Raw genomic sequence first — 203,335 nt, 5'->3', positions numbered from 1 at the left:
AACAACGAGAAAGGATCAAACAGCAAACACTCGAGCAAAGGCGCTTGCTTCATCGTAAGCTAGCCGCCTAAAACATACCAACCAGACGAGACCAAACACTCGCTAAGCCAAAGCACAAGCGTGTCTCAATTTATCTGACGACGGACAGGGCGCGACGAGCGGCCGCGCGTCGTCTTCTGCACGACCGAGAACAGCATCGACCATATCCGTGCCGCGATCGAGGCCGGGGCGGACGAATATGTGATGAAGCCGTTCGACCGCGAAACGCTGGAAGGAAAATTGCAGCTCGTCGGCGTCGCCTGAGGACGAAGGTGAGTCAGCCGCAGCTCAATCTCCCCGGCCGCGAGGCGGCCACCATGCCCTCGGCGCGCACGGTGCGCGTCATGCTCGTCGACGACAGCCTGGTCGTGCGCAGCATCCTCGAACGTATCGTCGAGCAGCGGCCCGAGCTGAAGATCTGCGCCTCGGTCGCATCGGCGCACGAGGCGCTCGCCTATCTCGCGTGCGAGCCGGTCGACGTCGTCGTGCTCGACATCGAGATGCCGGGGATGAACGGCATCGACGCGCTGCCGCACATATTGGAGCGCGCGCAGGGTGCCCGCGTCCTCATCCTCTCCTCGAACTGCCTCGAAGGCGGGCCGGCGGCGATCGACGCGCTGTCGCTGGGCGCCAGCGATACGCTCGCCAAGCCGGGGCGCGGCAGTTTCTCCGGACGCTTCGCCGAGGTGCTGACCGAGCGGATCATGACGCTGGGGCAGCAGCCGCTGACGGTCCCGGCGGTTTCGCGCCCCGCGCAGGTTTCGGCGCCGCCCGCGCCCGTGGCGGCGATCGACACCGGCCAGCCGCTCGAATGTATCGCGGTCGCGGCTTCGACCGGCGGCATTCCCGCCTTCGCCAATTTCATCGCCCATCTCGACCGCCGGATCACCGCGCCGATCCTGCTGACCCAGCATCTGCCCGACGCCTTCATGGAATTCTACGCGCGCCAGATCGCGACGATGACCCCGCGCCGCGTGCGGGTGGCGGCGGCGGGAATGGCCGTCGAGCGCGGGCATATCTATCTCGCGCCCGGCGACGCACATCTGGTCGTCGTCGCGAACGGCCGTCGCCGGGAAATCGCGCTCGACCGGCATCCGGCCGAAAACGGCTGCTGTCCCTCGGCCGATCCGATGTTCGCCTCGGTGGCCGAGGCCTATGGCAAGGGCGGCGTCGGCGTGGTGCTCAGCGGCATGGGGCGCGACGGCGCGAACGGCGCGGCGCGGCTGAAGGCCGCGGGCGGCACCGTCTTCGCACAGGCGCCCGAAAGCTGCGTGATCTGGGGCATGCCCGGCGCGGTGAGCAAGACGGGGATCGCCGCGGCGACGCTGAACCCCGATGCGATCGCGCTGATGCTCGGCAGCTTCCTTCCGGGGCGCAAGCCGTGATGGCGGGTGGGACAGCGAGCGAGTCGGCCTATCGGGTGCTGATGGGCGTGCTCGAATCGCGTACCGGGCAGACGCTGTCGCCGAACCGGATCTGGCGCATCGAAATGTCGCTGAAGCCGGTGATGCAGCGCCACGGCCTCTCCGACCTCGACGCGCTCGTCGCGGCGCTCGTCACCTCGACGAGCCGCCAGTTGCTCGACGACACGGTCGACGCGATGCTCAACAACGAGACATTTTTCTATCGCGAACACAGTGTGTTCGACGATATTGCTTCCAAGGCGCTCGATCATATCCGCGAGGTCAACGCGCTCTCGCGCCGCGTCACGATCTGGCATTGCGGCGTGTCGACCGGGCAGGAAGCCTATTCGATGGCGATGCTGATCGCCGAACAGGCCGAGCGGTGGGCGGGGTGGAACGTCCAGATCGTCGGTACCGACGTCAGCTATCACGCGATTTCGCGCGCACGGGTCGGGCTCTACACCCAGTTCGAGATCCAGCGCGGCCTGCCGGTGCAACGCATGGTGCGCTGGTTCGACCAGACCGAGGCGGGCTGGCTCGCGAAGGCCGACCTGCGGCGCCGGATCGACTTTTCGGTGCAGAACATGCTCGTCGACCGGCCGCCGCTCGCGACACCCGCCGATCTGATCTTCTGCCGCAATCTGCTGCTCTATTTCGCCGCGCCGATGCGCCTCAAGGCCTTCGCGCGGTTGCGCGCGGTCGCGGCGCCGCAAAGCTTCCTCGTGCTGGGAGCGGGCGAGACGGTGCTCGGCCAGACCGACCAGTTCGTCGCCAGCCCGCGGCTGCGCGGCCTCTATGAACCCGCCGACCAGCAAGTCCGGCGCGTCGCGGCCTGAAGGCCGCTCCAACCTTGCAATTTGACCCCCGCTGGCGCAAGCGGGACCGGGGTTCGCAGGAAATGGGCAGCGACAGGCATGAGCGATTTTATCGAACGCTGGTCTCCGAATTTCGACGAGCGCTCGCTGCCTGTCTCGATGATCGTCCTTCACTATACCGGTATGAAGACCGGGGCCGAAGCCATTGATCGGCTTGCCGATCCTGCCGCGAAAGTTTCGGCGCATTATGTCGTCAGCGAGGACGGGCAGATCACCCATATGGTCGCGGAGGACAAGCGCGCCTGGCACGCGGGCAAGTCGCACTGGCGCGGGATCAGCGACATCAATTCGGCGAGCGTCGGGATCGAGATCGTCAATCCGGGTCATGAATGGGGCTACGTCCCCTTTCCCGACCCGCAGGTCGCCTCGGTCGTGCGGCTGGTCCATATGATCAAGGACCGTCACGCGGTCACCCGCGGCAATGTCGTCGGCCATTCGGACATCGCGCCGACCCGCAAGCAGGACCCGGGCGAGTTGTTCCCGTGGGAGGAGCTGGCGCGCCGCCGCCTCGCGCTGCCGCGCCCGACCAAGAAGCTGACCGATCCGCTGTGGACCGACGCGGGTTTCCTGCTCGCGCTCGAGCGTTTCGGTTATGACGTGACCGACGGATTTGCCGCGACGGTGGCGTTCCAACGGCGGTTTCGTACCGAGTTGATCGACGGCACGATCGATGGCGAGTGCCGGGCGATCCTGCTGGCGCTGCTGCTGCCGCAGCCCGAGGGGAGTTGACGGTCGGTTTCGACCGGTTGCGGACGTCCGGTATTGAGCTAAAAGTGGAACTGAGATGAGTTCGGTGCGCAGGGAGATCGTGAATGTCACAGAACATCCGATCATGGATAGACAAGCATAGCTTCACCCTGACCTTGCAGGCGATATGGTTGGCCTACGGCATTTATAGCTGGACCACTTTTCCCTTTTTTCTTTGGGCTTGGGTAGCAAGCTGGATAGCACTTGTTATCTTTCTGGCGGGCCGACACTTGATCTCGAAAGCCTGAGCGCTGGCGTTAGCGACCGTCTTTTCGTCTCGAACATGACGTCCGCTCACCACCCCAAAGCGGACCTGATCACACACTCTCGCAATCCTCCGTGACCCGCGCTATATTGCCCTCTGCCAGAGGGTCGGGCGATCGCCGCCGGTGGGATATCCTGCCGGGGGAGGAAAGTCCGGGCTCCATGGAAACCACGGTGCCGGATAACGTCCGGCGGGTCCGCTTTCGGGCGGGCTTAGGGAAAGTGCCACAGAGAAGAGACCGCCCACGGCTTCGGTCCGGCGAAAGGTGAAAGGGTGCGGTAAGAGCGCACCGCGCGGACGGTAACGGACGCGGCACGGCAAACCCCACCGGGAGCAAGGTCGAATAGGGATGGCAAGAGGAAACTCAGGGTTGGTTCCGGCCCCGCCGTCCGGGTTGACTGCTTGAGCGTTCGGGCAACCGTTCGCCTAGAGGAATGATCGCCCATCCCCCGTCAAAAGGGGTGGACAGAACCCGGCTTACAGACCCTCTGGCACGCCTCTCCCCCCTCCGCCGCGCGCGGGAACCGCTTGCCGACGCGGCGCGTTTTGACGGGTAGACGATAGGGAGACGAAAGATGAGAGTCGTCGAAGACCATATCGAAGTCACCGATGAAGAGGCGACGAGCGCCGTCAAGGGGCAGGGCGTTCGCTATGTCCTTGCGATATCGCTGGTCCTTGCGGTGATCGTGCTTTCGGCGGTGTGGATCGTCCCAGCGCTGCTGCGGACCTGATCCACCCATCGCAGACTAGCCGGGCGGCGGCACCATCGCCGCGAGCTCGGTCTCGGCGTCGGGGGTAGCTTCCATATCGACGACGCTGATCGGCCGCCGCATGCGTTTCGTGCCGACCTCCCGATATCCCGCATCGTCGCCGCTCCCCGTCAGCGCGAGCCGCGACGTGATCAGATCGCCGGTCAGCAGGTTCCAGCTCATCTTGGCCCCGTCATGCGCGAAAGTGCGGCTGTAGAGCGTCGCGTCGAGACCGATCAGCCGCATGCGCGCCGCCGCCCGGTCGCCGCGAAAGCGATAGGTGGCCCCCAGCGCGGTGGTGCCGCCGGTCAGATCCCTGATCGCCAGAACGTCCTTGGTCACCGACAGCTCGGCGGGGCCGAGACGGTCGGGCGGCAGTGCAAAACTTCCCGCCGGGACATGGCCGAGGTCGACCTCGCTTCGCACGGCGAAGACGACGTGGACGGTGCGCCGGTCGGGACCCGCGGCGATCCAGGCGGTGTCGGTTTCGCCATCGCCGTTGAAATCGCCGTCGATGCGCGCCTCGACCTCTTCGCCGGGCTTCAGCTCCGCCGCGATTTCGGCATCGCCATAGCGGGGAACGGAGCCCGCCTGCGCGCCGACCGCCAGCATGGCGGCGGCCGGAAAAGCCAGCAGATAGCGCATCATCCCCCTCCTGCGACCCGATAGGAACCGCCCATGGCTATCGCATTGCGGGAGCGGCCGCTGTGATCGCGCTCACAGGCGGTCAGGGATAGGCGATCGCGACGATTTCCCATTCCTTGGGACCCGCGGGCAGCACGACGGTGCGCAGGTCGCCGACGGCGGCACCACGCAGCGCGCGGGCGAGGGGGCTGTTCCAGCCGATCCGGCCGGCGCCCGCGTCGGCCTCGTCGTCGCCGACCAGCGTTACGGTGCGGCGCGCGTCCTCCTCGTCGGCGAGCTCGATCGTCGCGCCGAACCAGACGCGTTCCTTGTCGGGCTGAGCCGCGGGGTCGACGACGCGCGCCGCCTTCATCCGCCGCGCGAGGAAGGCGAGCCGCCGGTCGATCTCGCGCAGCCGCTTGCGGCCGTAGATATAGTCGCCATTCTCGCTGCGGTCGCCGTTGCCCGCCGCCCAGCTGATGACCTCGACCAGCTTCGGACGTTCGCCGCCGAGCAGCGCGTCATATTCGGCGCGCAGCGCGGCGAAACCCGCCGGGCTGATGATGTTGCTGCGTTCCCCCGTCTTCATGGCCTGCCGGACCTTAGCCAGGCGTCGTCTTGCCAAGGTAGAAGCTGAGCGGCGCCTTGGGCTGGGAGCCGCCGCCCTGGCGCAGCGTGTCATAGACGACCGCGTTCTCGAGCACGCGCTGCACATAATTGCGCGTCTCGAAGATGGGGATCGCCTCGATCCAGTCGACCATAGCTATGCCGCCCGCGCGCGGGTCGCCGTTGGCGCGCAGCCATTTGTTCACATTGCCCGGCCCGGCGTTGTAGGCGGCGACCGCGAGCGGATAGCTGCCGCCGAAGTAGCGGAGCATCTGCTGGAAATAGGTCGACCCGAGCGTCAGATTGTAATTGGTGTCGGTGGTCAGCGAGCTCGCATCGTAGCTGAGCCCCAGCTTGCCCGCGACCTCGCGCGCCGTGCCCGGCATCAGCTGCATCATGCCGCGCGCGCCGGCGTGGCTGACCGCGGCGCGGTCGAACTGGCTCTCCTGCCGGGTGATCGCGTGGATGAAGGTCCAGTTGCTTTCGTGCCCCGCGGGGACGCGCACCGTCGGAAAACCCGAGACCTCGACCGCGTCGAGGCTGTTCGCCTGCGCGCTGCGGCCGATCATCACGCCGAGGTCGGGGCGGCCGATCTGCGACGCGAGCTGGCCCGCGAGGATGTGATCGGCGGGTGAGGTCGCCTTTTGCGCGAGCGCGCGCAGGAACAGCGACTGTTCGCGCCACGCCCCGATCTCGCCGAGCGCGCGCGCGGCGCGGACGAGCCGGTCGTCCTCGAACGCCGTCTTTTCCGAGGAGGTTACCTGGATGCTGGGCGTGGCGGCCGGCCGCGGCTGAGGCCGGCCGAGGCGCTCGAGCGAAAGCTGGCCGTAGAATTGATCATAATGCTCCGCCGCGTCGGAGAAATAAGCGTTGGCGGTCGCGGTATCGCCGGCGGCGAGCGCCGCGCGCCCGGCCCAATAATAGCCCTTCGTCCGCGTCTGCGCCGAGCGCGCGGCGTCGCCATAGGCGCGGAACAGGCGCACCGCCTCGCCGGGGCGATGGAGGTCGCGGAAGGCGAGCTGGCCCGCGAGCCAGGCGAGCGAGGTATAGTCGTCGCGCACGCCGAGCGCGGTTTCGCGCACCACCGTGCCGGGCGGCAGCGCGTCGTCGAGCTGCTTCGCGATATTATAGGCGGTCGTCTTGTCGCCCCCCGCATCGGCGAGGCGGGCGTTGGTGAGCAAGGTTTCGAGCCATTCCTCGGCGTCGAGCGGCGCGCTCGCCAGCGCGCGCGGGCCGGCAAGCAACGCGCGCGCCTCGCCGGCGCGGCCCGATGCGCGAAGCCAGGTCGCCTTGGCGGTGATATAGCCGGGGTCGCTGCGGACGAGCGACGGGTTGGCGGCCTCGGCCGCGGAGGCCTGCAGCGCCGCGTCGACCGCGCCGCTGCGCATCGCGAGGCGGGCGGAAAAGACCGCGCGCTTCTGCGGCGAGGTGTAGGCGAGCTGGCGCGCCGCCGCGCCGGTGTCGTTCGACCAGAGCAGCCGTTCCATCCGCGCGTCATGATCGGCGGGGGTGATCGCGCCGGGGAAGAAGGTCAGCACGCGGTTGACCTCGTCCTGGGTCAGCGGTCCACCGGTCCAGGCGCGGCGCACGGCGGCATTGGCCTCGTCGCGCCGGCCCGAAGCGTTGAGCGCGAGCGCCATGCGCAATTCGCCGCTCGGCGTCTTGGGCGGAAAGGCGGTGAAATAGGCGAGGGTGCGCGCGGGGTCGAAGCTGTCGATCGCGATCGCCTTTTCGGCGCGGACGCGCATCTTGTCGGCATCGGGCCAGCCGCGGTTCGCCATCAGGAAGCGCGACAGCCGGTCGAAGGAGGCGTTGTTGTCCTGCGTCAGCCGCCGCCATTCGAGCACCGCGTCGCCGACCGAATTGGTGGCGGTGGGCGGGCTGGTCGACACCGACGCGAGGCCCATCTGGGCGCGGTACCAGGCCATCTGCTCGGGGGTCAGTTCGCTGGCGGATGCGATGCTGGGAATGAGGAGGGCCGCGGCGAGCGCGAGGCGGGAAATAGGGGGCAGCGAAATCATGCCGGCCATGTTAGTGGCAAACTCCTTGCGGGGCGCTGAATAGACGTTCATTAGGCGGCGCGCCGTCGCTGTCCTATCGGTCGCGGCGCGATTTTTGTAAAGGAGCGGTGCATGTTCTCGGGGTCGATTCCCGCCTTGGTGACGCCATTTCGCGGTGGGGCGTTCGACGCTCCCGCCTTCAAACGGCTGGTCGACTGGCAGATCGACGCGGGGACGAGCGCGCTGGTTCCGTGCGGCACCACCGGCGAGAGCCCGACGCTGGGCTTCGACGAACATTATCGGGTGATCGACTGCTGCATCGAGGCGGCGGCGGGGCGCGTTCCGGTGATCGCCGGCTGCGGGTCGAACGACACCGCGACCGCGATCCGCCACATGCGCCACGCGCAGGCGGCGGGCGCCGATGCCGCGCTCGTCGTCGCGCCCTATTACAACCGCCCGACGCAGGACGGGCTGCTCGCGCATTTCCGCACGCTTGCCGAGGCGAGCGATCTGCCGATCGTCGTCTACAACGTTCCCGCGCGCACGGTGACCGACATCGGCGCCGAGACGATGTGCAAGCTTGCCGAAATTCCTTCAATCGTCGCGATTAAGGATGCGAGCGGCGATCTTGCCCGCGTGACGATCCACCGCGCGGGCGCAGGCGCCGGTTTCTGCCAGCTTTCGGGCAACGACGATCTGTGGCTGCCGCATGCCGCGATGGGCGGCGTGGGCTGCATCTCGGTCACCGCCAATGTCGCGCCGCGCCTTTGCGCCGATTTCGCAGCTGCAACCGCCGCTGGCGACTGGACGCGCGCGCTGGCGCTGCACGACCGGCTGTTTTTGCTGCACAAGGCGATGTTCTCCGACGCGTCGCCGGGGCCTGTCAAATATGCGCTGTCGCGCATCCACGACTGGTTCGATCCCGAAGTGCGCCTGCCCATCATTCCGGCATCGGCCGCCTCGCGCGCCGCCGTCGACGCCGCGCTCGAAGCGGCGGGAGCTCTCTAGGTTTCCCGATGGCCCGTCCGCAGTCCGCCGCCGAATTCGACAAGAAAAAGGTCGTCGCCGAGAACCGGCGCGCGCGCTTCGACTATGCCATCGAGCAGGTGTTCGAGGCGGGAATCGCACTGCAGGGGACCGAGGTCAAATCGCTGCGCTTCGGCGAGGGGACGATCGCCGAAAGCTATGCCGAGGTGACGGGCGGCGAGGTGTGGCTGATCAACGCCAACATTCCCGAGTTCAGCCACGGCAACCGCTTCAACCACGAGCCGCGGCGGCCGCGCAAACTGCTGCTCAACGGCCGCGAGATCAACAAGCTGCACGCGGGCGTGATGCGACAGGGCATGACGCTGGTGCCGCTCTCGGTCTATTTCAACAGCCGCGGCCGCGCGAAGGTCGAACTCGCGCTCGCCAAGGGCAAGAAGGCACACGACAAGCGCGAATCGATCAAGGAACGCGACTGGAAGCGCGACAAGCAAAGATTGATGAAGGAGCGCGGATGAGCGGCAACGCGCCTCGCGACCCCAAAGTCCGCGACAAGGCGGCGGTGATGAACTGGATCCGCCGCAATTCGCCGACGCGCGAGGAGTTGCTGGCGAGCCGCTTCGTCCGGCCGTTCGCGCATCGCGTCGCGCACAGCCATTTGTGGCGCTTCACGCGCACGTCGGTGCCGCGCGGGACCGCGCTCGGCCTGTTCGTCGGCATCTTCCTGCTGATCCCCGGCGTGCAGATATTGGGCGTCGCGCTGCTCGCCTTACCCTTTCGCGCCAATATTCCCATCGGCGCGGCAATGACCTTTCTGTCGAATCCGGTGACGACGCCGTTCATCATCGCCGCATCGGTATGGCTCGGCGACCGCATGTTCGGGCTCCACGCCAATGTGGCGACCTTTTCGGTGATGGTCGAACAAGGGGCGACGGTCGCGCAATGGCTGCGCTGGCTGCTCTCCGATGCCGCGCCAGCGCTGATTGCCGGGCTGTTCGTCATTTCGGCGGTGTCCGCGCTCGTCGGCTATGTGCTCGCGACGCTGATCTGGGACAATTGGATCCGGCTGCGCTGGCGGCGCAAGCTGCAGCTTGCGCGCGACAAACGACTTGAGGCGTCGACGAGCGACGCCGCGGCCGGTTGAACGGCCTCCACGTCCGGTTATAGCTGTCGCATCATCAGCCCGTGCCGCGCCCGCGCGGCGCGATCCTGTTCCGTTTCAAACTGGGGAAAACCATGATTCGACCGCAACTCTCTTCGCGCCTTGTGGCGACGGCGGCGCTCGGCGCCCTTCTGCTCGGCGCGGCGCCCGCGGCGCAGCTCGCCGCGAAGGAAGAAACCAGGAGCGCCGACGCAAAAGCGTCCGCCAAGCCCGAAATCGGCGACTATGGCTTCGACGCGTCGGGCATGGATACGACCGTCCTGCCGGGCGACGATTTCTATGCCTATGCCAACGGCACGTGGGCGAAAAATACCGCGATCCCCGCCGACAAGTCGAACTACGGCATGTTCACCGCGCTCGCCGACCTGTCGCAGAAGCGCACGCAGGAGATATTGGAAGCGGCGAAGGGCGATCCGGACAGCATGATCGGGCGCGCCTATGCCTCTTATCTCGACGCCGGGGCGGTCGAGGCGAAGGGGCTGGCGCCGATCGAGCCGTGGCTCGCCAAGGTGCGCGGCGTCGACAAGGCGGGGCTCGCCAAGCTGCTCGCCGAGGCCGACCGCAACGGCATCCAGCATTTCTTCGGCGGCTATGTCGGGCAGGACGACAAGAATCCCGACGTCTATATCTATTCGCTCTATCAGGGCGGCATCGGCATGCCCGACCGCGATTTCTATCTGAAGGATGGCGAGCGCAACGCCAAGCTGCAGGCGGCCTATCTCCAGCATCTGCAGAACGTCCTGACGCTGGCGGGCGAACAGGATGCCGCGGCGCGCGCGCAGGCGATCTATGATTTCGAAAAGCAGATCGCGACCGTCCACTGGGACAAGAACGACAGCAGCGACGCGACCAAGGTCTATAACAAGATGACGATCGCCGAGCTGACGCAGGCGGCGCCGGGCTTCGACTGGACGGGCTTCATCCGTGGGGTCGGGGTCAAGGAGGATTCGATCCTCGTCGCACAGCCGAGCGCCTTCACCGGCGAGGCGAAGCTGATCGCCGACGCGCCGATCAGCGTGATCCGCGACCTGCTGATCATCCGCAGCCTCGATGGCTTTGCCGACGTGCTGCCCGACGCGGTGGCGAAGGAAGCCTTTTCCTTCTACGACACCGCGCTGTCGGGCACGCCCGAGATGCAGGAGCGCTGGAAGCGCGCGGTCGACTTCACCACCAACAATATGGGCGAGGCCGTCGGCCAGGACTATGTCGCCAAATATTTCACGCCCGAAACCAAGGCGGAAATGGACGAGCTGGTGAAGAATGTCATCGCGGCGCTGGGAAGCCGCATCGACAATCTGACGTGGATGCAGCCCGAAACCAAGGTGAAGGCTCGCAGGAAGCTCGCCAATTTCACCACCAAGATCGGCTATCCCGACAAGTGGAAGGACTACAGCAAGCTCGAGATCAAGGCGGACGACCTGTTCGGCAACGCGCTGCGATCGAACCAGTTCGCGCACGACGACAATATCAGCCGCCTCGGCGGGCCGATCCGGCGCTGGGAATGGGGGATGACCCCGATGACGGTCAACGCCTACGCCAATTTCGGGATGAACGAGATCGTCTTCCCGGCCGCGATCCTGCAGCCGCCCTTCTTCGACCCCAATGCCGATCCGGCGATCAACTATGGCGGCATCGGCGCCGTCATCGGTCACGAGATCAGCCATCATTTCGACGATCAGGGCGCCAAATATGACGAAACCGGCAAGCTCGCCGACTGGTGGACTCCCGAAGACGTCAAGGCGTTCGAGGCGGCGGGCAAGGCGCTGGTCGCGCAATACAGCGCCTATGAAGTGCTGCCCGGCGAGCATCTCGACGGCGAGTTCACGCTGGGCGAGAATATCGGCGACCTCGCCGGGCTGACCATCGCCTATGATGCCTACAAGAAGTCGCTGGGCGGCAAGGAGGCGCCGGTGATCGACGGGATGACCGGCGACCAGCGCTTCTTCCTCGGCTGGGCGCAGGTGTGGCGGCGCAACTATCGCGAGCAGAATCTCTCGCAGCGCATCACCACCGACCCGCATTCGCCCTCGATCCAGCGGAGTTGGGTCTCGCGCAACCTTGACCCCTGGTATAAGGCCTATCAGGTAAAGGAAGGCCAGAAGCTCTATCTGGCGCCCAAGGATCGTGTCCGCATCTGGTGATGCGCGAATAAGGAAAGCCGACATTGAACGCGACGCGCCTGCCTTCCGCTGATGCCGACGTCGGCAGGGGGGCGGGCCTCGCCGGGACGGCGCCTGGCGGCCTGTCGCGGGTCGACGCGGGGCTGCTCGCCGGGCTCGCGCTGCTGTCGGTCGCGCTCTTGTTCTGGGCGACGCGCGATCCGGTGCTGGCGGCGGGTTTCCTCGCGGGGATCGCGATCGCCGTCGGCGGCGTGATTCTCGCCCGCCGGTTGTTTCCCGCCGCTGCGGCGGGCGAAGCGGGGGCGTTCGACTGGACGATGCTGCGGCAGGCCGTCGCGCACGACGACGTCGCCATCGCGGTGACCGATCGCGCGGGGCGAATGGTCTGCGCCAACGACCTGTTCGCGACCTGGATGGGGGGCTTCGTGACCCCACCCGGGCTGCCACTCGAAGGCCGCGGCGCCGAGCTGCTTAAAAATGCCGGGCGTGCCGCGTGGCGCGACGGCGAGGGGCGCGCCGACGAGATCGCGATCGGCGGCCTGCAACTGCGCGCGCAGGTCACGCGGACGGGACAGGCCGAGGATTATCTGGCCTGGCGTTTCGCGGCGCACGAACGGCTCGACCTCGCGTCGGAGATCGTCCGCCATCTCGACGGCCCGGCCGGGCGCACGCTCGGCCAGGCGGGGGTCATGGCGGCGCTGGTCAGCGCCGAGGGGCGGCTGCGCGCCGCCAACGAGGCGTTCCTGCTTCGCGCGCTCGGCGAGGGCGACCGCGCCCATTATGCCGGACGCGACGCGGCGGCGATGCTGCGCCTCGACGATGCCGGTGCGCTCTATTTCGCGCGTGAGGGCGACCGCACGACGCCGGTGCGGATGATCCAGATTCCGCTCGCGCCCGCCGGCGCGGGCGGGCCGATGCTGCTCGCGCTGATCGACGAGGAGATCGGGCCCGCCGACCGCGGCACCGCGCAGACCTATGTCGAGACCTTGCTGTCGCTGCTGCCCTTCGGGCTGGCGATGGTCGATCGTGACGGGCGCTTCCTTTACATGAACCGCGCCTTCATCCGCGCCGCCGGCATCGCCGACGGAAGGATGCCGCGTTATCCGGGCGACCTGGTGGTGGGCGAGGACAAGGGGCCGCTCGCCGACATGATCCGCCGCCACAGCAGCGGACAGCAGGTCGGCGGCGACCTGTCGATCCGGCTGGCCGACCAGGGCGACGAGCCGGTATCGATGCGCGTGGTCGGCGTGCGCGGGCTCGGCGAAGCGGCGGTGCTGCTCAGCCTCAAGGATTCGAGCGAGGAATCGCGGCTGAAGCGCCAGGTCGCGCAGCAGTCGAAGATGCAGGCGGTCGGCCAGCTCGCGGGCGGCGTCGCGCATGATTTCAACAACATCCTGACCGCGGTGCTCGGCGCGTGCGACCTGATGCTGATGCGGCACACGCCCGGCGACAGCGACTATGACGATATCCAGCAGATCCGCAGCAACGCCAATCGCGCCGCCAGCCTGACGCGGCAACTGCTCGCCTTTTCGCGCCAGCAGACGCTGCGGCCGCAGATATTGCAGCTGCCTGACGTGATTTCGGAGGTCTCGCACCTCTTGAAGCGGCTGATCGGCGAGACGGTGCAGCTGTCGGTGCATCACGGCCGCGGACTGGGCGCGGTGCGCGCCGATCCGGGCCAGCTCGAGCAAGTGATCATCAACCTCGCGGTCAACGCGCGCGACGCGATGCCGGGCGGCGGCACGCTGACGATCGAGACCTATCCGGTGCCGGCCGCGGACGTGCGCCATATGGGCAGCGAGATCATGCCGCCCGCCGACTATAGCGCGCTCAAGATCAGCGATACCGGCACCGGCATTCCCGCCGACGTGCTGCCCAAGATTTTCGAACCCTTCTTTACCACCAAGGATGTCGGCAAGGGGACCGGGCTCGGCTTGTCGACCGTCTATGGCATCATCAAGCAGTCGGCGGGCTTCATCTTCGCCGACAGCAAGCCGGGGCAGGGGACGAGCTTCACCATCTACCTGCCGGTCCATCGCACCGAAAGCGGTGTCGCCGTCGCGGCAGCGCCCGCGGTCAAGCCGCGGAAGAGCCAGTGGGGCACCGGGACCATATTGCTTGTCGAGGATGAGGACATGGTGCGCGCGGTCGCGGAACGCGCGCTGGTCCGCGCGGGTTATACCGTCATGACCGCCGCGCAGGGTGAAGAGGGACTGGAACGATTCGGAACGATGGACGGGATCGACCTGGTGATCAGCGACGTGGTGATGCCGGTGATGGACGGGCCGGCGATGGTGCGCGCGATGCGCGCCAAGCGGCCCGATCTTCCGGTGCTGTTCATGTCGGGCTATGCCGAGGAGCAACTGCGCCAATCGATCGACATCGACCACGTCGCCTTCCTGCCCAAGCCCTTTTCGGTGGCGCAGCTGGCGGAGGCGGCGTCGGCGGCGCTCGACGCCGCGGCGCATCGGGCGTCGCATGACGGATGATCGCCTGATCCTCCTCGTCGAGGACGACGTGCTGATCGGCATGATGCTGGCCGATATGTTCGACGCCCTCGGCTTTCCCGAACCGGCGCAGGCCGCCGCGGTCGAGGACGCGCTCGCGATCATCGACGCGGAGCCGGTCGCGGCGGCGCTCATCGACATCAACCTCGGCGAGACCAAGGGCTGGCCCGTCGCCGACGCGCTAGCCGAGCGCGACATCCCCTTTGCCTTCACCTCGGGCGGCGGCGACGTGATCCCGCCCGCGCACGCGCACCGCCAGCTGGTGTCGAAGCCGTTCCGGCTCAGCGAGATCGAGGCGGTTCTGAAGGATTTCTTCGGCGAATAGCCCGGCATCGCGATATCACATGTTCCCCTCTTGTTCTTTGAGAACAAATGCCGTACAGAGGTCGGGCGTTGCGATGCTTCTGCCTTCGCTCTAGAGCAGGAAAGGGACGGTAATGGCCGGACAATTGTCACTCGTCGAATCGGGGAAATCAGTGAACGGAACGGACAGGCAGAAGGCGCTCGACGCCGCATTGGCGCAGATCGACCGCGCTTTCGGCAAGGGCTCGGTGATGAAGCTGGGCTCGAAGGAGGCGATGCAGGTCGAGGCAATCTCGACCGGGTCGCTCGGGCTCGACATCGCGCTGGGGGTCGGCGGACTGCCGCGCGGGCGCGTCATCGAAATCTATGGGCCCGAAAGCTCGGGCAAGACCACGCTGGCCTTGCATGCGATCGCCGAGGCGCAGAAGACCGGCGGCACCGCGGCGTTCGTCGATGCCGAACACGCGCTCGACCCCGTCTACGCGAAGAAGCTGGGGGTCGATATCGACGAACTGATCGTGTCGCAGCCCGACACCGGTGAACAGGCGCTCGAAATCGTCGACACGCTGGTGCGGTCGAACGCGATCGACATCCTCGTCGTAGACTCGGTCGCGGCGCTGGTGCCGCGTGCCGAGATCGAGGGCGAGATGGGCGACAGCCATGTCGGGCTTCAGGCGCGTTTGATGTCGCAGAGCCTGCGCAAGCTGACGGGCTCGATCAGCCGTTCGCGCTGCATGGTGATCTTCATCAACCAGCTGCGCATGAAGATCGGCGTGATGTACGGCAATCCCGAAACCACGACGGGCGGCAACGCGCTCAAATTCTATGCCTCGGTCCGCCTCGACATCCGCCGCACCGGCCAGATCAAGGACCGCGACGAGATCGTCGGCAACACGACGCGCGTCAAGGTGGTCAAGAACAAGGTCGCGCCGCCGTTCAAACAGGTCGAATTCGACATCATGTACGGGCAGGGCATTTCCAAGATCGGTGAGATTCTCGACCTCGGCGTCAAGGCCGGGCTCGTCGAGAAATCGGGCGCCTGGTTCAGCTATGACTCGATCCGCATCGGGCAGGGTCGCGAGAATGCGAAGACCTTCCTCACCGAAAACCCCGAACTGATGACACGGCTCGAAACAGCGATCCGCGGCCGCACCGACGCGGTGGCCGAGGAAATGATGACCGGCCCCGACGACGAGGGCGACGACGACATCTAAGGCGTCGGGATCGCCGCGCGATCCCGACCCTCGCCATCCGGCCGGTCCCGCCCCTCCTGACCGGCTGGCCGACGGCGGCGGGCCCCATGCCCCTTGGACCTGCTCTCTCCCTCTCGCAGGTCGGCCCGCCCGCCGTTGATCCGTTCTGAAAATCCAAACCCTTGCGAAGTCGGCGCTGGACTGGATTCGGGCGGGGATGACCCGCGCAACACGCTCCATGTCCTAGCGCAATTGCGGAGAGCCCGACGAAGCGCCCGATCGCTGGCAGACGCGCGCGAGCTGTGGCAAGAACCGGCGCGGAAGGATCACGCCATGCGATGGACGAACCGGGGGTGGGCCGCTGCGCGGATATTGTTCGGCCTGTTCTTCCTCTACGCGCCCTTGATGGTGATCGTTCAGTTCGGCGGACAGAATCCGCCCGAAACCATGGCGGCGGCCAGCGACTTCGCATCGGCGCTCGACAGGACGGGGTTCATGAATCCGCTGATCATCGGCACGATGCTGGCGGGCGGCGGCGCCTTGCTGTTCGAGCGGAGCGCTCCGGTCGGCCTGATCCTGCTCGGTCCCTCGATCGTTGTCATTGCGGGTTTCCACTGGTTCCTGACCGGCAAACTCCTCTGGGGCAGCATATGGCCCATCTGGTTCGCGTCGCTGGCCTGGCATGATCGCGCTGTCTTTTCCCGGCTCTGGATGCCGCGAACGCGCGAGGGTTGACGGTAACGCGTTCGGCAATCCCACTCGACATAGCGGATTCTGCGAACCATCTTTCCTTTTGGGCGGGTCCGCTCCAAACCGCTATTCAACCCGACGCGAGCCCAGGAGAGCGCAATGAGCCTGATCGTCCACCATCTCAACAACAGCCGTTCGCAGCGCATCCTGTGGCTGCTCGAGGAAATCGGCGCGCCTTACGAGATCAAATATTACGATCGCGATCCGGAGACCAACCTCGCGCCGCCCGAGCTGCTCGCGGTGCATCCGCTGGGCAAGTCGCCGGTGATCGAGGATGACGGCCGGGTGATCACCGAATCGGGGGCGATCGTCGAATATCTCTGCGAGCGCCACGGTGGCGGTTCTCTCGTCCCCGAACGCGGCACCGACGATCATATCCGCCACCTCGAATGGATACATTTCGCCGAAGGGTCGGCGATGACGCCGATCCTGCTGCGCGTCTACACCGCGCGGCTCGGCGCGGCGGCGGCGCCGCTCGAGGCGCGGATCACCCAGCAACTCGAGTCGCATTTCGCCTATATGGAAAGCCGGCTCCGCCCGAGCGGCCACTTCGTCGGCGACGCCCTGTCGGCGGCCGACGTCATGCTGAGCTTTCCCGCCGAGATCGCGGTGATGCAGGGCATGGCGCCGCGTTATCCCGGACTGGCCGGGTTCGTGAACATGTGCCACGACCGCCCGGCGTGGCGGCGCGCGCGCGAGAAAGGCGGGGCCTATTATGGCTATTGAGCGGCGTTTCGCCGTTCGCCGGATCGCGCTGGCCGCTGCCCTTCTCGGTATCGCGGGCGCTGCGTTCGCGGCGCCGCCGCAAGTCGGGCCCGAGGTCGAACGCGACGTCATCGCGCCCGAGGGCAGGACGTTCACCCCCGCCGCGCCCGACGAGGAAGGCGCTATCGACCGGTTCGCCGCCTATACGGCGGCGCTTGCCAAGCGTGACTATGACGCAGCCTATGCCATGCTCCGCCTGTCGCTGCAGGCGTCGAGCCCGCGGCTCGAATGGGAGATGAACCTGCGCAAGCGCGCCGCGCTGTGGGCCGACGGAACGATCCGCATCGTGCGGCTGAGCTGGTATCTCGACCCCGCGGGGCAGCCGCCCGGCGTCTATGCCGCCTTCGACTTTCGCGGCGACCGCAAGGACGGGACGATGGATTGCGGCTATGTCGTCGTCCACCGCGCCGAACCTGCTGCGCCCTTCACCGTCGTTCGCACCGACGTGTCGGAGGTCCCGCCCGACATGATGGAGGACGGGGTGCCCAAGGCGGACGTCCTCCACCAGCTTCCCTGCTATCTGGGCAAGGGGATCGCGACCGCTTTCTGACGCCGGTACCGGATTCCGTTAATCGATCCTGTTTCCGCGCTTGTCGCATTCCGATAAAATCCCTAATTCGCGCGCATGACATCGACCAACGACATTCGCCGCTCTTTCCTCGACTATTTCGCGGGCGCGGGCCATCATATCGAGCCGTCGGCGCCGCTGGTGCCGCACAACGACCCGACGCTGATGTTCGTCAACGCGGGCATGGTGCCGTTCAAGAATGTCTTCACGGGGCTGGAAAAGCGCCCCTACAGCACCGCGGCCTCGTCGCAGAAATGCGTCCGTGCCGGCGGCAAGCACAACGATCTCGACAATGTCGGTTTCACCGCGCGCCACCATACCTTCTTTGAAATGCTGGGGAATTTCTCCTTCGGCGACTATTTCAAGGAACAGGCGATCCATCACGCCTGGACGCTGATCACCAAGACATGGGGATTGCCGGCGGAGAAGCTGACCGCGACCGTCTATCACACCGACGACGAGGCGTTCGACCTGTGGAAGAAGATCTCGGGACTGCCCGAAAGCCGGATCATCCGCATCCCGACCAGCGACAATTTCTGGTCGATGGGCGACACCGGGCCGTGCGGGCCGTGCAGCGAGATCTTCTACGATCATGGCGATCATATCTGGGGCGGCCCGCCGGGATCGCCCGAGGAGGACGGCGACCGCTTCGTCGAGATCTGGAACCTCGTGTTCATGCAGTATGAGCAGCTTCCCGGCGGCGAGCGCGTCGACCTGCCGCGGCCGAGCATCGACACCGGCATGGGGCTCGAACGCGTCGCGGCGGTGCTGCAGGGCGTCCACGACAATTACGACACCGACACCTTCAAGGCGCTGATCGCGGCATCGGTCGAACTGACCGGCGTTCCGGCCGAGGGCGCGACCCAGGCGAGCCACCGCGTGATCGCCGATCACCTTCGCGCGTCGAGCTTCCTCGTCGCCGACGGGGTGCTGCCGTCGAACGAAGGGCGCGGCTATGTGCTGCGGCGGATCATGCGCCGCGCGATGCGCCACGCACACCTGCTCGGCGCGAAGGATCCGTTGATGTACCGGCTGCTGCCCGCGCTGACCGCCGAGATGGGCGCCGCCTATCCCGAGCTGATCCGCGCCCAGCCGCTGATCGCCGAGACGCTCGAACGCGAGGAGACGAAGTTCCGCCAGACGCTCGACAAGGGGCTGCGGCTGCTCGACGAGGCGACGGTGGGAATGGGCGAGGGGGCGACGCTGCCCGGCGACGTCGCGTTCAAGCTCTACGACACCTTCGGCTTTCCCTATGATCTGACCGAGGACGCGCTGCGCGCGCAGGGCATCGCGGTCGACCGCGACGGATTCGACGCCGCGATGGCGCAGCAGAAGGCGGCGGCGCGCGCGGCGTGGAAGGGCAGCGGCGAAAAGGCGTCGGACGAAATCTGGTTCGACCTCGCCGAAGCGAACGGCAGCACCGAATTCACCGGCTATGGCGCGACCGCGGGCGAAGGCACGGTGATCGCGCTCGTCAAGGACGGCAAGCCGGTCGACGAAGCCGAGGCCGGCGACGAGGTCGTCGTGCTGACCAACCAGACGCCCTTCTATGGCGAGAGCGGCGGCCAGATGGGCGATGCGGGGACGATCGCGACGCTGGAGGGCGCGAAGGCCGCGGTCAGCGACACCGGCAAGCCGCTCGGCCGCCTGCATACGCATCAGGCGAAGCTCGAGGCGGGGACGCTGAAGGTCGGCGACACGGTGCAGCTCACCGTCGACGCCGCGCGGCGCGACCGCATCCGCGCCAACCACAGCGCGACCCACCTGCTGCACGCCGCGCTGCGGGGCCGGCTCGGCGGGCATGTGACGCAGAAGGGCAGCCTCGTCGCCGAGGACCGGCTGCGCTTCGACTTTTCGCATCCCAAGGCGCTGACCGCCGATGAGATCGCCGACATCGAAGCCGAGGTGAACGCGCAGATCCGCGGCAACGAACAGGTGTCGACGCGGCTGATGACCCCCGACGATGCGATCGCGGCGGGGGCGATGGCGCTGTTCGGCGAGAAATATGGCGACGAGGTGCGCGTGCTCAGCATGGGGCAGGCCGATGACAAAAGCTATTCGGTCGAGCTGTGCGGGGGCACGCACGTCCGCGCGCTCGGCGACATCGCGCTGCTCAAGATCGTCAGCGAAAGCGCGGTCTCGTCGGGGGTGCGGCGCATCGAGGCACTGACCGGCGAAGCGGCGCGGGCGTGGCTCAATGGCCGCGACGACGCGCTGAAGGCCGCGGCGGCGGCGCTCAAGACCTCGCCCGACGAGGTGCCGGCGCGCGTCGCGCAACTGGCCGACGCGCTCAAGAAGGCCGAGCGCGAACTCGCCGAGGCGAAGAAGGCGCTGGCGCTTAGCGGTTCTGGGGGCGGCGGCGCGGGCGCGGCGAGCGGCCCGGCGGTCGAAAAGGTCGGCGATACGGCCTTTCTGGCGCAGGTCGTCGACGGGCTCGACCCCAAGGAGCTTCGCGGCACGGTCGACGGGCTCAAGAAGCAGGTCGGCAGCGGCGTCGCGATGCTCGTCGCGGTCAACGACGGCCGCGCCTCGGTCGCGGTCGGGGTGACCGACGACGCGACCGGCAGCCACAATGCCGTCGATCTCGTCAAGGCCGCGGTCGCGGCGCTCGGCGGACAGGGCGGCGGCGGACGGCCCGACATGGCGCAGGGCGGCGGGCCGGATGGCGGCGCGGCCGATGCGGCGGTCGCTGCGGTCAAGGCGGCGCTGGCGGCGTAATCCTTCTCCAGTTCCGTTCGTGCTGAGCCTGTCGAAGCACCGTTCTTCTTCTTGCGGCGCAGAAAGAAAGAACGGCCCTTCGACAAGCTCAGGGCGAACGGTTGTTTTATGACGTTCCGCTATGAGGGCGGTCCTTCCGCCCATTCGGCGGCGAGGCGGCCGACGGCGGCGAGGACGGCCTGATCCGCATCGCGCATGGCGTCGGTGGCGACCGGGCCTTCATAATAGGCGGCGATCAGCAGCGGCGCGCCTTTCGGCGGGAAGGCGATCGCGATGTCATTATATTTGTTCATCATGCCGGGCGCCATCGCGGTGCCGGTCTTGTGGCCGATCCGCCAGCCCGCGGGCAGGCCGGCGCGCAGGCGCTGGGGACCGGTCGTGGTCGCGACGCCCCAATCGATCAGCCGCGTCCGCGAGGCGGGGCTGAGCGCATCGCCGAGGAGGGTGGTGCGCAGCAGCGCGGTCATGGCGGCGGGGGTGGTCGTGTCGCGCACCTCGCCTTCGCCGACGAGGTTGAGGTGCGGCTCGGCGCGATCGAGGCGCGTCACCGGGTCGCCCCAGGCGCGGAACTGGCGCGTCACCGCCTCGGGCCCGCCGACGAGCGGCAACAGCAAATTGGCGGCGGCGTTGTCGCTCGCGGTGATCGTCGCCTCCATCAGTTCGGCGACGGTCATGCCGCCCTTGGCGACATTCTTCTGGGTGACGGGCGAGTTCGGCAGCAGATCGGCCTTGCCATAGGGAACGCGCCGGTCGAGCGTCAGCTTGCCCTCGTCGATCGCCTTCAGCACCACCGCCGACAGCGGCCATTTGAAGGTCGAGCAGAGCGCGAAGCGCTCGTCGGCGCGATGCCCCGTCGTCCGCCCGCTCGCCGGATCGAGGAAGGCGACGCCGAGCCGGCCGCCGGACTGCTTTTCGAGCGCCGCAAGGCGCCCGGCGATCGGGTCGGGCTTTTGCGGCTGCTTCGCCGGCGCGTCGCTCGCCTCGGGGGTGCAGCCCGACAGCAGGGTCCAGCCCGCGAAGCCCGCGGCGGGGGCGAGCGAGAGCAGGCGGCGGCGCGACAGCGAAGCGATGGTCATATCGATATTCCTCATGGGCTTGGGTTGGCGAGGCGATATTTCGCCAGTTCGGTCTTGCGTCCAAGCGATGTTAGGTCAGAAGGGGCATTAGATTTTCTAAGGCAAGCGATATGGCGATCACCGAAATCTCGCTCAACCTGCTGCGCGCCTTCGACGCGGCGGCGCGGCAGGCGAGCTTTACCGAGGCGGCGAAGGAATTGTTCGTCACGCAGGCGGCGGTGAGCCACCAGATCAAGGCGCTCGAAGCCTGGCTGGGCAAGAGTCTGTTCCATCGCACCTCGCGCGGCCTGGTGCTGACCGACGAGGGGCTGCTGCTCGCGCCGACGGTCGCCGACGCGCTCGCGCGGATCGAGCAGGGGATCGACCTGGTGCGCGGCGGGGTGGCGCGCGAACTGCTGACGGTCGGCGTTGTCGGCACCTTCGCGGCGGGGCATCTGATGCGCCGGCTTCCCGATTTCCGGCGGCGCTTTCCGCATATCGAGCTGCGGCTGCTCACCAACAACAACAAGCCCGACCCCTCGACCGACAGCCTCGACCTGTCGATCCGCTTCGGCGACGGCGCGTGGCGCAGCGTCGAGGCGGTGCGGGTGATGGACGCGCCGATGACGCCGCTCTGCGCGCCCGCGATCGCCGACACGTTGCACCATCCCGCCGACCTCGCGCGCTGGCCGCTGCTCCGCTCCTATCGCGCGCAGGACTGGCCGGCGTGGTTCGCCGCCGCGGGAGTGCCGCCGGTCGCGGCGCGCGGGGCGCAGTTCGACACCTCGATCATCATGGTGCAGGCGGCGCTGCTGGGCGAGGGCGTCGCGCTGGCGCCCGCGGCGATGTTCGAGCCCGAACTCGCCGACGGGCGGCTGGTGCAGCCCTTTGCTTGCGAGGTCGACGTCGGGGCCTATTGGCTGACGCGGCCGCTGGCGCGAGCGGAGCGGGCGGCCGAGCGGGTGTTCGCGGACTGGCTGGTCGAGCGGGCGGGGATGGTTGGCATGTAGCCCTCTCCCTCTCCCCTGAAGGGGAGAGGACAGCATAGCTTGTTCCGCCAGGAGCTAGCGGAGCTTGGAGAGGGGGAGGGGCGGCGCCATCTTCCCCCCCCTCAACTCCGGCTAGCGAGCAAGCTCGCAAGCCTCCGTATCTCTCCCCTGAAGGGGAGAGAGGGGGTGTGGCTCACCCCTCGACACCCTTTGCCTTGCCCCACGCGCGCGCGGCGGTGTAGCCGAGGTAGCCGGTGCCGAAGAGCGCGTATAGCGGTTCGGGGATGCCGGCGAGATAGGCGTTCATGCCGTCGGCGATCCCCCTGGCCATGTCGGGGCGCGCGGCGGCGATCAGGCCCATCGGGATCGCCCAGAGCAAGAGCGCGTACATGACGTAGAGGAAGCTCGGCCGCGCGCGGCTGGTCCAGGGGTCGGCGCTGCCGGCCTCGGCGACGATCGCGGTCATCCGCGTCTTGATCGCCTCCATTTCCTGGCTGCCCTCGAGCTTCAGAAGTTCGAGCTTGGCGCGGTCGCGCGCTTCGGGGTCGGGGATGATCTTGTCGATCAGCTTGGCGACGGGGCCGATCAGGCCTTCGATGATGCTCATTTTGGTGCTCCTGTGTTCAAAGTTCAGGTAAGTTCAGCCCAATGGCGCGCCGTGAAGCGTCAGCCGGGGCCGATGCGATTGGCGAGCCAGCCGTAGAGAAAGGCCTCCTGGCTCGGTCGGCGTTCGGCGAGCGCGATGTAGCGTTCGCCCTGCAGCGCCTCCATCGCGCGCAGCAGCACCGTTTCGCCCGCCGTGCCGCGCGTGCGCAGAAAGCCGTCGAGCGCCGCCAGCGTGCGCGGGCCGACGGCGCGGTCGACGGCGATGTCGGGATAGTCGCGCGCCGCGCGGTTCAGGGCGTTGAGCGCGCGCTGGAGGAAACCCGCGGCGACCGCGGTGCCCATGTTGACGCCGGTGTCGAACAGCTCGGCAGCGATCGCGGGCGCACGCAGCGCGACCCGATCGAAGCCGGGGCGCCGCCAGTAGAGGCAGCGGTAGATCGCCGCCGCCTCGTCGCGCGGCAGGTCGCGCATCGTTCCCGCATAGCCCTGCGCGCGGGCCACCGCCTCGGTGATCCCCCAGCAGGTCGCGCCGCCGCGGTCGGCGGGGTGGTTTACATATCGGCCTTCGCGGTCGATGACGGCGTCGATCAGCGCGTCGATGTCGGCGCGGGGCGGGTCGGTGTTCGGCATGAGTCGCTCCTATGGTTGGTTGAATGGAAACGGCGAACCATATAGGAACAATGTAGGAAAGGATTTTTTCCATGCGGGCGTTAGAGGTGAGCGAATTGGCGCCCGATCATGGCGGCTGCGGCCTGGTGGACCTGCCCGTGCCCGAACCCGGGCCGGGCGAGGTGCGGGTGCGGGTGCACGCGGCGGGGGTGAATTTTCCCGACCTGTTGATGACGCGCGGCGGCTATCAGCTCAAACCCGACCTGCCGTTCGTGCCGGGGCTCGAATTCGCCGGCGAGGTCGACGCGCTCGGTGCGGGCGTCGAGGGCTGGACGGTCGGCGACGCGGTGGTCGGCGGCAACCGCTTCGGCGCGATGGCCGAATATTGCGTCGTCCCGGCGCGCGCGCTGCGCCGCAAGCCCGCGGCGCTGAGCATGGAGGAGACCGCGGCCTATGGCGTCGCCTATCTGACCGCCTATGTCGCGCTCGTGCGCTGCGGGCGCGTGACGGCGGGCGACTGGGTGCTGGTGCACGGCGCGGCGGGGGGCGTCGGGCTGGCGACGGTCGATCTCGCCAAGGCGCTCGGCGCGCGCGTCATCGCGGCGGCGAGCAGCGCGGCGAAGCGCGAGGCGATCGAGGGTCTTTACGCGCCCGACGCGGTGATCGCCGCCGAACCGGGCTTTCGCGAGGCGGTGAAGGCGCTGACCGGCGGGCGCGGCGCCGATGTGATCTTCGATCCCGTGGGCGGCGACGTCTTCGACGAATCGACCCGCTGCATCGCCTTCGACGGACGGCTGCTCGTCGTCGGTTTCGCTTCGGGGCGGATTCCCGAGGTTTCGGTGAACATGCCGCTGATCAAGGGCTTTTCGGTCGTCGGGGTGCGCGCGGGCGAATATGGCCGCCGCTTTCCCGAGCGCGGCGCCGAAAATCTGGCCGCGATCGACGCGCTGGCGGCCGAGGGGCGCATCCGCCCGCACGTCCATGCGGTGCTCGACCTCGCCGACTGGCGCGCGGGTTTCGCGATGCTCGAGCGGCGCGAGGCGGTGGGGAAGGTCATCCTCAAGCCATAGGTTTCGACCCGCGGACACGCGCGGCTGTGAGCGTTCTCCTGCATAGCTATGCGGGTGATTTTGCGGATGGTCAGCGGCTTATGGCGCAGCTAATCTTCACGCCATAAGAGGGCGCTGGAGCGCCCGGCAAACGAGAGATCCGGGGAGACGATCATGGCCCTAGCGCCCGATACCGCCAGCAGCACCGACCCGCGCCCTGTCGCCAACGACGGCGTCCATGTCGACGCGCCCGAACTGCGCCTGTTCGTAATGGGGCTGTTCTTCATCTTCGGCGGCATCACCTCGCTCAACGACGTGATCATTCCCAAGCTGAAGGAACTGTTCACGCTCAACTACACGCAGGCGATGCTGGTGCAGTTCTGCTTCTTCACCGCCTATCTGGTGATCGGCATTCCGGGGGCGAAGCTGGTCAAGAAGATCGGTTACATGCGCGGCGCGGTCGCCGGGCTGCTGACGATGCTGGTCGGCTGCCTGCTCTTCATCCCGGCATCGCAGCAGGCAGTCTACGGCCTCTTCCTCCTCGCCCTGTTCGTCGTCGCGAGCGGTGTCGTGATTGTGCAGGTGGTCGCCAATCCGCTGATTTCGCTGCTCGGAAAGCCTGAAACCGCGCACAGCCGGCTGACCTTCGCCCAAGCTTTCAACTCGTTCGGGACATGGTTGTTTCCCCTTGTCGGTGCCGGCCTGATTCTGGGCTCGCTAAAGGATGTGAAGGCGGCGGACCTGTCGGGGCCGGCGCTGGATGCCTACCGCGTGGCCGAAAGCCAGGCGATCGTTCACGGCTATCTGGGGATCGCGGTGGCGCTCGCGGTGGTGGCTGCGATGGTCTGGAAATTCCGCCACAGGCTGCCCCACGACGCAGCGAGCATGGCAGGGGGCGAATTGGTCCGGCTGCCGCGCTATGCGGCGGGCCTCGCGCTGATCGTCGGCGGCGCGATCGTCGCGACGCGGGTCAATTCGGTCGTCGGCCTGTTGCTCATCCTGCTCGCGCCCGTGATCTGGCTGTACGGCAACGATCTTCTGAAACGGCGCCGCTTCGGTTTCGGCGCGCTCTGCATCTTCCTCTATGTCGGCGCCGAGGTGTCGATCGGGTCGCTGATCATCAATTATCTGGCGCAGGACCGCGTCCTCGGCCAGCCCGAATCGGTCGTCGGCTGGATGGTGGCTCTTTACTGGGGCGGTGCGATGATCGGCCGCTTCATCGGATCCCTCCTGATGTATCTCAGGGTCAGCCCCGGCAAGCTGCTCGCCTTCAACGCGGTCGGGGCGATCGTCCTGATCCTGATCTCGGCGAACAGCAGCGGGGCGGTTTCGGCCTATTCGCTGCTCGCCATCGGCCTGATGAACTCGATCATGTTCCCGACGATCTTCAGCCTCGCCTGCGAGAAGCTCGGAAGCCGCGCGGCGGACGGGTCGGGGATCATCAACGTCGCGATCTTCGGCGGCGCGGTGGTGCCGGTGGCGACCGGGGCGCTCGCCGACGCGACCGGGGGCAATCTCGCGCTCGCGCTGACGCTGCCCGCGCTCTGCTATGCGGTCATCGCGGCGTTCGGCATCTTCGCCCGGCGTCCGGCAACCGACGCGGACGCGGCGGCCGCCTGATCCGATCCCCCCTAATGTTCGCGCCCGGCCTTCCACAGGGTCTGGGTGAGCGGCTCGAACAAATAGGTGAACGCGGAGCGCTTGCGCAGCGGGATCAATATCTCGGCGGGCAGGCCGGCGCGGAGGCCGCCATCGGGGCGGACCGCCTGGACTTTCGCGGTCTCCCTGGGCGGGACGACGACTTCGAGCGAGAAATAGCGAAGGCCCGTCCGCGGGTCCTCGAGGCTGTCGGCCGAGATCTTCGCGATGCGGCCCTTGAGGACGGGGAGGCTGCGCTCCTGAAGCGCGGGGAAGCGGACCTGCGTTTCCATGCCCACCTTGATGTCGTCGGCGTCGGTCGGCGAGGCCTTGGCGACGACGACGAGATTGCGGTCCTGCGGGACGATCTCCATCAGCGTGTCGCCGCCCATCGCGACGCCGCCGACGGTGAAGATCTTGAGCCCGACGATGCGCCCGCTGGCGGGCGCGCGGACGACCGAGCGGGTGAGCTGCTCGCGCGCGGCGAAGAGTTTGGGCTGAAGGCTGTCGAGCTGGACCTGCACCTCGCGCAGCCGGGTCGCCACCTCTTCCATCATCTGCTTATGGAGCCCCGCGATCTCGAACTGCGCTTCGCCCACCGCTTCGCCGGTGCGAGCGATGTCGGCCTGATAGGCGCCGTAATCGCCGTCGAGACGCGCCGCGTCGCGTTCCATCGCGCGGATGCGGTTGAGCGAGACGAAGCCGCGATCGACGAGGCTCCGGAGCCCGTCGAGCTCCTCGCCGATCAGCCGCTTCTGCTCGCGGTTCGAGGCGATCTGGTCGCGCATGCCGACGCTCTGCGCGTCCTGCTGGCGAATGCGTTGGGTCAGGACGCCGCGCTGGGTCGCCAGCGCCTCGCGCCGCGCGCGGAACAGACGGGTCTGCCCCTCGAGCGACTGCGCGGCCATCGCGCGGTCGCCGGCGGGGAGCGCCGCGAATTCGGGCGGCGCGGCGACGGCGGACGCGCCCGTCAGCTCGGCGACGAGCCGCGCGCGCTCGGCGAGCAGCGCGACGACCTGGCCCGCGAGGCCGCGTTCGGCGGCGAGCAGCTCGGACGCCGATATCCGCATCAGCTCCTCGCCCTTGACGACATTCTGCCCCTCGACGACCGCGAGCGAGGTGACGATGCCGCCCTGTTCGTGCTGGACCGCCTGGCGGTTGCCCGAAACCGCGACGACGCCCTCCGCGAAGGCGCCGGCGTCGAGGGGGATCAGCGCGGCGAAGCCGAGCAGGCCGACGAAGAAGGCGAGCGCGATGCCGCCGCCGATCCGGAGCTCGCGGCGCACCGAATCGCTGCGTGCAAGCGCGTTGCCGTCCGCTCGCGCGTCGTGCCAGCGGCCTGGGGTCATGTCGTTCATTTTCCTGCCTCCCGGTTGATCGGCACCACATTGGCGCGCGCCGCGGCCTCGCGCAGCGCCTCGAGCACCGCCTCGCGCGGCCCGTGGTGGACGATTTCGCCGGCGGCGAGCACGAGCAGGCGGTCGGCGTTCGCGAGGATCTGGGGCCGGTGCGCGACGATCAGCACCGCGGCCTTTCGCGCGCGCAGCGTCGACACGGCGTGGATCAGCGCGGCTTCGCCCTCGGCATCGAGCGCCGAATTGGGCTCGTCGAGGACGATGAGCGCGGGGTCGCCATAGAGCGCGCGGGCGAGCGCGATGCGCTGCGCCTGCCCCGCGGACAATTGGTGCGCGCCGTCGCCGATGCGCGTTTCATAGCCGCCGGGGAGGGCGAGGATCAGCTTGTGGACCCCCGCGAGCTCGGCCGCGGCGATGGTGCGCCGGCCGACGTCGTCGGGCTCGTCGCCGCGGTCGCAGGCGAAGCGCGAGATATTCTCCGCCACGGTGCCGGGGAGCAGCGCGCTGTCCTGCGGCAGATAGCCGATGTGCCGGGCGAGGGTTTCGGCATCCCAGTCGCGCGCGCTGGCGTCGTCGATCCGCACCTCGCCGAGATCGGGCGCGATCGCGCCCGCGGCAACCCGCGCGAGCGTGGTCTTGCCGGCGCCCGATGCGCCGATGACCCCGCAGATCTCGCCGGGCGTCAGGCCGAACGAGACATTCTTGAGCAGCAACGCCGACCCGTCGGGGCTGCGCACGACGACGCGGTCGAGCGTCAGCCGCCCGGTCGGGTCGGGCAGGCGCAGGCGCGGCGCGGCCTCCGCCTCGGTCTGATCGAAGAGGGCCGCGAGGCTCTGCATCGCCTGGCGGCTCTGAACGATCGCGGGCCAGAGGCGCACGAGCTGCTCGACCGGCTGCAGCCCGCGGCTGAGCAGCACCGAGGCGGCGATGATCGCGCCCATCGAAATCTGCCCCGCGACGGCGAGCCAGCCGCCGACGCCGAGCGCGAGCGACTGCATGAACATGCGCGTGAACTTGACGATCGCATTGTAGCGGTTGTCGGATGCCTGCGCGGCCGTCGTGGCGTCGAGCCCGCCGCCGCGATCGGCGAGGTGGCGCCGGATCATCGCGGTGCGCATCCCCATCGCACGCACGACTTCGGCGCGGCGGAAGGTCGCATCCTGGCTGGCATAGGCGCGGCCGTTGGCGGCCCGCGCTTCGTCCTCGATGGGCTTCGACCGCCGGGCATGGGCGACCGCGAGCCCAACCAGGACAGCGCCGCCGCCGAGCACGAGCAGCCCGAGCACGGGATGGATCAGGAAGGCGACGACGAGATAGATGGGGGTCCAGGGCGTGTCGAAGATCGCGGTCGCGGCCTGCCCCGAAAGCGCGCCGCGCAGCTGGTCGAATTCGCGCATGACCTGCCCCGATTCGACGGCGGCGCGGGTGCCGCTTCGCCGGGCGAGCAGCCGGTCGAGGATCTCGCCGGCGAGCAGGCGATCGAGGCGGAGCGATACGCGCGCCATCAGCTGCGACCGCACCGCCTCGAGCGCGGAGAGGGTGGCGATGGCGACCGCGACCAGCATGGTGATCCACAGCAGGGTGAAGAGCCCGCCGGTCGGAACCACCCGGTCGTAGACCTGCATCATGTAGATGGTGGGCGCGAGATAGAGGATGTTGATCAGCGCGCTGAACGCCGCCGCGATGGCGAAATGGCGCCGGCACGCCCGCATGGCCGGCTCGAGCGGCGCCGGGGCCTTCATCCAGAACAATCGCATGCCATCCCCCCAATCCCCCCATCCCCCCTCGATCCTGTGTGACGAACGCCGAACCGCGGGCCGGGGAGGCGGGGGGGACGGTTCGGCGTTCGATCCCGCTACGGGATCAGGTAGCAGCTGACGTCGGGCAGCTCGCTGCGCAGGCTTTCGAGTTTCGACGCGAAGAAGACGTCGCCGTCGAAATCCTCTTCGTGGATCATCGACCACGGGTTCGCGCGGACGCTGTGCTCGACCAGGTTCCCCCCGGCATCGATCCGGCTGTCGATCCCGGTGAGCGATCCGCGGAAGCGGCTGCCCAGATCGTCGAAGTCCCAGTTCCCCTTGTCGGGAAGCCGCATCATCATCTTCAGATCCTGTTCGGACAGGAGGAAGCCGGTGTCTGCCGCTTGTCCCGCGACGCCGGTCGCGAAATCGACTTCGTCCTGCGGGCGCAGCGTTCCCACCACCTGGTCGCTGCCGCCGCCGCCGTTGAACACGAGCCGGTGGTCGGATGCGAGCCGCGAGATGTCGACGATGTCGTTGGCGCTGCCCGCATTGACGGTGATCGTGCTGTAGTCGAGGCTCGTGGTCGTGAAATCGCCGACGACCGATACGGTGTCGCCGTCGTTCGCGCCCTGGTTGAGCCCGCCGCCGTCGTTGGCGGTGACCGCCAGCGTGTTGATCACGATCTCCTCGATATTGTCGAGTTCGGCGACGACCGCGGCATTGTTGGTGCCATTGCGGGTGACGACGATCTCGGTCGTCGCGAGCAGGCCCGTGATCCCCGCCGCAACCGCTTCGGCACGGGTGAAGATCGTGAAGCTCTCCGCCCCGGCGACGCCGTTGAGCTGATAGGTATCGACGCCGTCGCCACCGTCGATCCGGTCGCGACCGCCGGTCGCGCCGGTCTGGACGAAGCTGTCGTTGCCGCCGAATCCCGAGATCGTGTCGTTGCCGCCGCCGCCGTCGATGACATTGGCGCCGGCATTGCCCTGGATGATGTTGGCGAAGCCGTTGCCGGTCATGTCGATCGCGCCGGTTCCCGCCGCATTGTCGGTCGTGAACAACTCGATCTCCGCAGCCGCGCCAAGGACATAGTTGACGCTGGTCAGGACGCGGTCGCTGCCTTGACCGGCCGCCTCGACCACGACGTCGCCGGCATCGTCGACGAAGTGCATGTCGTTGCCGAGGCCGCCGTTGGTCGTGTCGGCGCCGACGCGGCCGTTGAGGATGTCGTTGCCGCCACCGCCGACGAGCGTGTTGGCGGCGGCATTGCCCTGGATATGGTTGTCGAGCCCGTTCCCCGTCAGGTTGATCGCGGCGACCCCATTCATATTGTCGGTCGTGAACAGTTCGACTTCGGCCGCGGCCCCCAGCGTGTAGCTGGCGCTCGCAAAGACGCGGTCGTTGCCCTGGCCCGCGGCCTCGACCACGACATCGCCCGCGGCGTCGACATAGTGCATGTCGTCGCCGAGCCCGCCGTTGGTCGTGTCGTTGCCCGCGCCGCCGTTCAGCGTGTCGTTGCCGGCGAAGCCCGACAGGCTGTCGTTGCCGCCGCCGCCGATGAGGGTGTTCACGCCGGCGTTGCCCTGGATGATGTTGGCAAAGCCGTTGCCGGTCAGATTGATCGCGGTGGTCGCGGCGGCATTGTCGGTCGTGAGCAGCTCGATCTCCGCCGCCGCGGCCAGCGCGTAGCTGACCCCGGCGAGGACGCGGTCGCTGGTGCCTTCGCCCGCGAGCTCGATCACCACGTCGGCCGCATTGTCGACATAGTGCATGTCGTTGCCGAGGCCTCCTTCGGTCCGGTCGATGCCGACGCGGCCCATCAGGATATCGTTGCCGCCGCCGCCGATCAGCGTGTTGGCGCCGGCATTGCCCTGGATATGGTTGGCAAGCTCGTTGCCGGTCAGGTTGAGCGCGGTGACCGCATTGAGGTTGTCGGTCGTGAACAGCTCGACCTCCGCGCCCGCGCCGAGGACATAGTCGACGCCGGTCAGGACGCGGTCATTGCCTTCGCCCACCGCCTCGACCACGACATCGCCCGCGGCGTCGACGAAATGCATGTCGTCGCCGAGCCCGCCGTTGGTCGTGTCGTTGCCCGCGCCGCCGCGCAGCGTGTCGTTGCCGCCATTGCCGTTGAGCAGGTCGGCGCCGGCGTTGCCGTTCAGCGTATCGGCTTGGTTCGACCCGTCGCCGATGTCATCGCCGGCGGTGCCGTTGAGCGTCGACGCAACCGCCGCATCCCAGTCGACCCCGACCGGACCGGTGGCGCCCGAGGCGATGCCGCTGACCACCACCCGCAGCAGCAACCCGGCTTGCGGACCGAAGGCCGTCCCGGCGAGATCGGTCGGGGTGAAGGTCGCGCCCGTGGCGCCGCCGATATTGGTCCAGACCGTCCCGTTCGCCGACGATTGCCATTGATAGGTGAAGGGTTCGGGGACGGGTATGGCGTCGGTGTTCACCGTGAGCTGCTGGCCCTCGGTCGGGGTCAGGTCGCCGATCACCGGCGTGCCGATGTCGAACGAAAGGTCGGCGAACTGGACCCGTTCGATGTTGCGGAGCGTGTCGGTGCCGTCGAGAAGCGTCCCGCCGACATGCGCGACGGTGACCGTGCCATCGTCATTGTTGGTGATCGTGTAGTTCGCGCGAATGTCCGAGAAGACGGCGGTATCGACGTCGCCGGTCCCGTCGGCGGTCAGGATTTCGCGAACGATGACCAGCTGGCCCGGATTGTAGGTGCCGTTGAACATCTGCGTCATCAGCTGGGTCATGCTGTCGGCGGTCGCGATTTCCGGCCCGGTGCCGTCGGCATTGGCGCGGACGCTGATCCGCACGTTGAGCCATTTGTCGCCGTCGATGATGTCGTCGCCGCCATTGCCCTGGATCAGGTCGCTGCCGTCGCCGCCGAGGATGATGTCGCCCGCGGCGAAGGAGGTGACGCCCGCGCCGAGGACATCCTGCAGCCCCGCGATGAGGGCGATGCCCTGCGCGTCGAGACCGCTGCCGAGATAGCCGGTCGAACCGCCCTGATCGGCGGGGGCGAGCGTCGTCGCGTCTTCGTGCGAGCCCTTAAGGACGTCGTTGAAGCGCGTTCCCGACAGGCCCTCGAGCGATTCGAATTCGTCGAGCGCGGTATCCGACGGAAAGACCGGACTTTCGTCGAACACGATCGGGATCGACAGGTCGGCGTTCACGCCGGCGGCGTTGTCCTTGTAGGTCGCCCAGTCGAAGCCCGACATGCCGGCCATCTTGCCGCGGCCGAGGCTGCCGACCATGATGTCGTCGCCGCCTTCGCCGATGAATTCGTCGAAGCCGCCGTCGCCGAGGAAGACATCGTTGCCGTCGATGCCGTCGTGCGCGAAGATCTCGTCGAAATTGTCGCCGGGCGCGCCGTCGAAGGTGCCGGTTTCGAGCCAGTCGTCGCCTTCGTTGCCGAGGATGCGCTCGGCATTCTTGTTGCCGAGGATGAAGTCGTTGCCGGTCCCGCCGAAGACTTCGGACCCTTCGTCGGTGCCGAGGACGATGAAGTCCTGACCGTCGCCGGCCAGGACGAGATCGAGGCCCGGCCCCGCGTGAACGACGTCGTTGCCCGCGCCGGCCTTGATATTGTCGTCGCCGCCGCGGTCGCGGATGATGTCGTCGCCGTCGCCGCCGTTGATGATGTCGTTGCCGAAGCCGCCTTCCATATTGTCGTTGCCGCCATCGCCATAGAGCGTGTCGTCGCCGATGCCCGCGATGATGACGTCGTTGGCGTCGGTGCCGCCGAGCACGACATGGTCGCCCCCGGTGTAGCGCAGATAATTGGTGTCGGCGCCGGGCGTCCCGGGATCGTTGCGGATGACGAGCGGGGTGAGCAGGCTCGCGCCCACCGGATCGAGCGAGCCGAGTTCGGGATTGAACTGCACCGCCTGATTGACCTCGAGGATCAGCCCGGGGGTCGAGAAGACGTCGGACGGCAGGTGCGTCGCGTCGGTGTGGCGCATGATCATCGAGGCGAAGCTGTTGTTCTCCATCTCGCTGAACAGGTGCAGCCCGTCGAGGCGCTGCAGATAATAGAAGCGGTCGCCGCTCTGCAGCATTTCGAGCTGGATTTCGAACACATAGCCGAAGGTCGAGCCGAGCATGCCGCCGAAAGGCATGATCTCCTCGGCGAGCCCGCCGATCCACAGGTCGACATTTTCGAGCCCGCCCAGGTCGCCGCCGGCATAGGCGCCGGTGGCGTTGAGGAAGTCGAGCGCGTCGGCCGGAACCTCGAGCCCGCCGAACGAGACGCCGGTGACGAGCGTCAGCGCGGCGTCGCGCTTGCCCTCGATCGTGTCCTGGCTCGTGATCGACTCATGCGTGCCATAAGCGGCGATGAAGTTGATGATCGACGCCTCGTTCTTGAGGTGCTGCGCGAATTCGACCCAGCTTTCATAGGGTTTCAGCTCGGCGGCGTTGTTGGTGGCGTCGTAGAATTGGCGCCGCGCCTCGTTGAGCGACGGCACGCCGGTGTCGCGGCCGCGCGCGAGGTTGATCGTCGCGAGGTCGAGCGGCAGGCCGAGCAGGTTGTTGCGCAGCGCGCTGGTCACGAACTCGTCGATCTCGTTGCCGACCTGGCGGGTCATGCCGCGGACGATGGCGCCGGCCGCGATGTTCGCGTCGACCGTGGAGGTGCCGCCGTTATTTTCGAACTGCAGCGGATTGAGGAAGCCCTCGATCAGGCTGATGTGGTCCGCGGCGAAGGCGGGATCGAAGCGGTCGATCGATTCGGTGAGCATCGAGTGGCCGAAACGATAGACCACGTGCGCGAATTCGGCGACGATCGAGGGATCGAAGGTCGTGTCGAAGCCGTCGGGGACGAGAAAGGCGTTGATGACCGGCTGGATCTTGCGCGCGAATTCCTCGAACACCAGATGCTGATATTGCATCTCGGTGCCGAATTTCGCGGCCTGGAACAGCCGTTCGCCGTCCCACACCAGCGCGTCGATCGCGGCGGCACCCACGGGCACCGACGTGACGTCGTCGATCAGCCATTCGTTGAGGAAGGCGACCGCTTCGGCCTGCGTCGCGCCATTGGCGAGCATCTGCGCGGCATCGGCGAGCGTCACTTCCTGGGTGTGCTCGACCAGCCGGTTGTGCTCCGAATGGAAGACGTGGTGGACCGCGGTCAGCCCGATATTCTCATTCGCGCGGCCGTCGCCGGCGATATAATGGGCGTCGAGCAGTTCATTGTCGTAGTTTCCGTCGGTCTGCGAACCGTCGCCGTTGTCGAGGCCGATTTCGATGTCGCCGTCGGCGAGCCCTTCGGGCACGGCATTATGCGCGATATCGGCGAGGAAGGCGTGACCGGTGCGGATCGCGAAGACCGCGGTCGGGTCGACCGGGCTGCCGGGGGTGCCCGATACGACATCGTCGTCGGCGGTATTCGGAATGCCGTCGTCGCCGAGGCCGACGACGATCTGGGCGTAGCCGTTCGCGTCGGGGATGAAATTGCCATATTGGTCGGTGCGCACCAGCGGCACGTTGCCGACATCGACGTCGTTCAGCTGAATGCCGAGCATCAGCGCCTGCGCCTTGACGTCGGCCCAGGTCGCCATGCCGCTGTTGCCGCCCTCGATCAGCTTGCCGGTCGAAACCGGGCGGTTATCGGCGTCGAGCGCATATTGGCGCACGAACACCTGATGCGACGGGTGCGAGGTATAGGTCTGGTTCTGGTCGACATAGGCGGTCGTGTGATTGACCGGGCGGACATCGTCGTCGGTCCCCCACAGACCGTCCTCGCCCGGCGCGACGCTGGCGCGGGTCAGCACCATGAAATTGGTGCTGCTGGCCGGATCGTAGAGCGGATCGTCGGGTTGCAGCGGAATCATCACCGTGCCGCTGCCGCCCTTGCCGACGAGATCGAGGCCATGGTCGAAGAACTGGCCGAACAGGGTGAACCAGGAATTGAACGAGGCCGAAAGACCCTCGTCGGGCGCGACGTTGGTCAGCTTGACGTTTTCGCCGTCCATTTCGATGCCGTTGGCGGTGAGCAGCGCGGTCAGCGCGCCGTCGGCGGTCGCCAGCGCGGCTTCGGCATCGGCAAGCGCCTGGAGCGCCGCGGCCGCCGCGAGGGCGAGATCGGGATCGCCCGGATTGGCATTGGCGGCGGCGGTCGCCGCGGCGGAAGCGACCTGGGCCGCGGTGACCGCGGCGAACAGGCCCTCGATCGGTTCGAAGGCCGCGGTGATCGTCGCCGCGATCGCCATCTGCTCGGCCGGCGTTTCGACTCCGGCCCGCCCGAGCGCGACCATGATCGCGACCGGATTGGCAAGCGTCTGGTCGACGATCAGGTTGCTGATCGTGCGAACCTGGGGATCGATGACATCGCCGGGTTCGGCGAAGGTGCCGGGGCCGTCGGCGTCGAAGCCGGGGGTATATTCGATCGGGATCGGGGGCGAACCGCCGGGGCCGTCGGGATCGACCAGGAGGGTGCGATAATCGGTGCCGAGCCGTTCGACGAACGGCTGGTCGGACGCGCCCCAATATTCCTGTCCGGGGAGCAGATGGTTGTAGGTCCCGTCGACCGTGCGCAAACCCCAGGCGAGGTTGTAGGACGGGATCAGTCCGCCAGGCCCGAACAGGGGCTGTCCGGCGGCGTGCGCTTCCGCGATCTTGATCTGCTTGAGGATGAACTCGAGATCGCTCCTGATATAGTCAACCATGTCCGCTTCTCCGAATGGGCACCGGCAAGGGCTCACGCCGAAGGTTTCGGCGCGACGCGTTGCGAGATGCGAAATCGCGATGTGATGGTTTCGAAGGGACCCGCCCCGACACCCTGCTCCCGTGGCCGGATCACCCGACTCGGAAATCTGGCTTCATCATTCGACTTATCGTTCGGCGCGAACAGATCATCTCATGGGTTAGCGCGGGCAGGGTAACTCAATTAGGTGGGGCGGCCTGGAGCGGGCGCGCAAAAGGGCTCGCGGCCCGCGGCAAGCCGCGCCGCCTTTGGCGACAGGACTGTTCAGGAAAAGTTGAAGCTGAGCTCGTCCGGAGCGCCGGGATAGTCGGACGCCGACGGCGACCGGCGATCGTCCGAGCGCCGCCAGCCGCCGAATGCCGGCGGAGCGGTGTCGAGCGAAAGCATCGCGAGCCTGTTGACGGCTTCCACCCGGCCGTGGACGCCCAGCGCGCGAAACACCGCGCGGATGTGCATGTTCACCGTGTGCGGCGAGATGTTGAGCCGGCGGCCGATCGTCTTGTTCGATTCCCCCGCCGCCAGCCAGTGAAGCACCTCGCGTTGCCGGTCGGTCAGGCCGCCGACCGACGCGATCCTCGACGGCGAGGCCGTGCCGGGCGGCGCCAGCGCGTCATCGGCGGACTCCGTTTCCGAAAACCGCGGCACATACATGGCGCCCGACGATACCGCGACCATCGCCCGGATCATGGTGTCCGAATCGGTCGCCAGCGGAACCACGCCGTCGGCGCCGGCCGAGATAAGTTCCATGATGGTGTCGCGCCGCGGCTGTTCGACGATGACGAGGACGGGTTGGTTGGGAAAGCGCGCGCGCAACCGCTGCATGCCATGCACGCCGTTCAGGCCGGGAAGCGCGAAGCAGAGGATGATGAGCGCCAGCACCGGCATCTTGCCGAGGAATGCGAGCAGCGAATCGAAATCGAAGATTTCATTCGAATGCGGATCGAGCCCGGCATGGGCGACGAGGTCATGGACGCCCTGGCGAATCAGCGGTTGATGCACGGCCACGACCGTGCGCGACGACGGCTCCCTGTGTTCCATTGGTCTACCCCACCTAAGAAACACATCCGTCGACCCAGCGGAAGGTTCCTGGAATTTTTCGACTCGTTTAACGTCTCATGATATTCCTGTTTCGGCCTTCCTGCAAACGCCTGCTCGACGATGGCGGCGCGCGCGCAGCGTCCCGCCGGGCCCGTCGGTCGGCGATTCTGTTGGAATAAAGGGAAAATATTGGTCGGGACGAGAGGATTCGAACCTCCGACCCCCACACCCCCAGTGTGATGCGCTACCAGGCTGCGCTACGTCCCGACCGGCCCGATTGGGCAGGCGAGGCCCCTAGCGCGGCTTCGCGGGCGATGCAAGGCCATCCTGAGTGAAGGCGGCGCGCGGCGCGCGCGGGCCGCGGAATAATCGTGCGGCGGCGCCTTGACCTGCCCGCGGCGCACCCCATTTGCGCGAAGCCTGCCGGGGGGACGGGATGCAGCCATCGGTTGCGCCACGCTTTCCTGCGTGATAGGCGCCGCGCCATATTTTCGCGCGCCGCTTCCCTTGGGGAATGGCCGCGCTTTCAACGGAAAGTCTTTCATTCATGTCGACGAACTTGCTTCTGACCCAGGCGGCCGGATCCGGGGGCGGGGCGGCCGGATTCCTGATGCTGGTCCCCTATCTGCTGATCTTCGTCGTTTTCTGGTTCTTCCTGATCCGCCCGCAGCAGGTGCGGATGAAGGAGCATCGCGCCAAGGTCGCGGCGGTGAAGCCGCGCGATCAGGTGGTCACGGGCGGCGGCATCGTCGGCAAGGTCACGCGCGTCGACGATGATTTCGTCGATGTCGAAATCGCCCAGGGCGTGAAGATCAAGGTCGTCAAGTCGACCCTGTCGGATGTCCTCCAGCCCGGCGCCAAACCCGCCAACGATTGACGCGGCGCGGCCCGCGCCCGCGGGTCCGCCCCTCCGAACCGGAATCACCCTATGCTCGATTTCCCGCGCTGGAAGACCATCGGCATCAGCATCATCCTGCTGCTCGGCATCCTCTTTACCATTCCGAGTTTTCTGCCCGATCGGGTCTTCAACCAGCTGCCTTCCTTCGCGCAGATGAAGGTCAACCTGGGGCTCGACCTCGCCGGCGGCAGCCACCTGCTGCTCGAGGCCGATCTGGCCGACCTTCAGAAGACGCAGCTCGGCAACATGGAAAAGACGGTGCGCACCGCGATGCGCGGCGACCATGGGGCGGACGACGATATCGCGATCGGCGACCTGCGGCGCACCGCCACGCAGGTCAGCTTTCTGGTTCGCGATCAGGCGCAGCTCGACGAGGCGCGCGAGCGGATGTTCCGCGAGACGCAGGGCGCCGCGATGACCGGCCAGCGCGACTGGAATGTCGGCATCGTCGACACGACGCGCATCGTGATGACGCCGACGCGGGCCGGCCAGCAGCAGGCGGTCAGCCGGGCGATGGACACCGCTCGCGATATCATCGACCGCCGCGTCAACGCGCTCGGCACGCGCGAGCCGACGATCATCCGCGAAGGCGACGACCGCATCGTCGTCCAGGTGCCGGGGCTCAACGATCCGCAGCAATTGAAGGACCTGATCGGCAAGACCGCGAAGCTCGAATTCCGGATGGTCGATGCCAATGCCGACCCCGCCGCAGCGGCCGCCGGCCAGGCGCCGGTCGGCAGCGAGATCGTCCCCTATGCCGCCGGCGAGGGCAATGGCGCGGCGTTCGAAGTGCTGCGGCGCGAGGTGATGATCAACGGCGAGCAGTTGATCGACGCGCAGCAGAGCTTTGACCCGCAGACGAGCATGCCGGTCGTCACCATCCGCTTCGATTCGGGCGGATCGGCGACCTTCGCGCGCGTGACGGCGCAGAATGTCGGCAAGCGCTTTGCGATGGTGCTCGACGGGCAGGTGCTTTCGGCGCCGTCGATCAACGAACCGATCCTGGGCGGCAGCGCGCAGATTTCGGGCAGCTTCTCGGTCGCCAGCGCCAATGCGCTCGCCATCTCGCTGCGTTCGGGCGCGCTGCCGGTGAAGATGACGGTGGTCGAGGAGCGGACGGTCAGCCCCGAACTGGGCGCCGATTCGATCGAGAAGGGCGTGATCGCGGGCATCATCGCGACCGTGTCGGTGCTGGTGCTGATGCTGGTCGTCTATGGCCGCTTCGGCGTCTATGCGAACATCGCGCTGATCTTCAACGTCTTCCTGATCATCGCGACGATGGCGGCGTTCAACGCGACGCTGACCCTGCCCGGCATCGCCGGCTTCGTGCTGACGATCGGCGCCGCGGTCGATGCCAACGTGCTGATCAACGAACGCATCCGAGAAGAGCTGAAACGCGGGCGAAGGCCGTTCCAGGCGGTCGAACTCGGCTATACCGAGGCGAGCCGCGCGATCTTCGACGCCAACGTCACCAACGTCATCGCCGCGGCGCTGATGTTCTGGTTCGGCTCCGGCCCGATCAAGGGTTTCGCCGTGGTGCTGACCATCGGCATCGTCACCAGCGTCTTCACCGCCGTTACCGTCACGCGCATGTTCGCCGCCCACTGGCTGCGCGCGAAGCGCCCGGCGGCGATCCATCTTTAAGGGAGCGAAACGATGCGCTTGCTGAAACTCGTCCCCGACGACACGAACATCGATTTCCTGAAGTGGCGCAAGCTGGCGTCCTTCATGAGCTTTATCCTGGTCGTCGTCTCGATCGCGCTGGTCGCGGTGCGCGGGCTGAACCTGGGGATCGACTTCGTCGGCGGCCAGTCGGTCCATGTCGAATTCACCGGGGACATGCCCAAGATCCAGGATATCCGCGAGGCGGTCGGAGAGATCGGCCTGGGCGAAGCGACGATCCAGCAATTCGGGTCGGACAAGGCGGTGTCGATCCGTACCGCGCTGCCCGATGGCGACAAGGCCGCGGCGGAGATCGCGGGGCAGAAGCTGGTCGACGGGATCCGCAAGGCGTTTCCGACGGCGCACACCGGCGCGGTCGAGACGGTGTCCGGCAAGGTTTCGGAAGAGTTGTTACGAACCGGTGCGATCAGCCTCGCGCTCGCGATGCTGGGCATTTCCATCTATATCTGGATCCGCTTCGAATGGCAGTTCGGTGTCGGCGCGATGGGGCGCCTGTTCCACGAGGTCGCGCTGACCTTTGGTTTCTTTGCGGTGACCCAGATCCAGTTCGACCTCAACAGCGTCGCGGCGCTGCTGACGATCGTCGGCTATTCGCTGAACGACACCATCGTCGTTTATGACCGGGTGCGCGAAAATCTGAAGAAATATCGCAAGATGGAGATCGTCCCGCTGCTCAACCTCAGCATCAACGAAACGCTGTCGCGCACGGTGATGACGAGCGTTTCGGTGCTCATGGCGCTGGCGGTGCTGCTGATCTTCGGTCCCGACGTGATCTTCGGCTTTACCGCGGCGATGCTGCTCGGCGTGTTCGTCGGCACCTATTCGTCGATCCTGATGTCGACCCCGGTGCTCGTCTGGCTGAAGGTCGGCCCGCACAGCTTCGTGCCGCGCACGGCCGACGGCGGTGCGGAGCGCGTCGCGCGGTCGGACGATGGAGCGGTGGTCTAAGCCGAAGCCAGGCCCGCGCAGCGGCGGAGATGCTCGACCAGTTCGCGGCCGTTGCGGTCCCAGTTGAAACGGCCGGCGAGGCTTGCGGCGACCGCCGAGGGGAGCGGCGGAGCGGCGAGGATCGCCGCCACGGCGTCGGCGATCGCCTCGGGATTCCGGTCGACGATGCGGCCCGCCGCCGGTGAGGCGACGAGTTCGGCGGCGCCGCCCGCGTCGCTGATCACGATCGGGGTGCCGCAGGCGAGCGCTTCGACCCAGGCGTTGGCGAGGCCTTCGCTGACCGAGGGCATGACCACGACATCGGCGGCGCGATAGAGCTGCGGCAGGTCGGCATTGGCGACCGGGCCCATCAGGTGGACGCGGTCGGCAACGCCGAGGCGCTGCGCGAGCGCGCGGTAGCGACCTTCCTCTTCGCCCGCGCCGGCGAGCCAGTAATGGACGCCGGGCAGCGCGGCGAGCGCCTCGATCACCAGCACCTGCCCCTTGCGCGGGATCAGCGCGCCGACGGTCGCGATCGCCGGAGCCTCGCCCATGCCGAGCGCGGCGCGCGCGGCGGCGCGGTCGCCGGGCGAGAAACGCGCGGTGTCGATGCCCGTATAGTGAACCGCGATCTTCCCCGCGTCGATGCCGATCGCCGCCATGTCGCGGCGCATCGCGTCCGACACGGCGAGCATTCCAGCAGCGCGATTTGCGGCGGCGAGAAGCTGGGGGCGGCTCGCGGGATCATGGCCGAAATGGCTGATGTCGGCGCCACGCGCCTTGACCGAAAAGGGCAGGCCGAGCGCCGCCGCGACGCGCATCGCGGCGGGACCGTCGGGATAGAAGAATTGCGCGTCGACGACGTCGAACGCCTGCCCGCGCACCGCCGACAGGACCGCGCGCGCGACCTGCGCCGGGGTGAAGCGCGCGCCATGGCGCGGGATCAGCGCGAAGCGCGGGCGCTGGACGGAAAGGCCGTTCCAGTCTTCGCGGCGCGGCAGCGCGCGAAGCGCACGGTAGCGCGGGTGCAGCGACAGGGGGAAGGGCGGCAGGCCGACCGGCGCGACGATGGTGAGTGCGATGCCGGGCTGGGCGGCGAGCGCGCGCAGGCTCTTTTCGACGAACAGCCCGAAATTGGGGCGCGCCGCGTCGGGGAAGAGCGTGGCGATCGAGAGGACGCGGAGGGAGGGCACGTCGGGCAGTGGCCCTAAAGCGTCCGGATCAGCCGCACCGCAACCGCAGCCCAGGGCGGATTGCTGACCACCTGTTGCCGCTGGCCGGTACCGGGCGGGAGCAAGTGGAGCTTTTCGCCGTCGACGTTGAGCAGCCGCGCGAAGACGAAGCGGCCGGCGGGGCGGGGGACGAGGAGGTCGCGGTTGAGCGCGCTCGTCCAGTCGCCCTCGATCCGGCGACACCAGATTTCGTCGCCGGCGCGATAGTCGCCGATCGACGAGGTGACGCGCACCGCGATCATGTCCTCGGTCGGGCGCGCGGTCAGCGCCTGTTCGATGCGCGTCGGCGCGGTGGCGCCATCGGCGCCGAGCAGCGCGGTGATGCTGAGCTGAGTATCCTGCGGGAGCTGGACGAGCTCGGCGGCGTCGACCCCGAGCGCCTTGGCGATGCGATTCATCCAGCCGAGCGACAGGGTGCGGGTGCCCGTTTCGAGGCGGCCGATCGTCTGCGCGGTGGTCGGCGGGTCGCAGCGGAGCGCGACCTCCTCCAGCGTCAGGCCCTTGGCGCGGCGGACGGCACGGATGCTGTTGATCATCGCTTTTCTCACATAACCAATTTGGTTTCTTCTTTCCTACATTATGATCCAATGTCAAGCGGGTTGTCCCACAAAGGAGAATCGCATGACCGCACGCCGCCTCGAAACCCGTATCCATCCCGACGACCGGCTCGATCCGGGCAAGCGGGGGCCGCAGGTGATGCGGCATGTGACGGTCAACGTCGCCGAAAGCCCGATCGCGTGGCTCGCGGCGCGCGGGCATCTGAGCGCGGCGCAGTTCGGCGCGGGCGAGCGGCTGCGCGCCGATTACGAGCGCGGGGGGCTGGCGGCGCGGGTGACGATGCGCTGGGACGCGGCGCCGCCCGCGAAGAACCGCGGCGGTGCGCGCGCTTCCGACGCGTCGCTGGCGCGGATCGACGCGCACCGGCGCTTTCACGCGGCGCTCGACGCGGCGGGGCCGGGGCTCGCCGATATCTGCTGGCGGGTGATCTGCGCGGGCGAGGGGATCGGCGGCGCGGAGAAGGGGCTCGGCTGGCCGGCGCGGTCGGGCAAGCTAGTGCTGGGGCTGGCGCTCGACCGGCTGGCGCGGTTTTACGGGACGGGGTGAGCTAGCCGAAGATACGGACCGTTTCCGACGCATTCCTGATATATGTGTTTGCGACGCGCTTCGACCGCAGAAGGTAAGCGGTCCAGATCGTTGCCCAGATCGACGATTTGCCCACGTCGATCAGTACGTCTGGAAATACGCTGCCCGCGAGAGACGGAAACAATATGGCCGCAGCCAACAAGTCTAGGCCGGTGGGCAGTAAGGCAAGTGACCAAAAACCGACAATTGCTATTCTCACGGTCGACCAGCGATGGATCATCGTCAATATGCAAGCGAGGTAAAGGCAAGCGACGATGATAGCGACAGTGAGGATCCAACTGATAGTAATATAGGTTTCTGTATTGGGACCGAGCGCAGACGAGGCAGTCTGAACCAACTCGATGTTCTGGCCCGTCTGCATGATCGTTCGAATCGGTGACACGATACCGAGCGTGAAGATCAGGAATGCTAGCCAGCCTTTAGTGCCTCGCAATTCGGACGGCATCGGTTCGTCTGTCATGTTTCCCCCTTGCGGGAGTTTGCCCGACCACCGCCACCTTGCCAAGAGTCGTTCCAAATCAGCCGAGCGCCTCGACCTCTTCCGCCAACGCCAGCCAGCGATCCTCGGCTGCCGCCTTTTCGCTGCGTAGGGCCTCCAGCTTCCCCGTCAGCGCGGTGAACTTCGCATGATCGCGCGCGAACAGGCTGCCGTCGGACAATTCGGTCTCGATCCCCGCCATCTCCGCCTCGATCGCCTCGATGCGGGCGGGGAGGAGGTCGTAGTCGCGCTGGTCCTTGTAGCTCAGCTTCCGGCGCTGTTGGGGCGGGGGTGACGGCGGCGCCGCGGCGGCCGATGCTTTCGCTCGCGTCGCGGCGGGCTTCACCCGTTTCGCTTCCCAGTCGGCATAGCCGCCCGCGACGATATCGACCTTGCCCGATCCGTCGAGGCCGAGCGTCACGGTGACGGTGCGGTCGAGGAAGTCGCGGTCGTGGCTGACGAGCAGGACGGTGCCGGCATAGTCGGCGATGACTTCCTGCAGCAGGTCGAGCGTTTCGAGGTCGAGGTCGTTGGTCGGCTCGTCGAGGACGAGGAGGTTCGATTCGCGGGCGAATTCGCGCGCGAGCAGCAAGCGCGAGCGTTCGCCGCCCGACAGCGCGCCGACGCTCGCCTCGACGACGCCGGGGTCGAACAGGAATTCCTTGAGATAACCCTGGATGTGTTTTTTGACGCCGCGCACCTCGACCCAGTCGCCGCCGTCGGCGAGGATGTCGCGCACGCTCTTGTCGGCCGACAGCAGGCTGCGCTGCTGGTCGATGACGATGCCGTCGAGCGTCGGGGCGAGGGTGACGCTGCCCTCGTCGGGCGCGATCTCACCGGTGAGCAGCTTGAGCAGGGTCGACTTGCCCGCGCCATTGGCGCCGACGATGCCGATGCGGTCGCCGCGCTGGATGCGGAAATCGAGATCCTTGATGATCGTGCGGTCGCCGAAGCTCTTGGACACGCCCTCGGTGACGATCACCGATTTCGAGCGGACGTCATCGTTGGCGAGGCCGAGCTTGGCGACACCGGGGCCGCCGATCATCGCGGCGCGGGTGGCGCGCATTTCCTTCAGCTTTTCGAGCCGCCCCTGGTTGCGCTTGCGGCGCGCGGTGACGCCGCGTTCGAGCCAGTGCGCCTCGAGCCGCAGTTTCGAATCGAGGCGCTGGGCGGCGCGCGCTTCTTCGGCCGCGACGGCATCGCTCCATTCCTCGAAGCCGCCGAAGCCGATCTCCTTGCGCCGGATGCGGCCGCGGTCGAGCCACAAGGTCTGGCGGGTCAGGCGGGTCAGGAAGGTGCGGTCGTGGCTGATCGCGACGAAGGCGCCGGTGTAGCGGGCGAGCCAGGCTTCGAGCCAGTCGATCGCGGCGAGATCGAGGTGGTTGGTCGGCTCGTCGAGCAGCAGCACGTCGGGGTTCTGCGCCAACGCCCTCGCCAGCGCGGCGCGGCGGCGCTCGCCGCCCGAGGCGCTGGCGGCGGCGCGGCTCATGTCGATCCCGAGCTGGTCGGCGATCGCCGCGACCTCGAACTCCTCGGGCGCGTTCGGCGGCGCGACGGCGAAATCCATCAGCGTCGCGAAGGGCGTGAAATCGGGTTCCTGTTCGAGCAGCACGACGTGGGTGCCGGGGACGATGACGCGCTTGCCCTTGTCGGCGTCGATCTGCCCGGCGAGCAGCTTGAGCAGGGTCGTCTTGCCCGCGCCGTTACGTCCGATCAGCGCGAGCCGGTCGCGCTCGCCGACATAGATGTCGAGATCCTGGAACAGCCAGCCGCTGCCCTGGACGAGGCCGAGGCCTTCATAAGATAAGATCGGTGCTGCCATGATGAACGGCTCGCTACTGGCGCGTTCAGCATCATGCAAGCGCCGTCGCGGCAAAGGGCGGAACGGCTCCGCTCCGTCAGCGTTACGGGGTGGAGATCATCACGGACCCGAAGTCCGGCGCACAGGAGATTGAAATGACGAAGTCCATGTTCACCGCTATGGCTGGCGGGCTGGCGCTGCTGGCCGCGACGCCCGCGCTTGCGCAGCAAGGAGGAACGACGGTGACGACAGCGACGCAGCAGGGCCCGATCCTGAGCTTCACGGTCAACGAGGAGGTGCGCGCGCGTCCCGACCAGGCGACCGTCGGCGCCGGGGTGACCACGACCGCGCCGACCGCGGTGGCGGCGATGCAGGCCAATGCCGCGGCGATGGACAAGCTGATCGCGGCCGCCAAGGCGAAGGGCATCAAGGCCGAGGATATCCAGACGAGCGGCATCAACCTGTCGCCGCAGTACGACTATAACAACCGTGGCGACGGCCAGCCGCCGCGCTTCCTGGGCTATCAGGTGTCGAACAGCGTGCGCGCGACGACGGGCAATATCGCCGACATCGGGCCGCTGCTCGACGCGCTGGTTGCGGCGGGCGGGACCAATGTCGACGGGCCGTGGTTCGGCATGAAGGACGCCGATGCGATGCTGGTCGGCGCACGCGGCGCGGCGATCAAGGCGGCCGAGGCGAAGGCGCAGGACTATGCGAAGCTCGCGGGCTTCCGCGGCGCCGAGCTGGTGTCGATCGGCGAGGGCAGCTTCGGCGGGCCGCAGCCGCCGATGCCGATGGTCCGGATGCAGGCGATGGACGCGGCCGGGAAATCGACGCCGGTCGAGCCGGGACAGGTCGGCAACACGCTGACGCTGAGCTTTCAGTATCGGCTGGTGCGGTAAGCACGAACCTCGTCATCCCGGCGAAGGCCGGGATCTCGCCGCCGCGTTATGACGCCAGGTCGAGACCCCGGCCTTCGCCGGGGTGACGATCTACAGGGTTCATCCCAATTCCCCCTCCGCCCACGGCCACGGCCGTTCGCGGAACCATTTGGTGATGATATATTTGCGCCCCTTGCGCACCTTCATCCCGTGGTGGAGCGTGTCGGCGTTGGGTTCGCCGTCCGCGCCGACATTGTTCCAGGCGAGCAGCTTGCCGGTTTCGGGCTGGTGCATCTTGCCCGTCGCGAGGAAGCGCGTCGCGCCGCCGGCGGCGGGCTGGTTCAGATAGACCATCAGCGTCCAGCTCCGCTGGCCCGGCACCGCGCAATAGGTGTCCCAGTCGGCGCCGTGCGGATCGAAATAGTCGGTGTGCGCCTTGAACTCCTGCCCGACGTCGTAGCGCTGGCCCTGCATCGGCTCGCCATATTCGATCGGGATGCCGGTCAACTCGTGGAGCTTCGCATTGACCGCGCGGACGAGCGGGTCGCGGTGGTCGAGGTCGCAGGTCGTGCTGGTGCGGAACGCCTCGTCGCCATTGGGATCGGCGATCGTCGACGGCCGGACGTCGCGGTCGATCTGCGCGATCAATGCGGCACAGGTTTCGGCGTCGAGGAAGCGCGCGAGCATGAACTGTTCGAGCTTCGGCGTCGGGGCGCGGCGGATGCCCGGGACGGCGGCGAGTCGTCCCGCGGTGCGATCGGCGCCCGATGTCGCCATGTCGACATGTTCATTCCCGGCCATGGCGCGCTTTTTAGCAGGGAAGCGCGGGCGAACAATGCTTGACGAACAGGGCGATGTGCGCCTATCGCCGCGCGCTGTCGGCGGCCTGTCCGCCCGGCGTGTGGCGATCATAGCTCAGTTGGTTAGAGCGCCGGTTTGTGGTACCGGAGGTCGCGGGTTCGAGCCCCGTTGATCGCCCCATTTCTCCCGTCATACGAGAGTGTTTGCAGCTTTGGCGTGACTCCGCCTCTGCGTTGCTTTATTACGTCATCACGTAATTTTTGAACGCGAAGGGTCAAGCCATGTCCGCAGTCTGGGATTTCGCCGATTTCGACGATCACGAGCATGTCCACATGTTCCGCGACCGGGCGAGCGGGCTGACCGCGGTGATCGCGGTGCATTCGACCCACCTCGGCCCCGGCGCGGGGGGCGTGCGTTACTGGCATTATCCGCAGCGCGCGGCGGCGATCACCGACGCGCTGCGCCTGTCGCGCGGGATGAGCTACAAGAATGCGATGGCGGGCCTGCCGATGGGCGGCGGCAAGGGCGTGATCCTGGCCGACGACAGCGCGAATGGGGGCGGCGCGAAGACCCCCGAACTGCTCGCGGCGTTCGGGCGCGCGGTCGAGTCGCTCGGCGGCGCCTATGTGACCGCCGAGGATGTCGGGATCACCGACGCCGACATGGTCGAGATCGCGAAGCACACCAGCCATGTCAGCGGCCTGCCGGTGGCGAGCGGCGAAGCGGGCGGCGACCCCGGCCCGCTGACCGCGCTCGGAGTCTATCTGGGCATCAAGGCGGCGATCCGCGAGGGTTTGAAGACCGACAGCGCGAAGGGCGTGCGGATCGCGATCCAGGGCGTGGGCAGCGTCGGCGGCGGGGTCGCGCGGCGGCTCGCGGCCGAGGGTGCGACGCTGACCCTCGCCGACGTCAACCTCGCGCGGGCGAAGGCGCTCGCCGACGAGCTCGGCGCCGAGCTTGCCGATTCGGCGGCGATCATGGAGATCGAGGCCGACGTGCTGAGCCCCAACGCGCTGGGTGCGATCCTGACCGAGGCGAGCATCGAGCGGCTGCGCGTGCCGATCGTCGCCGGCGGGGCGAACAATCAGCTTGCGACCGCGGCCGACGGCCAGCGCATCCATGACCGCGGCATCGTCTATGCTCCCGACTATGTGATCAACGCGGGCGGCATCATCAACGTCGCGCTGGAATATCTGGGGCAGGGGAGCCGCGAAGAGGTCGAGAGCCGGATCGGCCTGATCCCCGACCGTCTCGCCGAGATCTGGGCCGAGAGCAGGACGAGCGGCACGCCCGCCGCGGCGGTGGCCGACCGGATGGCGCAGGCGCGGATCGGGCGGGGGTAGGGAACGTCGCCCCTGCGAAGGCAGGGGCCGCCAGCAGCCTTGCACTGCGCCGATAGCGGCCCCTGCCTTCGCAGGGGCGACGATATTTGCTTGCTGGCGCGGATCATGATTTCCGCTAAGCCCGTTGCCGCATGAAGCGGCATTTCTATCTCGTCAGTGGTTGGGCGTCGCTCGGGCTCGGCGCGCTCGGCGCGTTCCTGCCGCTGCTGCCGACGGTGCCGTTCGTGATCCTCGCCGCCTTCTGCTTCGCGCGCTCGTCGCCGCGGCTCGAGGCGTGGCTGGTGACGCATCCGCAGTTCGGCCATCATATCATCGCGTGGCGCGAGAAGGGCGCGATCAGCCGCAAGGGGAAGATCGCCGCGACCGCCGCCTTCGCGCTCAGCATAATTCTCGCCGCGATCTTTTCGCCGTGGCCGTGGGTGATGGCGCCGGTGATCGCCGCCGCGGTGACCGGAAGCTGGATATGGACGAGGCCGGAAGCATAGCTCCCGGCCCCGCCGTTTTCATGCCCTCGCCGCGTCAGAAATCGACCGACACGCGCCCGTAGACGAAGCGGCCGCTGAAGCCGAAGGGCGAGAAGGACGAATAGGGCAGATAGGCGTTGTTGAGCCCATAGTCATAGCCGCCCACGACGCCGTAGGGCATGCGGTCGGGATATTCGTCGAGCAGGTTGTTCGCGCCGACCGCGAGCTGGACCGCCTCGACCGGACGGAAGCGCGCTTCCAGATCGACGACCCATTTCGGCGACAGCGTGATGTCGCCGGGCGCGTCGCCCTTGGCGATCGCGATGTCGCCGCTCGGCCCTGGAATGAACACCGAGCCGTAGCGGTTGCCGCGCAGCGTCAGCCCGGCCGGACCCGATTCCCAGTCGAGCCCGACGTTGAGCTTGTTCGACGGCTGGCCGTCGGTCAGCCGCAGGCTTTCGGCACGCGCGAACAGGCGTCCGGCGGTGAAACCGCTGAAGGTCCGCCGGTCGGTGATCTTGGTATCGTTGAGGTTGTAGCCCGCGGTCAGCGTCAGCTTGCCGATGCCCATGTCGGGCAGGCGATAGCTGGCGACGACGTCGAGCCCCTGGGTGCGCGTGTCGATGCCGTTGATGAAGAAACGCGCCGACGAACCCGGAACGCCCGCGTCCTCCAATATCTGCTGGACGTCGGCGCCCTGCAGATTCTCGGTCAGCGTGATGCGGTCCTTGATCTTGATCCGGTAGTAATCGACCGTGACGTTGAGCCCAGGCACCATGGTGAACACGACGCCGCCGCCGAAGTTCAACGATTTCTCGGGCTCGAGCGGCTGGGCGCCGAGCGCCACCGCGATCGGCGAGCCGACCGGGAAGGTGCCGACCTCGACCAGCCCGACCCCGGTCAGATTGACCGTCGAGGTGGTCGAGAAGAACTGCTGCGCCATGCCGGGGGCGCGGAAGCCGGTCGACACCGAGCCGCGCAGCGCGAGGCCGTCGACGGGTTCGAAGCGCGCCGCGACCTTGCCGTTCACCGTGTCGCCGAAGTCGGAGAAATGCTCGTAGCGGCCGGCGACCTGGACGTTGAACATGTCGCTGAGGTCGGCGTCGAGCTCGACATAGCCCGCGAAGCTGTCGCGCGAGGCGTCGACCGCCGTGGTCGGCGAGAAGCCGCCGAACACTTGCGAGCCGGGACCAGCGCCGTTGGTGTAGAAATAGGGGCCTGCGATATAGCTCGACTCCTCGCCCGGGACGATCTTGTAATTCTCGTTCCGCCATTCGGCGCCGAGCGCGAGCGAGGTGTCGCCGAGCCCGAGGTCGAGGTCGCGCTGGGCGTCGAAATTCACCGCGGTCTGGCCATAGCGCAGCCCGCCCGCGTCGAACTTGCGCGGGCTGTGCTCGCTGCCGAGCGAGACGTTGATCGTGTTCTCGACGCCATAGTCGAGGCGGTTCGAGCCGTAGCTCGCCGACAGGTCGAGGTTCCAGCCGCCGGCCTCGCCACGCAGGCCGCCGGCGAGCGCGATGTCGCGGATGGTGCTGGTGATGAAGGGCAGGTAGCCGTCCTCGTAGATCGGCGCGCCGCCATTGTCCCAGTCTGCGTTGCGCGCGTCGAGCGCGCGGCGATAGAAGCCCGCCGCATTGGCGTCGCGCACGCCGTAGCTGCCGAAGCTGTAAAGCTCCCACCCACCGACATCCATGCCGGCGTTGTAGAAGAAGTTCATGTCCTTCGACTCGCCGTCGCCGAAGCGGTGCCAGAAGCGGTCGATGGTCGTCTCGCGCGGGTCGCCCGCCGCGGCATAGTTGCGGCGCAGGTCGGCGCCCGAGCGGTTGGTCGGCGAGCGGTCCTTATATTCGGCGGTCAGGTTCAGATAGCCGCTGTCGCCGACCGGCAGGCCGATGTTGGTCGCCATGGTCAGCGTGCCGCCGTCGCGGCGCTTGCGGTCGGAGTCGGTGAGGGTGACGACGGGATTGTCCGAAGCGCCGGTGGTCGGCGCGACGCCGGCGACGTTCTTCACATCCTCCATCGTCGTGATGTACTTGCCGTAGGTGACCTGCGCCTGGCCGCCGACGCTCTTCTTGAGCTGGATGTTGATCACGCCGGCGATCGCGTCGGAGCCATATTGCGACGAGGCGCCGTCGCGCAGCACCTCGATCCGCTCGATCGCGATCGGCGGGATGGTGTTCATGTCGACACCCGACGAACCGCGGCCGACCGAACCGTTGAGGTTGAGCAGCGACGAGAGGTGGCGGCGCTTGCCGTTGACGAGGACGAGCACCTGGTCGGGCGCGAGGCCGCGCAGCGTTGCGGGGCGCAGCGCGTCGGTGCCGTCGGTCAGCGACGGCTGCGGAAAGTTGAACGAGGGGACGAGCTGATTGAGCAGCCGGTTGGTTTCGGTGGTGCCGCTGTTGGCGAGCGAATCCGCCGAGATGACGTCGATCGGCACGCTGCTGTCGGCGATGGTGCGGTCGGTGCGGCGGGTGCCGGTGACGATGATCAGCGAGTCGGCGTCGTCGGCGGTCGCGCCGGCGTCCTGCGCGGCGGCGGGCACCGCCCAGCCGGTGGTGGCGAGCGCGGTGGTGATGGCGAGGATGGAGAGGGGATGTGAGGTTCGCATGCTAAGCTCCCTGTTTTTGCGAATGAGCCCGCACCTAAAGTCCGCCCCGGAGTCCGCTATGACCACCCCTTTTCGACGAGTGGGCGGCGAAATGTTACATTTTGGCGATAGCTGTGGTAATTGTGCAACAGCGTTTGCGGCGGTTGTTGGCATTATATTTYGCGGTGGGGACAAGGGGCGTGACTGCCATAATGCTGGACCGCCGGGGCGGTGTCGCCTAAGGCTTCGCGCGCGATGCACGCCTATGCGAATCCGACCCGTTTCCTGGCCATTGCCCGCCCGCTGACCCCCTGGCTGCTCGGCCTGGGGATCGCGTTGCTGCTTGTCGGCGCGTGGGCGGGACTGGCGCTGGTGCCCGGCGACTACAAGCAGGGCGAGACCGCGCGCATCCTCTATGTCCATGTGCCGTCGGCCTGGCTCGGCATGGGCGGCTGGACCGCGCTCGCGGTCGCGGGACTCGTCCAGCTCGTGTGGCGCCACCCGCTCGCCGGGATCGCGGCGCGTGCGATCGCCGTGCCGGGGATGGTCTTCACCGCGCTCTGCCTCGCCACCGGCTCGATCTGGGGCAAGCCGACCTGGGGAACCTGGTGGGAATGGGACGGGCGGATGACCTCGATGCTCGTCCTCCTCTTTCTCTACGCCGGCTTCGTCGCGCTGACGATGGGTGACGAGGGCCAGCGGCAGGGCGGGACGCTGCCGCGCGGCGCGGCCGTCTACGCGCTGGTCGGCGCGGTCAACATCCCGATCATCAACCGCAGCGTCGTGTGGTGGAACAGCCTGCACCAGGGACCGAGCATCACGCTGCGCGGGTCGTCGATCGACGGCGCGCTGCTGTGGCCGCTGGGCTTGACCTTGCTGGGTTTTTCGCTGTTATTCGGCGCCATCGTGCTGATGCGGATGCGGCGGATCATCGCCGACAATCGCGTTGCGGCGCGGCTGCGGCGAATGGCCGACGAGGAGAGTTAGGGCCATGACGGGGGTGATCAGCGGGGGCGGTCAATGGGCCTATGTGGCGGCCGCCTATGGCCTGACCGCGCTGTTGACCGGCATGGTGCTGTGGCATAGCTGGCGGGCGATGGCGAAGGCCGAGAAGCGCAGCGATGCGCTGCGAAGGGATCGCACATGAAGCCCAAGCATCAGCGGCTGATCCTGGCGCTCGTCGCGCTGGCGGGCGTCGCGGGCGCCGGCGTGCTCGGCGCGAGCGCGCTGCGCGACGAGGCGGCCTATTTCCGCACCCCCGCCGAGGTCAAGGCGGGCAAGGCCGAGGTCGGCGAGCCGATGCGGCTCGGCGGCATGGTCGCGGCGGGCAGCATCGCGCGGCAGGCCGACGGCGTCACGATCCGATTCGTCGCGACCGACGGCAAGGCCTCCGTTCCCGTGCAGTTCACCGGCATCGTCCCCGACCTGTTCGCCGAAAATTCGGGCATGGTCGCCGACGGCCGGATGCGCGCCGACGGCGTGTTCGTCGCCGACCGCATCCTCGCCAAGCACGACGAACGCTACATGCCGCCGCAGATGGGCGAGATGCCGAAGAATATGAAGCTGGTGCCGGGGGAATGATCGCTAAGATTATCCGTCGCCCCCGCGAAGGCGGGGGCCGCTGGCGATCTGATCCGGCCACGCCGCGTAAAACGAAGGCGGCCCCCGCCTTTGCGGGGGCGACGACGATATGATCGCCGAGCTTGGCCTTGCGCTCCTGTGGATGGCGGCGACGCTTGCGTGCCTGTCGCTTGTCGCGGGGGCGCTGTTCCTGCGTGGCGGACCGAAGGATCTGGCGTCGCTCGTGCGGCCGGCGAGCGTCGCGCAGGGGGTGCTGACCGCCGCGGCCTTCGGCCTGCTGATCGCGCTGTTCGTGCGCTCCGACATGTCGGTCGAACTCGTCGCGCGCAACAGCCACAGCCTGAAGCCGATGCTGTTCAAGGTCGCGGGCGCGTGGGGCAATCACGAAGGATCGATGCTGCTGTGGCTGACGATCCTCGGCCTGTCGGGCGCGCTCGTCGCGATCTTCGAGAAACGGCTGCGGCAGGATACGCTGGTCGCGACCCTCGCGGCGCAGGCGGCGCTCAGCCTCGGCTTCTTCGCCTTCCTCCTCTTCTCCTCCAACCCCTTCAAGCGGCTGCCGGTGGCGCCGCCCGACGGGCAGGGGCTCAACCCCTTGCTCCAGGATCCGGGCCTCGCCTTCCACCCGCCGACGCTCTACATCGGCTATGTCGGGCTGTCGGTCGCCTTCAGCTTCGCGGTCGGGGCGCTGGTGACGCGCGAGATCGGACCCGCCTTCGCGCGCGCGATGCGGCCGTGGGTGCTGGGGAGCTGGATATTCCTGACGTTGGGGATCACCGCGGGCAGCTATTGGGCCTATTATGAGCTCGGCTGGGGCGGCTGGTGGTTCTGGGACCCGGTCGAGAATGTGTCGCTGGTGCCGTGGCTCGCGGGCGCGGCGCTGCTCCATTCGGTCGCGGTGACCGCGACGCGCAATGCCTTGCGCGCATGGACGGTGATGCTCGCGGTGATCGGCTTCTCGATGTCGATGGTCGGCACCTTCATCGTGCGATCCGGGCTGCTCACCAGCGTCCACAGCTTCGCGGTCGATCCCGAGCGCGGCACCTTCCTGCTCGTGCTGATGGCGATCTATATCGGCGGGGCGCTGGCGCTGTTCGCGCTGCGCGCGGGCACCGTCGCCGAGGGCAAGAAATTCGCGCTGCTGAGCCGCGAGGGCTCGCTCGTCATCAACAATCTGCTGCTGACGACGATCCTCGCGCTCGTGCTCCTGGGCACCCTCTATCCGATCGTCGCCGAGGCGATGGGCGAGAAGATTTCGGTCGGGCCGCCCTATTACAACAAGGTCGCGGGGCCGCTCGCGCTGATCCTGTGCCTCGTCATGGTCGCGGGGCCGCTGCTCGCTTGGCGCCGCGACGACGGCAAGCGGCTGTGGTCGCGGCTTCCGCTCGCGGTGCTGGCGGGCGCGCTCGTGCTGTTCGGGCTCATATTGTTCGGCGGGTCGGTGCGCATCCTGCCGCTGCTCGGGATGACGGTCGCGGCGGTGGTGGCGGTCGCGAGCCTCGCGCCGCTGTGGGGCCGCAACCTCCGCCGCACGCCGCTGCCGACCTGGGGCATGGTGATCGCGCATTTCGGCGTCGCGGTCGCGCTCGCGGGAATGGCGGCGGAAAGCGCCTTCATCAAGGAACGGCTCGTCGCCGCGGCGCCGGGCGAGACGGTGAAGCTCGACGATTTTGCGGTGAAGTTCGTCGGCGTGCGGCCGGTCGCCGGGCCGAACTATACCGCGATCGAAGGAACGCTGGTCGCGACCACCGGATCGGGTGCGAGCTTCACATTGCGCCCGGAGGCGCGCACCTTCCCGGGCCTGATGGGCAGCGCGCCGACCGAAACCAACGAGGCGGCGCTGCTGACGCGGCCGGGCGGACAGCTCTATGCGGTGCTGGGGCAGCCGGTGACCTCGCCCGATGGATCGGCCGACCGCTATCAGCTCCGCCTGTGGTGGAAGCCGCTGGTGTGGTGGATCTGGCTCGGCGGGGCGCTGATCGCGATCGGCGCGGCGCTGTCGATGCTCGGGCGCGCGCAGTTGCTCGCGATCTGGCGCGCGCACCGGTCGAGGAAAGCACAGGAGCGTTTCGCGCCATGAGGAACCGCTGGATCCTGTTCGTGCCGCTGGCGATCATGGCGCTGCTGTTCGGCGCCTTCATCTATCGGCTGACGACCCCCAACGACACGCTGATCCAATCGCAGTGGATCGACAAGCCGATGCCGCTGTTCGACCTGCCGCCCGCGACCGCGGGGGTCGAGGGATTGAAGAGCAGTCAACTCGCCGATGGGCGGCCGCGGCTGGTCAATGTCTTCGCGAGCTGGTGCATTCCGTGCCGTGCCGAGGCGCCGCAGCTCGAAGCACTGAAGCAGGCCGGGGTGCCGATCGACGGCATCGCGATCCGCGACCGGCCCGACGACGTCGCCGCTTTCCTCAATGAATTCGGCAATCCGTTCGACCGTATCGGATCCGACCAGCAGAGCAGCGTCCAGATCGCGCTCGGATCGTCGGGGGTGCCCGAGACTTTCCTGATCGACGGCAAGGGCGTCATCCGCGAGCAGATTCAGGGCGTGATCCTGGCCGACGACGTGCCGGGGATCATCGCGAAGCTGGAGGCGATGAAATGAGCGCGCGGCTGCTGATCGCGGCGGCGTTGACGCTGGTCGCCGCACCGCTTGCCGCGCAGGACCGCTTGCCGCCGGCGCCCTATGCCTATCAGCAGCTCAATGATCCCGCGAAGGAGGCGAAGGCCAAGGCGCTGATGGAGACGCTGCGCTGTCTCGTCTGCCAGGGGCAGTCGATCGCCGACAGCGATGCGCCGCTCGCGGGCGACATGCGGCACGAGGTGCGCAGCAAGATCGCGGCGGGCGAAAGCCCCGATGCGATCCGCAAATGGCTCGTCGCGCGCTATGGCAATTGGGTGAGTTACGATCCGCCCTTCGACGCGGCGACGGCGCTGCTGTGGCTCGGGCCCTTGCTGTTCCTCGGCGCGGGGGGCTGGCTCGCCTTCGGACGCTTCCGCCGCGGCGGCGCGGAGGAGGAGGCGTGATCTGGCTGTGGGTCACGCTCGCCGCGGCGCTGACCGCCGGCGGCATGATGTGGCTGGGGCGGCTGCCCGCGGCGGCGCGGCCGCTCGCGGGGGCGGCGCTGATGCTCGGCCTCGCCGGCTATGCGCTGCAAGGCAGCCCCGCGCTGCCCGGAAAGCCGGTGATACAGCCCGAGGAACCCGAAGGTTTTGGCGAGGCCATTACCGATCGGCGGCAGGGGATGAGCGAACGCTTCGGTCCCGCCGCCCAGTGGCTCGCCATGTCCGACGGTTTCGCGCGGACCGGCAAGACGGCGCTCGCGGCGCAGACGCTGGAAAAGGGGCTGGAGAAATATCCCGACAATGTCGACCTGTGGGTCGGGCTCGGCAACGCGCTCGTCGCGCATGGCGGCGGAATGATGTCGCCGTCGGCGGCGCTCGCCTTCGACGAGGCGGCGAAGCGCGATCCCGCGCACCCGGCGCCGCCCTTCTTCGCCGGACTTGCGATGGCGCAGAGCGGCGACCTCAAGGGCGCGAATGCGGTGTGGAGCGACCTGCTCGCGCGCAGTCCCGCCGACGCGCCGTGGCGCGCCGACCTCGAAATGCGGCTCGCGCAGCTTCGCCAGGCGATGGGACCGGAGCTTCCCGCCGAGGCTCCGCGCGGGCCGTGAACGAGCTCTATTCTATTTGCGCAGGCTCGTCTAAAGCGCGGCGCCATGACTGCTGAGTCGCAACAGGTGGCGGCAGGCGCGGACAGCGCCGCGACCGCCGCCGATACGGGCCATTCGGGCCACGCCCATCACGGCGACGGCAAGCTGAAGCTTGCGGTCGGCGCGGTCGGCGTGGTGTTCGGCGACATCGGGACCAGCCCGCTCTACGCCTTTCGCGAAACCTTTGCCGGGCATCATTCGATCGACGCCGACCGGCTGCACATCTATGGCGTGCTGAGCCTCGTCTTCTGGTCGATGATGCTGGTCGTCACCTTCAAATATGTGCTGACGATCATGAAGGCCGACAACAAGGGCGAGGGGGGCAGCCTGGCGCTGCTCGCGCTGATCAGCCGTTCGTCGGGCGGCGCGCGCTGGACGTGGCCGATCGTCCTGCTCGGGGTGTTCGCGACCGCGCTCTTCTATGGCGACAGCATGATCACCCCCGCGATGTCGGTGCTGTCGGCGACCGAAGGGCTGAGCTACGTCAACGACGGATTCCAGCCCTATATCGTGCCGATCGCGCTGGCCATCCTGATCGGATTGTTCGCGCTCCAGTCGCACGGGACGGCAAAGGTCGGCGCGCTGTTCGGCCCGATCATGCTCTGTTATTTCCTGATGCTCGCGGTCCTGGGGGTGATGCACATCGTCGATCACCCGACGATCATCTGGGCGACGATCAACCCGGTCAACGCGCTGCGGTTTTTCTATCTCGATGGTTTCACCGCCTTCATCGCGCTCGGGGCGGTGGTGCTCGCGGTGACGGGGGCCGAGGCGCTCTACGCCGACATGGGGCATTTCGGCCGGGCGCCGATCGGCCTGTCGTGGCTGTGCTTCGTGCTGCCCGCGCTGATGCTCAACTATATGGGGCAGGGCGCGATGGTGCTCGAGGCCGATATGGGCGCGCGGCTCGGCATCATCCAGGACCCCTTCTTCCTGATGATGCCCGATACGTGGCGGATACCGGTGGTGCTGCTGGCGATCCTCGCCACCATCATCGCGAGCCAGGCGGTGATTTCGGGCGCCTTCTCGCTGACCCAGCAGGCGATCCAGCTCGGCTTCATGCCGCGACTGCGCGTCGAGCATACGAGCGCGTCGGCGCAGGGGCAGATCTATATCCCGGTGGTCAACTGGGGGCTGATGGTGATGGTGATCCTGCTCGTCCTGTTCTTCGGATCGTCGAGCAACCTCGCCGCGGCCTATGGCATCGCGGTCACCGGCGCGATGTTCATCGACACCTGCCTGATGTCGGTCGTGCTGTTCGCGCTGTGGAAATGGCCGGCGTGGAAGGCCTTGCCGCTGCTCGCAATCTTCTTCGTCGTCGATATCGCCTATTTCGGGGCGAATCTGATCAAGGTGCCCGACGGCGGCTGGGTGCCGCTGGCGATCGGCCTGACCATCTTCACCATGCTGACCACCTGGTCGCGCGGGCGCAAACTGATGCAGCAGCAGATGGCCGAGGGCGCGATGCCGATTCCGGTGTTCGTCAAATCGGCGGCGAACAGCGCGACGCGCGTGCCGGGGACCGCGGTGTTCATGACCTCGTCGTCGGACGGAGTCCCGCACGCGCTGCTCCACAATCTGAAGCACAACAAGGTGCTGCACGAGCGCATCATCCTGCTGACGATCAAGATCGCCGACGTCCCCTTCGTCCGCGAGGCCGACCATTGCGCGCTCGACGATCTGGGGCAGGGTTTTCACCGCCTGATCCTGAAATATGGCTTCATGCAGCCGGTCGACGTGCCCGCGGCGCTGAACCGCGTCGGGGGATGCGGCGGCGAGTTCAAGATGCTGGAAACGAGCTTTTTCCTGTCGCGCCAGACCTTGATCGCGGCCAAGTCGCCGGGGATGCCGATCTGGCGCGAGAAATTGTTCGCGTGGATGCTACGCAATTCGGAAAGCGCGATGGAATATTTCCGCCTGCCGACCAATCGCGTCGTCGAACTGGGCAGCCAGGTCGCGATCTGAGCGCCACGCGCCACTCCGAAACGGACATAATTAGCGTTTGAACATTCCGGGCCGTCTTGCGATGCACGGGGCAACGGACAAAGGTCTACCTGCCCATGCCAGCCGGCGATAGCGATGCCCAGATGCCACCGGGTCTGCCGGACCCCTTCGTCCTGATCGCGGGGGCGCCGCGCGGGCTGGCGTCGCCGGGCGCGGCCGAGGCCGCGATCCGCCGCATGGGGCTGCAGCCGCAACGCATCGACCCGGCTTCGGGCGATGCGCCCCGCTTTCGCCTGGCCTTCGGATCGACGACAGCGATCGCGGGGCGGGCCGACGCCGCAACGCTTGCCGCGGCCGATCCGGCCGATTCGGCCAACAGCTCGCTGGCATGCGCGCTGCCCGCGGACTGGCGCGATGGCGATTGCTGCTGGATCGTGCGGCCGGGCGACGGGAGCGCTGTCGAAGCGCCGGCGGCCTGGATGCGCGATTATTTCAAGCTCGTCGCGCTGCTGGTCGACCTGTTCGATGCGAGCCACATCCATTGGTCGCCGGCGCGGCTCTGGTCCGACGCGCCGCAGTTCCGCGCCGCGATCGCCGAGATGTTGACGAGCGGCATGCCGCCGGTGCTCCATCTCGTCGCCTTCCGCCGGCGCGGGGCGGGATCTGACGAGCGCGTCGCGACGCGCGGGCTCGCGTTGTTCGGCGGCCAGGAGCTCGAGGCGGGTATTCCCGCGGGCTGGACGATGGCCGACATGGTGAAGCGGCTTGCGCGGCTCGCGCTCGATGTGATGCTCCACGGTCCGGTCGCAAGCGCGCAAAATGCGCGTGGGCTGGAAGGAGGTGAGGTCATCCGGCTGATCCCCCTACCAGGCGACGGAGGGGCGCCGGCGACCGTTCGCGTCGATTTCGGCCGGCACGGATGACCGGGCTTCGCTTCTGCCGGGTGCCGCGTTCGCGGGGCTGGCAGGCGGCGGTGCCGCCGCGAGACGGGTTTCAGCGGCATCATCTGATCCCGGTCGCGCTGCTCCGCCAGCCGCAGATGACGGCGCTGTTCGACGCGCTGCGCGCCGAGGATTTCACGCTCCACCGCTTCGATCTCAACGGGATAATGCTGCCCGCGTGCGAGCGCTTCGCGCTGCAATCGGGCCATGCGCTGCACCGCGGGCCGCACTATGCCTATAGCGACGTCATCGCCGCGCGGGTCGAGCGCGTCCGCGCGCATTTCGTTGCGCAGGCACCCGGCGATCCGCGTGCGGCGCGGCGCACCGCGGTGATGCGGCTGCGGCTGCTGCAGGACACGATGCGGCGTGCGCTGACCGACCGCCATGGCGGCGGTTTCTGGCTCAACCGGCGCGACCCGATGCGGCTGTTCGCCGACCGGCCCTATCTGGACGATGCGATCGAGCGATTGTTCGGAGGATCGGCGCTCACGGCCGCCTAGAGTGCGTTCGGTTTTGATGGAATCAAAACCGAACGCACTCTAGATTCTTGTTTTACCGTGTTTTCCAAGTCGTCAGGTGATTCCACCTGACTTGAAAACACTCTAGCCGATATATTTGTCCTGCAGCTCGCGATAGGCGTCGCGATATTGGGCGGAAAGTTCGGCGACGAATTCGGCGACCGGGCGGACGCCCGAGACCGAGCCGATGCCCTGGCCCGATCCCCAGATGTCCTTCCACGCCTTGGCCTTGGTGTTGCCGCCCGAACCGAAGTTCATCGTCTTGAGGTCGCCCTCGGGCAGGTTGTCGGGGTCCATCCCCGCCGCGACGATCGACTGGCGGAGATAGTTGCCGTGCACCCCGGTGAACAGGTTCGAATAGACGATGTCGCCCGCGCGCCCCGCGACGATGCCGTCCTTGTAGCCTTGGTCGGCATTGGCTTCGGCGGTCGCGATGAAGGCGCTGCCGATATAGGCGAGGTCCGCCCCGCACGCCTGGGCGGCGAGGATCGAGCGGCCGTGCGCGATCGCGCCCGACAGCGCAACGGGGCCGTCGAACCAGGTGCGGATTTCCTGCACCAGCGCGAAGGGCGACTGGGTGCCCGCGTGGCCGCCCGCGCCCGTGGCGACGGGGATCAGCCCGTCGGCACCCTTTTCGACCGCCTTGCGCGCGAAACGGTCGTCGATGACATCGTGAAGGGTAATACCCCCCCAATTGTGGACGGCCTGATTGAGCTCTTCGCGCGCGCCGAGCGAGGTGATGGTGATCGGCACCTTCCATTTCTCGCAGGTCGCGATGTCGGCTTCGAGCCGGTCGTTCGAGCGATGGACGATCTGGTTGACCGCGAAGGGCGCCGAGAGCCGGTCGGGATTGTCGCGGTCCCACGCCGCCAGCTCCTCGGTGATCCGATGGAGCCATTCGTCGAGCAGCGGTTGCGGGCGGGCGTTGAGCGCCGGGAAGCTACCGACGATCCCCGCCTTGCACTGCGCGATGACGAGATCGGGTCCCGAGACGATGAAGAGCGGCGAGCCGATGACGGGCAGGCGCAGGCGGTCGAAGATCGCGGGAAGGGCCATGAATCACTCTCCAGTTGCGGATTTGAGGGTGACCTTAACGTAAACGGAAGGTGTGGCAAGGGGATGCGTGAGCGGCCGGTCAGGCACCGGCGGGACCCTTCAGTTCGACGATATTGCCCTCCGGATCGCGGATGTAGATCGAAGGTCCTTCGCCCCCAGCCCCATAGCGCGGACCTTCCTGCTCGATCGCGACGCCGTGACGGGCGAGATGGGCGCGGATCGCGGCGTCGTCGAAGCCGTCGAGAGCGAGCGCGAAATGATCCAGGTTGCGGCCCCCGGTTCCCGGCGCCGCGCCGCCCATCGCGCCGAGCTTACCCGCGATGGTGATAAGATCGATCAAGGCGTGACCGGCGCGAAGCTGATAGAGGCCGATCTCCGGCTGCTCGCGCTCGTCGGTGCAGCCGAGAACCTCCTTGTAGAAGCTGCGCATCCGGTCGAGATCGACGACGCGCAGCACGATATGATCGAGGCCACGCAGCGCAAAGGGAGGCGTATCCATGAGCGGCTCCTGCTGGTCAGCGCGACCCGATCCCCGGTGTGGCGGGGTCCTTCCAGTCGACGCGGTATAGGTCGAAGCGGCGGTCGCGCAGGTTCTGGACGGCGCCGCTCTGGCGGCTGGTGAGGAGGTCGGCGAGGCTCAAGTCGGCGATCGCGATCGTCTCGGTATTCGGCGCGGTGTCGGCGGCGACGCCGTCGCGGGCGAAGGCGAAGTCCGACGGGGTCAGGATCGCGCTTTCGGCATAGTGGATGTCCATATTCTCGACGTTGGGCAAATTGCCGACGACGCCCGAGGTGATGACATAGCATTGATTTTCGACCGCGCGGGCGTGGCAGCAGTAGCGGACGCGCAGATAGCCGCGGCGCTCGTCGGTGCAGAAGGGAACGAACAGCATCATCGCGCCCTGGTTGACGAGGTGGCGCGCGAGTTCGGGGAATTCGCTGTCGTAGCAGATCATCACCCCGATCGGCCCGCAGTCGGTGTTGATCGCGTCGGCGCCGTAGCCGCCCTTGATGTTCCACCAGCGGCGCTCCGACGGGGTCGGATGGAGCTTTTCCTGACGGTGCACCGACCCGTCGCGCAGGAAGACATAGGCGATGTTGCGGATGTCGCCATTGTCGACCCGCGTCGGGTGCGAGCCGCCGACGATGTTGATATTATAGCCGACTGCGAGCTTTTCCATGAAGGCGAGGTAGCGCTCGGTATAGTCGGCGATCTTCAATATCGCCTTTTCGGGCGGCAGCTTGTTCTTGTCGATCGACAGCAGCTCCAGCGTGTAGAGTTCGGGAAAGACGACGAAATCGGCGGCATAGTCGGCGGCGACGTCGACGAAATATTCGACCTGTTCCTCGAACTGTTCGATGCGGTCGATACCGCGCATCTGGAACTGGACGGTGGCGACGCGCACCGAGGCAGGGAGGCGGTCGGGCGCCGAGCCGCGGGTGCGCGCGTTCGCCGTCTCGCGCGGCGGGGCGAGGGGGTTTTCCCAGAGCATCAGTACGGCGTGGCCGCCGCTTTCGCGGTCGCTGGGCAGATAGTCGTGGAGGACGCCCTTGACCCGATAGCCCTGATTGACCTGGAAATTGATGACCGGATCGCGAAGCTGCTTGTCGAGCACGGCATCGAGATAGGCCTCGGGCTCGGGATATTTGCGGCGGCGGCGGGCGTAGCCCGGCATGCGGCCGCCGAAGGCGATGCCCTGAAGTTCGAGCGCCTGACACAGTTCCTGCCGCTTGCGATAGAAGCGCTGGCCGATGCGCAGGCGGCGGTAGTCGGGGTCAACGCACACCTCCATGCCGTAGAGGATGTCGCCGTCGGGGTCGTGGCGGGTGCCGAAGCCGCCGCCGCTGATCGCGGTCCAGCGATGATCGGTGAGCGCCGCCGCCTCGGGCACGATCAAGGTTGCGCAGAAACCGACGACCTGGCCTTCATATTCGGCGAGGAACTGGCCTTCGGGGAAATTGTTGATCTGGCCGCGGATCTGTGCCGCCGAATAGGCCTCGGCGCGGCCATAGACCTTCGCGGTCAGGCGCGCGATCGCGGCGGCATCGCGGGTTTCGGAGTTGCGGATGACGAGCTTGGGCCGGGTCGATTCCATCGCTTCGATATAGGACGCGGGGCGGGGCTGTCCAATCGGCGGCTCCGCAAAAGCGGGGCATGGAAAAAATTTCGCGCGCCTGTCGATTTCGCGATCGCCCGTTCGTCGTCTAGACAGGAGGCCATGCCGGCCCCCGATGATGAAGGAGACGACCGATGCGTGTGATGGTGTTCGTGAAAGCGACCGAGGACAGCGAAAAGGGCCTGCCGCCCACCGCCGAGATGACCGAGATGTTCGAGGCGATGGGGGCGTTCAACGAAGAGCTGGTGAAGGCCGGCGTGATGATCGACGGCGACGGGCTGAAACCCTCGTCGGCGGGCAAAAGGATCGCCTTCGACGGCGCGAGCCGGACGGTGATCGACGGCCCCTTCGCCGAAGCGCGCGAGCTGGTCGCGGGCTATTGGGTGTGGGAAGTCAAGGACATGGACGAAGCGGTCGCCTGGGCGAAGCGCTGCCCCAATCCGATGCCGGGGCCGAGCGAGCTCGAAATCCGGCCCTTCTATGAGATGGAGGATTTCGGTGACGCGTTGACGCCCGAACTCGCCGAGCGTGAGCAGAAGCTGCGCGATCAGCTCGCGGGGCAATAAGCGCGAATGGCCGCCGCTATGCTTGCCTCGCCCGCCGATCTGGCGGACAAGGCGAGCATGGCGGCGGACCCCATCCACAGGGCGATCGAGGCGGTTTTCCGGATCGAGCGGGCACGGCTGATCGCCGGGCTCGCGCGGCTGACCCGCGACGTCGACCGCGCCGAGGAGCTGGCGCAGGAGGCGCTGCTCGCGGCGCTGACCGACTGGCCGGCGTCGGGCGTTCCCGAGCGGCCGGGGGCCTGGCTGATGGCGGCGGCGAAGCGGCGCGCGATCGATGGTTTCCGGCGGACGGCGATGCACGACCGCAAACATGCCGAGATCGCCCGCGAACGGGACGATGAGCGCGACATGAGCATCGAGAGCCTTGAGGCACGGCTCGACGACGATCTGGGCGACGAACTGCTCGGCCTGATCTTCGCGGCGTGCCATCCGGCGATATCGCCCGAGGCGCGCGCGGCACTGACGCTGCGGCTGGTGGGCGGGTTGACCGTGGAGGAGATCGCCCGCGCCTTCCTGTCGAACGAGGCGGCGATCGCGGCGCGCATCACCCGCGCCAAGAAGGCGATCGCCAAGGCGGCGGTGGCGTTCGAGGTGCCGCGCGGGCGGGCGCTCGCACCGCGGCTCGCGTCGGTGCTCGAGGTGATCTACCTGATTTTCAACGAAGGCTATGCGGCGACGAGCGGACCCGATCTGGTGCGGCCGCCGCTCTGCGCCGAGGCGCAGCGGCTCGGGCGTATCCTCGCCGGGCTGATGCCCGATGAGCCCGAGGTGCTGGGATTGCTCGCGCTGATGGAGATTCAGGCGTCGCGGCTGCCGGCGCGGGCCGCGCCCGACGGCGCGCTGGTGCCGCTGCCCGAGCAGGACCGGGCGCGCTGGGACCAGCTTCTGATCCGGCGCGGGCTGAACGCGCTCGACCGGGCCGAGACGCTGGGCGGCGCCGACGGGCCCTATGCGCTGCAGGCGGCGCTCGCGGCGTGCCATGCCCGGGCGCGCCGCGCCGAAGAGACCGACTGGCGCCGCATCGCCGCGCTCTACGACCGGCTGGGGCGGGTAATGCCCTCGCCGGTGGTCGAGCTCAACCGCGCGGTCGCGCACAGCATGGCGTTCGGCCCCGAGGCGGGGCTGGCGTTGATCGACATGATCGCCGGGGAAGCGGCGCTCCGCCACTATGCGCCGCTTCCGGCGGCGCGCGGGGATTTTCTGCTGCGCGCCGGGCGGGCGGCCGAGGCGAAGGCGGCGTTTGAGGCGGCGGCGGCGCTGGCGGGGAATGAGCGCGAGCGCGATTTCCTGCTCGCCCGCGCCGCTGCTTGCGTGGGGAAGCCGGGCTGATGCCGCTGACGGTCGAGACGATCGGCGACGAGGCGCAGCCGCTGTGCATCCTCGACGATTTCGCGCCGCGTCCCGATGCGCTGCGCGCCGCGGCGGCTGCAGCCGCATTCGGGCCGGCGCGGCACCATTATCCGGGCCTCCGCGCCGCGCTGCCCGCCGGATATTTCGAAACGCAGCTGCCGATCATCGCGGCGACGGTTCGGCACGTCTTCGGCCGGACGGGCGAGGTGCGCATCCTCGACGCGAGCTTCTCGATCGTCACCACGCCGCCCGCCGCGCTGAGCGTCGCGCAGCGGCTGCCGCACTGCGACGCCTTCACCCCCGACCGCATCGCGCTGATCCATTATCTGGCACCGGAGGGCGGCGACGGCACTGCCTTTTTCCGCCACCGCGCCACCGGCTTCGAAACGGTAAGCGAGGATCGCCGCGCGGCCTATTTCGCGGCGCTCGACGCCGAGCTCGCCGTGGCGGAGCCGCCGCCGGGCTATGTTGCGGGGGACACGGAGCTCTTTGCCTGCACCCGCACGGTCGAGGCCCGCTATAACCGGGCGCTGCTCTATCGGAGCTGCAACCTGCATAGCGGCGCGATTGCCGCCGACGCGGTGCTGGCGGCCGACCCCAAACGGGGGCGGTTGACGGTGACCGCCTTTCTGGCGGTCGGCTGACGCCTTCGGTCCATCCTGTCCGCGACACGACCCGTCCGCAGGCCGTTGGCGGGCGGGCGCGGCGCGGTTCATCAGGGCGCGATTGCCCCCTTGGAGTCGCCCCATGACCAAAACCCCGGGCCTTGCCGCCCTGCTGTGCCTGACCGCCGCCACCCTTTCCGCCGCCCCCGCGCTGGCCGCGCAGGAGGGCGCCTCGGTTCCCGCGACCGCGCTGACCCCCGGCGCCAAAGTCTATGACTCGGCGGGCGAGCAGGTCGGCACCGTCGCCAAGGTGGCGGGCGACAAGGTCGCGGTGGCGATCGACGGCAACGGCCTGGTCGTGCCGCGCGCCGCCTTCGTCCAGACCGACAAGGGGCCGGCGCTGAAGGCGACCAAGGCCAAGATCCTCGCGGTGCTGCACGAGGCCGAACGCGACGCCGCGGCGGTCGAGGCGGCGCTGAAGGTCGGCGCCGAGGTGCGCAGCGCCGATGGCGCCGCGGTGCTCGGCAAGATCAAGGCGCTGACCCCGCAGGGCGCGGTGATGTCGACCGGCGAGGGCGATATCACCATGCCGCGCGCCGCCTTTTTCCTGGCGAAATCGGGGCTCGCGGTGAAGGTGACCGCCGCGCAGTTCGCCGAGGGCGTGAAGAAGGCGCGCAAGGCGGGCGGCTGAGCGGGCGGGCGCCCGCCTCAACCGAGCGGCTTTCCCATCCGGATCAGCGGCACGGCGACGCCCTCGGCGGTCGCGGTGACGCGCTCGATCGGGGCATAGCCGCAGGCGCGGTAGAGCGGCTCGCCCGACAATGTCGCCATCAGCTCGGCCCGCGAGAAACCCGCGGCGCGGGCGGCCTCCTCGCACAGCGTCATCACCCGCCGCCCGACGCCGCGGCGCGCATGGCCGGGGTGGGTGTACATCGCCCGGATGCGGGCGGCGTCGGTCGCGGGGTCGAGCAGCGCGGGGTCGCGGAGATCGGTGCTGTGGTCGCCGCCGTAGAGCGTCGCGCGGCGCGACCAGCCGCCGCAACCGGCGATCTGGCCGCCGCGTTCGACGATGAAATAGGTGCCGTCGGCGATCAGCTGGGTATCGAGCCCCATCACCGCGCGGCTCGCCGCGATCTGGGCCTCATCGAGGAAGCCCTTCTGCAATTCGGCGATGGCGAGCGCCATCACGGCGCGCAGGGCATCGAGGTCGGCCGGGGTGGCGAGGCGGTGGGTGAGCATGACGCCGCTACGCTATCCGGCCGGCCGCCCGGTCAGCCCTTGGCGGCCGCGATTAGCCGTTCCTTTTCGGCGCGCAGATTTTCGGTGTGGATCAGCTTGTCGGCCATCCCCTGCCACGCCGCTGCGGCGCGCAGGTTGCGCTCGCGGACCTGGACGAGCGACGAGGCCGCGGCCTCGTCGGTGCATTTTTCGGCCTGGGCGAGATAGAATTCGATGGTGGCCGACACGGGCGGGCTCCTCAGTAGTGCAGGGTCAATCGACCATATCGGCGATCAGGCGCCGAAGTTCGCGGCGCGACAGCGTCGCCCGGCGGCGGCGCGGTGGGGTCGCCATCGCCTTGCCAGCCATCGGAAGCGCGCGCAGCGCAGGGAAAATCGGGTTATTCTGAAACAATGTCATCATCTTTATCTTTGCTGTCTTATCTTTATTCTGTATTTTCATATCGTTAGAGGGGATCAGCGCCGCTGGCGCTGTCCGGTGACCGGCGCACTGCCGCGCTCGCGATAGACGAGGCGGCCCTTGCTGAGGTCATAGGGCGTCATTTCGACGCGAACCGCGTCGCCGACGACCGACCGGATGCGAAAACGCCGCATCCGGCCGGCGGTATAGGCGATGATGCGATGACCATTTTCGAGCACGACCCCGAAACGGGCGTCGGGCAGGATCTCGTCGATCACGCCATCGAAGGTGAGGGCTTCTTCCTTGGCCAAATATCAGGCCGACTGGAGGTTGATCGCCGACACCTTGCCGTTGCGGCCGGTTTCCAGTTCGTAGGAGATGCGCTGATCCTTGTTCAGCGTCTGCATTCCCGCGGCCTGGACGGCGGTGATGTGGACGAAGCTGTCGCCCGAGCCGTCTTCATTTTCGATGAAGCCATAGCCCTTGTCGGTGTTGAAGAATTTGACGGTGCCGATCGGCATGGGTGTTTCCTTTCACGAAACGGAAAATCCACCGGCAAAAGCACCGGCGGAGCTGGTAGCGTGAGAAGGCAAGAATCCACCCGGAGGGTATCAAATGTCCGTCGCAGGCGACGTTAGCCTTCCGAATATGGCGCATTTCCGCGAAAAGTCAAGGATGCGAGCCTTTCACGCGGTAATGGGGGCGGTTTTGGGGCGCGCGCGCTTGCTCTCTTCGTCACCCCGGACTTGATCGGGGGTGACGGCGCAATCATGCTGCGCGCCTGCCTTCAAGCCGCATCACTGCCGTTGCCGGCCCTCCTAACCGCCCGCGATTTTCCGGGCCTTTTCGGCGGCTCCGCGCGTCGCCTCGCCCGCGGGCGCCGGGTCGTTGGCGGGGGCGGGGAGGCCGAAGAAGGCGCGGCGCGCGGCCTCGCCGGCGATGCGCAGGGGCGTGACCTCGGCGTCGCGGAGCGCGCCGTAGAGGGCGAGTTCGTCGTCCTCGAGTTCACGGACATAGGCGGGGTCGCCGAACTGGCCCTCCTCATAGCCATAGAAATCGTCGGGCGGCGGAAAGTCGGTGCGCCAGTCGTCGGCGCGGTTGTCGAACCAGACGGTCATCGCCGCGGCTGCCTCCTCCGGCGTTTCGGGGTTTTCGCCATCCTCGCCGAAATCCGCGGAAATCTGGGAAACTTCATTCGTGATCGCGTTGTCTCGTCCGAGCGCGGCGAGCGGGTTCGTCCGGTCGTCGCGCCCCGCGAGCCAGAGCGCGAGCGCGGCGGCGAGGCCGTGCGGCGCATCCTCCGCGCCGCCTTGCGCGCGCCCGACCCCGCCGCGCGCGGCCTCCGCAACGTCGAACAGCGCGAGGAAGCCGCCCCAGTCGCCGGCGATCAGCTGCGCGAGCAGATCCTCGCCCGCGTCGGCGCGGATTTCGACCATGCGGTCGAGCCGCACGAGCATCGCGAGGCCGAGGCGCGCGTCGGCGCGCTGGCGCTTCACGAAGCGGCGATCCTCCTCGCGCATGATGGTGGTGGTTTCCTCATGCCCCCAGATCGCGCGGTCGAGCAGCTCGTCGGCGAGCCGCTGCCGCGCGATCAGCACCGCCGCCGCCCAGCCGAGCCGGAACGCCGCGCCCTGCGGCTTGTGGCGAAGATCATAGGCGGCGCGCCCCGACATGCCGACCGACGCGCAGGCGATCTTCACCGACCCGGTGGTGGCGAGATTTTCGAGGAATTCGCGCTGGAGACGTGGGGTCCAGTGATAGCTGCCGGGGGCGGACATGTCGGCGGGATTGGGGGTGGCGTCGTCCATCGATTCGTCCTTTCGGTTAGGTGAAACCGATAGAGTGAACCATATAGGTGAAATGTAGGAAAGGGGTTTTGCCTATCCGGCAGCAATTGTTCTCTGCCCTCCGCCGAGGTAAGATCAGCAATCGGAAGAGGTATGGGGGGCGATATGGAAGAATCAATAGAAAGCGCTGTACTGGCGCTTGAGCGCATTCAAACGATTGATCCCGCTTCCATTTCTCGGACAGAGACGCTCGGAAAGGCTTTTGACTTTTCAGAGTCGGTTTCAGTTTTGAAGAAAATAATCGATTTTTTTAAAAGAATTCCTTCTGAAGGTTTGATGAGTATTCCTGATAATTTACGTGCTTCTATCGAGAATGAGGCCAACTCTACATACTCTCTTTATGAGAGAGTAATGTCATTTAACCCTGTTGCGACAGCAAATGCTGCTGGAGAACGTCAGGGGTTGATGAGCGAATTTTCTTCGAGATGGCGCGATGTTTTCAATAACCTTTTTCCAGTCGTAAATTATCTGACCTCGCTTCAAACGGATATCGCGGCGATCGAAAGGGAGGCACAGGCATCAATTGCTCATGTGAAATCGGAGGCTGAGACTTTTCAAGCCGAGATGGAAACGATGAAATCGACGGCGCAGCGCATTTTGACTGAGGTTCGTGCGGTGGCAGCTGAAGCGGGCGTTTCACAACAGGCTACATATTTTGGAGATGAGTCCGCGTCTCATGCTACTGAGGCAGATACTTGGCAGAGGTACGCGGTGGGAACGGCTATCGGTCTAGGCATCTTCGCTGCGGTGTCTGTTCTCGCCGGAAAATATTTCCTCGTACCGGAGGATACCTATCAATCGATCCAGTTAGCGTTGAGTAAGGTTCTCATATTTTCGACGATCGCCTCCATGTTGTTTTTATGTACGAGAACCTTGGCAGCACATCGGCATAACGCCGTCGTAAATAAGCACCGACAGAATGCGTTGCTTACGTTCAATGCTCTGGCAGAGGCGGCATCATCGGACCAAATAAGAGACGTAGTGCTCACACATGCTTCGGCCTGCGTTTTTGAACCGCAAGACAGCGGATTTTCAAAGGCCGGACAAGGGAATGCCTCACAAACGGCAGTGGAAATTCTTCCGAGGCTGATTTCACCGGGAAAAAGCGAAAGCTAGCAGGCGCCCCTCCACCACCGCTTCGCGGCGGTCTCCCGCCCCATGCCTGCAGCACGGGGGAATTTGGCGGGACTGGTTTGGGGGGGCGGGTTTGGGGTTTTGATTTCCTCCCTGTCGCGTAGCGATGGGGAGGGGGACCGCGCCCGCAGGGCGTGGTGGAGGGGCTGGGGCTTTGGCGCTATTGGCCCCTCCGTCAGCCGCTTTGCGGCTGCCACCTCCCCATGGCCTTCGGCCACAGGGAGGATTGGGTTGGGAGGCTTGGGTGCGGCAGACTTCTAAGGCTACCGTCAAAAGGGCGCGAGGGTTGCGGCGGGAGATGTCGCCGCCCGAGGTGCTTCTGTGGCAGCGGCTGCGCTTGCGGCCGGGCGGGGTGAAGTTTCGGCGGCAGCATCCGGTGGGGGTGTATGTGGCGGATTTCTATGCGCCCGAGGCGAAGATGATCGTCGAGGTGGATGGGGCGGCGCATGATTTTCAGGTGGAGCGCGATGCCGCGCGCGATGGCTGGTTGCGGGGGCAGGGGTTTGTGGTTGTGCGCGTGGCGGCGGTGGATGTGCTCAAGGATGTGGAGGCTGTTGTGGACGGGGTGGTTCGGTTGATTTTGGCGTCGCGCTAGTGGCCCCTCCACCACGCCCTTCGGGCGCGGTCCCCCTCCCCATTGCTTCGCAACAGGGAGGATTGGCGCTGCGCTTGCGGTCCAGGTTCCTCCCTGTGCCCGCAGGGCATGGGGAGGGGGACCACGAAGTGGTGGAGGGGCGGCGGCCTTGCGCTGGCATTTGAGGGCGCTGGCCCCTCCGTCAGTCCTTCGGACTGCCACCTCCCCATGGCTGCGCCACAGGGAGGATTGGTTACGCGCCGTTGGCGGCGGACAAAATCGCCCGCACGCTCGCCGTCGCCACGTCGGTATCGAGCCCGCACCCGAACAGGCTCTTCCCGTCCGCCGTGCGGCATTCGACATAGGCGGCGGCCTGGACGTTGCTGCCCTGGCCGATCGCGTGCTCGCTGTAGTCGACGATGTCCATCACCGGGCCGCCGCTTTCGCTGAGCGCGGCGATGACGCTGCTCATCAGGCCGTTGCCGCGGCCGCTGACGCTGCGGGGGGTGCCGTCGATGGTGAGCTTGCCGGCGAAGATGCGGTCGGTGCCCCCGGAACCCGCAGCGTGCGTCTCCGACCAGTCGACGAGCTGGAAGCGCTTGCCGTCGGTCGCCAGATAATGGCCCTCGAACGCCTGCCAGATGTCGTCGGCGCCGAGCTCGCGGCTCGTCGCGTCGGCGACCGCCTGGACGACGTGGCTGAAGCTCGCCTGCATCTTCTTGGGCAGTTTCAGGCCCTTGTCCTGTTCGAGCACCCAGGCGACGCCGCCCTTGCCCGACTGGCTGTTGACGCGGATCACCGCTTCGTAGCTACGGCCGAGATCGGCGGGGTCGATCGGCAGGTAGGGGACTTCCCMTTTTTCGTCATTCTGGCGCTCGCGCGCGGCGAAGCCCTTCTTGATCGCGTCCTGGTGACTGCCCGAGAAGGCGGTGTAGACCAGCTCGCCGCCATAGGGGTGGCGCGGGTGGACGGGCAGGTTGTTGCAATATTCGACCGTCGCGATGACCTCGTCGATGTCCGAGAAGTCGAGTTCGGGGTCGACGCCCTGCGTGTACATGTTGAGCGCGATGGTGACGAGGCAGGTGTTGCCGGTGCGCTCGCCGTTGCCGAACAGGCAGCCCTCGACGCGGTCGCCGCCCGCGAGCAGGCCGAGCTCCGCCGCCGCGACGCCGGTGCCGCGGTCGTTGTGGGTGTGCAGGGATATGATCGCGCGGTCGCGGTTCGGCAGATGCTTGCAGAAATATTCGATCTGGTCGGCGTAGATGTTCGGCGTCGCCGCCTCGACCGTCGCGGGGAGGTTGAGGATGATCGGATTGTCGGCGGTGGGCTGGAGGATGTCCATCACCGCGGCGCAGCATTCGATGCTGAAATCGAGCTCGGCGGTCGAGAAGGTCTCCGGGCTGTATTCGAAGCGCCAGTCGGTGCCGGGCAGGCGCGCGGCATTGTCGCGAAGCTGCTTCGCGCCGTCGATGGCGATCTGCCTGATCTCGGGCATTTCCATGCCGAAGACGATGCGGCGCCACGCGGGGCTGACCGCGTTGTAGAGATGGACGATCGCGGTCTTCGCGCCTTCGAGGCTGTCGAAGCTGGTGCGGATCAGGTCGGCGCGGGCCTGCGTCAGCACCTGCGGCGTGACGTCGTCGGGGATGCGGCCCGAGCGGACGAGATTCTGGATATAGTCGAAGTCGGTCGCGCCGCTCGCGGGGAAGCCGACCTCGATCTCCTTCAGCCCGCATTTGACGAGCAGGTCGAAGAAGCGCGTCTTCTTTTCGGCATCCATCGGGTCGATCAGCGCCTGGTTGCCGTCGCGCAGGTCGGTCGAGAGCCAGATGGGGGCCCGGGTGGTGGTGCGGGCGGGCCACTCGCGGTTTTCGAGCGGGACTTGCGGAAAGGCGCGGTATTTGGCCGAGGGGTCGCGGAGCATGGTCATGGGTCTGGTGTCTTCTGCGGTTCGAATGTCGGTGCGGTGTCGGTCGGCCCTTGGGCGTTCGGCCCGCCGCTAGTCGCGCAGGCCGGAGCTCACGCCCAAGGGCGTGTAAGTCGCAGAAGAAGAAGGCCGCGCATGTGCATGGCCGCCCTAGTGATGCAAAATGTCGCGCTTGGCAAGGGGTGACGAAGAAAATGTCGCCGGGCGGCAAAGCGGATTTGCCGCCCGGCGCAGGTCAGGGGCCTTTTGGAAAAGGCGGCGGTGGCGGTCAGGCGGCCTCGCTGTCCTCGATGCGGTCGTCGTCCGCGTCGTCCGCGTCGTCCTCGTCGTCTTCGTCGAAGACTTCGGCCTCGATCATATTGTCGATGGCGTGGACGCGGACGCCGATCAGCCAGTCCTCGAGCGGGCCTTCCCACGCCGCCTCGACGTCGGCGAGCGCGCCGGTCGCGCCGGGCGCTTCGGCGGCGGGGCGGTCGCCGACGAGGTCGAAATCCTGCACGCCGTCGTCGGGCGGGGTGATGTAGGTGTGGGGTTCGAGCCGGATATGGCTCCAGCCCGCGGTCGCGGCGAGGCCCTCGGCCTCGACGGTCAGCAGCGGATTCTCCTCGTCGCCGCCGATGAAGGCGTGCACCTCGACAATTTCGCGTACCAGTTCGCTCATCACACGGGCTCCTCGCGCAAAGGGCGGGACCAGGCCGGTCCCGCCCCCGATTCTACGCGGTGCGTGTGACAGATTGGCGCGTCACTTCTTCTCGAACGCCGCGGTGATCTCCAGCTCGACCTCGTCGCTGACGAGCGGGACGCCGAAGCCGAGGCCGAAATCGCTGCGCTTGATCGTCGCTTCGGCCTCGAAGCCGATGGTTTCGGCGTTGGTCATCGGCGCGGGGCCGGCGCCGGTGAAATCGACGTCGAGCGTCACCGGCCTGGTCACGCCGTTGAGGGTGAGGTTGCCGGTCACCTTCGCCTCGTCGCCGTCGTCGTCGACGACCACCGCGGTCGAGACGAAGCGCGCGGGCGCGGGGCTGGCGCCGAAGAAATCGGGCTTGGCGCCGCTCTCGGCGGCGGGGCGGAGGAGGTGATCCTTGAGCCCGGCGCTGGCGACGGTGACGCTGGCGACGGGGATGGTGACGTCGAGCTTCGCCGCGGCGGGGTTCTTCGGATCGATCGTCAGCGTGCCGGTCGCGTCGCCGAAGATGCCGAAATAATCGTTGAAGCCGAGATGGTTGACCCGCCAGCCGACGAGCGTGTGGTGGGGATCGGCCTGATAGGTGCCGCCGGTGACGCGCGCGGCGTCCTTCGCGCCGGGCGCGGTGGTGGGCATCTGCGCGAGCAGCGGGACCGCGACGAGCAGCGGCAGGGCGAGGAGGGGGGCGGCGATACGCATGGCGGGGGCTCCTGTTCTGGGGAGCGCAGGCTATGCGAAGCGGCGGCGGGGCGTCAATCGTCCGCGGCGTCGGCGGCGCGCTCGATCGCGCGGCGCTCGGCCTGCCATTCGCGCAGCGCCGCGGCCGAACAGCCGCTGAAGCCGTAGCTGCCGATCGGCGAGCAGCTGTCGGGGCGGGTCGCGCGCGCGACATTTTCATAGCCTTCGACCGCCGACGTCCAGCTGCCGCCGCCGACCGGCGTGTCGTCCTTCAACTCCTCGCGCAATTCCTTGGGGACGCGGTAGCGATCCGATTCGGGCCGCTGCGCGCAGACGACGATCTCGTCGCCCTCGGCCTCGGGGCAGGGCTCGTCGCCATAGGTGTAGAGGATCGACGTCTTTTGCGGCGGATGCCCCGTCTGGGCGAGGCTTTCGTCGTCCTGCGCGAACGCGGGGGCGGCGAGGGTGAGGAGGAGAAGCAAAAACGGGGCAGGTCTTTTCATCGCGCGCATTCCCTGACGACTGTCCCCGCCGGCCCATATAGCGCGTGAAGATGAACCGCAGCCGAACTTTGTTTCGTCCGAAGTGAAGACCACACCCCGATTTCGTCATTGCGAGCGAAGCGAAGCAATCCAGGGCGGTCTGCTCAACGCTGGATTGCTTCGCTCCGCTCGCAATGACGGGTCAAGAAAGATTGTCGAGCGACGCCGCGATCGCCGCCCAGACCTGCGCGAGTTCGCCGGCGGTGATGCCATAGGGCGGCATCACGTAGATGGTGTTGCCGAGCGGGCGGAGCAAGACCCCGCGTTCGCGATAGAAGGCGATGAGGCGCGGGGCGAGGGTCGAGAGATAGCCGGGGTCGGGCTGGACGACGTCGAGCGCGGCGATGGTGCCGAGGCGGCGGGGGTTCTGGGCGCGCGCATCGGTCGACAGCATCGCGAGATGCGCGGCCTGCGCGTCGGCGAGCGCGTCGATGCGCGCCTGCACGGGCTCGTCGCGCCAGATGTCGAGATTGGCGTTGGCGGCGGCGCAGGCGATCGGGTTCGCGGTATAGCTGCTCGAATGATAGAAGGTCTTCGCGCGGTCGGTCGAGAGGTGCGCGGCGAACACCGGTTCGATGCACAACGTCACCGCGAGCGGCATCGCGCCGCCGGTCAGGCCCTTCGACAGGCAGAGGATGTCGGGGATGACGCCCGCCTGGTCGCAGGCGAAGCGGGTGCCGGTGCGACCCCAGCCGGTCATCACCTCGTCGGCGATGAAGAGGACGCCGTGCGCCGCGCAGATGCTGCGCATCTCGGCGAGCACCCAGGCGGGGTAGATCAGCATGCCGCCGGCGCCGAGGATCAAGGGTTCGACGATGAAGGCGGCGGGCGCGTGGCCCGTTTCTTTGGCCGCGCAGGCGGCTTCGAGCGCGTCGAGCGCGTCCTGTTCGCGGCCCTCCGCGGGGAAGGGGATGGTGCCGACGTCGAAGAGCAAGGGCTGCCAGGCGCGGTTGTAGACGCCGCGCGCGCCGACCGACATCGCGCCGATCGTGTCGCCGTGATAGCTGTGCTCCATCACCAGGATGCGGCTGCGCGCCTCGCCGATGTTGAACCAGTAGCCGAGCGCCATCTTGAGCGCGACCTCGACGCTGGTCGAGCCCGAGTCCGAGAAGAAGACGCGGGTGAGGGGATCGGGGGTGATGCGGATCAGTTCGGCCGCGAGCGCTTCGGCGGGCTCGTGCGTCCAGCCGGCGAAGATGAGCTGGTCGAGCCTTTCGGTCTGGGCGCGGATCGCGGCCATGATGCGCGGATGCGCGTGGCCGTGGGTGGTGACCCACCAGGACGAGATGGCGTCGATCCAGCAGTTGCCTTGCGCGTCGTAGAGACGCGCGCCCTCGGCGCGGGCGATCAGCGGGATCGGATCGCCGAGGCCGTGCTGGGTGAAGGGATGCCAGATGGGGGATTGATGAGTTTCGGTCATTTCTTCTCGTCGATTGTGCTCCCCGGCGAAAGCCGGGGTCCAGTCGGCCCTATATGGACCCCGGCTTTCGCCGGGGAGCGCGAATTGGTTAGCGGAAATCCGCAAGCTCGAAATTGCTCGCAAAGGCGGCAGCGAGATTTTCCGGGGTCAGCGGATCGACGATCGGCAGGCGCCCCAGCCGGCGCACCCCGCCGAGGTCGGCGATGATCGCCTCGCTGTCCTCTTGCCGGTCGCCGAGGAAGGCGAGGCCGTGGATCGGCACGCCGCGCGATGTCAGCGCCTCGATCGTCAGCAGGCTGTGGTTGATCGTGCCGAGGCCGGTGCGCGCGCAGACGATCACGGGGATCTGCCAGCGCGCGAAGAGGTCGGCGTAGAGGAGGGTGCGCGTCACCGGGACGAGCGCGCCGCCCGCGCCTTCGATCAGCAGGTCGCCTTCGGGCGGGGTGAGTTTTTCGGGGTCGATCGTCACGCCGTCGATCTCGGCGGCGAGGTGGGGGGAGGCGGGGGTTTTCAGGCGGTAGGCTTCGGGGAGGATCGATCCTCCCTGCGGCGCAGCCGTGGGGAGGTGGCAGCCCGGAGGGCTGACGGAGGGGCCATCTGGCGCCGTCGTTGCCCCTCCACCACTCGCTTCGCGAGCGGTCCCCCTCCCCACGCTTCGCGCAGGGAGGAGTCTGGCGACGGTCGCGCTGTCGGTTTCCTCTTCGAGGCCCGACTGGATCGGTTTCCAGTAGGGAATGTGGAGCGCGCCCGCGAGCGCGGCGCTGAAGACGGTCTTGCCGATCCCGGTGTCGGTGCCGGTGACGACGAAACGGCGCGTCATGCCGCGGCCATCGCGGCGGCGAGCGCGTCGACCATCGCGTCGACCTCGGGCTCGCCGACGTTGAGGGTGATCGCGATGCGCAGCCGCGCGGTGCCGTGCGGGACGGTGGGCGGGCGGATGCCGCGGACATCGAAGCCCGCCGCCTGGAGCGCGGCGGCGATCCGCATCGTGCGGGCGTTGTCGCCGATGAGGATGGGGAGAATCTGGCTGCCGCTCGCCGCGATGCCGAGCGCGGCGAGGCGCGCTTCGGCGCGGCGGACGAGGGCGTGGAGCCGTGCCGCGCGCTCGGGCTCGTTGGCGACGATTTCGAGCGCGTGGCGGACGAGCCAGGCGACCAGCGGCGAGGGCGCGGTCGAGAAGATGAAGGGGCGGCCGCGGTTGACGATGAAGTCGCGGACGATCGCGGGGCCGCAGAGCAGCGCGCCCTCGGCGCCGAGCGCCTTGCCGCAGGTGTGGAGGGTGACGAGATTCTCGCGGCCCGCGAGGCCGTGCGCGAGGCCCTGCCCCGCGGGGCCGTAGACGCCGGTGGCGTGCGCCTCGTCGACGACGAGGATCGCGTCGTGGCGGTCGGCGACCGCGGCGAGATCGGCGAGCGGGGCCCTGTCGCCGTCCATCGAATAGAGGCTTTCGACCGCGATCCACGGCGTGCCGGTGCCGCCGCCCGCGCGCCAGCGCCGGATGACGTCCTCGAACGCCTGCGCGTCGTTGTGGCGCGCGTCGACATGACCGGCGCGGCCGAGCTTCATGCCGTCGTGCGCGCTCGCGTGGATCAGCTCGTCGTGGACGACGAGGTCGCCGCGCTGCGGCAGCGTCGCGAAGAGCGCGGCGTTGGCGGCGAAGCCGGTCGGGAAGAAAAGCGCGGCCTCGCTGCCGTAATGGCGCGCGGCATGGGCTTCGAGCGCCTCATGCTCCGCATGATTGCCGCGCAGCAGGCGCGAGCCGCCCGAGCCCGCGGGAAGCCCGCGCTCGAGCCCGGCGGCGAGCGCTTCGCCCAGCGCATAGGAGCCGGCGAGCGCGAGATAGTCGTTCGAGGCGAAGTCGATGCCGGTGCGCGGGACGAGGGCGCGGCGGCGATCGTCGGCCGCGAGCGCGGCGAGGTCGGCGCGGTGGGTGTGGAAGGGCTGCCTCATCATTTCCCTCCGTTCGTCATTGCAAGCGGAGCGAAGCAATCTCCAGCTATCGACCATGTGCAAAGTCGATGGCTGGAGATTGCTTCGTCGCTACGCTCCTCGCAATGACGAGGTAGGTGTAGGCTGGTGGGTGGCGGTCAGTTGACCGCCTTGTCGACCAGCTTGTTCTTGGCGATCCACGGCATCATCGCGCGCAGTTCAGCGCCGGTCTGCTCGATCGGGTGCGCGGCGGCGGCCTTGCGGCTCGCCTTGAGCTCGGGCTGGCCGGCCTGGTTGTCGAGGACGAAATCCTTGACGAAGCGGCCCGAGGTGATGTCGGCGAGGACGCGCTTCATCTCGGCCTTGGTCTCGTCGGTGATGATGCGCGGGCCGGTCTTGATGTCGCCATATTCGGCGGTGTTCGAGATCGAATAGCGCATGTTGGCGATGCCGCCCTCATAGAGGAGGTCGACGATCAGCTTGGTTTCGTGGAGGCACTCGAAATAGGCCATTTCGGGGGCATAGCCCGCCTCGACCAGCGTTTCGAAACCCGCCTGGATCAGATGGGTGATGCCGCCGCAGAGCACCGCCTGCTCGCCGAACAGGTCGGTTTCGCACTCTTCCTTGAAGGTCGTCTCGATGATGCCGCTGCGGCCTCCCCCCACTGCCGACGCGTAGGAGAGGGCGATGGCCTTGGCGTTGCCGCTCGCGTCCTGGTCGACCGCGATCAGGCAGGGAACGCCGCCGCCCTTCTGATATTCGCTGCGCACCGTGTGGCCGGGGCCCTTGGGCGCGATCATGAAGACGTCGATGTCGCCGCGCGGCTCGATGAGCCCGAAATGGACGTTGAGGCCGTGCGCGAAGGCGAGCGCGGCGCCGGGCTTCAGATTGCCGGCGAGGTCGTCGTAATAGATCTTCGCCTGATGCTCGTCGGGCGCGGCGATCATGATCACGTCGGCCCAGGCGGCGGCGTCCTTGTTGGTCATGACCTGGAAGCCCGCGCCCTCGGCCTTCTTCGCGGTCGCCGAGCCGGGGCGCAGCGCGATCGCGACCTCGCGCACGCCGCTGTCGCGCAGGTTCTGCGCATGGGCGTGACCCTGGCTGCCATAGCCGAGAACCGCGACCTTCTTGCCCTTGATCAGTTCCTGGTCGGCGTCGCGATCGTAATAAACCTGCATGTCATTCTTCCCTATTCTTCTTCCGTCACCCCGGACTTGATCCGGGGTCCCGCTAGGCAACGGTAGCAGCGGGACCCCGGATCAAGTCCGGGGTGACGACGATTGAAACCCAATGCGTAAACCCTAAACCGCCTCCGCGCCGCGGGCGATGGCGACGACGCCGGTGCGGCCGACCTCGACCAGCCCGCATTCGCGCATCAGCGCGACGAAGCGGTCGACCTTTTCGCTGTTGCCGGTGATCTCGAAGATGAAGCTGTTGATCGTCGTGTCGACGACCTTGGCGCGAAAGACGTCGGCGAGGCGGAGCGCCTCGATCCGCTTGTCGCCGGTGCCCGCGACCTTGACCAGCGCGATCTCGCGCTCGACATGCGCGCCCGCGTCGATGAGGTCGGTGACCTTGTGGACGGGGACGAGCCGGTCGAGCTGCGCGATGATCTGGTCGATGACCGGCGGCGGGCCCGAGGTGACGATGGTGATGCGCGACAGCGCATGGTCGGCGGTGATGTCCGCCACCGTCAGGCTTTCGATATTATAGCCGCGCGCGGTGAACAGCCCGGTGATCTTGGCGAGCACCCCGGCCTCGTTGTCGACGGTGACGGCGAGCACATGGCGCTCGCCCGTTTCTGTGGTGATTTTCATGTCAGTTCCAGACAAGCTCGAATAGGATTCCGGGGCGCTCATCCGGAGCCATGATGAAGCTGCCTACGGCGTCGTAGGCCAAGCTGAAATCCGTTTGGTTTGACAAGTCTATTTGGTCGATCGGCTGAAACCCGCCATCGTTCCATAAAATAAACTTGTCCGCACCCAGGATTCGCAGTCCCGCCTGCTTCAGTTCCGAGAGAGCCGCGGCGGCATTGTCGCGCTCAAACAAAGTCAATGCCCCGCGCGAAATACTCGCGGCTTGAAACGTAAAATCATTCATCACACCAGCGCTTTCGCTTCGTCGTCCATCGTGCCGGTGATGTCGTTCGGCTGGAGGATCATGTCGGTGTGCGCCGCGCCCGACGGGATCATCGGGAAGCAATTGGCGAGCTTGGCGACGCGGCAGTCGACGATCACCGGGCCCGGCGTGTCGATCATGGTGCGGATGCCCTCTTCGAGTTCGCCGAGCGTGTCGATGCGCAGCCCGGTCCACCCGTAGGCGTCCGCGAGCTTCACGAAATCGGGCAGGCTGTCCGAATAGCTGTTCGAATAGCGGCTTTCGTAGGTCAGTTCCTGCCACTGGCGGACCATCCCCATCCATTCATTGTTGAGGATGAAGATCTTCACCGGCAGGCGGTACTGCGCGACCGTGCCCATTTCCTGGATGTTCATCTGCAGGCTGGCTTCGCCCGCGATGCAGATGACGAGGCGGTCGGGCTTGGCGATCTGCGCGCCGACCGCGGCGGGGAAGCCGTAGCCCATCGTGCCGAGCCCGCCGCTGGTCAGCCAGCGGTTGGGGGCGGAGAAGCCGAAATGCTGCGCCGCCCACATCTGGTGCTGGCCGACCTCGGTCGTGATGATCGGGTCGCGGCCGCGCGTCGCGTCGAACAAGGCCTTGACCGCGCGCTGCGGCATGATGTCGGCGCCGGGCTCCTTCTTCTCGGGAAAGTCGAGGCAGCGCGTCGCGCGCCAGCCATCGATGCGGCGCCACCATTCGCCGAGGTCGCGCGCCTTGTGGCCCTTGTCCTGCCACGCCGCGATCAGCGCATCGAGCGCGCGCCCGGCGTCGCCGAGCACCGCGACGTCGACGGGGACGATCTTGTTGATCGAGCTGCGGTCGATGTCGATGTGGATCTTCTTCGCGTGCGGCGCGAAGGCGTCGAGGCGGCCGGTGACGCGGTCGTCGAAGCGCGCGCCGACCGCGATGATCAGGTCGGCGCGGTTCATCGCCATGTTCGATTCATAGGTGCCGTGCATGCCGAGCATGCCGAGCCACTTCGGATCGTCCGAGGGGAAGGCGCCGAGCCCCATCAGGGTCGAGGTGATCGGCGCGCCGGTCAGCGACACGAGCTGGCGCAGCGCGGCGCTGGCGTCGGGGCCGGCGTTGATCACGCCGCCGCCGGTGTAGAAGACCGGGCGCTCGGCCGCGGCGATCAGGTCGATCGCCGTCGCAATCGCGTCGGCGTCGGGCTCGACCTGGGGGCGATAGCTTTTGTGGGCGATCTTTTCGGGCACGGCATAATCGCCGGTCGCGACCTGCACATTCTTCGGAATGTCGATCACCACCGGGCCGGGGCGGCCGTGGGTCGCGATGTGGAACGCCTCGTGGATGACCGCGCCGAGCCGGTCGGGGTCCATGACCAGATAATTATGCTTGGTGCAGTGGCGCGTGATGCCGACCGTGTCGCATTCCTGAAAGGCGTCGGTGCCGATCAGCGCGGTCGACACCTGGCCGGTGAGCACGACCATCGGGATCGAATCGAGCAGCGCGTCGGTGATGCCGGTGACCGCGTTGGTCGCGCCGGGGCCCGAAGTGACGAGCACGACGCCGGGCTTGCCCGTCGCGCGGGCATAGCCCTCCGCCGCGTGGGTCGCCGCCTGTTCGTGGCGGACGAGGACATGCTTGATCGTCGGATGCTTGTAGAGCGCGTCGTAGATGGGAAGGACCGCGCCGCCCGGATAGCCGAACACCGTGTCGACCCCGAGGTCGACCAGCGCCTGAACCACCATGTCGGCACCACTCATTTCCGTCACGACCTTGCTCCTTCCTTCCTCTTTCGCCCGCACGCCGGGGCGCGCTTGTGCGCTGCAACAGACGGCGGGCAATAGGTGTATGATTCTATCCTGTCAACAGTCTATCATGTAATTTTATTGCTATTTTATTGATAGAATCGACGGATAATGACTCGTCGTGACGCTGCCAATCGGCTGGGAGCTGGTGGCGGAACCAGGTATATTGCCGCTTCGCATATTGCCGCGTCGCCGCCCGCGCCCGGTCGAGCGCCTCCTCGCGGGAGATTTCGCCGCGCAGCCAGCCCGCGACCTGCGGCACGCCGATCGCGCGCATCACCGGGAGATCGGGGTCGAGATCGCGCGCGAGGAGCGCCGCCACTTCGTCCGCCGCGCCCGCGTCGAACATCGCCCCGAGCCGCGCATCGCAGCGCGCGCGCAGCCAGTCGCGCGGCGGCAGGAGGACGAGCGGGACGAGCGCGACCTCGTCCACGATCCCACCCTCGCGCGCCCGCTGCCAATCGGCGAGCGGACGGCCGGTCGAGCGCACGACCTCGAGCGCGCGCGCGACGCGAGCGGCGTCGGCGGGGGACAGGCGCGCGGCGGCGGCGGGGTCGAGCGCGGCGAGCGCGGCGTGCGCCTCGGCGACCGGCATCGCGCGCACCCCGGCGCGGATGACGGGGTCGATGTCGGGCACCGGGGCGATGCCGTGGAGCAGGGTGCGCAGATAAAGGCCGGTGCCGCCGACGAGGATCGGCACGTCGTCGTCCTCCCACGCGCGGGCGAGCGCGCGGCGCGCGTCGGCGGCCCAGCGCGCGGCGTTATAGGCCTCGGCGCCGTCGACATGGCCGAAGAGGCGGTGGGGGACGCCGGCCATCTCGGCGGGGGAGGGGCGCGCGGAGAGAATCGCCAAATCGCGATAAACCTGGCTCGCGTCGGCATTCACCACTTGCGCGCGCCCCACCGCCTGCGCCAAAGCGACGGCTAGCGCGCTCTTGCCGCTCGCGGTGGGCCCGGCGATAAGCGCGAGCGGAGGCCTGCGCCCCGAAGAGGAAGAAGGAGATGCCATGTTCGTTGCGACGCTGATAGCAGCCGGAAAGCTGACGGGCGAGGTGGTGCGCGAGGCGATCGACCGTCTCGACGCGACGGGGCACGAAGTCGGCGCGCCGCACTGGCTCGACGAGGGCGACGCCGCCGATATCGTCTTTCACGGCAGCCTGGTCAGCGCGCGCAGCGAACTCGCCAAGATGGACCATGGCGCGCTCGACGTCGTCGTCCAGCCGCTGGGCGACCGGACCAAGAAGCTGCTGATCGCCGACATGGATTCGACGATGATCAGCTGCGAGTGCATCGACGAACTCGCCGACTATGCCGGGATCAAGGCCGAGGTCGCGGCGATCACCAAGAAGGCGATGCGCGGCGAGGTCGATTTCCGCGGCGCGCTGATGGAGCGGGTCGCGCTGCTCGGCGGGCTCGCCGAGGGGGTGCTCGCCGAATGCCGGATGGAGCGCGTGCGGTTGACCCGCGGCGCGCGCACGCTGGTGCAGACGATGAAGGCCTATGGCGCGCACAGCGTGCTCGTCACCGGGGGCTTCACCGCCTTCGCGCACCCGGTGGGCGAGGCGATCGGCTTCGACCGGGTGGTGGCGAACGAGCTGCTGCTCGAAGGCGGCAAGCTGACCGGCAAGGTCGCCGAACCGATCGTCGACAAGGACGCGAAGCTCGAGACGCTGAAGGGCGAGGCCGCGAAGCACGGCCTGCCGCTCGCCGACACGCTCGCGATCGGCGACGGTGCGAACGATATTCCGATGATCACCGCGGCGGGGCTCGGCATCGCCTATCACCCCCACCAGGCGGCGGCGGACGCCGCCGACGCGGTGATCCGGCACCACGACCTGACCGCGCTGCTGTGGGCGCAGGGCTATTCGCGGCGTCAGTGGGTGCTGGGGTAGGGCGGGCGAAGACGGGTTTCGACCGGTTGCGGTCGTTCGCAGTTGAGGTAAGCTGCGGCCATGAGATCATCGGCCTGTATCATGGTAGCGATCCTTGGAGGGTGCGGTAGCCCGACAGCATTAACGGCACCGACTGCGAACGAAGCCGAAATCGCCTCGGTGAAGCTCGCGCGTGTGGAATGGGACAACGCTTGGAAGGGTCGATGCTTGCGGCATAGACTCGATTGGCTTGCTCCCGGCGTCGAGTCCGATCTTCTGGACGATTTTGGTCAGAAGCTCGATCCTCGGGCGTACTCAAGATATGATCGGTTGAATGATATCCCCAAATTTTGCGGGGCCGATGAACGCTGGGGCCAGTCGTGCGACGTCAACGTGAAGAGGCGTGCGTTACACGAAATGGGCCTGCTTGCCGATTTTGCGGAGTTTGCTTGCGACCGCATGATTTGCATTGGACAATCGGATTGCCACAAACCTTAGAACCACGCCGCGCGTTCGTCCCTTTCGGTCTGGCAGGGCGATCCCAGGCGCAAGGCTATTCGCGGCGGCAGTGGGTGCTGGGATAGGGCGGGCGAAGACGGGTTTCGATCGGAAGCGGCCATATCCGACATGTACCCCGGCGAAAGCCGGGGCCCAGGGCGTCGTCGCGCGGCACTGGTTTTCTACCGCCCTGGACCCCGGCTTTCGCCGGGGTACACAATGGAATGGAAACGTCCGCTCCCCACCCCAAAGCTGTCGTTGCCTATTGATCGACCACCAGGCAGGCCTGGCCGCCTTTCTTCACCGTCGCGCAGAAGCCTTCGGCCTCGGTCTTGCTCGCGAAATCGCCGGCCTGGAGGCGGGTGAGTTTGCCGTTCTTGACGAGATAGGGCTGGCGCGCGGCGAAGGCGGGATATTTCTTTTCGAGGCTGGTCCACAGCTTGCGGGCGTTGCCCTCGACGCCGAAGGCGCCGAGCTGGGCGCGCCAGGCGCCGGTGGCGGCGCTGCTGCGGACCGGTGCCGGGGCGGCGGCGGGTTTCGCGGGGCTCGGGGCCGGGCCGGCCGCCTTGACCGGTGCGGGGACAGGAGCAGGCGGCGGGGCGACCGGCGGGAGCGGGCCGCTCTCCGGGGGCGCGGCATAGGTCGTGCCCGGCGCTGACGGCGGCGGCGCGGCGGCGGTTTTCACCGGGACCGACGCCGGCGGCGTGGCTTCCTCGGCGGCGATGCTGACGGCGGTGTCGGCGGCCGCGGCGGCCGCCCTCTCGGCGGCGGGCGAGAGCGCGGGCTTCGGCGCCGGCGGCAGCGGGGCCGGTGCCGGGGCCGGTGCGATCACCGGCGGCGGCGTGTAGCTGGCGCCGGGGATCGAGGCGGGGAGGCTCGCGGTCTTGACCGGCGAGGGGGCGGGCTTCGGCGCGGGCGGCGCGGCGGCGCTGACCGCGGCGAGGCGCGCGCGCGTTTCGGCCTTTTCCATCTCGGGCAGCATCGCGAGGCCCTTTTGCCGCTGTTCGAGCGGGATCAGATGGTCGAGCTGGGCGAGGCGCGCCGAGGCGATCTGGAGCCCGGCGTCGCTCGCGCGCTTGGTCAGCGCATAGGCGAGCGGCCAGTCTTCCGACGCGAGGTCGCCGTTGAAGTGCGCGGTGCCGAGGACATATTGCGCGCGCGGTTCGCCGCGCGCCGCCGAATGGACGATGTAGGGCATCGCTTCGTCGCGGCGCCCCGCGGTGAAGAGGACGAGGCCGAGATTATCCTCGGCCTGGAGATGCCCCTGTTTCGCGGCGCGGCGATACCAGGCCTCGGCCTGATCGAGATCGGAGGGGACGCCGCGGCCGAGCTTGTAGGCCTGGCCGAGGTTGAACTGCGCGTCGGGATCCCCCGCGACCGCGAGCGGGCGCCACTGGGCGACGGCGCCCTGGTAATCGCCCTTTTGCCAGGCATCGACGCCATCCTTGACGTCGGCGAAGGCCGGAACCGCGAGCGTTGCGGCCGCGAGCAGCGGCAGGGCGAGCGAAACGGCGGTGCGGAATGAGCGCATCGAAATTCTCCAATGACCTTTGTCACCCGTCGAGTGACCAGTCCCCGAAAAAGCCGCCTAACCCCAAATGGCTAACACCCCGTTAGCGAAGAGCGCGGCAATCCCGCTTTTGATCCGGGATGGCACAGTTCGTTCTTAGCCGTTTGTTTACCACATATGCCAACGGGCCGTTCACCCTCTTTTTATCATCGTTAACCCAATTTTAGCGCCCCGCATGTCATTCCTCCGGCCGATTTTGGATATTCAGGGGGACAGTCGTGCGCGTTTTGGCATTGGCTTCACAGAAGGGCGGGTCGGGCAAGACGACCTTGTCGGGGCACCTCGCGGTGCAGGCCCAGCTTGCGGGCGCGGGCCCCGTCGTTCTGATCGACATCGATCCGCAGGGCTCGCTCGCCGACTGGTGGAACGAGCGCGAAACCGACCTGCCGGCGTTCGCCCAGACCACCGTCGCGCGGCTCGCCTCCGACCTCGAAATCCTGCGCCAGCAGGGCTTCAAGCTCGCCGTGATCGATACGCCGCCGGCGATCACCATGGCGATCCAGAGCGTCATCTCGGTCGCCGAACTGATCGTCGTTCCGACGCGCCCGAGCCCGCACGACCTGCGCGCCGTCGGCGCCACGGTCGACCTGTGCGAGCGCGCGGGCAAGCCGCTGGTGTTCGTCGTCAACGCCGCGACGCCCAAGGCGAAGATCACCAGCGAGGCCGCGGTCGCGCTGTCGCAGCACGGCACCGTCGCCCCGGTGACGCTGCACCACCGCACCGATTACGCCGCGTCGATGATCGACGGCCGCACGGTGATGGAGGTCGATCCGAACGGCCGTTCGGCCGACGAAATCCGCCAGCTCTGGACCTATATGAACGACCGGCTGGAGAAGAATTTCCGCCGCACCGTCTTCGCATCGCCGCTGCCCACCCAGGGCAATTACGGCGCGGTTCGTCCGATGGGCGGGGGCTTCGGCCGCCGCATCGCCGGCCAGTAAGGGGAGGGCTTGAACGATGGGCGAACCCAAACCCCTCGCATCGCTGAGCGCCGGCCTGCTCGCCCGCAAGGGCGGCGCGCGGCCCGCCATGCGCCGCCAGCCGCTCGGCAGCGGCCCCGGGCCGCTCGCCGGCACCGGCTACGACGATCTCGGCTGGAACGACATGGGCTATGACGTCGATCCCGATCAGACGTCCGAACCGGCGCACATGGTCGACCTGAAGCCGCTGCTGACCGGATCGGTGCTCGCGCACAACCCCGAGGCCGAACATGCGGTCGACGAAAGCGCCGATCATGCGATCGCTGAAGCGGCGTTCGCGGCCGAGCCCGACGAATCCTTCGTTCCCGAAGTGCCCGAGATCGTGCGCCAGCAGGAATCGCTGATCGACCGCGTCGCCGCGGTCGCGCGCAAGGTCGAGCAGCGCCCCGCGCCGAAGGCGAAGGCGCCGCGCGCGCTGCGGGCGCGCGAAAAGGCGGCCTTCACGCTGCGCCTCGATGCCGAGCGCCATCTGCGGCTGCGGCTCGCGAGCGCGGTCACCAATCGCTCCGCGCAGGTCATCCTGACCGACCTGCTCGATGAATATCTGTCGTCGCTGCCCGAAATCGACGCGATGGCGAGCCGCCTGCCGGCGGCGCGCCCGGCGCGCCGGACGGCCTAGCACCGGATGAAATGGGGGGACCTTCCATGAACCGCAAAATGCTGATGAAACTCGCCATGTCGGGCTTCGTTCTGGGGATCACGGCGACGGGGTGCAGCGGCATGGGCCCGCTCGCGACCGCTTCGTCGAACGTCGGAGCCAAGGCCGAAGCCGCCGCCAAGGCCGCGGACAAGGCGCGCGCCGCGCTCGAAAAGGGCAAGACGGGCAAGGCGGTCGGCCTCGCCGAAGCCGCCGTCGCCGGAAGCCCGCGCGACGCGGGCTATCGCGCGCTGCTCGGCCAGGCCTATCTGAACGACGGCCGCTTCGCCTCGGCCGAGGCGGCGCTGGGCGAGGCGATGGAGCTGGGCGCGAAGGACGGCAACACCGTCATCGCGCTGACGCTCGCGCATATCGCGCGCGGCAACAGCGCCGACGCGCTCGCGCTGCTCAAGGCGAACAGCGATGTCGTTCCCGCCTCCGACGCGGGCCTCGCGCTCGCGCTCGCCGGCGACAGCGAGTCGGCGATCTATGTGCTGACCGCCGCGGCGCGGGCGCCCGACGCCGGCGCGCGCACCCGCCAGAATCTCGCGCTCGCGCTCGCGCTGTCGGGCCGCTGGGCGCAGGCGCGCATCCTCGCGTCGCAGGATCTGTCGCCCGCCAAGGTCGAAACCCGCATGACCGAATGGGCGAAGCTCGCCGAAGCGGGCGACCAGCAGCTTCGCGTCGCGAGCCTGATCGGCACGAAGGCGCAGACCGATGCCGGCATGCCGGTGCGCCTCGCGCTCGCCAATTTCGCCGACACGCAGATGGCCGCGGCCCCGGCCGACGGCACGGTGCTCGCCAGCGCCGATCCGGCGTCGGTCGACAGCTATGCGCCGCCGCCGCCGGTCGCGATCGATGCGGGCGGTGCCGACGCGCCGATCCGCACCGTCGAACTGCCGATGCCGCAGCGCGTCGCGGGCGCCGCGGTGCCGGTGACCGAGCTGCCCTCGCCGAGCGCCACCGCACCGGTGATCGTCGCGGACGCCGCGCCCTATCGCCACGCGCCGCGCGTTGCGGGCGACAGCGCCTCCGTTTCGCAGGCCGCGGCCGCCGAGGCTGCGGTCCGGCTGGCACCGCAGGCGTTCGATGCAAAGAATCCCTCGGGCTGGGCGGTCCAGCTCGGCGCCTATGACAGCCTGGGCATCGCCAAGGAAAAATGGGGCGTGCTCAAGAAGCGCAACGGCCAGCTCGCCGCCTTTCCGGCGTCGAGCCATTCGGCGACAGTCAAGGGCCGCACCTATTACCGCCTGACGGTCAACGGCCTGAAGAGCCGCGCCGACGCCAGCAGGCTGTGCGGCGAGCTCAAGGCGCAGGGTCAGCGTTGCTTCATCCGCCAGATGGGCGGCGAGAGCATCCAGTGGGCGGCGAAGGCAAGCCCGGTGCGGATGGCTTCGCGCTGAATTCCGCTCCATCGAAAACAGCAAGAGGGGAGGAAGCGCGGTCCCGGCCGGCTTCCTCCCCTCGCTGCTATCCGTTCACGCCGCCGGCAGGCGCGCGAGGGTGGCGACGAGCTGCGCCTGGCTGCTCGCTCCCGTCTTGCGGAAAATGCCCTTGAGCAGGAAACGCGCGGCGTTGAGGCTGACGGCGCGCTCGGCGGCATAGGCGGGGAGCGTTTGGCCCGCGGCGAGCGCGACCGCGAGGCGCGCTTCGGCGGGGGTGAGGGCGAACCATTGCGCGACGCGGTCGATCTCGACCACCGGCGCCTCGCCCGGCGCGCTTCCCATGGTGACGATCAGCGAGGCGCCGAGCGCGACGCCGCCGATCTGCGCCGCCGACTGGCGCGCGATCCGCGCCGCGAGCACCGGGCATTCGGCGCCCGCCTCGTTCGCGGCCTGAAAGGCGAGCCCCGCCGGCGCATCCTCACGGGTGAGATCGAGAAGCCGTTTGTGGCTCGCGGGATGGGTGAAGGCGAAGCGGTCCTGCGCGAGGGTGATGAAGCCCGCCCGCTCGTAGCGCGCGGCGCGGCTGTTCGCGGCGAGGATATTGAGCTGATCGTCGAGGCTGAAGATCGCGAAGGGCGCGGCGTCGGCGGCGGCGCGCGCGGCACCCGCGGCGAGCTCGAGCGAGGCGATGCGGTCGCTGATCCGCATCGCGCGCTGGATATGCGGGGCGAGGATGCGCAGCCCGCGCTTGAGCGACGCGACGTCGCGGTCGCCCGGCCCCGGCAGCATCAGCCCCAGCCGCTCGCCGCCGCGCCGGTCGAGCAGCACCCCGACGAGCCGGTCGATCCCGTAGGGGCGCAGGAAATTGCGGAAGAATTCGGATTCCCAGAATTCCTCCTGCGTCATGATGTCGTAGCTGTCGACGACGCTGCCGTTCGCGTAGCGCGTGAACTTGCGCGACCAGGGGTGGCTGCCGGCATAGACGGCGGTGTAGATTTCCTGGATGCCCGCCGCGAGCCCCGAGGCGGCGACGAAGCGCGCGCGCGGCGGGCTGTTGCTTTCCCACAGGATGAAGGCCGATTCCCAGCGCAGCGGGCAGAGCGCGCCGGTGATGCGGGCGAGCGTTTCGTTCCAGCGTTCGGGGTGGAGGACCGAGTCGTAGATATGGCCGATCAGCGTGTCGAGAATTTCCCATTCGGCGGCCGCGTCGGCGCGGCTGGGCGATGGGCTTGGAACGGGATCGATCGGCACGCAGGTCCCCCGGCTGAGCACTCTTCCATCTGCTGATTTAGACGATGCTTCGGTGCTGCCAAGCCGCAAAACGACGGAAAAATTCGCCGCTCCTACCCGGTTGGGTAGCGAAAGACGGCGGGAGAAGGTTCATCCCCTGAACGCGACCCAAGTACGGGGAGGCTCACAAGGCCAATTCGTGCTTCTTGAAGCCCGCCGGATTCGTCCGGCGGGCTTCCTTTTCGATGGGCGATCGTATCGGTTGCGAAGGCTGGCGGGAGGTCGGCTTTTGGGGTGGATTTGAGCCATTCCCCTCCCTTTTAGGGAGGGGTTAGGGGTGGGTGCGCGAGCGGAGCGAGCCCGGAAAAAGAACGCCGCCTTGTGCGGCTACCCACCCCCAGCCCCTCCCTAGAAGGGAGGGGAGAAGGTATGGCCGCAACCGGCCGCAATCCGCCCATCGAGGGAATCAGCGGATGCGCTGGCCGCCTTTCCACATGGCGGTGGCGCGGCCCTGCATGGGCATGCCGTCGAACGGGGTATTGCCCGCCCACGCCGCCATTTTCTTCGCATCGACCTGCCACGGGGTGCCTTCGTCGACCAGGATCAGGTCGGCTTCGAGCCCGGCTTCGAGGCGGCCGGCCTCGAGCCCGAGCAGCTTCGCCGGATTGGCGGCGAGAAGGTCGAAGAGGCGCGCGGGGGTCACATGGCCGTCGCGGACGAGCTGGAGGCCCATCGCGAGCAGGGTTTCGGCGCCCGCCATGCCGGGCTGCGCCTCGGCGAAGGGGAGGCGCTTGTCCTCGGGCCCGCGCGGGTCGTGGCCCGAGGCGAGGACGTCGATCGTGCCGTCGGCTACGCCCGAGAGACAGGCGTGGCGATCGTCCTCCGACCGGAGCGGCGGCGACAGGCGCGCGAAGGTGCGGAAATCGCCGATCGCGGTGTCGGAGAGGAAGAGATGCGCCGGGGTGATGCCGCAGGTGACGGGCAGGCCCTTCGCCTTGGCCTCGCGGACGAGATCGAGCGCACGCGCGGTGGTGACCTGGCGGAAATGGATCGGCGCGCCGGTTTCCTCGACAAGGCAGAGGTCGCGCGCGATCGCCATCGCCTCGGCGATCGGCGGCGCCGAGGCGAGGCCGAGGCGCGTCGCCATCTCGCCGTCGGTCGCGACCGCGCCGTGGGTGAGCCCTTCGTCCTCGGCGTGCGCGATGACGGTGAGACCGAGCGACGCGGCGTAAGAAAGAACGCGGCGCATCACCCCCGAATCGGCGATGCGGGCGCGGCCGGTGGCGACGGCGCGCGCGCCCGCCTGCTTCATCAGGCCGATCTCTGCGAGTTCGCGGCCTTCGAGGCCTTTCGTGGCGGCGGCGAGCGGGTGGACCCAGAGGTCGGGTTTGCCGCCCTTCGCGGCGCGCTCGACGAGCCCCATATTGTCGAGCGGCCCGCTGTCGGGCATCAGCGCGGCGCAGGTGATGCCACCGAAGTGGAAGGCGGGCTTGTCGGTCGCGAACACGCCGAGGTCAATGATGCCGGGGGCGAGCCATTGGCCCTTCGCGTCGAGGGTCTCGCATCCCTCCGGCGTTTCGGCGGGGTTCAGCGCGGCGATGCGGCCGTGGGCGACGAGCAGGCTGGCGCTCTCGCCGCCGAGCAGGCGCGCGTTTCGGATCAGGAGCGGGTTCAGTTCCATCCCGGCACTCCCCGCTTGCGGCGCGTCAATATGTCGAGGCACGCCATGCGGACGGCGACCCCCATTTCGACCTGCTCGGTGATCGTCGAGCGCGCGGGGTCGTCGGCGACGCTGCTGTCGATCTCCACCCCGCGGTTCATCGGGCCGGGGTGCATGACGATGGCGTCGGGTTTGGCCTTTTCGAGCCGCTGCGGCGTGAGGCCGTAGAGCGCGTGATATTCGCGCGCCGAGGGAAGATAGGCGCCGTCCATCCGTTCGTTCTGGAGGCGGAGCATCATCACGACGTCGGCGCCCGCGACCCCCTCGTCCATGTCGGTGAAGGTCGCGACGTGCATCCGTTCTATCGCGGGCGGGATCAGGGTCGGCGGCGCGACGACACGCACCTCGTTGCCGAGCAGGGTCAGCGCGAGGATGTTCGAGCGCGCGACACGGCTGTGGAGCACGTCGCCGCAGATCGCGATGGTGAGGCCTTCGACCTTGCCGAGGCGGCGGCGGATGGTCAGCGCGTCGAGCAGCGCCTGCGTCGGATGCTCGTGACGGCCGTCGCCCGCGTTGAGCACGGGGCAGTCGACCTTGTCGGCGATGAGCTGCACCGCGCCCGAGGCCGAATGGCGGATGACGATCGCGTCGGCGCGCATCGCGTTCAGCGTCATTGCGGTGTCGATCAGCGTTTCGCCCTTCTTCACGCTCGACTGTGCGGCGTGCATGTTGACGACGTCGGCGCCGAGGCGCTTGCCCGCGATCTCGAACGACAGGAGCGTGCGGGTGGAGTTTTCGAAAAAGGCGTTGATGATGGTGAGCCCCGCGAGCGCATCGTCATGCTTGGCGGCGCCCGAGCGGTTGAGATCGACCCATTGTTCGGCGGCGTCGAGGATGTAGGAAATTTCCCACGGGGTGAGCTGCGCGATGCCGGTCAGGTGGCGATGGCGAAAGGCATCGCCGCCGGGCGGATAGTCGCTGGCGGGTCGGGTGGTTGCGTTTGTCATTAAAGCCGAGCGTCTAGGCGGGAGATGCGAAAATCGCAAGCGATGATCCTCCCGGCGATGTCGTCGTCTGGCTTTGGAAGGTTCGGTTATTCTCCTCGTCACCCCGGGCTTGATCCGGGGTCCCGCTCAGCAACGTCGAGAAGCGGGACCCCGGATCAAGTCCGGGGTGACGAAGCAGAAAGAATATGCTCGGCCCCTCCACCACCCTGCGGGTGGTCCCCCTCCCCGTTCCGGGGAGGATCAGCGCGTCAGCGCGTCGATCGCGCCTTGCAGGATGAAGGCGGCCGCCGCGCTGTCGACGCGCTCGGCGCGCTTGGCGCGGCTGACGTCGGCGGCGATCATCGCGCGCTCGACCGCGGCGGTCGACCAGCGCTCGTCCCAGAGCAGCACGGGGAGGGCGAGGGGAGCGAGGTTGCGGGCGAAGGCGCGCACCGACTGGGTGCGCGGGCTGTCGCTGCCGTCCATGTTGAGCGGCAGCCCGACGACGAGGCCGACGATCGATTGCGCGGCGACGAGCCCGCGCAGCGCCTCGAGGTCGGCGGCGAATTTCCTGCGCAGGATCGTCTTGTCGGGCGTCGCGAAGCTCCACCCCGCGTCGCAGAGCGCGACGCCGATGGTCTTGGTGCCGACATCGAGCCCGGCGAGGCGGCCGCCATCGGGGAGTGCGGCGGCGAAGTCGGGGGCGGCGGTGGTGATCATCCTCGCCCCTTAGCGGTCATTGCGAGCGAAGCGAAGCAATCTCCAGCGGGCAACGGCGCGCAAGGTCGAGGGCTGGAGATTGCCGCGTCGCTTCGCTCCTCGCAATGACGATCTCAGGATTTGGGCGTCGCGGCGTCCGGTGCGGGCGTCGCCACCGGCGCCGCGGGCGGCGGGACCGGCGAGGGCTTGCCTTCGAAAGTCGCGAGCCGGCGCAGCACGTCGGCGCGGACGTTCGCCCAGAAGAGGGTGATGTCGAAGACGTGGTAATTGTTGCCGGGAAGGACGTAGCTCGGCGCATAATCCTTTGCGACCTCGGCATCGCCGATCATCAGGAAACCGCGCGTGTCGTCGCACCGGGCGCCGATCACCCCTGGAACGAGCTCGCCCTTCTTGAAGCCGTCCTCGGGCTTCAGCGTACCGATATTGGCGGCGGCGGGGGCTTCGGTGTCGGGGATGCCGGTGATCGGGTTGGTGCAGAGCATCCGCGTCTCGCGGCGCGGGCGGCCGTCGTAGCCGATCGTGCCGTCATAGGCGCCGGTGACCATAGAGGTGTCGGCGGGCTCGGCGAAGCTCGCCCAGCCGAGAATGCAGTTCGCCTGTTCGGGCGTCTCGCAGGCCGGCAGGCCGAGCGCGGCGAGGTCGGTGTCGCGGCTGATCGGCCAGCCGACGACATAGGCGGCGACGACGCGCTTCGCGAGCGGGGTGCCGGCGATGCGGTTCTTGATCAGCGTTTCGATATGCAGCGCGCCCTGGCTGTGGCCGGCGAGGATGATCGGCCGGTCCTTCGGCTGCGCGGCGAGGAAGGCGTCGAACGCCTGCTCGACGTCGCGATAGGCGGCGTCGATCGCCTTGCCCGCGGTGACGCGGTCGGTGGCGAGGAAGGCGCCGAGCGTCGCCTGGCGGTAGCGCGGCGCCCAGACCTCGCCCGCGTCGGCGAAGGCGCTCGCCATGCCGCGCATGAAGAGGTCGGCGCGGTAATTGGCATCGCGGTCGTCGAGCGGGGCGTTCCAGCTCGACTTGCTGTAATAGCTGGTCGGGTGGACGAAGAAGACCGCGGCGTCGCCCTTTTGGGCCGCGGGAGCCGCTGCCGTCTGGGCGGCGTTCGCGGGCGGGATCAGCTGATCGCGCGACTGCGCCGCGGCGCTGTCGGGCGGCGCCGCTGGGGTTCCGGCGAGTTCGGGGCGCCAGGCCGTTGGATCGCTATCCAGCCCCGGGCGCGCGAGCCACATCGCCGGATCGTTATAGGCGTTGGGCGCGATCGCCGCCTGCGGCTCGAACTCGGTCGACGGCACGAAGGCGACGCGGCCGAACCAGCCGGGCGCGAGCTGATAGGCGATGCCGACGCCGAGGACGAGGAGGATGATCGCGGCAATGAGGTAGAGGAATTTGCGGGCCAAGCGGGGCTCCATGCGGGGCGGGGAGAGGGTGTGGCATGTCTCTAGCCGCCGTTCAAATCGGCGTCACCCTGAACTTGTTTCAGGGGCCATGGCCCACTCTTGAACGAGATGCAGCGCGGGCCGAGGGGGCAGGCCATGGATGCTGAAACAAGTTCAGCATGACGAATTTAGAGGGTAGATGTGGGGCATGACCGAACCGTCCGCAACTCCGCCCGCCCCCGAGTCGCCCCGGCCTGTCTCGGCCCGCCTCGACGACAATGACGCGCCCTGGCCGCTGCGGCCGTGGATCATGGCGGCGATCTGCACGGTCGCGGGGCTGGTATTTCATCTGCTGATCGACCGATCCTATGACGCACCCGCCGCGGCGTGGCGCGACGCGCTGGCGGCGTTCGTCGCGATTTCGGCGGTGGTGTTCGTGCTGGGGGTCGAACTGCGCCGCTGGCACTGGGCGGCGGGCTTCGCGGTTGCATGGGGCGCGGTGATGGGGCTGATCACCTGGCATTCGGCGGGCTATAACCTCAATGGGTCGCCGATCGAATGGCCCTTCTGGTCGGGCATCCTCGCGGTGCTCGTCGCGACGCCGCTGTTTCAGACGCGGCGCGACGTCGCGCCCGACGCGCGGTTCTGGAAGCTGTGGCAGATGCCCTATGCGCGGCTGCACAGCCATGCGTGGACCGACGCGGTGATCGGCGCCGCGAGCCTGGCCTTCGTCGGGGTGACCTTCCTGCTCGTCATGCTGATCGGCGAGATGTTCCACCTGATCGGCATCGACCTGATCCGCGACCTGCTGCGCGGCGAATGGTTCGGCTGGATGCTCGCGGGGGCGGCGTTCGGCGGCGCGGTCGGCCTGCTGCGCGAGCGCGACAAGCTGGTTTCGACGCTGCAGCGGCTGGTGATGATCGTGCTCGCGGTGCTCGCCCCGGTGCTGGCGGCGGCGCTGGTCCTGTTCCTGCTGTCGCTGATCGGGACGGGGCTGCAGAAATTGTGGGACGCGGGTTTCTCGACCGCCGCGCTGATGCTCGGCATTTCGGCGTTCGCGGTGCTGCTCGCCAATGCGGTGATCGGCAACGGCGCCGAGGACCGGTCGGCGAACCGCGTGCTGCACGCGGCGGCGGCGGTGCTCGCGGTCGCGGTGCTGCCGCTCGCGATCATCGCCGCGGTGTCGATGCAGGTGCGGATCGGGCAATATGGCTGGACGCCCGAGCGCATCTGGGGGGTGATCGCGGTCGGGATCGCGCTGGCCTATGGAATCGCGGGCGTGATCGCGCTCGCGCGGCGGCGCTGGGATTTCGACGACGCGCTGCGGCCCTTGCAACAGAAGCTCGCGATCGGGCTGATGCTGCTCGCGGCGTTCCTGGCGCTGCCGATCCTCGATTTCGGGGCGATCTCGACCCGCGATCAGGTCGCGCGGCTGGAAAGCGGGGCGGTGAAGGCGGAAAAGTTCGACTGGGCGGCGCTCGCCTTCGATTTCGGGCCGAGCGGGCGACGGGCGCTGAAGGAACTGGCCGGATCGCCGCGCGCCGAGCGGGCGAATCTGGCGAAATGGGCGCTGGCGGCGAAGAATCGCTGGGATCTGTCGACCGACAGCATCCGGACCCCCGACGAGGCGCGCTTCGCCGCGAAGCGGATCGAGGAGCGGGTGCGCGTGCTGCCGGCGGGGCAGACGCTTCCCGCCGAGCTCTACGCGCTGTTCGATCGGCGCGCGTCGTGCCGCGCGTCGATGTGCGTCGCCTATGTGCTGGCCGATGGCCGCATCGCGCAGGTTTCTTCCATCTCCGACGTCCGCTTCTTCGCCCGCAACGCGAAGAGCGGCGAATGGGAGGAGGATTATGGGGCGGTGCGCGTGGCTCAGGAAAGGCGTGCGCCTTCCGCCGATCTCGAAACCGCGACGGTCGAGGTGCGGCCGGTGACGCGGCGACAGGTCTTCGTCGACGGCCAGCCGATGGGCGACGCATTCGAATAGGTTTTCGGGTCCCACCTTGAAGCGCCGCAAGCGCGGTGCTAGCGGCGCAGTTTCTCCCGCAAAGGCAGGACTCAATGGCAATCGATCAGGCAACGGTAAGGAAAATCGCGTCGCTGGCGCGCATCGCGATCAGCGATGCGGAGGCCGCCGCGATGGAAGGTGAATTGAACGGCATATTGGGCTGGGTCGAGCAACTCGGCGAGGTCGATGTGACCGGGGTCGAGCCGATGACGGCGGTGATCCCGAACAATCTGCGGCTGCGCGACGATGTCGTCGACGCCGACCCGCTGACCGGCGGCAACCGCCGCGACGACGTTCTCGCGAACGCCCCTGCGCCGCAGCACGGCTTTTTCGGCGTTCCCAAGGTGATCGAATAATGACCGATCTTACGAATCTCACCGTCGCGCAGATCCGCGACGGGCACCGCGCGGGCAATTTCAGCGCCGTCGAGGTCGCCGAGGCATTCAACGCCAATGTCGCGGGCGCGAAGGCGCTCAACGCCTTCATCGTCGAGACGCCCGACCATGCGCTCGCGGCGGCGAAGGCGGCCGATGCTGACCGCGCGGCTGGGACGCTGAAGCCGTTGTCGGGCGTGCCGATCGGGATGAAGGATCTGTTCGCGACCAACGGCGTCCAGACCACCGCCGCGAGCCATATGCTCGAAGGCTTCGTCCCGCGCTACGAGTCCACCGTGTCGCAGAAATTGTGGGACGCGGGCGCGGGGATGCTGGGGAAGCTCAACCTCGACCAGTTCGCGATGGGATCGTCGAACGAGACGAGCTATTTCGGCAACGTCATCTCGCCGTGGAAGCGCAACGATGGCGGCAATGCGGCGCTCGCGCCGGGCGGCTCGTCGGGCGGATCGTCGTCGGCGATCGCGGCGCGGCTCTGCCCCGCGGCAACCGGAACCGACACCGGCGGCTCGATCCGCCAGCCCGCGGCGTTCACCGGCATTTCGGGGATCAAGCCAACCTATGGCCGCTGCTCGCGCTGGGGGATCGTGGCGTTCGCCAGCTCGCTCGACCAGGCGGGGCCGATGGCGCGCGACGTTCGCGACTGCGCGATCATGCTCGAAAATATGGCGGGCTTCGATCCCAAGGATGCGACGAGCCTGAATCTGCCGGTGCCCGATTGGGAAGCGGCTTTGTCGAGCGATCTCAAGGGCAAGACGGTCGGTATTCCCAAGGAATATCGGCTGGAGGGCATCGATCCCGACATCGACGCGATGTGGGATGCGGGCATTGCGATGCTGAAGGATGCCGGGGCCGAGGTCGCCCAAATCAGCTTGCCGCACACCAAATATGCGCTGCCGGCCTATTATATCATCGCGCCCGCCGAGGCGTCGTCGAACCTCGCGCGCTATGACGGCGTGCGCTATGGCCTGCGCGACCTGCCGCAAGGGGCGGGGCTGCAGGACATGTATGCCGCGACACGCGCCGACGGCTTCGGGCCCGAGGTCAAGCGCCGCATCATGATCGGCACCTATGTGCTGTCGGCGGGCTTCTACGACGCCTATTACACGCAGGCGCAGAAGGTGCGGACGCTGATCGCGCGCGATTTCGAGGCCGCGTTTGCGTCGTGCGACGTGATCCTCGCGCCGACCGCGCCGTCGGCGGCGTTCGGGCTCGGCGAAAAGACCGCCGATCCGCTGGCGATGTATCTGAACGACGTGTTTGCGGTGCCCGCGAGCCTCGCGGGGCTGCCCGCGATGTCGGTCCCCGCGGCGCTGAACCGCGAAGGGCTGCCGCTGGGGCTGCAGATCATCGGCAAGGCGTTCGACGAGCAGGGCGTGCTCAACGCCGGGCTGGCGATCGAGGAACGCGCGGGCTTTACGGCGCGGGCGGAGAAATGGTGGTAATTCAGCGGTGTGCTCCCGCGAAAGCGGGAGCCTAGGGCGGCCTTGCGCTGCCCCGCTCTGGGTTCCCGCCTTCGCGGGAACACAAAAAGGGAACGGAAGATGTCTGACTATCGCATCAAGGGCGAAACCGGCGAGTGGGAGGTCGTGATCGGCCTCGAGGTCCATGCGCAGGTCACTTCCAACGCCAAGCTGTTCTCGGGCGCCGCGACGGCGTTCGGGGCCGAGCCGAACACGCAGGTGTCGCTGGTTGACGCCGCGATGCCGGGGATGCTGCCGGTGCCGAACCGCGAGTGCATCCGCCAGGCGGTGCGCACGGGCATGGCGATCGACGCGCAGATCAACAAATGGTCGCGGTTCGACCGCAAGAATTATTTCTACGCCGACCTGCCGCAGGGTTATCAGATTTCTCAGCTTTATCATCCGCTTGTCGGCGAAGGTTCGCTGACGATCGAAGCCGACGAAAAGGCCGGCCTGCCCGAAGCGAAGCGCATCGGGATCGAACGCATCCATGTCGAGCAGGACGCCGGCAAGCTGATGCACGACCAGCATCCGACGATGTCGTACGTTGACCTCAACCGCTCGGGCGTCGCGCTGATGGAGATCGTCTCGCGCCCCGACATGCGCTCGCCCGCCGAAGCCGGCGCCTATGTCCGCAAGCTGCGCTCGATCCTGCGCTATGTCGGCTCGTGCGACGGCAATATGGAAGAGGGCTCGATGCGCGCCGACGTCAATGTCAGCGTGCGCAAGCCCGGCGACGAGTTCGGGACGCGCACCGAGACGAAAAACGTCAATTCGGTGCGTTTCGTGATGGCGGTGATCGAGGGCGAGGCGAAGCGGCAGGTCGAACTGATCGAGAGCGGCGGCACCGTGGTGCAGGAAACGCGCCTCTACGATCCCGACCGGGGCGAGACGCGGTCGATGCGCTCGAAGGAAGATGCGCATGATTATCGCTACTTCCCCGATCCCGACCTGCTGCCGCTCGAGCTCGACGATGCGTTTCTCGCCGAATGCCGCGAAAGCCTGCCCGAACTGCCCGACGCCAAGCGCGCGCGCTATCTGAGCGAAGGCATTTCGGCGTATAACGCCGACGTGCTGACCGCCGAGGTCGAGGCGGCGCGCTGGTTCGACGCGCTGCTCGAAGCGGGCGCGAAGCCCGTCGCGGCGGCGAACTGGGTGACGAGCGAATTGTTCGGCGCGCTCAACCGGCTGGGCAAGGATATTTCGGAATCGCCGGTCAGTCCGGCGCAGGCGGCCGAACTGCTGGGTCTGGTCGCCGACGGCACGATTTCAGGCACGATCGCGAAACAGGTGTTCGAGAAGATGCTCGAAAGCGGCGACGCCGCGGGCGTGATCGTCGAGCGCGACGGCCTCAAGCAGACGAGCGACACCGGTGCGATCGAGGCCGAGATCGCGAAGATCCTGACCGCCAACGCCGACAAGGTCGAGCAGTATAAGGGCGGCAAGGAAGGCTTGTTCGGTTTCTTCGTCGGCCAGACGATGAAGGCGATGCAGGGCAAGGCGAATCCGCAGGTGGTCAACGAGCTGCTGAAGAAGGCGCTCGGCTGAGAATAGCGGGTCAAGGCGCTGCGGGTGAAAGGAAATAAATGGCAGCGATCGCGCTTGCGTCGCGGTCGCCCTTGTTGCAGCTCCGATTCCTGACGGGGGTTGGGGAGGCGCCGATTCGTATTCGGCCGTGCCCCCGCGAAGGGGGCGCACGATGACTATCAGGAAAATGGTGCTGAGCGTGGCGATGGTCGCCATGCTGGCGGAAACCGCGGCTGCGCAGGAAGCGAAGATCGACCCTATGACGGTCGTTCCCGATCCCGCGACGGTGGCGACGCCGAAACTCGACTTTGCGGAAACGCCCGAGGACGCGGCCGATTACGATAAATATTTCTATTTTCATCGCGACGGAACGAGTTTCGAGGAGGCGCTCGCCGACCTACGCGATTGCGACGGCTTCGCGCGCGGCCTGTCGAGCGGCTATCGCTATCAGGAAGCGCCCTATCCCTACACCTATACCGCCGCCGGCGTGGCGGGCGGGCTGATCGCCAACGCGATGATGAGCGCGATCTTCGGCTCGGCCGAAAAGCGGCGGCTGCGCCGCGTCAATATGCGCCGCTGCATGGGTTACAAGGATTATGCCCGCTACGGCCTGCAAAAGGATCTGTGGCAGGAATTCAATTTCGAGGAGGGCTTTTCGGCCGAGGAGGAAGGCAAGCGCCAGGCGATGCTGGCGCAGCAGGCGAAGGTCGCGTCGGGCCCGCGCCCGGCGGCGAAGGAGCTTGGGCTGTGAGCGCGCTTCGTTCGCTGGCGATGCTCGCCGTCGCCCTCGCCGCCGTCACGCCGGTCTGGGCCGACGAACCCGAGGAAAAATGGCAGACGCGGGCCGTCGCCGACAAGCCCGCGCCGCTGACGCTCGACCCGGCGAAGGCCTATATCCTGATCAAGGCCGACTCCATGATCATGCCGACGCTGATGCAGCTGCCCAGCGAGGAACAGGCGGCGGCGCACGCGCGGCGGCGCGCCGAGGCGCTGACCAAGGAACATGGCAAATGGGTCAAGCGGCATGCCGGCTGGGAAGCCGAGATGAAGCGCTGGACAAAGGGAATGAAGAAACCCGAGGAACCCGTCGAACCGACCGAGGCCAATTTCGGATTTCCCGAATATGAGCGCGTTCATTCGGTGATGCTCGGGCCGCAGAACCGGTTCAGCAAGGAAGGGGGCTCGGTCTATCTTCAGGAAGTGCCGCCGGGCGAATATCTCTTCTATGGTCAGGCGAACGTCTGCGCCTGCCTGGGGACGGTTTCTTTCGAGGCGCCGGCCGGCAAGATCGTTCCCGTCGAATTGCGGCTGTCGCTGGTCGACGCGATTCGGGACGCGCCCAAGGAGAACCGGCCGAAGACCTCGCTCGACCTGCCCGCCGGGACCAGTCAGTTCCTGCTTCGCGCGGCGGAGGTCGGCGACCCGCGTCTGCCCGCCGACGCGATCGTAAGCCCGGCGTTCAAGCCGGCCGGAACGCGGCCCAACTGGGCCGGGGCCGAAGTCGACCGGGTGATGCCGATGCCGGGCATTTTCCGGTACGTGCGGGGGCAGCAGGTCGACGATTCCGCGCCGCCAGCGGCTGTGGCTGCTTCCGCCGATCCGGGCGAGGTGCCCGCCGAAACGCCAGCGGGAGAGGCCGGTCCCGACGACGCGGCCGCGTCGGCGACTCCCGCCGGAGAATAGGAAGCGGAGGAGAGCGGCCGTCTACGGAGTCTTCCGCCACACGCTCGCGCCCTCCTTCACCGTCTCGAGCACCTCGATGTCCCTGATCGCGTCCAACGGCGTGGTCAGCGGATTCCGGTCGAGGATGACGAAGTCGGCGAGGAGGCCCGGCTTGATCCGGCCCTTGCGATCCTCCTCGAACGCCTGCCATGCCGGGCCGGTGGTGAGCGCCTGGAGGCCGGTGTAGGCGTCGACGCGCTCGCCCGCGCCGCTGACCACCCCGGTGGGGGAGACGCGTGCCATCGACGTCCACAGCATGAACATCGGGTCGATCGGCGTCACCGGGAAGTCGCTGTGGTTGGACACGACCAGCCCCGCGGCCTTCGCCGACTTCATCGGGCTGATGAAGTCGACGACCTCGGCCGGGAAATTGGTGCGGTGGACGTCGGCCCAGTACCAGGCGTGGTTGGTGAAATAGGCGGGCCCGACGCCGATCCGCTGATAGGCGGCGAGCTGGTCGCGGCGCTGGAACTGCGAGTGGATGACGATCGGGCGGCGGTCGTCGGCGGCGGTGATGCCGAGCGCGTCGAAAGCGCGGATCGCCATGTCGATCGCCGCGTCGCCGTTCGCGTGGGCGAAGATCTGCCAGCCGCGGTCGTTCACCTTGCGCGCCGCGGCGAGGAACGCCTCGTCGGTCAGATTGGCCTTGCCGTGCCACGGGTGCGCGCCGTCGGGGCTGCCGCGCGCATAGTCGCGGGTGAAATAGCCGGTGCGTGCCTGCACCGACCCGTCGAGGACGAACTTCACGCCCTGCAGCTTCACATGGCCGCGATATTCGCCGAAGTGGACGTCGGGGTCGGCGAGCAAAGCGTCGAGGCCGGTGAAGAAGGGGAGGAGGGCGAGGTCGATCTTCAGCCGCTCGCGCACCGCGGGGCCCGTCATGAACGCGAGATCGGCGGGCATCGTCGCGCCGTCCTGCGCATGGGTATAGCCCTTCGCGAAATAGCGCTGCTGCGCGACGTCGAGCGCGGCGAGCCGGTGCGCCTCGTCGGGTTTGGGCATCGCCGCGACCATCAGGAAGGCGGCGTTTTCGAGCAGCGCGCCGTTGAGGCGACCCTGGGCGTCGCGCAGGAACATGCCCCCGGGCGGCGGCTGGCTGGCGTCGGTGAGCTTTGCCGCGGCGAGCGCGGCGCTGTTCGCGACGAGCGCGTGGAGCGAACGGTGGAGCACGACGATCTTGCGGTCCTGCGCCACCGCGTCGAGCTCGGCGCGGGTAATGTGGCGCTTTTCGGGAAGCGCCTCATTGTCATATTGCCAGACGACCACCCAGCCGCCCGCGGGGATCGCGCGCGCCTCGATAAAGCTGCGGATCGCGGCCTGGAGCGACGCGATGTCGGTGACCGGCGGCAGCGACGGATCGTCGAGGTCGAGCCCGCCCGCCATCTGCATCATCGCCGAAAAATGCGAGTGCGCGTCGACGAAGCCGGGTAGCATGGTCGCGCCGTGGAGGTCGTGGACCGCGGCGTCCGCCCCGGCCGCGGCGTGCGCGCCGGCCTCGTCGCCGACATAGGCGATGCGGTCGCCCTTCGTCACCACGGCCTCGACCGTCTGCGGCGTATCGCCGTCCATCGTGACGATCGGGCCGCCGCGGTAGAGGATGGTGTCCTGCGCGGCGGCGGGGGCGGCAAGCAGCAGCAGCGCCGCGAGCGTGGCGATGGATTTCATAGGTCTCTCCCTCGCCCAAGCCGTGGCGGGGAAGGAGGGAGGAGGTCAAGTCTCTCTTTGCTACCTATCTGGTCTGGTGGCGACTGCCCCGTAATCCCCATTCGTCACCCCGGACTTGATCCGGGGTGACGAATGGGGGGCTTTACGGTTGACTGGGCGGCAGCTCGTCAGGCCCGCGGCCGGGCTGGTCGATGTCGCCGCCGCCGGGATGGCCGGGGATTTCGGGCGGCTGGCCCGCCGGGTCCTCGAGCGGGGTCGGCTGCACCGGCTTTTCGGGGGGCGACTGCGGTTCGATGGTGTCGGGTTTCGGCTTGGGCAGCGGATCGGGGGCGCTGGACATGGCAAATCTCCTTGCCCGATCAACGAACGGGCGCGCCGCGCGTTCCGGCCCCCGGATTATCGGGCCTTCGCCCTTGCCCTCGGCTGCCCGTCTGCTATAGCGCCGCCCGGCCCGCACGGGCGTGCGCGGCACAGCGCATGGCTTCGTGCACCCGGCTGACAGCTTCTCACGCGGGCGTGGCGGAATTGGTAGACGCGCTGGTTTTAGGTACCAGTATCGCAAGATGTGGGGGTTCGAGTCCCTTCGCCCGCACCAGTTCCGCTGACGCAAGGCCGGGAAACATACGAGTTTTTGAGCAAGGACAAGACCAAGGCAATGAAGACCGTCGAAACGCTGAACGAAGGCCTGAAGCGCGAATATCGCCTGACCATCACCGCGAAGGATATCGATGCGCGCGTCGATGACGAAGTGAAGAGCATTGCCCCCACGGTGCGCATGCCCGGCTTCCGCCCCGGCAAGGTGCCGCCGAACCTGATCCGCAAGATGCACGGCGAGGCGCTGTCGGCCGATGCGCTCAACAAGGCGATCGACCAGGGCGTGCGCGACCTGATGGCGAACGAAAAGCTCCGCCCGGCGCTGCAGCCCGCGGTCAGCCTCGCCGACGGCTACGAACGCGGCAAGGATGCCGAACTGACCGTCGCATTGGAAGTGCTGCCCGAAATCGAGGCGCCGTCGATCGACGGGCTGAAGCTCGAGCGGCTGACCGTTCCCGCCGACGACAAGGCGGTGATGGCGAAGATCGAGGAATTCGCGGCGCAGATGAAGCGCTTCGACGATGCGCCGAAGACGAAGAAGGCGGCCGCCGGCGACCAGGTCATCATCGACTTCGCCGGCAGCGTCGATGGCGTCGCCTTCGACGGCGGCACGGGCGAGGACATGGCGGTCGAGATCGGCTCGGGCCAGCTCATCCCCGGCTTCGAGGATCAGCTCGTCGGTGTGAAGACCGGCGACGAGAAGACCGTGAAGGTGACCTTCCCCGAGGAATATCCGGTCGACACGCTGAAGGGCGCCAAGGCCGAGTTCGCGGTCACCGTGAAGCAGATCAAGGTGCCCGCCGACGCCAAGATCGACGACGAGTTCGCGAAGTCGCTCGGCCTCGAAAGCCTCGACAAGCTCAAGGAGCTGATGAAGGACCAGGTCGAGCAGGAGCTCAATGGCCTGACCCGCACCTATATGAAGCGCAAGCTGCTCGACCAGCTCGCCGCGAGCCACGACTTCGACGTGCCGCCGACGATGGTCGAGGCCGAGTTCAACCAGATCTGGCAGCAGCTCGAGCACGAAGCGAGCCACGAGGAAGATCCCGAGGCGGCGAAGGCCGAGCTCGAAAAGGATCGTGACGAATATCGTTCGATCGCGGTGCGCCGCGTCCGCCTGGGCCTGCTCCTCTCGGAAATCGGCCAGGCGCACGGCGTGCAGGTGTCGAACCAGGAAATGCAGCGGCTGATCATGCAGGCGGCGCAGCAGTATCGCCCCGAGGATCGCCAGCGCTTCGTCGAATATGTCCAGCAGGACGCGCTCGCCGCGGCGCAGCTCCGCGCCCCGCTCTATGAGGACAAGGTCGTCGACTTCCTGTTCGAGAAGGCCGAGATCAGCGACCGCGAAGTGACCCGCGAGGAAATCGAGGCGGCGATCGAGGCCGACGACGACCATGTCCACGGCCCGGGCTGCGGCCACGACCATGATCATGACCACAAGCCGGCCAAGAAGGCGGCGGCGAAGAAGCCCGCCGCCAAGAAGGACGCGGTGACCGAAGAGAAGGCCGAGCCCAAGAAGGCCCCGGCGAAGAAGGCTGCCGCGGCGAAGGCCGAGGACAAGCCCGCGGCGAAGAAGGCCGCTCCGGCGAAGGCTGCGGACGAGAAGCCGGCCGCGAAGAAGGCTCCGGCCAAGAAGGCGGCGGCGAAGAAATAAGCCTCTTCGCTTCGCAAGAGACCCAAGGCCGGGTGGAGGACGCTCCGCCCGGCCTTTTTGTATCTGCCGTAGCTACTGGGTTCCCGCTTTCGCGGGAGTGACGAGGGGAGGGCGCCGGCGCCGCATCCCTAAATCACGTCCATATTATAGCAATGCCAGCTGAAGATCGCCGCGGCGCCGCGGTGGGGGCGCCAGGCTTCGGCGAGGGCGCGGACCCGCTTTTCGCTCGGGCGCTCGCCCAGTTGCAGGATGCGGCCGACCGCTTCCTGCACCGCGAGGTCGCCCGCGGGCCAGATGTCGGGGCGTCCTTCGGCGAAGAGCAGGTAGATTTCGGCCGACCAGCGGCCGATGCCCTTGACCTTGGTGAGCAGCGCGATCGCCTCCTCGTCGTCGGCGGGGAGCGACGCGAAGTCGAGATCGCCGTCGAGGACGAGCTGCGCGAGGCTTTTCGCATAGCTCTGCTTCTGCGCCGACAGGCCGCAGGCGCGCAGCGTGTCGAACTCGGCCGCGGCCATCACCTGGGCGGGGCATCCCGCGCCGAAGCCGGCCTCCAGCTTGTTCCAGATCGAATTGGCGGCGGCGACGCTGACCTGCTGGCCGACGATGGTGCGGAGCAGCGTCGTATAGCCCGGCTCGCGGATCCGCGGTTCGGGATAACCGGCGTGGCCGAGCGCGCGTGCGAAATGGGGTTCGACCCCGGCGAGCGCGTCGATTCCGGCGTTCAACTGTTCCTGGCTCAGACCCATCGGATATTCCCTTTTTGTTCCCTTCGTCTCTCTTAGCAACGCTTGATTTGACGTGCAACGCGGGACATAGCGCCAAGCGAATCGAACGAGATGAGGACGAGCATGGCCAAGCTGATTGTGGTGACGCGCGACGGGACCGAGCATGAGATCGAAGGCGACACCAGCCTGACCGTGATGGAGAATATCCGCGATGCGGGTTTCGACGAGCTGCTCGCGCTGTGCGGCGGCTGCTGTTCGTGCGCGACCTGCCACGTCCATGTCGAGGCGGGCAGCACCGATGCGATGCCCGCGATGAGCGAGGACGAGAACGATCTGCTCGATTCGACCAGCGACCGCGACGAAAATTCGCGCCTGTCGTGCCAGATCCCCTTCAGCGACGCGCTTGACGGGCTGAAGGTGCGGATCGCCGAGGAGGATTGATCACGCCGCCCCCGCGCAGGCAGGGGCGACGTTCATTGTTATCGGCCCGCCGTCGCCACCGCGTAGAGCGCGATCGCCGCGGCGTTCGAGATGTTGAGGCTTTCCATCCGCGGCGAGATCGGCAGCCGCGCGAGGACGTCGCAATGCTCCATGACATTGTGGCGCATCCCGTCGCCTTCGGAGCCGAGGACGAGCGCGACCTTGCTGCCGTCGAGCGTCTCGCCCAGCGTCGTTTCGGTATCGCCGGTCAGGCCGATGCGCCAATATTGCGCCTCGGCGATTTCCTCCAGCGCGCGCGACAGGTTGACGACGCGCACCCACGGCACGGTTTCGAGCGCGCCCGATGCCGAACGCGCGATGACGCCGCTTTCGGGCGGGCTGTGCCGGTCCTGCGTGACGATCGCGGCGGCGTCGAACGCCGCGGCCGAGCGCAGCACCGCGCCGATATTGTGCGGGTCGGTGACCTGATCGAGCACGACGAGCGGGCGCCGGCTCCCGGCGTCGGCTTCCTCCTGCAGGATATCGCCCAGATAGGGGCTGTCGAGCGGGTCGACCTCGATCACCAGTCCCTGGTGCGGAGCATCGCGCGCGACGAGCCGCGCGAGGTCGACGACATCGGCATAGCTGACGGGGAGGGCGGACGGCAGCTCGAGCTGGCCGATCGCCTCGCGCGTGCCCCAGATGCGCTTGACGCGCCGCTCGGGGTTGTCGAGCGCGGCGAGGACGGCGTGGCGGCCCCAGAAACGGGTGGCCTGCCCTTTGGGCGATTGGCCGCCGGGGCGGCGATGGCGGGAAAATTGTCTCATATGGCGCGCCTTTCCCATGACTGCCATTGACAGGCAAGCGCCGTTTCGCCATTGGACCGCTTCCCCGCAGGGGCCCCATGGACAGGTGGCCGAGTGGTTAAAGGCAGCAGACTGTAAATCTGCCCGGGTTTCCGTACGCTGGTTCGAATCCAGCCCTGTCCACCACCTTCCAGCATGGCGTAACCGAACCAGCTTTTCCTGGCTGGCCCGCATCGGCAAGCGATGCGGGGCGGGTTCGAATCCAGCCCTGTCCGCCATCTTCCTTCCATCACCGCAACGATGCCGACCCGCGCAGGCCATGGTCGATCGCACCCGCCGCCCGCTCCCTTGAACGCGGCGGCGAAAGCGCCCATATGATGGTCATCGTCAACAAGCGAAAGGAGGTGGTCCAATGTCTCATTGTCCAATGCCGTGTGCGGCCGATCAGATGAGCATGGCCTCCGTCCGCGGGGTCCGGTTCGCCTGATTTTTCCGCATCGGCCAAGACAATGGAAGGGCCGCCCTCGAGGGCGGCCCTTTTGCTATGCGGGTTTCCTTCGGGAAAAGTCCCGGGAACCCTGAGCTTCGCTTGAGCGCTTGTCGGGCATGCGGACATGCGATTTCGCCGATTCCGCGCTGATCGATGGCGCGGCCTATGATGACGCTGCGCGCGTCCTGTGCCTGCGGTTCCGCGAGGCGGGCTGTTATTATTATTTCGACGTGCCGACCGCGCTCTTCGACGGGCTGTGCGCGGCGGCGTCGGCCGGCCGCTATTTCAACGCGCATATCAAGAATCGCTTCCGCTGCGAGCGCGACCCCGAGCGGCGGGGCTTCGGTCCGAAGGGCCGAGGGCGCCCGATCCGCCGGGTGCAACCGGATGGGCGCTCGGCGAGTTCCCGTTCGGGGCGGGATGATGGAGGCCGATATGACCGACGACGGTGATTTCGATCGCGCCGCAACCGCGCCGGTCGAGCGGATCGCGCGCACGCTCGCGGGCCACGCGCTCAGCCGCAACGCCGAAGGCGATCTCGCGTCCGCGGGCGCGAGCGTCGATGCGCTGTGGCCCGAGTATAGCGACGCCGCGCTCGCCATCCTCAAGACGCTGCGCGAGCCGAGCGGGCGGATGCTCGCGGTCGGCGACGCCGATGTCTGGGACCGAATGATCCACGCCGCGATCGAGGATGAAACCATTTCGGAAAACTGAAACGGAGCGATTCATGCGCCTGATCCGCGACAATAGCCTGACGATCGTCCTGATGCTGCTGTTCGCGGGCACCATCATCGGCCAGTGGATCGCCGGCTGGCACGTCGCGATCGAAGACGCGGCACGGCACGGCCGATCCGCGCTGTCGCTTACGGCCTATACGGCCAGCCCGAGGTTCCTTTCCAGCGTGTTCGAGAATTGGGAGAGCGAGTTTCTCCAGATGTCGGCCTATGTCGTGCTGACCGCGATTCTCATCCAGCGCGGTTCGTCGGAATCGAAGGACCCCGACACGCCGCCGCGCGACCGGAACCTCGCGGCGCAGGCGCAGAAGCCGGGGGCGCCCGCCGCCCTTCGCGCCGGCCGGCTGGCGCGCGCGCTTTATGCACGGTCGCTGGGGATCGTCCTCGCGCTGCTGTTCCTGCTTTCGTTCGTGCTGCACTGGACGCAGAGCGCCAGGGCGGCCGCCGAGGAGGCGCTCGACCATGGCGAAGCGGCGCCGACGCTGATCGCCTATCTCGGCGACCCCCAGTTCTGGTTTGAATCCTTCCAGAACTGGCAGAGCGAATTTCTCTCGACCGCGGTGCTCGTCGTGCTGTCGATCTTCCTCCGCCAGCGCGAATCGCCCGAATCGAAGCCGGTGGCGGCGCCCCACGCCCAGACCGGCGAATGACGGCGGCGGCGCGATCCGGACGGGCGGGCGTTATCAGCGGCGCGCGAGCATGTCATAGTGGCGGCCGAAGCCGAAACGGTCGAAGCGGGTGAAGCCAGCGGCGCGCAGGCGTGCCTCGATCGCGGCGGCGTCGGTCCAGCGGGTGTCGACCTCGTAGAAGATCGCCGCGATGCGGCCCCGGTGCCGCGAGGCGGCGAGCGCCTCGACAACGATCTCTTCATGGCCTTCGACGTCGATCTTGACGATCAGCGGTTCATCCCCCTCCAGCAGCGCGTCGACTCCCGCAATGCCGAGAATACTGATCTCCTCGCCCGCTTCGCTGCTTTCCGGCGCCGCGTCGCGCAGGCTCGCGGTGCCGCTGTGCGCGCTGTCGGTCGCGATCGAGGCCATGCCCGAGTGGAGCGAGACCGCGGCGTGGACGGGCTTGATCCGCCCGGTCAGCCCGTTGAGCGCGATATTGTCGACGAGCAGCGCGAAGGTCGCGGCGACGGGCTCGAAGGCGAAGGCGGCGGCGCAATGCGGGTTCTGCGCCGCAAGCAGGCTGTAGAGCCCCTGGTTGGCGCCGATGTCGACGAAGGCGAAGCGCCGGTCCTGCGCCGCGAGATAGTCCGAGAGGTCGCGGCCATAGGTCGCGGCCTGGCAATATTGGAAGGTGCGGTCGCCCCAGTTGGCGCGCATCTTGACGCCATAGCGCGACGTCACGACGCCGTCGGCGTGCGATCGCGGCAGTGCGGCGCGCGTGCGGACCCACGCCTTGTGCAGCGTCTTGCGCACTCCATAGTCGAGGAAGGCGGCGAGCGGCGAGGGTTGGTGGAGGGTCGGGGCCATGGTCATGCTCTCGCCATGAAGGACAGGATCGCCTCGGCCGCGCGTTCGGACGAGGGGCGCTCGGCGAGGTCGAAGCTGTAGCGGAACATCTGCTCCTGCCGGTCGTGCATCGCGGGCGTCAGGCGCGGGACCTCGGCGAGCGCCGCGTCCAACTCGCCCAGCGTCTCGACGACGGTGCCGGCGCGCCAGTGGGCGAAGTCGGGGTCGCCCTGCCAGCGCAGGCGGCGCGGGTTGAGGAAGAGGCAGGGGCGCGGGCTCCGGATGAACTCGTAGACCTGGCTGCTCGCGTCGCCGAGATAGATGTCGGCGGCGTGGGTATAGCTCATGTCGAGGCTCGCGGCGCTGCCGGTGTCGATCAGCATATGGTCGTGCTCGTAATGGTCGGGACGCGGGCCGTAGTTCCAGCCGAGCGCGAAGGGGGAGAGCGAGGCGGTCACGCGCTTTTTGAACAGCATGACATGCGGCGCGAAGATGAGGTTGTAGCGGTCCTGCGCCGCGAACCAGTCGAGGATCTGCGGCCCCATCGCATACCAGGAGGAGAGGGCGGGCGAGGGGTGCGGGTTGTAGAGGACGGTCGGCCGGTCCTTGGGGAAGAGCCGTGGGCCGCCGGTGCGTGGGGGCAGGTCGAATTTCGGATAGCCGACGATCGCGTGGCCGTCCTCCTTGAGCAGCTCGGCCTGCGCGAGCCGGTCGCGGATCTTTTCGCCCGACAGAAGGACGAGGTCGAATTGGCCGCTCGCCTTGTCGAAGCCGATCGCGCGGTCGCCCGCGCCGTGACGCGTGTGGACGAGCTTGAGCGATTTCAGTCCGAACAGCGATTTCAGGAGCAGCGAGGTTTTTTCGGGCACGACGAGCGCGTCGAGCGCGCGGAAGCGATCGAGGTTGCGGTGGAGGGTCGAGACGATATCGGCCGGGATCGCGCGGCCGGTCGCCCGGTTCGCGGCGCGCGCCAGCGCCGAGGGCGGGCGGAGGCGGACGATCTCGGGCACCGGCCCGCCGCTCGCCGCAGCGAGGCGGCGCACTTCGCCCTCGCTGCCTTCGGAGACGAGGATGCTGACGCGCGCGCCCGCGCCGCGGCGGAGCAGCGCGAGCGCGACGGGAAGGGCATGCGCGACCTGGTGCCCGCCGCTGTGGTTGAAGAGGAAGCCGATGTGCATGGGCGTCAGCGCGCGGCGGCGCTCCAGTCGAGGACCGGCCAGCGCCGTTCGGCCGCGACGGCGCGCAGCGCGCGCGACGGGTTCACCGCGATCGCCTCGTCGGCGAGCTCGAAGACCGGAAGGTCGGAGACATGGTCCGAATAGAAACGGATATGCGCGGCGTCGCGCGCGATGCCCGATTGGGCGAGGAAGGCCTCGATTCGCCCCCTCTTGTCGGCGCCGTAGCAGTTCGCGCCGCCGATCGCGGGGGTCAGGCAGCCGTCGCGCCATGTCGAGGCGCTGGCGATCACGTCGGCGATGCCGAGCCGGCGCGCGAGCGCGGCGGTGTAGAGATGCGGGGCGGCGCTGGCGATGACGATGCGGCGCCCCGCGGCGCGCTCGCGCTCGATCAGCGCGATACCCTCGGCATAGAGGCCCCGGGCGACGAGATGGCGCGCGAAGCGGTCGGCAAGGCGCGCCGCGTCGCGCTGCGGCAGCGCGCGGCCGAGCGCCAGCCGGTGCATCGCCTGCTTCATCGTCCGGCGCGGAACGAGCTTCAGCGCATAGAGAAGCGCGATGGGCAGCAGGATCGGGAGGAGGAGCAGGCGCCATGGCGCGCGGTGCCGCGCCGCGAACAGCAAGAACCGGCTGTAGGTCGGCAGGATCGTCAGCGTGCGGTCGAGGTCGAAGACCGACAGGGCGACAGGGGGTGGGACCGCCCGTGCGGCGGGTTCGACCTTTCGTTGCGGCTGCGCCATCGCCTGCTCCTTCCAGGCCGCGACCATGACAGGGCGAACTGACGCGGCGATGGCGTCTTCATTTGTTTTTCGTCATGTTGGCCGAATGGATGGCCGCGCGCGCGATCTGCGATTATCGAGGGGACCATGCACATCCTGGTGATCGAGGACGATGCGCGCGTCGCGGAGCATATCGGCAAGGGGCTGAAGGCGGCCGGGCATCTGGTCGACCTGGAAGGCGACGGGCGCGCCGGGCTGCTCCGCGCGGCGGCGGAGACCTACGACCTGATCGTCGTCGACCGGATGCTGCCCAATGTCGATGGGCTGACCATCGTCCAGACGATCCGCGCGACCGGCGACACGACGCCGGTGCTGTTCCTGAGCGCGCTCGCCGAGGTCGACGAGCGCGTCGCCGGACTGCGCGCGGGCGGCGACGATTATCTGACCAAGCCCTTCGCCATGTCCGAACTGCTCGCGCGCATCGACGTGCTGAGCCGCCGCGGGCCGGCGATCGTCGCCGAGACGAAGCTGAACGTCGGTGACCTCGAGATCGACCTGCTCGGCCAGGCGGTGCGCCGCGGCGGCCGGCCCGTCGACCTGACCGCGCGCGAGTTCCGTATCCTCGCCTATCTGGCGCAGAACGAGGGGCGGGTGGTGACGCGCTCGATGCTGCTCGAACATGTGTGGGACTATCATTTCGACCCCCAGACCAACATCATCGACCAGCATGTCAGCCGCTTGCGGCAAAAGGTCGACCGCGGCTTCGAGACGCCGCTGATCCATACGGTGCGCGGGACCGGCTATATGATGCGGGCGGGCGGATGAGCGCGCCCGCGCGGGGGCGGCTGTGGCGCAGCCTGACGCTGCGGCTCGGCGTCATCTATGTCGCGCTGTTCCTGACCTCGACCGCGCTGATGTTCGGCGCCGCATACTGGATGGCGGTCTATCGCCCGTTGCAGCAGGAAGCGGCGGCAGTGCGCAGCGAAATGGGCGACCTCGCCGCGATCGACCGCGCGGGCGGGCGCGACGCGCTGATCCGCGCGCTGGTGACGCGGCAGACGACGGGGCCGAAAAAGCCGTTTCACGCGCTGATCGCGGCCGACGGCGAGCCGGTCATCGCCAACCTGCCGAGCTGGCCCGACGATCCGGTCTCCGGCTGGACGCTGCTCGAGGCCGATATCTATCAGGCGGGGCAGGAACATGATTACGAGGCGCTGGTCGTCGAGAACCGGCTCGACGACGGCGCGCGGCTGATCGTCGGGCGCGACGTCGAGAGCATCGACGACCGCGACGAGCTGTTCACCATCGGGTCGGCGTGGCTGATCGTCGTCGCGGCCTGCCTCGCGATCGGCGGCAGCATCGCGATGAGCTCGGCGGTCGGGCAGCGGATCGACGCGGTGACGCGCACCGCGCGGCGCGTGATGGCGGGCAGCCTGACCGAGCGCATCCCGCTGCGCGGCACCGGCGACGATTTCGACGAGCTCGCGGCGACGCTCAACATGATGCTCGGCCGGATCGAGGAATCGGTCGAATCGGTGCGGCGCGTCTCGGACAATGTCGCGCACGAATTGCGCACGCCGCTGGCGCGGCTGCACGCCGACCTCGACGAGCTTCGCGGTGCGGACCATGCGGCGGAACGCGAGCGCCTGACCGAACAGGCGCTCGCCGAGGCCGAGCGGCTGCAGTCGATCTTCGATGCGTTGCTACGCATCGCCCGGATCGAAAGCGGCCGGCATCTCGCGGGGATGAAGCCCGTCGACCTGACGCTGCTCCTCGCCGACGCGATCGAGTTCCACATGCCCGAGGCCGAGGCGCGCGGGCAGCGGATCGAGAGCGACATCGCGCCGGGGCTCGTCATCGAGGGCGACCGCAACCTGATCTTCCAGGCGGTGTCGAACCTGCTCGACAACGCGATCAAATATGGCGGCGAGGCCGGCGCGATGCGCGTCGCGGCGCGGCGGGAGGGCGAGGGGGTGCGGATCGCGATCGCCGACCGGGGGCCGGGCATCGCCCCCGAATATCGCGACCGCGTGACCGAACGCTTCTTTCGCGTTCCGGCTACGGCGGGAGAGCCGGGCACCGGGCTGGGCCTCGCGCTCGTCAGCGCGATCGTTGCGCTCCACAAGGGGCGGATGGAGATCGGCGACGCCGGGCCGGGGGCGATGGTGACGCTGACACTGACGTTTTAGCGGGACTGGCCTATTGGTCGATGATCATCGTGCCGGGATGATGCTTGTCGAGGTGGCGCTTGATGATCTTCAGATTCCGGCTGTTCGAACGGAAGAATAGGTCGAAGGCGTCGCCGACGAGCGGGATCGCGCCGAGCGCGGTGTCGACGCCGAGATTCCCCATCATCCGCCAGATCTTCCACTGGGGCATGCCGAGGTTGCGCGCTTCCCAGATCAGATAGGCGCCCATGACCGCGGTGATCACGTCGCCGACCACGGGGACGAGGCCGACGATCGCATCGAGGCCGACCGGACGGTTGATGCCGGGAATGGTGAAGCTGCGTTCGAGCAGGATCTCGAGCGTTTCGACCCGCTTGCGCAGCGCGGCCGGGTCGCGGCGATTCTGGATCAGCGCGTCGAAGATCGCATCGGTGTCGGGGGTGGAGGGGGCCATTGGCGTCCTTTTCCAAAAGCGCGCCAGGGCGGCGCGCAACAGCTTAGTTGGGAGCGGCGATCAGGTGATTCAATGGGTGGCGCGCGCGGCCGTTCGCGCGCAGCCCGGTCAGCCGCTGCGAGGCGACCGACCAGCGCAGCGGCGTCGCGAGCGGGATGAAGGGCGCATAGCGCGCGAGCACGGCCTCCGCCTCGCCGATCAGGCGCGCGCGCTCGGCGGGGTCGGTCGCCGCGACCGCTTCGTCGATCTTGCGCCGCGCCTCGGCGTTGCACAGCGTGTCGCGCTGGCACGACAGGCGGCGCAGCCCCCAGACGGCGTCGTCGTTGGGCATCACCGCGTCGATCAGCTTGAGGTCGGCCTCGCGTCCCATCCCGACGCGCCGGCTCGGCACCCCGATGCGCGCGAAATCGGCCGCGACATAGGCATAGAGGATGCGGCCGCCGGGCGAATCGGGAACCGCGATGCGCAGCGGCTCCAGCGTGCGCCCCGCGGCCTTCCAGGCGTCGACCACCCGTTTCGCCTGCGCGAGGCGCGACGCATCGTCATAGTCGGCCCAAGCGGGAATGAGCGGCGCCGGGCCGCCGTCGCGCGAGTAGAGCGCGGGACGCAGCGTCACCTGCGGCTGCCATTCGGCGAGCCCGAAGGCGTCGATCAGTCGGTCGCGCCGGATCGCGCGCGACAGCGCCTCGCGATTGGCGTCGGTGGCGAGAAATCCCTCGGCGCGCACGAAGGCGAGGCCGAAAAGCCCCGGCACCGGATCGACGATCAGGCGCGAGCGGCCGATGTTCGAGGCGACGAAATAGGGCAGCGACGAAAAGCGGCCGCCGAGCACCCCGTCGGCATAGCCGTTCTTGAAGCGCGCGAGCGCCCGCGGGGCGGTAACCCCCACCAGTTCGATCGACGCCGCCGGATCGGCAGCCGCCGCCTCGGCCTCTTCGGGGTCTTCGGCGAGCGGGTCGGCCACGGGGGTCAGCAGCATCGCGCGGCCCTGTTTCTTCGGCCGCATCGGCCCCCCGCCCATGCCGCGGTTGACGATCGCCATCGACGGCAGCGCGAGCAGCTCCAGGATGTCGGGCTGCGGCACCGACAGGCGGATTTCGATCACGCTGTCGGTCATCGCCTTGATCGTCTCGATCTCCGGAAAATCGTCGCGCAGCACATGCTTGCTGCGCGAGCCGAGATAGCCGCGCAGGATCGCCGCGACATTCTCGGCGGTCACCTTGTCGCCGTTCGACCATTTGGCCTCGCGGACGCGGAAGATATAGCTGCGCCCGTCGGCGGTGACCGTCCAGCGTTCGGCGAGGCCGACATCGATCTGGCCTTCGCCGTCGTAGCTGACGAGCCCCTGCGACGTCGCCTCGAGCAGCGCGGCGTTGGGCGCCGACAATTCGCCGTTCGCCGGGTTCGCGGCGGGATCGAGCGATCCGATCGCGGCGACCCGCACCGGCCCGCGCTCGCCGAACAGGCCGCAACTGCCGAGGCTCAGCACGAGCAGGGCGGTCGCAGCGATCCGCGTCCCGATGCTGCCGGCTTTCATGCGTCTGCCACTCCTGCGCCCATTCCTGCCGCTGGTGCGGACGGCGGGACTCGAACAATCACTGTAATCGCTTCATAAAACTCTTTAAAATATACGGCAGCTAGAAAATACCGTAAAAAATACCGTAAATCAGATTCGCTGTGCGAACGACCGAATGCGACGTTCTTCCAAATCAGACACCGCCATCGGTGCGCTCCAACCGTCGCTTCCCGCTGCGATCGTTGCTTGTGACAGATCGAAAATATTGAACCGGAAATCGTCATCCTCGGAAATGACGCCGAGGGTGATCACGTCTTCGCCGGCCTCGCGCTGCATGAAGCGTGCCGACGATTTATCGACATACTCACCCGTCACGACGCAGAACTTATAACTGGCCCCCTTGATCACGACATGGAGATCGACACCGTGCTTCTTCGCATCATCGCCGTCAGCGAAGCGAGCCCTCGCACCAGCTGCGAGTAGCAAGTCGTATACGATATTCACCGTGGAGTCTGCTTCGTCCTTGAGATGACGTCGGGCAGCGGCCTCGCTCGCGGCCACTTCACCCATTGAAAGCCAGTTCAAATCGACATTCATAATCCGGGTCAGATAGACCATTTTCTCCTGTGTAGGGATCGTTTCACCCTTGAACCATTTCCGAGCGGTCTCCATCGTGATGGAGACATCATACTTCTCCATTTGTTCAACAAGATAGACGTAGCGTCCTTGGTGCATTGGAGGGAAGTTCGGGTTGTTGTCTGCAGCCGCGGTCAACCGCTCAGCGAAGCCCTGATGGACAGGTGTCTTTTTCGCTTTGCCGCGAGGCAGCTTTGCGTTCCTGGCCCTCATAAAGTATCACTCCTAACTGGTGAGTATTCACGTTAGGGGTGACATGTATGCTTTTAGCGTGATCTGTCAATGATTCCTAACGCCTCGGCGACCGATTTGGCGCATCCATACAATGCGCCTGTCCCGCTCCAGGCCGCTTCAAATCTCTTTTGTAAACGAGATTGGTAACCACCGTCCGCCTTGACCTCAATTCCTACCGCTCGACCTTTTACGGAGCCGATGATGTCAGGTGAACCCGGACAGCCGAAATCAACGGGTCGCGCTTCTGCAAGCACCACCATGCCGGGCAGCATTTCGAACTTCTGCCCGACCGGGAGACGCAGGCGCTGACCCTGCCACGCCTGGCCCGTGTTGTTGCGCCAGACGAGCGCGCCGGGCTGCTGCGACACGGCGACCAGAATTTCGTTCTGGATCGCCTTTTCGGACTGCTTGCGGCGCGGCAGCGGGGATGGGACTCCGATCAGATCGTCGAATTCGCTCATTTACCGGCTCCTGATTTGAGACTCATCTTGAGGCGCGCCCATCCTCCGGGGTTCTTGTAACCGCGCCTCCGTGCAAGCGCCTCGAAGTCGGACCAGCGGGTGCATTCCTTCTCTTCGAGGACGCGGGCGATCTGCGCCTTGCGTTTCGCTTCCTTCGCCGCGGCGGCGTCGACCTTCGTCAGTTTCCCCTCGCGCGTCTCGATCTCGCGACTCTGCACCGGAAACTCTGCGCCGCACGGGCAGACTTTCGCCGGGCTGAAGCTGACCTGAAAGCATTGCAGGCAGCGGCGTACCGGTATCGCGTCTGACGGGCCGCGCGCGCCGGCTGCGGTAGCGCGTCCTTGCAACGACCAGTCATATTCAGACGTCGGCCCGCCGTGGTGCATAAAATTGCCCGCATGGTCGCAGATGACAGCTTCATCTTTCCCTGGGAACATGCGCAGCGCGCGACCGATGCTTTGTTTGTGGAAGACGAGTGATTTGGACGGGCGACCGCCGCCGATATAGACGACACCCGGCACGTCGAGCCCTTCGCCGATCAGATCGACTGCCGACAGCAACGGATAATATCCGGCCTTGAAATCCTCCATGATGCGGCGCCGCTCGTGACGGTCCATCGTCGTTCCGTCGATGTGGGCGGTCCTGAAGCCTTCGGCACTGAACGCCGCCGCGAGGTTCCGACTATGCTCGATCGATGTCGCGAACAGGATGCCGGTCTTGCCGCGCGCGAGGCGATCATAGTGCTCGACCATGTCACCGATGAGATGTGGACGGTCCATGAGCTCGCGCAGACTGTCGCGCTTGTAATCGCCCGCTAGTGACGGGATCTTCGAGACGTCGGGAATGTCAGGCGCATAATAACTATAGGGGGACAGGAATTTTTCATCGATCAACTGCTGGACCGTCGGGCCGATGATCATCGCGTCGAATTGGCCGTCGAGACCCTTGCCGTCGAGGCGCTGCGGTGTTGCGGTCAGACCGATCTGCACCGCGCCGCGGTACGCCGTCATCACCTTCGACCATGATCCCGCGGCGGCGTGATGCGCTTCATCAATGATGACCAGATCCGGCGCGGCGAGACGCGCCAGACGCGACACGAGAGTCTGAACGCCGGCGATCGTCGCGGCGAAGGACGGGTCATAAGGGTCGGTCGACGTGATGAAGCTGTGCGGAAGATCCTGTTCGACGAACGCTTCGGACGTCTGATCTGTCAGTTCCTTGCGATGCACGACGAATTGCGCGGTGTGACCGTGCTTCAGCGCCGATTTGAACAGTTCGATCGCGAGGCGGGTCTTCCCCCCACCTGTCGGAAGCACCACCAGAATTCGCCTAAACCCGAGAGCGATCAGCTTTTCCAGCTTTTCGATAATGAGCAACTGGAACCAGCGCGCGCCGGGCGACACATCGAACGACGAAAATGGAACAGGTGGGCTGTCGAGGAAGGAGTCGGCCACGCTTAGCGCAAGCCATTGACGCGCTTCGACGACGTGCATCACATCATCACCGCATCACGCCGCGATCGACGCGATCAGCCAGCCCCTGCGGTTGTAGCTATATACCTTGGCCTTCGGCGCGACAGGTGGACGTTTCAGGTAGCCGACGTCGAGCAGGATTTCGTTTGCGGTGCGGACATAGGCCGAATAGTCGATGTCGTCGGGAAACTCGTCGGGCAGTTCCATGAGCGGTCGCGAACCGTCGCTGCGGGACACCTTCTTGAAGTTGCCCGTCTCTGGGTGCGGTTCGGAATAGAGAATGTCGTCGCCGTCGGTCGACCAGGTGAAACGGACGACCTTGCCGAGATACTCGTCGCGCCAGGTGGCGCCACCCTTCGCCTGAACCACCGTTACGAAGTCGCGCACGTCGCGGCACTCGCGAATGAACTGATCGACGGGCGTTCCGTGCAGGATGTGAGCGACTGCCGCGTCGGCACAGACGTTCATCGACGGGGAATTCATCATCTGCGTGCGAAGGTCACCCTCGGCGCGCGGGTTCGCGAGAACGCCTTTCCGCTTCGCTTTGCCGTCGGGCTTGATCGCGATGTAGGTGTTCACCGACTGGCTGTGTAGCGACAGATACTCTGTGGACTCGAGTTCGAAGCCGGTATCGCTCTCCCATTGGCGCGTCAACTCGAACAACTCGCGCTCGAGGTGCCGCGGGCAGCGGAATACGACGCCGTCGGTGTTGGCGCTGACGACGGGGATTCCGACCTGTTCGGCGCGCTCGATCAGCATCAGCAGGGCAAGCTGCCCGGTGAGCGTGACGGCGATCATCAGGTGCGGGGCGTATAGGATGGACCAGACTGATCCCATCTTGCCGAAGGTGCCGTTCAGGGCAATCTTGAGCCCCTGGTCGGTGACCTTATTACCCTCGCGCTTCGCAATGATGCGCTCTTCGCGGATCTTCCGATAGATATCGAGGAACACGGGGCCGATGGCCTGTGGGAAGAGGCCCGATCCGAGGATGATCGCCGGATAGTAGGACGCAACGTCGAAATCGAACAACTTCGCGTAGTCGTCGGCGTAGACGGAGCGATTCTTTTCGGTGGAATGTAGCCCGCCGATGCCCATCTGGTAGCGCGTATCGCCGATGATGACGTCGGCATCACCCAACCAATCCGGCAAGCTGACCTTGCCCTGATAGTTGATGAAGAAATCCGTCTCGCGGATGCGCTCAAGAATGGCGCGCAGTTGCTCCGTCTCAAATTGCAGATAATCGGGCGGCTGATATCGGAACTTGGTGCCGGCGACCTTATTCAGATCAACCTTTTCGATGCGTCGACCAAGCGCTTCCTCGGATCGCTTGCGAATGATGGCCTCGCCGATCTGCGCGTCGGACTTCGACCGGAAATCCATGCCATATTCGGCGCCGATCGCCTCGCGCATCTTGAGCGGTTCTTCGAGCGCGTCGAGCAGCAGCAGCGTCGCGTCCAGGTCGTTGACGTTATAGGCGGCGATCTCGTCGAACTGCTCGTCGGTGATCTCCGCGTCGTGGTGATAGGGGAGATCCTGCATCTTCTGTCCGTGCAGGCGACCATTGAGCATCTTGAGGCTTGCCCATGCGTTCGGTTGCGGTTCGATCAGGTCGATGTGGTTAAGCCGCGGAATGTCGATCCCGAGGATGCGCGGCGTCTCCCAATATTTCAGCTTGCCGTTGATGATGCGGCTCGACGCTTCCTTGATCTCGTCGACCGTTGCGCCCTGCAGCGCGAGGAATATCAGCGGAATGTCGAAATTGTTGCCGTTGAACGACACGATCTCGTAGCCGGTCATTATCGCGCGGATGCGAGCAATCTCGGCGTCGGTAAGACGGGTGCGGGTGCGGTACTGGATGACCTTGCCGTCGTGACGGCGCTTGAAGCCGAGTTGGAATTCCGGTGATAGGCCGGATTTTCCCATGATCTCGATATCGACGGCGATTTGCTCGCGGATCATCCTGCTTCCTCTGGTCAGTTGGATGCCGCCCCACGACCACTGTGGGGCGGCATTGTCACGTTTCGCGTGATTCGCGGATCAGCCGATATCGAAATCGTCGCCGCCGCTGGACGATGACGATTCACCGTCACATGAGGCCGGCGCGTCGTCGAACGCATTGTCGTCTTCGAGATCGTCGAACATGTCGTTGGTGACGGTGATACCGCCGCCCGCGAGACGGTCGCCTTCCTGGTGCGAGCGGATGCCGTTGACCTGACAGAAGATGCCACGACCCCCCTTGTCAGTGCCGAAGAACGAGACGATCACGTCGGCGTAACTACCGCTGTAGAACACGTCGAGAATATCGGCTTCTTCCACGTTGCGCTTGTGGCGATCCAGCAGTTTTGGACGTTCGTCGCCACCCTTCGGACCTGTGGCGGGGAAAGCGTAATTGCCTTCGTAGCCGTCATAGATTTCACCGTCTTCGTTCTTGAATCGCTCGCCCTTCTTCAGGCAGATGCGCTTGGGATTGTCCTCCTGAATCGTCTTCCATGCGTCCTTCTTGCCCCACTGCTGCGCGCCCGATTCCTCGATCGCGCCCACGCAGGCCTGCAGATATTCTTTGAATTTGGGGTGGTCGGACGGAATGATGATGTTGCAGTTATATTTTTCCTTGCCGTCGTCGACGCCTTTCGGTCGCGACTTCGTCTTGAGACTGTCGGTCCACGACAGGCGGACGCGATTCATTTTCACAACGCGTTTGTCGGGAACGTTCAATTGTTCTGCCATGATAATTTCTCCTATTCGTGTGGATTATCCGACGTTCGCCCTGACGGCGGCGTCCTTCGCTTCGAGCAGTTTGCGGAGGGCAACGGTGCGTTCGGCGTTGCGCGGGATGGTTTCGACGATGTGCCGCGCCAGATCGCAGAATGGTCGCGAGGCGCGTTGCAGGTGGTCGGGCAGATGGCTGTAATGGAAATAATACAGGATCTTGTCGGACTCGATCTGTTCTTCCGAAAATTCGGTCGGCGCGGGATCAATGTCAGCGGACATCATTGTACTCCTATTCGATATCGTCGAACATCGCCGTCACGACGGGTATTGCCGGGCGGCTATCCTCCACCGGGACGAGAACCGGCGTCGAAGGTTTGCGGGTGATCAGATCGCCGAATGCGGCGTCCGTGAGCGTTGGGCCGATCAGCTTTTCCAGCTGCGTCGGCGAGAGAACTTTGGGCGGCGCCATGGCGCGGTCGCCGAGCGTTTCGGTGAGACGCACTGTCGCTGCCTCATCGTCGACATATTTTCGCGGGTTCGCGCGACCTTCGATGGCCTTCAGCAACGGAACCTGCTTCCCGTCGAGATAATCGACCAGTGCATTCTTCGCGAGTTCGTCGAGCCACTTTTCGATCATCCCTTTATGGAGGATCAGGCGGCTGCGCTGCTCGGGCGTCACGGCGCGACCAATCTCGCGCACCTGTTCAGCTTCCATGGTCAGATCCTTCATGAGATTGTCGTGCGCGTCGCACCCGAAGTGCTGAAGCCGCAGGCAATATCCGCATTGCGTTCCGGCGCGACGCGGAGCGCCCGGCGTCAGGGCTGCTTCGGCAAGCGCGCCGATCGTCTCGCCGAACGCCAGCAACTCGTCGAGGGTGACGTGCCATCGACCGCCACCGCCGTAGCAGCGCGGCTGATCAATGATGATCAGGAAATCCTTTGCGGACGACACGTTGCGCGCGACGTTCCACCAGAAGCCGAGCGCATACAGCATCATCTGCTTGTTCTGCACCGCCGAGACCGGGATGTAGCGACCCCATTTGTGGTCGTTGATGACGATCAGGTCATCGGAGACGATCGCCGCGTCGAGCGTGCCGAACTGATCAGGTCCAAGCCACTTCGATATATCGACGCGATACTCCCCGAAGAATTCACCCTCGAAGATGCGAACCTCGTCGATGCCGAATTGCAGCAAGCGCGCGTCATCCTCGGTCCAGGTAAATTCGTAGGTGACAGGTGCGACGTCGAACGATTCGCCGTTCCAGCGCGACTCCGTCCCTTGGTAAATCTCGGTTTGGCCGATGAATTGCTCGGCAAACGTGCCGGTTTTCAGGCAGAAGTCGCGATATTTGTGTGCGACGGTGCCCTCGGCGGCGTAACGATTGGTGTCGTTCGGGATGCCCTCGCACGCTTCAACCCACCCTGGACAATTCGCCCAGAAGTTTGCCGCGGACGGCGCGAGTTTGGCGTGGAGGGAGTCCCTTAGCATTGGTGATCGGCTGTCCGTCAGCCGATGTCGAAGCCGTCGTCGCCAGCGGCTTCTTCCGCGGCAGGCTCGACCGCCTGGCGCAGCGGATCTTCGCCGAAGTCATAGTCGGCGTTGAAATCGACCGACATGTCGTTGACGAACCGCGTCAGGAAGAACGCGGCCTTGCGCTTGCCATCGTCGTCGAGCGTGCTGTCGGCTCCGACGAGCTTCGGCGTGCCGAGTTCCTGATTGATCGACGTGAGCGCGCCGGCGATCTCGGCCTTATTCGACTGGTCGGGTGCGACCTTGGCAACGAGCTTACCGGCGAGCGCGCGGAGTCCGTCGTCGCTGATGTCGGGGTTCCATTTCCCAGTCTTCGACGACGCCGGGGCAGTGTCGTCCTTCGGAGCCGACGCGGGTTCGGCCGCTGCAGTCGCTTCCTCGGCCTTCTTCGATGCGCGCGGCTTGCGCGTCGCCGTCGCACCCGCATCGTTCGCGGTCAGCTTTTCGATCGCTTCGGCGCGACCGGCGTTGAGAATTTTCAGTTGTTCGGTGTTGGCTTCCAGCGCCTCGGTGTGCGCCTTGAGCAAGGCTTCGATGCTCATGTTCGTGTCCCTTTGTGCGGTAACGGCTCGCACCATGCGAGTCGCCGCGTTTCACCACATCGCGCGACTAAAATCAACTGAAACGTGAAACAACACGTCTCGGTTGATTTCTATTCCAATCAGGTTTACCACGCCATCATCTTTCACCGGAGCAGCCTATGCACAGCACCGAAATACAGGGTCGCGACCCATGGCGGGATCAGCCCTTTTATCGCTTTCTCTTCGAGAATTTCCCCACATATCGCTCAAAACGCGGCCTGCTGGACGTGCCTCGAATCGCCAAGGATGTCGGCCTGACCGCCGAAGGCATCTACAAGTGGCTGCGCCGAGGCGTGGTGACGCCCACGAACGCGCGAACGCTGCATCGTCTCTGTAACGCGCCGACCAATATCGCGGCCCTTCAGGCAATCGCCGCCACCCCTCCCGCGCTCGAACGATTCTACGAGTTCTGCGAATAATTCTCGTTCGATTGAGGGTGGTGGCCGATGGCTGACGACGGCCAAGATATTCTGACGACTATTGCGCCGTTTCGCGCCGCGGGTTTCGCGATCCACTGGCTGCGACCGCGCACAAAAAAGCCTGTCGAGAACCGCTGGACGAGCATCGATCCCCCAACATTCGACAGGTTACGCGAAACCTACAATCCCGACCTGAACGTCGGTGTGCGTCTCGGTGAGCCGTCTCGCCTGGTCGACGGCACGTATCTCCATGTCATCGACGTCGACATTCGCGTGCCCCAGCTCGCCACAGAGGCATGGAACAAGCTGCGCGAACTATTCCCCGATGTCGCGCTCGACACGCTGCCATGCGTCAAGTCGGGCAGTGGAGGTGCATCGCGCCACCTGTATTTCACCTGCTCCCGCTCCTATCGCAGCCGCAAAATCGCCGTCTCTGAGGGGAAACATCGCAGCGCCAACGGCAAGTGGCACTATGACTGGGAAATCGAGATTTTCGGCACCGACAAACAGGTCGCGATGCCCCCTTCGATTCACCCCGACTCGGGCGAACGCTACACCTGGAAACGTCCATTCGATCTCGACATGCTCGAACTCGGCGTGTCTCCTGCGATCAGCACCGAGCGACTCGAGAAACTGACCGTCGCGCACGAGGAAACCTATGGCTTCGAGACCCGCGAACCCCTTTCCTATAAACCCGGTCAGTTGGAAGATGAACTGGACGCGCTCTCCGATGCCAGGATCGACGATTATCACGACTGGGTGACGCTCGGTCAGGCGCTTCACCACCAATTCGGAGGCGCGCAGGAAGGTTACGACCTCTGGCTCAAGCACAGTCAGCGCAGCGAAAAATTCGATGCACGCGAAATGCCGCGCAAGTGGCGCAGCTTCGGGCGGAACCGCCGCGCGCCGGTCACGATGGCGTCGGTTCGCGCGTGGATCATCGACCAGCGCAAGTCCGAAATCACCGACATGCTGCTCGCCGGTTCCGATCTGGACGATCTCGAGCCTTCGACGGCTTTCGACGATGCGGATGACGAATCTGGCGATCTCGACGAGTTCCTTGCCTCGGGTGACACCGATCCCGAAGCCAAATCCGACGACGACGCGGTCACCGAGGACGATATCAAGGAGACGTTGGCGGCGCTTGACGGCGGCGCTGATGACGACGAGCCGCGCAACCTCGACTGGATCTCGCTGCTCGACTTCAACGAGGAAGGGGGACTGCGCTCGACGCTCCACAACGTCGAACTCATCCTGAAGAACGATCCGCGCTTCGAAGGCGTGCCGCAACTCAACGATTTCACCCATGAGACGGTGCAGCGCCGCGAACCAGGTAAGATGTTCCAGCGCGCCCGCGCCGCAAAACCGGTGAAACAGCTTCAAGGTCGCATGTGGACCGTCCGCGACGGCATCAACGGCGACCTGTGGAGCGATGACCGCGACTTCGCGATCCGTTCCGTGATCGAGGCGCCGAAGACGCAAGGCGGCTATTCAACCAAGGTCACTGATCGCGACCTGAAATCCTCCATTGTCCTCGCCGCGGACAACAACCCGTTCCATCCGATCAAGGAATATCTGGAATCGGTCGAGTGGGACGGTGTACCGCGCGCAGAGCGACTGTTCATCGACTATCTGGGTACGACCGACAACGCCTATAATCGAGACATAGCGCGCCTCATGTTGATCGCCGCGGTCACCCGGATTTATGAGCCCGGCCACAAGTTCGACTTCGCTGTGATCATTGAGGGTCTTCAGGGGAAGCGCAAATCGACCTTCATCCAGACGCTCGGCCGCAGCTGGTTCGCCGAACTCGACGGTGATTTCCACGACCAGAAGCAGATGGTCGAACTGATGCAGGGCGCGTGGATCATGGAGATCCCTGAACTGTCGGGCTTCAACCGCGGCGACGTGCGCTCGATCAAGGCATTCATCAGCAGGCAGAAAGATCGCGTGCGCCTGGCTTACGCGAGGCGGGCAGGGGAATACCCTCGCCAGTGTATCTTCATCGGTTCGACCAATGACCGCGAATATCTCAAGGACGACACGGGTGGGCGCCGCTTCTGGCCTGTCATGTGTGCGGTCTCCGAGATCGACATCAGCGCGCTCGAGGCGAACCTTGACCAGATATGGGCCGAAGCGGTCACGCTGTACCGGCAGATGCGCGAGAAGCAGCCGCGCGGCATCCTGCCGCTATATCTCACCGACCCCATGTCCCGCACGATCGCGTCGCACCTGCAGGAAAGCCGGCGCGTCGAGACGAGTGACGATGCGACCATTGGCATCATTGCCGATTGGCTCGACAAGTCGATACCTGCGGAAGGGGTGTTCGACGCTGAGAACGGTCAGCCGCGTGACGTGACGTGTCTGCGGGAGATATGGATCGACTGTCTTGGCGGGCGTCAGGAGCAGTATGATGCTGCCAAGGCTGCGATGGTCGGGCGCTGCATGAATCGCATCCCCGGATGGGAGAAATCCGATGAGCAGTTCCGCTTCAAACTGCACGGGAAGCAGCGCACTTATCGACGCATGGGCGCGGTGCAAATGATGGCGGATATGTTGATCGGGTAGGGTGGCCGGGGCCGGGAGGAAATCGGTAAAATCTCTAGGAGCTGCGCGGGGTTCGGGATGGCCGGGCGCGATTAGGAAATCAGCGAGATTCAACCATGTCGCAAGGGTCCAACCCGATGAACTTGCGCACCGCCTTGCCGAAGTTGTCGAGCCAGTAACCCTTGCCTCGCATCATGCCTTCGTCTTCGTCCATCAGGTGACCGAAGGCTACGATCCCTTTAGCACGGAGGCTGCGCAGAGTGTCGCGCGCTTCCGATATGGAAATCTGCAGGTTGGAGGCGAGATGTCCAGGGCCGTGGCCGTAGAACGTGTCGAGTTCGCCGATCGCACGCGTCTCGATGTCCGTCAGGGTGTCAGCGACTTCGGAGATGATGTTGGGATTGATAATCACGCCCGTCCTCCCTGAATGATATGGAACGGCGGTCGCACCGTCGTCACGCACGAATGCGCTGCCTCCAATGCTAGTTCGATCATTTCCACAGCCATGTCACCTTCCGGCAGGGGCTCGAACGGCCGAGCCTTTCGACTGCTCGTGCGGATGATCGTCACGCTCGGCGCCGGCTTAATCTTCGTGAGCACGCACAACGCCGCCATGCACGCTGTCACGCCCGACCCGCAGGCGGCGTAACCTTCTAGACAGCGAAGCGCGTGATAGTCGGAGTCGAAGCAATAAATATGCCCTTTGAGGCCGACCAGGAACGTTCCGCCGCGCTCTGCACCTTTGTCGTTCGACATGAAGCCGACCTCACGCATCAACGCGCGGACCTTGTCGGCAAATATCGTTGCCATCCACTTGTCGAGCGCGGCGGCGTCGTTCGCCGCGGGAATGTCCGATATCTCTTCGACGCTGAACGTCAGGCGATGCTGCAGCGCATGTCCCATCGCGAAGGATGACGTGTAGCCGATCAACAACGGGCCGACCTCGAACACCTTGGGCGTCGCGCTGTGCTTGAGATAGTGTGAATCCCCGACGCTCGCGCTGTCGCCTCCCATGGTGACGACGCCGTTGTGGGTGATGGCGGCTATGGCGGTCATGTCACGGGGTCTCCTGAGGGTTGATGCTCGCCGCACCAAGCGTCGGCCTGCATCCAGGGAAAATGTTGCTCGAAACCGGGTTGTGATGGTTGCTCGTGGCCTGTCATGGTCCACACAGCCAGAGTCGGAGGGAAGCGGCGGCACTCGCCTGCGCCTTCGTAGCCGGGCCGTAGGTCAGGGTGTCGAAAGCGGCATGTCGCGCATCTGGCGGTCATGGGTTCTCTTCTAGGTCGTTAAGATATCGCGTGATCTCATCGGCGACGGCTGTCGGATTGCTCTTGATCTTGTCGACCATGCGTACGCATTCGGCCAGTCGCACGACTTCGGTGTCGTTGCCTGCCCGGTCTGGGCAATAGCTCATCCCGACACGCTGGCAGATGATGTGATGAGGGTGATTCATCGCAATATCGCCCGGCAGACCTGCACGACCAATGCGGCGAGCCACAGCAGCGTGAGGCCGGTGGCGATCGTGCCTATGGTCATGAAGATGTCGCGGAATAGGGTGATCAGGTCAGACATTGGTCTGCTTCTGCGCGCGACGCTCAGCCAGTACTCGCCGCGTCGTGAATCGCTCGAACCGCAACTTCGGATCGACGATGTACCCGTCGACCAGGAAAGGGTCTGGCGCGATCCGCAGGAAGTCGCCCCAATCGGCCGCGTCGGTCAGTGCGCGGTCGCGTGCCTCGTCGACGGTGAGACCTTTGCCGTCGGTGTAGATCGAGCCAGTCGCGTGGCTGACGACCGTCATCTCGAAACCCTCGTCGGTCGTCACCTGGACGAAGAACGTGATGCGCTCGCAGCTTTCGTATATCCGCGTGACGTGGATGCGGGTGATGCGAGCAGTGGCGTCTTCCATGTCGGCGATCCTCCCGTGGAAATAGAATCACCTGATACGTGAGTATGCAATTGGAGTCAACACGTCTCGCGTGATAGCGCGACGCACTCAAGCGCATCGTGATCCCGAGCGACCATCGACCGCACCGCGGAATAAAACTTAGAAACGGCGCGACGTGTCTCGGTGGATAAATCTTAGATGACGCTCAACTAGGTGCGCGATCATCGGCGAATAAACCTTAGAACGCCGCGGCGCTAATTTCGGGCTCCGAATAAAACTTAGTAGCAAATTCAGGGTGGAACTGGAACAAGATCGAAAATTCTTGTTCCACCTTCTTGTTCCAGAATTTCGAAGTAGTTTCAACGTGTTGCGCCAAGTGGAACTGGAACAGGCCGTTTTTCCTAAAGACTTGTCGTCTCGCAGAACGTTTTTTCTGTCTCGTGCTTCGTCGATACCTACCATTGATCGCTCCATTTACCCCCAAGGATAGTTTCTAGGGAAAAATGGCTGATTCTTGTTCCACCTAGCTCAAATGGCTGAAAAACCGCAAAAAATTTGGAACAAGAACGTGGAACAAGAATTAGGCCCTTGTTCCAGTTTAGCTTAAATTACTGAAATCAAACGGAAATAACGGAACAAGATCTGGAACAAGATTTTTCCGATGCAATATCAACGACTTATGAGCCATGTCGTCCGTTCCTAAGGTAAACTCTAAGCCTATTTAGCTTAAATGAAAACTGTCCGAAACCGGGGCTCAGCGCCACTCGCCCTGCCGGCACTCGCTGAGAGGGACCCAAGGTGCTGATTTTACTTGACAAATGAGTTAACCTTAGAGCCGATATGTCACGAGTCGCGTGTCTAAGTTAAAACAAAGTTGTCATACAACTGCGTTATTTTAAGCTAAACTGTATCGTGCAACTAATACACCTGATTTAAGCTAAACTGTATCACCACAACACGTCACCCGAAGCGGCCAGGCACGCCGCCCCTCACGTTCCCGCCCATGTAAAACTTAGAATGACGGATGAAGCGCCGTCGCCTGCAGCGGCGCCAGCTGGCGCCGCACCATGGTCGACGCGTCCTAAGATTTACTCCCAAAAAAACTCACGCGAGAGTTGACTATTCACGCGGCGGTCCTAAGGTAAATCACGTCAAAAGTGATTCGCGCAGCGGGTCACCCATGAAGGGGAATAACGATGGATCTGCCCGACAATACGCCCGCCGTACTCCGGAGGACTTTCGAGCGCGTCAAGTATCACGTCATCGCCGAACTTAGCGACGGCACGGCGTCAATCGCTCACTGTGTCAGCGAAGCAAGCCGCGACCGCATGGTCGCCGAGCAGCTGGATATCATGGCCGTGCATATGGCGACTGGTCGCACGTTTCGCAGCGGGAATACGATTGTCGCTGTTGGCGTGAGGGAGGTGGATCAATGATCCGCTACTACCTCACCGGCCTAGCCGCTGGCGTCGCCGTCACCCTCTTAGCGGTGTCGATCGCCGCAACGCCGCCAATCCCGAAATTCATCGCCCATGAATGCGACGGCGCCGGCGGCGACCTGTTCGCGATGGACTCGTCTGATTTTCCCGCGGGCTGCGGGCTGATTGAAAGGAATCGTTGAGATGCGAAGTCCGGATGCCGAAAGGCAAGATATATTCAGCGCCAATCCCATGGTCGAGGGATTCCTCTCCACCATGCTGCAGGACGCGCAATACCGCGAAGCGGACGAAGCGTGCAGCGAGGAACGCGAAGCGCGCGACACCGGCACAATATACGATTGCCCCGACGCGACATTGCGCGCTGTTATCGCGGAATGCGACCAGTTTATAACTGCGGCGCGCGCGGTGAACGTAACCGATGACGTCAATCTGGCGACGTTTTGCAATCAGGCATGGAATCATGTTCGCAAGCAAATCGGCAGCGATCTGTATCTCGAACGCGCCGGCCATGGTGCAGGGTTTCGCGACCGCGACATATGGGCTTGTGATGACCGCGACCTGAATCGCCGCATCGGCCGAGCATTGTCGGACCTGGTCGCGCGCCACCCGTCGCTTGAGACATATGTCGGCGACGATGGCGCGCTTTACATCGTCGGGCAGGAGTCGGCGACGTGAGCGCCGCTCTGAACCGCCCCGCCATGACTCTCGCCGACGCGCTCTACCATGGACAATGGAAGGCGAGCAGCGGCCATCCGAAAGGGTGGCGCGTTACGCGTCAATTCTTCCCACCCCACCCTGATTATCAGCGCGTCGCGGCAACCGGAGTGACGTTTTTGGAGTCCGAAGGGAAGGGCGGGCGGTTGCGCTTGTTCCGGTCATGGGAAGCGGCGCAACGCGTCGCGGACAAGATGAATAGGGAGAACATCCGATGACCTACACCGACCCCATGACGCGCGAGCTCGCCGCCCGCCTCACGTTCCCGATGAATATCGACGGGATGAGGGACTCCGAATTCGACGATTGGTTTGATGTCGCCTGGATCATGACGATGTTGGAAGAGCCTGAATTGTTGCTCGGGGCCGGCGAAGCGCCGCCCGTCATCCCGTCGAACGTCGCGGAGCGCGCTCGGGCTATTGACGCGCTGATATGCCGCGAGATGACCGCGGCGACGGTTCATTGAGATAGAGAGAGAGGTCATGATATGCAAACTCTAGTCCGCGACCTGAGAGTCGGCGATCGCATCTTATTCCATGGCCCGCGCCGCGTTGTCGACGTCCATAATCGGCCAGGCAACATGCTGTTACTGGTCACCGATAGGGGTGAATTCGATTTGCCGCGGCACGCTACGGTAACGAAGGTGACAGCAGCATGATCTGGATTGTTCGTCTGGAAACGGAAAACTTCGAATTCCTCACCTACGGCAGCACGGAGTCCGAAGCGAATGAAGCAATGGGACGTGCGCTGAAACGTCACGCTCGCCAATATCACCTCGCCGATGATTGGTGGAGCGCGTATGAATTCGAGACCAGTTGTGTCGCGTCCGGCGAGGCGTACTGCGACGGGGAACGACTGGTATAATGGCCCGCCCCAAATCCCCCGCACGCGACCAGGCACGCCGTGCCCGCCTGAAATATTACACCGGCGCCAGTTGCCGCCATGGTCATGCCGATGGCGTCCGATACGTGTCAACAGGCGCGTGCGCGCGTTGCGTCAATGGCGGATCGCTGCCGCGCGAGGCGATCGGGATGGATTCATGGCTGATAGAGTCACTGATAGGGTGAAATAACACTTGAAACGTGAGTTATTAGGTTTAAGATAAACTCACGTTAGACGTGATTCGGAAAGGGTAGGGACGATGTTTACCGATAGATTCAGCGGCTATTCTGGCGAAACGATCGAATGCGAGCGGGGCGGAATCCGTTTCGTTGCTACGTTGCACGCCGATGACGATATGACGCCACCATGGGAGCGCGAAGACGGGCATGGTCCGGTGTCGGATTGGCGGGCCCGCAACTATGCGGGACGATACGATAAGGCGCCGGGCGATCTCAAATTGTGCGACGATGGCGGCAGCGTCTACCATGGTCGGGCGCGCTTCTATGACTTTGCTGAAGCGTGCAAGATCGCGCGGCGCGACGGGTGGGGTTACATCCCCGATCCCATGACAGCATTACAGAATAGCGGCGGCAAGTGGTATGCTTGGTTTGGCAACGGGCATGCGCCCGGCTGCAACGTCGGCGGCTTCGACAGCGAAAGCAAAGCGGTCGCCGCTCTACATGACGCGCACCGCGCGACCATGACACCGCGTCAATACGCTGCAGCTGCTGCCATGGCAGACTATGACCGCTTGCGGAAATGGTGCGATGATCAATGGCAATATGCCGGTGTCGCCGTGCAAGCGTTCGTAGAGGATCTGCCGCTAACCGGCGAATTCGACCATGCTCTATGGGGTATCGAGTCCGACGCTGGCGACTATCTGACCGAAACCGCCAACGATTATCTTGATGAATGCGATGCTGCAGCGCGCGCCGCCGCGGTCGCCATGGGAACGAGATTGGCCGCGCTGGTTTCGGCATAAATCACGCGAAACGGGAGATTTGTAATGTATAGAGAGTGGGACAAGCGGCGCAAGCAGGTGACCATGAATGTTACCGTCAGCGTACCGCGCAACATGTCGGCCGCCGAAACGCGGCGCGAAGTCCGCGAGATGATCAAGAACGGGGCCGGGTGGCATTTCAATTGTGGCGAAGAGGGCGGCGTTACCGTTCGGCGCGTCCGGCCTGCCAGTTAATCACGTGAAACGAGTAGGAATCACGCAATGATATGGGGAAACAACTATATCGCCGCCCGCATCACCGATGCGGGGTTGCTATTCACCGCCTCGAATGCCGGGCGCGCGGATCTGGCAAGCGCGGCGGCAGACGGCGGGTATTACCGCGCGGAGTCCGAGGTTTGCGAGAACATTGGCGGCAACGGACTCGAGCCTGTCCCGCCTGAAATGCTCGGACTCACCGACATGCCGGCGTTCAGCTGCGGATTGACATGGGACGCTGAGGAAAATCGCGCATGGGACGGGGAAGGGTGCCCGATATGGGGCTTCCCTGACTACCAGATACGCGACCCATGGGCGGAATTGCGCCGCCGCGGACGCGTCATCTTCCCGATCGTCGGTCACTCGTGATGACCGGCATTCATCTGATTTCACTGGCCGGATTCGTCGCCGTCGCTTCGATCGCGGCGCGCGTGATCGCGGCTGAATTACAAGGGGATATTTGATTATGACTCGGATTTACGAGCAGCATGACGCTGCCTTCGCGCAAGTTTCTGCACATGTCATCCTGAAGGATGGCGAGTGCGTCGCAACCGTGGCGATGAAATTCGGCGCATCGGGACGCGTTACTGCTTATCTCCACTGGATAGGCGTTGAAATGGTGCGCGGACATGCCGACGGCGGTGGCTATGACAAGGCGAGCGCCGCGGTGGAAGCGGCAGCGCGGAAACTTGATACGGATATTCCAGGAAGAGGCACAAAATCGAAAGCTCAGAACCAAGCACATATAAGCGTGTTTCGTTTCAGTCTGATTCAGGACGATGGTCGGACTTGGGATCGCTGCTTGCGTGATGCTGGTTTCAACGTCCTTCAGGCGGTATGAAACCGGCCATGCTAATGATGATCGCCCTAGTTGTCGGTCTCGCCTGGATCGCGTCGAAAGGCGCGACAGCTGAACAGAAAGCACTAGCCGCGGCGCGCGTCGACCAGTGGGGTCGCATATTTCTGGTTGCGTGCCTGATAATCGCTTTGCCGCTATGGCTGGCATTGCTCGAGGTGATACGCGGGAGATAGAGCCGCGCCACCGCCTACAGTCACTAAGCCCCGCCATCGTGCGGGGTTTTTTGTGTCAGTCGAAGCCGACGCGTCGGCGACATGGTCGCGGCGGGGCGTTCCTTACTCGAAACCGTATTGCTCGCGTTCGGACTCGCTGAGCTCAGCGCGCATCGCCTTAGCGTAACGCTCACGATTCCGATCGACGCGTTTCTTTTCAAGGCAGTCACCTAATGCCAGGTCGCGGCACTCATTCGCACCATGGGCGATACGCGGCATGGGAGAATGATTTAGCAGCGCGAAGAACGCCGCGACGCATAGAACGGCAAGTGCGCCTAGAGCGATGATAGGTTTCATTTTGAGTCCGATTCCGATTCAGACAGCGCGCCGGTATAGCGCCCGTCAGGGTCAAACCCCAAAAATATAGCCTTGGCAGTCGTGGCGCCGAACGCGCTCGAGCGCGCATGGGACCAGCCTAGAACATATCGGCCATCGGGTCGCACGGCGCGGGACGTGGGCTCACCCATGATCGATATTACTTCAGCGCGCGACATGCCGGCTCGCAACTGGTCAACCGCGGCGGCACTGTAGTTCGTCCCGACCGACGCGCAACCCGCCACCAGCAACAGCGCCACCATGCCGACAGCAGAGAAATAACGACGCATGATACATGTCTCCCTCGCCCCAGAGAAATAACAAGCCAGAGAAATACACACCTCTCGGAGAAATAGCAAAAAACCCGACCGTTCGCACACCAAAAACCCCGCAGCGCCAGGGGAGGAAAACGCTGCGGGGTTCGGTGCTGTTCGCCGACCGTGGATGGAGGATCGCAGGGCGGTGCAATCAACTCGGGATCAGCGAACGAATCACGTATAAGGTGATTCTTTGCACGATGCAAGCGAAACGTGTTATGACACGTTTCAGTTGACAAATATTTCTCGGGGAAATATCACGTCAAAAGTGATTCGTAGTGGAGGCGTCAGAGAAAATGGTCGGCCAGGTGAAATATTTGGAATGGGTGACGCGCGACATGCTGCGCGCGGAGCCCGGTGCGCGGTTCGTGTTCGGCGACAACTGCCAGCGCGTCGGTATGGGCGGGCAGGCCGCGGCGATGCGCGGCGAGCCGAACGCAATCGGTATCGCGACGAAGTTCGCGCCAGGCATGGGTGATGGCGACTTCTACCATGAGGGTTCGATTGCGGCGCTGCAGAGCGTGACGTTCGACCTGTCGCTGGTCTCGGCCGCACTGGTGCGGGGTCTGACGGTCTACGTGCCACGCGACGGGCTCGGCACCGGATTGTCGCAGCTGCCGCAGCGCGCGCCGTCCCTGATGAACCTGATCGTGGCGTTTTTTCGCGCTTGCCCTGGCGAGCCCTGTGAGTGGGAGTTTGTGTAATGGAACGCGTTGAAGTCAAAACGAAAACCGCTGCCGAAAAGGCGATCAAGGCTGGTAAGCCGGTTCGGATTGTGGGCGGTTCGTTCGCTCTCGCTCTGGTGAGCCTGACGGGTGTGGACATCCAAGTGGCGGCGGACGTCGAAATCTCGACCACCGACGTGCAAGGGTGCATCGTGACGAGGGGGACCAGCGCGCCCCGCATCGTGACGAGGGGGACCAGCGCGCCGTGCATCGAGACGTGGGAGACCAGCGCGCCGTGCATCGAGACGTGGGAGACCAGCGCGCCCCGCATCGTGACGAGGGGGACCAGCGCGCCGTGCTTGGATGCTAACGGGTTCTCCTATGTGTTCACCCGCGGCGACCGTCTCACCGGCAAGGCCGCAGCGAACGTCATCATTCGTGTTCAGGGAAATGCGAAAATCGAAGGTGGTCTGCAGTTTCAGATCAAACTCGAAACGCCACAAGACTGGTGCGACTTCTACGGTGTCCGCGTCGAAGATGGCTGCGCGATCGTCTACAAGGCGGTCGGCGAGGGGTATCGTTCCAAATGGGGCACGACCTACGAGCCTGGTTCGACGCCGATCGACCATCAGTGGAACGGCAGAAAGGAAGAATGCAGCGTTGGCGGCGGGCTGAATTTCTCACCGACGCCACGTCACACGCATCAATTCGTCAGCAATCCGCGACATTATCTCGAATGTCGCGTGCGGCTCGACGAGAATTTCGCCGTCCACTTCGGCGGGCAGTACCCCGAGAAAATTTGCCACAAGGAAGTCGCGGTACCGCTCGTTGAAGTTGATATCGATGGGGAACGGATATGACCCCCGATAGCCAGCTAAAGCCGACGCAGGCTGACATTTTGCGCCCGATCATCGGCATCGAAAGCCGCACTGCGCAGGAAGTGTTCGATATAATGTGCGACCGGTTCCGCCACCGCCTCTCGCAATCAGGCAATGCCGAGCGGGAGAGTGGGGCGGGTAAGCACATGTCCGTCGAAATGGCGGCTCTGTTTGGTGAAATTTCCAAACTGACCCGGCTGCGCATCGAGCACGATGAAGCATTGCGCACGGGTGCTGGTATCTCCGCGATTGAAGCGGCCGCCAACAAGGTTGACGAGATCATCGACGCAATCCCGGCTCTAATGCCTGCATTTTACGCGGCCGACCGCGCTTCTGCATCCGGTGCAGCTATCGAGCAAGGCGGGGCGGTGCAGCGCCGCGTCATTGAACGAGCGGTCGCCGACGACCTCATCGCAGCGATCTACAAAGCGGAAGGGTGGACGCCGGGAGACAAGGGCGTGTTTCAAACCCGCACTGCTCGCTGTTCGTCGGTTTACGACATCACCGCTGATCCTCGACGCAATCGGTATGTCGCAACGCCTCTCGCCGCCCTCACCACCGACCAGTCACAGACCGAGCGGCTGCGGGAGGCGGTCGACGGATTATCGATCGCGCGCGGCATCATTGAGGCCGACCTGAACGACGCAAAGGAGCACCGCGACGCTGACTGGATCGGCATGTCGCAATCCGCGCTCGATGCGATCGACGCCGCCCTCCGCGCTCAATCAACCGGGGAGAATGATCGGTGACTACCACGATGGAAAAGGTCCGCTCGGACGGATGGACGCCGGTCTTGAGCGATGACGGAACCGTGTATTGCTCGCCTCGCTGCGGACACAAATGCAGCAAGATGGCGTTCGACGTCGCGACCCGTAACTGCGCCGCGCTTGCCGCCCGAATGGGCGATGGCTGGAAACCTCACGTTTGGGAAAACAGCGGCTGGCATTATCGCGTCGAGAAAGGCCCCGCGAAAATCTATTGCCACCCCTCCATGACCAGCGATCGTTACGCCGCATGGATTGAATTCGAGGGCATCGGTGATCGGGGCAGTGTCCTGCAATTCATCGTGAACGCCGACACGCCCGAGGATGCGCTCGGCATCGCAACGCAGCAAGCAAATGGAACGATCGCGCAAATCCGCGCCGGTCTCGATGCCCTGCTGTCCGGGGAGAATGATCGTGGGTGAGGTGAAGCCGACCTGCACTTGCGGCGAAGTCTTCGGAGAAGACCCGAACTGCGCGCTGCACGACGCCGGTCGTTGGACGCGGGACGCCTGACATGCGACCCCACTACACCATCCCTCCCTTCTGCCCGAACTGCGGCTATGACCTACGCAAAGACGAAGTGCTCGTCGTCGACGATTGGGTGATCGACCCGCGCGACGGCGTCACATGCCGAGGCAAACTGATCGAAGGGCTGACCGAAACGCAGGTCGGAATCCTGCACTCGCTCGCGAAGGATGTCGGACGCATCGTGTCGTCGGAGACGTTGGGCGCGCGGCATTCTGATGCGGAAGACGTCTCTGCCGCGGTGCGAATCCAGATCCACCGGATCAGGGAAATATTGGCGGGCGAGGGGATCGCCGTGCCGTTCGAGACCGTCTGGCGTCGCGGGTATCGGTGGACAGGAGGCGCGCATGTCGGGTGAGGTGGAGAGGATCGCACGGGGGCTTAGCCCAGCCCAGCGGAAAGCGATTGAGGGAGCATGGCAGAGCGGCGTGTTAGGCGAATGGTTCATGCGCAGGGGAACACGCCATGACGTTCGCCGTCGGCTCGTTGACATGGGCCTTTGCGGAAAGAAGATCGGTAATCCACTGCTCAAGCGGGGCCTCGCCGTCCGCGCCTACCTACAGGAGCAACAGCAATGACCCATCCCAAGGTTCTCGCGATGGCGCGGGAGATCGCTGCCAGCGTGTTGCCAGCGCACAGCAAAGACGAAGTTGGTCGAGCCATCATAAACGGTGGTCATGATGGTTGGTACGGTGTTCAGTCCGCCATCGCCGCGATAGAGCGGACGACGAGACTTGCGGCGGATTACGTCGGTGAATGGTGCGATGCCGACTCTAGCTTCGACCACCTCCCCGAACCGGAAGGAGGGAGCAATGCGTAGCATTTCCTGCATAGCCTGCGAGGATCGGCCCGAGGGCGAGAACAATCCCTGCTCTGTTTGTGGAAAGGACGAGACCATGACCAACCTTAACCAGCCGACCGTGACGGAGGCGGACGTAATGTGCGCCCGGACCATTCTCGCCAATCCTACGATGCTCGCCGCCACCCTAGCCATCTCAGCCCACCGCGAAGCCGCCACGGCCGAACTGCGGGAGGCACTTGACCGTCTCGCGAAGCTGACGCCCAATTCGGCGAACGCGCATACGGCGCAGGACCTTTGCCTGACCGTGAGGGCCATAGCCGAAAGCGCCATCGCCAAGGTGCAGCATGTCGCAGGCTAACCGCGCCACCATATCCGGTCGCATCCGCGCGCTGGCCGCAAAGACCGTCGAGAATGGCTGCACCGAGGCAGAGGCACTTGCAGCGGCCGAAGCACTCGCCCGGCTGCTCGCCAAATATAACATGACGCTCGACGAAGCCGAGATGCGCGCCTCGCCGTTCACGGAGCACCGCGAGCGTCACGATGATCCGGTCGGCGAGCAACTATGGAAGATCGGCGAGGCGGTGGCGACGCTGACCGGCGCGCAGTCGTGGGCGAATCGTCCCGGAGAAATCCCGTCCGTTTCGTTCTTCGGGTTCGACCATGAAGTCGAAGTCGCGAAATACATGCTCGAGATATGCGCCGCAGCGATGCGACGCGCGGCACCGTCGCCGTCTTACGTCGGGATCTGGACGCCGCAAGCCAGGCGTCGCGTGCGACCGTTCCTCGACGGCATGTCCGACCGTCTCGCGTCACGCATCCGCGCGATGAAACCGACGGCGCCGACGGGGAAAGGATTGATCGTGCTGCACGACGCGCTCGTGAAGCAGGCCATGGAGGACGCTGGTCATCGGCTGCGGAACGGGAGGGCGCGGGGCTCGCGCGACCTGGATCGCGGATATCGTGACGGTGTTGCTGCCGGCGACCGCGTGTCGTTGAATCGCGGGTTACGGGGTGGCGGTGCAGCTGCGGGATACCTGACATGAAACTGATCGTCACAGGAGGGCGCGCGTTCAACGGCGTCGCGCAGCTGCACGCAGCACTGGACTATCTGCGTCCGACGCTGATCATCCATGGCGATTGCCTGACAGGCGCTGATCGCATCGCCGACCAGTGGGCAAAGCGGGAAGGTGTAGCGCGTGACCCACTGCCCGCCGACTGGAACGATATGAGTCCGCCATGTCGCGTGAAATATGATCGCTCGGGGCGCGAGTACAACGCGCTCGCGGGGTTTAAGCGAAACTCGCAGTTGCTGACGCGCGGTGCCGCGAGAATTCTCGGGACCGACGGCGGACCTGGAACGGCCGACATGCTGCAGAAGGCTTACATCGCGGGCCTGCAGATATGGCGGCTGCGCGCTTGGACGCTGTACGGGCCATGCGGCGATGAGATCGAGTTAACTTGATGCACGCCGCCCATCGCTGTCCATATTGCCGCTATTCGAGTTACGATCTCCATCGCGTCGCGCGCCACATCGTTCGGTGTGAGGATGAGCGCAATCGTCGGCGGACAGGCAAACCCAAACCCGTTGAGAACATAACCGGAACATAATACCGCCGCCGCATGGCAGACCGCAGCGGCTTCAACCGATTCTATCGACCAACCCTGGGCGACATGCTCCGTAACGGAGTCGGCGCCAAGGTGGAGTGCAACCGCTGCCAGTGCGAACGCATCCTGAATATCGAGATGCTGATCGCGAAGGTCGGTCCTGATTACAGCCTCCACAATCGTCGCTGCCGGTGCAAGTTGTTGCCAGGATGCGCCGGGTGGAACTACTTCCTCCACAACCGATCCGGGGTTTGGTTACCGTTCAGAGATGCGGCCACCGCTGATCGCTGGATGAACTGCCAATAGCAACCGTCGCCCTTAATCACGTCAAACGTGATAAAATGTCTTGCCTCCTGCAAGAATCACGTCATAAGTGAGTTGTCAATTTTCGAAGGGACTCGGAACATGGAAAAATCGGAACGTCGCGACACGCATCGCCGTCGCATGAAGGAACGTCGCGAGCGGCAGCTTGATCGGGTCGAGGGCTTCACGCCGATCGCCAATCGGCGCATCGGCGCAGCGATTTCGGGACAAAAAGCCCTCATCGCCGTTGCACAGGCGAACGTGCTGCCCGCACTGCGCAAGACCGTCGCGGAAATCGAGATCGAGGCAACCGATCATGTTCGGCGTATGCTGCCGAAGGCTCGCATGGCGCGCTCCCTAGTGGTGCGTCCGTCCAAGTCGGACAATCCCGCATATCGCAAAACCGTGATCACCGGACCGCGGCGCTTCGTCGCCCTGTAACCACAATGGCCGACCAGATCCATAAATCCCGCAACGTCACTATGTGGAAATCCGATCCACAGATCGAGGCCGCGCGCAAGGTGCAGGGATGGTCGGACTTCCACGCCAGCTGCGGCCAGCAGGGCCTCTACTTCGACGACATCGAACGCGAGGGGAGGGGATATCGCTGCATGGCGTTCACCCTGCGCCGCAGCGGTCCCGACAACTACCAGCGGATCGTCGTCGCGCGCGGCCAAGGTCGCGGTGTGATCGACGCTGTTCTGGCCTGTTTCGACGCGGCTCTCGCAGAAGGTTTTGCTGTCTCAGTTGCGCATCGCGCGCTGCTGGATGGATCGGCGGTCACCGCCGTGGATCTCGACGATTTGATCGGCGCGCCTGTGAGTGCGGCGCCGGAATTGGAGGATTTGATAGGATGACGAACGTCAGCGAAACATATGATAATCGCGCCGAAGGCGAGACGCGCCGTGGCAATTGGATGCAGACCTATTCGAGCGTCCAGTTCTGGCCGCTCGACCCGCGACCAGGCGAGGTGCTAATCGTCGACATCGCTCATGCCTTGTCGAACATGTGCCGGTATGCCGGCCACTGCTCGCGGTTCTATAGCGTCGCCGAGCACAGCGTTCTCGTCTCGCTCGTCGTGCCGCCTGAACATGCGCTGCAAGCGTTGCTGCACGATGCAACCGAGGCATACCTCGTCGACGTGCCGCGGCCGATCAAGAAATATCTCGGCGGTTATCACGAAATGGAAGACGTGCTCTGGCGCGTCATCGCCGAACGCTTCGGTGTGCCCGAGGAATTGCATCCGTCGATCAAGGAAGCGGACAACGCCGTTCTGCTTGCCGAGGCGCAGCAGATCATGGGATCGCCACCCGCACCCTGGCAGATCGAGGGTGAGCCTGCCGATGTGACTGTTGAATGTCTGGTCCCTAGCGCGGCGAAAACACGGTTTGCTGCGCGCTTCGCGGAACTTCAACCATGATCCAAGTCACCCTCCACAGCATCGCCGACAAGGCCGCGCAGTCGCAGATCGCCGGCATGGTCGATCTTGTCCTGCAGAGGGGCGGTTACCGCCAGTCCGCAATCGACGCGCAGCAGGACGCGCGCATCACCGTCAAATTCGAGAAGGAACCCCGCAGATGATCATCGACATCACTACCGCGGATCTCGCTGCGGCACACCATGTCGCCCATCAGATCGGCGTCACCGCATCGCTCGAAGGGCATCGCGTGACGATCATGGAAGGCCGGCGCATCGTGCGATCGTTGACGCCGAACCCGCGCGGGCGGGATTTCGAGTCGATCACGATCAATGTGTCGGGATTGGAGATGGTGTCGTGACGGGGTTCGTCGTCGGCCATGCGGCGTCGCTATCTGTGTCTGATGCCTCCCCGCGCCAGCCGCCTCGGCTTCCGAAACCGCTACCGGTGAAACTCGACGTGCTGCACATCGACGTGCTGCTCAGCGGCCCGCAAGGGTGCGGCAAGACGCGCTTCGCGAACGAACTGGTCGATTGGGCCGACTCGCGAGGTTTTATCGTGCGAAGGACTGCCGATGGTGTGACGATTCAGGATGCGGGCGGTTCGATTGATGCGCCTGTGTTCAATGTGGTGGAGGTGCAGTCGTGACCGCGCTGCACGTCATGGTCGACCTCGAGACATGGGGCAAGCGAGCCGGCTGCGACCTGCGTAGCATCGGCGCGACGGTGTTCGATCCGAAGACGGGGCAGATTGGGTCGCCCGACAAACCGGGGTTCTTCCACGTGGCGGTCGACAATCCCAAAGGTCGCTGGCGCAACGGGATTTTCGAAACCCATCTTGCGAAAAGCGAGAAGGATCGCCGATACCCCATGACCCGCGACCCCGAGACCGTCCAATGGTGGAACGACCAGGGTGATAATGCGAAGGCTGCGTTCAACGATCCGGTCGATCTCGCCTACGGTCTGTCGCGGTTCGCTGAATGGCTCTGCGGATTGGTCGGCGCCGATTACGAGGGTGACGATGTGAAATTCGTCGGCCCCTGGAACATCCGCATCTGGGCGCACGGTCCATCGTTCGACGTGTCGATCCTCGAAGCAGCCTACCATGCCGTCGACCTGCCGGCGCCGTGGCATTATCGCGCGCCGCGCGACACGCGGACCATTTTCGAGGCGGCGGGCATGGACCCGCGCAAGTGCTTGGAAGACTTCGCGACCGGCACGTTTCACAATGCACTCGACGATGCGATCACGCAGGCGAAGGCGGTTTGTGCGGCGTATCGGCGTCTCGGTCTTTCTCAGAATCCGTCTGAATATACCTCGTTGCATGAAGTCGTTCGACGCATTCGCGAGGGGACGTTCTACGAAGATTACGATTGGGCGTCGGGACCTGCCCTTCAGACGCTGGACGTCGCATTGACGTTCGACCAGATACACAACGCCCGCGTCACCGAACTGCTCGCCGCGAACAATGTCGCTATTGAGAAGCGGCGAATGCTGGCTGACGCCATCAGGATATTGGATCGCGACGCGACTGCAGTCCTTGCAGCGGTCGACGCTTATAATGCGAAGCCCGGCACCGCGCTCGGCGGTTCGACGTTGTTCCAACTCGGGCGAAGCATAGCGGCGGCGCGGGACGCACTCGCGAACATCCACCAATGACCGACCAACGCACCCTCAAGCTGATTGCATTCAGCGACGACACCTATCCGCTCCGCTTCGTCTACCGCAACCATCGAGGCGAAACATCCGAACGCGAAGCGCGTCCTATGAAGATCTTCTTCGGGTCAAACGAATACCATCCCGAAAAGCAATGGCCGATGGAAGCCTTCGACCTAGCGAAGGGTGACGTCAGCGTCTTCGCGATGCGCGACATGCTGGATATGCTGCCATGACACGCCGCTACCACCAGAACGGCAAACAGGTGCTCCGCGACAGGCGACATGTCGCCGACTGCATCGACACGACCACCGCGGCGCGCATCACGTTCCTGCTCAACCTCTTCCGTTGGACCGATTGGTTCGCAACTCCGAGGAAACGACCATGTCAGCCTGTCACCCGATAATCATCGCGCTCTGCTCGCCGGCCATGGGGTCGGGGAAATCGGTCATCGCCGATCATTTGGTGTTCCGACATCAGTTTCGACTGGTGAAATTCGCCGGACCGCTGAAGGTGATGACGCGCGCGCTGCTCTACGAACTCGGTTATTCGCACGACCAAGTCGAGGCGCGCGTCGAGGGTGAGGCCAAGGAAATCGACATCCCCGAAATGGGGGTTTCGGCGCGTCGCGTCATGCAGACGCTCGGAACCGAGTGGGGACGCAAGGCCCTGCGCGAAAATCTTTGGACCGACATCACGGTCGAGCGGTGCAAAATCCTGCTCAGCACCGGCAACAGCATCATTGTCGACGATCTCCGCTACGAAAACGAGCTCGACGCGCTGCATCGTCTCGGGGCGCAAGTCTATCGCGTCGTTCGACCCGGTGTCACCGTCACGGCGTCGCATACCAGCGAAGGCGGACTCGACCATCTGCGCATGGCTGAAATCCACAACGACGGCACGATCGCGGATCTCACCGCGAAGGTCGACGCGCTTCTTCATTCCCTGTAAATCACGCGAAACGTGATTATTTCGCCGAGGTTGGGTACATTAATATGAATGGTCGCAGACTTCTTTGGGTCGACGGAGCGAACAGTGCCGTGATGGCACATCTCGTTCTGCTGAACGATCCAGGCGCGCAGCCCGTCCATTGTGACCTTGGGGATTCTGTCCATGAGGACAGCCGTCGCTTCATCGATGATCTCGAAAAATGGTTCGGCAAGGACATCATTCGAATTCGCAGCGAAGAATATGCGAACGTCGACGAGGTATTCGAGCACAAGAAATATCTATCGGGAATGCTCGGCGCGCCGTGCACAGGTGCGATGAAGGTCGTGCCGCGCATGAATTTTCAGTTGCCGTCTGACATTCATTTCTGGGGGTACACGTCCGACAAACTCGACGCGAAGCGGTTCGACCGCATGGTTGCGAACCACGCCAATCTACACCAGCGCGCGCCACTCATCGAGATGGGGATCAAAAAGCGCGACACGCATGAAATTCTGAAGAAGAACGGCATCCGTCGACCTTTCGTTTACGAAATCGGAATGCCGAATGGCAACTGCCTCGGATGCGTCAAAGCATCGTCGCCGAACTATTGGTCGTTGATCCGAAAATGGTTCCCCGAAGTCTTCAAACGACGTTCGGAGCAGTGTCGGCGCTTCGGCGCGCGTCTCGTGATCATCGGACGCGAGAAAGGTCCCGATGGCAAGACACGCAATATTCGCTGCTTCCCAGATGAGATCCCTGGCGACTGGCCGACCACCATGAAGGGAGTCAACTTTGGAGGGTGCGGATTCCTCTGTGAAATGCAGGAGATGATCGGGTGAAAGCTGTCTCGTCGCCGACATTCGTCGCCACCATCTACATCGCCGGTTCGCGCGACCAGATTGTTCAGGCCTCGCGCGAATGGTGCCTTCAAGGAGCGTGCGTCTCGATCGTTCCGTGCGACTTCGTCTTCACGATGGGGATGGAGAGCGGCTTCGCGGTCAATCTGATCAATTATCCGCGTTTCCCGCAATCTAACGCGCAGATTCACCGGCACGCTGTCAACTTCGCAGAGTTCCTTATCGAACGTCTCTGCCAAGGCAGCGCGTCTGTAGTCTCACCTATCGAAACGGTCTGGCTTTCGCGCCGCGACGACTGATCTCCCACCTTCATCAACCTTTACCGCCACAAGGAACACCTATGCCCGCCGAACTGCCGACCGATAGACAGCGCATCGTCGAATACATCAACAAGCGCGCCGACAGGCACGATGTGCAGGCGACGCGCGACAAGGACAAGGCGTCGTTCCACCGCGGCACTGCTACGTTGTTTCGCGCGTTGGCCAGCGACATCGAGGCCGAATTGGATGTCGATTGATCTCGACGCAGCTTACAGACTGTATCGACGCCCTCTGTTGAAGCGCGCCGCAAATCTCTGTCGAAACACGATGAATGCCGAGGATCTTGTTCAGGATGCGTTCGTCGAGGCCGCGAGGAATCCGGGTGCGGTTCGAAACGTGCTGGGGTGGCTGCACGGCGTCCTCCACTATGTGTTTATCCGGTCGATCCGAGCCCCGAAGCCAGTGGTGGAGTTCGAGGATTATGTTGCGCCGGGGCAAGAGTCTGCGGCGGAACTGTATTTCGTCGATCGTGCCATGTCGCAGCTGACCGAAAAGCAGCGCAACGCGATTCTGATGTCGGCGGTCGACGGGATGAGCGCGACCGAAATCGGCCATGCGCTCGGCATTTCCCCTCAAGGTGGCAGCGATATTCTGAGGCGCGCCCGCCGCCAGTTGACCATTAACCAAGACTCACGTAAGACGTGAGTATAGCAATTCAGGAGTGATTCCATGGATGATGAAGACGAGATTGCCGGCGAGGGCCACAACGGGTCGGCCGATGCGCAGCTGCGCCAATATATCGAGCGCGTCGAACGTCTCGAGGAAGAACGGAAGGGCGTCTCCGACGACATCCGCGACGTCTACAATGAAGCGAAGTCGCAGGGTTACGACCCGAAGATCATGCGCCAGATCGTCCGCGATCGTAAGAAGAACGTCGCTGACGTGAAGGAATTCCGCGCCGTCTACGAAGTCTACGCCTCGGCGCTCGGCCTCGACCATCTGATCGGGTGACGGGCGTGGCCGGGGACCTTGCCGACATGATCCGTGCTGCGGTTGCGGCGGGTTCCCAGGTGCATGTCTGGCCGCAGTCGTTCGGCGGCGCGCTGGCATCGGCGACGGTTCGCGGGCGGCAGGGGGCATTCCACGTCGAGCGATCGAATGTGGACCCCGTCGCGGCTTTGAAGGCTGCACTGGTCGAGGGTGACCGGCTGAGGCGCGACATGTCTAGGTGTGACGCTGCGGCTCGCGATCCCGACCAGGTGGAGATTGAGGATCTGTTGGGTGCGACGGGGTCGATGGAGGATTTGATCGGATGAGTGTTGTTACCCTCCATGAAGGCGATAATCGCGAAACGCTGCGGCGGCTGATCAGGCAGGGGGTGCGGGTTCAATCTGTCGTTTGCGACCCACCCTATGGGTTGGTGTCGATCAAGAAGCGGTTCGGAGCGAAGAATGCTGCGCCGGCGAAACACGGCAAGGACGGGGCGTTTGCGCGGCAGTCCGCAGGTTTCATGGGTTCGCAGTGGGATGGCACCGGCATCGAGCGCGACCCCGAATTCTGGGCGCTGATCTACGAAATCCTCCTGCCGGGCGGGTATTGCGTCGCGTTCAGTGGTGCATCGACCGGCCATTGGCAGGCCTGCGCGATGGAGATGGCGGGCTTCACGATGCACCCGTTCCTTGGATGGGTTTTCGGGTCGGGTTTCCCGAAGGATCATGACGCTGCAAAGGCGATTGACAAGGCGTTGGGTGCACAAGGTAGCGTGGTTCCGAGCGGTGCTGCTGTGCGCCGGATGATCCCCGGCGCACAGCAGCACGCGACCGGCGACTGGACCAAGACCGACGATCGCCAGTATCAGCCGGGGCAATATATGCCCGCGACCGACGAAGCCGCAGCATGGGACGGCTGGTCGTACGGCGCCCAGGCACTGAAGCCAGCGCTCGAGCCGATATACGTCGGACAGAAGCCCTTCTCGGAGAAGAATGGCGCGCTCAACCTGCTGAAACATGGGGTTGGGGCGGTTAATATCGATGGGTGTCGGGTGCAGACCGATGATGATTTGAACGGCGGTGCATATTCCGACGAACGTAAGCCAAGCGATTCCGACTGGGTGAAACACGGAGGGACCATCCACTCTTCTACAGGTCAGCCGTTCCTGCAGCCAGTCGGACGTCACCCTGCCAATCTCATCACCGACAGATCCGACTCCGTCCGCGCCCTATTCCCCGACAGCAAAGGGCAGCAAGCCGCAATCCGCGGCACCGAACCATCCAGAACGGGGCAGGCGGGGACCGCCTGCTACGGGGAATATGGCGCGCGCGAACCGACACCCGTCCGGTCCGACTCCGACACCAGCGCAGCACGCTTCTTCAACGCCTTCCCGCTCGACGCCGAAGCGATCTACTACCATGCCAAGGCATCCAAGCGTGATCGCATCTACGAGTGTCGGACCTGCGGGCAACACGTGGCCGGCGCGAAACCCGACTGCGGCTGCACCCCGACCGATATCCGCACCCATCCGACGGTCAAACCCGAAGGATTGATGGAACATCTCGTGCGGCTCGTCACGCCGCCAGGTGGAACCGTCCTAGACCCCTTCGCCGGAACAGGTACGACTGGTCGCGCCGCGCAGAACATCGGGGTCGATGCGATCCTAATGGAAGCCGACCCCGACTTCTGCCGCGACATTCGACTGCGCTGCGGGATTCCCGCGCCCGTAAACACTGGCGAAACGGATGATCTGGAATCGCTCATCGGTGGGGGTCTCCACGATAACTTGGAGGATTTGATTGGCTAGGAAAATAGGATTTCTAAAATAGGAAATTTCCTGTTCTAAGTGAACAGAGAGGGAACAACTGATTCGTTTCGAGGGACTGTTACAATGGAAATGCAACATAAATTGACTGAAATTCCGTATGTTACGGAGGATAATGCTCATCGGCCTGAGCTATGGCCGGCTGTTGGAAAGGAAATTTCCTATAGTGATGCGTGCGAGATTGGCCGCGAGCGGGCGCGGCAGATCATCGCTTACATGCGTTCCAACGAGCAGGCTCACATGCTGCTCGCCCATGTCAATGTCGCGATGACCGCCTGTGTTATGCTCTATGGAGCGTATCAGAATGATGCGATTGCAGCCTTCTGGCGGAAAATCGGATCTGCGCTGACCGATTGAGGTCAGGCTCGATATTTTCCGTCTATTATTGTGACCAGGGTTCTCTTCGCTGAAGGGTACGTGAGCGTTTGAGTATGGCTCCACGAAGAAGGGCCGCTGTTGTAACCCTGGTCCATCAATCCGACGAGACCTGACGTGTAAACCCCGTCGACGATCGACGCGGTATGATCATGGCCGCGATTGATCCGCATCGCCATGCGATTCATATTCAACGCCGATCCGCGCGCGCCATTGGGACCTTCGTCGCCGTGCAGCGCCGTTTCGATGCCGCCTGCAGCCTGACACACGAGGTATGAACCATTGCGGGGGACGAACACGATATCGTCGAGCGGATCGGCCGCAGCACGCTTGATCGCCCATTCGATGATGTCGAAGTCATGATCGCCATGCTCGAGCCGGCGCATATATTCCGCATTGAGCTCGCACCAGTAGCGCCCGTTCGTCGCGTCTAGGCGCGGATCAGCTTCACGCAGCCAGCGGACGAGCGCATCATTATGGTTGGACGCGACGACCACCGACGTCGACCAGTCGGCCGCTGTGGCTCGCAGGAAGCGGGCAACGGCGCGCACTTCATCCTCGACGCGGTCCTTGCCGGCTGCGGTCATCGCGACATTGAAATGTGGATCGCCGCGGCGATGATGGTTGCGCGCGGAGAAATCCAACAAGTCATGGAAGGCCTGGTGGCGCGGTCGCAGCGCGTGGAACATGCCGTCGGTGGCGATTTCGCCTGTCTCGACGTCGTAACCCCAGATGGTGCGCGCGACGACCGGGTCGATCTTCGGAATATGGATGTCGCCCCATGTCGCCTGCTCGATGCGCTGCCCGGTGACGATTTCACCGCCGCGCACGACGATGTCGAGATCCTGAAAACTGCCGTCGGTCGCGGCACCGATCTGGCGGCAGAAGATGCGTCCATCCTCGTCGACTTCGACGATCGTCGCGCCGATCTGATGATGGAACTCGGCCTTCAGCCCGGCTTTCTTTTCGATGTAGTTCGGAACGGTGCAGCATCCGGTCGTCATGATCATCGCCGGGTGCGTGCCGGGCAGCGAGGGGACCGACACCAACTGCACCTTCGCGTGCGGATAGACCGCCCATCGACCGCGACTATAACCGTCGAGACCCGACAAGGGTCGCACCGCGGTCGGCAGGATGTTCATCTTCGCCGCGAACAGCAACGGTCCTAGATTGACGTCGTCGTGGACCAGATAGGGCTGTACTGCCGAATTGAACACGCCGGTACGCGCTGCATGATCCTCGAACAGTGCCTTGTTGTAGGTGAAGCCCCCGACCATTACTTCGGCGCCGAGGTGCTCCGCATAGCGATGAAGGTTGCGCCAGAAGGGCTCGTGGATCGCCGTTTCGTCCTGAGCCGCCGTGAGCAGCCAGCGATCGACGCGAGGATTGACGCGCACCAGGTAACGACCCGGTTCAGGCATCTTGGTCGGTCGATACGTGCTACGATCGACGGTGAACAATTCGGGACGCAACGCGCGAAGGGCCGATAGACGCTTGGAAAGATGTCGCGCGTTGCGATAGCCGAGCGCATCGCGGACATCCGCCATGCGGGGATAGGTCGCCGTATCGTTGTAGACTGCGGCGATATCCTCGTCGCTATGTCGGACGTAACCGGTCATTATTTGACCTGCTGTTGCTCGACCATCGCGCGGCGCAACTGCATATTGTCCTTGAACTCGCTGATATAGTTCACCGCGAACCATGCGAGCAGGGCGATGATGATCGTCAGCGCGATCGATCCGCCACGGCGGATTTCGGTCTTCAGGTCGGAAATGTTGGTGTTGATATTCTTGTAACGCTCCGCGCAGATCTCTTCGTGCGATTCGATATCGCTCTGCGCCTTCCGCGCTGCGTCGCGGGCGAACTGGTCGACGGGCATATCAGCAGGCCGATGTTGCGGCGGCGAGCGCCGCACCATGGTTGAGACGGCGCAGGGCCTGTGCGGCTGCGACTTCGGCGCGTTGCTTGTGACTCATCGCGTTCCATTGCTCCTGCGAATTGCGTTGATTTATGGGTGCGATGGGTCCCGGCTTCTCCGATGCGCAGGGCTGGATCACCGGGACCGAGACGGGCGTCACACGGTCACGAACGATCGTCGGTGTGCTGCACGCCGTGAGCAGGATGGGGAGGGCGATCGTCACTCGGCGCATCAGAACCCCTCTCGATACAGGGTGTTCAGCGCATCATCGGCCGCGCGGATCTGCGCCCAACAATCGGCGACGTCACCTGGTTTGAGACTGTCTTGCTCGAGGCGTGCGATAGCCGCATCACGCCGCGCGTTGGCGGCGGCGACCTTTGCGGCGAGTTCCGCATTCTGTTTGCGGAGCCGCGCGGATTCGCGTCCCAGCGTGTCGATGGTGACGGACTGCGACTTCGCGGTGTCGCGCCAGATGGTCAGCGACTTGTCGATCTCGGCGACCTGCTGCGCCGTGTCCTTCCAGTCGAGATCGGGGTTGCCAGACGCGCTGCGGACGGCAAGCAGCACGACGCCTGCTTCATCCCGAAGCTCGGTATAGGATGTCTTCCAGTGGTCGCGCAAATGGTTGACGCGAACACCCCATAGCGTCACGGCGAGCAGAACAGCTCCGACAGCGCCATAGATATATCGGTTCAGCATCGGTGCGCCCGCCACAGGTCGCGTGCAACGGTGGTCAAGACGACGACGATCGTCACGGGCCAGAATATGCAGTAGAGGAACATTGCGAAGGCGACGAACAGGTCGTCCAGGTCATCGGCGGCGAACCAGATGTCGTCAGCGAACCAGTAGAGCAGCGCCGCGGCGATGATGCACCAGAGCATGATGATGATGGCGGCGATCATGACAAACCCCCGAGACATAGCTTGATTTCATCGGCTCGACGGTTCGTCAGACCCTTGATCGTGCAGAGCCAGGCGCCGTTCGCCTTTCGGGTGCAGGTCTCTCCCTTCGCTGACAGCTTGCGCGCTGTCGCGCTCGAGACGGTCGACTTGTTCCATGCCGCGATGGCGAGACAGCCACCCTTGAAATCTCCCGCCAGAAACTTGCGGTGGACGGTGCTGCCACGATAGTTCGCCGCGCCAGCATTGTAGGCCAGCGATGTCGCGGCGGCGAGCACCTTCGGATTGTCGGCAATGGTCGGGGTCATCTCGGCGACCGGCTGCATGAAATCTGCGACCGCATCGTTCAGCATCGCGAGACATTCGGCGTCGGTGTAACGGCGCATCTCAACGCGCGTCTCGCCGTAACAGACCGTCTGGACACGGGCGATGTCGAAGTAAGGATCGTTCGACTTACCCTCCCATCCGCCGATGAACGGCGTTGCGATGGCGAGTGCGGCGACGAACGCGCCACCTGCGACAACCTTCTTGCCGCGCGCGGGCTTCGACGCCGTCACGCCGTATCATCCTTCGGTGCCGGCGTCGCAGGCTTCACGATCATCTTGACGAAGTAGAGCGCATAGATGATCCACGAGACGACCATGATCCACTGCGCCGGGAAGAATTCCCGGACCACATCGGGCATCATGTTCAGCACGACGATCGCGACGCTCGGGTCGATGCTGACCCAGGCGAGGATCGCGAGCCCGATCGCGTTGAGCCGCACCGACCAGCGTTTCCAAGCGGTTTTGATGCAGTGGGGGAGGGTCATGGGCCGTCTCGCTCTGGCGTGCGAATCACGTTTCGCGTGATTTTTACCACGAACGACGAGAATAGCAATCCCGTCACGGTGCCCCCGATGAAGGCTAATTGGATATAGGTCACGGCGTCGAACCGGATGCGGCAGAGTTCGATGGTGAGCAGTAGGCAGAGCATGAGGCGTGCCGTGCCGCGCATTGCTATGTAATCTTGATATTATGGCTGAGCACGCCGGCCGATATATAGGTGCGGGCGGCGGTTGATATCTTGGCGACGCGTGCAATGCCTGCGGGCTCGCCAAACTGCTCGGCTCGAATCCATTTCGCAGAACCGTCTTCAAAGCGGTGACGCGCCGTCGCACGGATCGGTTCGCGCCAGCCATCACGCATGCAGTGGAACACCGGCTCGAAGGCGAACGCGACATTGAGGATCTTGAACGCGCCCCATTCGCCGCTGATTTCGTCTCGTGTCCAAACCCAATGGTCGGACGTGACGTCAGATGCCGAAATCTCGACACCCGGTCCATCCAGCAGGTCGTTGGCAAGCAGGATCGGCGTATCGTCGGTGACGCAGAATCCACCACCTTGTCCCGGTTCGATCGTCGGAGGTTCGATCGTGCCACCACCGGGATCTCCGGGGGTCGGTTCCTCAGGCTCTTCGGGAGGATCGGGAGGTGGACCGATAACGACAGGTGCAGCAGGAGGCGGACCCGGCGATCCTACCACGGGAAGATCTACGAACAGACCGAACGCCTGCAGCGACGAAACCCCCTTCAGAATGCAGTGGAGACGAACGAAGACGCGCGTCTCTTCCTCCACCCAGGCCATCGGGATCGTGTAGGTCGTTTCCTCCCATAGTCCGCGTACGACGAACATCTCGTCGCCGTTTTCGCGGAACACGGTGATGAGGATTTCCTGCAGATATTCTGGCGGCACCGATGCGGCGTCCCATGCGAGAGCGATGCCGTCTTCATAGAAGCGGCTGCGGTTCGACCATGTTACAACCAGGTCGGTCGCGGCTGTCGCGTCGATAATTCCGAAACCCTGGTCGTTGATCTTGACGTTTGCCGGCCGCAGCGGACCATGGACGCGCGGGACGAGCGTCGCCGTCACGGTGGTCGCGTCGTCGATGTCCAGAGTGCCGAGCGACGTGCGCGTCAGCATCCGCAGGTCGACATCCTCGCCGCCCGAACGCAACGTGTCGTCCGTGACGTTAAATCCGGCAGGCATGAAGCGAACGACGGTCGCGGTCGGCCATTCGCGAGGGATAGTGTCGAGCACGCCGCGCGCCAAAATCCATTCGTCGTTGACGGAGTCATAATCCTTGACGAGCGCGATTTCCATTTCATCGTCTGTCGTGTCTCCGAAGATGACGAAGCCGCCGATCTGCGGGCCGCGACTGACTCCGACGAACGGCGAGCCCGACATGGGTGTCTCGGCTTCCGCGGCAAGTGCACCATCGGTTTCGGTGACGCCGACCAGAGACTTGGTGCCGATGTTCGTCCAGTTGAGTACACCTGCGGCGTTCGGACGTTCCTCGAAAATGTCGAACGACTGCGCATCCGCCTGGTCGCTGGCTCCGAGCACGCCGGCGAACGTCTCAGGATAGGCGAGTTCGTTAATGGTCGTGCGGTCAATCGATCCGAGCGCGAAGAACGCGGGGAGGGAAATGATTTTCTCGTTGCTCAGCGGCAGCGGTTCTTCGGGAGGAGTCGCCTCCGAGCCTTGCGATCCCGTGGACGAGAATTTGCTGAGACCGAACACATCCTCGACGAAGCTGATCTTGATTTTCGCGTTCGTCTTGCGACCGCGGTCGATCTGGATGATGCGGATCGCCATGTCGAGTTCTAGGTCGATCGATGGGTCGTTCCAGAGCAAGCGCAATACGCCGCCCGGCACCTTGTCGAAGAAGCTGCGGTCGCATTCGATCTCGCCGATCGCAAGCGGCGTCGCGGCGATGCGAAGGTCGCGCAACGCGAGGCGCATAGCGAGATCCGGGTTGCGAACGCCGAAATAGTCTCGGCTGTCGCTAATTGGCGCACCATGGATCGCAATGCTCGCGAGATCCTGTGCCGTGACGGACTCTTCTTTCCCGTTCTCGGGATTGGTCCAAGTCGCGGAAATCTCGTTGGTGACTTCACCCCACATCTTGCGCTCGAAATTGACGAGCCGCGCGTTCGAAACATCGACTACGGGGAGGGTTTCGTAGTCATAATCGTCGCGATAGAGCATGATATTGAACAGGCCATCGCGCGGGTCGACATAAACGCTGCCCGCGATATGGCCGAGTACTTCGTTGATGAAGTTCTCAATCTCGGCCTGTTGCGTCCAGCGCAGCGACAGGCCGAAGGTTTCGTCGTAGAGCGTCTGTGCGACAGCATTCCAGTTCGCGGTATTGAAGAACAACGACGAGCCGCCCATGCCCCAATCGCTGTTGGTCATCGCCTCATAGATGATGTGCGCGGGATTCGCGTCGTTGCCAATGCGCGCGATATCTGGGTCAAGTCCCTCGGGCGTGCGATCAAGCTCGACCCAGATATCCTGAATGAAGGGGCTGTTGGACGACCAGAGGAAGCCGCCGCTGCTGACATTGCTCAGATAGGACTGACCGCCCGACGCCCCGTTGCCGATGAAGAACATCGTCGTGAGACCGCGATAAGCGGGACAGTCGTTCGCCGCGAGTCCCATGCGGCGCGCAAGCGTCTCGGGTAGCAGCTGGTCCGCTGCACCGGGGAGGAAATAGACCGTCCCGACGAGACCGCCTTCCTTCTTCGGACCACCAAAAAGATTTGCTCGATTGATGTCGATCGCCGTCAATGTCGAAACATTGCCCGTCCATGCGACTTTTTCACCGCAGAAGATGCGGGTTACCTTGGCACCACTGGTACATAGTCCGACGTGCATCGACGCGCGATAGTCGGTGATTTCCTGCTTGGCTGAAGGCTTACCCATCGATGGTCAGTCCTTCGCGTTCGATCTTGGCCGCGACGACATTCTGAGCGAGTGCGTCATTGGTCGCGAGCAGATCCGGCGCGCTGATGCCGTTCTGCAGGAAATCGGTGAAATTCAGCCCGTACTGCTGGAACCAGCGACGCGCGCCGGCCGCGCAGTAGAGCTTGCGGATGTCGGAAATCGTAATCGTGACGTCGCTCAGCAGCATCGCGTTACGCCTTCACCTGATACGTCCGCGACGATTTGTCGCCGAACCAGAGAACATTGGGGTCCTTGACGATGACGCGGCCGAAAACGACGCCGACAGGCTTCGCGCGATCGGCGGTGGGCGCTTCCAGTTCCTTGACGGACGCGTCACGAGCCGATTTCGCCTTGGGGCGCAGCAACATCGACACGGCCTGCAATGCGACCGAAATGACAATTGCGATGATCCAACCGGCGATCATGTGCGTGCCTCAATAATAGTTGTTGCGGATGCCGAAGGGTGACTGGTTCGGCACCCAAGGACATCCGCCAAAATTCAGGATGTTTTCGTGAACCGTGCGGCAATCGTTCATCTGATGGTTGCAGCCGAGCGAGATGTTGACCGCATCTCCTGCATGGAGACCTGTTGGCGCATAGGTCAGGAATACGTCACCGTTTTCCTCGACGGAAAGGATCGAGCGTTTGTCGGTGCGACCATCGGGGAGCGTCCATTCGATCATGCCCTGCACGAATTTTTCGAGCGTTTTGGCTCCCCACCAGTCGATCCCGAGATTTATCTTGTTCCGCAGCACGCCGACGACGATCTTGTTTAGTGTTGCTGCGGGTTTGCTGGCTCCACACTGATCGCCGTAGAGGACATGTGGGCAACCAAGTTGGAAGTGGCGTCGCAGCCCGACGCGCCGCAGCATCGTCGCGATAGGCTCGCATCGGAAGGTGACGAGATTTTCGTCCTTGCCGTTGAACCCGACGACGCGGCCCGTCCATGCGACGGGAAACTCCGGGTTGTCCGCATGACCCTGGCGGATCGTCAACTGCACGATCTCTCCGGGTGGATAGTCCTTGAACAGATTGTAGATCGGCAGCGCGATGGGAAGCGTGACCTTCAACTCGGAGCGCTCGAGTTTACCGCTGACTTCGATTGAGTCGCGCTCGACCGGCACAGGGAGATATGTGATTTCTTCGCCGATCTGCGGATCGTCGAAAACCAGTGGTTCGTCGTGATCGGTGTAGGCGAAATAGGACTGAGAGTCGGTGGCGTAACGAAACAGGTAGAGTTCAATGGGCGTGCCGAGCGTGCGGCTGGCCTCTTGGGTGGCAAAGGTCATCCGCCGACTCCTTCCTGAGTGTGGAGTTCGGATTGGGAGGTCATGATGCGCCGATCTCGAAGATGGCGTCGCCGCCGCCGGCAGCTACCGAGAGGATCAGGCCTTCCTTGCCCACCGCGTCGGTCAGCAGCGTGATGTTGGGATGGCTCTGATGTTCAGACACCGACAGGCCGGCGAGTTCGGGCGGCAGCGGGATCGCCTTGCCGCTCAGCGTCGCGGTCGTGGCGACGTAGCAATAATAGCCTCCCTTGCCGTTGGGCACGAGCGCGCCCGGCACGGTCAGGTCGTCGTCCGCCTCGGCCCACGGCGCGATGAACCCGACGATCTGGTCGATATCTCCTGCGACCCCGTCGCCCGCAGCCGCGTCCTTGGCCACGCCGTAGAGCTTTTCCGCCCCTGAAATATAGAAAAGGGTATTGGTGGCGGCGGCGCGTGTTTCGGGCTTGCCCAGTCCGGCGTTGGGACGCAGGCCCATGATATAGCCGTGAAGGTCGCCGCCGCCGTCCGCGCCGATCGACGCGGCATAGTCTGGCGGGTTTGCGGGGTCCGATGCGGCCGATTTCGGAACGGCAAAGGCCGCGACGTTCGCCGTGAGGTCCGCGCGCGCCGAAAGATCATAACCGCCTACCGTGACGGAAAGACGGGGGACGTAGACAATCTTCTTCGTTGCGAATCCGGGTGGAGAGTCGCCAGTCAGCGCCGCAGGTTGCGCCTGCGTCGCCGCCAAATAGTCGCCCGGATTGCCGAAAGCCGTTCGGCGATAGTTTTCCAATTCTCTGACCGTCCGCGTCGAGACGCGCGCGCCATAGCGATCCCACTCGTGAACGTCGGTGATGATGACCTGCGTGCCGATCGCCGCGTTCGTATAGTCGGGATCGGTCGCCGTGCCCGCATTCGCCTTCAAATAGGCGAGTTGGCCCGCCACGTTCATGATCTCGTAGCTTTCGATCATGCGCAGCGACGAGCAGGGATAAACGCCCACCGCGTCGATCTCGATCTTCACCCCGTCGGCATAAATCTCCTTGGTCAGGTTGCGGATGATCGGCGGACAGGGTTCGTGTCCAGCCGTCGCGACAAAGCCCGTCATCGCCCCGGTGTTCGTGCCGTCGGCGGCGTGCGTCAGCGTCGCGCCCGTCAGCGTGCCGCCGATGATCCACTTGTCGTCGTCGGGGCCGGTGTTGGTCGCGATGACGACCAGCGCCGATGCGCTCTCGCGCGCGACGATCATCCAGCTCTTGCCCGCCGTGTCGGTATAGGTCGAGCCGATATCCTCGTTGGTCTTGTCGTGCACGAACGGCGACGTGCCCGCGAAATTGAGCCGATATCCGCTCGGCTTGTGACTGGCTCCGAGGAAGACGCCGTTGATCCTGATCGGCGTGCGCTCGTCGGTGCCGATCTGCATCACCTCGCCGCTGGCGAAGTCCGGCACCATATATTTTTGCCGCCGCCCCTTCGCGATGCGCCGCCGTCCCTGAAAGTCGATGACGCCGGTTTTCGCGGGCGTAGCGGGCAGCGTCGGCGCCGGCTGTTCGTTGGTCAGCAGCCGGTCGACGACATCATAGGTCGCGCTCGCCCCAGCGGCGCGGCCCACATAGGTGTAATCGCTGCGGATTTCGAGCGTGATCGGCGCGTCGACCGTCGCCTGAAACTGCGCCGTATCGGGTGCGCGGGCACCGGCAGGAGCATAGGGTTCATAGTCGAGCGCGGTCGCGCCCGCATTGAACATCGCCGTGGCTTCGACCTGGGCCAGCGCCGCCGCCGTGATGCCTTTGCCGGTGCCGTTCGCATAGTTGGTGATGTTGCGAACGTTCGGCAGCCACCACACCGCATCGGCGGGCGGGGTGAAGGTAACCGTATGCGTGTTGAGCCCGGAATCGGCTGCGGCAAGCACGCGAGTCGTCCCGTCGGCTTTCAGGAACATCAACTGCCCCGACACCGGATAGTGAATGAAGTTCGCCGGACCCTGCTTCATCGAGTGGGTGCGCTGCGCGCCAGCCGTCACCGGAAGCCGTTTCAGGACCGCGAACGTCCCCCGCGCCGTTTCGTCCTGCGTCGTCATGTTACCAGCGGCATTCTGGTAGAAGCGCCAGAGCTGGTTGGCGGTCGCCGCCAACGCCGGATCGGTGCGCGCGGGATCAGCCAGGTTGGCGCTCTCGATCTCGGGGAAATAGTCGAGCGTAGATGCCAGCCCGTTCGCGGCTGCAACAGCCTCGTCGCGCGCCCCTAGCGCCTCGGAATTCGACAGTTCATTCTCAGCCGCCAACTTCGCAAACGAAGGAATCTCTCGCCCGCCATCCACGGCAACATCAGTAGTTTCATCACCGTTGACGATCTGATCGATGCGATCAAGGTTCGTTGCAAATTTGTCCGTCGCGGCAAGCAGTTCGGCTTCAGTCGTCGCCATAACGCGAATCTCCGTTATCGGCCCCGCTATGGTTGAAACTCAATCCAGAGTCACGCGAAAAGTGATTTTCACTCATCGAACGTGTCCGCCCAGTTTATGTTGAGAAGGATGTCGACGATATCGCTGTGCCCAGCAGGATTTTCGCGTCCGAAGAATTCCAGCATGAACTCAGCCGATGGATCGAGCGTCATCCCATCCTCTTCCGACACGGTTACGGGCAGCGACAGGAAATTGACCCGCACCGATGCCACATCATCCGTGGTCCACTGAGAAACGAGTTCGTCCGACGCGAAGCGCGCGACGCTCATCAGCGAAATATGCTTCACCTGGTCGGGCGCGACGGTTTCGACGAAGTTCCGGTTCACGCTGAGCAGCGTGTTACCGGCGTCCTCGACCGAATCTACGACCGTCCGATACCAGATGCGCCCATCGTTCAGCGCGATCAGCAGGTAGCGATGCACCCAGTCCGTCTCCATACCGAGCAGGTGCGTTCCTTCGACCAGAATATCCGCGTCGCCCGCAACGAGGTCCGCCAGTGGTGTCGCGTCCTCATGGAAGGTCGGCAGCATGAATTCGCCGGCGCGACCGCGGCAATGGTTGAACAGGCCTTCGATATATCCAACGGCCCCCGAGCGCAGCGGCGAGAAGTCCCACGTCTGCAACCGATCCGCATATGGGACCGGAAACAGATGGGAGGTCGCACCGTGGCCGAAGTCGATCGTCTCGCGCTTCTGGTTGATTCCGAAGCTGTTGTTCGATCCCCAGTTCGGGTCAGCGTGCCACACCTGACGCCCGGCATGACGAAACAGGTCGGCATCATAGTTGTATGACAACTCGCTGCCCGGCGTCAGGTCGAACTGAATCGGAACTTCCCACAGACGCGACGTGCGCGACGAAAGCGAAATTTCGGATTGCAGCATACCTCGGAGTGCGGGCCGCACGTCGAACGGCTCGGGGAGAGCGACCGAGTCCGACACTGTGACGATGCTGCCGACGACAGACAGCACGGTAACTTCCACAGTGCGGTCGAGAACAACGGATTCCCCGACAACCAGCCAGTCGGGGATGCTGTCGAGGGTTATGTCGTCATCGGCAACAGCGCTGCATGTCACCGAGCGCGTCGGATCGGCAAGGGAGATTTCCTGTCGCTGCGCATCGGCCGTCCCGAAGATCTGCTGCTGCCGGTCGGCGCCATATTTCATCGCCGTGAAGCTGACCTGCTTGCGCGGGTTCGCGCGCAGAGCGCGGCGCTGTTCGGTGCCATCGCGCGACGACAGGATCTCGGTCTTGAAGCTGATGGAGACTTCGACGTCGCGAGACCAGTTGGGGCGATAATCAAGCAGCATATTAGTTGCCTCCCGCAGCCTGCTGGACGACCGACGGGTTGCGCGCGATGATGTTGAGTACCGATTTCTCGCCGGCGCGCGTGGACAGGCCGCGCTCGACGATGTCACCGCTGTCGAGCAGATTGTTGACCGTCACCTTGACGCGCTCGGCGAGCGGCGTTCCGCCGTCATCGAGTCCGCCGTTGCCGCGATGACGCGGGTCGTTGCGCGTGATGATTTCCTCACCACGCTCGAGGATCGCGGGCACTTCGTTGGGACGCAGCCCAGCAACGCCACCTGTGTGATAACGCATCGCTGCGCTGAACCAGGCGGGCGAAACCCGTCGCGTGCGGGATGCTGCACCTGCGATACCGCCACCATGGAAGACGCCTGCGCTTCCGACGGTGTTCGCGGCCATGAGCAACGTTGCAGCGGTCGAAATCGCAGCAGCAGTCCCCAACCATGCCGCTGCACTCGCAAACATGGTAGTTCCCGCTGTCTGAACCAAAGTCCCAGCTGCTGTCAGTGAAGTGCTCGCTGCGATCAATGGTCCCGCGTTCAGGAGTCCGGTGAGACCCCCTGCGAGGCCACCGAATCCGATCTGTGAAGCGACCTGCAACGCCGCCATCTGTAGCAGCATCTGCGCGATGCCTTCGAGGAAATCAGCGACAAAATTCAACGCCGCATCGCGCAGCGCTGACAGAGGGTTGCCCGTCTCGACCAGTTTCTCAGTGAACATCGTCACGGCGTTGGTCAAACCGCCAGCGAACAGTTGCTGAATCTGACCCGCGCTGATCTGGAATTCCTGACTGGTCGCGATCACCTGGTTGCGCAGGTTTTCGAGACCGAGAATTGCAGCCTGTGAATCGGGACCTTGATGGACCTGATACCATTCGATCGCATTGTTGATGCCGGCGAGAAGTTCGGCGTTTACTGCTCGAAGCTGCTCCTTGAGTTCTTCGACGACGTTACCCTGGCCCAAATCCTGATAGAATTGGATTTGCTCCATGAGCGCCGAACGCTGCTGCTGAACGCGATCGATCGGTTCCGACACGGTCGCGACACCGCGGCGACGTTCGTCGAGCACGAGACTGTTTTGCAGCGACTTTAGGCCATTGATGGCCGTGCGCGCCTCGGGCGTATCGCCCATGGTCTTCCAGAAATCTATTGCCTTGGCGATATTGGCCTCGAGTCGATCCTCGACTTTCGCGAGTTCGGCTTCGAGGCGGTCAATTTCTCCCGTATCGCGTGACTCTTTGGCCTGATCGAGCAGTTGAAGCAGTGCGCTACGCTCACCTGTCGACGCATCGACTGCAGCGGTTGCGCGCTCGCGAGCATTGATCAGGTCATATTCGAGGCCGACCGTCTCGGCGATTGCGTCGCGACGCTCCTTGTCGAGTTCGATTCCCTTCTTCTGCGCCTTGGTTTCGGCGTCGAAGATCGCTTCATCGATCGCCTTCTGGCGTTCCGCATCGATCACCCCCTCGGCGCTGAGCGTGCGGGCCTTCTCGAGATACGCGATGTTGACGCGACGCTTTTCATTCTCCGCGTCGATCTCAGCGTTGAAATCCTCCTGCTGCTTCTGCAGCTTCGCCATTTCCTTCTGGACGTCGATTTGCGCATCGCCGACATTGCCTCCCTTGAACCGGCGTCCGTTGCGCAGCGGGTCAACATACGCTCCGTTCTCCTGCACCGCGAAATGCGTATGGTTCCCGGTGCTGCGACCCGTCGATCCAACACGGCCGATGGTCTGCCCCCGCTGGACACTGTCGCCTTTGACCACCTGCGAGTTGTCGCTGAGATGACCGTAGACCGTGATCAGACCCTTGCCGTGATTCAGTTTGACATATTTGCCGAGCAGCGGATCGAAACCGACTTCGCCCACGATCGCATCGGCGGCGGCGCCAACCGCCGTCCCCTTGGGTGCAGCAATGTCGATTCCGCCGTGAAAGGATTTTTTGCCGGTGACGGGATGCGTGCGAAATCCAAACCCGCTGCTGATGCGACCCTGTACGGGCAGATCGAGTTGAATGGATTTCTGAGCGTCGCGTTCGTTCTTTTTGCGCAGTTCCTCGCGCTTTTTATCTTCAGCGACTTGGCGTGCGACCTGCGCGACGACAACATCGCCGGTCTTTTCCACTTCCTCGCGGTAAGCCTTCTCGCCGGCGAGGCGAATCTTGTCGGCGTCGGCGCGGGCCTTGTTGATATCATCTTCGAGTTTGAGTTCGTCGATGCGATCTTTTCGGCGCTTCTGCCGGGCGGCGCTTTCCTCGTTGACGGTGTCGCCGGTCGGCTGTTGCTGTGTAGCGCGGCGGGCGGCTTCGTCGCGCTCCTTCCGCAAGCGTTCCAGCGTCGATGTTAGAATCGAAACCTGATATTGGTAGCGCGCGAAGTCGATCGGGCCATCGAGCAGAGTTTTCGGTTCTTTTTTAAGTTCGTCGAGTTTGCCCTGAAGTCGATCAATTTCAGCGGTGTAATCTTCGACGCTCGCATCGCCAGTGAATATCCGCAACCCTCGACCTGCCTTGTCGGCGAGTTCGTCCAGGAGGTCGATGAAACCTCGAACGACGCGAGTATCGGCAAGACGATCGAGAAATTTGTCCAGGCCATCGGTTAGCGAGTCGAGACCGCTTTTCGCTTCGTCCGAGGCCCGTTTCTGGTCACGCAAATGCTCGGCCAGTTTCCTGACTGCTTCTGCGCGCGCTTCCGCCGCCTCCCCCGAGTCAAACAGCGCGCGAATATGGTCGCGTTCGGTGACCGTGAGAAACTGCAGTTCATCGTCTAGTTCCGCAACGGCGTCATAGCCCTGTGTGAAGGCGTCTTGCACCTTCTCCATCGCCTCGGGAAGATCATCGCCCGTGACTTCGGCGACCTGTTTAGCCATCTGCGCGAAACTGACGAGATATTCGGTGTTGAGCCCCTGCGTGACGAAATTTCGTAGGGTCGAAATCGACTGTTCGGCCGTAAGCCCTATATCTTCAAGCTTCTCGGCAATACCTTCCAATTCGCGCGCAGCAGCGTTCGACGTCTCGCCGACGCCAGCGAGAATACCGCGAACCTTGTCGAGCCGCTGCGCATCGTTCGCAGCCTTGACCATGATCGTGCCGACGGTAGCGAGCGTCGCGATCCCTGCGAGCACATACGGATTCGTGAAGGCCTTGACGAGATGGGCACCAATATTCGGCAGCAACTGCAGAATCTGCCCACCTTGTTGCGCGATAACCTGCAACGGCGCAGTGCCGCTCGCCAACTGCGTGAAGACGTCGTTGACCTGGTAGCCGAGATTGGTGAGCTCGTAGGGTTTCAGGCCGAACAGTCCCGCAGCACCGCGTTCGCCGCGTCCAGTGCGACCCAGTGCTGTCGCGGCCTGCTCCGCTTCAAGTTTCAGGCGGCGTTCGGCGTCCGCCAATTGGTCGGCGCTGAGCGCACCCTTGCGATACAAGGCATTCGCCTCGGCGAGTTCCGTGTTGAGCCGGGATTGAATCGCATAGAGCGGGTCGACGCGCTGGCGCAGCCGTTCGGCCGCATCGGCGGCGCGATCGAAGTCCGCGGCGAACACCGCCGCACTATCCTCTGCGGATTTGCCGCCACCGCCGAGACCAGTGGACGATGCAATCTGCGACTGGATCTGGCGCGCCGCCGCGATGCGGCGAGCAGCCTGCTCCTGGCTGTCGGCCACGGCATCAGCGGCGCGCGCCTGCTGCACCTGTGCGGCGGTCAGAGACTCGATCGCCTGTTCCGTGGCGATGGCGATCGAACCGAGTTGCTGGAAACTGGCAGCTTCGCTGGCGAGCGACGCTTCCTGCGCGGAGATGGATGCCTTCAGTCGACCTCGCGCCGCAGTCTGCGTGACGATGGCGGCATTAACCGCCTTCAACTGCGCAATGGTTCCTGCGGTGTCCTGACCCGCGAGATGCTGATCGACGATCGAGACCTGCAACCGCTCCTGCGCTGTCGCAAGATTCCGCAGTTCGACGGCGGTCGCAGCGTACTGCGCCTTCGACGCGGCGAGCGCGTCCCTCTGGCGCTTCTGCGCGGCTTCTGCGCGGTCCGCAGCACCGACAATCTTCGTGTAGGCGGTGTCGAGCGTCTTCAGCTGCGACACGATCGACGACATCTCGGTCGACAGCGTCGCACCGCTCGTTTTCAGGCGATCCTGATTTCCGATGAGGGTCGCGACCGACCCGGAGATTGAATCAAAGATGCGCTTGGCTTCGTCGCGCGCCTTGATCACCAATTGAACGTCACGAGTTGCCATAAACTATTCCTCGGTCAGTCCCTCGATGAAATCGTTCAGCAGTCGCGTCCCCTCCTTGCCTCCCAGCAGCGATGCGCCGACCATGGTCATTCCCGTCAGATGCGACGCGAGATCCATGCTCAGGCGTTCTTCAATGATGCGCGCTTCCTCCCTGATCAGATGAATCGGGTAGAGACCGACATTCGTGTGACCATGCGCGCGCAAGAGACTTGCCTGTTTGCGCAGATCCCACAGCCACCGCGCTAGGCTTCGTCGCTCTGCGGGGTGCTGGTTCGCACCAGGCCCGCTGCCTGAATGACGGTCTCGAACAATTTTTTTGGCGGCATGTCCTCCGTGAAGGTCAGATCCGCAATGGCTTCGAGCGCAGCGATCTTCGGCGCGAGCGCCATACGCTGCACGATGCCGATCACGGCAGGATCATCGTAACCCATGGCGATCGCGACAATGTCAGCGGTGACGGTCGGAAGGGTGTCGACCAGTGCCGATGCGATATTGGCGTCGAAGCTGAAACCTGCCTCGGGATTCTCCATGGCCTGCAACGCGAGGCGTTCGAACCATGCCGAGAGTTCGCCGGCGTGACGGCGATAGATGGTGAGTGCATCGTCGAGCGCGATGCCGCGAATGCTGATCTCGACGCCGTTCGGCATCTTGATCTGGCGCGACGGGTTGAGTTGGCTGCTCAGTGCAGCCAACTCGTCCGTCGAAAGTCCCGTGCTGCTCATGGTCGATTATGCCGGGGTGTACGGCTGACCGTCGCAGGTGATGGCGCTGCCACCGACCGGCGTCGAGATGACGACCGTGAACGGCAGCGACTGCCATTCCTCGGAGATCACGCCGAAGTCGCCGTTGGGGGTCAGCTTCACCGCGCCCATCAGATAGTTCTTGTCCTCGCCGTGCGGGTTGTCCGCGATGAAGCGAAGCTGGCCTTCGACCACTTCCGCGCCCGACGAGACGCGCTCGAAGCTGTGCGCGACGATGTCGTAGGTGATGGTCACCGGGTCGCCATCGCCGACCGCGGTCGCGTCGAGCAGGAATTCGACGGTGCCGTTGTTCAGGTCGACCGTGAAATCGGTGCCGGCGACGAGCGGGGTGGCGCCCGTGACGGCGGTAACGTTGGCGACCTTCTTCGCGGGCAGCTCATACATATAGCCGAGCGTGATCGCGGCGAGCACTTCAGTTTCCTCGGTGGCTGCGGCGACCGCAACGACCTGGTTCGAACCCTGCAGGAAGATCGCGAGATTTTCCGACTGGATATGGTCGGCGGTGAAATTCGCGCCGTAGGTCGTCTGCACCGGGACATCGGCGTCCTGAACGCGCACACCCTGACGCGAGTCGAAGTGCGGCAGCGTTTCGGTGGCGACATTCAGGTTGAAAGCCGGCGTGTTGCCGAGCGGGCGAAAACCCGTCTCACCGGTCGGCTTGAAGAACAGTCGGCCGCGGCCGATCGTCAGGTTTTCGCGATTGATCTTGGACATGGGAGAGTCACTCCTGAGGTAAGCGAATCACGTTTAGCGTGATTCTAGGTTGAGGTAAACGGCTTTGCGGGGTCCTCCACGAGGGAGAGTGTGACGGGGAGCCAGAAATAGGCCTTGTCCGAAACTTCGTCGGGCGGTCGCACGATCGGAGCGCCGATCGAAATATTGTCGATCCGCTGCCCTTTCTCGATGAATCCTAGGATTGGTTTGCGCTGATCCATGCCGGCGCGCAGCGCGCTAAGCACCTTGGCGACGTCAGCTGCGAGCCGATATGCGGGATCGGTCGGGTTCGCGAAATCGTCCTCGACGAAACCCTGCACCAAGATGCGCCAGTCGACCAGGTGTGCCTGCGTGCCGCGCGCTTCGGCGACGGGATCGTTCGGTCGCGGGTCTTCGATGAAGCTGACCATCGGCAACGGATCATTTTCGCCGTATCGCGCGCGACCGCGGAACACGAGACCTGCTAGATTATGCGCGTAACCGTCTGCGATGGAGACAGCTTCGACCGTCTCGGTGAGGCGCTGCAGCACGTCGAGGCGGAAGGGGAGGGGGTCAGTCAAGGTCCAACTCCTGCAAACGGAGATATTCGACTTCGAGCCGTTCCGCGAGATCCGGGGACATTTCGTCAGCCACGTCGTCGAACACTTGGTCGATCGACGGGCCGTAGAGCAGCCACAGGTTCCGACCGAGCAACTTCGGCTTGTAGGCTCGCGACGGAGTCTGGCCTTCAGGGAGACGGATCGCGAGACCGACATTTCCGAGCGTGTCGGTGTTGCCGCTGCGGAGCGGAATGAAGAACGCCTTCGGCATCCGCGTCGCAAGTCCCGGTTCGACCTGCACGGAGACACCTGCGGAACGCTTCGACGTCGGTGTCGTCGCGAAGCGCGCGAGCGATGTCGCGCGATGCCTGCCGGTGATGGCGGCGGTCAGGTCCATCGTGTTCGCGCGCTTGGTGATCGAGAGGCGCCCATTCTCGCCGCTGAGATAGCGTGCCGGAAACGCGACCTGCTGCCGGATGCGGCGCGCGGCCTCCGCTCGAGCGTTGCGCGTGACGGTGTTGATTGCGCGGGCGAGATTGCGTTCGATCGTCGCGCCGATGCTCGTGATGCTGTCGAGCGTCTGCGACTGGACAAGGACGACGTAGGGATCAGCCATCGTCGCGCACCGGGTAGTTGTCCGCGGCGATCTTCGCTTCGGAAATGGGCGCTGCCATGGCAGTGATCGTGATGCCGTCGGGTTTCTCGCTGTCGGCGATCTGCCATGCTTCGTCGGAACTGATCGAAACAATGGCGCCGCGTGTCGGAACCGAAACCTGACTGCGCATGAAAATGACGCGGGGCGTGATGTCACGGACGCCGACGCCGTCGGCACCGTAGCCTTCCATGTCGTCACCGACGAGATTCATCTTGGTATGAACGCGGACTTCGACCGGAACCCATGCGGATTCCGCAGTCGCGCGGTAGAAGGCCGGGACCAGCATTTCGTCATGCAGGTCCCGGCGCATCTGGTTCTTTATGTCGCGGAAGCGACGCACCGATCAGCCGATGGCGTCGGCGGGGTTCTTGCCGCCAGTTTTCGCATCCGCAGCGGCCTTCGCATCCGCAGCGGCCTTCGCATCCGCAGCGGCCTTCGCATCCGCAGCGGCCTTCGCATCCGCAGCGGCCTTCGCATCCGCAGCGGCCTTCGCATCCGCAGCGGCCTTCGCATCATCCGTCGGGGCAGTCTTGGCGCGACGCGCGGCGACCGTCTCGTAGACGGCGGCTTCATCCTCGGTCGGCTCACGAGCCGCCTTCTGCGCGAGAAATTCCGCTGCGATGCTCGCAGGAATCTCGACGGTTTGGTTCGGCTCGACGATCTTGCGCTCGTCGCCATCACGGTAACGAAGCTCGTGAATCGAGGTAACCAGGGTCATGTCTTTGCTCATAAAATCACCTTTGACGTGATACCGGCAGGTGCTGAAACCTGCCGGTATGGTCCTTCAGAACAATCAGGCGGCGGCGATAACCGCAGCCTTCAGCGTTGCGTTGGGGTTGATCGGCACCTCGAGCGGCGACGAGGTGTGCGAGACATGCTCGGTCTTCACGCGATCCCCGGTGCGATAGTTCTTCGGGAACAGCGGGATCGGCTCGTAGTCCGCATCCTGATCGACGATGCGACCGAAGCACTCGTGACCGGCCACGGCGTCGGGCGTCGAGGTGAACACGATCTCGTGCGCCGGCAGGTAGCGCGTCTGCACGCCCGCGTCGTTCTGGTAGGTCTCGTCGTTGACCCACAGTTCGATGGTGACGCCGCTGTTGCCGGCAACGAACAGCGTGCCGAAGCGATAGACCATCGGCTGCTTCGGGTCGGCCGCGAGGATGCCGCGTTCGACCTGGTGACGACCACCGGTCGTATTGATGTCCATGTGCTTCAGAATTTCTTCATCGGCCTGGATGATTGCAGCGACAGTGCCCGACATGGTGATGCGGGTCGGCATTCCGCCGAATTCCGCAGCGCACATCTTGGCGATCTGTGCCTTGAAGAAGTCGAGGATCGAAACCCCCGCTTCGCCGAAGCGGTCGCCGGCGCCGAGCGTGACGGTGTGGCCCGCAGCGCGCTGGAAGTTCACCAACGTCGTCGGATATTTCGGACCCGAGAGCGTCACCTGACCGTCGATAATGGCGCGCGCGGCGAGCCATTCCATGCGGCGGTCCCAAGCGTTGCGATGCGCGGCGGCGATCTGCACCTTCAGCATCTCGAGACGCTGTTTCGGCGACAGCTTGGTCACATCGAAGCGGCTCTGGTCGATACCCGGCTGATAGGTCAGCGGCTTCAGCGGATCGACCACGTCGTCGAGCACGACATAGGCGGGCTTCACGCGATAGGCGCGGGCCGAGTCGTCGTAGACGCTGCCACCCTCGCCGAGCGGCAGGGCGAACGGCGCGAGCTTCTTGCTGCGAATCGGCAGCTTCTCGAAGTCGATATATTCCTCGGTCGAGCGATGCTGGAACGGGAACCACTGGCGGAAATAGTTGACCGTTTCCGACTTGGTGTCGCGCATGACGCCAAGCGACTTGCGGGTCGACCACAGTTCGTAGGGATTGTCCGACATTGTCATTGATCCTTAATTGGAGGGGAGTGCTGTGATCAGGCTTCGCGCGAGCGAACGATGATCTGCGAGGGGGTGAGCGCGCCGATGAAACCCGACGTCTTGAGCGCGTCGGTGTCGATCGAGGCATCCCAGACGAGCGGACCTTCGAGTGCGAAGCAGCCGCTGTACCAGACGTGGACGTTGGCGCCGCCCGCACCGATCGACGCGGAGTGGGCGATCACGCCGAACGGCTTCACCGTCCATTCGGCATTGACGTCGTCATATTCGGCAGGGGCCACGAACCCGTTGGCGTCGATGCCGACGACTTCGAACTGCGCGAAGTCGGTCGATGCGAGGCCGGGAAGGACCAGTGCGGGACGCAGCGGAGGTTCGCTGCCTGCGAGCAGGTTGTCCTGCGTGAACGTGTCGAGCACTTCGAACGCGGCGCGACCGTAGACGTCCGCGTTCTTGTAGCTGGTGGTAACATCAGCCATGAGAAAATCTCCTTCGTAAGTGATCTGGATCAGGCCGCGGCGGCGCTGACGCAGGCGAGACCGAAGCGACGCGCGAGCGCGATCGTGTCGGAGCCGTCGTCCTCGGCCTTCGGGTCGGCGTTATCGGGTTCGGCTGCGACATCGGGGCTGTTGCCGTCCATAGCCGCGTCGAACGGGGTCTGCGAGCCCGAGGGTGCAGCCGCCGTTTCCTTCGGGGCCGCGGCGAGCATCGCCTTGGCCGCGTCGAGGTCCATGTCGGTGTTCATCGCGATATGGTTCGCGAGCGCACCACGGCCCTCGGCATCTTCGCAGCCGGTGATGGCTCCGATGCGCGCGCGGTCAGCCTTCACCGCCGCATCGATGTCAGCCTGCGACAGTGCGGGCTGGGTGTTCTCGGCGCTGGCTTCCGGCGCCGAATTGTCCGTCTTGTTGGACATGTCGTCGTCTCCTTCATCATTGGAGGGGTTGGACAAATCGGCCACAAACGCAGCCAGGGCATCGTCGAGCCAACCGACATTGTCGGCGAGCCCGTTCGATATTGCTTCGGGAGCAGTGAAACATTGCGCTTCGGTCTTGCGCACTGTCTGCTCATCCATGCTTCGGCCTTCCGCGACGGCCGAAACGAAAATCTGGTAGAGGTCGTCGATGCGGGCCTGAATGCGCTCGCGCACGTCATCGGGCAGTGCCTCGAAGCTGTTGCCGTCGACTTTGTGTTTGCCCGCGAAAATGAACGTGATCTTGAGACCCCATTCGTCCATGAGCTTCGACTGATCGATGTGCATCGTGACGACGCCGATCGAACCGACGCCGCCCGTGCGGGTGACGGTGATCTTGTCGGCGACCATCATCGTCGCGTAGGCGGCGGAATATCCGGCTTCGGCGACGAACGCTTCCACGGGTTTCCCCGCTTCGGCTTTCGCGGCCTGCATCTTTTCGAGCGTTTCAAAGCAGCCTGCGACCGTGCCACCGGGACTATGGACGATGAACGCGATGCGCTGGACGTTACCGTCTTCCATGCCGCGCTTGAACGCGCGCAGGATGTAGTCGTAACCGGTCGCCCACGAATCGAGTTGCCAGCCGAAGTCGTGCAAGAGCACACCCTTGACCGGAATCTGCAGCGTGCCGTCCTTGACGACATATGGGCGATAGCGCGCGGCCCAACTGTCGGGCTGCGGCCAGAAATCATCATCATCGCTCGCCAGATCGACCGCGCGGGACAGGTCGATCTTCGCGGCTTCGACCAGGTTGCCCTGCACGAGACCGAGCATTTCAGGATTGATCAGCGCGGGTTCGTTCGCGAACCGCGTCAGGAGCGGATTCATGGTGCGGATTCCTCTTCGCTCTGTGATTGGGGTTCGGTGCGCGCGGCACCGTTCATGGCGTGATCGCCGAATGTGAGCCCGAGACGTTCTTCCTCGCGCTTCTCGCGGGCGCGCTGGCGGTAGACGCGGCGCCAGTCCTTGCCGAGCCGCGCCAGTTCCTCTTCGCGCGTGGAGAGTCCGTTATCGATGCGCAGGATCGCGGCTTCGGTTTCCTTTAGCTCGTCGATCTGGCCGCGCGCCGCGCCGATCCAGTCCGCGCGCGCCAGCGCCGAGAACGCCATGTTGAGGCGACCATCGCGGCCCGCGTCAGTGTAGAGAAGTCCTGCCTTGGCCTTCGGGAACGTGGTCAACTTATTCTGGTTGACCCCTTCCTCGAGGAACAGGCGATAGACGCTGTTCGCGGCGCGCTCGGCAATGAGGCGCTTGAGCGCCTGCATGAACTTCCAGGTGTTGCCTTCGCCGGCGCGCGCCGACGAATAATTCGTCTTCGAATAGTCGTGGGTGAACTGTTCGTAGGACACACCTGCCGCGACCGACTGATACATGTTCAGTGATCGTTCGAAGTCCGTGCCGACGACGCCACCCTTGCCGGGTGACATGAGCTCAAACTTGGTGCCCGGAAACAGATGGGGGACGCGCGCGCCGTCCATCTGCAGCGCGCGGCTGTTCCCGACATATTGCTCGATCTGTCCGAGGTAGCCGGTCGCGTAGCTGTTGATCGCCTTCGCGACGGCGTCGGGGCTGATCTCGCCGCCGCCAAGCTGCGCGAACACCTGTTCGGCAGGAAGTTCCGACGTGATCGCGCCGGCGTAGAGCGACTGCAGAACCTGCTGCTGCAACGCCACGTCGCGCAGCCTGTGACCCATTTTCGACGGTTTGATCGTCGACATGAGATCCGAGAAGCCGCGCGTCTGGTCGACGCGCATATCTTCCTTGATATGCAGAACCTGCAGCCGACCCCATTTGGTGCGGATCGGATGCTCGCGCCAGCGCGGCAGGTCATACAGATACGTCCACTGGACGTCGCTCGGATGACCTTCGCGGATCTGATACGCGACGGGACGACCGCGGCTGTCGAAACGAACACCTGCACGGACCATCTTGTCATTGCGGTGATCAGGGTCGGTCGACAGCCGGTCAAGATCGATCAGGTTGATGACCGTCTTGAATTCTCCAAAGCCTTCCCGGTCCCACTCGGCGGTGGCGAGCACTTCGCCGCCTGCCAGGTGGACGCCGATCATCAGGCGGACCATTTCGGTGAAACTGTTCTGACGCTTGCTGTCGACCCAATTGTCGGGGCTTTCGGCCCACAGATCGAACAGTTCCTCGACTTCCTCCTGAAACTCTTCTTCCCAATTCTCGTCGAACGTCGCGGGCATACCCTTGCGACGCGCTTCGCGATTCAGGTAGCCGATCGAGGGTCGCGCGTTCAGCAAGAACTGATGGCCGACGACATTGTCTTTGCGCAGCCGCGCGACACCCTGAATATAGGCGTCGTCGTTCAGCAGCGCGCGGATGCGACCATCGCCGACGTCCTTGTCGGGAAGAATGTCGGCATCGGCGGATTGAAGCGGGGGCGACCACAGCGACAGGGTGCGATCGAACTGGTCAGCGCCTTCGAACCCACCCATCGCCATGTCACCGCCGCCGCTGGAAGGGACCAGCACCTGCGGCGGCGGTGACGCTGACGGCGGCGGGGAGGGGACGCCGATCAGATCGTCGAATTCCGACAGGCTCATCCGATCAGCCTCATGGGGCCGGATGCCTTGGTCGGGTCAATCTTGCGTTCGAGTTGGTCGATGTAGGCTGCGAGTCGTCCCGCGTTCGCGATGCCGTAGCGAACCATTTCGCCGTTCTGGTCGCGAGCCTCGACGACGCTGCGCCCCGTCATCAGGGCGTGATATGCGGTTTTCGCTTCGGCAAGAAGTTCTGCGTCGGTCATCGCGTTCCCAGTTCGAACTGGCTCGCGAAATGCCATCGACGCGACATAGAATCAAGCGATACGTGACTCTAGCATGTTTGGAGGTGCATTGTCACGTATAAAGTGACTAAGCGAGACGCGATGCAAGATCGGCCAGTGACGGCGCGGTGTCGGGCGCGGAATCGTCGTCTTCGACATAGGGATTGAACACCATGTCGTTCTCATCCCAGTCGCGCGCCCATGTGGGCGGATTGTCCCAATCGATGCGCTCGAGATTCACCGTGCGATGCAGGCAGAGCGCGATCGTGTAGACGAGCAAATCCCACGCCTCGTTGCGGCGCCGGCTGAGATTTTCCCAGCCCTTCGCGGTTTTGATTTCGGTGGTCAGCTGCTTGTAGAGCCATTCTTCGGCCCACAGCGGGAACCGGACGCGGCCGCCCGGATCGGTGCGGCCGAGCATCGCATAGGCCATATCCTTGACGATATCGGTGTTGACGCGCTGCACCGGAATCTCGCCGCGCGCGTTGACGAAGCGATCCTTGCGACCGCTGTCGGGGTAGATGGTGCTGATGCGCGGTGCGGACTTCGACGCATCGCCCTTGATCAGATGGAACCGCAGATGCTCGCCATCGCCGCGGTCGCGCAGCTTGCGCCAGAAATTATAGGCGTTGGCCGTCACGCCTTCGCGACCACCGGAGTCGCATCCCATGATCTTGATCCGCATCCGCATCCCCGATCCGTCTGCGAGCGGATAGGTTTGATGCAGTTCCTCTATCAGCACGTCCCAGTCTTCGGGTCGCGATGCAGGGTCGATCGTCTGCCATTCTCCGTTCTCGTCGGCAACGACGGAACGACGGATCTTCTTCATTTCGATGATCGCGATGTCGCCGTATTCGTCGACCGAATGCGTCTGTACGACGAACGCGCGTGCCTGCACGTCGACGGTCTTGACAAGGAAACGGCCACCATGAGGCACGACGGGCGCTTCGGCTGATCCGCCCCAATCCTCTGCGCGCTGCTTCAATTCTTCCGGCAGGCGACCTGCTTCGGTCGCCTTCATCATGTACGGCAGACCCTGGTCGACGTTGGTCGTCGTTTTCAGCGCCTCTTCGCTACCGGTCGCCTCATATTCCTGCTGTGCCTGCAAGAATTTGAACACCAGTTCAGTCCATGTCGCGAAAGCAGCTGATGGCCCCTTCTGCCAGAATGAGGCGATGGTGCTGCGACGCGCGACACCGCCGACCGTGCCGTCGGGAAGCCAGACCTGCCCCTCCTTGATCCATTTCCCGCCAAGGTTGAGCTCGTATTTCATCTCATGCTCGTGAGGGAACTCACACGACGGGCAGAGAAGTCGAACCTGTTCCGCAGCGTCGAGCAGATCGGCGGAATCGGGCCAGACGAAATTCTTGAAGTCACCCTCGAACGGTTCACGGCACTTGACGCACCTCCAATACCAGCGCCGTCGGTCGCCGCGGTTGTAGAGCGACAGGATTCCCTTGGTCGGCGGTGCTTCGTGCGGCGTTGAAGGGAGCCATTTCGGATCTTCGATGATGAAGCCCGGCGAGCCTTCGGCGGCGCACATGCCGAACCGCTTGAAGGTCTGCGCGCGCTTCCGCGCTAGGTCGAACGGGTTGCCTTCACCGTCGATGTCCTGCGGCATACGGTCATAATCGAACAGCCACAGACGCGGGATCGTCTTACCCGACAATTCGGTGATGGTCGGCCATTTGATGAGCAGCCGCATCCCCGACAGGAACCGCTTGTCGAAGACGTTGTCGTTCTGCCTGCCGGGCGTCATGCGGCGGGCGATTTCCGGTGAGTAGCGGATCGCGCGACCGAGATCGCCGATCGACCAGTCGCGAGCAGTCGCCTGAGTCATGTGGATGAACATCATGTCGGCAGGATCGTATCGCGCGCTGCTCGCGAGCCAGTTGATCGCGCCGGCCGATTTGCCGCCGCGCGCCGGGCCGACATAGATTTGGCCCGTGAACTGAAGGCTGGACAGTTCGTCCTGCGGTTCGATCAGGTAAGGAGTCTTGTCATAGTCGAAGTAACCAACGTGCGTGCCGGGTAGATTCACATAATGCGTGCGGCGCGCGCCTTCGCTGATCGACAGGCGTTCCGGGGGACGGACTGCCTCGGCGGTCGCGACGATCATGTCTTCGAGGGTGATGAAGGTCATGCTACGGCGTCCCACGCGAGAGGGTGGGACAACGCGCCGGGGAATGGGAAAGCGTTGATTCGTTCGGTCGCGATTTGCGCGTAGTCGGGATTGAGTTCGCAGCCGATCCAGCGGCGCAAGTTCTTGACGGCTGCGCAAGCCGTTGTGCCAGCGCCCATGAATGGATCGAGAACGACGTCACCGACGCGGCTTCCTGCGAGAATGCAGGGTTCGATCAGGTCGACTGGGAAGGTGGCGAAATGTGCGCCCTTGAAGGGTTTCGGGCTGACATTCCAAACGGATCGCTTGTTCGATCCGAGCATCTGTTGCTCTGATCGCGACATAGCGTCCCATCGATCGTTGAACCCTGCGTGACGACGACCGTGACCGCGTTGCTTGTCGAGCTTCTTGCGTGCACTTTCGATGATTCGTGACTTCGTGCCAGATGCCGACTGCGCGCGCCTCGCCGAAATTCTTCGTGTCGATCCCATTGTAACCATCGCGAATTTGATCGAGCAGCGCCTGAGATGGGGGATTTTTTATCGCGTCAGAATCATAATAGTATCGGGCGCGTTTCGAGAGCATGAAGATATATTCGTGAGATCGCGTGCAGCGGTCGCGAACCGATTCCGGCATCGGGTTTGGTTTCGACCAGATGATGTCCTGACGCAGAAACCAACCATCGGCTTGAAGCGCGAAAGCGACGCGCCACGGGATGCCGATTAGGTCTTTAGGTTTGAGGCCATATTCGGATGCGCGCTGTCCGCGACCTCTTACTGCCTGTGCTGTGCCATGCTTCGGTCCACCTTTCGTCTGCTCGACTTGGTAGGTGCGATTTGCAGCATAACTATCGCCCAAATTCAGCCAGAGCGTTCCATCATCGCGCAGCACGCGCCAGACTTCACGGAACACAACAACCATGGCAGCGACAAACTCATCGGGCGTCGCCTCGAGACCAATCTGACCGTCGACACCATAGTCGCGCAGGCCGAAATATGGCGGCGACGTCACGCACGTCTGAACACACCGATCAGGCAGCGTGCGCAACTGTTCGACGCAATCACCGATGAGCAGGCGTCCCCAACTCACCCCTCCACTCCCTCATCCAAATCCCGATCCTGCCCCGCGACCGACTGCGTCTGATGCAACCGCGGCGCCTCGACCAGTTTCGAGTGCAGATCCGCCTGAAACCCGTCGACTAGGGACTCGAACAACGTCATCTGCTCGTCGGTGAGTTTCCCGCGCTCGCGCATCGTCTCGACGAACAACTGCGTTTGGTCCTTGATCGTCATGAAGGCGCGGCCGAACACCTCGAGCACGTCCGACGTCATCCATGCTTCGCCGGCTTCGTGGAGGTATTTCAGCTTCGAGCGCTTCGCGTCCCAGAAGACCTTGTTGATGTGATGGGGCAGTTTCTTGAAGTCGAGCGAGGCGATATATTTCTCAAGGTCGATCTTCGGTTCGACGAGATACGCCGCGGCTTCCTTGAAGTCCCACACCACGACCTGTCGCCCGCCGACCTGCGCCAGAGGTTCGAGCGGCAGGAGGCGCTTCTTGATCGTTGCCGGGTCCATGTCGAACACGGAAGCGAGGAAGCTGGCGGTCACCGGTCGCTTGAGATCGCGCAGCTGGACAAATGTTGCGCCGCTCGCCGCGGCACGTAGCGCGGCAGCGCGTTGGCGATCGCTGGAGTCGGTCAGGGGAGGTGCGGGCTGCGCCGCGACGCCGATGAGCTCGTCGAAGTCGGTCATCCGATTATCCCGTCGAGCGAGTGTTGAAGCACGTTTCGCGTGATTCGTTGGCCGATCCAAAACATCACGGGCACGGGCATCGAGTTCCCGAGTTGCTTGTAGCGGACGCTGTCGGCGGTCATCAGCCACCAACCGTCCTTCGGGTCGGGTTCCCAATAATCCTCGGGGCGCGTTTTGGTGATTTTCTTTCGCTTGTAGTGGCGAACCGGGATGCGCGTGTAGCCGTCGGGGAATCCCTGAAGTCGTTCGCATTCTGGCGGCATCAATCGACGCACGGCCTTGCTCGGCGGCTCGAGAATGTCATTCTCGAGCCCGTTGTTGCGCTGAACGGGGAGGGCGAGGTTGTCCGATGTTACGGGGTCTTGCGATCCGTGACAGACGATGGGGTTGCCTCGGCCCGTGCCATCTTCACTCGCGTCAAATCCCTCGCTCGTCAGGGTATGCGTCACGGGTTCCGTGACGCATACCGCGGGCGGATGCGCCGAGGCAGCAAGCGGGTGACACGGGTCACCCGCCTTGGGGTGGCTGTAATTATATTTCGATGTGATCTGTGTCGTGTCGAAGGGGATGACTTCGGGTGCGCCACCGCGCGAGACAGGATAAGTGACTTGGGCATCGCGTATCGTGCCGCATTCCGAGCAGATATCGCTGATCTCGCCACGAAACTGTGCGCCGCAGCCGCATCGAATGATGAGGGGTTCGACCGACGCTAGAACATGCGGTTTATCACCGCCGCCGCCGCCAGTTCGCAGGGTGAACGCCACTTCGTCACCGAGTTCCGCCGTTGCGCCACCTTCCCGACCGCGCAGCGCGACTGCATAAGCGGGCTGCACGATGTAATCGCCGCCTTGGTTGCCACCGACCGGCCCCGCAGCCATTAATGGCTGCGATATATCGGTTTCGCGCGCTTTGAAGTCCTTGCCGATGAACAGCGGCATAATGGAATATGCCACAGCAGGCATTACCCCGCCATTCGCATGTGACCCGTCGAACTGGCCGGCGCGCAGGGTGGGGAAGAGATCGACGCTCGCATCACCGCCAAAGACTTTGGCGGTGAAGGCTATGGGCAACTGAGCATCATCGAAGACGGCTCCGATAATAGGAATCAGCGTCTCCGTCTCGGCGTCCTGTCGCCCCATCGCTCCCGCATTGAGGCAGAGCGATACGGGTGGCGGGAACGAAAAGACCTCCCCCCCCCGCTATATGTTGATCTTCGAGACCCATCTTCGTGCCGAAATGCGCGTTGAGCGTTGGCGCGATCTCAGCGGGCCACCTTACCCGATCAGATCCTGCAACGGCGACGACGCAGTCTTGGCCGCGGGTATCTCCGGTGCGCTCGATGCCCCTGCCACTGCCACTGCCTGTAAGGCACGGTGCAACATCATGGGCAACACTTTCCCCCGCTTCGCGGCTCGGCGCAAAATCCCGGCGCACGCAATCCAACTCAAGTAGAACCTCTCCGGGATCGAAGTCCGCACGAGCACTTGCGACAACGAACACACGACGGCGTCGCTGTGCCAGTCCATAATATTGAGCGTCCCTAACGATCCACGCGACTGATCTTTCGGGTCCAGCAACAACACCTGACACCGGCCACTTTGGACGATGCTGCTGTGTTTTGCGATCCCACTTCCAGAACTGGCTGTCCTTGCCCGTTGCAGGTCGTTCACCCGGTTCCAGAGCGACATCGTCGCCGGCGAGAGCCGCGAGAAAGGATCCAAACGAGTTGTCTGGCATGCTGAGTGCGCCGGGTACATTTTCCCATACTGCAATGACGGGTGGCTCGCCGCGCTCGCGGCGTTTACTGTCGAGTGCATCGACGATCTCCACATAGGTAAGGGTGAGGCGTCCTCGGGGGTCGGACATGCCGCCGCGCAGTCCCGCGAGCGAAAATCCTTGGGAGTTATGGACTACGAAACCGTCTGCGCAGTAGGAGTTGTCTTCCTCGACCTCGAGATTGAATACTTGGGTCGGTGGGCCAGGTTCGACGCTACGGACGCATCCGAAGCGCATATTGTCACGCTCAAACGATGACCTGTTCGAATTCGATATCGTCACCGTGTAGTAAGCTCGCTCGTTGACCGTGCGGCCTTCGATGATACATTTTGAACGGTTCGGTTGGATATGGTCGATGCTGCTCGCGTGGCCGAGCGAATTTGCCACCATGCGCGTTCCGATTGCGAGTTCGCGATTGATCGTGGCGATCCGATGCCCTCGAACACTGGAATTCGCTGTTCCATCCATTGCAATATATCCGTCGAGCCACGCGCGACGAAGGTGTCTGGGAATGCCGAACAACCATCCCGGAATGCGCTTTCCATCGGCACCGTGACCAAATTGTTCGCGAATCCACCGTGCTGCGGCCGACACACAAATCTGCAACCGGACACCTGTCCTCGTTTCCGTCTCGGTGACGTGCCAACCGATCGCTTCGGCCCGTTCAATTATCAATTTAGCCTTAGCGGCATTGACGCCGTATAAGATGTACGAACGTCGATCTGTCATTCGGGTCCAACCGTCACCGACGAACGCACCTATCAACCAGAAGAAATCCTCATTGAAAGGTGCTGACGCCCGTTCATTCCCGTTGCAAACGATTGGGGGAATGGATGTATCGGGGAAGGCTGCGACAGACGCCCAATGCTTGCCCCGCAAATCCTTCGCTTCGACCCATGATGGCCCCTCAATCCAGGTGTCCCAAACCGACCTGCCATTTCGCCGAGTCGCGAACCCATTCTTCTCGCACGCCCAAAACGGATGCTCTGGAGTCGTCAACAACCCCGGATGACCTTGCCCTTTGACGACAATCGTCTCTGACGTAAACTTTGAGCCTACGCGCAACACCCGCCGCCAGCGACGCTGATGCGTAAGCACCAAATCACCGACTCGGATATCTTCAATTGGTCGCAGCCCATCGGGTGTCGTCACAAACGTCCCTGCGGCGAAGCACGGCGTGCCCGCCACAAACACGTCCGGCGCCGCGACCAGATCATGTTCGATCAGACCGGGGATCAGCGTCATATCCCCCAGGTTCGGCACGTCGGGGTAACGATATGCGAGCAGCGCCGAAGCGTCCTTATCGATCTCGGCGACCCATTCGCAGCGCCACCCCAATGGAAGCCACGCGACGGACGCCGCTTCAATACCCGAACATGCCGAACCGAACGTCAGCACGCCGCAAGCTCTTCCTGCTGCCAGTTGCGGATATCGGACGACAACCAGAACACGGTACGACCGCCGCCCCGATACGACTTCGCCTTGGGAAACGAACCGTCGTTGATCCGACGATAAATCTGAGCGCGCGACAGGCCCGTAACCTTCAGTACCGTCGGCAAGCGCCAGAATTCTTCATCGACCGCCATGTGGTCCGCTCCATTGAATCACGTCGTTGGTGAGATACTCACGTTTCGCGTGACAATCAAGGGAGAATCATCTAGGGTCGTATGGCAACACGAAAACTACATTCGATGGAGGATGACATGCGCAAAGGTGCCTAACCCAAACCCCCAACAGAATCGTCAGAGCCCGTCGGTCGAAGGATCGGCGGGCTTTCTTCCGAACACCACATCCGCCCACCATTCGAGCAGCCTGCGACGCTGCTTCAGGTAGAGCGCCGAATTATAAGCCTTCCGGCTTTTCTTCTCTTCAACATGGGCGAGGCAATATTCGACCCAGTCCGCATTCCACTCCGCTTCGTTCGCAGCGGTCGAGAATGCGCCGCGGAACCCGTGAACCGTCGCGCGCCCATGATATCCGAGCCGATACAACCCGTAGAGCATCGTGTTCTCGCTGATGACGCCGCTCACCGTGTTACTCGCGAACAGCAACCCGCGACCGCGCCGCCGTTTCACGATCTCGACCGCATCGGGCGACAACGGCACCAGATGCTCGTTGCGCATCTTCATGCGAGCAGGCGGAAGGCGCCAGATCGGATTGTCGCCGTCCAGTCCTTCGAACTCGTCATCATGCGCGAAGCGCGTCTCGGAGGTGCGTGCCACGGTAAGGATCGTCAACAGCATCGCGTCGCGCGTCTCCTGGTCGAAATCATACTCGCGCATCTTGCCGATCAGCGCCGGGATCTCTGCGGCTGCGATCTTCGCGCGGTGCTGAACCGGACGCGGCGCGCTCAGTGCGCCAACGATTTCCCCCGCCGTATCGCGCGCGACCAGTCCCTCGGGGATGCCGAAACGCAGGATGCGCGACATGAAGTTGTTGATCACCTTCGCGAGATAGATCGCACCACGATTCTCGATTTTGCGAATTTCCGTCAGGATTTCCTGCGGTGTGATGTCGTTCGGGTTTCGATGACCGAACGGCTTGCGCAAATATTTCTTGATGCGCGTGCTCGTGATGCGGTGGTGCCGATCACTCCATGCCGCGCGCTGCGCCTTCAACCATTGGTCGGCCAGGTCGTCGAACGTGATCGTGTCGGTGGTGATCTTGGGCGACTGGCCGCGCTCGAGACGTCCGCGGGCGTCATCTGCCTTGTCGCGCGCATCGCGGATTGTGATGTGGGGGTATTTGCCGAAGGTCAGCGTGCCGCGCTTGCCGGCGAACTGATAGTCGAACCGCCATGACTTCGTGCCGCTCGTCGCAACGAACAGGTACAGGCCGGATGAGTCGTTCAGTTTGAAGGGCTTGTCGCGGGGCTTCGCGTTGCGGATTTTCGCGTCAGAAAGCATTTACGGTATCCATGAGAAACTATACCGTAAAATCTACCGTAAAATACCGTAGCTGTCCATAGAATGTCAGAGACGATATGAGACGATAAAACTCCCAGAATTTGGCGACACAGCGAGTAAAATGAGACCGAATGAGACTTCTTGAAACGAGTAACTTGGTGCGGACGGCGGGACTCGAACCCGCACACCCAGATGGATAGCAGATTTTAAGTCTGCTGCGTCTACCGGTTCCGCCACGTCCGCGCACCCGCTGCCGGTCAAGCGGATGGGCCGGAGGAGGTCAAGCGCTGTTTGCGGCTTTCCCGCGCCCATGGGCTCGGGTAGAGCATGCCGCCATGCAACCCGTGCTCTCCATCTCCGGCCTCGGCAAAACCTACAAGAGCGGCCACCAGGCGCTGAGCGGCGTCGATCTCGACATCGCGAAGGGCGAGATTTTCGCGCTGCTCGGGCCGAACGGCGCGGGCAAGACGACGCTGATCAGCATCGTATGCGGCATCGTCATGCCCAGCGCCGGCACGGTGACGGTGGCGGGGCACGACCATCTTCGCGACTATCGCGCCGCGCGCTCGATGATCGGGCTGGTGCCGCAGGAATTGCACACCGACGCGTTCGAGACGGTGCTGGCGACGGTCAACTTTTCGCGCGGGCTGTTCGGCAAGCGGCGCGACCCCGCCTTCATCGAGCGGCTGCTCCGCGACCTGTCGCTGTGGGACAAGCGCGACGCCAAGATCATGGAGCTGTCGGGCGGGATGAAGCGCCGCGTGATGATCGCGAAGGCGCTCTCCCACGAACCCGAAATCCTCTTCCTCGACGAGCCGACCGCGGGGGTCGACGTCGAGCTGCGCCGCGACATGTGGACCATGGTGCACGGGCTTCGCGAGCGCGGCGTCACGATCATCCTGACGACCCATTATATCGAGGAGGCCGAGGAAATGGCCGACCGCGTCGGGGTGATCAGCAAGGGCAGGCTGATCCTGGTCGAGGAGAAGAACGCGCTGATCAAGAAGCTCGGGCGCAAGACGCTGACCCTCAACCTCGCCGAACCGATGACGGCCATCCCTGCCGAGCTCGGCGAATGGCGGCTCGAACTCGCGGGCGAGGGGCACGAACTGGTCTATGAATTCGACAGCCAGGCCGAGGCGACCGGGGTGCCCTCGCTGCTGCGGCGGATGAGCGACCTCGGCATCGGTTTCAAGGATCTGCACACGAAGCAGAGCTCGCTCGAGGAGATTTTCGTCGGGCTGGTGCACGAGACGAAGGCGGAGCAGGCGGCATGATTTCGAATTTCCGCGGCATTCGCGCGATCTATCAGTTCGAGATGGCGCGCTTCGGGCGGACCTTCTGGACCAGCCTGATCCTGCCGGTGATCACCACCGCGCTCTATTTCGTCGTCTTCGGCTCGGCGATCGGCAGCCGGATGAGCGAGGTCAGCACGGTGCCCTATGGCGCGTTCATCGTGCCCGGGCTGATGATGCTGACGATGTTCACCGAAAGCATCAGCAATTCGTCGTTCGGCATCTACATGCCCAAATGGACCGGGACGATCTACGAGATGCTGTCGGCGCCGATGTCGCCGCTCGAACTGCTGATCGCCTATGTCGGCGCGGCGGCGACCAAGTCGGTGATCATCGGGTCGATCATCTTCGCGACCGCGCATCTGTTCGTCGACGTCGAGGTCGCGCATCCGCTGCTGATGGCGGCGTTCATGATCCTGATGGCGGTGACCTTCTGCCTCTTCGGCTTCATCATCGGCATCTGGGCGCAGAGTTTCGAGCAGCTGCAGGTGATCCCGATGCTCGTCGTCTATCCCCTGACCTTTCTTGGGGGCGCCTTCTATTCGCTCGAAATGCTGCCGAAGGCGTGGCAGGCGGTGACGCTGTTCAACCCCGTGGTCTATCTGATCAGCGGCTTTCGCTGGACCTTCTTCGGGCAGGGCGACGTCGCGATCGAGGTGAGCATGAGCGCGGTCGCGCTGTTCCTGGCGCTGTGCCTCGGCGTGATCTTCTGGATGTTCCGGACCGGGTACCGGCTGAAGAATTAAGGCGGGTGCAGCCCATCGTCATTGCGAGCGCAGCGAAGCAATCTCCAGTTCTATGGCTGGAGATTGCTTCGCTGCGCTCGCAATGACGATTTTTGAAACGCCGAGATTACCGACTGTCAGTCGTTCAGCCGCTCGCGCATTTCCTTGCCCGGCTTGAAATAGGGCACGCTCTTGGCCTTCACCGCGACGGGTGTGCCGGTGCGCGGATTGCGGCCGGTGCGCGAGTCGCGGCTGCGGGTCGAAAAGGCCCCGAAACCCCGCAATTCCACGCGGCCGCCGGCCGCCAATTGGTCGACGATGGAATCGAAGAAAACATCGACGATCTTTTCCACCTCTTCGAGGCGCAAGTCGCTGTTTTCACTCGCGATCTTTTGAACCAGTTCCGACCGGATCATCTGCTTCCCCTATTATCACGCCTGTCCCGCCTTCGCGGGGATATCCGGTCGTTGCCGGCTCGATTGCGTGAGACCCCTCCCAACGCGCGCAGAACCTACCATGAATCGGGATTCGATCAAAATATATCCCGCGACGAAAAAGGCCCGCCGAGGGACACTCGGCGGGCCTTTCCGTCATTTCGTCGAAGGAGGGAAGGGTCAGCCCTTCTTGCCCGCCTTCAGCGCCTCGCCGAGGATGTCGCCGAGCGACGCACCCGAGTCCGACGAGCCGTACTGCGCGACGGCCTGCTTCTCTTCGGCGATCTGCATCGCCTTGACCGAGAAGTTCGGCTTCTTCGAGCGGTCGAAGCCGGCGACCATCGCGTCGAACTTCTGGCCGACCTGATAGCGGTCGGGGCGCTGCTCGTCGCGGTCGCGGCCGAGGTCGGCGCGCTTGATGAAGCCGGTCGCGCCATCGTCGCCCGCCTGGACTTCGAGGCCGTTGTCGCGGACTTCGAGGACGGTGACGGTGACGACGTCGTTCTTCTTCAGCGAACCCGCACCGGCGCCGGCGCCGACGGCGGGAGCGCCCTTTTCAAGCTGCTTGATGCCGAGGCTGATGCGTTCCTTCTCGACGTCGACGTCGAGAACGACGACCTGCACCTGCTCGCCCTTGCGGTGGAGGTGCAGCGCTTCCTCGCCCGAGATGCCCCAGGCGATGTCCGACATGTGGACCATGCCGTCGACGTCGCCGGGCAGGCCGACGAACAGGCCGAACTCGGTCGCATTCTTGACTTCGCCTTCGACGACGCTGCCGACCGGGTGAGCCTCTGCAAAGGCACCCCAGGGGTTCGACTGCGCCTGCTTGAGGCCGAGCGAGATGCGACGCTTCTCGCTGTCGACTTCGAGGACGATGACGTCGACTTCCTGGCTGGTCGAAACGATCTTGCCGGGGTGGACGTTCTTCTTGACCCACGACATTTCGCTGACGTGGACGAGGCCTTCGATGCCGGGTTCCAGCTCGACGAACGCGCCGTAATCGGTGATGTTCGTGACCGTTCCGGTGAGCTTCGCGCCGACCGGATACTTGGCGGCGACGCCTTCCCACGGATCGCTTTCGAGCTGCTTCATGCCGAGGCTGATGCGCTGCGTGTCGCGGTTGATGCGGATGATCTGCACCTTGACCGTGTCACCGATGTTGATGACTTCGCTCGGGTGGTTGACGCGCTTGTAGCTCATGTCGGTGACATGGAGCAGGCCGTCGATGCCGCCGAGGTCGACGAACGCACCATAATCGGTGATGTTCTTGACCGCGCCTTCGATGATCTGACCCTCTTCGAGGTTCTGGATCAGGCCCGAACGCTGTTCGGCGCGCGTTTCCTCGAGGATGGCGCGGCGCGACACGACGATGTTGCCGCGGCGGCGATCCATCTTGAGGATCTGGAAGGGCTGCGGCAGGTCCATGAGCGGGCCGACGTCGCGCACCGGGCGGATGTCGACCTGCGAACCCGGAAGGAACGCCACGGCGCCGCCGAGGTCGACGGTGAAGCCGCCCTTGACGCGGCCGAAGATGACGCCTTCGACGCGGGCTTCCTTGTTGAATTCTTCTTCGAGGCGGTCCCAGGCGGCTTCGCGGCGGGCGCGGTCGCGGGACAGCATGGTTTCGCCGTTGGCGTTCTCGACGCGGTCGACATAGACTTCGACTTCGTCGCCGATCTTGAGATCGGCCTTCTGGCCCGGCATCGCGAATTCGCGAAGCGGCACGCGGCCTTCGCTCTTCAGGCCGATGTCGATCACTGCCAGGTCGTTTTCGATGCCGGTCACGGTGCCCTTGACGACGCGGCCTTCAAAGCCGCCGTCGGCGCCGCCCAGCGATTCATCGAGCATCGCGGCGAAATCGTCGCGCGTCGGAAAAGCCGTAGTGGCCATAGATGTGTCTTCCTTACTTCATTTGTTCCGGCCAAGCGGTTGGGTCCGCTGGTCTTGTGGCCGATCCGTCCCGTCCGCCGGATGCGGGGCGGGACATCCGCTGGACGGCGTCGCGGCAGGACACAGGCAAAGCAAAAAGGGCGCGACAGGTGCGCCCCGTCACGCCCGACGCTCGTATCGAGCGGCGGCCAAGCTGTGCCGCAACCGGCGAAATCGCCCGTTGGACGCGGCGCATATAGTCGCATCGGGCGCCGCGAGCAAGGCGAAAGCGGCAAACTCAGCCGCGCGCGCCGACCTTGCCTTCGACGAAGGCGATCGCAGCGGCGATGGCCGCCGCGCGATCGAGCGCCGTATTGTCGAGCAGCAACGCGTCCTCGGCGCGGAGCAGCGGCGCGTCGGCGCGGCCGGTATCGCGCGCGTCGCGGGCGTGGATGTCGGCGAGCACCGCGTCATAGGTGACCTCGACCCCGCGGCCCAGCATCTCGGCATGGCGGCGGCGCGCGCGTTCCTCGGGGGTCGCGGTGACGAACAGCTTGGCGTCGGCATGCGGTGCGATCACCGTGCCGATGTCGCGCCCGTCGAGCACCGCGCCGCCTGGCTGGTTCGCGAAGTCGACCTGGCGCTGGAATAGCGCCTTGCGCACCTCCGGATGCACCGACACGCGGCTCGCGAGGCTGCCGGTGCTTTCGTAGCGCAGCGCGGGATCATCGAGCAGGCTGCCCGGAAAATCGCACGCGGCGAAAGCGTCGCGCGCATCGTCGGGATCGCCGTGATTGAGCTGCGTCTGATAGCCGACGGCGCGATAGAGCAGCCCGGTGTCGAGCACCGGCAGGCCGAAATGCGCCGCGAGCGCGCGCGCGATCGTGCCCTTGCCCGACGCGGTGGGGCCGTCGACGGCGATGATCACCCCTGGAGTCCTTCGAGCAGCGCTTCGAAATTGGGGAAGCTCGTCGCGACCGGCGCCATGTCGTCGATCGTGACGGGCGCCTTGCTGACGAGGCCCGCGATCGCGAAGCTCATGCAGATGCGATGGTCGAGGTGGCCGGCGATGGTCGCGCCGCCCGCGAGCGGATCGCCGCCGCTGCCATCGATGATCAGGCCGTCCTCGCTTTCCTCGACGCGCGCGCCGATCGCCGCCAGCCCCGCCGCCATCACCGCCAGCCGGTCGCTTTCCTTGACGCGCAGTTCGTCGAGGCCGGTCGTCACCGTGCGCCCTTCGGCGAGCGCGGCGGCGACGAAGAGGATCGGATATTCGTCGATCATGCTCGGGGCGACCGCGGGGTCGACCTCGATGCCCTTCAAGACGCTATGGCGGACGCGCAGGTCGGCGACGGGTTCGCCGCCGACTTCGCGCGCATCGAGCAGGGTGATGTCGCCACCCATCGCCTGCAGCACCTCGACGAGGCCCGCGCGGGTGGGGTTGAGCCCGACATTGGCGATCGTGACGTCCGAACCGGGCACGAGCAGCGCCGCGACGATGAAGAAGGCGGCCGACGAGGGGTCGCCGGGCACCACGATCGTCTGCGGCCTGAGCTCGGCCTCGCCCCGAACGCGAATGTGGCGGGTGCCGTCGGCGCCGGTCTCGACGCTGAGATCGGCACCGAAGCCGCGCAGCATCCGCTCGCTATGATCGCGCGTCGGGACGGGCTCGACGACTTCGGTGATGCCCGGCGTGTTGAGCCCCGCGAGCAGCACGGCGCTCTTCACCTGTGCCGAGGCCATCGGCAGGCGATAGGCGAGGGGGATGGCGGGGGCGAGGCCGCGGACCATCAGCGGCAGAGTCTGGGTCCCTTTGGCCCCCGGCGAGGCGGAGATGTCGGCCCCCATCTGCGAGAGCGGGTCGATGACCCGGCCCATCGGGCGCCCCGACAGGCTGGCATCGCCGGTGAAGGTGACGGTGATCGGGTGGCTCGCGACGAGGCCCATGAGGAGGCGGGTCGAAGTGCCGCTGTTCCCCATGTCGAGGGCCTCTCGCGGTTGAAGGAGGCTGCCGACGCCGACGCCGTCGATATTCCAGGCGCCTTCGCCGGTGCGCTCGATGCTCGCCCCCATCGCGCGCATCGCCGCGGCGGTGGCGAGCACGTCATGGCCTTCGAGCAGGCCGGTGACGCGGCTCGTCCCCACCGCGAGCGCCGACAGCATCAGCGCGCGGTGCGAGATGCTCTTGTCGCCGGGAATGGCGATCCGGCCGGTGAGCGGCGGGGAAAGGGAAAAGCGGCGCGGGGTGGGGTGGGGATGGGTCATCGCGCGGCGCTTTTGACAGCGGCCCGACAATCTGGCAAGGCGCACGCCGATTTGACGGATCGGCCGCGAAGTGCCGATTTTCTTCCAAAATTCCCTACCTGTTTTCAGATGTTTAAGAGGCTTATATGATAAAGGCTGAATGGGGCACGAAACGCAGCTGCCCGAAATGCGCCACGCGATTCTATGATCTGACCAACGATGATCCGGTCACCTGCATCAATTGCGGTTATGCCTGGATCCCGGAATCGGTGCTGAAATCGAAGCAGCCGATGCCGTTCGAGGAGGCCGAAAAGCCCGGCAAGCCGGCCAAGGAAACGGAATCGGACGACGATCTGGATCTGGACGTCGATGTCGACGAGGACAGCGATTCGCCCGACAACGACGTTGACCTTGGCGGCGACGACGATCTGGGCGTCGCGACCGGCGACGACGAGGACGACGAAGGCTGACCGAACGGGCGAGGGGCCAAAAAAGCATCGCGCGATGCATTTGGCCCCTTGCATATGGGACGCGCGCTGGTAAAGGCGGCGTCCCGATCGCACCACCCAGGGCGATTATGCGAAATGGCACGGGGCCTTAGCTCAGCTGGGAGAGCGCTACAATGGCATTGTAGAGGTCACCGGTTCGATCCCGGTAGGCTCCACCATTTCCCCTTGGCGCGATAGAGCGCCCCCTCCGGATCATCGTGGCTCGTCCCCATCCGCCACATGCCGTGCCGATTTGCCGTCGAGTCGAGGCCGCGGCGTGGATCGACTGTCACATATGTTCGTTACTTCGGCGGACGGAACGGTTCCAACAAACGGAGAATGACATGACCCTGTTCAAGAAAGCCGCGCTCGCGCTTGTGGCGACATCGATGGTCGCCGCGCCGGTGACGGCCTCGGCGGCGCAGGCCTATAAGGATGTGTCCGCGGTGTCGGCGAGCAGCGGCCAGAACCAGCTCGAAGGCAATTCGGGCTGGCTGATCGGCCTTCTCGGCCTGCTCGCGGGCGTGACCGCGATCATCATCATCGCGAGCAACGACGACGATTCGCCGGTCAGCCCCTGACGGGCCCGACACGAGATCGAATGAGCGATCAAGGGCGACGCCGCGCTATTGCGCGGCGTCTTCCGTTTCGAACAGCGCTTCCATGCGGATCGGATCGGCGAGCGAGATGCGGTCGAGGATCGCGGCGGTGTCGTCGCGCACCTTCAGCATCAGGCTGCGCATCCGGCATTCCCTTTCGGGCAGGCAATTCTTGCAATGTTCGTGCGCGTTGCGGCTCGCGCAGGGAACGAGCGCGAGCGATCCGCGCGTCAGCCGCACCAGATCGCCATAGCTGATGTCGATCGGCGGCAGCGCGAGTTGATAGCCGCCGTCGCGCCCGCGCTGCGAAATGAGCAGCCCCTCGCGCGCCATTTCCGACAGGATGACGGTCAGGAATTTGGGCGGGATGTTCTGCGCCTCCGCGATGTCCGCAAGCTGCACCTGCCCCTTGCCCCAATGGTCGGCGAGGTGCTGGAAGGCGCGGATGGTATAGCGGGTCTTCTGCGAGAGCATGGCCGCTGTCTGAGCCAGTTCGGCGACAATTTCAACCTGCTGGCATGACAATCTTTTGCGCCATTGATCGAAATCACAGCGGCGACTAGTTTCGCCGTTATAAGCAAGGCCTCAACAGGTCCGGGAGCGGTGCATGCGACGATCCTATTTCTTCCCCGCCTGGGCGGCGATCGCGGCGTTGACCGTGACGCCGGCGCAGGCGCAGTTCGGCGGCATATTGCGCAAGGTGGCGACCCCTGCGCCGACGCCATCGCCGAGCCCCGACAGCAGCGAGGACAATGGCGGCTGCCCCAAGGGCAAGAAAGGCAGCCGCGCGGGCCGCAACATTCTGGGCGGCATATTGAACGAGGCGATCGGCGACGCCGCGAGCAAGGCGGGCGTCTACAGCTATGTGCCGATCGCCGAGGTCAGCGACACGCTGACCAACGCCATCGCCTGCAAGCTCGATCCCGCCGAACAGGTGCAGGCGGCCAAGGCGACCGAAGACGCGGTGCGCGGCGAAGCGGTCGGGTCGACCGCGAACTGGACCAGCGAAACGCGCGAGGGCGTCAGCGGTTCGTCGACGATCATCGCGCGCAACGACGAGGCGGGCGGACGCCAGTGCATCAACGTCACCGATTTCATCATCGTCGACGGCGAAGAGACGCGGGCGACCAAGCGCATGTGCCGCGAACCCGGCCAGCCGCGCTATACGCTGGCGCAGGCGTGATGAAGCGGGCGGCGCGTCTTGCGCTGGGTCTGGCGGCGCTGGCGACGCTCGGTGCGACGCCCGCGAAGGATCCCGTAAATCCGACCTGTCCGCTCCACCCCAATTGGTCGACCAACCCCACGATGGTGCTGACCCCGGTCGAGCGTAGCGGCGTCAAGGTACTGCTCGCCGAAGGGCGCGTCGATGCGGGGCTGCCCGACCGGCTGACGGCGGCGCTTGCCGCGCATCCCGACATCACCGAAATCTGGCTGAGTTCGCCGGGCGGCGATGCGCGCGCGGGCAATGCGGCGGGGCGGGTGATCCGGTCGAACATGGGCATCACGACGCGGATCCCGTCGGGCTGGGCCTGTTTCAGCGCGTGCAACTTCGTCTTCATGGGCGGCATTCCGCGCTACGTCGATCCGGGCGGGCTGTTCATCGTCCACATGTTCACGCGCACCGGCGACCGCGGCGCGATCGACATGAGCGTCGCGATGGGCACCGACGCCACGACCGAGCTGATCGGCGACGTCGAGCAGGACGCGGCGCTGCTCGCGAGCGAGGACAATGATTTCCTGATCCGGATGGGCGTGTCGCGCAAGCTGCTGACCGACGTGATGTATCAGCAGAAGGCGGTGAAGGGCAGCGGCCCCGACCAGTCGACCCGCCGCTGCCTGACGCACGAGGAGGCGCTGAAATATGGCGTCGACAGCAGCGACACGGCCGGCGGCTGAGCGTCCAGTCGAAGGTTGCAAAGTGCAACGCGTGGCGTAGACTGGCCGGCGACAATCGGGAGAGCCGGCCATGAACGAGATGACGCACGACCACGCCAAATTCCGATCGATGATCGACGGCACGCAGGACGATTGGGACATTATCGCGCGCGAGCAAAAGGAGTTCGCGCCGAACAATGGCAAGCGCATCCTCGACCATCTGAAGCTGCTCGGCGGCGATTATGGCGGCTTTCCGGTCGACCGGCTCGAACATTGCCTGCAAACCGCGACGCGCGCGCACAGGGATGGCCGCGACGAGGAATATGTCGTGATGGCGCTGCTCCACGACATCGGCGACACGCTGGGGGCGTTCAACCACCCCGACGTCGCGGCGGCGATATTGAAACCCTTTCTGTCCGAGGAAAATCTGTGGATCGTCCAGCACCACGGCATCTTCCAGGGCCATTATTTCTTCCACTATCTCGGCCTCGACCGCGACATGCGCGACCAGTTCAAGGATAGCACGCATTATGCGGCGTGCGCCGAATTCTGCGAAAAATACGACGCGCCGGCGTTCGACCCCGATTATGACAGCGAGCCGCTCGAGTTTTTCGAGCCGATGGTGACGCGGCTCTGCTCTTATCCGCGCACGAGCATCTACAAGAAGGTGATGGTCGAGGAAGCGGCGGAGTAGATTTAGTGTCGCCCCCGCGAAGGCGGGGGCCGCTGGCAATCTTACGCTATGCCGATAACGGCCCCCGCCTTCGCGGGGGCGACGGCTTGTTACCGACCCTTGAATTCGGTCTTGCGCTTCTGCTGGAACGCCAGAATGCCTTCCATCGCATCGGCGCTGTTGCCCGCGATGAACTGACCCGTCGCCTCGCCGTCGAGCGTGTCGGCATAGCTTTGCGACAGGCCGGCGCGCAGCACCTTGCGCATCGTGCCGAGCGCGACGGTCGGGCCGTTCGCGAGACGCGCGGCGAGCGCGCGCGCTTCGGCGATCAGTTCGCCGTCCTCGACGCATTTGTAAACCATGCCCCATTCGGCCGCCTGCTCGCCCGAAATCTTCTCGCCCAGCATCATCATCTGCGTCGCGCGCGGCAAGCCGACCAGCCGCGGCAGGATCCACGACGAGCCGCCGTCGGGAACGAGGCCGATGTTGACGAAGGCCTGCAGGAAATAGGCGCTCTTGCCCGTGAGGGTGAAGTCGCCCGACAGGGCAAAGCTGCAGCCGACGCCCGCGGCGGGGCCGTTGACCGCGACGACGACCGGAATGTCGAGGTTCGCGAGCGCGAGCAGCATCGGATTATAGTGGTTGCGCAGCGCCTTGCGGCTGTTCGCGCCGCCGCCGACCGCCGACGCGCTGCGGTCGCCCGCCAGATCCGCCCCCGAGCAGAAGCCGCGGCCCTCGCCGGTGATCAGCAGCGCGCGCGCGCCGAGCAGGGGGAGATAGTCGAGCGCGGTGCGGATATCGTCGGCCATCGCCGGCGGCATCGAATTGAGCCGCTCGGGGCGGTTCAGGGTGATCGTCGCGACATTGTCGGCGACTTCGAGCCTGATCGTGTCGAAGCTGGGGATATCGGTCATGGGGAAGAATCCTCTCGCGGGTGCTTTACCTTTACGTTCACGTAAAGTTTTGGCGCATTTGGAGGGTGAGTGCAAGAGGGCAGGGCGAGTGAGGGTGCGGCGTCTGTTTTTGGCCGGGTGCGGACGTAGGATCCTCCCTGCGGCGCAGCCGTGGGGAGGGGGACCATCCGAAGGATGGTGGAGGGGCCGTGAGCGTAGCGAGCGCTTCGCGCTCGGCCCCTCCGTCAGCGGCTACGCCGCTGCCACCTCCCCATCGCTGCGCGACAGGGAGGATCGTCAGTTTCAACGCCCGCTCCCCACCCCAAAATAGTCTTGGCCTTCTCTAATCCTCGCCCAGCCGCACGAACCGCATATCGCCCTCCGCGCGGTGCAGCGTCAGGCCGCGCTCGGTCTTTTCGGCGCAGGCGCCTTCGAAATCGACCACGCCGATGTCGTTGGGCTCGATGATCACGTGCAGCTTGCCGCCGTCGGCCTCGGTCAGCACGAAGCGCGGCGCGGTGATGCCGTAGATCGGCTCGCGTACCTCGACCCAGCGCGGGATGCGCGTGTCGTGGTCGGGCATCGTCCAGCCGTCATATTGGGTATAACCGTCGATCGGCGTGCCGCTGTCGAAGCCGATGGTGAAATCGACGCCCGCGACGGTCCGGCCGTTGGGCCAGGTGACCAGGATGGTGGGCACCGCGCCGTCGATCTCGCCGGGCGTGCCCTTCGACATCGCCGGTGGTACCGGCCTGGGCTCGGTGGTCAGGCAGATCGTGTCGCCGCGCGCCTCCCAGCGGCCCTCGGCGCGTTCGTCGAGCGCTCCCGCGGCAAGTATATATTGGAAGCGGCCGTCATTGCGGATGAGCAGGCCGCCGCCGACATCGGGGCCTTCGGCGATGCCATATTCGCCGACGAAGGATGAATTCTGCGCGGCGGCGGGGGCAGCGAGCAGCGCAGCGGCCAGGAGCAGGGTTCGCATCGTCCGGTCATGCGCGCGCCGCGCCGCGGATGCCAGCCCCTTTCCACCTGCCGCCCCACCTGCTAGGCGCCCGCGCCATGACCCCGAAGCACCCCGATCGCCGCACCTTCGCCATCATCTCGCACCCCGACGCGGGCAAGACGACGCTGACCGAAAAGCTGCTCGTCGCGGGCGGCGCGATCCACATGGCGGGCGAGGTGAAGGCGCGCGGCGCGGCGCGGCGCGCGCGGTCGGACTGGATGAAGATCGAACAGCAGCGCGGCATTTCGGTGACCTCGTCGGTGATGACCTTCGAGCATGCCGGGCTCGTCTTCAACCTGCTCGACACACCGGGGCACGAGGATTTCAGCGAGGATACCTATCGCACGCTGACCGCGGTCGACAGCGCGGTGATGGTGATCGACGCCGCGAAGGGCATCGAGCCGCAGACGCTGAAGCTGTTCGAGGTATGCCGCCTGCGTTCGGTGCCGATCATCACCTTCGTCAACAAGGTCGACCGCGAGGGGCTGCCGCCGTTCGAGCTGCTCGACGAGGTCGCCGACCGGCTCGCGCTCGACGTCTGTCCTATGAACTGGCCCGCGGGCATGGGCGGGCAGTTCGAGGGGCTCTACGACCTCGTCGATCCCGCGATCATGAAACCCGGCGGCGACGCCTCGCGCATGTATGAGGGGAAGCGCGTCGGCGTCGCGGGACTGGACGATGCGGCGCTGACCGCCGAGCTCAGCGCCGACGCGCTCGCGCATCTCAGGGAAGAGACCGAGCTCGCCTCGGCCTGCTACGCGCCGTTCGACGTCGCGGCCTACCGCAATGGCGACCTGACGCCGGTCTATTTCGGCTCGGCGCTCAAGGAATTCGGGGTCGTCGACCTGCTCGCGGCGCTCGGAAGCCACGCACCGGGGCCGCAGCCGCAGCCCGCCGAGCCCGCGCCGGTGCGCCCCGGCGACGAGGCGGTGACCGGCTTCGTGTTCAAGGTGCAGGCGAACATGAACCCCGCGCACCGCGACCGCATCGCCTTCATGCGCCTCTGCTCGGGCAAGTTCGAGCGCGGCATGCGCCTTACCCAAGGGGGAACCGGCAAGGCGATCGCGATCAGCCGCCCGATGCTGTTCCTCGCGCAGGACCGCGAGATGGCCGAGGAGGCCTTTCCCGGCGACATCATCGGCATTCCGAACCACGGCACGCTGCGCGTCGGCGACACGCTGTCCGAACGCACCGACATCACGATCACCGGCCTGCCCAATTTCGCGCCCGAAATATTGCGCCGCGTCGCGCTCGTCGACCCGACCAAGACCAAGCAGCTCAGGAAAGCGCTCGACGACATGGCCGAGGAGGGGATCATTCAGGTCTTCTACCCCGAAATCGGGTCGAACATGATCGTGGGCGTGGTCGGCCAGTTGCAGCTCGACGTGCTGATCAGCCGGCTCGAGGCCGAATATAAGGTCGAGGCGAAGCTCGAGGCATCGCCCTGGGACACGGCGCGCTGGATCGCGAGCGACGATCCGGCGGCGCTCAGGGCGTTCCAGGCCGATCACCGCGGCGCCAGCGCCGCCGACCGCGACGGCGCGCCGGTGTTCATGGCGAAGGATGCGTGGGAGGTGGGCTATGTCACCCAGCGGCATCCGGCGATCCGCTTCACGGCGACGAAAGAGCGGCGGTTCGCGGCGACGAGCTAAAATCGGCCGTCATTGCGAGCGGAGCGAAGCAATCTCCAGCTATCGAAAGTGCATTCCGATAGCTGGAGATTGCTTCGTCGCTATGCTCCTCCCAATGACGAGACTAGATAAGGCTCAGCAGATCGGCTGGCCCCGCCGCTTCCTCCTCATCCTCTTCACCCTCGAACTTGCTCAGCGTCACTCCCAGCAGCCGGATGCCCTGTTCCACCGGTAGCAGCGGCGCGAGAATCGCTTCGCCCGCCGCGAGCAGGCCCGCGCCGTCTCCGATCGCGAACGGTACCGACTTCGCCCGCGTGATCGTCCTGAAATCGGCGTAGCGCAGCTTGAGCGTCACCGTGCGCCCGCGCGCTTGCTTTTTCGCGGCGCGGTCCCACACCACGGTGCAGACATGCGCGAGCGCTTCGCGGATTTCGGTGTCGGTGATCAGGTCGTTGAAGAAGGTCCGCTCGCCGCCCAGCGATTTGAGCGGCCGGTTCGACCGGACCCGCCGATGGTCGATCCCGCGCGCCAGATTGTGGAGCCATTCGGCGCTGTTGCCGAAATGCGCGGCGAGCCAATCGAGGTCCTTCGCGGCGAGATCGGCGCCCGAGAAGATTCCGAGCCCCTCCATCTTCGCCGCGGTCACCGGGCCGATGCCGTGGAAGCGGCGGATCGAGAGCGTCTGGACGAAGGCGGCGCCCTTGCCCGGCGGGATGACGGTCAGCCCGTCGGGCTTGTTCTGGTCCGACGCGAGCTTGGCGATGAACTTGTTGTAGGAGACGCCGGCGGACGCGGTCAGCCCGGTTTCCTCAGCGATGCGGCGGCGGATCAGTCGTGCGGCCGCGGTGGCGCTGCCCAGCCCCCCCTTGTCGCGGCTGACGTCGAGATAGGCCTCGTCGAGCGAGAGCGGTTCGACCTCGTCGGCATAGTCGCCGAAGATCGCGCGGATCTGGTGCGAGATGTCGCGATAGACCTCGAAGCGCGGCGGCACGAAAATCAGGTCGGGGCACTGGCGCTTCGCGGTGATGCTCGGCATCGCCGAGCGGACGCCGAACTTGCGCGCCTCATAGGAGGCCGCCGCGACCACGCCGCGCCGCGACGATCCGCCGACCGCGACGGGCTTGCCGCGCAGCGCCGGGTCGTCGCGCTGCTCGACCGAGGCGTAGAAGGCATCCATGTCGACATGGATGATCTTGCGGATCGGGGCGTCCGCTGGCTCATCGTCGTCGCTGGCTTCGGTCTCGCTCACTCGTGTGGCCTAGCATGTTGCCACGATGTTCTCAATCGCGGCGCGGCGTTTCGCTTGACGCTGGCGCCGCAAACTGGCAATCGCCGCCAGCCTTGGAGATGCGGGTATAGCATAGTGGTAATGCTCTAGCCTTCCAAGCTAGCTAGGCGGGTTCGATTCCCGCTACCCGCTCCAGAGGCCCTTCCGAGGACGTCCGGCAACGTCCAAAAAACGGCTGATTTCTCCCATTTTTTCTGCTATAACCGTCCCTGTTGATGCAGGCGTATCTCGGCGCACCCGGCAAATTTGAGGGTATATATCGGGGTATGTCTCAAGCGGTGATGGAGAGATACCCTCATGGGACTGACGGCGGTAGCGATCAAGGCGGCCAAGGGCCGCGACAAGCAATACAAGATGAGTGATTCGGGCGGCCTCTATCTGCTCGTGTCGCCATCGGGCCGCCGATACTGGCGAATGAACTACCGATTCCTTGGCAAAGAGAAGACGCTGGCCTTTGGCGTTTGGCCCGATGTTGACCTCGCGGGGGCCAGAGCCAAGCGTGACGACGCGCGGCGCCTGCTCGCCACGGGCCGCGATCCCGCCGAGCAAGCCAGGCTGGACAAGGCGGCGGCGAGCGTCGCGGCAGCAAACACGTTCCGGGCGGTCGCGGAGGAATGGCTTACCAAAGTCGAGAAGGAAGGTCTTGCACCCGCCACTATGAAGAAGAACCGGTGGTTGCTGGACTTCTCGTATCCGTCGATCGGGCATCGGCCGATTGCCGAAATCAAGCCGTTTGAATTGCTGACCCTGCTTCGCAAGTTTGAGACGAAGGGGAAGCACGAAACCGCCCATCGCCTGCGAAGCATATGCGGTCAGGTTTTCCGCTATGCGATTGCCACCGTTCGAGCCGATCACGACGTTGCCGCCGATCTGCGCGGGGCGCTGATTACGCCGAAGGTGACGCATCGCGCTGCCATCACCACGCCAACGGAGGTCGGCGCGCTGCTGCGGGCGATCGAGGGCTACGAAGGCCATCCGTCCACTTTGACCGCGCTGCGCCTCTTGCCCCATGTTTTCGTCCGCCCCGGTGAACTGCGCTATGCCGAATGGAAGGAGTTTGACCTCGACAACGGGGTTTGGACCATCCCCGAGAGCAAGATGAAAATGCGCCGGGTCCACAAGGTTCCGCTTTCCCGGCAGGCTTTGGAAATCATCGCCACGCTGGAACATGACGCCAGCTTGAGCCGGTTTCTTTTCCCGTCGCTGCGTTCGGCCAGCCGCCCCATGTCCGAAAACACCATCAACGGCGCGCTGCGTCGGCTCGGCTATGCCAAGGATGAAATGACCGGGCATGGCTTCCGCGCGATGGCAAGCACCTTGCTCAACGAAATGGGCCGCTGGAACCCCGATGCGATCGAGCGGCAGCTCGCCCATGCCGAAGGCAACGCGGTGCGGCGCGCCTATGCGAGAGGCGAATATTGGGACGAGCGCGTTCAGATGATGCAATTTTGGTCGGATGAACTCGATCGCTTGCGGAAAGACTTTGAGCCGGTGAAGCTGGTCGTCGGTGAAAGACGTTGGCGCTAACCGTCAGTCGGGTAGGTCCAACGATGCACGTCTGCGATGGATTCGATCACGCCCAACGACCGCGAAAGCGGGTCGTGACGATCGGCGGCGACGTCCGCCCATTTGAGCCATTGCGCTATGGTCATGCCGTCGATCACCGTTTCCATGTCGAGGTCAGTTTTCCGCACGGCCGCGACGAAGCGGCGCACGAGCGAGGTTGTGCGCCATGCTTCGGCATGTTCGGCAAGCCGCCGAAAGCGATTTCTGTCTAGGCGGCGCTGCGCCTCTTGTTCTCGCTGCTGCTGCGCCCGCATTTCATAGAGGCGCGCGCGTTCTTCCCTCGCTTCACGCTCGGCCGCGATGGCCGGAAGCGCAACCATCACCGTCGCCACAATGTCGCTTGCAAGTTGTTCGAGCCTATAGGTTGATCCTTCGCGCCATTGGCGGCGGAAGCCTGCGGGCATCCAACTCGTCACCTCGAATATGAGATCGCCGGTCGATTCCAGACTGCTTGGCACCACGGCTGGCCCATTGAGCGGCGCGCGCCGTCCATTCGGGCCGGTCGGTATCTTGACCCGCTTCATTCGAAAGCGAAGCTGAAACTTGATCGCATCAAGGCCCGAACGCGCCGTTGGTTCGCCGCGCTCATCGTGTCCCACAGCGATCCCGTGAGCGTCGAGCGCCTGACAAATGGCGTTGAGGACACAAAGAAGCCGGCGATCGGCACGATCGAAAGGCGCGACCTTCTTCCACTCGCGCGAGCCGCGATCATAATATTCTGCGCGGGCGCGAATCTCTTTCTTACGGGCAGCGATCCGCTCGGTAACGATCGGATGAGGCTGAATCAGCCGCTCGGAAATCCGAATGGCGGGCAGTTCCGCCTTTAGCCGCTCGACTTGCGACTTCGGCGTGAGGGTCTGTTCTGACAGGGCAGATGCACAAATAACTAGGGCGTCCGCGGCTCGCTCTCCGGCTGGAAGCGGCGGCCTAGCACCGGCGTGCTTGCCGACCGCGAGCTTGCTCCAATAGCCCGGAGGGGGACGCGGAATGTCCTCGCGCTCGCACAATCGCGCAAGCCGCTGGTCCGAGAGTCCAAATTCTCCCGCGAGATGCGTCAACGGCTTCTGCCAGACGAGTTCGTAAATATCCTGTCGCGTTACCGCCGCTGCTTCTTCGCTCATGCCTTTCACATTCTCCTTCTCCCTTCAACGATGCGCGGAGGTGGATTTTCCATTTTTTTCGGCCAAGCGAATCAGCGACATTCGCGAAACAAAGTTTCGCTACTGGGTCACTTTTTAACGTCAGATTGCGTTTTGCTTCGTTCGCGCTTCGGATGAACCGGGCGAAGCGCGGGACGGGTTGCCCGATCGCATGGTTACAAATCTGCAAATCGCTTTTCATGCTTATAGGCGCAACAACCACAATGGGGTCATCCTGATATGCGTAAAATTGCTTTCCCGATCGTCGCCGCTGCCGGCTTCGCTATGGCGCCCGTCGTCGCCGCACAGACCGCCGAACAGCCGACGGACACGGAACAGGCCGAACCCGCTTCGGAACCTGCGGCAGAACCCGCCGCCGAGCCTGCCGCTGAACCCGCTGCCGAACCGGCGGCGGAGCCTGCGGAAGAACCGGCGAGCGACGAGGCTGCGGCCGATCCGAACCGCTAAGCGACGATAAATCAGAGAAAAGGGCGGGATTTTCCCGCCCTTTTTTTGTGCTTCGCTGACAATCCTAACCGCGCGCAGTCATGCTATCATCGCCGCGACCGGAAACTATTTGAACAAAATTTACGGGAAATCCTCCGTCGTGCATCGTTGGGGTGAACGGGAGCGAAAAAGTCGAATGACGTGAACCGGGAGAAGCGCGCGAGAATCATGGCTTGGGTGGGGCGGGAAATCATGCCCCACGAAGCGGACGTGCGCGCCTGGCTTCTCCGCACGCTCGATCCCGACGACCTAGAGGACGTGATACAGGAAACCTATTGCCAGATCGCGGGCCTGAAAGACGTGAGCCATATCGCCAGCGGTCGCGCTTATTTCTTCACCGCCGCGCGCAGCATCGTTCTCATGCGATTGCGTCGCGCGCGAGTGGTCAGCATGGAGTCGGTTTCAGAGATTGAGAACACAGGCATCGCAATGGACGAACCGACGCCCGAACGGGTTGTCGCCGCCCGGCGCGAACTGGAACGCGTGCAGCGTCTTATCGAGGGACTGCCTGACCGATGCCGAAGGATTTTTGAGCTTCGCAAGGTCGATGGACTGTCGCAGCGCGAAGTCGCCGAACAGCTTGGGGTTACGGAATTTGTAATCGGGAATGAGGTTGCCAAGGGCATGAAGCTGATATTGCAGTCGATAGCCGATGGCGATCGCAAGACCGCGCGGGCAATGGCAAGAATGGGATATGATGAGCGAACGCGAAACAGCACAAGCGATCAATGACCGCGCGGCCGAGTGGGTCGCCCGCATGGACCGCGAGGGCCACGACCCTGCCGTGCGCGCCGAACTCAAGGCGTGGCTCGCGGGTGACGATCGCCGTCGCGGTGCCTATTTCCGTGCCAAGGTCGCATGGAACATGCTCGACCGCGCGAGCGTCCTTCGCGCCGGACAACCGCCAGCTTACGAGGTGGCCGCCGCTGGCGGCGGCTGGTTTTCAAGGCGGCGCGTCATACTGGGCGGCGGTGCCGCCGCTGCCGCTGCCGCCGCATTGGTGGTCGGCCTTCCGCGTATGGATTTCTTCGCTGCGCCGGATGAGCAAATCCAGACGGCGATAGGCGAAATTCGCCGGGCGCCGCTCAGCGATGGCTCCTTTGCCGTCGTCAACACGCAAACCGCGCTCGACGTGACGATGAAGCCGAAGGTGCGCCAGATCGCGCTCAAGGGGGGCGAGGCATGGTTTCAGGTCGCCAAGGACCGCGACCGGCCTTTCGTCGTGGAGATTGGCGATGTGCGCGTTCGCGCGGTCGGCACGGCCTTTTCGGTCAGGCGGGCGGCGAACGGCGTCGATGTGCAAGTGACCGAAGGCGTCGTTGAGGTGTGGCGCGTCGGGGACGAAACCAATATCCGCCGCGTCGAGGCGGGAACGCGCGCCTTCATTGCCCCCGACAAAGCCGCCGTGTCCGTTGTCGCTGCGAGCGAGGAAATCGACCGGGCGCTGGCATGGCGCACCGGCCAGCTCGTGTTCGACGGGGACACGGTTGCGGAGGCCGTGGCCGAGTTCAACCGCTATAACGTCCGCAAGATCACCCTATCCGACGCGGCGCTCGGGCAAAAAAAGATGATCGGCCGCTTCCGCACCAATGAACCCGACGCCTTCGCGCACGCCGTTGAAATGCTGACGGATTCGCGCGCCGTCATCACCGCTGACCGGATCATCCTGTCGTCGGACTGACAAACTTTTTCAGAAAAAATTACAAAAAAGTTTCGCTCAAGCATCGTTGTCCATGTGAGCCTGAATGATCAGGCCGCTACATAGGGGAGGATGTTTATGCGGTATCGCGATCTTCGCGGGGCGCTCGCGGCGTCGGTGGCAATCTATGCGGTGGCGGTGGCGACGCCCGCGATGGCCCAGACCAAGAGCTTTGACGTTCCGGCACAGTCGGCGGCGACCGGCATCCCGGCGCTGGCAATGCAAGCGGACGTGCAAATCCTGGTCAGCGAAGAGGCGGTGCGAGGCAAGACTATTCGCGCGATCAAGGGTTCGATGACTGTCGATCAGGCCATCCGGCGCGTTGCGGCCGATGCGGGACTGCGGATCGTGTCGAGCGATGGTCGCACTTGGGCGCTCGCCCCTGCCACATCGGCCAACACGGGAAACGCCGCGACGCCCGCCGCCGATGACGGCTATCGCGGCGAAGAAATCATCGTCACCGCGCAAAAGCGTGTCGAATCCGCTCAGAACGTCCCGATCGCCATCACGGCGCTGTCGCAGAAGAATCTGGAGGAACAGAAGATTGAGGGCGGTCCCGACATTATGCGCGCGGTGCCGAACCTTACTTTCAGTAAATCGAATTTCTCAAGCTACAATATTTCGATTCGAGGTATCGGCACCAAAGCCATCTCCGCAACGACCGATCCGGGCGTCGCTGTCAGCTTCAATAATATCGGGATGATTCAGAATCGCTTCTTCGAGCAGGAATTTTTCGACATGGAGCGGCTCGAGGTTTTGCGGGGCCCGCAAGGCACCCTCTATGGCCGCAATGCCACGGGTGGTGTCATCAACCTCATCACCGCTAAGCCTAAGCTGAATAAGTTCGAGGGTAACATCAAGGGCGAGGTCGGCAATTACGACAGCCGTCGCATGACCGGGATGCTCAATATTCCCATCGTTTCAGATCAACTTGGCCTCCGTATCGCTGGCTCGATGACAGACCGCGATGGTTATGACTATAATTCCGTCACTAAGAACCGCATCAACGGGCGCGACCTTTGGTCGCTCCGCACGACGCTCGGTTTCGAGAACGACTGGCTCCGTGGTAACTTCATATGGGAGCGCTTCCGCGAGAGCGACAACCGCTCACGCACTGGAAAACAGCTTTGTCACCGCGATGACAGTCCCGATATGATTGGATCAACTTCAACAGGTCCAGCCGATGGTTCATACAACGAAGTACGGCGAGCCTATCTTTCCACGGGTTGTAAGGCGGGCAGCCTCTATGACGATGCAGCCTTTGGAACCCCCAACGGGTTGGGGATTGCCTATATTAGCGGCTTGCACGTAGCTAATATTTTGGGTCCTGTAGGCTATGATCCCACCACTAACCTTCAGGTCGGACTGCTCGGTTATAAGGATCCATACGGGGGTCTAATGCAATCGCGTAACCTGCGCGAAATAGCGTCCGTCCGTGACCCTCGTTATCGTGCCAGTTCGGATATCCTATCCCTGAACCTCGATATCGATATTTCGGACAGCTTGATGCTGTCGTCGCAGACCGCATGGAATTGGGACAAGGTCTATAGTTTCCAATGACGTGACCCCCTAGTTTCCACCAGCCGGGATTAGAGCCCAGCAGCTTTGTTGCGCATGAGCGCGGTGTAAGCAATGGCCTGCGCAGCGGAGCCCGTAGGGCGTAGCTGCGCAGGCCATTGCTTATGCAGTTCGGCGGCGAACGCCG

The 203,335-nt window shown here is 65.0% G+C and carries 220 protein-coding genes, 7 tRNA genes, 1 other RNA gene and 4 pseudogenes; 118 read left to right on the top strand and 114 right to left on the bottom strand.

Annotated features, from left to right (window positions below; translation table 11 throughout):
• Positions 1-156: 156 nt before the first annotated feature.
• The 7 genes and pseudogenes from CD928_RS06460 to CD928_RS23345 form a co-directional block, all read left to right on the top strand.
• Positions 157-303 (top strand): annotated as a pseudogene (locus CD928_RS06460) (response regulator); the annotation flags it as partial.
• A gap of 8 nt (positions 304-311) precedes the next feature.
• A complete protein-coding gene (gene cheB, locus CD928_RS06455) occupies positions 312-1,424 on the top strand; it encodes a chemotaxis-specific protein-glutamate methyltransferase CheB (RefSeq protein WP_255247060.1) in 1,113 nt (370 codons plus the stop codon).
• Entirely contained in the window at positions 1,424-2,278 is an 855-nt protein-coding gene (locus CD928_RS06450; RefSeq protein WP_095386298.1) for a protein-glutamate O-methyltransferase CheR, read from the top strand. The genes cheB and CD928_RS06450 overlap by 1 nt, the downstream gene beginning before the upstream one ends.
• 78 nt (positions 2,279-2,356) lie before the next feature.
• A complete protein-coding gene (locus tag CD928_RS06445; protein ID WP_095386297.1) occupies positions 2,357-3,046 on the top strand; it encodes an N-acetylmuramoyl-L-alanine amidase in 690 nt (229 codons plus the stop codon).
• An 83-nt stretch (positions 3,047-3,129) separates the two neighbouring features.
• Positions 3,130-3,312, top strand: coding sequence for a hypothetical protein (locus CD928_RS06440; protein WP_095386296.1), 183 nt, complete (start codon positions 3,130-3,132; stop codon positions 3,310-3,312).
• Positions 3,313-3,428: 116 nt separating this feature from the next.
• Positions 3,429-3,825, top strand: an RNA gene (gene rnpB, locus CD928_RS06435) — RNase P RNA component class A.
• A gap of 79 nt (positions 3,826-3,904) precedes the next feature.
• On the top strand, positions 3,905-4,060 hold the full coding sequence (locus tag CD928_RS23345; protein ID WP_176473481.1) for a hypothetical protein: 156 nt from the start codon (positions 3,905-3,907) through the stop codon (positions 4,058-4,060).
• A 15-nt stretch (positions 4,061-4,075) separates the two neighbouring features.
• Here the strand turns inward: CD928_RS23345 and CD928_RS06430 are convergent, their stop codons facing one another.
• The 3 genes from CD928_RS06430 to CD928_RS06420 all read right to left on the bottom strand — a co-directional run bounded on the left by CD928_RS06430 (position 4,076) and on the right by CD928_RS06420 (position 7,338).
• Positions 4,076-4,723 (bottom strand): hypothetical protein, encoded by a 648-nt coding sequence (locus CD928_RS06430; protein WP_141237112.1) that lies wholly within the window; start codon positions 4,721-4,723, stop codon positions 4,076-4,078.
• 82 nt (positions 4,724-4,805) lie between these two features.
• The gene (gene greB / locus CD928_RS06425; protein ID WP_095386294.1) at positions 4,806-5,291 is read right to left on the bottom strand and encodes a transcription elongation factor GreB; all 486 of its coding nucleotides are present in this window, start codon (positions 5,289-5,291) and stop codon (positions 4,806-4,808) included.
• A gap of 13 nt (positions 5,292-5,304) precedes the next feature.
• Complete coding sequence (locus tag CD928_RS06420) at positions 5,305-7,338, bottom strand: lytic transglycosylase domain-containing protein (protein WP_095386293.1); 2,034 nt, start codon at positions 7,336-7,338, stop codon at positions 5,305-5,307.
• Positions 7,339-7,440: 102 nt separating this feature from the next.
• On the opposite strand from CD928_RS06420, the gene dapA reads away from it, so the two are divergent.
• The 11 genes from dapA to alaS all read left to right on the top strand — a co-directional run bounded on the left by dapA (position 7,441) and on the right by alaS (position 20,378).
• Complete coding sequence (gene dapA / locus CD928_RS06415; protein WP_095386292.1) at positions 7,441-8,316, top strand: 4-hydroxy-tetrahydrodipicolinate synthase; 876 nt, start codon at positions 7,441-7,443, stop codon at positions 8,314-8,316.
• Positions 8,317-8,324: 8 nt separating this feature from the next.
• Positions 8,325-8,810: an SsrA-binding protein SmpB gene (smpB, locus tag CD928_RS06410; protein ID WP_095386291.1), complete on the top strand. Its 486-nt coding sequence runs from the start codon at positions 8,325-8,327 to the stop codon at positions 8,808-8,810.
• Between the two features lie 47 nt (positions 8,811-8,857).
• Positions 8,858-9,436 (top strand): DUF2062 domain-containing protein, encoded by a 579-nt coding sequence (locus CD928_RS06405; protein WP_095386314.1) that lies wholly within the window; start codon positions 8,858-8,860, stop codon positions 9,434-9,436.
• Positions 9,437-9,528: 92 nt separating this feature from the next.
• Positions 9,529-11,595: a M13 family metallopeptidase gene (locus tag CD928_RS06400; RefSeq protein ID WP_095386290.1), complete on the top strand. Its 2,067-nt coding sequence runs from the start codon at positions 9,529-9,531 to the stop codon at positions 11,593-11,595.
• A 122-nt stretch (positions 11,596-11,717) separates the two neighbouring features.
• The gene (locus CD928_RS06395) at positions 11,718-14,063 is read left to right on the top strand and encodes an ATP-binding protein (RefSeq protein ID WP_255247061.1); all 2,346 of its coding nucleotides are present in this window, start codon (positions 11,718-11,720) and stop codon (positions 14,061-14,063) included.
• A complete protein-coding gene (locus tag CD928_RS06390; RefSeq protein WP_095386289.1) occupies positions 14,053-14,406 on the top strand; it encodes a response regulator in 354 nt (117 codons plus the stop codon). The genes CD928_RS06395 and CD928_RS06390 overlap by 11 nt, the downstream gene beginning before the upstream one ends.
• A 112-nt stretch (positions 14,407-14,518) precedes the next feature.
• A complete protein-coding gene (gene recA / locus CD928_RS06385) occupies positions 14,519-15,598 on the top strand; it encodes a recombinase RecA (RefSeq protein ID WP_095386288.1) in 1,080 nt (359 codons plus the stop codon).
• Between the two features lie 312 nt (positions 15,599-15,910).
• Positions 15,911-16,312 (top strand): hypothetical protein, encoded by a 402-nt coding sequence (locus CD928_RS06380; RefSeq protein WP_095386287.1) that lies wholly within the window; start codon positions 15,911-15,913, stop codon positions 16,310-16,312.
• Between the two features lie 114 nt (positions 16,313-16,426).
• Positions 16,427-17,053 carry a glutathione S-transferase family protein gene (locus tag CD928_RS06375; RefSeq protein ID WP_095386286.1) on the top strand — a complete coding sequence of 209 codons (627 nt, stop codon included), beginning with the start codon at positions 16,427-16,429 and terminating at the stop codon, positions 17,051-17,053.
• Positions 17,043-17,642 (top strand): hypothetical protein, encoded by a 600-nt coding sequence (locus CD928_RS06370; protein ID WP_095386285.1) that lies wholly within the window; start codon positions 17,043-17,045, stop codon positions 17,640-17,642. The genes CD928_RS06375 and CD928_RS06370 overlap by 11 nt, the downstream gene beginning before the upstream one ends.
• Before the next feature lie 75 nt (positions 17,643-17,717).
• Complete coding sequence (alaS, locus tag CD928_RS06365; protein WP_095386284.1) at positions 17,718-20,378, top strand: alanine--tRNA ligase; 2,661 nt, start codon at positions 17,718-17,720, stop codon at positions 20,376-20,378.
• A 119-nt stretch (positions 20,379-20,497) separates the two neighbouring features.
• Here the strand turns inward: alaS and bla are convergent, their stop codons facing one another.
• Entirely contained in the window at positions 20,498-21,454 is a 957-nt protein-coding gene (bla, locus tag CD928_RS06360) for a class A beta-lactamase (RefSeq protein WP_095386312.1), read from the bottom strand.
• A gap of 110 nt (positions 21,455-21,564) precedes the next feature.
• Here bla and CD928_RS06355 point away from each other — a divergent pair, with 110 nt between their 5' ends.
• On the top strand, positions 21,565-22,443 hold the full coding sequence (locus CD928_RS06355; RefSeq protein WP_095386283.1) for a LysR family transcriptional regulator: 879 nt from the start codon (positions 21,565-21,567) through the stop codon (positions 22,441-22,443).
• Between the two features lie 172 nt (positions 22,444-22,615).
• Here CD928_RS06355 and CD928_RS06350 read toward each other — a convergent pair whose 3' ends face one another.
• A complete protein-coding gene (locus tag CD928_RS06350) occupies positions 22,616-23,029 on the bottom strand; it encodes a holin family protein (RefSeq protein WP_095386282.1) in 414 nt (137 codons plus the stop codon).
• 59 nt (positions 23,030-23,088) lie between these two features.
• The gene (locus tag CD928_RS06345; RefSeq protein WP_095386281.1) at positions 23,089-23,658 is read right to left on the bottom strand and encodes a glycoside hydrolase family 108 protein; all 570 of its coding nucleotides are present in this window, start codon (positions 23,656-23,658) and stop codon (positions 23,089-23,091) included.
• Between the two features lie 71 nt (positions 23,659-23,729).
• Between CD928_RS06345 and CD928_RS06340 the strand changes: the two genes are divergently transcribed.
• Complete coding sequence (locus CD928_RS06340) at positions 23,730-24,707, top strand: NADPH:quinone oxidoreductase family protein (RefSeq protein ID WP_095386280.1); 978 nt, start codon at positions 23,730-23,732, stop codon at positions 24,705-24,707.
• A 153-nt stretch (positions 24,708-24,860) separates the two neighbouring features.
• Complete coding sequence (locus tag CD928_RS06335; RefSeq protein ID WP_095386279.1) at positions 24,861-26,306, top strand: sugar MFS transporter; 1,446 nt, start codon at positions 24,861-24,863, stop codon at positions 26,304-26,306.
• A gap of 11 nt (positions 26,307-26,317) precedes the next feature.
• Here the strand turns inward: CD928_RS06335 and CD928_RS06330 are convergent, their stop codons facing one another.
• From CD928_RS06330 to CD928_RS06310, 5 genes are all read right to left on the bottom strand, one after another.
• A complete protein-coding gene (locus CD928_RS06330) occupies positions 26,318-27,682 on the bottom strand; it encodes an HlyD family type I secretion periplasmic adaptor subunit (RefSeq protein WP_217983734.1) in 1,365 nt (454 codons plus the stop codon).
• Entirely contained in the window at positions 27,679-29,436 is a 1,758-nt protein-coding gene (locus CD928_RS06325; RefSeq protein WP_095386277.1) for a type I secretion system permease/ATPase, read from the bottom strand. The genes CD928_RS06330 and CD928_RS06325 overlap by 4 nt, the downstream gene beginning before the upstream one ends.
• Before the next feature lie 98 nt (positions 29,437-29,534).
• On the bottom strand, positions 29,535-36,101 hold the full coding sequence (locus CD928_RS06320; protein ID WP_095386276.1) for a peroxidase family protein: 6,567 nt from the start codon (positions 36,099-36,101) through the stop codon (positions 29,535-29,537).
• Positions 36,102-36,403: 302 nt separating this feature from the next.
• Entirely contained in the window at positions 36,404-37,177 is a 774-nt protein-coding gene (locus tag CD928_RS06315; protein ID WP_095386275.1) for a response regulator transcription factor, read from the bottom strand.
• A gap of 190 nt (positions 37,178-37,367) precedes the next feature.
• Positions 37,368-37,444, bottom strand: a tRNA-Pro gene (locus tag CD928_RS06310).
• Between the two features lie 280 nt (positions 37,445-37,724).
• Between CD928_RS06310 and yajC the strand changes: the two genes are divergently transcribed.
• The 3 genes from yajC to secF are packed head-to-tail and all read left to right on the top strand — an operon-like array spanning position 37,725 to position 40,706.
• On the top strand, positions 37,725-38,054 hold the full coding sequence (gene yajC, locus CD928_RS06305; protein ID WP_095386274.1) for a preprotein translocase subunit YajC: 330 nt from the start codon (positions 37,725-37,727) through the stop codon (positions 38,052-38,054).
• Positions 38,055-38,105: 51 nt separating this feature from the next.
• Positions 38,106-39,719: a protein translocase subunit SecD gene (gene secD, locus CD928_RS06300; protein WP_095386273.1), complete on the top strand. Its 1,614-nt coding sequence runs from the start codon at positions 38,106-38,108 to the stop codon at positions 39,717-39,719.
• A 12-nt stretch (positions 39,720-39,731) separates the two neighbouring features.
• Positions 39,732-40,706, top strand: a complete 975-nt coding sequence (gene secF / locus CD928_RS06295; protein ID WP_095386272.1) for a protein translocase subunit SecF — start codon at positions 39,732-39,734, stop codon at positions 40,704-40,706.
• On the opposite strand, the gene CD928_RS06290 is transcribed toward secF, so the two are convergent.
• Together CD928_RS06290 and CD928_RS06285 are read right to left on the bottom strand one after the other, a co-directional pair.
• Positions 40,703-41,878 (bottom strand): glycosyltransferase, encoded by a 1,176-nt coding sequence (locus CD928_RS06290; protein ID WP_095386271.1) that lies wholly within the window; start codon positions 41,876-41,878, stop codon positions 40,703-40,705. The genes secF and CD928_RS06290 overlap by 4 nt on opposite strands.
• Before the next feature lie 14 nt (positions 41,879-41,892).
• Positions 41,893-42,453 (bottom strand): helix-turn-helix domain-containing protein, encoded by a 561-nt coding sequence (locus CD928_RS06285; RefSeq protein ID WP_095386270.1) that lies wholly within the window; start codon positions 42,451-42,453, stop codon positions 41,893-41,895.
• Between the two features lie 160 nt (positions 42,454-42,613).
• Between CD928_RS06285 and CD928_RS06280 the strand changes: the two genes are divergently transcribed.
• On the top strand, positions 42,614-43,021 hold the full coding sequence (locus CD928_RS06280; protein ID WP_095386311.1) for a DUF6456 domain-containing protein: 408 nt from the start codon (positions 42,614-42,616) through the stop codon (positions 43,019-43,021).
• 1 nt (position 43,022) lies between these two features.
• On the opposite strand, the gene CD928_RS06275 is transcribed toward CD928_RS06280, so the two are convergent.
• Together CD928_RS06275 and CD928_RS06270 are read right to left on the bottom strand one after the other, a co-directional pair.
• Positions 43,023-43,520, bottom strand: a complete 498-nt coding sequence (locus tag CD928_RS06275; RefSeq protein ID WP_095386269.1) for a DUF2569 family protein — start codon at positions 43,518-43,520, stop codon at positions 43,023-43,025.
• A 58-nt stretch (positions 43,521-43,578) separates the two neighbouring features.
• A complete protein-coding gene (locus CD928_RS06270) occupies positions 43,579-45,360 on the bottom strand; it encodes an ABC-F family ATP-binding cassette domain-containing protein (protein WP_095386268.1) in 1,782 nt (593 codons plus the stop codon).
• Positions 45,361-45,494: 134 nt separating this feature from the next.
• On the opposite strand from CD928_RS06270, the gene CD928_RS06265 reads away from it, so the two are divergent.
• Complete coding sequence (locus CD928_RS06265; protein WP_095386310.1) at positions 45,495-46,241, top strand: SIMPL domain-containing protein; 747 nt, start codon at positions 45,495-45,497, stop codon at positions 46,239-46,241.
• 99 nt (positions 46,242-46,340) lie between these two features.
• On the opposite strand, the gene CD928_RS06260 is transcribed toward CD928_RS06265, so the two are convergent.
• Complete coding sequence (locus CD928_RS06260) at positions 46,341-47,021, bottom strand: 2OG-Fe(II) oxygenase (protein ID WP_255247059.1); 681 nt, start codon at positions 47,019-47,021, stop codon at positions 46,341-46,343.
• Between the two features lie 103 nt (positions 47,022-47,124).
• On the opposite strand from CD928_RS06260, the gene CD928_RS06255 reads away from it, so the two are divergent.
• The 3 genes from CD928_RS06255 (at position 47,125) to CD928_RS06245 (ending at position 48,849) form a co-directional block, all read left to right on the top strand.
• Positions 47,125-47,201, top strand: a tRNA-His gene (locus tag CD928_RS06255).
• A 101-nt stretch (positions 47,202-47,302) separates the two neighbouring features.
• On the top strand, positions 47,303-48,364 hold the full coding sequence (locus CD928_RS06250) for a Glu/Leu/Phe/Val dehydrogenase (RefSeq protein ID WP_095386267.1): 1,062 nt from the start codon (positions 47,303-47,305) through the stop codon (positions 48,362-48,364).
• Between the two features lie 131 nt (positions 48,365-48,495).
• Positions 48,496-48,849: a YbaN family protein gene (locus tag CD928_RS06245; protein WP_095386266.1), complete on the top strand. Its 354-nt coding sequence runs from the start codon at positions 48,496-48,498 to the stop codon at positions 48,847-48,849.
• A gap of 34 nt (positions 48,850-48,883) precedes the next feature.
• Here the strand turns inward: CD928_RS06245 and CD928_RS06240 are convergent, their stop codons facing one another.
• The gene (locus CD928_RS06240; protein ID WP_095386265.1) at positions 48,884-51,439 is read right to left on the bottom strand and encodes a TonB-dependent siderophore receptor; all 2,556 of its coding nucleotides are present in this window, start codon (positions 51,437-51,439) and stop codon (positions 48,884-48,886) included.
• Positions 51,440-51,673: 234 nt separating this feature from the next.
• On the opposite strand from CD928_RS06240, the gene ccmC reads away from it, so the two are divergent.
• The 10 genes from ccmC to CD928_RS06195 all read left to right on the top strand — a co-directional run bounded on the left by ccmC (position 51,674) and on the right by CD928_RS06195 (position 60,099).
• Entirely contained in the window at positions 51,674-52,405 is a 732-nt protein-coding gene (gene ccmC, locus CD928_RS06235) for a heme ABC transporter permease CcmC (RefSeq protein ID WP_095386264.1), read from the top strand.
• 4 nt (positions 52,406-52,409) lie between these two features.
• Positions 52,410-52,565 (top strand): heme exporter protein CcmD, encoded by a 156-nt coding sequence (locus CD928_RS22975; RefSeq protein WP_141237111.1) that lies wholly within the window; start codon positions 52,410-52,412, stop codon positions 52,563-52,565.
• The gene (gene ccmE, locus CD928_RS06230) at positions 52,562-52,999 is read left to right on the top strand and encodes a cytochrome c maturation protein CcmE (protein WP_095386263.1); all 438 of its coding nucleotides are present in this window, start codon (positions 52,562-52,564) and stop codon (positions 52,997-52,999) included. Before CD928_RS22975 ends, ccmE begins: the two co-directional genes overlap by 4 nt.
• A gap of 109 nt (positions 53,000-53,108) precedes the next feature.
• Positions 53,109-55,079 carry a heme lyase CcmF/NrfE family subunit gene (locus CD928_RS06225; RefSeq protein ID WP_095386262.1) on the top strand — a complete coding sequence of 657 codons (1,971 nt, stop codon included), beginning with the start codon at positions 53,109-53,111 and terminating at the stop codon, positions 55,077-55,079.
• The gene (locus CD928_RS06220; RefSeq protein ID WP_095386261.1) at positions 55,076-55,606 is read left to right on the top strand and encodes a DsbE family thiol:disulfide interchange protein; all 531 of its coding nucleotides are present in this window, start codon (positions 55,076-55,078) and stop codon (positions 55,604-55,606) included. The genes CD928_RS06225 and CD928_RS06220 overlap by 4 nt, the downstream gene beginning before the upstream one ends.
• Positions 55,603-56,028, top strand: coding sequence for a cytochrome c-type biogenesis protein (locus CD928_RS06215; protein WP_095386260.1), 426 nt, complete (start codon positions 55,603-55,605; stop codon positions 56,026-56,028). Before CD928_RS06220 ends, CD928_RS06215 begins: the two co-directional genes overlap by 4 nt.
• Positions 56,025-56,675: a tetratricopeptide repeat protein gene (locus CD928_RS06210; protein WP_095386259.1), complete on the top strand. Its 651-nt coding sequence runs from the start codon at positions 56,025-56,027 to the stop codon at positions 56,673-56,675. The genes CD928_RS06215 and CD928_RS06210 overlap by 4 nt, the downstream gene beginning before the upstream one ends.
• A gap of 45 nt (positions 56,676-56,720) precedes the next feature.
• On the top strand, positions 56,721-58,679 hold the full coding sequence (locus CD928_RS06205) for a potassium transporter Kup (protein WP_095386258.1): 1,959 nt from the start codon (positions 56,721-56,723) through the stop codon (positions 58,677-58,679).
• A gap of 95 nt (positions 58,680-58,774) precedes the next feature.
• Entirely contained in the window at positions 58,775-59,581 is an 807-nt protein-coding gene (locus CD928_RS06200) for a hypothetical protein (RefSeq protein ID WP_141237110.1), read from the top strand.
• Positions 59,578-60,099 (top strand): AHH domain-containing protein, encoded by a 522-nt coding sequence (locus CD928_RS06195; RefSeq protein WP_095386256.1) that lies wholly within the window; start codon positions 59,578-59,580, stop codon positions 60,097-60,099. Before CD928_RS06200 ends, CD928_RS06195 begins: the two co-directional genes overlap by 4 nt.
• Before the next feature lie 102 nt (positions 60,100-60,201).
• Here CD928_RS06195 and CD928_RS06190 read toward each other — a convergent pair whose 3' ends face one another.
• The 3 genes from CD928_RS06190 to CD928_RS06180 all read right to left on the bottom strand — a co-directional run bounded on the left by CD928_RS06190 (position 60,202) and on the right by CD928_RS06180 (position 63,269).
• Entirely contained in the window at positions 60,202-61,173 is a 972-nt protein-coding gene (locus CD928_RS06190; RefSeq protein ID WP_095386255.1) for a nitronate monooxygenase family protein, read from the bottom strand.
• A gap of 79 nt (positions 61,174-61,252) precedes the next feature.
• A complete protein-coding gene (locus CD928_RS06185; RefSeq protein ID WP_095386254.1) occupies positions 61,253-61,672 on the bottom strand; it encodes a VOC family protein in 420 nt (139 codons plus the stop codon).
• Positions 61,673-61,688: 16 nt separating this feature from the next.
• Positions 61,689-63,269, bottom strand: a complete 1,581-nt coding sequence (locus tag CD928_RS06180; RefSeq protein ID WP_095386253.1) for a bifunctional GNAT family N-acetyltransferase/carbon-nitrogen hydrolase family protein — start codon at positions 63,267-63,269, stop codon at positions 61,689-61,691.
• A 155-nt stretch (positions 63,270-63,424) separates the two neighbouring features.
• Here CD928_RS06180 and CD928_RS06175 point away from each other — a divergent pair.
• The 4 genes and pseudogenes from CD928_RS06175 to CD928_RS06160 all read left to right on the top strand — a co-directional run.
• A pseudogene (locus CD928_RS06175) lies at positions 63,425-63,775 on the top strand (YciI family protein); the annotation flags it as partial.
• A gap of 87 nt (positions 63,776-63,862) precedes the next feature.
• A complete protein-coding gene (locus CD928_RS06170; RefSeq protein WP_255247058.1) occupies positions 63,863-65,185 on the top strand; it encodes an RNA polymerase sigma factor in 1,323 nt (440 codons plus the stop codon).
• Positions 65,185-65,850, top strand: a complete 666-nt coding sequence (locus CD928_RS06165; RefSeq protein ID WP_095386251.1) for a DUF6445 family protein — start codon at positions 65,185-65,187, stop codon at positions 65,848-65,850. Before CD928_RS06170 ends, CD928_RS06165 begins: the two co-directional genes overlap by 1 nt.
• 103 nt (positions 65,851-65,953) lie before the next feature.
• Entirely contained in the window at positions 65,954-66,502 is a 549-nt protein-coding gene (locus CD928_RS06160) for a hypothetical protein (RefSeq protein WP_095386250.1), read from the top strand.
• Between the two features lie 17 nt (positions 66,503-66,519).
• Here CD928_RS06160 and CD928_RS06155 read toward each other — a convergent pair whose 3' ends face one another.
• From CD928_RS06155 to CD928_RS06135, 6 genes are all read right to left on the bottom strand, one after another.
• The gene (locus CD928_RS06155) at positions 66,520-67,050 is read right to left on the bottom strand and encodes a GNAT family N-acetyltransferase (RefSeq protein WP_095386249.1); all 531 of its coding nucleotides are present in this window, start codon (positions 67,048-67,050) and stop codon (positions 66,520-66,522) included.
• A 32-nt stretch (positions 67,051-67,082) separates the two neighbouring features.
• On the bottom strand, positions 67,083-67,277 hold the full coding sequence (locus tag CD928_RS06150; protein ID WP_095386248.1) for a hypothetical protein: 195 nt from the start codon (positions 67,275-67,277) through the stop codon (positions 67,083-67,085).
• Between the two features lie 25 nt (positions 67,278-67,302).
• The gene (locus tag CD928_RS22970) at positions 67,303-67,449 is read right to left on the bottom strand and encodes a hypothetical protein (RefSeq protein WP_217983733.1); all 147 of its coding nucleotides are present in this window, start codon (positions 67,447-67,449) and stop codon (positions 67,303-67,305) included.
• 56 nt (positions 67,450-67,505) lie between these two features.
• A complete protein-coding gene (infA, locus tag CD928_RS06145; RefSeq protein ID WP_095386247.1) occupies positions 67,506-67,760 on the bottom strand; it encodes a translation initiation factor IF-1 in 255 nt (84 codons plus the stop codon).
• A 3-nt stretch (positions 67,761-67,763) separates the two neighbouring features.
• Positions 67,764-67,970 (bottom strand): cold-shock protein, encoded by a 207-nt coding sequence (locus CD928_RS06140; RefSeq protein WP_095386246.1) that lies wholly within the window; start codon positions 67,968-67,970, stop codon positions 67,764-67,766.
• Positions 67,971-68,267: 297 nt separating this feature from the next.
• The gene (locus CD928_RS06135; protein WP_095386245.1) at positions 68,268-69,257 is read right to left on the bottom strand and encodes a hypothetical protein; all 990 of its coding nucleotides are present in this window, start codon (positions 69,255-69,257) and stop codon (positions 68,268-68,270) included.
• 144 nt (positions 69,258-69,401) lie between these two features.
• On the opposite strand from CD928_RS06135, the gene CD928_RS22965 reads away from it, so the two are divergent.
• Both CD928_RS22965 and CD928_RS06130 read left to right on the top strand, forming a co-directional pair.
• Entirely contained in the window at positions 69,402-70,412 is a 1,011-nt protein-coding gene (locus CD928_RS22965) for a hypothetical protein (protein ID WP_141237108.1), read from the top strand.
• A gap of 262 nt (positions 70,413-70,674) precedes the next feature.
• Entirely contained in the window at positions 70,675-71,025 is a 351-nt protein-coding gene (locus CD928_RS06130; protein WP_095386244.1) for an endonuclease domain-containing protein, read from the top strand.
• A 232-nt stretch (positions 71,026-71,257) separates the two neighbouring features.
• On the opposite strand, the gene leuA is transcribed toward CD928_RS06130, so the two are convergent.
• From leuA to miaA, 12 genes are all read right to left on the bottom strand, one after another.
• The gene (gene leuA, locus CD928_RS06125; RefSeq protein ID WP_095386243.1) at positions 71,258-72,934 is read right to left on the bottom strand and encodes a 2-isopropylmalate synthase; all 1,677 of its coding nucleotides are present in this window, start codon (positions 72,932-72,934) and stop codon (positions 71,258-71,260) included.
• Between the two features lie 265 nt (positions 72,935-73,199).
• The gene (locus CD928_RS06120) at positions 73,200-73,592 is read right to left on the bottom strand and encodes a hypothetical protein (protein ID WP_095386242.1); all 393 of its coding nucleotides are present in this window, start codon (positions 73,590-73,592) and stop codon (positions 73,200-73,202) included.
• A gap of 81 nt (positions 73,593-73,673) precedes the next feature.
• On the bottom strand, positions 73,674-74,315 hold the full coding sequence (locus CD928_RS06115; protein WP_095386241.1) for a YceI family protein: 642 nt from the start codon (positions 74,313-74,315) through the stop codon (positions 73,674-73,676).
• A gap of 53 nt (positions 74,316-74,368) precedes the next feature.
• Complete coding sequence (locus CD928_RS06110) at positions 74,369-74,797, bottom strand: hypothetical protein (RefSeq protein ID WP_255247057.1); 429 nt, start codon at positions 74,795-74,797, stop codon at positions 74,369-74,371.
• A gap of 181 nt (positions 74,798-74,978) precedes the next feature.
• Positions 74,979-76,256, bottom strand: coding sequence for an adenosylmethionine--8-amino-7-oxononanoate transaminase (locus CD928_RS06105; RefSeq protein WP_095386239.1), 1,278 nt, complete (start codon positions 76,254-76,256; stop codon positions 74,979-74,981).
• Positions 76,257-76,344: 88 nt separating this feature from the next.
• Positions 76,345-77,076, bottom strand: coding sequence for an ATP-dependent dethiobiotin synthetase BioD (gene bioD / locus CD928_RS06100; protein ID WP_095386238.1), 732 nt, complete (start codon positions 77,074-77,076; stop codon positions 76,345-76,347).
• Positions 77,073-78,209 carry an 8-amino-7-oxononanoate synthase gene (locus tag CD928_RS06095; RefSeq protein ID WP_095386237.1) on the bottom strand — a complete coding sequence of 379 codons (1,137 nt, stop codon included), beginning with the start codon at positions 78,207-78,209 and terminating at the stop codon, positions 77,073-77,075. The genes bioD and CD928_RS06095 overlap by 4 nt, the downstream gene beginning before the upstream one ends.
• A 134-nt stretch (positions 78,210-78,343) precedes the next feature.
• Positions 78,344-79,363, bottom strand: coding sequence for a ketol-acid reductoisomerase (gene ilvC / locus CD928_RS06090; RefSeq protein WP_095386236.1), 1,020 nt, complete (start codon positions 79,361-79,363; stop codon positions 78,344-78,346).
• Between the two features lie 123 nt (positions 79,364-79,486).
• A complete protein-coding gene (gene ilvN / locus CD928_RS06085; protein WP_095386235.1) occupies positions 79,487-80,002 on the bottom strand; it encodes an acetolactate synthase small subunit in 516 nt (171 codons plus the stop codon).
• 1 nt (position 80,003) lies between these two features.
• A complete protein-coding gene (locus CD928_RS06080) occupies positions 80,004-80,285 on the bottom strand; it encodes a hypothetical protein (RefSeq protein WP_095386234.1) in 282 nt (93 codons plus the stop codon).
• A complete protein-coding gene (ilvB, locus tag CD928_RS06075; RefSeq protein WP_176473479.1) occupies positions 80,285-82,039 on the bottom strand; it encodes a biosynthetic-type acetolactate synthase large subunit in 1,755 nt (584 codons plus the stop codon). Before ilvB ends, CD928_RS06080 begins: the two co-directional genes overlap by 1 nt.
• A gap of 85 nt (positions 82,040-82,124) precedes the next feature.
• Entirely contained in the window at positions 82,125-83,084 is a 960-nt protein-coding gene (gene miaA / locus CD928_RS06070; RefSeq protein ID WP_095386232.1) for a tRNA (adenosine(37)-N6)-dimethylallyltransferase MiaA, read from the bottom strand.
• Between miaA and serB the strand changes: the two genes are divergently transcribed.
• Positions 83,083-83,967, top strand: a complete 885-nt coding sequence (serB, locus tag CD928_RS06065; protein WP_095386231.1) for a phosphoserine phosphatase SerB — start codon at positions 83,083-83,085, stop codon at positions 83,965-83,967. The two genes, miaA and serB, sit on opposite strands and share 2 nt — an antisense overlap.
• 739 nt (positions 83,968-84,706) lie before the next feature.
• Here serB and CD928_RS06060 read toward each other — a convergent pair.
• On the bottom strand, positions 84,707-85,975 hold the full coding sequence (locus CD928_RS06060) for an SPOR domain-containing protein (protein ID WP_095386230.1): 1,269 nt from the start codon (positions 85,973-85,975) through the stop codon (positions 84,707-84,709).
• A 257-nt stretch (positions 85,976-86,232) separates the two neighbouring features.
• Here CD928_RS06060 and CD928_RS06055 point away from each other — a divergent pair, with 257 nt between their 5' ends.
• The 3 genes from CD928_RS06055 to CD928_RS06045 are packed head-to-tail and all read left to right on the top strand — an operon-like array spanning position 86,233 to position 89,034.
• A complete protein-coding gene (locus CD928_RS06055; RefSeq protein WP_095386229.1) occupies positions 86,233-86,955 on the top strand; it encodes a ParA family protein in 723 nt (240 codons plus the stop codon).
• 16 nt (positions 86,956-86,971) lie between these two features.
• The gene (locus CD928_RS06050) at positions 86,972-87,613 is read left to right on the top strand and encodes a hypothetical protein (RefSeq protein WP_095386228.1); all 642 of its coding nucleotides are present in this window, start codon (positions 86,972-86,974) and stop codon (positions 87,611-87,613) included.
• A gap of 26 nt (positions 87,614-87,639) precedes the next feature.
• Positions 87,640-89,034 (top strand): SPOR domain-containing protein, encoded by a 1,395-nt coding sequence (locus CD928_RS06045; protein ID WP_095386227.1) that lies wholly within the window; start codon positions 87,640-87,642, stop codon positions 89,032-89,034.
• A 75-nt stretch (positions 89,035-89,109) separates the two neighbouring features.
• On the opposite strand, the gene CD928_RS06040 is transcribed toward CD928_RS06045, so the two are convergent.
• From CD928_RS06040 to CD928_RS06020, 5 genes are all read right to left on the bottom strand, one after another.
• Entirely contained in the window at positions 89,110-90,267 is a 1,158-nt protein-coding gene (locus CD928_RS06040; protein ID WP_095386226.1) for a helix-turn-helix transcriptional regulator, read from the bottom strand.
• Positions 90,268-90,712: 445 nt separating this feature from the next.
• Positions 90,713-91,927: a dihydroorotase family protein gene (locus CD928_RS06035; RefSeq protein ID WP_095386225.1), complete on the bottom strand. Its 1,215-nt coding sequence runs from the start codon at positions 91,925-91,927 to the stop codon at positions 90,713-90,715.
• Positions 91,918-92,913, bottom strand: a complete 996-nt coding sequence (locus CD928_RS06030; protein ID WP_095386224.1) for an aspartate carbamoyltransferase catalytic subunit — start codon at positions 92,911-92,913, stop codon at positions 91,918-91,920. Before CD928_RS06030 ends, CD928_RS06035 begins: the two co-directional genes overlap by 10 nt.
• A gap of 240 nt (positions 92,914-93,153) precedes the next feature.
• Entirely contained in the window at positions 93,154-93,612 is a 459-nt protein-coding gene (ruvX, locus tag CD928_RS06025) for a Holliday junction resolvase RuvX (protein ID WP_095386223.1), read from the bottom strand.
• A gap of 113 nt (positions 93,613-93,725) precedes the next feature.
• Positions 93,726-95,009 carry a DUF3089 domain-containing protein gene (locus tag CD928_RS06020; RefSeq protein WP_095386307.1) on the bottom strand — a complete coding sequence of 428 codons (1,284 nt, stop codon included), beginning with the start codon at positions 95,007-95,009 and terminating at the stop codon, positions 93,726-93,728.
• 187 nt (positions 95,010-95,196) lie between these two features.
• Between CD928_RS06020 and CD928_RS06015 the strand changes: the two genes are divergently transcribed.
• The 6 genes from CD928_RS06015 (at position 95,197) to CD928_RS05990 (ending at position 102,058) form a co-directional block, all read left to right on the top strand.
• Complete coding sequence (locus CD928_RS06015) at positions 95,197-96,972, top strand: DUF4153 domain-containing protein (protein ID WP_255247056.1); 1,776 nt, start codon at positions 95,197-95,199, stop codon at positions 96,970-96,972.
• Positions 96,973-97,046: 74 nt separating this feature from the next.
• Positions 97,047-97,349 carry an Asp-tRNA(Asn)/Glu-tRNA(Gln) amidotransferase subunit GatC gene (gene gatC / locus CD928_RS06010; RefSeq protein WP_095386221.1) on the top strand — a complete coding sequence of 101 codons (303 nt, stop codon included), beginning with the start codon at positions 97,047-97,049 and terminating at the stop codon, positions 97,347-97,349.
• Positions 97,349-98,830, top strand: a complete 1,482-nt coding sequence (gene gatA / locus CD928_RS06005) for an Asp-tRNA(Asn)/Glu-tRNA(Gln) amidotransferase subunit GatA (RefSeq protein ID WP_095386220.1) — start codon at positions 97,349-97,351, stop codon at positions 98,828-98,830. The genes gatC and gatA overlap by 1 nt, the downstream gene beginning before the upstream one ends.
• Before the next feature lie 99 nt (positions 98,831-98,929).
• Complete coding sequence (gene gatB, locus CD928_RS06000; RefSeq protein WP_095386219.1) at positions 98,930-100,396, top strand: Asp-tRNA(Asn)/Glu-tRNA(Gln) amidotransferase subunit GatB; 1,467 nt, start codon at positions 98,930-98,932, stop codon at positions 100,394-100,396.
• Between the two features lie 151 nt (positions 100,397-100,547).
• A complete protein-coding gene (locus CD928_RS05995) occupies positions 100,548-101,126 on the top strand; it encodes a hypothetical protein (protein WP_141237107.1) in 579 nt (192 codons plus the stop codon).
• On the top strand, positions 101,123-102,058 hold the full coding sequence (locus CD928_RS05990; protein ID WP_095386217.1) for a hypothetical protein: 936 nt from the start codon (positions 101,123-101,125) through the stop codon (positions 102,056-102,058). Before CD928_RS05995 ends, CD928_RS05990 begins: the two co-directional genes overlap by 4 nt.
• Positions 102,059-102,079: 21 nt before the next feature.
• On the opposite strand, the gene CD928_RS05985 is transcribed toward CD928_RS05990, so the two are convergent.
• Together CD928_RS05985 and CD928_RS05980 are read right to left on the bottom strand one after the other, a co-directional pair.
• Entirely contained in the window at positions 102,080-103,762 is a 1,683-nt protein-coding gene (locus CD928_RS05985; RefSeq protein WP_095386216.1) for an amidohydrolase, read from the bottom strand.
• Positions 103,763-103,904: 142 nt separating this feature from the next.
• Positions 103,905-104,102, bottom strand: a complete 198-nt coding sequence (locus CD928_RS05980; protein WP_095386215.1) for a hypothetical protein — start codon at positions 104,100-104,102, stop codon at positions 103,905-103,907.
• A 170-nt stretch (positions 104,103-104,272) separates the two neighbouring features.
• Here CD928_RS05980 and CD928_RS05975 point away from each other — a divergent pair.
• Positions 104,273-104,357: transfer RNA gene (locus CD928_RS05975), tRNA-Leu, on the top strand.
• A gap of 60 nt (positions 104,358-104,417) precedes the next feature.
• Positions 104,418-106,010 carry a trigger factor gene (gene tig / locus CD928_RS05970; RefSeq protein WP_095386306.1) on the top strand — a complete coding sequence of 531 codons (1,593 nt, stop codon included), beginning with the start codon at positions 104,418-104,420 and terminating at the stop codon, positions 106,008-106,010.
• A gap of 128 nt (positions 106,011-106,138) precedes the next feature.
• Here the strand turns inward: tig and CD928_RS05965 are convergent, their stop codons facing one another.
• Positions 106,139-106,756, bottom strand: coding sequence for a DNA-3-methyladenine glycosylase (locus CD928_RS05965; protein ID WP_095386214.1), 618 nt, complete (start codon positions 106,754-106,756; stop codon positions 106,139-106,141).
• Between the two features lie 102 nt (positions 106,757-106,858).
• On the opposite strand from CD928_RS05965, the gene CD928_RS05960 reads away from it, so the two are divergent.
• Positions 106,859-107,176 (top strand): 2Fe-2S iron-sulfur cluster-binding protein, encoded by a 318-nt coding sequence (locus tag CD928_RS05960; protein ID WP_095386213.1) that lies wholly within the window; start codon positions 106,859-106,861, stop codon positions 107,174-107,176.
• Between the two features lie 38 nt (positions 107,177-107,214).
• On the opposite strand, the gene rlmB is transcribed toward CD928_RS05960, so the two are convergent.
• Positions 107,215-107,982, bottom strand: a complete 768-nt coding sequence (rlmB, locus tag CD928_RS05955; protein WP_176473478.1) for a 23S rRNA (guanosine(2251)-2'-O)-methyltransferase RlmB — start codon at positions 107,980-107,982, stop codon at positions 107,215-107,217.
• Between the two features lie 79 nt (positions 107,983-108,061).
• Here rlmB and CD928_RS05950 point away from each other — a divergent pair.
• The 4 genes from CD928_RS05950 (at position 108,062) to CD928_RS05935 (ending at position 109,835) form a co-directional block, all read left to right on the top strand.
• Positions 108,062-108,147 (top strand) — tRNA-Tyr (locus tag CD928_RS05950).
• 420 nt (positions 108,148-108,567) lie between these two features.
• A complete protein-coding gene (locus CD928_RS05945; RefSeq protein ID WP_095386305.1) occupies positions 108,568-108,903 on the top strand; it encodes a KTSC domain-containing protein in 336 nt (111 codons plus the stop codon).
• The gene (locus CD928_RS05940) at positions 108,887-109,165 is read left to right on the top strand and encodes a hypothetical protein (protein ID WP_095386304.1); all 279 of its coding nucleotides are present in this window, start codon (positions 108,887-108,889) and stop codon (positions 109,163-109,165) included. Before CD928_RS05945 ends, CD928_RS05940 begins: the two co-directional genes overlap by 17 nt.
• A 13-nt stretch (positions 109,166-109,178) precedes the next feature.
• Positions 109,179-109,835: a DUF6766 family protein gene (locus CD928_RS05935; protein WP_095386211.1), complete on the top strand. Its 657-nt coding sequence runs from the start codon at positions 109,179-109,181 to the stop codon at positions 109,833-109,835.
• Between the two features lie 33 nt (positions 109,836-109,868).
• Here the strand turns inward: CD928_RS05935 and CD928_RS05930 are convergent, their stop codons facing one another.
• The 3 genes from CD928_RS05930 to CD928_RS05920 are packed head-to-tail and all read right to left on the bottom strand — an operon-like array spanning position 109,869 to position 112,557.
• Entirely contained in the window at positions 109,869-110,669 is an 801-nt protein-coding gene (locus CD928_RS05930) for an FkbM family methyltransferase (RefSeq protein WP_095386210.1), read from the bottom strand.
• A complete protein-coding gene (locus CD928_RS05925; protein WP_095386209.1) occupies positions 110,666-111,820 on the bottom strand; it encodes a hypothetical protein in 1,155 nt (384 codons plus the stop codon). Before CD928_RS05925 ends, CD928_RS05930 begins: the two co-directional genes overlap by 4 nt.
• A 5-nt stretch (positions 111,821-111,825) precedes the next feature.
• Positions 111,826-112,557 carry an HAD family phosphatase gene (locus tag CD928_RS05920; RefSeq protein ID WP_176473477.1) on the bottom strand — a complete coding sequence of 244 codons (732 nt, stop codon included), beginning with the start codon at positions 112,555-112,557 and terminating at the stop codon, positions 111,826-111,828.
• A 126-nt stretch (positions 112,558-112,683) separates the two neighbouring features.
• Here CD928_RS05920 and CD928_RS05915 point away from each other — a divergent pair, with 126 nt between their 5' ends.
• Both CD928_RS05915 and CD928_RS05910 read left to right on the top strand, forming a co-directional pair.
• Positions 112,684-113,361, top strand: coding sequence for a response regulator transcription factor (locus CD928_RS05915; RefSeq protein WP_095386207.1), 678 nt, complete (start codon positions 112,684-112,686; stop codon positions 113,359-113,361).
• On the top strand, positions 113,358-114,725 hold the full coding sequence (locus CD928_RS05910) for an ATP-binding protein (protein ID WP_095386206.1): 1,368 nt from the start codon (positions 113,358-113,360) through the stop codon (positions 114,723-114,725). Before CD928_RS05915 ends, CD928_RS05910 begins: the two co-directional genes overlap by 4 nt.
• Before the next feature lie 10 nt (positions 114,726-114,735).
• Here the strand turns inward: CD928_RS05910 and CD928_RS05905 are convergent, their stop codons facing one another.
• The 10 genes from CD928_RS05905 to CD928_RS05860 form a co-directional block, all read right to left on the bottom strand.
• The gene (locus tag CD928_RS05905; protein WP_095386205.1) at positions 114,736-115,158 is read right to left on the bottom strand and encodes a DUF4112 domain-containing protein; all 423 of its coding nucleotides are present in this window, start codon (positions 115,156-115,158) and stop codon (positions 114,736-114,738) included.
• A gap of 43 nt (positions 115,159-115,201) precedes the next feature.
• On the bottom strand, positions 115,202-116,695 hold the full coding sequence (locus tag CD928_RS05900) for an ABC transporter substrate-binding protein (protein WP_095386204.1): 1,494 nt from the start codon (positions 116,693-116,695) through the stop codon (positions 115,202-115,204).
• 129 nt (positions 116,696-116,824) lie between these two features.
• Positions 116,825-117,523, bottom strand: a complete 699-nt coding sequence (locus CD928_RS05895) for a hypothetical protein (RefSeq protein WP_141237106.1) — start codon at positions 117,521-117,523, stop codon at positions 116,825-116,827.
• A gap of 53 nt (positions 117,524-117,576) precedes the next feature.
• Positions 117,577-118,005 carry a hypothetical protein gene (locus CD928_RS05890; protein WP_095386202.1) on the bottom strand — a complete coding sequence of 143 codons (429 nt, stop codon included), beginning with the start codon at positions 118,003-118,005 and terminating at the stop codon, positions 117,577-117,579.
• A complete protein-coding gene (locus CD928_RS05885; protein ID WP_176473476.1) occupies positions 118,002-119,459 on the bottom strand; it encodes a DEAD/DEAH box helicase in 1,458 nt (485 codons plus the stop codon). The genes CD928_RS05890 and CD928_RS05885 overlap by 4 nt, the downstream gene beginning before the upstream one ends.
• 54 nt (positions 119,460-119,513) lie before the next feature.
• Positions 119,514-121,436 carry a hypothetical protein gene (locus tag CD928_RS05880; RefSeq protein WP_095386200.1) on the bottom strand — a complete coding sequence of 641 codons (1,923 nt, stop codon included), beginning with the start codon at positions 121,434-121,436 and terminating at the stop codon, positions 119,514-119,516.
• A gap of 78 nt (positions 121,437-121,514) precedes the next feature.
• Positions 121,515-122,204: an ssDNA-binding protein gene (locus CD928_RS05875; protein ID WP_095386199.1), complete on the bottom strand. Its 690-nt coding sequence runs from the start codon at positions 122,202-122,204 to the stop codon at positions 121,515-121,517.
• A 24-nt stretch (positions 122,205-122,228) separates the two neighbouring features.
• Positions 122,229-122,468 carry a hypothetical protein gene (locus tag CD928_RS05870; protein ID WP_095386303.1) on the bottom strand — a complete coding sequence of 80 codons (240 nt, stop codon included), beginning with the start codon at positions 122,466-122,468 and terminating at the stop codon, positions 122,229-122,231.
• Between the two features lie 10 nt (positions 122,469-122,478).
• Positions 122,479-123,678, bottom strand: a complete 1,200-nt coding sequence (locus CD928_RS05865) for a DUF2800 domain-containing protein (protein WP_095386198.1) — start codon at positions 123,676-123,678, stop codon at positions 122,479-122,481.
• Between the two features lie 17 nt (positions 123,679-123,695).
• A complete protein-coding gene (locus CD928_RS05860; RefSeq protein ID WP_095386197.1) occupies positions 123,696-124,262 on the bottom strand; it encodes a hypothetical protein in 567 nt (188 codons plus the stop codon).
• 158 nt (positions 124,263-124,420) lie between these two features.
• Here CD928_RS05860 and CD928_RS05855 point away from each other — a divergent pair, with 158 nt between their 5' ends.
• Positions 124,421-124,720, top strand: a complete 300-nt coding sequence (locus CD928_RS05855) for a hypothetical protein (RefSeq protein WP_095386196.1) — start codon at positions 124,421-124,423, stop codon at positions 124,718-124,720.
• Positions 124,721-124,747: 27 nt separating this feature from the next.
• Positions 124,748-127,288, top strand: coding sequence for a VapE domain-containing protein (locus CD928_RS05850; protein ID WP_095386195.1), 2,541 nt, complete (start codon positions 124,748-124,750; stop codon positions 127,286-127,288).
• Positions 127,289-127,367: 79 nt separating this feature from the next.
• Here CD928_RS05850 and CD928_RS05845 read toward each other — a convergent pair whose 3' ends face one another.
• From CD928_RS05845 to CD928_RS05830, 5 genes are all read right to left on the bottom strand, one after another.
• The gene (locus tag CD928_RS05845; RefSeq protein WP_095386194.1) at positions 127,368-127,679 is read right to left on the bottom strand and encodes a hypothetical protein; all 312 of its coding nucleotides are present in this window, start codon (positions 127,677-127,679) and stop codon (positions 127,368-127,370) included.
• Positions 127,676-128,323 (bottom strand): hypothetical protein, encoded by a 648-nt coding sequence (locus CD928_RS05840; RefSeq protein ID WP_095386193.1) that lies wholly within the window; start codon positions 128,321-128,323, stop codon positions 127,676-127,678. Before CD928_RS05840 ends, CD928_RS05845 begins: the two co-directional genes overlap by 4 nt.
• 211 nt (positions 128,324-128,534) lie before the next feature.
• Entirely contained in the window at positions 128,535-128,723 is a 189-nt protein-coding gene (locus CD928_RS05835) for a hypothetical protein (protein WP_095386192.1), read from the bottom strand.
• Positions 128,720-128,842 (bottom strand): hypothetical protein, encoded by a 123-nt coding sequence (locus CD928_RS23740; protein WP_255247055.1) that lies wholly within the window; start codon positions 128,840-128,842, stop codon positions 128,720-128,722. Before CD928_RS23740 ends, CD928_RS05835 begins: the two co-directional genes overlap by 4 nt.
• Positions 128,835-129,179: a hypothetical protein gene (locus CD928_RS05830; protein WP_095386191.1), complete on the bottom strand. Its 345-nt coding sequence runs from the start codon at positions 129,177-129,179 to the stop codon at positions 128,835-128,837. The genes CD928_RS23740 and CD928_RS05830 overlap by 8 nt, the downstream gene beginning before the upstream one ends.
• 1,175 nt (positions 129,180-130,354) lie before the next feature.
• Here CD928_RS05830 and CD928_RS05825 point away from each other — a divergent pair.
• The 9 genes from CD928_RS05825 to CD928_RS05785 all read left to right on the top strand — a co-directional run bounded on the left by CD928_RS05825 (position 130,355) and on the right by CD928_RS05785 (position 134,250).
• Positions 130,355-130,594, top strand: coding sequence for a hypothetical protein (locus CD928_RS05825; RefSeq protein ID WP_095386190.1), 240 nt, complete (start codon positions 130,355-130,357; stop codon positions 130,592-130,594).
• Entirely contained in the window at positions 130,591-130,779 is a 189-nt protein-coding gene (locus CD928_RS05820) for a hypothetical protein (RefSeq protein WP_095386189.1), read from the top strand. The genes CD928_RS05825 and CD928_RS05820 overlap by 4 nt, the downstream gene beginning before the upstream one ends.
• A 49-nt stretch (positions 130,780-130,828) precedes the next feature.
• On the top strand, positions 130,829-131,272 hold the full coding sequence (locus CD928_RS05815) for a hypothetical protein (RefSeq protein ID WP_141237105.1): 444 nt from the start codon (positions 130,829-130,831) through the stop codon (positions 131,270-131,272).
• Complete coding sequence (locus CD928_RS22960) at positions 131,269-131,529, top strand: hypothetical protein (RefSeq protein ID WP_141237104.1); 261 nt, start codon at positions 131,269-131,271, stop codon at positions 131,527-131,529. Before CD928_RS05815 ends, CD928_RS22960 begins: the two co-directional genes overlap by 4 nt.
• A complete protein-coding gene (locus CD928_RS05810) occupies positions 131,526-131,777 on the top strand; it encodes a hypothetical protein (RefSeq protein WP_095386171.1) in 252 nt (83 codons plus the stop codon). The genes CD928_RS22960 and CD928_RS05810 overlap by 4 nt, the downstream gene beginning before the upstream one ends.
• Before the next feature lie 188 nt (positions 131,778-131,965).
• Positions 131,966-132,175, top strand: a complete 210-nt coding sequence (locus tag CD928_RS05805; protein WP_095386169.1) for a hypothetical protein — start codon at positions 131,966-131,968, stop codon at positions 132,173-132,175.
• Between the two features lie 277 nt (positions 132,176-132,452).
• Positions 132,453-133,175: a hypothetical protein gene (locus CD928_RS05800; RefSeq protein ID WP_095386166.1), complete on the top strand. Its 723-nt coding sequence runs from the start codon at positions 132,453-132,455 to the stop codon at positions 133,173-133,175.
• A gap of 240 nt (positions 133,176-133,415) precedes the next feature.
• Entirely contained in the window at positions 133,416-133,778 is a 363-nt protein-coding gene (locus CD928_RS05790) for a hypothetical protein (protein ID WP_095386160.1), read from the top strand.
• Positions 133,779-133,875: 97 nt separating this feature from the next.
• Positions 133,876-134,250, top strand: coding sequence for a hypothetical protein (locus CD928_RS05785; protein ID WP_095386157.1), 375 nt, complete (start codon positions 133,876-133,878; stop codon positions 134,248-134,250).
• Positions 134,251-134,543: 293 nt separating this feature from the next.
• On the opposite strand, the gene CD928_RS22955 is transcribed toward CD928_RS05785, so the two are convergent.
• Positions 134,544-134,777 (bottom strand): hypothetical protein, encoded by a 234-nt coding sequence (locus tag CD928_RS22955; protein ID WP_141237103.1) that lies wholly within the window; start codon positions 134,775-134,777, stop codon positions 134,544-134,546.
• On the bottom strand, positions 134,774-135,085 hold the full coding sequence (bamE, locus tag CD928_RS05775; protein WP_141237102.1) for an outer membrane protein assembly factor BamE: 312 nt from the start codon (positions 135,083-135,085) through the stop codon (positions 134,774-134,776). The genes CD928_RS22955 and bamE overlap by 4 nt, the downstream gene beginning before the upstream one ends.
• A 323-nt stretch (positions 135,086-135,408) precedes the next feature.
• Between bamE and CD928_RS05770 the strand changes: the two genes are divergently transcribed.
• From CD928_RS05770 to CD928_RS22950, 27 genes are all read left to right on the top strand, one after another.
• Positions 135,409-135,816: a hypothetical protein gene (locus tag CD928_RS05770; RefSeq protein ID WP_095386149.1), complete on the top strand. Its 408-nt coding sequence runs from the start codon at positions 135,409-135,411 to the stop codon at positions 135,814-135,816.
• Entirely contained in the window at positions 135,816-136,637 is an 822-nt protein-coding gene (locus tag CD928_RS05765) for a hypothetical protein (protein WP_095386146.1), read from the top strand. Before CD928_RS05770 ends, CD928_RS05765 begins: the two co-directional genes overlap by 1 nt.
• Positions 136,634-137,404, top strand: a complete 771-nt coding sequence (locus CD928_RS05760; protein WP_095386143.1) for a hypothetical protein — start codon at positions 136,634-136,636, stop codon at positions 137,402-137,404. The genes CD928_RS05765 and CD928_RS05760 overlap by 4 nt, the downstream gene beginning before the upstream one ends.
• Complete coding sequence (locus tag CD928_RS05755; RefSeq protein ID WP_141237101.1) at positions 137,401-137,841, top strand: hypothetical protein; 441 nt, start codon at positions 137,401-137,403, stop codon at positions 137,839-137,841. The genes CD928_RS05760 and CD928_RS05755 overlap by 4 nt, the downstream gene beginning before the upstream one ends.
• Positions 137,842-137,933: 92 nt before the next feature.
• Entirely contained in the window at positions 137,934-138,302 is a 369-nt protein-coding gene (locus tag CD928_RS05750; RefSeq protein WP_095386137.1) for a helix-turn-helix domain-containing protein, read from the top strand.
• Positions 138,303-138,518: 216 nt separating this feature from the next.
• The gene (locus CD928_RS05740) at positions 138,519-138,764 is read left to right on the top strand and encodes a hypothetical protein (protein ID WP_095386131.1); all 246 of its coding nucleotides are present in this window, start codon (positions 138,519-138,521) and stop codon (positions 138,762-138,764) included.
• Entirely contained in the window at positions 138,757-139,104 is a 348-nt protein-coding gene (locus tag CD928_RS05735) for a hypothetical protein (RefSeq protein WP_141237100.1), read from the top strand. The genes CD928_RS05740 and CD928_RS05735 overlap by 8 nt, the downstream gene beginning before the upstream one ends.
• Positions 139,091-139,789, top strand: a complete 699-nt coding sequence (locus CD928_RS05730; RefSeq protein ID WP_095386125.1) for a DUF2786 domain-containing protein — start codon at positions 139,091-139,093, stop codon at positions 139,787-139,789. Before CD928_RS05735 ends, CD928_RS05730 begins: the two co-directional genes overlap by 14 nt.
• On the top strand, positions 139,786-140,208 hold the full coding sequence (locus CD928_RS05725; RefSeq protein ID WP_095386122.1) for an SLOG family protein: 423 nt from the start codon (positions 139,786-139,788) through the stop codon (positions 140,206-140,208). The genes CD928_RS05730 and CD928_RS05725 overlap by 4 nt, the downstream gene beginning before the upstream one ends.
• Positions 140,209-140,756: 548 nt before the next feature.
• Positions 140,757-141,095: a hypothetical protein gene (locus CD928_RS05720; RefSeq protein ID WP_095386119.1), complete on the top strand. Its 339-nt coding sequence runs from the start codon at positions 140,757-140,759 to the stop codon at positions 141,093-141,095.
• A 5-nt stretch (positions 141,096-141,100) separates the two neighbouring features.
• Positions 141,101-141,511: a hypothetical protein gene (locus tag CD928_RS05715; RefSeq protein ID WP_095386116.1), complete on the top strand. Its 411-nt coding sequence runs from the start codon at positions 141,101-141,103 to the stop codon at positions 141,509-141,511.
• The gene (locus CD928_RS05710; RefSeq protein ID WP_095386113.1) at positions 141,508-142,074 is read left to right on the top strand and encodes a phosphohydrolase; all 567 of its coding nucleotides are present in this window, start codon (positions 141,508-141,510) and stop codon (positions 142,072-142,074) included. The genes CD928_RS05715 and CD928_RS05710 overlap by 4 nt, the downstream gene beginning before the upstream one ends.
• Positions 142,071-142,235 carry a hypothetical protein gene (locus CD928_RS23335; protein ID WP_176473475.1) on the top strand — a complete coding sequence of 55 codons (165 nt, stop codon included), beginning with the start codon at positions 142,071-142,073 and terminating at the stop codon, positions 142,233-142,235. The genes CD928_RS05710 and CD928_RS23335 overlap by 4 nt, the downstream gene beginning before the upstream one ends.
• The gene (locus tag CD928_RS05705) at positions 142,232-142,432 is read left to right on the top strand and encodes a hypothetical protein (protein ID WP_095386110.1); all 201 of its coding nucleotides are present in this window, start codon (positions 142,232-142,234) and stop codon (positions 142,430-142,432) included. Before CD928_RS23335 ends, CD928_RS05705 begins: the two co-directional genes overlap by 4 nt.
• Complete coding sequence (locus CD928_RS05700) at positions 142,429-142,719, top strand: hypothetical protein (protein WP_141237099.1); 291 nt, start codon at positions 142,429-142,431, stop codon at positions 142,717-142,719. The genes CD928_RS05705 and CD928_RS05700 overlap by 4 nt, the downstream gene beginning before the upstream one ends.
• A 14-nt stretch (positions 142,720-142,733) precedes the next feature.
• Positions 142,734-143,729, top strand: a complete 996-nt coding sequence (locus CD928_RS05695) for a 3'-5' exonuclease (RefSeq protein WP_176473474.1) — start codon at positions 142,734-142,736, stop codon at positions 143,727-143,729.
• The gene (locus tag CD928_RS05690; protein WP_217983732.1) at positions 143,726-143,962 is read left to right on the top strand and encodes a hypothetical protein; all 237 of its coding nucleotides are present in this window, start codon (positions 143,726-143,728) and stop codon (positions 143,960-143,962) included. Before CD928_RS05695 ends, CD928_RS05690 begins: the two co-directional genes overlap by 4 nt.
• Positions 143,959-144,132, top strand: a complete 174-nt coding sequence (locus CD928_RS23330) for a hypothetical protein (RefSeq protein WP_176473473.1) — start codon at positions 143,959-143,961, stop codon at positions 144,130-144,132. Before CD928_RS05690 ends, CD928_RS23330 begins: the two co-directional genes overlap by 4 nt.
• On the top strand, positions 144,111-144,677 hold the full coding sequence (locus CD928_RS05685) for a hypothetical protein (protein WP_141237098.1): 567 nt from the start codon (positions 144,111-144,113) through the stop codon (positions 144,675-144,677). Before CD928_RS23330 ends, CD928_RS05685 begins: the two co-directional genes overlap by 22 nt.
• Before the next feature lie 92 nt (positions 144,678-144,769).
• Entirely contained in the window at positions 144,770-145,495 is a 726-nt protein-coding gene (locus CD928_RS05680) for a hypothetical protein (RefSeq protein WP_095386098.1), read from the top strand.
• Positions 145,492-145,812, top strand: a complete 321-nt coding sequence (locus tag CD928_RS05675; protein WP_095386095.1) for a hypothetical protein — start codon at positions 145,492-145,494, stop codon at positions 145,810-145,812. Before CD928_RS05680 ends, CD928_RS05675 begins: the two co-directional genes overlap by 4 nt.
• 41 nt (positions 145,813-145,853) lie before the next feature.
• The gene (locus tag CD928_RS23325; protein WP_176473472.1) at positions 145,854-146,030 is read left to right on the top strand and encodes a hypothetical protein; all 177 of its coding nucleotides are present in this window, start codon (positions 145,854-145,856) and stop codon (positions 146,028-146,030) included.
• A complete protein-coding gene (locus CD928_RS05670; RefSeq protein ID WP_176473471.1) occupies positions 146,020-146,478 on the top strand; it encodes an RNA polymerase sigma factor in 459 nt (152 codons plus the stop codon). The genes CD928_RS23325 and CD928_RS05670 overlap by 11 nt, the downstream gene beginning before the upstream one ends.
• 24 nt (positions 146,479-146,502) lie before the next feature.
• The gene (locus CD928_RS05665) at positions 146,503-146,784 is read left to right on the top strand and encodes a DUF2312 domain-containing protein (RefSeq protein WP_095386089.1); all 282 of its coding nucleotides are present in this window, start codon (positions 146,503-146,505) and stop codon (positions 146,782-146,784) included.
• 5 nt (positions 146,785-146,789) lie between these two features.
• On the top strand, positions 146,790-147,089 hold the full coding sequence (locus CD928_RS05660; protein WP_141237097.1) for a hypothetical protein: 300 nt from the start codon (positions 146,790-146,792) through the stop codon (positions 147,087-147,089).
• Positions 147,086-148,570 carry a site-specific DNA-methyltransferase gene (locus CD928_RS05655; RefSeq protein WP_217983731.1) on the top strand — a complete coding sequence of 495 codons (1,485 nt, stop codon included), beginning with the start codon at positions 147,086-147,088 and terminating at the stop codon, positions 148,568-148,570. Before CD928_RS05660 ends, CD928_RS05655 begins: the two co-directional genes overlap by 4 nt.
• Positions 148,571-148,654: 84 nt before the next feature.
• A complete protein-coding gene (locus tag CD928_RS22950) occupies positions 148,655-148,945 on the top strand; it encodes a hypothetical protein (RefSeq protein WP_141237096.1) in 291 nt (96 codons plus the stop codon).
• A gap of 2 nt (positions 148,946-148,947) precedes the next feature.
• Here CD928_RS22950 and CD928_RS05650 read toward each other — a convergent pair whose 3' ends face one another.
• From CD928_RS05650 to CD928_RS05480, 36 genes and pseudogenes are all read right to left on the bottom strand, one after another.
• Positions 148,948-150,582: a hypothetical protein gene (locus tag CD928_RS05650; protein WP_095386085.1), complete on the bottom strand. Its 1,635-nt coding sequence runs from the start codon at positions 150,580-150,582 to the stop codon at positions 148,948-148,950.
• Positions 150,582-150,842 (bottom strand): hypothetical protein, encoded by a 261-nt coding sequence (locus tag CD928_RS05645; RefSeq protein ID WP_095386082.1) that lies wholly within the window; start codon positions 150,840-150,842, stop codon positions 150,582-150,584. Before CD928_RS05645 ends, CD928_RS05650 begins: the two co-directional genes overlap by 1 nt.
• A 1-nt stretch (position 150,843) precedes the next feature.
• Complete coding sequence (locus tag CD928_RS05640) at positions 150,844-151,113, bottom strand: hypothetical protein (protein WP_095386079.1); 270 nt, start codon at positions 151,111-151,113, stop codon at positions 150,844-150,846.
• Positions 151,113-151,595, bottom strand: a complete 483-nt coding sequence (locus CD928_RS05635) for a hypothetical protein (RefSeq protein WP_141237095.1) — start codon at positions 151,593-151,595, stop codon at positions 151,113-151,115. Before CD928_RS05635 ends, CD928_RS05640 begins: the two co-directional genes overlap by 1 nt.
• Positions 151,574-151,783, bottom strand: a complete 210-nt coding sequence (locus CD928_RS05630) for a hypothetical protein (protein ID WP_095386073.1) — start codon at positions 151,781-151,783, stop codon at positions 151,574-151,576. The genes CD928_RS05635 and CD928_RS05630 overlap by 22 nt, the downstream gene beginning before the upstream one ends.
• The gene (locus tag CD928_RS05625) at positions 151,780-152,337 is read right to left on the bottom strand and encodes a lysozyme (protein ID WP_217983730.1); all 558 of its coding nucleotides are present in this window, start codon (positions 152,335-152,337) and stop codon (positions 151,780-151,782) included. Before CD928_RS05625 ends, CD928_RS05630 begins: the two co-directional genes overlap by 4 nt.
• Entirely contained in the window at positions 152,334-152,591 is a 258-nt protein-coding gene (locus tag CD928_RS05620) for a hypothetical protein (RefSeq protein ID WP_095386070.1), read from the bottom strand. The genes CD928_RS05625 and CD928_RS05620 overlap by 4 nt, the downstream gene beginning before the upstream one ends.
• Complete coding sequence (locus tag CD928_RS05615; RefSeq protein ID WP_095386067.1) at positions 152,588-152,776, bottom strand: hypothetical protein; 189 nt, start codon at positions 152,774-152,776, stop codon at positions 152,588-152,590. The genes CD928_RS05620 and CD928_RS05615 overlap by 4 nt, the downstream gene beginning before the upstream one ends.
• 2 nt (positions 152,777-152,778) lie before the next feature.
• Positions 152,779-155,481, bottom strand: a complete 2,703-nt coding sequence (locus tag CD928_RS05610; RefSeq protein ID WP_176473469.1) for a phage tail protein — start codon at positions 155,479-155,481, stop codon at positions 152,779-152,781.
• Positions 155,482-155,521: 40 nt separating this feature from the next.
• Complete coding sequence (locus CD928_RS05605; RefSeq protein WP_095386062.1) at positions 155,522-155,737, bottom strand: hypothetical protein; 216 nt, start codon at positions 155,735-155,737, stop codon at positions 155,522-155,524.
• Positions 155,738-155,741: 4 nt separating this feature from the next.
• Positions 155,742-155,975, bottom strand: coding sequence for a hypothetical protein (locus CD928_RS05600; protein WP_095386059.1), 234 nt, complete (start codon positions 155,973-155,975; stop codon positions 155,742-155,744).
• A 9-nt stretch (positions 155,976-155,984) separates the two neighbouring features.
• A complete protein-coding gene (locus tag CD928_RS05595) occupies positions 155,985-156,839 on the bottom strand; it encodes a phage BR0599 family protein (RefSeq protein ID WP_095386056.1) in 855 nt (284 codons plus the stop codon).
• Between the two features lie 40 nt (positions 156,840-156,879).
• Positions 156,880-159,243: a hypothetical protein gene (locus tag CD928_RS05590; RefSeq protein WP_095386054.1), complete on the bottom strand. Its 2,364-nt coding sequence runs from the start codon at positions 159,241-159,243 to the stop codon at positions 156,880-156,882.
• Between the two features lie 68 nt (positions 159,244-159,311).
• Positions 159,312-160,589, bottom strand: a complete 1,278-nt coding sequence (locus CD928_RS05585) for a hypothetical protein (RefSeq protein WP_095386051.1) — start codon at positions 160,587-160,589, stop codon at positions 159,312-159,314.
• 1 nt (position 160,590) lies between these two features.
• The gene (locus tag CD928_RS05580) at positions 160,591-164,826 is read right to left on the bottom strand and encodes a phage tail length tape measure family protein (protein WP_095386048.1); all 4,236 of its coding nucleotides are present in this window, start codon (positions 164,824-164,826) and stop codon (positions 160,591-160,593) included.
• A gap of 3 nt (positions 164,827-164,829) precedes the next feature.
• Positions 164,830-165,030, bottom strand: a complete 201-nt coding sequence (locus CD928_RS05575) for a hypothetical protein (RefSeq protein WP_095386045.1) — start codon at positions 165,028-165,030, stop codon at positions 164,830-164,832.
• Positions 165,031-165,068: 38 nt separating this feature from the next.
• On the bottom strand, positions 165,069-165,548 hold the full coding sequence (locus tag CD928_RS05570; RefSeq protein ID WP_095386042.1) for a hypothetical protein: 480 nt from the start codon (positions 165,546-165,548) through the stop codon (positions 165,069-165,071).
• Positions 165,549-165,554: 6 nt separating this feature from the next.
• The gene (locus CD928_RS05565; protein WP_095386040.1) at positions 165,555-166,301 is read right to left on the bottom strand and encodes a hypothetical protein; all 747 of its coding nucleotides are present in this window, start codon (positions 166,299-166,301) and stop codon (positions 165,555-165,557) included.
• A 44-nt stretch (positions 166,302-166,345) separates the two neighbouring features.
• Complete coding sequence (locus tag CD928_RS05560; protein WP_095386037.1) at positions 166,346-166,861, bottom strand: hypothetical protein; 516 nt, start codon at positions 166,859-166,861, stop codon at positions 166,346-166,348.
• Positions 166,854-167,456: a hypothetical protein gene (locus tag CD928_RS05555; protein ID WP_095386034.1), complete on the bottom strand. Its 603-nt coding sequence runs from the start codon at positions 167,454-167,456 to the stop codon at positions 166,854-166,856. The genes CD928_RS05560 and CD928_RS05555 overlap by 8 nt, the downstream gene beginning before the upstream one ends.
• Positions 167,449-167,805 (bottom strand): hypothetical protein, encoded by a 357-nt coding sequence (locus CD928_RS05550; protein WP_141237094.1) that lies wholly within the window; start codon positions 167,803-167,805, stop codon positions 167,449-167,451. Before CD928_RS05550 ends, CD928_RS05555 begins: the two co-directional genes overlap by 8 nt.
• A gap of 33 nt (positions 167,806-167,838) precedes the next feature.
• Entirely contained in the window at positions 167,839-168,213 is a 375-nt protein-coding gene (locus CD928_RS23320; RefSeq protein ID WP_176473468.1) for a hypothetical protein, read from the bottom strand.
• A gap of 75 nt (positions 168,214-168,288) precedes the next feature.
• Positions 168,289-169,392, bottom strand: coding sequence for a major capsid protein (locus tag CD928_RS05540; RefSeq protein ID WP_176473467.1), 1,104 nt, complete (start codon positions 169,390-169,392; stop codon positions 168,289-168,291).
• A gap of 35 nt (positions 169,393-169,427) precedes the next feature.
• Positions 169,428-169,865 carry a hypothetical protein gene (locus CD928_RS05535; protein WP_095386025.1) on the bottom strand — a complete coding sequence of 146 codons (438 nt, stop codon included), beginning with the start codon at positions 169,863-169,865 and terminating at the stop codon, positions 169,428-169,430.
• 29 nt (positions 169,866-169,894) lie between these two features.
• Positions 169,895-171,187: a S49 family peptidase gene (locus tag CD928_RS05530; RefSeq protein WP_095386022.1), complete on the bottom strand. Its 1,293-nt coding sequence runs from the start codon at positions 171,185-171,187 to the stop codon at positions 169,895-169,897.
• Positions 171,184-172,926 carry a phage portal protein gene (locus tag CD928_RS05525; RefSeq protein ID WP_095386019.1) on the bottom strand — a complete coding sequence of 581 codons (1,743 nt, stop codon included), beginning with the start codon at positions 172,924-172,926 and terminating at the stop codon, positions 171,184-171,186. The genes CD928_RS05530 and CD928_RS05525 overlap by 4 nt, the downstream gene beginning before the upstream one ends.
• Complete coding sequence (gene gpW / locus CD928_RS05520; protein ID WP_095386016.1) at positions 172,923-173,129, bottom strand: gpW family head-tail joining protein; 207 nt, start codon at positions 173,127-173,129, stop codon at positions 172,923-172,925. Before gpW ends, CD928_RS05525 begins: the two co-directional genes overlap by 4 nt.
• 106 nt (positions 173,130-173,235) lie before the next feature.
• Complete coding sequence (locus CD928_RS05515; protein WP_095386013.1) at positions 173,236-175,290, bottom strand: phage terminase large subunit family protein; 2,055 nt, start codon at positions 175,288-175,290, stop codon at positions 173,236-173,238.
• A pseudogene (locus tag CD928_RS24015) lies at positions 175,287-175,568 on the bottom strand (DNA methyltransferase); the annotation flags it as partial. The gene CD928_RS05515 and the pseudogene CD928_RS24015, both read right to left, overlap by 4 nt.
• Positions 175,468-176,358 (bottom strand): site-specific DNA-methyltransferase, encoded by an 891-nt coding sequence (locus CD928_RS23735; protein ID WP_176473466.1) that lies wholly within the window; start codon positions 176,356-176,358, stop codon positions 175,468-175,470. The pseudogene CD928_RS24015 and the gene CD928_RS23735, both read right to left, overlap by 101 nt.
• Positions 176,355-177,020 carry a hypothetical protein gene (locus tag CD928_RS05505; RefSeq protein ID WP_095386010.1) on the bottom strand — a complete coding sequence of 222 codons (666 nt, stop codon included), beginning with the start codon at positions 177,018-177,020 and terminating at the stop codon, positions 176,355-176,357. The genes CD928_RS23735 and CD928_RS05505 overlap by 4 nt, the downstream gene beginning before the upstream one ends.
• Positions 177,017-178,159 carry a hypothetical protein gene (locus CD928_RS24010; protein ID WP_217983728.1) on the bottom strand — a complete coding sequence of 381 codons (1,143 nt, stop codon included), beginning with the start codon at positions 178,157-178,159 and terminating at the stop codon, positions 177,017-177,019. Before CD928_RS24010 ends, CD928_RS05505 begins: the two co-directional genes overlap by 4 nt.
• On the bottom strand, positions 178,098-180,194 hold the full coding sequence (locus CD928_RS05495; protein WP_095386005.1) for a Hint domain-containing protein: 2,097 nt from the start codon (positions 180,192-180,194) through the stop codon (positions 178,098-178,100). Before CD928_RS05495 ends, CD928_RS24010 begins: the two co-directional genes overlap by 62 nt.
• On the bottom strand, positions 180,188-180,382 hold the full coding sequence (locus tag CD928_RS05490; protein WP_095386002.1) for an AlpA family transcriptional regulator: 195 nt from the start codon (positions 180,380-180,382) through the stop codon (positions 180,188-180,190). The genes CD928_RS05495 and CD928_RS05490 overlap by 7 nt, the downstream gene beginning before the upstream one ends.
• A gap of 156 nt (positions 180,383-180,538) precedes the next feature.
• A complete protein-coding gene (locus CD928_RS05485) occupies positions 180,539-181,702 on the bottom strand; it encodes an integrase arm-type DNA-binding domain-containing protein (protein WP_095386000.1) in 1,164 nt (387 codons plus the stop codon).
• 156 nt (positions 181,703-181,858) lie between these two features.
• Positions 181,859-181,945, bottom strand: a tRNA-Leu gene (locus tag CD928_RS05480).
• Between the two features lie 92 nt (positions 181,946-182,037).
• Between CD928_RS05480 and CD928_RS05475 the strand changes: the two genes are divergently transcribed.
• Together CD928_RS05475 and CD928_RS05470 are read left to right on the top strand one after the other, a co-directional pair.
• Complete coding sequence (locus CD928_RS05475) at positions 182,038-182,979, top strand: ABC transporter ATP-binding protein (RefSeq protein ID WP_095385997.1); 942 nt, start codon at positions 182,038-182,040, stop codon at positions 182,977-182,979.
• Entirely contained in the window at positions 182,976-183,743 is a 768-nt protein-coding gene (locus tag CD928_RS05470) for an ABC transporter permease (RefSeq protein WP_095385995.1), read from the top strand. The genes CD928_RS05475 and CD928_RS05470 overlap by 4 nt, the downstream gene beginning before the upstream one ends.
• Positions 183,744-183,859: 116 nt before the next feature.
• On the opposite strand, the gene CD928_RS05465 is transcribed toward CD928_RS05470, so the two are convergent.
• The 4 genes from CD928_RS05465 to aroA form a co-directional block, all read right to left on the bottom strand.
• Positions 183,860-184,138, bottom strand: a complete 279-nt coding sequence (locus CD928_RS05465; protein WP_095385991.1) for an integration host factor subunit beta — start codon at positions 184,136-184,138, stop codon at positions 183,860-183,862.
• Between the two features lie 198 nt (positions 184,139-184,336).
• On the bottom strand, positions 184,337-186,046 hold the full coding sequence (gene rpsA / locus CD928_RS05460) for a 30S ribosomal protein S1 (protein ID WP_095385988.1): 1,710 nt from the start codon (positions 186,044-186,046) through the stop codon (positions 184,337-184,339).
• A 277-nt stretch (positions 186,047-186,323) separates the two neighbouring features.
• The gene (locus CD928_RS05455; protein WP_095385985.1) at positions 186,324-186,953 is read right to left on the bottom strand and encodes a d(CMP) kinase; all 630 of its coding nucleotides are present in this window, start codon (positions 186,951-186,953) and stop codon (positions 186,324-186,326) included.
• Positions 186,950-188,290, bottom strand: a complete 1,341-nt coding sequence (gene aroA / locus CD928_RS05450; RefSeq protein WP_095385982.1) for a 3-phosphoshikimate 1-carboxyvinyltransferase — start codon at positions 188,288-188,290, stop codon at positions 186,950-186,952. Before aroA ends, CD928_RS05455 begins: the two co-directional genes overlap by 4 nt.
• Positions 188,291-188,415: 125 nt before the next feature.
• Here aroA and CD928_RS05445 point away from each other — a divergent pair, with 125 nt between their 5' ends.
• Positions 188,416-188,739: an FYDLN acid domain-containing protein gene (locus CD928_RS05445; RefSeq protein ID WP_095385979.1), complete on the top strand. Its 324-nt coding sequence runs from the start codon at positions 188,416-188,418 to the stop codon at positions 188,737-188,739.
• A 121-nt stretch (positions 188,740-188,860) separates the two neighbouring features.
• A tRNA-Ala gene (locus tag CD928_RS05440) sits at positions 188,861-188,936 on the top strand.
• Here the strand turns inward: CD928_RS05440 and CD928_RS23315 are convergent.
• Positions 188,907-189,050 carry a hypothetical protein gene (locus CD928_RS23315; protein ID WP_176473465.1) on the bottom strand — a complete coding sequence of 48 codons (144 nt, stop codon included), beginning with the start codon at positions 189,048-189,050 and terminating at the stop codon, positions 188,907-188,909. The two genes, CD928_RS05440 and CD928_RS23315, sit on opposite strands and share 30 nt — an antisense overlap.
• Positions 189,051-189,101: 51 nt before the next feature.
• On the opposite strand from CD928_RS23315, the gene CD928_RS05435 reads away from it, so the two are divergent.
• Entirely contained in the window at positions 189,102-189,338 is a 237-nt protein-coding gene (locus tag CD928_RS05435; protein WP_095385976.1) for a hypothetical protein, read from the top strand.
• Between the two features lie 45 nt (positions 189,339-189,383).
• On the opposite strand, the gene CD928_RS05430 is transcribed toward CD928_RS05435, so the two are convergent.
• On the bottom strand, positions 189,384-189,830 hold the full coding sequence (locus CD928_RS05430; RefSeq protein WP_095385973.1) for an Rrf2 family transcriptional regulator: 447 nt from the start codon (positions 189,828-189,830) through the stop codon (positions 189,384-189,386).
• A 133-nt stretch (positions 189,831-189,963) separates the two neighbouring features.
• Here CD928_RS05430 and CD928_RS05425 point away from each other — a divergent pair, with 133 nt between their 5' ends.
• From CD928_RS05425 to CD928_RS05415, 3 genes are all read left to right on the top strand, one after another.
• The gene (locus CD928_RS05425) at positions 189,964-190,539 is read left to right on the top strand and encodes a hypothetical protein (protein WP_095385970.1); all 576 of its coding nucleotides are present in this window, start codon (positions 189,964-189,966) and stop codon (positions 190,537-190,539) included.
• Positions 190,539-191,252 carry a hypothetical protein gene (locus tag CD928_RS05420; RefSeq protein ID WP_095385967.1) on the top strand — a complete coding sequence of 238 codons (714 nt, stop codon included), beginning with the start codon at positions 190,539-190,541 and terminating at the stop codon, positions 191,250-191,252. The genes CD928_RS05425 and CD928_RS05420 overlap by 1 nt, the downstream gene beginning before the upstream one ends.
• 70 nt (positions 191,253-191,322) lie before the next feature.
• Positions 191,323-191,925, top strand: coding sequence for an HD domain-containing protein (locus CD928_RS05415; RefSeq protein WP_095385964.1), 603 nt, complete (start codon positions 191,323-191,325; stop codon positions 191,923-191,925).
• 89 nt (positions 191,926-192,014) lie between these two features.
• On the opposite strand, the gene CD928_RS05410 is transcribed toward CD928_RS05415, so the two are convergent.
• Both CD928_RS05410 and CD928_RS05405 read right to left on the bottom strand, forming a co-directional pair.
• A complete protein-coding gene (locus tag CD928_RS05410) occupies positions 192,015-192,818 on the bottom strand; it encodes an enoyl-CoA hydratase-related protein (RefSeq protein WP_095385962.1) in 804 nt (267 codons plus the stop codon).
• A gap of 322 nt (positions 192,819-193,140) precedes the next feature.
• Positions 193,141-193,779: a hypothetical protein gene (locus tag CD928_RS05405; RefSeq protein WP_095385959.1), complete on the bottom strand. Its 639-nt coding sequence runs from the start codon at positions 193,777-193,779 to the stop codon at positions 193,141-193,143.
• A 77-nt stretch (positions 193,780-193,856) separates the two neighbouring features.
• Here CD928_RS05405 and CD928_RS05400 point away from each other — a divergent pair, with 77 nt between their 5' ends.
• On the top strand, positions 193,857-195,452 hold the full coding sequence (locus CD928_RS05400; protein ID WP_095385956.1) for a peptide chain release factor 3: 1,596 nt from the start codon (positions 193,857-193,859) through the stop codon (positions 195,450-195,452).
• A gap of 103 nt (positions 195,453-195,555) precedes the next feature.
• Here CD928_RS05400 and dinB read toward each other — a convergent pair whose 3' ends face one another.
• Positions 195,556-196,680, bottom strand: a complete 1,125-nt coding sequence (gene dinB / locus CD928_RS05395) for a DNA polymerase IV (RefSeq protein ID WP_095385953.1) — start codon at positions 196,678-196,680, stop codon at positions 195,556-195,558.
• A gap of 100 nt (positions 196,681-196,780) precedes the next feature.
• Here dinB and CD928_RS05390 point away from each other — a divergent pair.
• Both CD928_RS05390 and CD928_RS05385 read left to right on the top strand, forming a co-directional pair.
• Positions 196,781-196,854: transfer RNA gene (locus CD928_RS05390), tRNA-Gly, on the top strand.
• 162 nt (positions 196,855-197,016) lie between these two features.
• Positions 197,017-198,246, top strand: a complete 1,230-nt coding sequence (locus CD928_RS05385; protein WP_095385950.1) for an integrase arm-type DNA-binding domain-containing protein — start codon at positions 197,017-197,019, stop codon at positions 198,244-198,246.
• Here CD928_RS05385 and CD928_RS22940 read toward each other — a convergent pair.
• Positions 198,243-199,406 carry a hypothetical protein gene (locus CD928_RS22940; RefSeq protein ID WP_141237093.1) on the bottom strand — a complete coding sequence of 388 codons (1,164 nt, stop codon included), beginning with the start codon at positions 199,404-199,406 and terminating at the stop codon, positions 198,243-198,245. The two genes, CD928_RS05385 and CD928_RS22940, sit on opposite strands and share 4 nt — an antisense overlap.
• Positions 199,407-199,664: 258 nt before the next feature.
• Between CD928_RS22940 and CD928_RS23310 the strand changes: the two genes are divergently transcribed.
• The 5 genes and pseudogenes from CD928_RS23310 to CD928_RS05355 all read left to right on the top strand — a co-directional run bounded on the left by CD928_RS23310 (position 199,665) and on the right by CD928_RS05355 (position 203,190).
• Positions 199,665-199,892 carry a hypothetical protein gene (locus CD928_RS23310; protein WP_176473464.1) on the top strand — a complete coding sequence of 76 codons (228 nt, stop codon included), beginning with the start codon at positions 199,665-199,667 and terminating at the stop codon, positions 199,890-199,892.
• Positions 199,893-200,072: 180 nt separating this feature from the next.
• Positions 200,073-200,663: an RNA polymerase sigma factor gene (locus CD928_RS05365; protein WP_217983727.1), complete on the top strand. Its 591-nt coding sequence runs from the start codon at positions 200,073-200,075 to the stop codon at positions 200,661-200,663.
• A pseudogene (locus tag CD928_RS24005) lies at positions 200,584-200,769 on the top strand (DUF4880 domain-containing protein); the annotation flags it as partial. The gene CD928_RS05365 and the pseudogene CD928_RS24005, both read left to right, overlap by 80 nt.
• A gap of 27 nt (positions 200,770-200,796) precedes the next feature.
• A complete protein-coding gene (locus CD928_RS05360) occupies positions 200,797-201,612 on the top strand; it encodes a FecR family protein (protein WP_255247054.1) in 816 nt (271 codons plus the stop codon).
• A gap of 96 nt (positions 201,613-201,708) precedes the next feature.
• Entirely contained in the window at positions 201,709-203,190 is a 1,482-nt protein-coding gene (locus CD928_RS05355; protein WP_217983725.1) for a TonB-dependent receptor, read from the top strand.
• The last annotated feature ends 145 nt before the right edge of the window (positions 203,191-203,335 follow it).

This window comes from Sphingopyxis sp. GW247-27LB, assembly GCF_002277025.1.
Lineage (GTDB): Bacteria > Pseudomonadota > Alphaproteobacteria > Sphingomonadales > Sphingomonadaceae > Sphingopyxis.
Note: the sequence above shows the minus strand (reverse complement) of the source record. Positions and strands in the feature narration are given on the sequence as shown.

What these genes read in the sequence shown, in the direction of transcription:
- CD928_RS05590 (WP_095386054.1), bottom strand. Translation starts at nt 159,243, where the DNA reads ATGGCGACGACTGAAGCCGAACTGCTTGCCGCGACGGACAAATTTGCA.
- serB (WP_095386231.1), top strand. Translation starts at nt 83,083, where the DNA reads ATGTTCGTTGCGACGCTGATAGCAGCCGGAAAGCTGACGGGCGAGGTG.
- CD928_RS05435 (WP_095385976.1), top strand. Translation starts at nt 189,102, where the DNA reads ATGACCCTGTTCAAGAAAGCCGCGCTCGCGCTTGTGGCGACATCGATG.
- CD928_RS06195 (WP_095386256.1), top strand. Translation starts at nt 59,578, where the DNA reads ATGACCGGGCTTCGCTTCTGCCGGGTGCCGCGTTCGCGGGGCTGGCAG.
- CD928_RS06060 (WP_095386230.1), bottom strand. Translation starts at nt 85,975, where the DNA reads ATGCGCTCATTCCGCACCGCCGTTTCGCTCGCCCTGCCGCTGCTCGCG.
- CD928_RS22950 (WP_141237096.1), top strand. Translation starts at nt 148,655, where the DNA reads ATGGAAATGCAACATAAATTGACTGAAATTCCGTATGTTACGGAGGAT.
- CD928_RS05865 (WP_095386198.1), bottom strand. Translation starts at nt 123,678, where the DNA reads ATGCTAAGGGACTCCCTCCACGCCAAACTCGCGCCGTCCGCGGCAAAC.
- CD928_RS23310 (WP_176473464.1), top strand. Translation starts at nt 199,665, where the DNA reads ATGCGTAAAATTGCTTTCCCGATCGTCGCCGCTGCCGGCTTCGCTATG.
- CD928_RS06325 (WP_095386277.1), bottom strand. Translation starts at nt 29,436, where the DNA reads ATGCGATTGTTCTGGATGAAGGCCCCGGCGCCGCTCGAGCCGGCCATG.
- CD928_RS05515 (WP_095386013.1), bottom strand. Translation starts at nt 175,290, where the DNA reads ATGACCTTCATCACCCTCGAAGACATGATCGTCGCGACCGCCGAGGCA.
- CD928_RS05875 (WP_095386199.1), bottom strand. Translation starts at nt 122,204, where the DNA reads ATGGCAGAACAATTGAACGTTCCCGACAAACGCGTTGTGAAAATGAAT.
- CD928_RS05930 (WP_095386210.1), bottom strand. Translation starts at nt 110,669, where the DNA reads ATGACCATGGCCCCGACCCTCCACCAACCCTCGCCGCTCGCCGCCTTC.
- CD928_RS05725 (WP_095386122.1), top strand. Translation starts at nt 139,786, where the DNA reads ATGAAACTGATCGTCACAGGAGGGCGCGCGTTCAACGGCGTCGCGCAG.
- CD928_RS05410 (WP_095385962.1), bottom strand. Translation starts at nt 192,818, where the DNA reads ATGACCGATATCCCCAGCTTCGACACGATCAGGCTCGAAGTCGCCGAC.
- CD928_RS05405 (WP_095385959.1), bottom strand. Translation starts at nt 193,779, where the DNA reads ATGCGAACCCTGCTCCTGGCCGCTGCGCTGCTCGCTGCCCCCGCCGCC.
- CD928_RS05860 (WP_095386197.1), bottom strand. Translation starts at nt 124,262, where the DNA reads ATGAGCATCGAAGCCTTGCTCAAGGCGCACACCGAGGCGCTGGAAGCC.
- CD928_RS05880 (WP_095386200.1), bottom strand. Translation starts at nt 121,436, where the DNA reads ATGATCCGCGAGCAAATCGCCGTCGATATCGAGATCATGGGAAAATCC.
- CD928_RS05765 (WP_095386146.1), top strand. Translation starts at nt 135,816, where the DNA reads ATGGAACGCGTTGAAGTCAAAACGAAAACCGCTGCCGAAAAGGCGATC.
- rpsA (WP_095385988.1), bottom strand. Translation starts at nt 186,046, where the DNA reads ATGGCCACTACGGCTTTTCCGACGCGCGACGATTTCGCCGCGATGCTC.
- rlmB (WP_176473478.1), bottom strand. Translation starts at nt 107,982, where the DNA reads ATGAGACAATTTTCCCGCCATCGCCGCCCCGGCGGCCAATCGCCCAAA.
- alaS (WP_095386284.1), top strand. Translation starts at nt 17,718, where the DNA reads ATGACATCGACCAACGACATTCGCCGCTCTTTCCTCGACTATTTCGCG.
- CD928_RS05355 (WP_217983725.1), top strand. Translation starts at nt 201,709, where the DNA reads ATGCGGTATCGCGATCTTCGCGGGGCGCTCGCGGCGTCGGTGGCAATC.
- CD928_RS05485 (WP_095386000.1), bottom strand. Translation starts at nt 181,702, where the DNA reads ATGCTTTCTGACGCGAAAATCCGCAACGCGAAGCCCCGCGACAAGCCC.
- CD928_RS06260 (WP_255247059.1), bottom strand. Translation starts at nt 47,021, where the DNA reads ATGGCCGGGAATGAACATGTCGACATGGCGACATCGGGCGCCGATCGC.
- CD928_RS05840 (WP_095386193.1), bottom strand. Translation starts at nt 128,323, where the DNA reads ATGACCGCCATAGCCGCCATCACCCACAACGGCGTCGTCACCATGGGA.
- CD928_RS06200 (WP_141237110.1), top strand. Translation starts at nt 58,775, where the DNA reads ATGCCAGCCGGCGATAGCGATGCCCAGATGCCACCGGGTCTGCCGGAC.
- CD928_RS05895 (WP_141237106.1), bottom strand. Translation starts at nt 117,523, where the DNA reads ATGAGGGCCAGGAACGCAAAGCTGCCTCGCGGCAAAGCGAAAAAGACA.
- CD928_RS05445 (WP_095385979.1), top strand. Translation starts at nt 188,416, where the DNA reads ATGATAAAGGCTGAATGGGGCACGAAACGCAGCTGCCCGAAATGCGCC.
- CD928_RS06330 (WP_217983734.1), bottom strand. Translation starts at nt 27,682, where the DNA reads ATGAACGACATGACCCCAGGCCGCTGGCACGACGCGCGAGCGGACGGC.
- CD928_RS06045 (WP_095386227.1), top strand. Translation starts at nt 87,640, where the DNA reads ATGAACCGCAAAATGCTGATGAAACTCGCCATGTCGGGCTTCGTTCTG.
- CD928_RS05710 (WP_095386113.1), top strand. Translation starts at nt 141,508, where the DNA reads ATGACGAACGTCAGCGAAACATATGATAATCGCGCCGAAGGCGAGACG.
- CD928_RS05820 (WP_095386189.1), top strand. Translation starts at nt 130,591, where the DNA reads ATGATCCGCTACTACCTCACCGGCCTAGCCGCTGGCGTCGCCGTCACC.
- dapA (WP_095386292.1), top strand. Translation starts at nt 7,441, where the DNA reads ATGTTCTCGGGGTCGATTCCCGCCTTGGTGACGCCATTTCGCGGTGGG.
- CD928_RS23330 (WP_176473473.1), top strand. Translation starts at nt 143,959, where the DNA reads ATGACACGCCGCTACCACCAGAACGGCAAACAGGTGCTCCGCGACAGG.
- CD928_RS05855 (WP_095386196.1), top strand. Translation starts at nt 124,421, where the DNA reads ATGCACAGCACCGAAATACAGGGTCGCGACCCATGGCGGGATCAGCCC.
- CD928_RS22970 (WP_217983733.1), bottom strand. Translation starts at nt 67,449, where the DNA reads ATGACATTGTTTCAGAATAACCCGATTTTCCCTGCGCTGCGCGCGCTT.
- greB (WP_095386294.1), bottom strand. Translation starts at nt 5,291, where the DNA reads ATGAAGACGGGGGAACGCAGCAACATCATCAGCCCGGCGGGTTTCGCC.
- CD928_RS06405 (WP_095386314.1), top strand. Translation starts at nt 8,858, where the DNA reads ATGAACTGGATCCGCCGCAATTCGCCGACGCGCGAGGAGTTGCTGGCG.
- miaA (WP_095386232.1), bottom strand. Translation starts at nt 83,084, where the DNA reads ATGGCATCTCCTTCTTCCTCTTCGGGGCGCAGGCCTCCGCTCGCGCTT.
- CD928_RS06215 (WP_095386260.1), top strand. Translation starts at nt 55,603, where the DNA reads ATGAGCGCGCGGCTGCTGATCGCGGCGGCGTTGACGCTGGTCGCCGCA.
- CD928_RS06440 (WP_095386296.1), top strand. Translation starts at nt 3,130, where the DNA reads ATGTCACAGAACATCCGATCATGGATAGACAAGCATAGCTTCACCCTG.
- CD928_RS05615 (WP_095386067.1), bottom strand. Translation starts at nt 152,776, where the DNA reads ATGCGCGGCACGGCACGCCTCATGCTCTGCCTACTGCTCACCATCGAA.
- ccmE (WP_095386263.1), top strand. Translation starts at nt 52,562, where the DNA reads ATGAAGCCCAAGCATCAGCGGCTGATCCTGGCGCTCGTCGCGCTGGCG.
- CD928_RS05665 (WP_095386089.1), top strand. Translation starts at nt 146,503, where the DNA reads ATGGATGATGAAGACGAGATTGCCGGCGAGGGCCACAACGGGTCGGCC.
- CD928_RS05595 (WP_095386056.1), bottom strand. Translation starts at nt 156,839, where the DNA reads ATGACCTTTGCCACCCAAGAGGCCAGCCGCACGCTCGGCACGCCCATT.
- CD928_RS05680 (WP_095386098.1), top strand. Translation starts at nt 144,770, where the DNA reads ATGGCACATCTCGTTCTGCTGAACGATCCAGGCGCGCAGCCCGTCCAT.
- CD928_RS05805 (WP_095386169.1), top strand. Translation starts at nt 131,966, where the DNA reads ATGATCTGGATTGTTCGTCTGGAAACGGAAAACTTCGAATTCCTCACC.
- CD928_RS06280 (WP_095386311.1), top strand. Translation starts at nt 42,614, where the DNA reads ATGCGGCATGTGACGGTCAACGTCGCCGAAAGCCCGATCGCGTGGCTC.
- CD928_RS05540 (WP_176473467.1), bottom strand. Translation starts at nt 169,392, where the DNA reads ATGTCGGACAATCCCTACGAACTGTGGTCGACCCGCAAGTCGCTTGGC.
- bioD (WP_095386238.1), bottom strand. Translation starts at nt 77,076, where the DNA reads ATGACGCGCCGTTTCGTCGTCACCGGCACCGACACCGGGATCGGCAAG.
- CD928_RS06220 (WP_095386261.1), top strand. Translation starts at nt 55,076, where the DNA reads ATGAGGAACCGCTGGATCCTGTTCGTGCCGCTGGCGATCATGGCGCTG.
- CD928_RS05425 (WP_095385970.1), top strand. Translation starts at nt 189,964, where the DNA reads ATGCGACGATCCTATTTCTTCCCCGCCTGGGCGGCGATCGCGGCGTTG.
- gpW (WP_095386016.1), bottom strand. Translation starts at nt 173,129, where the DNA reads ATGACCGACGCAGAACTTCTTGCCGAAGCGAAAACCGCATATCACGCC.
- CD928_RS05940 (WP_095386304.1), top strand. Translation starts at nt 108,887, where the DNA reads ATGACCGACGACGGTGATTTCGATCGCGCCGCAACCGCGCCGGTCGAG.
- CD928_RS06240 (WP_095386265.1), bottom strand. Translation starts at nt 51,439, where the DNA reads ATGCGAACCTCACATCCCCTCTCCATCCTCGCCATCACCACCGCGCTC.
- CD928_RS05530 (WP_095386022.1), bottom strand. Translation starts at nt 171,187, where the DNA reads ATGAATCCGCTCCTGACGCGGTTCGCGAACGAACCCGCGCTGATCAAT.
- CD928_RS06375 (WP_095386286.1), top strand. Translation starts at nt 16,427, where the DNA reads ATGAGCCTGATCGTCCACCATCTCAACAACAGCCGTTCGCAGCGCATC.
- CD928_RS05360 (WP_255247054.1), top strand. Translation starts at nt 200,797, where the DNA reads ATGCTCGACCGCGCGAGCGTCCTTCGCGCCGGACAACCGCCAGCTTAC.
- CD928_RS06185 (WP_095386254.1), bottom strand. Translation starts at nt 61,672, where the DNA reads ATGGATACGCCTCCCTTTGCGCTGCGTGGCCTCGATCATATCGTGCTG.
- CD928_RS24010 (WP_217983728.1), bottom strand. Translation starts at nt 178,159, where the DNA reads ATGGGGCGACAGGACGCCGAGACGGAGACGCTGATTCCTATTATCGGA.
- CD928_RS05825 (WP_095386190.1), top strand. Translation starts at nt 130,355, where the DNA reads ATGGATCTGCCCGACAATACGCCCGCCGTACTCCGGAGGACTTTCGAG.
- CD928_RS06180 (WP_095386253.1), bottom strand. Translation starts at nt 63,269, where the DNA reads ATGGAATCGACCCGGCCCAAGCTCGTCATCCGCAACTCCGAAACCCGC.
- CD928_RS06015 (WP_255247056.1), top strand. Translation starts at nt 95,197, where the DNA reads ATGACCGAACCGTCCGCAACTCCGCCCGCCCCCGAGTCGCCCCGGCCT.
- CD928_RS05740 (WP_095386131.1), top strand. Translation starts at nt 138,519, where the DNA reads ATGACCCATCCCAAGGTTCTCGCGATGGCGCGGGAGATCGCTGCCAGC.
- CD928_RS05670 (WP_176473471.1), top strand. Translation starts at nt 146,020, where the DNA reads ATGTCGATTGATCTCGACGCAGCTTACAGACTGTATCGACGCCCTCTG.
- CD928_RS06035 (WP_095386225.1), bottom strand. Translation starts at nt 91,927, where the DNA reads ATGGAACTGAACCCGCTCCTGATCCGAAACGCGCGCCTGCTCGGCGGC.
- CD928_RS05685 (WP_141237098.1), top strand. Translation starts at nt 144,111, where the DNA reads ATGTCAGCCTGTCACCCGATAATCATCGCGCTCTGCTCGCCGGCCATG.
- CD928_RS05830 (WP_095386191.1), bottom strand. Translation starts at nt 129,179, where the DNA reads ATGGAAGACGCCACTGCTCGCATCACCCGCATCCACGTCACGCGGATA.
- CD928_RS06270 (WP_095386268.1), bottom strand. Translation starts at nt 45,360, where the DNA reads ATGGCAGCACCGATCTTATCTTATGAAGGCCTCGGCCTCGTCCAGGGC.
- CD928_RS06120 (WP_095386242.1), bottom strand. Translation starts at nt 73,592, where the DNA reads ATGAGCGAACTGGTACGCGAAATTGTCGAGGTGCACGCCTTCATCGGC.
- CD928_RS05570 (WP_095386042.1), bottom strand. Translation starts at nt 165,548, where the DNA reads ATGAGCAGCACGGGACTTTCGACGGACGAGTTGGCTGCACTGAGCAGC.
- CD928_RS05915 (WP_095386207.1), top strand. Translation starts at nt 112,684, where the DNA reads ATGCACATCCTGGTGATCGAGGACGATGCGCGCGTCGCGGAGCATATC.
- gatB (WP_095386219.1), top strand. Translation starts at nt 98,930, where the DNA reads ATGTCTGACTATCGCATCAAGGGCGAAACCGGCGAGTGGGAGGTCGTG.
- CD928_RS06345 (WP_095386281.1), bottom strand. Translation starts at nt 23,658, where the DNA reads ATGCCGAACACCGACCCGCCCCGCGCCGACATCGACGCGCTGATCGAC.
- CD928_RS05715 (WP_095386116.1), top strand. Translation starts at nt 141,101, where the DNA reads ATGGCCGACCAGATCCATAAATCCCGCAACGTCACTATGTGGAAATCC.
- CD928_RS06160 (WP_095386250.1), top strand. Translation starts at nt 65,954, where the DNA reads ATGACCAAAACCCCGGGCCTTGCCGCCCTGCTGTGCCTGACCGCCGCC.
- CD928_RS06205 (WP_095386258.1), top strand. Translation starts at nt 56,721, where the DNA reads ATGACTGCTGAGTCGCAACAGGTGGCGGCAGGCGCGGACAGCGCCGCG.
- CD928_RS06265 (WP_095386310.1), top strand. Translation starts at nt 45,495, where the DNA reads ATGACGAAGTCCATGTTCACCGCTATGGCTGGCGGGCTGGCGCTGCTG.
- CD928_RS06110 (WP_255247057.1), bottom strand. Translation starts at nt 74,797, where the DNA reads ATGAAAAGACCTGCCCCGTTTTTGCTTCTCCTCCTCACCCTCGCCGCC.
- CD928_RS06030 (WP_095386224.1), bottom strand. Translation starts at nt 92,913, where the DNA reads ATGACAAACGCAACCACCCGACCCGCCAGCGACTATCCGCCCGGCGGC.
- CD928_RS06340 (WP_095386280.1), top strand. Translation starts at nt 23,730, where the DNA reads ATGCGGGCGTTAGAGGTGAGCGAATTGGCGCCCGATCATGGCGGCTGC.
- CD928_RS06355 (WP_095386283.1), top strand. Translation starts at nt 21,565, where the DNA reads ATGGCGATCACCGAAATCTCGCTCAACCTGCTGCGCGCCTTCGACGCG.
- yajC (WP_095386274.1), top strand. Translation starts at nt 37,725, where the DNA reads ATGTCGACGAACTTGCTTCTGACCCAGGCGGCCGGATCCGGGGGCGGG.
- CD928_RS05490 (WP_095386002.1), bottom strand. Translation starts at nt 180,382, where the DNA reads ATGGCGGTCGATGAAGAATTCTGGCGCTTGCCGACGGTACTGAAGGTT.
- CD928_RS05720 (WP_095386119.1), top strand. Translation starts at nt 140,757, where the DNA reads ATGGAAAAATCGGAACGTCGCGACACGCATCGCCGTCGCATGAAGGAA.
- CD928_RS06135 (WP_095386245.1), bottom strand. Translation starts at nt 69,257, where the DNA reads ATGGACGACGCCACCCCCAATCCCGCCGACATGTCCGCCCCCGGCAGC.
- CD928_RS06050 (WP_095386228.1), top strand. Translation starts at nt 86,972, where the DNA reads ATGGGCGAACCCAAACCCCTCGCATCGCTGAGCGCCGGCCTGCTCGCC.
- CD928_RS05985 (WP_095386216.1), bottom strand. Translation starts at nt 103,762, where the DNA reads ATGAAATCCATCGCCACGCTCGCGGCGCTGCTGCTGCTTGCCGCCCCC.
- CD928_RS05945 (WP_095386305.1), top strand. Translation starts at nt 108,568, where the DNA reads ATGCGGACATGCGATTTCGCCGATTCCGCGCTGATCGATGGCGCGGCC.
- CD928_RS05420 (WP_095385967.1), top strand. Translation starts at nt 190,539, where the DNA reads ATGAAGCGGGCGGCGCGTCTTGCGCTGGGTCTGGCGGCGCTGGCGACG.
- CD928_RS06140 (WP_095386246.1), bottom strand. Translation starts at nt 67,970, where the DNA reads ATGCCGATCGGCACCGTCAAATTCTTCAACACCGACAAGGGCTATGGC.
- CD928_RS05470 (WP_095385995.1), top strand. Translation starts at nt 182,976, where the DNA reads ATGATTTCGAATTTCCGCGGCATTCGCGCGATCTATCAGTTCGAGATG.
- ilvN (WP_095386235.1), bottom strand. Translation starts at nt 80,002, where the DNA reads ATGAAAATCACCACAGAAACGGGCGAGCGCCATGTGCTCGCCGTCACC.
- gatA (WP_095386220.1), top strand. Translation starts at nt 97,349, where the DNA reads ATGACCGATCTTACGAATCTCACCGTCGCGCAGATCCGCGACGGGCAC.
- CD928_RS06320 (WP_095386276.1), bottom strand. Translation starts at nt 36,101, where the DNA reads ATGGTTGACTATATCAGGAGCGATCTCGAGTTCATCCTCAAGCAGATC.
- CD928_RS06170 (WP_255247058.1), top strand. Translation starts at nt 63,863, where the DNA reads ATGGCCGCCGCTATGCTTGCCTCGCCCGCCGATCTGGCGGACAAGGCG.
- CD928_RS05910 (WP_095386206.1), top strand. Translation starts at nt 113,358, where the DNA reads ATGAGCGCGCCCGCGCGGGGGCGGCTGTGGCGCAGCCTGACGCTGCGG.
- CD928_RS05655 (WP_217983731.1), top strand. Translation starts at nt 147,086, where the DNA reads ATGAGTGTTGTTACCCTCCATGAAGGCGATAATCGCGAAACGCTGCGG.
- CD928_RS05965 (WP_095386214.1), bottom strand. Translation starts at nt 106,756, where the DNA reads ATGGGTCTGAGCCAGGAACAGTTGAACGCCGGAATCGACGCGCTCGCC.
- CD928_RS06155 (WP_095386249.1), bottom strand. Translation starts at nt 67,050, where the DNA reads ATGCTCACCCACCGCCTCGCCACCCCGGCCGACCTCGATGCCCTGCGC.
- CD928_RS05750 (WP_095386137.1), top strand. Translation starts at nt 137,934, where the DNA reads ATGCGACCCCACTACACCATCCCTCCCTTCTGCCCGAACTGCGGCTAT.
- CD928_RS05925 (WP_095386209.1), bottom strand. Translation starts at nt 111,820, where the DNA reads ATGCACATCGGCTTCCTCTTCAACCACAGCGGCGGGCACCAGGTCGCG.
- CD928_RS05705 (WP_095386110.1), top strand. Translation starts at nt 142,232, where the DNA reads ATGATCATCGACATCACTACCGCGGATCTCGCTGCGGCACACCATGTC.
- CD928_RS05790 (WP_095386160.1), top strand. Translation starts at nt 133,416, where the DNA reads ATGATATGGGGAAACAACTATATCGCCGCCCGCATCACCGATGCGGGG.
- smpB (WP_095386291.1), top strand. Translation starts at nt 8,325, where the DNA reads ATGGCCCGTCCGCAGTCCGCCGCCGAATTCGACAAGAAAAAGGTCGTC.
- CD928_RS05800 (WP_095386166.1), top strand. Translation starts at nt 132,453, where the DNA reads ATGTTTACCGATAGATTCAGCGGCTATTCTGGCGAAACGATCGAATGC.
- CD928_RS06335 (WP_095386279.1), top strand. Translation starts at nt 24,861, where the DNA reads ATGGCCCTAGCGCCCGATACCGCCAGCAGCACCGACCCGCGCCCTGTC.
- CD928_RS22965 (WP_141237108.1), top strand. Translation starts at nt 69,402, where the DNA reads ATGGAAGAATCAATAGAAAGCGCTGTACTGGCGCTTGAGCGCATTCAA.
- CD928_RS23345 (WP_176473481.1), top strand. Translation starts at nt 3,905, where the DNA reads ATGAGAGTCGTCGAAGACCATATCGAAGTCACCGATGAAGAGGCGACG.
- secD (WP_095386273.1), top strand. Translation starts at nt 38,106, where the DNA reads ATGCTCGATTTCCCGCGCTGGAAGACCATCGGCATCAGCATCATCCTG.
- CD928_RS05735 (WP_141237100.1), top strand. Translation starts at nt 138,757, where the DNA reads ATGCGTAGCATTTCCTGCATAGCCTGCGAGGATCGGCCCGAGGGCGAG.
- CD928_RS23335 (WP_176473475.1), top strand. Translation starts at nt 142,071, where the DNA reads ATGATCCAAGTCACCCTCCACAGCATCGCCGACAAGGCCGCGCAGTCG.
- bla (WP_095386312.1), bottom strand. Translation starts at nt 21,454, where the DNA reads ATGACCATCGCTTCGCTGTCGCGCCGCCGCCTGCTCTCGCTCGCCCCC.
- aroA (WP_095385982.1), bottom strand. Translation starts at nt 188,290, where the DNA reads ATGACCCATCCCCACCCCACCCCGCGCCGCTTTTCCCTTTCCCCGCCG.
- ruvX (WP_095386223.1), bottom strand. Translation starts at nt 93,612, where the DNA reads ATGATCACCACCGCCGCCCCCGACTTCGCCGCCGCACTCCCCGATGGC.
- CD928_RS05760 (WP_095386143.1), top strand. Translation starts at nt 136,634, where the DNA reads ATGACCCCCGATAGCCAGCTAAAGCCGACGCAGGCTGACATTTTGCGC.
- CD928_RS05730 (WP_095386125.1), top strand. Translation starts at nt 139,091, where the DNA reads ATGTCGCAGGCTAACCGCGCCACCATATCCGGTCGCATCCGCGCGCTG.
- CD928_RS05690 (WP_217983732.1), top strand. Translation starts at nt 143,726, where the DNA reads ATGACCGACCAACGCACCCTCAAGCTGATTGCATTCAGCGACGACACC.
- CD928_RS05815 (WP_141237105.1), top strand. Translation starts at nt 130,829, where the DNA reads ATGGTCGAGGGATTCCTCTCCACCATGCTGCAGGACGCGCAATACCGC.
- CD928_RS05555 (WP_095386034.1), bottom strand. Translation starts at nt 167,456, where the DNA reads ATGGCTGATCCCTACGTCGTCCTTGTCCAGTCGCAGACGCTCGACAGC.
- CD928_RS06445 (WP_095386297.1), top strand. Translation starts at nt 2,357, where the DNA reads ATGAGCGATTTTATCGAACGCTGGTCTCCGAATTTCGACGAGCGCTCG.
- CD928_RS06105 (WP_095386239.1), bottom strand. Translation starts at nt 76,256, where the DNA reads ATGACCGAAACTCATCAATCCCCCATCTGGCATCCCTTCACCCAGCAC.
- CD928_RS06350 (WP_095386282.1), bottom strand. Translation starts at nt 23,029, where the DNA reads ATGAGCATCATCGAAGGCCTGATCGGCCCCGTCGCCAAGCTGATCGAC.
- CD928_RS05980 (WP_095386215.1), bottom strand. Translation starts at nt 104,102, where the DNA reads ATGTCCAGCGCCCCCGATCCGCTGCCCAAGCCGAAACCCGACACCATC.
- CD928_RS06370 (WP_095386285.1), top strand. Translation starts at nt 17,043, where the DNA reads ATGGCTATTGAGCGGCGTTTCGCCGTTCGCCGGATCGCGCTGGCCGCT.
- CD928_RS06275 (WP_095386269.1), bottom strand. Translation starts at nt 43,520, where the DNA reads ATGACAGACGAACCGATGCCGTCCGAATTGCGAGGCACTAAAGGCTGG.
- CD928_RS05565 (WP_095386040.1), bottom strand. Translation starts at nt 166,301, where the DNA reads ATGTCCAAGATCAATCGCGAAAACCTGACGATCGGCCGCGGCCGACTG.
- tig (WP_095386306.1), top strand. Translation starts at nt 104,418, where the DNA reads ATGAAGACCGTCGAAACGCTGAACGAAGGCCTGAAGCGCGAATATCGC.
- CD928_RS05475 (WP_095385997.1), top strand. Translation starts at nt 182,038, where the DNA reads ATGCAACCCGTGCTCTCCATCTCCGGCCTCGGCAAAACCTACAAGAGC.
- CD928_RS05645 (WP_095386082.1), bottom strand. Translation starts at nt 150,842, where the DNA reads ATGCCCGTCGACCAGTTCGCCCGCGACGCAGCGCGGAAGGCGCAGAGC.
- CD928_RS05550 (WP_141237094.1), bottom strand. Translation starts at nt 167,805, where the DNA reads ATGCGCCGGGACCTGCATGACGAAATGCTGGTCCCGGCCTTCTACCGC.
- CD928_RS05525 (WP_095386019.1), bottom strand. Translation starts at nt 172,926, where the DNA reads ATGAGCCTGTCGGAATTCGACGATCTGATCGGCGTCCCCTCCCCGCCG.
- CD928_RS05400 (WP_095385956.1), top strand. Translation starts at nt 193,857, where the DNA reads ATGACCCCGAAGCACCCCGATCGCCGCACCTTCGCCATCATCTCGCAC.
- CD928_RS06400 (WP_095386290.1), top strand. Translation starts at nt 9,529, where the DNA reads ATGATTCGACCGCAACTCTCTTCGCGCCTTGTGGCGACGGCGGCGCTC.
- CD928_RS05905 (WP_095386205.1), bottom strand. Translation starts at nt 115,158, where the DNA reads ATGGCCCCCTCCACCCCCGACACCGATGCGATCTTCGACGCGCTGATC.
- CD928_RS06390 (WP_095386289.1), top strand. Translation starts at nt 14,053, where the DNA reads ATGACGGATGATCGCCTGATCCTCCTCGTCGAGGACGACGTGCTGATC.
- CD928_RS06315 (WP_095386275.1), bottom strand. Translation starts at nt 37,177, where the DNA reads ATGGAACACAGGGAGCCGTCGTCGCGCACGGTCGTGGCCGTGCATCAA.
- CD928_RS05785 (WP_095386157.1), top strand. Translation starts at nt 133,876, where the DNA reads ATGACTCGGATTTACGAGCAGCATGACGCTGCCTTCGCGCAAGTTTCT.
- CD928_RS05770 (WP_095386149.1), top strand. Translation starts at nt 135,409, where the DNA reads ATGGTCGGCCAGGTGAAATATTTGGAATGGGTGACGCGCGACATGCTG.
- CD928_RS05920 (WP_176473477.1), bottom strand. Translation starts at nt 112,557, where the DNA reads ATGGCGCAGCCGCAACGAAAGGTCGAACCCGCCGCACGGGCGGTCCCA.
- CD928_RS05610 (WP_176473469.1), bottom strand. Translation starts at nt 155,481, where the DNA reads ATGCACGTCGGACTATGTACCAGTGGTGCCAAGGTAACCCGCATCTTC.
- CD928_RS05640 (WP_095386079.1), bottom strand. Translation starts at nt 151,113, where the DNA reads ATGCGCCGAGTGACGATCGCCCTCCCCATCCTGCTCACGGCGTGCAGC.
- CD928_RS22975 (WP_141237111.1), top strand. Translation starts at nt 52,410, where the DNA reads ATGACGGGGGTGATCAGCGGGGGCGGTCAATGGGCCTATGTGGCGGCC.
- ilvC (WP_095386236.1), bottom strand. Translation starts at nt 79,363, where the DNA reads ATGCAGGTTTATTACGATCGCGACGCCGACCAGGAACTGATCAAGGGC.
- CD928_RS05605 (WP_095386062.1), bottom strand. Translation starts at nt 155,737, where the DNA reads ATGCTGCTGAGCGACGTCACGATTACGATTTCCGACATCCGCAAGCTC.
- recA (WP_095386288.1), top strand. Translation starts at nt 14,519, where the DNA reads ATGGCCGGACAATTGTCACTCGTCGAATCGGGGAAATCAGTGAACGGA.
- CD928_RS05890 (WP_095386202.1), bottom strand. Translation starts at nt 118,005, where the DNA reads ATGAGCGAATTCGACGATCTGATCGGAGTCCCATCCCCGCTGCCGCGC.
- ccmC (WP_095386264.1), top strand. Translation starts at nt 51,674, where the DNA reads ATGCACGCCTATGCGAATCCGACCCGTTTCCTGGCCATTGCCCGCCCG.
- CD928_RS05935 (WP_095386211.1), top strand. Translation starts at nt 109,179, where the DNA reads ATGCGCCTGATCCGCGACAATAGCCTGACGATCGTCCTGATGCTGCTG.
- CD928_RS05415 (WP_095385964.1), top strand. Translation starts at nt 191,323, where the DNA reads ATGAACGAGATGACGCACGACCACGCCAAATTCCGATCGATGATCGAC.
- bamE (WP_141237102.1), bottom strand. Translation starts at nt 135,085, where the DNA reads ATGCGTCGTTATTTCTCTGCTGTCGGCATGGTGGCGCTGTTGCTGGTG.
- CD928_RS05960 (WP_095386213.1), top strand. Translation starts at nt 106,859, where the DNA reads ATGGCCAAGCTGATTGTGGTGACGCGCGACGGGACCGAGCATGAGATC.
- CD928_RS05385 (WP_095385950.1), top strand. Translation starts at nt 197,017, where the DNA reads ATGGGACTGACGGCGGTAGCGATCAAGGCGGCCAAGGGCCGCGACAAG.
- CD928_RS06245 (WP_095386266.1), top strand. Translation starts at nt 48,496, where the DNA reads ATGAAGCGGCATTTCTATCTCGTCAGTGGTTGGGCGTCGCTCGGGCTC.
- CD928_RS23320 (WP_176473468.1), bottom strand. Translation starts at nt 168,213, where the DNA reads ATGACCCTGGTTACCTCGATTCACGAGCTTCGTTACCGTGATGGCGAC.
- CD928_RS05535 (WP_095386025.1), bottom strand. Translation starts at nt 169,865, where the DNA reads ATGGCTGATGTTACCACCAGCTACAAGAACGCGGACGTCTACGGTCGC.
- CD928_RS06095 (WP_095386237.1), bottom strand. Translation starts at nt 78,209, where the DNA reads ATGATGAGGCAGCCCTTCCACACCCACCGCGCCGACCTCGCCGCGCTC.
- CD928_RS06380 (WP_095386287.1), top strand. Translation starts at nt 15,911, where the DNA reads ATGCGATGGACGAACCGGGGGTGGGCCGCTGCGCGGATATTGTTCGGC.
- CD928_RS05650 (WP_095386085.1), bottom strand. Translation starts at nt 150,582, where the DNA reads ATGACCGGTTACGTCCGACATAGCGACGAGGATATCGCCGCAGTCTAC.
- CD928_RS05835 (WP_095386192.1), bottom strand. Translation starts at nt 128,723, where the DNA reads ATGAATCACCCTCATCACATCATCTGCCAGCGTGTCGGGATGAGCTAT.
- CD928_RS23325 (WP_176473472.1), top strand. Translation starts at nt 145,854, where the DNA reads ATGCCCGCCGAACTGCCGACCGATAGACAGCGCATCGTCGAATACATC.
- CD928_RS05850 (WP_095386195.1), top strand. Translation starts at nt 124,748, where the DNA reads ATGGCTGACGACGGCCAAGATATTCTGACGACTATTGCGCCGTTTCGC.
- CD928_RS05870 (WP_095386303.1), bottom strand. Translation starts at nt 122,468, where the DNA reads ATGTCCGCTGACATTGATCCCGCGCCGACCGAATTTTCGGAAGAACAG.
- CD928_RS05630 (WP_095386073.1), bottom strand. Translation starts at nt 151,783, where the DNA reads ATGATCGCCGCCATCATCATCATGCTCTGGTGCATCATCGCCGCGGCG.
- CD928_RS06430 (WP_141237112.1), bottom strand. Translation starts at nt 4,723, where the DNA reads ATGCGCTATCTGCTGGCTTTTCCGGCCGCCGCCATGCTGGCGGTCGGC.
- CD928_RS05620 (WP_095386070.1), bottom strand. Translation starts at nt 152,591, where the DNA reads ATGACCCTCCCCCACTGCATCAAAACCGCTTGGAAACGCTGGTCGGTG.
- CD928_RS05430 (WP_095385973.1), bottom strand. Translation starts at nt 189,830, where the DNA reads ATGCTCTCGCAGAAGACCCGCTATACCATCCGCGCCTTCCAGCACCTC.
- CD928_RS22955 (WP_141237103.1), bottom strand. Translation starts at nt 134,777, where the DNA reads ATGAAACCTATCATCGCTCTAGGCGCACTTGCCGTTCTATGCGTCGCG.
- CD928_RS06115 (WP_095386241.1), bottom strand. Translation starts at nt 74,315, where the DNA reads ATGCGTATCGCCGCCCCCCTCCTCGCCCTGCCGCTGCTCGTCGCGGTC.
- CD928_RS05810 (WP_095386171.1), top strand. Translation starts at nt 131,526, where the DNA reads ATGACCTACACCGACCCCATGACGCGCGAGCTCGCCGCCCGCCTCACG.
- CD928_RS05465 (WP_095385991.1), bottom strand. Translation starts at nt 184,138, where the DNA reads ATGATCCGGTCGGAACTGGTTCAAAAGATCGCGAGTGAAAACAGCGAC.
- CD928_RS06190 (WP_095386255.1), bottom strand. Translation starts at nt 61,173, where the DNA reads ATGGCCCTTCCCGCGATCTTCGACCGCCTGCGCCTGCCCGTCATCGGC.
- secF (WP_095386272.1), top strand. Translation starts at nt 39,732, where the DNA reads ATGCGCTTGCTGAAACTCGTCCCCGACGACACGAACATCGATTTCCTG.
- CD928_RS22940 (WP_141237093.1), bottom strand. Translation starts at nt 199,406, where the DNA reads ATGAGCGAAGAAGCAGCGGCGGTAACGCGACAGGATATTTACGAACTC.
- CD928_RS05995 (WP_141237107.1), top strand. Translation starts at nt 100,548, where the DNA reads ATGACTATCAGGAAAATGGTGCTGAGCGTGGCGATGGTCGCCATGCTG.
- CD928_RS05900 (WP_095386204.1), bottom strand. Translation starts at nt 116,695, where the DNA reads ATGAAAGCCGGCAGCATCGGGACGCGGATCGCTGCGACCGCCCTGCTC.
- CD928_RS06285 (WP_095386270.1), bottom strand. Translation starts at nt 42,453, where the DNA reads ATGATCAACAGCATCCGTGCCGTCCGCCGCGCCAAGGGCCTGACGCTG.
- CD928_RS23740 (WP_255247055.1), bottom strand. Translation starts at nt 128,842, where the DNA reads ATGTCTGACCTGATCACCCTATTCCGCGACATCTTCATGACCATAGGC.
- CD928_RS05600 (WP_095386059.1), bottom strand. Translation starts at nt 155,975, where the DNA reads ATGATCGCCGGTTGGATCATCGCAATTGTCATTTCGGTCGCATTGCAG.
- gatC (WP_095386221.1), top strand. Translation starts at nt 97,047, where the DNA reads ATGGCAATCGATCAGGCAACGGTAAGGAAAATCGCGTCGCTGGCGCGC.
- CD928_RS06420 (WP_095386293.1), bottom strand. Translation starts at nt 7,338, where the DNA reads ATGGCCGGCATGATTTCGCTGCCCCCTATTTCCCGCCTCGCGCTCGCC.
- CD928_RS05580 (WP_095386048.1), bottom strand. Translation starts at nt 164,826, where the DNA reads ATGGCAACTCGTGACGTTCAATTGGTGATCAAGGCGCGCGACGAAGCC.
- CD928_RS06250 (WP_095386267.1), top strand. Translation starts at nt 47,303, where the DNA reads ATGTCCGCAGTCTGGGATTTCGCCGATTTCGACGATCACGAGCATGTC.
- CD928_RS06080 (WP_095386234.1), bottom strand. Translation starts at nt 80,285, where the DNA reads ATGAATGATTTTACGTTTCAAGCCGCGAGTATTTCGCGCGGGGCATTG.
- CD928_RS05585 (WP_095386051.1), bottom strand. Translation starts at nt 160,589, where the DNA reads ATGCTGCTTGATTATCGCCCCAACTGGTCTCGCGACGTCGAAGTCTCC.
- CD928_RS05695 (WP_176473474.1), top strand. Translation starts at nt 142,734, where the DNA reads ATGGTCGACCTCGAGACATGGGGCAAGCGAGCCGGCTGCGACCTGCGT.
- CD928_RS05505 (WP_095386010.1), bottom strand. Translation starts at nt 177,020, where the DNA reads ATGACCGACTTCGACGAGCTCATCGGCGTCGCGGCGCAGCCCGCACCT.
- CD928_RS06450 (WP_095386298.1), top strand. Translation starts at nt 1,424, where the DNA reads ATGGCGGGTGGGACAGCGAGCGAGTCGGCCTATCGGGTGCTGATGGGC.
- CD928_RS06165 (WP_095386251.1), top strand. Translation starts at nt 65,185, where the DNA reads ATGCCGCTGACGGTCGAGACGATCGGCGACGAGGCGCAGCCGCTGTGC.
- CD928_RS06225 (WP_095386262.1), top strand. Translation starts at nt 53,109, where the DNA reads ATGATCGCCGAGCTTGGCCTTGCGCTCCTGTGGATGGCGGCGACGCTT.